225 protein-coding genes, 9 pseudogenes, 7 riboswitches and 1 other annotated feature (2 of these 242 cut by a window edge) are annotated in these 230,686 nt (G+C 36.6%); of the genes and pseudogenes, 99 read left to right on the forward strand and 135 right to left on the reverse strand.

The window, feature by feature from the left end:
• From MHB39_RS11670 to MHB39_RS11685, 4 genes are all read left to right on the forward strand, one after another.
• Positions 1-140, forward strand: the final stretch of a protein-coding gene (locus MHB39_RS11670; RefSeq protein ID WP_342546855.1) for an ATP-binding protein. It extends 2,908 nt beyond the left edge of the window; only the last 140 of its 3,048 coding nucleotides appear in the window; the start codon falls outside the window, past its left edge; it ends in the stop codon at positions 138-140.
• Positions 137-1,243 carry a response regulator gene (locus MHB39_RS11675; protein ID WP_342546856.1) on the forward strand — a complete coding sequence of 369 codons (1,107 nt, stop codon included), beginning with the start codon at positions 137-139 and terminating at the stop codon, positions 1,241-1,243. The genes MHB39_RS11670 and MHB39_RS11675 overlap by 4 nt, the downstream gene beginning before the upstream one ends.
• 71 nt (positions 1,244-1,314) lie before the next feature.
• The gene (locus MHB39_RS11680) at positions 1,315-1,818 is read left to right on the forward strand and encodes a GNAT family N-acetyltransferase (protein ID WP_342546858.1); all 504 of its coding nucleotides are present in this window, start codon (positions 1,315-1,317) and stop codon (positions 1,816-1,818) included.
• Positions 1,819-1,866: 48 nt separating this feature from the next.
• Positions 1,867-2,334: a DinB family protein gene (locus MHB39_RS11685; RefSeq protein WP_342546860.1), complete on the forward strand. Its 468-nt coding sequence runs from the start codon at positions 1,867-1,869 to the stop codon at positions 2,332-2,334.
• 28 nt (positions 2,335-2,362) lie between these two features.
• On the opposite strand, the gene MHB39_RS11690 is transcribed toward MHB39_RS11685, so the two are convergent.
• Positions 2,363-3,103, reverse strand: coding sequence for a DUF3888 domain-containing protein (locus MHB39_RS11690; RefSeq protein ID WP_342546862.1), 741 nt, complete (start codon positions 3,101-3,103; stop codon positions 2,363-2,365).
• A gap of 90 nt (positions 3,104-3,193) precedes the next feature.
• Here MHB39_RS11690 and MHB39_RS11695 point away from each other — a divergent pair, with 90 nt between their 5' ends.
• Positions 3,194-3,613, forward strand: a complete 420-nt coding sequence (locus tag MHB39_RS11695) for a hypothetical protein (protein WP_339280971.1) — start codon at positions 3,194-3,196, stop codon at positions 3,611-3,613.
• Positions 3,614-3,645: 32 nt separating this feature from the next.
• Here MHB39_RS11695 and MHB39_RS11700 read toward each other — a convergent pair.
• A pseudogene (locus MHB39_RS11700) lies at positions 3,646-5,127 on the reverse strand (Lsa family ABC-F type ribosomal protection protein).
• Positions 5,128-5,690: 563 nt separating this feature from the next.
• Positions 5,691-5,871, forward strand: a riboswitch (cobalamin riboswitch).
• A 173-nt stretch (positions 5,872-6,044) separates the two neighbouring features.
• Here MHB39_RS11700 and metE point away from each other — a divergent pair.
• From metE to MHB39_RS11745, 9 genes are all read left to right on the forward strand, one after another.
• A complete protein-coding gene (gene metE, locus MHB39_RS11705) occupies positions 6,045-8,342 on the forward strand; it encodes a 5-methyltetrahydropteroyltriglutamate--homocysteine S-methyltransferase (protein ID WP_339280973.1) in 2,298 nt (765 codons plus the stop codon).
• A gap of 138 nt (positions 8,343-8,480) precedes the next feature.
• Positions 8,481-8,674, forward strand: a riboswitch (cobalamin riboswitch).
• A gap of 148 nt (positions 8,675-8,822) precedes the next feature.
• Positions 8,823-10,439, forward strand: coding sequence for a nickel ABC transporter substrate-binding protein (gene nikA, locus MHB39_RS11710; protein WP_342546863.1), 1,617 nt, complete (start codon positions 8,823-8,825; stop codon positions 10,437-10,439).
• A gap of 71 nt (positions 10,440-10,510) precedes the next feature.
• Entirely contained in the window at positions 10,511-11,464 is a 954-nt protein-coding gene (nikB, locus tag MHB39_RS11715) for a nickel ABC transporter permease (RefSeq protein ID WP_342546864.1), read from the forward strand.
• Between the two features lie 2 nt (positions 11,465-11,466).
• On the forward strand, positions 11,467-12,276 hold the full coding sequence (locus MHB39_RS11720) for an ABC transporter permease subunit (protein WP_342546865.1): 810 nt from the start codon (positions 11,467-11,469) through the stop codon (positions 12,274-12,276).
• Positions 12,277-12,289: 13 nt separating this feature from the next.
• Positions 12,290-13,063, forward strand: a complete 774-nt coding sequence (locus MHB39_RS11725) for an ABC transporter ATP-binding protein (RefSeq protein ID WP_342546867.1) — start codon at positions 12,290-12,292, stop codon at positions 13,061-13,063.
• Positions 13,064-13,073: 10 nt separating this feature from the next.
• Positions 13,074-13,880, forward strand: coding sequence for an ATP-binding cassette domain-containing protein (locus MHB39_RS11730; RefSeq protein ID WP_342546868.1), 807 nt, complete (start codon positions 13,074-13,076; stop codon positions 13,878-13,880).
• A gap of 190 nt (positions 13,881-14,070) precedes the next feature.
• A complete protein-coding gene (locus tag MHB39_RS11735) occupies positions 14,071-14,436 on the forward strand; it encodes a DUF2089 domain-containing protein (RefSeq protein ID WP_342546869.1) in 366 nt (121 codons plus the stop codon).
• 13 nt (positions 14,437-14,449) lie between these two features.
• Positions 14,450-14,836: a hypothetical protein gene (locus tag MHB39_RS11740; protein ID WP_205443560.1), complete on the forward strand. Its 387-nt coding sequence runs from the start codon at positions 14,450-14,452 to the stop codon at positions 14,834-14,836.
• 9 nt (positions 14,837-14,845) lie between these two features.
• On the forward strand, positions 14,846-15,127 hold the full coding sequence (locus tag MHB39_RS11745) for a hypothetical protein (RefSeq protein WP_342546871.1): 282 nt from the start codon (positions 14,846-14,848) through the stop codon (positions 15,125-15,127).
• A 55-nt stretch (positions 15,128-15,182) separates the two neighbouring features.
• Here the strand turns inward: MHB39_RS11745 and MHB39_RS11750 are convergent, their stop codons facing one another.
• Complete coding sequence (locus tag MHB39_RS11750) at positions 15,183-15,668, reverse strand: NUDIX hydrolase (protein ID WP_342546873.1); 486 nt, start codon at positions 15,666-15,668, stop codon at positions 15,183-15,185.
• Between the two features lie 247 nt (positions 15,669-15,915).
• A riboswitch (cobalamin riboswitch) is annotated at positions 15,916-16,112 on the forward strand.
• A 191-nt stretch (positions 16,113-16,303) separates the two neighbouring features.
• On the opposite strand from MHB39_RS11750, the gene mmgD reads away from it, so the two are divergent.
• The 14 genes from mmgD to MHB39_RS11820 all read left to right on the forward strand — a co-directional run bounded on the left by mmgD (position 16,304) and on the right by MHB39_RS11820 (position 30,560).
• Entirely contained in the window at positions 16,304-17,425 is a 1,122-nt protein-coding gene (gene mmgD, locus MHB39_RS11755) for a citrate synthase (protein ID WP_342543805.1), read from the forward strand.
• Positions 17,426-17,523: 98 nt separating this feature from the next.
• Positions 17,524-18,957: a 2-methylcitrate dehydratase gene (gene prpD, locus MHB39_RS11760; protein WP_342543806.1), complete on the forward strand. Its 1,434-nt coding sequence runs from the start codon at positions 17,524-17,526 to the stop codon at positions 18,955-18,957.
• 64 nt (positions 18,958-19,021) lie between these two features.
• Positions 19,022-19,936 carry a methylisocitrate lyase gene (gene prpB, locus MHB39_RS11765; protein ID WP_342543807.1) on the forward strand — a complete coding sequence of 305 codons (915 nt, stop codon included), beginning with the start codon at positions 19,022-19,024 and terminating at the stop codon, positions 19,934-19,936.
• Positions 19,937-19,978: 42 nt separating this feature from the next.
• Positions 19,979-21,637: an acyl-CoA dehydrogenase family protein gene (locus tag MHB39_RS11770; RefSeq protein ID WP_342543808.1), complete on the forward strand. Its 1,659-nt coding sequence runs from the start codon at positions 19,979-19,981 to the stop codon at positions 21,635-21,637.
• Between the two features lie 27 nt (positions 21,638-21,664).
• Positions 21,665-22,450: an enoyl-CoA hydratase-related protein gene (locus MHB39_RS11775; protein WP_342543809.1), complete on the forward strand. Its 786-nt coding sequence runs from the start codon at positions 21,665-21,667 to the stop codon at positions 22,448-22,450.
• 14 nt (positions 22,451-22,464) lie between these two features.
• Positions 22,465-23,529, forward strand: a complete 1,065-nt coding sequence (locus MHB39_RS11780; protein ID WP_342543810.1) for an enoyl-CoA hydratase/isomerase family protein — start codon at positions 22,465-22,467, stop codon at positions 23,527-23,529.
• Positions 23,530-23,653: 124 nt separating this feature from the next.
• Positions 23,654-23,843, forward strand: a riboswitch (cobalamin riboswitch).
• Positions 23,844-24,044: 201 nt separating this feature from the next.
• Positions 24,045-24,239 (forward strand): hypothetical protein, encoded by a 195-nt coding sequence (locus MHB39_RS11785; RefSeq protein WP_205443570.1) that lies wholly within the window; start codon positions 24,045-24,047, stop codon positions 24,237-24,239.
• Positions 24,233-24,892, forward strand: a complete 660-nt coding sequence (locus MHB39_RS11790) for a hypothetical protein (RefSeq protein WP_342543811.1) — start codon at positions 24,233-24,235, stop codon at positions 24,890-24,892. Before MHB39_RS11785 ends, MHB39_RS11790 begins: the two co-directional genes overlap by 7 nt.
• Before the next feature lie 300 nt (positions 24,893-25,192).
• A riboswitch (cobalamin riboswitch) is annotated at positions 25,193-25,371 on the forward strand.
• Positions 25,372-25,488: 117 nt separating this feature from the next.
• Positions 25,489-25,713 carry a glutaredoxin gene (locus tag MHB39_RS11795; RefSeq protein ID WP_016991734.1) on the forward strand — a complete coding sequence of 75 codons (225 nt, stop codon included), beginning with the start codon at positions 25,489-25,491 and terminating at the stop codon, positions 25,711-25,713.
• Positions 25,710-26,069, forward strand: a complete 360-nt coding sequence (gene nrdI, locus MHB39_RS11800) for a class Ib ribonucleoside-diphosphate reductase assembly flavoprotein NrdI (protein WP_342543812.1) — start codon at positions 25,710-25,712, stop codon at positions 26,067-26,069. Before MHB39_RS11795 ends, nrdI begins: the two co-directional genes overlap by 4 nt.
• Positions 26,066-28,159: a class 1b ribonucleoside-diphosphate reductase subunit alpha gene (nrdE, locus tag MHB39_RS11805; RefSeq protein ID WP_333004029.1), complete on the forward strand. Its 2,094-nt coding sequence runs from the start codon at positions 26,066-26,068 to the stop codon at positions 28,157-28,159. Before nrdI ends, nrdE begins: the two co-directional genes overlap by 4 nt.
• The gene (gene nrdF / locus MHB39_RS11810; RefSeq protein WP_004229921.1) at positions 28,147-29,115 is read left to right on the forward strand and encodes a class 1b ribonucleoside-diphosphate reductase subunit beta; all 969 of its coding nucleotides are present in this window, start codon (positions 28,147-28,149) and stop codon (positions 29,113-29,115) included. Before nrdE ends, nrdF begins: the two co-directional genes overlap by 13 nt.
• A gap of 12 nt (positions 29,116-29,127) precedes the next feature.
• Positions 29,128-29,565, forward strand: coding sequence for a dUTP diphosphatase (dut, locus tag MHB39_RS11815; RefSeq protein WP_339280989.1), 438 nt, complete (start codon positions 29,128-29,130; stop codon positions 29,563-29,565).
• Positions 29,566-29,711: 146 nt separating this feature from the next.
• Entirely contained in the window at positions 29,712-30,560 is an 849-nt protein-coding gene (locus tag MHB39_RS11820; protein ID WP_342543813.1) for a stalk domain-containing protein, read from the forward strand.
• A 70-nt stretch (positions 30,561-30,630) separates the two neighbouring features.
• Here the strand turns inward: MHB39_RS11820 and MHB39_RS11825 are convergent, their stop codons facing one another.
• Positions 30,631-31,122: a PaaI family thioesterase gene (locus MHB39_RS11825; RefSeq protein WP_342543814.1), complete on the reverse strand. Its 492-nt coding sequence runs from the start codon at positions 31,120-31,122 to the stop codon at positions 30,631-30,633.
• A gap of 391 nt (positions 31,123-31,513) precedes the next feature.
• Here MHB39_RS11825 and MHB39_RS11830 point away from each other — a divergent pair, with 391 nt between their 5' ends.
• Positions 31,514-32,026, forward strand: coding sequence for a hypothetical protein (locus tag MHB39_RS11830; protein ID WP_342543815.1), 513 nt, complete (start codon positions 31,514-31,516; stop codon positions 32,024-32,026).
• 111 nt (positions 32,027-32,137) lie between these two features.
• Here the strand turns inward: MHB39_RS11830 and MHB39_RS11835 are convergent, their stop codons facing one another.
• Positions 32,138-32,524: a hypothetical protein gene (locus tag MHB39_RS11835; RefSeq protein WP_342543816.1), complete on the reverse strand. Its 387-nt coding sequence runs from the start codon at positions 32,522-32,524 to the stop codon at positions 32,138-32,140.
• 192 nt (positions 32,525-32,716) lie between these two features.
• Between MHB39_RS11835 and MHB39_RS11840 the strand changes: the two genes are divergently transcribed.
• From MHB39_RS11840 to MHB39_RS11865, 6 genes are all read left to right on the forward strand, one after another.
• Positions 32,717-33,211 (forward strand): DinB family protein, encoded by a 495-nt coding sequence (locus tag MHB39_RS11840; protein ID WP_048392745.1) that lies wholly within the window; start codon positions 32,717-32,719, stop codon positions 33,209-33,211.
• Between the two features lie 47 nt (positions 33,212-33,258).
• Positions 33,259-33,813, forward strand: a complete 555-nt coding sequence (locus MHB39_RS11845) for a GNAT family protein (protein WP_342543817.1) — start codon at positions 33,259-33,261, stop codon at positions 33,811-33,813.
• 14 nt (positions 33,814-33,827) lie between these two features.
• The gene (locus MHB39_RS11850; protein ID WP_269898453.1) at positions 33,828-34,589 is read left to right on the forward strand and encodes a glycosyltransferase; all 762 of its coding nucleotides are present in this window, start codon (positions 33,828-33,830) and stop codon (positions 34,587-34,589) included.
• A gap of 193 nt (positions 34,590-34,782) precedes the next feature.
• Positions 34,783-35,727 (forward strand): serine hydrolase, encoded by a 945-nt coding sequence (locus tag MHB39_RS11855; protein ID WP_342543818.1) that lies wholly within the window; start codon positions 34,783-34,785, stop codon positions 35,725-35,727.
• A 300-nt stretch (positions 35,728-36,027) separates the two neighbouring features.
• Positions 36,028-36,594 carry a TetR/AcrR family transcriptional regulator gene (locus MHB39_RS11860; protein WP_312752924.1) on the forward strand — a complete coding sequence of 189 codons (567 nt, stop codon included), beginning with the start codon at positions 36,028-36,030 and terminating at the stop codon, positions 36,592-36,594.
• A gap of 58 nt (positions 36,595-36,652) precedes the next feature.
• Complete coding sequence (locus MHB39_RS11865) at positions 36,653-38,509, forward strand: alpha/beta fold hydrolase (RefSeq protein WP_342543819.1); 1,857 nt, start codon at positions 36,653-36,655, stop codon at positions 38,507-38,509.
• Between the two features lie 605 nt (positions 38,510-39,114).
• Here MHB39_RS11865 and MHB39_RS11870 read toward each other — a convergent pair.
• Positions 39,115-40,002 (reverse strand): LysR family transcriptional regulator, encoded by an 888-nt coding sequence (locus MHB39_RS11870; RefSeq protein ID WP_342543820.1) that lies wholly within the window; start codon positions 40,000-40,002, stop codon positions 39,115-39,117.
• A gap of 117 nt (positions 40,003-40,119) precedes the next feature.
• Here MHB39_RS11870 and MHB39_RS11875 point away from each other — a divergent pair, with 117 nt between their 5' ends.
• On the forward strand, positions 40,120-41,517 hold the full coding sequence (locus MHB39_RS11875; protein WP_342543821.1) for an MFS transporter: 1,398 nt from the start codon (positions 40,120-40,122) through the stop codon (positions 41,515-41,517).
• A 643-nt stretch (positions 41,518-42,160) separates the two neighbouring features.
• Here MHB39_RS11875 and MHB39_RS11880 read toward each other — a convergent pair.
• The gene (locus MHB39_RS11880; RefSeq protein WP_342543822.1) at positions 42,161-43,045 is read right to left on the reverse strand and encodes a hypothetical protein; all 885 of its coding nucleotides are present in this window, start codon (positions 43,043-43,045) and stop codon (positions 42,161-42,163) included.
• Positions 43,046-43,556: 511 nt separating this feature from the next.
• Positions 43,557-44,051 (reverse strand): hypothetical protein, encoded by a 495-nt coding sequence (locus MHB39_RS11885; protein WP_342543823.1) that lies wholly within the window; start codon positions 44,049-44,051, stop codon positions 43,557-43,559.
• Between the two features lie 342 nt (positions 44,052-44,393).
• Between MHB39_RS11885 and MHB39_RS11890 the strand changes: the two genes are divergently transcribed.
• The 4 genes from MHB39_RS11890 (at position 44,394) to MHB39_RS11905 (ending at position 47,425) form a co-directional block, all read left to right on the forward strand.
• Positions 44,394-44,903 carry a DinB family protein gene (locus MHB39_RS11890; protein WP_333004016.1) on the forward strand — a complete coding sequence of 170 codons (510 nt, stop codon included), beginning with the start codon at positions 44,394-44,396 and terminating at the stop codon, positions 44,901-44,903.
• Positions 44,904-45,623: 720 nt separating this feature from the next.
• Positions 45,624-46,688: a VanZ family protein gene (locus MHB39_RS11895; protein WP_342543824.1), complete on the forward strand. Its 1,065-nt coding sequence runs from the start codon at positions 45,624-45,626 to the stop codon at positions 46,686-46,688.
• Positions 46,610-47,032 (forward strand): hypothetical protein, encoded by a 423-nt coding sequence (locus tag MHB39_RS11900; RefSeq protein ID WP_342543825.1) that lies wholly within the window; start codon positions 46,610-46,612, stop codon positions 47,030-47,032. The genes MHB39_RS11895 and MHB39_RS11900 overlap by 79 nt, the downstream gene beginning before the upstream one ends.
• A 195-nt stretch (positions 47,033-47,227) precedes the next feature.
• A complete protein-coding gene (locus MHB39_RS11905) occupies positions 47,228-47,425 on the forward strand; it encodes a hypothetical protein (protein WP_333004014.1) in 198 nt (65 codons plus the stop codon).
• 107 nt (positions 47,426-47,532) lie between these two features.
• Here the strand turns inward: MHB39_RS11905 and MHB39_RS11910 are convergent, their stop codons facing one another.
• Positions 47,533-48,291 carry a hypothetical protein gene (locus tag MHB39_RS11910; RefSeq protein WP_342543826.1) on the reverse strand — a complete coding sequence of 253 codons (759 nt, stop codon included), beginning with the start codon at positions 48,289-48,291 and terminating at the stop codon, positions 47,533-47,535.
• Positions 48,292-48,683: 392 nt separating this feature from the next.
• Between MHB39_RS11910 and MHB39_RS11915 the strand changes: the two genes are divergently transcribed.
• Positions 48,684-49,004, forward strand: a complete 321-nt coding sequence (locus MHB39_RS11915; protein ID WP_333004012.1) for a general stress protein — start codon at positions 48,684-48,686, stop codon at positions 49,002-49,004.
• A 423-nt stretch (positions 49,005-49,427) separates the two neighbouring features.
• On the opposite strand, the pseudogene MHB39_RS11920 reads toward MHB39_RS11915, so the two are convergent.
• The 6 genes and pseudogenes from MHB39_RS11920 to MHB39_RS11945 form a co-directional block, all read right to left on the reverse strand.
• Positions 49,428-49,692, reverse strand: a pseudogene (locus tag MHB39_RS11920) (nonribosomal peptide synthetase MxaA); the annotation flags it as partial.
• A 627-nt stretch (positions 49,693-50,319) separates the two neighbouring features.
• Positions 50,320-51,675, reverse strand: coding sequence for an NAD(P)-binding domain-containing protein (locus tag MHB39_RS11925; RefSeq protein WP_342543827.1), 1,356 nt, complete (start codon positions 51,673-51,675; stop codon positions 50,320-50,322).
• Between the two features lie 104 nt (positions 51,676-51,779).
• Entirely contained in the window at positions 51,780-52,004 is a 225-nt protein-coding gene (locus MHB39_RS11930) for a hypothetical protein (RefSeq protein WP_342543828.1), read from the reverse strand.
• 46 nt (positions 52,005-52,050) lie between these two features.
• Positions 52,051-52,467, reverse strand: coding sequence for an arsenate reductase (thioredoxin) (arsC, locus tag MHB39_RS11935; RefSeq protein WP_342543829.1), 417 nt, complete (start codon positions 52,465-52,467; stop codon positions 52,051-52,053).
• A gap of 12 nt (positions 52,468-52,479) precedes the next feature.
• Positions 52,480-53,538: an ACR3 family arsenite efflux transporter gene (gene arsB / locus MHB39_RS11940; protein WP_342543830.1), complete on the reverse strand. Its 1,059-nt coding sequence runs from the start codon at positions 53,536-53,538 to the stop codon at positions 52,480-52,482.
• On the reverse strand, positions 53,531-53,857 hold the full coding sequence (locus MHB39_RS11945; protein ID WP_342543831.1) for a metalloregulator ArsR/SmtB family transcription factor: 327 nt from the start codon (positions 53,855-53,857) through the stop codon (positions 53,531-53,533). The genes arsB and MHB39_RS11945 overlap by 8 nt, the downstream gene beginning before the upstream one ends.
• Positions 53,858-54,430: 573 nt before the next feature.
• Between MHB39_RS11945 and MHB39_RS11950 the strand changes: the two genes are divergently transcribed.
• The 4 genes from MHB39_RS11950 (at position 54,431) to MHB39_RS11965 (ending at position 57,236) form a co-directional block, all read left to right on the forward strand.
• Positions 54,431-55,417 carry a copper amine oxidase N-terminal domain-containing protein gene (locus tag MHB39_RS11950; RefSeq protein ID WP_342543832.1) on the forward strand — a complete coding sequence of 329 codons (987 nt, stop codon included), beginning with the start codon at positions 54,431-54,433 and terminating at the stop codon, positions 55,415-55,417.
• 345 nt (positions 55,418-55,762) lie between these two features.
• Positions 55,763-55,942: a hypothetical protein gene (locus tag MHB39_RS11955; RefSeq protein ID WP_312752980.1), complete on the forward strand. Its 180-nt coding sequence runs from the start codon at positions 55,763-55,765 to the stop codon at positions 55,940-55,942.
• Positions 55,943-56,245: 303 nt separating this feature from the next.
• Positions 56,246-56,860 (forward strand): DUF4879 domain-containing protein, encoded by a 615-nt coding sequence (locus tag MHB39_RS11960; protein WP_312752978.1) that lies wholly within the window; start codon positions 56,246-56,248, stop codon positions 56,858-56,860.
• Between the two features lie 34 nt (positions 56,861-56,894).
• Positions 56,895-57,236 carry a hypothetical protein gene (locus MHB39_RS11965; protein WP_342543833.1) on the forward strand — a complete coding sequence of 114 codons (342 nt, stop codon included), beginning with the start codon at positions 56,895-56,897 and terminating at the stop codon, positions 57,234-57,236.
• A gap of 476 nt (positions 57,237-57,712) precedes the next feature.
• On the opposite strand, the pseudogene MHB39_RS11970 reads toward MHB39_RS11965, so the two are convergent.
• From MHB39_RS11970 to MHB39_RS11995, 6 genes and pseudogenes are all read right to left on the reverse strand, one after another.
• Positions 57,713-58,557, reverse strand: a pseudogene (locus tag MHB39_RS11970) (DUF2785 domain-containing protein).
• Positions 58,554-59,011 (reverse strand): annotated as a pseudogene (locus MHB39_RS11975) (alpha/beta hydrolase); the annotation flags it as partial. The pseudogenes MHB39_RS11975 and MHB39_RS11970, both read right to left, overlap by 4 nt.
• A 28-nt stretch (positions 59,012-59,039) precedes the next feature.
• Positions 59,040-59,513, reverse strand: a complete 474-nt coding sequence (locus tag MHB39_RS11980) for an EVE domain-containing protein (protein ID WP_048395849.1) — start codon at positions 59,511-59,513, stop codon at positions 59,040-59,042.
• Positions 59,514-59,524: 11 nt separating this feature from the next.
• A complete protein-coding gene (locus tag MHB39_RS11985; protein WP_342543834.1) occupies positions 59,525-60,061 on the reverse strand; it encodes a DinB family protein in 537 nt (178 codons plus the stop codon).
• 67 nt (positions 60,062-60,128) lie between these two features.
• Entirely contained in the window at positions 60,129-61,076 is a 948-nt protein-coding gene (locus MHB39_RS11990) for a YafY family protein (protein WP_333004383.1), read from the reverse strand.
• Between the two features lie 230 nt (positions 61,077-61,306).
• Positions 61,307-61,633 (reverse strand): annotated as a pseudogene (locus tag MHB39_RS11995) (hypothetical protein); the annotation flags it as partial.
• 609 nt (positions 61,634-62,242) lie between these two features.
• On the opposite strand from MHB39_RS11995, the gene MHB39_RS12000 reads away from it, so the two are divergent.
• Positions 62,243-62,389 carry a YrzI family small protein gene (locus MHB39_RS12000; protein ID WP_081011020.1) on the forward strand — a complete coding sequence of 49 codons (147 nt, stop codon included), beginning with the start codon at positions 62,243-62,245 and terminating at the stop codon, positions 62,387-62,389.
• An 855-nt stretch (positions 62,390-63,244) separates the two neighbouring features.
• On the opposite strand, the gene MHB39_RS12005 is transcribed toward MHB39_RS12000, so the two are convergent.
• From MHB39_RS12005 to MHB39_RS12020, 4 genes are all read right to left on the reverse strand, one after another.
• Positions 63,245-64,600: an FAD-binding protein gene (locus tag MHB39_RS12005; RefSeq protein WP_342543835.1), complete on the reverse strand. Its 1,356-nt coding sequence runs from the start codon at positions 64,598-64,600 to the stop codon at positions 63,245-63,247.
• 371 nt (positions 64,601-64,971) lie between these two features.
• Complete coding sequence (locus tag MHB39_RS12010; RefSeq protein WP_274773391.1) at positions 64,972-65,409, reverse strand: hypothetical protein; 438 nt, start codon at positions 65,407-65,409, stop codon at positions 64,972-64,974.
• A 10-nt stretch (positions 65,410-65,419) separates the two neighbouring features.
• Positions 65,420-65,959: a LytTR family DNA-binding domain-containing protein gene (locus MHB39_RS12015; RefSeq protein ID WP_342543836.1), complete on the reverse strand. Its 540-nt coding sequence runs from the start codon at positions 65,957-65,959 to the stop codon at positions 65,420-65,422.
• Positions 65,960-65,991: 32 nt separating this feature from the next.
• Positions 65,992-67,179, reverse strand: a complete 1,188-nt coding sequence (locus MHB39_RS12020; protein WP_342543837.1) for a serine hydrolase domain-containing protein — start codon at positions 67,177-67,179, stop codon at positions 65,992-65,994.
• A 474-nt stretch (positions 67,180-67,653) separates the two neighbouring features.
• On the opposite strand from MHB39_RS12020, the gene MHB39_RS12025 reads away from it, so the two are divergent.
• Complete coding sequence (locus MHB39_RS12025) at positions 67,654-69,012, forward strand: PepSY domain-containing protein (RefSeq protein ID WP_342543838.1); 1,359 nt, start codon at positions 67,654-67,656, stop codon at positions 69,010-69,012.
• Positions 69,013-69,072: 60 nt separating this feature from the next.
• Here the strand turns inward: MHB39_RS12025 and MHB39_RS12030 are convergent, their stop codons facing one another.
• The 7 genes from MHB39_RS12030 to MHB39_RS12060 all read right to left on the reverse strand — a co-directional run bounded on the left by MHB39_RS12030 (position 69,073) and on the right by MHB39_RS12060 (position 74,210).
• The gene (locus tag MHB39_RS12030; protein ID WP_009371659.1) at positions 69,073-69,618 is read right to left on the reverse strand and encodes a TlpA disulfide reductase family protein; all 546 of its coding nucleotides are present in this window, start codon (positions 69,616-69,618) and stop codon (positions 69,073-69,075) included.
• Positions 69,615-70,301 (reverse strand): ABC transporter ATP-binding protein, encoded by a 687-nt coding sequence (locus MHB39_RS12035; RefSeq protein WP_342543839.1) that lies wholly within the window; start codon positions 70,299-70,301, stop codon positions 69,615-69,617. Before MHB39_RS12035 ends, MHB39_RS12030 begins: the two co-directional genes overlap by 4 nt.
• Entirely contained in the window at positions 70,298-71,047 is a 750-nt protein-coding gene (locus MHB39_RS12040; protein WP_312129292.1) for an ABC transporter permease subunit, read from the reverse strand. The genes MHB39_RS12035 and MHB39_RS12040 overlap by 4 nt, the downstream gene beginning before the upstream one ends.
• Positions 71,048-71,091: 44 nt before the next feature.
• Entirely contained in the window at positions 71,092-71,544 is a 453-nt protein-coding gene (locus tag MHB39_RS12045; RefSeq protein WP_004230382.1) for a nitrous oxide reductase accessory protein NosL, read from the reverse strand.
• Positions 71,541-72,806 carry a right-handed parallel beta-helix repeat-containing protein gene (locus tag MHB39_RS12050; protein WP_342543840.1) on the reverse strand — a complete coding sequence of 422 codons (1,266 nt, stop codon included), beginning with the start codon at positions 72,804-72,806 and terminating at the stop codon, positions 71,541-71,543. Before MHB39_RS12050 ends, MHB39_RS12045 begins: the two co-directional genes overlap by 4 nt.
• On the reverse strand, positions 72,778-73,419 hold the full coding sequence (locus MHB39_RS12055) for a nitrous oxide reductase accessory protein NosL (RefSeq protein ID WP_221683303.1): 642 nt from the start codon (positions 73,417-73,419) through the stop codon (positions 72,778-72,780). Before MHB39_RS12055 ends, MHB39_RS12050 begins: the two co-directional genes overlap by 29 nt.
• 197 nt (positions 73,420-73,616) lie before the next feature.
• Positions 73,617-74,210: a class I SAM-dependent methyltransferase gene (locus MHB39_RS12060; protein ID WP_274768988.1), complete on the reverse strand. Its 594-nt coding sequence runs from the start codon at positions 74,208-74,210 to the stop codon at positions 73,617-73,619.
• Positions 74,211-74,531: 321 nt separating this feature from the next.
• Here MHB39_RS12060 and MHB39_RS12065 point away from each other — a divergent pair, with 321 nt between their 5' ends.
• The 3 genes from MHB39_RS12065 (at position 74,532) to MHB39_RS12075 (ending at position 77,940) form a co-directional block, all read left to right on the forward strand.
• Entirely contained in the window at positions 74,532-75,860 is a 1,329-nt protein-coding gene (locus MHB39_RS12065) for a c-type cytochrome (protein WP_312129289.1), read from the forward strand.
• Positions 75,857-76,897 carry a cytochrome ubiquinol oxidase subunit I gene (locus MHB39_RS12070; RefSeq protein WP_342543841.1) on the forward strand — a complete coding sequence of 347 codons (1,041 nt, stop codon included), beginning with the start codon at positions 75,857-75,859 and terminating at the stop codon, positions 76,895-76,897. The genes MHB39_RS12065 and MHB39_RS12070 overlap by 4 nt, the downstream gene beginning before the upstream one ends.
• A gap of 614 nt (positions 76,898-77,511) precedes the next feature.
• Entirely contained in the window at positions 77,512-77,940 is a 429-nt protein-coding gene (locus tag MHB39_RS12075; RefSeq protein WP_342543842.1) for a HEAT repeat domain-containing protein, read from the forward strand.
• A 410-nt stretch (positions 77,941-78,350) separates the two neighbouring features.
• Here MHB39_RS12075 and MHB39_RS12080 read toward each other — a convergent pair whose 3' ends face one another.
• From MHB39_RS12080 to MHB39_RS12095, 4 genes are all read right to left on the reverse strand, one after another.
• Entirely contained in the window at positions 78,351-79,517 is a 1,167-nt protein-coding gene (locus tag MHB39_RS12080) for a zf-HC2 domain-containing protein (protein WP_342543843.1), read from the reverse strand.
• A complete protein-coding gene (locus MHB39_RS12085) occupies positions 79,507-80,049 on the reverse strand; it encodes a sigma-70 family RNA polymerase sigma factor (RefSeq protein WP_342543844.1) in 543 nt (180 codons plus the stop codon). The genes MHB39_RS12080 and MHB39_RS12085 overlap by 11 nt, the downstream gene beginning before the upstream one ends.
• Before the next feature lie 346 nt (positions 80,050-80,395).
• Positions 80,396-81,412, reverse strand: coding sequence for an LCP family protein (locus MHB39_RS12090; RefSeq protein WP_342543845.1), 1,017 nt, complete (start codon positions 81,410-81,412; stop codon positions 80,396-80,398).
• A complete protein-coding gene (locus MHB39_RS12095) occupies positions 81,405-81,929 on the reverse strand; it encodes a sigma-70 family RNA polymerase sigma factor (protein ID WP_342543846.1) in 525 nt (174 codons plus the stop codon). Before MHB39_RS12095 ends, MHB39_RS12090 begins: the two co-directional genes overlap by 8 nt.
• Before the next feature lie 288 nt (positions 81,930-82,217).
• Here MHB39_RS12095 and MHB39_RS12100 point away from each other — a divergent pair.
• Both MHB39_RS12100 and MHB39_RS12105 read left to right on the forward strand, forming a co-directional pair.
• Positions 82,218-82,730, forward strand: a pseudogene (locus tag MHB39_RS12100) (LysE family translocator); the annotation flags it as partial.
• Positions 82,731-83,293: 563 nt separating this feature from the next.
• A complete protein-coding gene (locus MHB39_RS12105) occupies positions 83,294-83,569 on the forward strand; it encodes a YqhV family protein (protein WP_009371666.1) in 276 nt (91 codons plus the stop codon).
• Between the two features lie 546 nt (positions 83,570-84,115).
• On the opposite strand, the gene MHB39_RS12110 is transcribed toward MHB39_RS12105, so the two are convergent.
• A complete protein-coding gene (locus MHB39_RS12110) occupies positions 84,116-84,436 on the reverse strand; it encodes a metalloregulator ArsR/SmtB family transcription factor (protein WP_004230401.1) in 321 nt (106 codons plus the stop codon).
• A gap of 429 nt (positions 84,437-84,865) precedes the next feature.
• On the opposite strand from MHB39_RS12110, the gene MHB39_RS12115 reads away from it, so the two are divergent.
• Positions 84,866-85,486 carry a class I SAM-dependent methyltransferase gene (locus MHB39_RS12115; RefSeq protein WP_342543848.1) on the forward strand — a complete coding sequence of 207 codons (621 nt, stop codon included), beginning with the start codon at positions 84,866-84,868 and terminating at the stop codon, positions 85,484-85,486.
• 162 nt (positions 85,487-85,648) lie between these two features.
• Here the strand turns inward: MHB39_RS12115 and MHB39_RS12120 are convergent, their stop codons facing one another.
• Positions 85,649-86,542 carry a DMT family transporter gene (locus tag MHB39_RS12120; RefSeq protein ID WP_004230404.1) on the reverse strand — a complete coding sequence of 298 codons (894 nt, stop codon included), beginning with the start codon at positions 86,540-86,542 and terminating at the stop codon, positions 85,649-85,651.
• Between the two features lie 183 nt (positions 86,543-86,725).
• Between MHB39_RS12120 and MHB39_RS12125 the strand changes: the two genes are divergently transcribed.
• A complete protein-coding gene (locus tag MHB39_RS12125; protein ID WP_342543850.1) occupies positions 86,726-87,595 on the forward strand; it encodes a LysR family transcriptional regulator in 870 nt (289 codons plus the stop codon).
• 64 nt (positions 87,596-87,659) lie between these two features.
• Here MHB39_RS12125 and MHB39_RS12130 read toward each other — a convergent pair whose 3' ends face one another.
• Both MHB39_RS12130 and MHB39_RS12135 read right to left on the reverse strand, forming a co-directional pair.
• A complete protein-coding gene (locus tag MHB39_RS12130; RefSeq protein ID WP_342543851.1) occupies positions 87,660-89,816 on the reverse strand; it encodes an ATP-dependent helicase in 2,157 nt (718 codons plus the stop codon).
• Positions 89,817-90,039: 223 nt separating this feature from the next.
• Positions 90,040-90,489 carry a GNAT family N-acetyltransferase gene (locus MHB39_RS12135; protein WP_342543852.1) on the reverse strand — a complete coding sequence of 150 codons (450 nt, stop codon included), beginning with the start codon at positions 90,487-90,489 and terminating at the stop codon, positions 90,040-90,042.
• A gap of 265 nt (positions 90,490-90,754) precedes the next feature.
• Between MHB39_RS12135 and MHB39_RS12140 the strand changes: the two genes are divergently transcribed.
• Positions 90,755-90,904, forward strand: a complete 150-nt coding sequence (locus MHB39_RS12140) for a hypothetical protein (RefSeq protein WP_016992948.1) — start codon at positions 90,755-90,757, stop codon at positions 90,902-90,904.
• Between the two features lie 87 nt (positions 90,905-90,991).
• Here MHB39_RS12140 and MHB39_RS12145 read toward each other — a convergent pair whose 3' ends face one another.
• From MHB39_RS12145 to MHB39_RS12160, 4 genes are all read right to left on the reverse strand, one after another.
• Positions 90,992-91,810, reverse strand: coding sequence for a radical SAM protein (locus MHB39_RS12145; protein ID WP_342543854.1), 819 nt, complete (start codon positions 91,808-91,810; stop codon positions 90,992-90,994).
• Between the two features lie 30 nt (positions 91,811-91,840).
• On the reverse strand, positions 91,841-92,374 hold the full coding sequence (locus tag MHB39_RS12150) for a methylated-DNA--[protein]-cysteine S-methyltransferase (protein WP_342546903.1): 534 nt from the start codon (positions 92,372-92,374) through the stop codon (positions 91,841-91,843).
• Positions 92,358-92,978, reverse strand: a complete 621-nt coding sequence (locus MHB39_RS12155) for a bifunctional transcriptional activator/DNA repair enzyme AdaA (protein WP_339279869.1) — start codon at positions 92,976-92,978, stop codon at positions 92,358-92,360. Before MHB39_RS12155 ends, MHB39_RS12150 begins: the two co-directional genes overlap by 17 nt.
• 85 nt (positions 92,979-93,063) lie before the next feature.
• Positions 93,064-93,777, reverse strand: a complete 714-nt coding sequence (locus tag MHB39_RS12160; RefSeq protein ID WP_342543856.1) for a 2OG-Fe(II) oxygenase — start codon at positions 93,775-93,777, stop codon at positions 93,064-93,066.
• 162 nt (positions 93,778-93,939) lie between these two features.
• Here MHB39_RS12160 and MHB39_RS12165 point away from each other — a divergent pair, with 162 nt between their 5' ends.
• Positions 93,940-94,851, forward strand: a complete 912-nt coding sequence (locus MHB39_RS12165; RefSeq protein WP_342543858.1) for a DNA-3-methyladenine glycosylase — start codon at positions 93,940-93,942, stop codon at positions 94,849-94,851.
• A gap of 93 nt (positions 94,852-94,944) precedes the next feature.
• On the opposite strand, the gene MHB39_RS12170 is transcribed toward MHB39_RS12165, so the two are convergent.
• Positions 94,945-95,826: a LysR family transcriptional regulator gene (locus MHB39_RS12170; protein WP_342543860.1), complete on the reverse strand. Its 882-nt coding sequence runs from the start codon at positions 95,824-95,826 to the stop codon at positions 94,945-94,947.
• Between the two features lie 124 nt (positions 95,827-95,950).
• On the opposite strand from MHB39_RS12170, the gene MHB39_RS12175 reads away from it, so the two are divergent.
• Complete coding sequence (locus tag MHB39_RS12175; RefSeq protein WP_342543861.1) at positions 95,951-96,850, forward strand: PhzF family phenazine biosynthesis protein; 900 nt, start codon at positions 95,951-95,953, stop codon at positions 96,848-96,850.
• Between the two features lie 103 nt (positions 96,851-96,953).
• Here MHB39_RS12175 and MHB39_RS12180 read toward each other — a convergent pair whose 3' ends face one another.
• Positions 96,954-97,838 carry a LysR family transcriptional regulator gene (locus MHB39_RS12180; protein WP_342543862.1) on the reverse strand — a complete coding sequence of 295 codons (885 nt, stop codon included), beginning with the start codon at positions 97,836-97,838 and terminating at the stop codon, positions 96,954-96,956.
• Positions 97,839-97,942: 104 nt separating this feature from the next.
• Between MHB39_RS12180 and MHB39_RS12185 the strand changes: the two genes are divergently transcribed.
• The gene (locus MHB39_RS12185) at positions 97,943-98,710 is read left to right on the forward strand and encodes a sulfite exporter TauE/SafE family protein (protein WP_342543864.1); all 768 of its coding nucleotides are present in this window, start codon (positions 97,943-97,945) and stop codon (positions 98,708-98,710) included.
• 126 nt (positions 98,711-98,836) lie between these two features.
• Here the strand turns inward: MHB39_RS12185 and MHB39_RS12190 are convergent, their stop codons facing one another.
• The 10 genes from MHB39_RS12190 to MHB39_RS12235 all read right to left on the reverse strand — a co-directional run bounded on the left by MHB39_RS12190 (position 98,837) and on the right by MHB39_RS12235 (position 109,078).
• Positions 98,837-99,589, reverse strand: a complete 753-nt coding sequence (locus MHB39_RS12190; RefSeq protein WP_342543865.1) for a glucose 1-dehydrogenase — start codon at positions 99,587-99,589, stop codon at positions 98,837-98,839.
• A 71-nt stretch (positions 99,590-99,660) separates the two neighbouring features.
• Positions 99,661-99,957, reverse strand: a complete 297-nt coding sequence (locus tag MHB39_RS12195; protein WP_048393027.1) for a hypothetical protein — start codon at positions 99,955-99,957, stop codon at positions 99,661-99,663.
• Between the two features lie 58 nt (positions 99,958-100,015).
• Positions 100,016-100,531, reverse strand: coding sequence for a hypothetical protein (locus tag MHB39_RS12200; protein ID WP_103118189.1), 516 nt, complete (start codon positions 100,529-100,531; stop codon positions 100,016-100,018).
• Positions 100,532-100,798: 267 nt separating this feature from the next.
• Positions 100,799-102,055 carry a DUF4179 domain-containing protein gene (locus MHB39_RS12205; protein WP_342543867.1) on the reverse strand — a complete coding sequence of 419 codons (1,257 nt, stop codon included), beginning with the start codon at positions 102,053-102,055 and terminating at the stop codon, positions 100,799-100,801.
• On the reverse strand, positions 102,052-102,552 hold the full coding sequence (locus MHB39_RS12210; protein ID WP_115673645.1) for a sigma-70 family RNA polymerase sigma factor: 501 nt from the start codon (positions 102,550-102,552) through the stop codon (positions 102,052-102,054). Before MHB39_RS12210 ends, MHB39_RS12205 begins: the two co-directional genes overlap by 4 nt.
• 163 nt (positions 102,553-102,715) lie before the next feature.
• A complete protein-coding gene (locus tag MHB39_RS12215; protein ID WP_036079224.1) occupies positions 102,716-103,078 on the reverse strand; it encodes a hypothetical protein in 363 nt (120 codons plus the stop codon).
• A gap of 40 nt (positions 103,079-103,118) precedes the next feature.
• On the reverse strand, positions 103,119-104,558 hold the full coding sequence (locus tag MHB39_RS12220; protein WP_342543870.1) for a PLP-dependent aminotransferase family protein: 1,440 nt from the start codon (positions 104,556-104,558) through the stop codon (positions 103,119-103,121).
• Positions 104,559-104,691: 133 nt separating this feature from the next.
• Positions 104,692-105,984 (reverse strand): glutamate-1-semialdehyde 2,1-aminomutase, encoded by a 1,293-nt coding sequence (hemL, locus tag MHB39_RS12225; protein ID WP_342546904.1) that lies wholly within the window; start codon positions 105,982-105,984, stop codon positions 104,692-104,694.
• 26 nt (positions 105,985-106,010) lie between these two features.
• Positions 106,011-107,237, reverse strand: coding sequence for a benzoate/H(+) symporter BenE family transporter (locus MHB39_RS12230; protein WP_342543872.1), 1,227 nt, complete (start codon positions 107,235-107,237; stop codon positions 106,011-106,013).
• Between the two features lie 602 nt (positions 107,238-107,839).
• Complete coding sequence (locus tag MHB39_RS12235) at positions 107,840-109,078, reverse strand: IS110 family transposase (protein ID WP_342543874.1); 1,239 nt, start codon at positions 109,076-109,078, stop codon at positions 107,840-107,842.
• 444 nt (positions 109,079-109,522) lie between these two features.
• On the opposite strand from MHB39_RS12235, the gene MHB39_RS12240 reads away from it, so the two are divergent.
• Both MHB39_RS12240 and MHB39_RS12245 read left to right on the forward strand, forming a co-directional pair.
• Complete coding sequence (locus MHB39_RS12240; RefSeq protein ID WP_036079237.1) at positions 109,523-109,750, forward strand: hypothetical protein; 228 nt, start codon at positions 109,523-109,525, stop codon at positions 109,748-109,750.
• 306 nt (positions 109,751-110,056) lie between these two features.
• Positions 110,057-111,016 carry a DUF2268 domain-containing putative Zn-dependent protease gene (locus MHB39_RS12245; protein ID WP_342543876.1) on the forward strand — a complete coding sequence of 320 codons (960 nt, stop codon included), beginning with the start codon at positions 110,057-110,059 and terminating at the stop codon, positions 111,014-111,016.
• 1,165 nt (positions 111,017-112,181) lie between these two features.
• On the opposite strand, the gene MHB39_RS12250 is transcribed toward MHB39_RS12245, so the two are convergent.
• Together MHB39_RS12250 and MHB39_RS12255 are read right to left on the reverse strand one after the other, a co-directional pair.
• On the reverse strand, positions 112,182-113,783 hold the full coding sequence (locus tag MHB39_RS12250) for a DUF4179 domain-containing protein (RefSeq protein ID WP_342546906.1): 1,602 nt from the start codon (positions 113,781-113,783) through the stop codon (positions 112,182-112,184).
• 1 nt (position 113,784) lies between these two features.
• A complete protein-coding gene (locus MHB39_RS12255; RefSeq protein ID WP_036079243.1) occupies positions 113,785-114,321 on the reverse strand; it encodes an RNA polymerase sigma factor in 537 nt (178 codons plus the stop codon).
• A 395-nt stretch (positions 114,322-114,716) separates the two neighbouring features.
• Here MHB39_RS12255 and MHB39_RS12260 point away from each other — a divergent pair, with 395 nt between their 5' ends.
• Positions 114,717-115,184 carry a GNAT family N-acetyltransferase gene (locus MHB39_RS12260; protein ID WP_016995423.1) on the forward strand — a complete coding sequence of 156 codons (468 nt, stop codon included), beginning with the start codon at positions 114,717-114,719 and terminating at the stop codon, positions 115,182-115,184.
• 292 nt (positions 115,185-115,476) lie between these two features.
• Here MHB39_RS12260 and catA read toward each other — a convergent pair.
• The 6 genes and pseudogenes from catA to MHB39_RS12290 all read right to left on the reverse strand — a co-directional run bounded on the left by catA (position 115,477) and on the right by MHB39_RS12290 (position 119,626).
• Positions 115,477-116,127 (reverse strand): annotated as a pseudogene (gene catA, locus MHB39_RS12265) (type A chloramphenicol O-acetyltransferase).
• A 449-nt stretch (positions 116,128-116,576) separates the two neighbouring features.
• Entirely contained in the window at positions 116,577-117,119 is a 543-nt protein-coding gene (locus MHB39_RS12270) for a pyridoxamine 5'-phosphate oxidase family protein (RefSeq protein ID WP_342543877.1), read from the reverse strand.
• A gap of 354 nt (positions 117,120-117,473) precedes the next feature.
• On the reverse strand, positions 117,474-118,472 hold the full coding sequence (locus MHB39_RS12275) for an NADP-dependent oxidoreductase (protein WP_342543879.1): 999 nt from the start codon (positions 118,470-118,472) through the stop codon (positions 117,474-117,476).
• A gap of 31 nt (positions 118,473-118,503) precedes the next feature.
• On the reverse strand, positions 118,504-118,707 hold the full coding sequence (locus MHB39_RS12280; RefSeq protein ID WP_342543881.1) for a metalloregulator ArsR/SmtB family transcription factor: 204 nt from the start codon (positions 118,705-118,707) through the stop codon (positions 118,504-118,506).
• Positions 118,643-118,840, reverse strand: a complete 198-nt coding sequence (locus MHB39_RS12285; protein WP_342543882.1) for a hypothetical protein — start codon at positions 118,838-118,840, stop codon at positions 118,643-118,645. Before MHB39_RS12285 ends, MHB39_RS12280 begins: the two co-directional genes overlap by 65 nt.
• A 189-nt stretch (positions 118,841-119,029) precedes the next feature.
• The gene (locus MHB39_RS12290; protein ID WP_004227948.1) at positions 119,030-119,626 is read right to left on the reverse strand and encodes an SCO family protein; all 597 of its coding nucleotides are present in this window, start codon (positions 119,624-119,626) and stop codon (positions 119,030-119,032) included.
• Between the two features lie 584 nt (positions 119,627-120,210).
• On the opposite strand from MHB39_RS12290, the gene MHB39_RS12295 reads away from it, so the two are divergent.
• From MHB39_RS12295 to MHB39_RS12315, 5 genes are all read left to right on the forward strand, one after another.
• A complete protein-coding gene (locus MHB39_RS12295; RefSeq protein ID WP_004227946.1) occupies positions 120,211-120,546 on the forward strand; it encodes a DUF485 domain-containing protein in 336 nt (111 codons plus the stop codon).
• Positions 120,547-122,100, forward strand: a complete 1,554-nt coding sequence (locus MHB39_RS12300) for a cation acetate symporter (RefSeq protein ID WP_257960894.1) — start codon at positions 120,547-120,549, stop codon at positions 122,098-122,100. It begins immediately after the preceding gene.
• Positions 122,101-122,581: 481 nt separating this feature from the next.
• The gene (locus MHB39_RS12305) at positions 122,582-122,920 is read left to right on the forward strand and encodes a DUF485 domain-containing protein (RefSeq protein ID WP_048393058.1); all 339 of its coding nucleotides are present in this window, start codon (positions 122,582-122,584) and stop codon (positions 122,918-122,920) included.
• A gap of 8 nt (positions 122,921-122,928) precedes the next feature.
• Positions 122,929-124,473, forward strand: coding sequence for a sodium/solute symporter (locus tag MHB39_RS12310; RefSeq protein ID WP_342546907.1), 1,545 nt, complete (start codon positions 122,929-122,931; stop codon positions 124,471-124,473).
• Between the two features lie 97 nt (positions 124,474-124,570).
• Positions 124,571-124,747: a hypothetical protein gene (locus tag MHB39_RS12315; protein ID WP_004227938.1), complete on the forward strand. Its 177-nt coding sequence runs from the start codon at positions 124,571-124,573 to the stop codon at positions 124,745-124,747.
• A 26-nt stretch (positions 124,748-124,773) separates the two neighbouring features.
• Here the strand turns inward: MHB39_RS12315 and MHB39_RS12320 are convergent, their stop codons facing one another.
• The 7 genes from MHB39_RS12320 to parE form a co-directional block, all read right to left on the reverse strand.
• The gene (locus tag MHB39_RS12320) at positions 124,774-125,523 is read right to left on the reverse strand and encodes a TatD family hydrolase (RefSeq protein WP_048393060.1); all 750 of its coding nucleotides are present in this window, start codon (positions 125,521-125,523) and stop codon (positions 124,774-124,776) included.
• Positions 125,513-126,262 (reverse strand): ABC transporter ATP-binding protein, encoded by a 750-nt coding sequence (locus MHB39_RS12325; protein WP_342543887.1) that lies wholly within the window; start codon positions 126,260-126,262, stop codon positions 125,513-125,515. The genes MHB39_RS12320 and MHB39_RS12325 overlap by 11 nt, the downstream gene beginning before the upstream one ends.
• The gene (locus MHB39_RS12330; RefSeq protein WP_048393064.1) at positions 126,237-127,010 is read right to left on the reverse strand and encodes an ABC transporter permease; all 774 of its coding nucleotides are present in this window, start codon (positions 127,008-127,010) and stop codon (positions 126,237-126,239) included. The genes MHB39_RS12325 and MHB39_RS12330 overlap by 26 nt, the downstream gene beginning before the upstream one ends.
• Complete coding sequence (locus MHB39_RS12335; RefSeq protein ID WP_342543889.1) at positions 127,010-127,300, reverse strand: thiamine-binding protein; 291 nt, start codon at positions 127,298-127,300, stop codon at positions 127,010-127,012. Before MHB39_RS12335 ends, MHB39_RS12330 begins: the two co-directional genes overlap by 1 nt.
• A gap of 1 nt (position 127,301) precedes the next feature.
• A complete protein-coding gene (locus MHB39_RS12340; RefSeq protein WP_342543890.1) occupies positions 127,302-128,297 on the reverse strand; it encodes an ABC transporter substrate-binding protein in 996 nt (331 codons plus the stop codon).
• Positions 128,298-128,451: 154 nt separating this feature from the next.
• Positions 128,452-128,562, reverse strand: a riboswitch (TPP riboswitch).
• Positions 128,563-128,669: 107 nt separating this feature from the next.
• Positions 128,670-131,108, reverse strand: coding sequence for a DNA topoisomerase IV subunit A (parC, locus tag MHB39_RS12345; protein WP_342543891.1), 2,439 nt, complete (start codon positions 131,106-131,108; stop codon positions 128,670-128,672).
• The gene (parE, locus tag MHB39_RS12350; protein ID WP_016993902.1) at positions 131,105-133,081 is read right to left on the reverse strand and encodes a DNA topoisomerase IV subunit B; all 1,977 of its coding nucleotides are present in this window, start codon (positions 133,079-133,081) and stop codon (positions 131,105-131,107) included. Before parE ends, parC begins: the two co-directional genes overlap by 4 nt.
• A 564-nt stretch (positions 133,082-133,645) precedes the next feature.
• Between parE and plsY the strand changes: the two genes are divergently transcribed.
• From plsY to MHB39_RS12380, 6 genes are all read left to right on the forward strand, one after another.
• Positions 133,646-134,248 carry a glycerol-3-phosphate 1-O-acyltransferase PlsY gene (gene plsY / locus MHB39_RS12355; protein ID WP_016993903.1) on the forward strand — a complete coding sequence of 201 codons (603 nt, stop codon included), beginning with the start codon at positions 133,646-133,648 and terminating at the stop codon, positions 134,246-134,248.
• 19 nt (positions 134,249-134,267) lie between these two features.
• Positions 134,268-134,558: a HesB/YadR/YfhF family protein gene (locus MHB39_RS12360; protein ID WP_016993904.1), complete on the forward strand. Its 291-nt coding sequence runs from the start codon at positions 134,268-134,270 to the stop codon at positions 134,556-134,558.
• 174 nt (positions 134,559-134,732) lie between these two features.
• Positions 134,733-136,271, forward strand: coding sequence for a spore germination protein (locus MHB39_RS12365; protein ID WP_342543894.1), 1,539 nt, complete (start codon positions 134,733-134,735; stop codon positions 136,269-136,271).
• Between the two features lie 25 nt (positions 136,272-136,296).
• Complete coding sequence (locus MHB39_RS12370; protein WP_342543895.1) at positions 136,297-137,496, forward strand: Ger(x)C family spore germination protein; 1,200 nt, start codon at positions 136,297-136,299, stop codon at positions 137,494-137,496.
• Between the two features lie 5 nt (positions 137,497-137,501).
• Positions 137,502-137,735: a hypothetical protein gene (locus tag MHB39_RS12375; RefSeq protein ID WP_342543897.1), complete on the forward strand. Its 234-nt coding sequence runs from the start codon at positions 137,502-137,504 to the stop codon at positions 137,733-137,735.
• Between the two features lie 31 nt (positions 137,736-137,766).
• Positions 137,767-138,915 (forward strand): endospore germination permease, encoded by a 1,149-nt coding sequence (locus MHB39_RS12380; protein WP_342543898.1) that lies wholly within the window; start codon positions 137,767-137,769, stop codon positions 138,913-138,915.
• Positions 138,916-138,954: 39 nt separating this feature from the next.
• On the opposite strand, the gene metA is transcribed toward MHB39_RS12380, so the two are convergent.
• Entirely contained in the window at positions 138,955-139,890 is a 936-nt protein-coding gene (metA, locus tag MHB39_RS12385) for a homoserine O-succinyltransferase (protein ID WP_004227915.1), read from the reverse strand.
• Positions 139,891-140,013: 123 nt separating this feature from the next.
• Positions 140,014-140,125, reverse strand: a riboswitch (SAM riboswitch).
• Between the two features lie 203 nt (positions 140,126-140,328).
• On the opposite strand from metA, the gene MHB39_RS12390 reads away from it, so the two are divergent.
• A complete protein-coding gene (locus MHB39_RS12390) occupies positions 140,329-140,700 on the forward strand; it encodes a nucleotide excision repair endonuclease (RefSeq protein ID WP_004227912.1) in 372 nt (123 codons plus the stop codon).
• A gap of 50 nt (positions 140,701-140,750) precedes the next feature.
• Here the strand turns inward: MHB39_RS12390 and MHB39_RS12395 are convergent, their stop codons facing one another.
• Positions 140,751-141,137 carry a hypothetical protein gene (locus tag MHB39_RS12395; RefSeq protein ID WP_342543900.1) on the reverse strand — a complete coding sequence of 129 codons (387 nt, stop codon included), beginning with the start codon at positions 141,135-141,137 and terminating at the stop codon, positions 140,751-140,753.
• Between the two features lie 23 nt (positions 141,138-141,160).
• On the reverse strand, positions 141,161-141,943 hold the full coding sequence (locus MHB39_RS12400) for a TrmB family transcriptional regulator (RefSeq protein ID WP_054550238.1): 783 nt from the start codon (positions 141,941-141,943) through the stop codon (positions 141,161-141,163).
• Between the two features lie 125 nt (positions 141,944-142,068).
• On the opposite strand from MHB39_RS12400, the gene MHB39_RS12405 reads away from it, so the two are divergent.
• Entirely contained in the window at positions 142,069-142,839 is a 771-nt protein-coding gene (locus MHB39_RS12405; protein WP_048393079.1) for a TSUP family transporter, read from the forward strand.
• Between the two features lie 40 nt (positions 142,840-142,879).
• On the opposite strand, the gene panF is transcribed toward MHB39_RS12405, so the two are convergent.
• The 15 genes from panF to MHB39_RS12480 form a co-directional block, all read right to left on the reverse strand.
• On the reverse strand, positions 142,880-144,325 hold the full coding sequence (gene panF, locus MHB39_RS12410; RefSeq protein ID WP_048393080.1) for a sodium/pantothenate symporter: 1,446 nt from the start codon (positions 144,323-144,325) through the stop codon (positions 142,880-142,882).
• Positions 144,325-144,588: a YhdT family protein gene (locus tag MHB39_RS12415; RefSeq protein WP_004227902.1), complete on the reverse strand. Its 264-nt coding sequence runs from the start codon at positions 144,586-144,588 to the stop codon at positions 144,325-144,327. Before MHB39_RS12415 ends, panF begins: the two co-directional genes overlap by 1 nt.
• Before the next feature lie 254 nt (positions 144,589-144,842).
• The gene (locus tag MHB39_RS12420; protein WP_054550239.1) at positions 144,843-145,397 is read right to left on the reverse strand and encodes a short-chain dehydrogenase; all 555 of its coding nucleotides are present in this window, start codon (positions 145,395-145,397) and stop codon (positions 144,843-144,845) included.
• A gap of 61 nt (positions 145,398-145,458) precedes the next feature.
• Positions 145,459-146,934, reverse strand: coding sequence for an AMP-binding protein (locus MHB39_RS12425; protein ID WP_342543906.1), 1,476 nt, complete (start codon positions 146,932-146,934; stop codon positions 145,459-145,461).
• A gap of 15 nt (positions 146,935-146,949) precedes the next feature.
• The gene (fabG, locus tag MHB39_RS12430) at positions 146,950-147,681 is read right to left on the reverse strand and encodes a 3-oxoacyl-ACP reductase FabG (RefSeq protein ID WP_342543908.1); all 732 of its coding nucleotides are present in this window, start codon (positions 147,679-147,681) and stop codon (positions 146,950-146,952) included.
• Positions 147,665-148,576 carry an alpha/beta hydrolase gene (locus MHB39_RS12435; RefSeq protein ID WP_036079304.1) on the reverse strand — a complete coding sequence of 304 codons (912 nt, stop codon included), beginning with the start codon at positions 148,574-148,576 and terminating at the stop codon, positions 147,665-147,667. The genes fabG and MHB39_RS12435 overlap by 17 nt, the downstream gene beginning before the upstream one ends.
• A 12-nt stretch (positions 148,577-148,588) precedes the next feature.
• On the reverse strand, positions 148,589-149,593 hold the full coding sequence (locus MHB39_RS12440) for a 3-oxoacyl-ACP synthase (protein ID WP_342543910.1): 1,005 nt from the start codon (positions 149,591-149,593) through the stop codon (positions 148,589-148,591).
• Positions 149,590-150,606: a branched-chain amino acid ABC transporter permease gene (locus MHB39_RS12445; protein WP_004227890.1), complete on the reverse strand. Its 1,017-nt coding sequence runs from the start codon at positions 150,604-150,606 to the stop codon at positions 149,590-149,592. The genes MHB39_RS12440 and MHB39_RS12445 overlap by 4 nt, the downstream gene beginning before the upstream one ends.
• A complete protein-coding gene (locus tag MHB39_RS12450; RefSeq protein ID WP_004227888.1) occupies positions 150,603-151,475 on the reverse strand; it encodes a branched-chain amino acid ABC transporter permease in 873 nt (290 codons plus the stop codon). The genes MHB39_RS12445 and MHB39_RS12450 overlap by 4 nt, the downstream gene beginning before the upstream one ends.
• Positions 151,476-151,491: 16 nt before the next feature.
• Positions 151,492-152,199: an ABC transporter ATP-binding protein gene (locus MHB39_RS12455; protein ID WP_054550244.1), complete on the reverse strand. Its 708-nt coding sequence runs from the start codon at positions 152,197-152,199 to the stop codon at positions 151,492-151,494.
• Positions 152,174-152,950 (reverse strand): ABC transporter ATP-binding protein, encoded by a 777-nt coding sequence (locus MHB39_RS12460; protein ID WP_054550245.1) that lies wholly within the window; start codon positions 152,948-152,950, stop codon positions 152,174-152,176. The genes MHB39_RS12455 and MHB39_RS12460 overlap by 26 nt, the downstream gene beginning before the upstream one ends.
• Before the next feature lie 60 nt (positions 152,951-153,010).
• Positions 153,011-154,246, reverse strand: a complete 1,236-nt coding sequence (locus MHB39_RS12465) for a substrate-binding domain-containing protein (protein ID WP_054550246.1) — start codon at positions 154,244-154,246, stop codon at positions 153,011-153,013.
• 356 nt (positions 154,247-154,602) lie between these two features.
• Positions 154,603-155,136: a GNAT family N-acetyltransferase gene (locus tag MHB39_RS12470; RefSeq protein ID WP_342543916.1), complete on the reverse strand. Its 534-nt coding sequence runs from the start codon at positions 155,134-155,136 to the stop codon at positions 154,603-154,605.
• Position 155,137: 1 nt separating this feature from the next.
• A complete protein-coding gene (locus MHB39_RS12475; protein WP_342543918.1) occupies positions 155,138-155,956 on the reverse strand; it encodes an alpha/beta hydrolase in 819 nt (272 codons plus the stop codon).
• A gap of 286 nt (positions 155,957-156,242) precedes the next feature.
• Positions 156,243-159,431 carry a BTAD domain-containing putative transcriptional regulator gene (locus MHB39_RS12480; protein ID WP_342543920.1) on the reverse strand — a complete coding sequence of 1,063 codons (3,189 nt, stop codon included), beginning with the start codon at positions 159,429-159,431 and terminating at the stop codon, positions 156,243-156,245.
• Positions 159,432-159,646: 215 nt separating this feature from the next.
• Here MHB39_RS12480 and MHB39_RS12485 point away from each other — a divergent pair, with 215 nt between their 5' ends.
• Positions 159,647-160,276: a hypothetical protein gene (locus tag MHB39_RS12485; protein ID WP_342543922.1), complete on the forward strand. Its 630-nt coding sequence runs from the start codon at positions 159,647-159,649 to the stop codon at positions 160,274-160,276.
• A gap of 2 nt (positions 160,277-160,278) precedes the next feature.
• On the opposite strand, the gene MHB39_RS12490 is transcribed toward MHB39_RS12485, so the two are convergent.
• Positions 160,279-161,259 (reverse strand): diaminopimelate dehydrogenase, encoded by a 981-nt coding sequence (locus MHB39_RS12490; protein ID WP_342543923.1) that lies wholly within the window; start codon positions 161,257-161,259, stop codon positions 160,279-160,281.
• Between the two features lie 284 nt (positions 161,260-161,543).
• Between MHB39_RS12490 and MHB39_RS12495 the strand changes: the two genes are divergently transcribed.
• The gene (locus MHB39_RS12495; protein ID WP_036079321.1) at positions 161,544-161,855 is read left to right on the forward strand and encodes a hypothetical protein; all 312 of its coding nucleotides are present in this window, start codon (positions 161,544-161,546) and stop codon (positions 161,853-161,855) included.
• Positions 161,856-161,973: 118 nt separating this feature from the next.
• Here MHB39_RS12495 and yeiL read toward each other — a convergent pair whose 3' ends face one another.
• Positions 161,974-162,636, reverse strand: a complete 663-nt coding sequence (yeiL, locus tag MHB39_RS12500; RefSeq protein WP_016993644.1) for a transcriptional regulator YeiL — start codon at positions 162,634-162,636, stop codon at positions 161,974-161,976.
• A gap of 101 nt (positions 162,637-162,737) precedes the next feature.
• On the opposite strand from yeiL, the gene MHB39_RS12505 reads away from it, so the two are divergent.
• Positions 162,738-163,889, forward strand: coding sequence for an MFS transporter (locus MHB39_RS12505; RefSeq protein ID WP_258859632.1), 1,152 nt, complete (start codon positions 162,738-162,740; stop codon positions 163,887-163,889).
• A 36-nt stretch (positions 163,890-163,925) separates the two neighbouring features.
• Here MHB39_RS12505 and MHB39_RS12510 read toward each other — a convergent pair whose 3' ends face one another.
• Together MHB39_RS12510 and MHB39_RS12515 are read right to left on the reverse strand one after the other, a co-directional pair.
• Complete coding sequence (locus MHB39_RS12510) at positions 163,926-165,110, reverse strand: oxalate decarboxylase family bicupin (protein WP_342543930.1); 1,185 nt, start codon at positions 165,108-165,110, stop codon at positions 163,926-163,928.
• 553 nt (positions 165,111-165,663) lie between these two features.
• On the reverse strand, positions 165,664-167,106 hold the full coding sequence (locus MHB39_RS12515) for a PLP-dependent aminotransferase family protein (protein ID WP_342543932.1): 1,443 nt from the start codon (positions 167,104-167,106) through the stop codon (positions 165,664-165,666).
• Between the two features lie 110 nt (positions 167,107-167,216).
• On the opposite strand from MHB39_RS12515, the gene MHB39_RS12520 reads away from it, so the two are divergent.
• Positions 167,217-167,819, forward strand: a complete 603-nt coding sequence (locus tag MHB39_RS12520; RefSeq protein ID WP_342543933.1) for a LysE/ArgO family amino acid transporter — start codon at positions 167,217-167,219, stop codon at positions 167,817-167,819.
• Between the two features lie 42 nt (positions 167,820-167,861).
• Here the strand turns inward: MHB39_RS12520 and ileS are convergent, their stop codons facing one another.
• The 4 genes from ileS to MHB39_RS12540 form a co-directional block, all read right to left on the reverse strand.
• Complete coding sequence (gene ileS / locus MHB39_RS12525) at positions 167,862-170,954, reverse strand: isoleucine--tRNA ligase (RefSeq protein WP_342543934.1); 3,093 nt, start codon at positions 170,952-170,954, stop codon at positions 167,862-167,864.
• 61 nt (positions 170,955-171,015) lie between these two features.
• Positions 171,016-171,254, reverse strand: a binding site (T-box leader).
• 192 nt (positions 171,255-171,446) lie between these two features.
• Positions 171,447-172,415 carry a DUF3221 domain-containing protein gene (locus MHB39_RS12530; RefSeq protein ID WP_342543935.1) on the reverse strand — a complete coding sequence of 323 codons (969 nt, stop codon included), beginning with the start codon at positions 172,413-172,415 and terminating at the stop codon, positions 171,447-171,449.
• Entirely contained in the window at positions 172,408-172,923 is a 516-nt protein-coding gene (locus MHB39_RS12535) for a sigma-70 family RNA polymerase sigma factor (RefSeq protein ID WP_081011042.1), read from the reverse strand. The genes MHB39_RS12530 and MHB39_RS12535 overlap by 8 nt, the downstream gene beginning before the upstream one ends.
• A gap of 64 nt (positions 172,924-172,987) precedes the next feature.
• Positions 172,988-173,431: an Lrp/AsnC family transcriptional regulator gene (locus MHB39_RS12540; protein WP_048393120.1), complete on the reverse strand. Its 444-nt coding sequence runs from the start codon at positions 173,429-173,431 to the stop codon at positions 172,988-172,990.
• Between the two features lie 141 nt (positions 173,432-173,572).
• On the opposite strand from MHB39_RS12540, the gene MHB39_RS12545 reads away from it, so the two are divergent.
• Positions 173,573-174,157, forward strand: a complete 585-nt coding sequence (locus MHB39_RS12545) for a DJ-1/PfpI family protein (protein ID WP_054550256.1) — start codon at positions 173,573-173,575, stop codon at positions 174,155-174,157.
• A 55-nt stretch (positions 174,158-174,212) separates the two neighbouring features.
• Here MHB39_RS12545 and MHB39_RS12550 read toward each other — a convergent pair whose 3' ends face one another.
• The 3 genes from MHB39_RS12550 to MHB39_RS12560 form a co-directional block, all read right to left on the reverse strand.
• The gene (locus tag MHB39_RS12550) at positions 174,213-175,703 is read right to left on the reverse strand and encodes an S-layer homology domain-containing protein (protein ID WP_115673673.1); all 1,491 of its coding nucleotides are present in this window, start codon (positions 175,701-175,703) and stop codon (positions 174,213-174,215) included.
• Positions 175,704-175,917: 214 nt separating this feature from the next.
• The gene (gene acnA / locus MHB39_RS12555) at positions 175,918-178,623 is read right to left on the reverse strand and encodes an aconitate hydratase AcnA (RefSeq protein ID WP_048393126.1); all 2,706 of its coding nucleotides are present in this window, start codon (positions 178,621-178,623) and stop codon (positions 175,918-175,920) included.
• A gap of 871 nt (positions 178,624-179,494) precedes the next feature.
• Positions 179,495-179,824, reverse strand: coding sequence for a hypothetical protein (locus MHB39_RS12560; RefSeq protein ID WP_312126332.1), 330 nt, complete (start codon positions 179,822-179,824; stop codon positions 179,495-179,497).
• Between the two features lie 639 nt (positions 179,825-180,463).
• Here MHB39_RS12560 and MHB39_RS12565 point away from each other — a divergent pair.
• Positions 180,464-181,084, forward strand: a complete 621-nt coding sequence (locus tag MHB39_RS12565) for an SLATT domain-containing protein (protein ID WP_312126334.1) — start codon at positions 180,464-180,466, stop codon at positions 181,082-181,084.
• Positions 181,081-182,460: a reverse transcriptase domain-containing protein gene (locus MHB39_RS12570; RefSeq protein ID WP_312126336.1), complete on the forward strand. Its 1,380-nt coding sequence runs from the start codon at positions 181,081-181,083 to the stop codon at positions 182,458-182,460. The genes MHB39_RS12565 and MHB39_RS12570 overlap by 4 nt, the downstream gene beginning before the upstream one ends.
• A gap of 98 nt (positions 182,461-182,558) precedes the next feature.
• Here the strand turns inward: MHB39_RS12570 and MHB39_RS12575 are convergent, their stop codons facing one another.
• The gene (locus MHB39_RS12575; protein WP_312126338.1) at positions 182,559-183,452 is read right to left on the reverse strand and encodes an excalibur calcium-binding domain-containing protein; all 894 of its coding nucleotides are present in this window, start codon (positions 183,450-183,452) and stop codon (positions 182,559-182,561) included.
• Positions 183,449-184,003, reverse strand: a complete 555-nt coding sequence (locus tag MHB39_RS12580) for an MBL fold metallo-hydrolase (protein ID WP_312126340.1) — start codon at positions 184,001-184,003, stop codon at positions 183,449-183,451. Before MHB39_RS12580 ends, MHB39_RS12575 begins: the two co-directional genes overlap by 4 nt.
• A gap of 113 nt (positions 184,004-184,116) precedes the next feature.
• Between MHB39_RS12580 and MHB39_RS12585 the strand changes: the two genes are divergently transcribed.
• Positions 184,117-184,308 carry a hypothetical protein gene (locus MHB39_RS12585; protein ID WP_312126342.1) on the forward strand — a complete coding sequence of 64 codons (192 nt, stop codon included), beginning with the start codon at positions 184,117-184,119 and terminating at the stop codon, positions 184,306-184,308.
• A gap of 6 nt (positions 184,309-184,314) precedes the next feature.
• The gene (locus MHB39_RS12590) at positions 184,315-184,386 is read left to right on the forward strand and encodes an excalibur calcium-binding domain-containing protein (protein ID WP_312126376.1); all 72 of its coding nucleotides are present in this window, start codon (positions 184,315-184,317) and stop codon (positions 184,384-184,386) included.
• A gap of 57 nt (positions 184,387-184,443) precedes the next feature.
• On the opposite strand, the gene MHB39_RS12595 is transcribed toward MHB39_RS12590, so the two are convergent.
• Positions 184,444-185,361 carry a hypothetical protein gene (locus MHB39_RS12595; protein ID WP_312126345.1) on the reverse strand — a complete coding sequence of 306 codons (918 nt, stop codon included), beginning with the start codon at positions 185,359-185,361 and terminating at the stop codon, positions 184,444-184,446.
• Between the two features lie 21 nt (positions 185,362-185,382).
• On the reverse strand, positions 185,383-185,949 hold the full coding sequence (locus MHB39_RS12600) for a hypothetical protein (protein WP_312126348.1): 567 nt from the start codon (positions 185,947-185,949) through the stop codon (positions 185,383-185,385).
• 476 nt (positions 185,950-186,425) lie between these two features.
• Here MHB39_RS12600 and MHB39_RS12605 point away from each other — a divergent pair, with 476 nt between their 5' ends.
• Both MHB39_RS12605 and MHB39_RS12610 read left to right on the forward strand, forming a co-directional pair.
• On the forward strand, positions 186,426-186,746 hold the full coding sequence (locus MHB39_RS12605; RefSeq protein WP_016995084.1) for a helix-turn-helix domain-containing protein: 321 nt from the start codon (positions 186,426-186,428) through the stop codon (positions 186,744-186,746).
• Positions 186,747-186,754: 8 nt separating this feature from the next.
• Complete coding sequence (locus MHB39_RS12610) at positions 186,755-187,618, forward strand: IS3 family transposase (protein WP_342543945.1); 864 nt, start codon at positions 186,755-186,757, stop codon at positions 187,616-187,618.
• Between the two features lie 56 nt (positions 187,619-187,674).
• Here MHB39_RS12610 and MHB39_RS12615 read toward each other — a convergent pair.
• The 10 genes and pseudogenes from MHB39_RS12615 to MHB39_RS12660 all read right to left on the reverse strand — a co-directional run.
• Positions 187,675-188,120: pseudogene (locus MHB39_RS12615) on the reverse strand (XlyB); the annotation flags it as partial.
• A 237-nt stretch (positions 188,121-188,357) separates the two neighbouring features.
• Entirely contained in the window at positions 188,358-188,711 is a 354-nt protein-coding gene (locus MHB39_RS12620) for a hypothetical protein (RefSeq protein WP_312126350.1), read from the reverse strand.
• Positions 188,708-189,070 (reverse strand): phage tail protein, encoded by a 363-nt coding sequence (locus MHB39_RS12625; RefSeq protein WP_312126352.1) that lies wholly within the window; start codon positions 189,068-189,070, stop codon positions 188,708-188,710. The genes MHB39_RS12620 and MHB39_RS12625 overlap by 4 nt, the downstream gene beginning before the upstream one ends.
• Complete coding sequence (locus MHB39_RS12630; protein ID WP_342543946.1) at positions 189,067-189,732, reverse strand: prophage endopeptidase tail family protein; 666 nt, start codon at positions 189,730-189,732, stop codon at positions 189,067-189,069. The genes MHB39_RS12625 and MHB39_RS12630 overlap by 4 nt, the downstream gene beginning before the upstream one ends.
• A 58-nt stretch (positions 189,733-189,790) precedes the next feature.
• On the reverse strand, positions 189,791-190,396 hold the full coding sequence (locus tag MHB39_RS12635) for a hypothetical protein (protein ID WP_312126356.1): 606 nt from the start codon (positions 190,394-190,396) through the stop codon (positions 189,791-189,793).
• 787 nt (positions 190,397-191,183) lie between these two features.
• Positions 191,184-191,480, reverse strand: coding sequence for a hypothetical protein (locus tag MHB39_RS12640; protein ID WP_036075073.1), 297 nt, complete (start codon positions 191,478-191,480; stop codon positions 191,184-191,186).
• A 367-nt stretch (positions 191,481-191,847) separates the two neighbouring features.
• Positions 191,848-192,153, reverse strand: coding sequence for a hypothetical protein (locus tag MHB39_RS12645; RefSeq protein WP_333004181.1), 306 nt, complete (start codon positions 192,151-192,153; stop codon positions 191,848-191,850).
• A 214-nt stretch (positions 192,154-192,367) separates the two neighbouring features.
• On the reverse strand, positions 192,368-192,529 hold the full coding sequence (locus MHB39_RS12650) for a hypothetical protein (RefSeq protein ID WP_016993149.1): 162 nt from the start codon (positions 192,527-192,529) through the stop codon (positions 192,368-192,370).
• 461 nt (positions 192,530-192,990) lie between these two features.
• Positions 192,991-193,332: a hypothetical protein gene (locus MHB39_RS12655; RefSeq protein ID WP_312126360.1), complete on the reverse strand. Its 342-nt coding sequence runs from the start codon at positions 193,330-193,332 to the stop codon at positions 192,991-192,993.
• Between the two features lie 50 nt (positions 193,333-193,382).
• Positions 193,383-193,994 (reverse strand): hypothetical protein, encoded by a 612-nt coding sequence (locus tag MHB39_RS12660; RefSeq protein ID WP_081977433.1) that lies wholly within the window; start codon positions 193,992-193,994, stop codon positions 193,383-193,385.
• Positions 193,995-194,452: 458 nt separating this feature from the next.
• Here MHB39_RS12660 and MHB39_RS12665 point away from each other — a divergent pair.
• Positions 194,453-195,807, forward strand: a protein-coding gene (locus MHB39_RS12665; RefSeq protein WP_342543949.1) for an IS3 family transposase whose coding sequence is annotated in 2 segments (ribosomal slippage) — positions 194,453-194,906 and positions 194,906-195,807 — 1,356 coding nt in all. Because the reading frame shifts where the segments join, the coding sequence is not laid out codon by codon here.
• Positions 195,808-195,981: 174 nt separating this feature from the next.
• Here MHB39_RS12665 and MHB39_RS12670 read toward each other — a convergent pair.
• Entirely contained in the window at positions 195,982-196,107 is a 126-nt protein-coding gene (locus MHB39_RS12670) for a hypothetical protein (protein ID WP_342543950.1), read from the reverse strand.
• 398 nt (positions 196,108-196,505) lie between these two features.
• Here MHB39_RS12670 and MHB39_RS12675 point away from each other — a divergent pair, with 398 nt between their 5' ends.
• A complete protein-coding gene (locus tag MHB39_RS12675) occupies positions 196,506-196,649 on the forward strand; it encodes a hypothetical protein (protein ID WP_342543952.1) in 144 nt (47 codons plus the stop codon).
• A 257-nt stretch (positions 196,650-196,906) separates the two neighbouring features.
• Here the strand turns inward: MHB39_RS12675 and MHB39_RS12680 are convergent, their stop codons facing one another.
• A complete protein-coding gene (locus MHB39_RS12680) occupies positions 196,907-197,227 on the reverse strand; it encodes a DUF1827 family protein (protein WP_016993748.1) in 321 nt (106 codons plus the stop codon).
• A gap of 963 nt (positions 197,228-198,190) precedes the next feature.
• Between MHB39_RS12680 and MHB39_RS12685 the strand changes: the two genes are divergently transcribed.
• Positions 198,191-199,408 carry a type I restriction endonuclease gene (locus MHB39_RS12685; RefSeq protein WP_312754632.1) on the forward strand — a complete coding sequence of 406 codons (1,218 nt, stop codon included), beginning with the start codon at positions 198,191-198,193 and terminating at the stop codon, positions 199,406-199,408.
• Positions 199,409-200,138: 730 nt separating this feature from the next.
• Here the strand turns inward: MHB39_RS12685 and MHB39_RS12690 are convergent.
• The 3 genes from MHB39_RS12690 to MHB39_RS12700 form a co-directional block, all read right to left on the reverse strand.
• Positions 200,139-200,528, reverse strand: a complete 390-nt coding sequence (locus MHB39_RS12690) for a VOC family protein (RefSeq protein WP_342543954.1) — start codon at positions 200,526-200,528, stop codon at positions 200,139-200,141.
• Positions 200,529-200,907: 379 nt separating this feature from the next.
• A complete protein-coding gene (locus MHB39_RS12695; protein WP_342543955.1) occupies positions 200,908-202,185 on the reverse strand; it encodes an IS110 family transposase in 1,278 nt (425 codons plus the stop codon).
• A gap of 515 nt (positions 202,186-202,700) precedes the next feature.
• Positions 202,701-203,099: a MerR family transcriptional regulator gene (locus MHB39_RS12700; RefSeq protein ID WP_342543956.1), complete on the reverse strand. Its 399-nt coding sequence runs from the start codon at positions 203,097-203,099 to the stop codon at positions 202,701-202,703.
• 584 nt (positions 203,100-203,683) lie between these two features.
• Here MHB39_RS12700 and MHB39_RS12705 point away from each other — a divergent pair.
• Both MHB39_RS12705 and MHB39_RS12710 read left to right on the forward strand, forming a co-directional pair.
• Complete coding sequence (locus tag MHB39_RS12705; protein ID WP_036076380.1) at positions 203,684-204,313, forward strand: TetR/AcrR family transcriptional regulator; 630 nt, start codon at positions 203,684-203,686, stop codon at positions 204,311-204,313.
• 25 nt (positions 204,314-204,338) lie between these two features.
• A complete protein-coding gene (locus MHB39_RS12710) occupies positions 204,339-204,503 on the forward strand; it encodes a hypothetical protein (RefSeq protein WP_016993754.1) in 165 nt (54 codons plus the stop codon).
• A 282-nt stretch (positions 204,504-204,785) separates the two neighbouring features.
• Here the strand turns inward: MHB39_RS12710 and MHB39_RS12715 are convergent, their stop codons facing one another.
• Positions 204,786-205,346, reverse strand: a complete 561-nt coding sequence (locus tag MHB39_RS12715) for a hypothetical protein (protein WP_342543958.1) — start codon at positions 205,344-205,346, stop codon at positions 204,786-204,788.
• Positions 205,347-205,594: 248 nt separating this feature from the next.
• On the opposite strand from MHB39_RS12715, the gene MHB39_RS12720 reads away from it, so the two are divergent.
• Positions 205,595-206,536 (forward strand): DMT family transporter, encoded by a 942-nt coding sequence (locus MHB39_RS12720; protein ID WP_342543959.1) that lies wholly within the window; start codon positions 205,595-205,597, stop codon positions 206,534-206,536.
• A 130-nt stretch (positions 206,537-206,666) separates the two neighbouring features.
• On the opposite strand, the gene MHB39_RS12725 is transcribed toward MHB39_RS12720, so the two are convergent.
• The gene (locus MHB39_RS12725; RefSeq protein ID WP_016993759.1) at positions 206,667-207,146 is read right to left on the reverse strand and encodes a GNAT family N-acetyltransferase; all 480 of its coding nucleotides are present in this window, start codon (positions 207,144-207,146) and stop codon (positions 206,667-206,669) included.
• Positions 207,147-207,393: 247 nt separating this feature from the next.
• The gene (locus MHB39_RS12730) at positions 207,394-208,245 is read right to left on the reverse strand and encodes a hypothetical protein (RefSeq protein ID WP_339279960.1); all 852 of its coding nucleotides are present in this window, start codon (positions 208,243-208,245) and stop codon (positions 207,394-207,396) included.
• 995 nt (positions 208,246-209,240) lie between these two features.
• On the opposite strand from MHB39_RS12730, the gene MHB39_RS12735 reads away from it, so the two are divergent.
• A complete protein-coding gene (locus tag MHB39_RS12735; protein ID WP_342543961.1) occupies positions 209,241-209,603 on the forward strand; it encodes a hypothetical protein in 363 nt (120 codons plus the stop codon).
• A gap of 293 nt (positions 209,604-209,896) precedes the next feature.
• Here the strand turns inward: MHB39_RS12735 and MHB39_RS12740 are convergent, their stop codons facing one another.
• The 6 genes from MHB39_RS12740 to MHB39_RS12765 form a co-directional block, all read right to left on the reverse strand.
• On the reverse strand, positions 209,897-210,097 hold the full coding sequence (locus MHB39_RS12740) for a cold-shock protein (RefSeq protein WP_004225195.1): 201 nt from the start codon (positions 210,095-210,097) through the stop codon (positions 209,897-209,899).
• 475 nt (positions 210,098-210,572) lie between these two features.
• Complete coding sequence (locus MHB39_RS12745; protein ID WP_342543963.1) at positions 210,573-211,448, reverse strand: cation diffusion facilitator family transporter; 876 nt, start codon at positions 211,446-211,448, stop codon at positions 210,573-210,575.
• Between the two features lie 335 nt (positions 211,449-211,783).
• Positions 211,784-212,539, reverse strand: a complete 756-nt coding sequence (locus tag MHB39_RS12750) for an SDR family oxidoreductase (protein ID WP_312125889.1) — start codon at positions 212,537-212,539, stop codon at positions 211,784-211,786.
• A 161-nt stretch (positions 212,540-212,700) separates the two neighbouring features.
• Positions 212,701-213,357: a hypothetical protein gene (locus MHB39_RS12755; protein WP_342543965.1), complete on the reverse strand. Its 657-nt coding sequence runs from the start codon at positions 213,355-213,357 to the stop codon at positions 212,701-212,703.
• Positions 213,358-213,403: 46 nt separating this feature from the next.
• A complete protein-coding gene (locus MHB39_RS12760) occupies positions 213,404-213,877 on the reverse strand; it encodes a GNAT family N-acetyltransferase (protein ID WP_036076394.1) in 474 nt (157 codons plus the stop codon).
• 161 nt (positions 213,878-214,038) lie between these two features.
• Positions 214,039-215,514, reverse strand: a complete 1,476-nt coding sequence (locus tag MHB39_RS12765) for a methyl-accepting chemotaxis protein (RefSeq protein WP_036076395.1) — start codon at positions 215,512-215,514, stop codon at positions 214,039-214,041.
• Positions 215,515-215,653: 139 nt separating this feature from the next.
• Between MHB39_RS12765 and MHB39_RS12770 the strand changes: the two genes are divergently transcribed.
• Positions 215,654-216,619, forward strand: a complete 966-nt coding sequence (locus MHB39_RS12770; RefSeq protein ID WP_342543967.1) for an MBL fold metallo-hydrolase — start codon at positions 215,654-215,656, stop codon at positions 216,617-216,619.
• A gap of 127 nt (positions 216,620-216,746) precedes the next feature.
• Here the strand turns inward: MHB39_RS12770 and MHB39_RS12775 are convergent, their stop codons facing one another.
• Entirely contained in the window at positions 216,747-218,564 is a 1,818-nt protein-coding gene (locus MHB39_RS12775; protein ID WP_342543969.1) for a DNA ligase D, read from the reverse strand.
• Positions 218,565-218,670: 106 nt separating this feature from the next.
• On the opposite strand from MHB39_RS12775, the gene MHB39_RS12780 reads away from it, so the two are divergent.
• Positions 218,671-219,492, forward strand: a complete 822-nt coding sequence (locus tag MHB39_RS12780; RefSeq protein WP_312125877.1) for a Ku protein — start codon at positions 218,671-218,673, stop codon at positions 219,490-219,492.
• 30 nt (positions 219,493-219,522) lie between these two features.
• Here the strand turns inward: MHB39_RS12780 and MHB39_RS12785 are convergent, their stop codons facing one another.
• Positions 219,523-220,044, reverse strand: a complete 522-nt coding sequence (locus tag MHB39_RS12785; RefSeq protein WP_342543971.1) for an AAA family ATPase — start codon at positions 220,042-220,044, stop codon at positions 219,523-219,525.
• Positions 220,045-220,164: 120 nt separating this feature from the next.
• Here MHB39_RS12785 and MHB39_RS12790 point away from each other — a divergent pair, with 120 nt between their 5' ends.
• The gene (locus tag MHB39_RS12790) at positions 220,165-221,172 is read left to right on the forward strand and encodes a serine hydrolase domain-containing protein (RefSeq protein ID WP_342543973.1); all 1,008 of its coding nucleotides are present in this window, start codon (positions 220,165-220,167) and stop codon (positions 221,170-221,172) included.
• A gap of 14 nt (positions 221,173-221,186) precedes the next feature.
• Here MHB39_RS12790 and MHB39_RS12795 read toward each other — a convergent pair whose 3' ends face one another.
• Positions 221,187-221,717 carry a dihydrofolate reductase family protein gene (locus MHB39_RS12795; protein ID WP_312125870.1) on the reverse strand — a complete coding sequence of 177 codons (531 nt, stop codon included), beginning with the start codon at positions 221,715-221,717 and terminating at the stop codon, positions 221,187-221,189.
• Between the two features lie 100 nt (positions 221,718-221,817).
• Here MHB39_RS12795 and MHB39_RS12800 point away from each other — a divergent pair, with 100 nt between their 5' ends.
• Entirely contained in the window at positions 221,818-222,771 is a 954-nt protein-coding gene (locus MHB39_RS12800; RefSeq protein ID WP_016992192.1) for a YafY family protein, read from the forward strand.
• Between the two features lie 89 nt (positions 222,772-222,860).
• Entirely contained in the window at positions 222,861-223,907 is a 1,047-nt protein-coding gene (locus MHB39_RS12805; protein ID WP_342543978.1) for a DUF418 domain-containing protein, read from the forward strand.
• A 291-nt stretch (positions 223,908-224,198) separates the two neighbouring features.
• On the opposite strand, the gene MHB39_RS12810 is transcribed toward MHB39_RS12805, so the two are convergent.
• Positions 224,199-225,548: an IS1182 family transposase gene (locus tag MHB39_RS12810; RefSeq protein ID WP_339280244.1), complete on the reverse strand. Its 1,350-nt coding sequence runs from the start codon at positions 225,546-225,548 to the stop codon at positions 224,199-224,201.
• A gap of 479 nt (positions 225,549-226,027) precedes the next feature.
• Entirely contained in the window at positions 226,028-226,882 is an 855-nt protein-coding gene (locus MHB39_RS12815; RefSeq protein WP_342543981.1) for a malate synthase, read from the reverse strand.
• Positions 226,883-227,350: 468 nt separating this feature from the next.
• On the opposite strand from MHB39_RS12815, the gene MHB39_RS12820 reads away from it, so the two are divergent.
• Positions 227,351-227,596 carry a hypothetical protein gene (locus tag MHB39_RS12820; protein WP_258859175.1) on the forward strand — a complete coding sequence of 82 codons (246 nt, stop codon included), beginning with the start codon at positions 227,351-227,353 and terminating at the stop codon, positions 227,594-227,596.
• Positions 227,597-227,650: 54 nt separating this feature from the next.
• On the opposite strand, the gene MHB39_RS12825 is transcribed toward MHB39_RS12820, so the two are convergent.
• A complete protein-coding gene (locus tag MHB39_RS12825) occupies positions 227,651-228,043 on the reverse strand; it encodes a RidA family protein (protein ID WP_342543983.1) in 393 nt (130 codons plus the stop codon).
• 920 nt (positions 228,044-228,963) lie between these two features.
• Between MHB39_RS12825 and MHB39_RS12830 the strand changes: the two genes are divergently transcribed.
• Positions 228,964-230,187 carry an IS110 family transposase gene (locus MHB39_RS12830; RefSeq protein ID WP_258860335.1) on the forward strand — a complete coding sequence of 408 codons (1,224 nt, stop codon included), beginning with the start codon at positions 228,964-228,966 and terminating at the stop codon, positions 230,185-230,187.
• A 155-nt stretch (positions 230,188-230,342) separates the two neighbouring features.
• Here MHB39_RS12830 and MHB39_RS12835 read toward each other — a convergent pair.
• A pseudogene (locus MHB39_RS12835) lies at positions 230,343-230,686 on the reverse strand (IS1182 family transposase); it runs 1,338 nt beyond the window's last position.

Raw genomic sequence — 230,686 nt, forward strand, 5'->3', positions numbered from 1 at the left:
ATGAAGAAAGTACAAGAATTGGCTTTATGAATCCATTAAAGAAATTTAAATTAATAAAAAATGCTAGTTTACGAATTTACAGCGAAGAAGGAAAGGGAACAACAATTGTCATTTTATTACCAGAGGGTGGTGTCACATGAATATAATGATCGTTGATGATGAAAAATTGGCCATTGATGTTTTATCTATTATGGTTAAACAACTTGCCCAATTTCAGATTAACATTAAGGGAACATTTACAAATTCAACTGAGGCCCTCCAGTTTCTTGAAAAAGAAATAATTGATGTAGTGTTTTTAGATATTGAAATGATTGACACACACGGTATGCAACTTGCAAAGCAGCTCCTACACAAGCAACCATCCTTACAAATCATTTTTGTTACAGCTCATACACAATTTGCCGTGGAGGCTTTTGAAGTTGAGGCAACAGATTATTTATTAAAGCCAGTACAGGAAAAACGACTGATTAATGCGTTAACAAAAGCACAGAAAAAAATGGTCGTGACGGTGGCGCCGAGGGATGAGAAGAAAAACTCATTATATGCGCATACATTAGGCAGCTTTTATCTACTGGATGTTCAACATAATGTGATTAAGTGGCGAACAAGAAAAGTACGTGAACTATTTTTATATTTACTATTTCACCAAAAACGGCCTATGTTAAATGCAGTTCTTTTAGAGGAATTGTGGCCAGATTTGAACTTTGAAAAGGCAGCTAGTAATTTACATACAACTATTTATCATTTAAGAAAGATATTAAAGGACAATGGTATTCAAGATCCCATACTCTTGGTCAATAATCACTATAAATTAAATGCGGAAATTCAAACTGATTATGATGAGCTGAATCAACTATTGGAGCAGGATCAACATGATGAGAAATCCATTCAGCAGTTATTGAATTGCTATGAGGGTGATTTTTTAATAGATGAGGAGTATTTATGGGTTAATCAAATCAGGCTCCGCTTAAAGCAATCTGTATTACATGTGCTTGAACAGTATATTGCACGTACAGACGCTGCCCACACTTTATTAAAGTATAATTGCCTACAAAAGCTTTTAGAGCTAGACGAATACAATGAACAGTATATGTTTCAATTGTTAGAATTCTTAATTCAACAAAATAGGAAACAAGAATGTATAAAATTCTTTGAATCTATAGAGGCAAAATTAGCTGAAATTGATCTCGCTGTGCCAGAAAAATTTTATAGAAAATACAACGAGTTCTTACTCAACGTTTAGAAACGATTTCGGAAAAGTAATTTCTGTTTTAATAGTAGGGAATAATTTTATAAAAAGGAGATGCTTTCGGCATGCAAAAGATTGAAATAATTGAGCTTCACCATATTGAGCAAGATTTGGAGAGGCTTACTGAATTATTGATTATGGTCGTAGATGAAGGAGCATCCGTAGGTTTTTTACCTCCACTCACACAAGAACAAGCGATAAAATATTGGCAATCTGTCTTAGCGTCAGATGTCTTACTGTTCATTGCGAAAATAAATCATGAAATTGCAGGTAGTATTCAATTGCATTTAACTAGCAAACCAAATGGCATTCATCGTGCTGAAATTTGCAAGTTAATGACACATCCCAACTTTAGACGCAACGGTATTGGACGAGCGCTGATGCAACAAGCAGAGGAACGAGCAAAACAAGAAAACCGCTCCTTGCTAGTTTTAGATACGAGAGAAGGGGATCCTTCCAATAAATTATATAAATCATTAGACTATCAAGAAGTAGGGAAAATTCCGCAATATACTATTTCACCAGATAGAGAATTAGAAGCAACCGTAATTTACTATAAATTAATTTAATCCATGGTATTGAATATAACTTAAAACGTGTAGAAAGGGAGCTAGTATATGAACGAAGAACAATTATTTAAGCAAATGAAAATGTGGCGTAATTGGACTGTTGAATTTCTACGTACAATCCCTGAGAATATTGTTGATCAGATACCCATTGGACATAAAAACACTATTCGTTGGAATGCTGGTCATCTATTAGTTGGTTGGGATCATACCGTTTTTCCAGCTGTTTCACAAGAAAGGCATTTGCCCCTATCCTATCATGTCATGTTTCCTAGTGGCAGTAATCCGGATAACTGGACTGAGCAACCGCCACCAATGGATCAAATCATTAAGCTCCTAGAGGAACAACCTATACTTATTGAACAAGCTTGTGCGGGACATTTACATGAACCGCTAAAAGAGCCTTTTTTAGGTATGAAAACATTGGGGGATATGGTTGTCTTTCATATGAACCATGAAAGTCTACACATGGGCATTATAAAAAGTATGATGCAAATACTCTTAAAGAATGAAGCCTAACTGATGGAATCAGTTGGCTTCATTTTTTCTATATATACCAAGGCAACAGATCCTCCATTTTCCTACCTGGTTTACTTGCTTTATCTGTTACGATCCATGTGCCGTCTTTCTTTTGCAGTTGATAGCTTACATTTGTACCATCCGCCCTTTTAAAGAGCATATAGCCTGTATCACCCTTGATGTAGGTGACAGGGTCTATGACATTTTTGTATGGTATCTTTCGCTCAGGAAATAAAATGGTGGTCACTATTTCCTCTGCAATCGTAGCAAGGGGTTTCATATCATGATTTATTTCAGCTTGATATTGCAATTGATCGTATCGGTAGGAAGTATACGATGATAAGTCCAGCTTAAAACTCTGCTGTATATCTAACAGTGTTGCCCTATAAAATGCGTCTATTGCTTTTTCTACATCATCCGCCTCATGTATATAGCGAATTGTGCTGACCCCACTTGGACTGATTTCAAATGTAATGATTTCCTTACTATAAGGCGGGGAATGTGCATGCTCAAAGGTGGTAACTTCCACGCTAACTTTAAAGCTAAACTGACTTTCTTTGACAATCTTTAAAATTTTCACATCATACAAGCCATACTGCTTAGGATAGCCGTAGTAATGATCAATTTCCTTTTCGATAAATGGATTAAGGATTGTAATGAATGTGTCCCTGATTAGTTGATCATCAGTTTGTTCACTTTGCGCATAGATCTTACATGGCAGAATGAACATAGTGAAGATAGCCATTAAAACATAAGCAAATTTTTTCATGGAATAGTGACCTTTCTGCAGGATGATACTTTATAGAGTGCACCAATCACAGTAAATTATCGAGCATTTTTAAAGAAAGGGAGTTGAACAATGGAAAAAATAATAATGCCCTTTTTATGTATGCTTTTGTTATTTCCAACAGCTACTTCGGGATCAGAACCTGAAGGCTTCATATGTCCAAATCCAGATGTATTGATGAAAACAACGGAGAAAGACAAAGACGAGCTTAGTCAAGCATTAGCTGACATCATTCCAAAAGTATATGGCTCAAGCCCTAATTATCAGGAGTGGCAAATTGAGGTGATAAAGCCCATGCCAATATTAACTGGCATGGAGAAGAATTACTATAAAATGGCGGTGAACTTCTGTGGAGAAAATGTGGCTAATCACTCCTGGTTTGTTCGATTAAGGTTTCCAAGATTACTGCCAGCGCAAAGTGCATCACTAGGTGAGCTATATATCGTGAAAGAGACAACTACTAAATGGGTTCATTGGTTTCAATATCATTAAAAAGGAAGAATCCATAAAATGGATTCTTCTCTTTACGACATCGCTATCGTTTTCGTTGCTACAGTTTGTTGAAATGCCTGATCATGCTCAACAATCACCATTGTGAGATGAGAGCTTTTTATGAGCTCTTCAATCTGCATGCGTGAATAGATATCAATAAAATTGAGTGGTTCATCTCAAATATATAAATGAGCCTTCTCACACAAGCTTTTAGCAATTAGCAGCTTTTTCTTTTGCCCACCGGAATAATGAGAGATATCCTTCTCAAATTGAATACGCTCAAAATCCATCTTGCGCAGGATTGATTTAAATAACGTCTCATCAATACCATGCTCTTCAATAAATTCCGAAAGCAATCCCTTTAAATGGGATGTATCCTGCTGAACATAGGAAATGACTAGACCTGAAGCTAACTTGATGGAGCCTGTATGTTGGATGGGCTTACCTAGAATAAGTTTTAACATACTACTTTTTCCGCTTCCATTTTTGCCATCTAAAACAACTCGATCCCCTTGTGCCACTTTGAAGCTAATAGGCTTATTCACGATATGGTCATCGTACCGAATCGATACATCCGTGACAACAACCATTTCTTTTGATGGATATGCCAATGGCTCTACTTTCAATGACTCGGTTTTTTCAACATTTTTTAGCAGTTTTGATTTTTCCTCAATAGCTCTTTGTTGTCTGGATTCCAGGTTCTTCGCTCGTTTCATCATTTTGGCTGCTTTATGTCCAACAAAGCCTTTGTCCAGTTTGGAACCTGAATTGGTTGTGCCGTTTTTGGAGGCTTCCACTTGATTAGACCAACCTGACGAACGCTTTGAGGATTGTTTTAATCGGTCGATATCTTTTTGCAGTCGTTGATTGGTTACTTCTTCGTGTTCCTGCTGACGATCAAAATTTAACTTCCAAGAAGAATAATTTCCACTTTGAACGTCAATATTGGCTCTATTGATCGATAGGATATGGTCAACACAGCCATCTAAAAAGCTTCTGTCATGTGAAATTAAAATAAATCCTTTTTTCCTGCGAAGATAATCTGAAACCGTCTTTCGTGCATCCGTGTCTAGATGATTGGTTGGCTCATCAATTAATAAAAATTGACCCTCTGTCAAAAACAACGCAGCAAGCAGCACCTTTGTTTGCTCGCCATTGGATAATGTTTTAAAAGGTCGATACATGACCTCTGCATCTACATGTAGGTAAGCTATTTCACGTAGACATTCCCAATCCTCTGCCTGAGGGCAAATTTCTTCAAAAATTTCGTGTGTATATTTATTTGGATCCGAAACGGGATAGGGGAAATAAGTAAAGTCTACGGAAGAGATGATTTTTCCGCTATACTCATAATTGCCTAATAGCAACTGAAAGAATGTTGTTTTACCTCGTCCGTTTCTCCCGATAAATCCAAGTTTCCAATCCGTGTCGATTTGGAAGTTTACCCCTTCAAAAATATTGTCAAAGCTACTTGGATAAGAAAAAGTTAGGTTTTGTACTTGTATCATGGACATAATAATTCCTCCTTTGTATTGCAATAGTTTTCCTTTTCATACAAAGTCGGTCTATCCATCTATGCTTCATTGCTCCGTATAAGTAGATGGATATTAACGACTTATACGGAGTATTACATGCGTCACAATAGTATCTGAATCGCTCATATTATCTCTCTCCTTTACGAGTAGATGAAAGGTACAGATTCAACGATGAGAGCAAGAAAAAAATCCCTCCAATCGTGCATTGGAAGGATTAGTCTTTCACTGAATAAAGTCGATTTGCCACTCGTATCATGACAAATAAAATGCCAACTGATTGTTAAAAATGGATAGACTAACCCTATATTTTGGTTTGAAATCATTCAATTCAAATAAAAATATAGTTTAGTTCAACATTGTCCATTCATCAGTCCTCTCATAATTGTCTATTTATAGTAACAAATTTTTTAACGGAATACAATGTAGCCTTATCTTAGCCAAGATATTTAATAATTCCTAGAATATTTATAGAAATAATTTATATAATTGTTTAAAAATAATTTCTACTATTCTGAAATGTATGCTATAGTAGGAGCATAATTGAATAATGTGTAAGACTTGGTGCCAAATGAAATTTTGGCTTAAAAGGGAAGTCGGTGAAAATCCGACGCTGTCCCGCAACTGTAATTCGGAGCAAATCACAAATGCCACTGGAGAAACTGGGAAGGCTGTGAGGCGTGTTGATGGAAAGCCAGGAGACCTGCCAATTTCTAGTACACACCAAATACCTACGTGGAAATAGGTGGTGAAAAGTGACCAAATAGGCACTGTGCGATAACGTTTATGCGAAAGTAGATACTTTTTCGTATTGTTTTAGCATTATTAATTTTAACATGCAGCCATTTTCCTAATAGGAGAATGGCTTTTTATTTTTTCTAAAAAAGGAGCTTAAAAACATGAACTATACAAGTACATTGATCGGTTATCCCTATATAGGGGAGGAACGCGAATGGAAAAAAGCACTAGAAGCATTTTGGCGCAATGAACTTTCTGAGGAGGACTTTGAGGAAAAATTAAAGAAAATCCGTTTATCAAGAATAAACAAGCAGCTGCAACTTGGAATCGATATGGTGACAGTTGGCGACTTTACGTTTTACGATAGAATGTTAGATACAGCTTTGATGTTTGGTTTAGTTCCAAAGCGCTTTAACTGGCAAGGTGGTAAAGTCGATTTTCATACCTACTTCAGTGTAGCAAGAGGAGACAAAACAGCCGTAGCTAGTGAAATGACAAAATGGTTTAATACAAATTATCATTACATTGTTCCAGAGTATGAGGGACAAGCCTTACAACTAACAGAAAATAAAGTGTTAGCCGACTTTTTAGAGGCGAAGGAAACTTTCGGTATCATTGCGAAGCCGACACTAATTGGTCCCTATACATTTTATAAGTTAACGAAAGGCTACAACAAATTAACACAGGTTGAGTACTTATTAGCTTTATTACCACTCTATACGCAGGTATTAAAAGAATTAGTGGATGCAGGTGCCACTTGGATTCAGCTAGAAGAGCCATCCCTCGTCTTAACACTTGATCCAGCAGAGATAAAGCTGGTGAAAGAAATGTATGACCAGTTAGCCACTGCCGTTCCTGAGGCTAAAATAATGCTACAGACTTATTTCGAAGCTTTAAGTGCCTATGAAGCATTAAGTACATTGCCTGTTCAAGGATTCGGTTTGGACTTTGTTCATGGCTATAAAGGAAATATGGCGTCACTTCGTCAATTTGGTTTCCCGCAGGATAAAGTATTAGGAATAGGGGTAGTGAATGGCCGTGATATTTGGCGTTCAAACCTGGCGGAGGTCAATGCGACAATTCAAGCCATTGAACAGCTAAGTCATGCTGCTGAACTATGGATTCAACCATCAAGTAACCTACAGCACGTTCCAATCACAACCTCTCTTGAAAATGATCTTGACCCTGTTTTAAAGCAGTCTCTGGCCTTCGCAGATGAGAAAATCGTAGAAATCACGGGGCTGACTAAATTCAGACGAGATAAAGATGGTTCCTTACAACATAATTTTTCAGAAAGTATGAAGGCGATTGAGGCTCTAAAAAATCATCCAATCCGCCAAAATAAGTTAATTCATCAAGCCGTTCAAACTGTGACAAAGCAAGATTTTGAACGACACAGTAATTTTACGAAGCGACAAACGATCCAACAACAAGCCTTAGGATTACCGCTGTTTCCAACAACTACAATCGGTAGCTTCCCGCAATCAGATGAAGTGAAAAGAAATCGTAATGCGTGGCGAAAGAAACAATTATCGAATGAAGCCTATGAAACATTTTTAGAAGACGAAACAAAGCGCTGGATCACTATACAAGAGGAATTAGATATCGATGTACTTGTTCATGGTGAATTTGAGCGTACAGACATGGTAGAATATTTTGGTGAAAAATTGACTGGCTTTGCCTTTACAGAAAAAGCATGGGTCGTTTCATACGGGTCACGCTGTGTGAAGCCTCCGATCATTTATGGAGATGTTGCGTGGGCCTCACCAATTACCGTAAAAGAATCAGCCTATGCTCAAAGCCTAACAAAGCGATTTGTAAAGGGCATGCTGACAGGGCCAGTAACGATATTAAATTGGTCCTTTGTGCGCGATGATCTTTCCCGTCAAGATGTCGCTTATCAAATTGCATTAGCACTTCGCAAAGAGGTGGAAGCACTAGAAAACGCAGGAATTTCGATTATTCAAGTGGACGAGCCAGCGTTAAGAGAAGGTTTACCGCTTAGAAAGGAAGAATGGGGGGCTTACTTAGATTGGGCTGTCAATTCCTTCAAGCTTGCTACATCTAGTGTCAAAGATGAAACACAAATCCATACACATATGTGTTACTGCGAATTTAATGATTTCATCGAACCGATTAGCGCACTAGATGCAGATGTGATTTCCATTGAAACATCGCGAAGCCATGGGGAACTTATTTCTTCACTACAAGTGCAACCCTATAATAAAGGAATTGGCTTAGGCGTCTATGATATTCATAGCCCTCGTGTACCAAGCGAGGAAGAAATGCTCACTATTATGAAAGATAGTCTACAGGTGCTGGACCGTCATCAATTCTGGGTGAATCCAGATTGTGGCTTAAAAACGAGAAAAGAAGAAGAAACCGTTGCAGCTTTAGCCAATATGGTTGCTGCTACTAAAACGTTGCGTCAAGCTGTACAGCAATCTACATTAAGATAACGAAATGATTTTTTAATCTACTACATCTACTCTCCAATTACGAAGACTAGGGTGAATCCCTAGTCTTTTTATGTTATTTATTATATTCAGAAAATAAAATTGACGTGACCATGCGAGCATGTTATGTTTATTACTAATTTCATAGCAATCATTACAAGTTTGAGTGAAATCGTCTTTCATTCAATTAAAAGGAAAATGGGTGAAATCCCCATGCTGTCCCGCAGCTGTAAATGAGTAGTTTTGTTTCAAATACCACTGAGTGAGTACTTGGGAAGGTGAAGCAAAATGATGATTCATGAGCCAGAATGCCTGCTTGTAAGAAGATTCATTGATGATCTACGAAAGATAGGGAGATGGATGGAGACTTGTTCATCGTGGGTTTTTCTGTCCTTATTCTTTTTTAGAATAAGGTTTTTTTATGCCTTCTCTTCTTCAACAAGTAGATTTATTTGTACTACGAATAGAGATAGGAGACAGAAAATGAGATTGACAAAGTATTTACTTCCTTTCCTGCTTGTCCTGACGTTCAGTTTACTTGCTGGCTGTACAGGCATGGATGAAGAAAAGGAAAAGACCTCAGCAAACCAAACAGATGAAAAAATGATAACGATTGGCTGGCCATTAGATGTAGGTCCATTGAATCCTCATACATATTTACCGAATCAAATGACTGCCCAAGCAATGGTTTATGAATCCTTGGTGGAATACAACGATGATGGTACTGTTACGCCTAAGCTCGCCGAAAGCTGGGACATCTCAGAGGATAAAACTTCGTATACTTTCCATCTAAGAAAAGATGTGAAATATTCAGACGGCACCACATTTAATGCAGATAATGTCATTCGTAACTTTGACGCCGTATTAGCGAATCGAGATATGCATTCTTGGATGGGGATGGTTAACCACATGAAAGAGGTTGTAAAAGTGGATGATTTTACAATTCGTCTGCAATTGGATGAGCCATATTATCCTGTCTTAAACGAACTTGCCTTTGTCAGACCTTTCCGTTTTTTAGGGGATAACGGATTCCCAGATGGTGATATGACGCAAGATTCTATCAAAGCACCGATTGGAACAGGCCCTTGGGTATTAACTGAATACAAAAAGGATGAATATGCATTATTTAGTCGCAATGAAAACTATTGGGGAGAACAACCATTAGTAGAACAAATAAAAGTAAAAATTATCCCAGACTCAGAATCTATTTCATTAGCATTTGAAAACGAAGAATTAGATTTAATTTATGGCCGTGGCATTATTAGTTTAGATAACTATACGTATTTAAAAGACAGTGGCAAATACAAAACTGCTACCTCTGAGCCTTTATCTACGAAAGCACTGCTATTCAATACACAATCTGGTCCATTATCTGAGTTAAAGGTACGTCAAGCCATTCAGTATGCTATTAATAAGGAACAAATGGTCGACAGTATTACACATGGTACGGAAAAAGTAGCGAACACATTGTTCTGGGATGCAATTCCTTATGCCAATATAGATTTAGCACCTATTGTATACAATCCAGAAAAAGCCCAACAATTGCTAGATGAGGCAGGGTGGACATTACCGAAGGGTGAAAAAATTCGTTCAAAAAACGGACAGCCGTTGACTTTAGATTTGATTTACATTGCATCCGATGCGATTCAAAAACCAATGGCAGAATTAATGCAAGGTGAACTCGCAAAAATTGGCGTTCAGTTGAATTTAGAAGGGGCAGATGTAATGGTCGGTCTTCAAAAATTGATGGATGACCAGGTAGATATTAATTTCTGGCGGACCAATGGACCACCTACAGATCCACATAGCTTTGCAAATGAATCAGCTACACCAAATGCTAGTGGTGTGTATGAGGCGAAATTAGGCTTAGCAAACGCCAAAGAAATCGATACGAAAATTCACCAATTATTAGTAGGGACAGATGAAGAGGAACGCGTGCAGCTTTACACAAATATTTTAACGATGTTTCATGACCAGGCACTCTTTTACCCTATTTCTTACGAAACAAATAATGTGATTTATCAACCATCTCTAAAGGATTTTGCCCCACGTGCATCTGAATATGATATACCTTATGCACAAATGGCTAAAGAAAAATAAAAGTGGAGGAGAGAGTGTGTCTAGCAGAGACAGCTCTCTCTTTATCATAGGATTGAGTAGGAAGTGACAGCATGTACGAATCGACATGGATGTTTTGTTTAAAAAGAATTTTAACATTGCCCTTTGTCTTATTAGGCGTTTCCATCCTAACCTTTGTATTTATTCGTTTTGTTCCAGTAGAGCCTGCTGAAGTCATACTACGTTTGGCAAGGGTTGCGCCAACAGAGGAAGCCATTCAGGCATTGCGTGAGGAACTAGGGACAGACAAGTCGTTTCTTCTTCAATATTTGCTATGGGGAAAGGGCGTATTACAGCTAGATTTTGGAACATCTTTTGTTAGTAAATTACCCGTGGCACATGAGCTATTCACGAAATTACCCGCAACCATTGAATTAGCTATTGCTGCGTTTATCCTCATTTTAGGGCTAAGTATTCCATTCGGGGTAATAAGCGCATTGTATAAGCACACCATCATCGATAAAATCATACAATTCTTTTCCATCTTGAGTGTGTCGATTCCAACCTTTTGGTTAGGTTTCCTATTACTCTATTTATTTAGCTTAAAATTAGGACTCTTTCCGACAAACGGGAAGGGCACACCTGCTCATTTAGTTTTACCCGCCTTCGCACTGGCGTTACCAACAATTGGATTATTCGTTCAGTTTATCCGTTCAACCATCCTAGAAGAATTACAACAGCAATATGTTCAATATGCACGGCTAAGAGGATTAAAAAGCTCTGTGATTCTTATCCGTCATGTTTTGCGAAATGCTGCTATTCCCTTGACTTCCTTGCTAGGCATGACCCTTGGCAATCTTTTAGGTGGAGCCGTGATTGTGGAGCAGGTTTTTAGCTGGCCCGGACTCGGCAGGTACTTAATAGAATCCATTATGAACAGGGATTATCCAGTTGTACAATGCTATGTGTTAATTATTGCGGTTATCTATGTGCTTGCCAATTTATGTACAGATATATTGCATCGTTTATTGGACCCTCATCTAATGATGAAGGGTAGGAGAGATTAAAAATGAAATTTGTACGAACAAAAAGTGGCAACTTAACAGGATTAATCAGTCTATTCCTCCTTGTCATTACTGGCTTATTAGGACTGTTGGCGCCAATTTTAATGCCACATGACCCTTTTGCTGTCGATATTGCTAAGAAATTTTCAGTCCCGTCTTGGGACTATCCATTAGGTACAGATCATTTAGGAAGGTGTATCTTGTCACGCCTTCTTTTAGGTATTCGTTATTCTTTAGGTTCAGCGCTCATCATTCAGCTAGTCGCTATTGTTTTAGCTATCCTACTGGGTGCTTTTGTAGCGTTGAAAAGAGGATTAATTGATTTTCTTTTTATTCGATTATGTGATATTTTATTAGCCTTTCCGACACTCGTACTTGCATTTGGGCTATTAGGTATATTAGGCCCTAGCTTAAAAAATGTTATAATAGCACTCATTTTTACACAGCTTATTTATTATGCAAGAATGGTCCGAAGTTTGTGTATCGGTATGAATGAGAAAGACTTTGTTCAAGCTGCAAGGATTTCAGGCACTACAGGTATCCAATTAATTAGACGCCATTATATACCCAATATATTGCCATCTATTGTCACGATTGTTGCATTAGATATCGGGAAGGTGATTTTAGAAATTGCGGGCTTTTCCTTTATCGGACTGGGCGTGCAGGCACCGATTCCAGAATGGGGCATGATGATCAACGAAGGAAAGCAATACATGAGACAGCATCCTGAATTAATGCTTTATCCTGGACTTGCCATCATCCTTGTTGTGTTATTGTTTAATCAGTTAGCAAATCGTTTAAAAAGGCTTGACTAGGAAAGGGGAAGTTATGGAGAAAGTTTTAGAAGTGATAGACCTCACAGTCAAAATAGGGGAGAAAAATATATTAACCTCTATCAACCTGACAGCTTATAAAGGGCGAGTCCTAGGAATTATCGGGGAAAGTGGCAGTGGCAAGTCCATGCTTTGCCATGCCATCATGCAAACATTACCGTCCTTTGCCCATGTCAGCCAAGGGGAAGTACTCTATCTACAAGAAAATTTATTAAACGTTTCAGCTGCTAAATGGAGAGCTTATCGTGGCAGACATCTTTCGATGATTTTGCAAAACCCATCCGCTGCATTTGATCATATTCAAACGATTGAAAGTCATTTTCGAGAAACATTAAAAGCACACTTTAAGCTTACAAAAAAAGAAATGAGACAGATCGCCCTTGATGCTTTGAAAAAAGTTCATTTACCTCAGCCAGAGCAGCTCTTGTCCTACTATCCTTTCCAGTTAAGTGGAGGCATGCTACAGCGAGTGATGATTGCTCTGTCAATGGCGATACAGGCCTCCCTCTACATCGCAGACGAGCCTACGACTGCTCTGGATACCATCAATCAGAAACAAGTATTAACACTATTTAATCAAATTCGCTCAGAAACAGATGCTACCATACTCCTTGTCACGCATGATTTAGGTGTCATTGCTGAGCTTGCGGACGATGTGGCTGTGATGTATCAAGGAGAAATCGTTGAGCAAACGAATGTTTTTGATTTTTTTGATGCGCCTCAGCATCCCTATACAAAGAAGCTTTTACAAGCAAGAATGCTATTTTAGAGGTGAAAAAATGACGTTGCTAGACGTGAAAAATATAGACATGCATTATGCTCAAAGACCAGCCCTATTTCAACGAGGACAAAAAATTCCTGTATTACAAAAGATGTCATTTTCACTTCAGGAGGGAGAATGTCTAGGAATCGTCGGTCAAAGTGGTTCAGGAAAAAGCACATTAGGACGCATTATTTTAGGGATTGAACGACCAACAAACGGAGAGCTGCTCTTTCAAGGTATCAATTTATACGAAGCACCCAGCAAAGAGAAAAAAATGATACGAAGAAATTTACAGGCTGTTTTTCAAAATAGCTATCATTCATTTAATCCAAAACAGACGATTTTCGAAATACTCGAAGAACCGTTTTTGAATTTCGAGCATTTTAGCAAAGCAGAGCGACAACAGAAGGTAAGGGAATTACTAGACTGTGTAGAGTTAGAGTGGGCAATGGCTCAAAACTATCCCTCACAGCTAAGTGGGGGACAGCAGCAACGAGTCAACATCGCTAGAGCTCTTGCATTAAAGCCGAAACTGATTGTTTTAGATGAGGCCATTAGTAGTCTTGATATGATTTTGCAAAAGACGATTATAGAACTATTACAATCACTGCAAAAAGAGCTACAGCTTGCTTATATATTCATTTCACATGATTTACAAGCCACACGTTTTATGTCAGATCGCATCCTAGTGATGCAGCATGGTCAGCTCGTGGAGGAGATTGGGAAGGATGGAGCCTATCAGCATCCCGCTTCACAAGAATTATACAATGCTATTTTGCCATCACACCCGCGAGAAAGAAAAAATAAGGATAGACCAAATTAAACAGAAACTCCATTTTGAATTTTTCAAAATGGGGTTTTCTTAATTATTAAAGCATTTTAGAAATAAAATTAATAATATCAATCATAAAATTAACTTTATTTATATTTTGATTCAAATAATTAATTTTTATTATTTACTTCTTTAAATTCTTTGTTATATAATCAACTTAACTTAAAGGAAGGAGTTCACTATGGCTTATCAAGTAATCACAAATTGCCCTGTCTGCAGTAAAACTTTGAAAATTACCAAGTTACAGTGTTCTCATTGTCACACGACGATTGAAAATGAATTTGAATTATCTAAGCTCGCATCTTTATCAAAGGATCAGCTTCATTTTGTGGAAGTATTTTTAACTTGTCGAGGAAACATTAAAGAGGTTGAAAAGGAACTGGGGGTTTCGTATCCAACAGTTCGTGGCAAGCTAAACGACATTATTTCATCCCTTGGCTATGCTCAAAAGAAGAAAAATGAAGTAGACGAGAAAAAAATTGTAAGCATGTTGGAAAATGGCGAAATCACAACGGATGAAGCCATAAAGCTCTTAAAAGACGAATAGGGAGGAATGGACCATGAAAGAGGAAATTACGAAAGTGTTAACCATGATTCAAGAGGGGAAAATTGATGCGGATAAAGGTTCAGAGCTGATTCAAGTGTTACAACAGAAAGAAGAATCAGGAAACAAATTTGTGGAAAAAACAAAGTATTTAGATAAAACATTAAAGGTCCGTGTTGTATCCACCGAAAATGATAATGTCACGGTGAATTTGCCGATTAAACTTGTCAAAGCCGTACTCATGGCTGGACACAGCATCGCAGCGAGTATTCCACAATCGGAAAAATACGTGAAAGATATCGACATCAATCTTCTTCTTGAAGCGATCGAAAATGAACTAGATGGACAAATTGTAGATATAAAATCGGCAAACGGAGATACCGTTGCAGTCTTCATTGAATAGAGGCGACGAATGATGCATGTAAAAGTGAAAGCAAAAGACGTTCGCTTTACTGTCCCTGTTCCCTATGCTGTGCTAACCATTGTCCTCTCCATTTTAACTTCCAAATGGATTCAGCAACAAGTCAATAAGTGGACAAAGGCATACTTCAATCGAAAGAAAATAGACTTTACCTTTCCGCTCATCGACAAAGAAATGCTCAAGCCGATTATCAAGGAACTACAAAATTATAAAGGGCTCGTGCTAGTCGATGTCAAAGCTCAAGACGGTACTGAGGTTAAGGTTAGACTATAATACCCAAGAAAGAATGATTAGAGCATGTTTGAATAAAAAGCATGCTCTTTGTTATTTAAAGAATATCCTTTGCAAAAGAACTACCGAAATCCCACAATGTATCTTCCAGATTGTTTAATAGCAGTTTCGTTCTTTTCTCAAGTTGATCTGGTAGCTCATTTTTACTGAAATAGGTAAGTTTCAAGCTCTCATCATCCTTTATCTCCAATATACCCCTTACATTTTTCGCAATATAAAGATGAATAACTGTATAGACCTCATCCCCATTTGGATATCGGAAATAATAATCTGGCCCTGAAAAAACACCCACCAAGTCAAATTCATTCGCTACAAGTCCTGTTTCTTCATGAAGCTCACGAGCAGCAGCTTCCTCTAACGTTTCGTTTAGTTCCAATGCACCGCCAGGTAATCCCCAATCCAACGTATCTGATCGATGTTGAAAGAGAATTTGCTTGTCATCGTTAACCACAAGAATGGTCGCCCCAATACTGATAATTGGTCTACTACCAATGTATTTCCTTAACTCTGTAATATATCCCATATTGGTCCCTCCTATAGATCATAAATAACGATTCGCCTTTCTTCCTTTAAAAACCTCTATTTCCCTTGTAATGCTTAAAATTGGATGTATTGGGATAGATGCACAATCTTTTTTTGTACAAAATATTGCTAAAAAACGCAGAATAGTTCATCAAAGATGAAAAATAGCTTTTTATAATCAGTCTTTTCTGAATTTTACCTATATTGATTGTTTTGAAAACTCTATGTTAAGGTAAAAAGACAAATTGAATATGCTAAATTTTGGTGGTTCAAATGGGAGTTGATTCTATTTGATTAAAAGGGAAGTTGGTGAGAGTCCAACACTGTCCCGCAACTGTATTTAGTAGCTCGAAAACAAAGCCACTGTTTTGTTTGTCAAAATGGGAAGGTGTTATGAGAGCGTTGATCATAAGTCAGGAGACCTGCCACGAAAAAAAGCATCAATTGACCTACGAGGATAGGGAGGTGTTAGCTACTGCATGATTGTGAATTCATGTAAATTCACTGTTTTTTTGGTCTGTCATGCTTTTGTAGATTAACAACTTCTAGAAAGGGATAGGAGTTGTTTTTTTGTTGTTCTGTCGTGTTTGAATGGTAACGCTTACAAGAATAATTAAACAAAGGGGCTGTCATTAAATGGAGTTAAATTATTCACCAGGTCTTGATGGAATCATTGCCGCTGAAACAAAGCTATCTTTTTTAGACACTGTAGGAAGTCAAATAGTTATTCGTGGCTATGACTTGATTGAATTATCTCAGCGATATTCGTATTTAGATATTGTTTACTTATTGCTGCATGGAGAAATACCAACTACCGAGCAACAGGCTGATCTACAGGACAAATTGAAAGCTCATTATCAGGTTCCACAAGAGCTATTTCAAATTTTTAAGCTATTGCCCAATGAAACACATGCGATGGATGGGCTTAGAACAGGAATTTCCGTTTTAGCAGGCTTTGATCAGCACATCAATGATCGTTCGACTGAAATGAATTTATCGCGAGCATATAGACTTTTAGGTGGTATGCCCAACATCGTAGCAAATAGCTATCGTGTATTAAATGGACAAGAAGCTGTCGAGCCGGATAGTCAACTTTCCTATAGTGCCAATTTTTATTACATGATTACGGGCAGAAAGCCAACTGCGCTAGAAGAAGAAATTTTTGATCAGTCACTCGTTTTATATAGTGAGCATGAGATGCCAAATTCAACATTTGCGGCTCGTGTCATTGCTTCTACACAATCTGATTTGTATGGCGCTTTAACGGGAGCTGTCGCATCGTTGAAAGGGAATTTACATGGAGGGGCTAACGAGGCAGTCATGTACATGCTTCTTGAAGCCAAAACAGTAGAAGGCTTTGAAGCATTATTGAAAAACAAGCTACAAAATAAAGAAAAGATTATGGGCTTTGGGCACCGTGTCTATATGAAAAAGATGGACCCAAGAGCGCAAATTATGAAAGAAGCCTTGCATAAATTATGTTTAGAGCAAGGGGATGATCGCTTATATCACATGTGTGAAGCTGGTGAAAAAGTGATGGTACAGGAGAAAGGGTTGTATCCAAATTTAGATTATTATGCAGCACCCGTGTACTACATGCTTGGTTTGCCGATTGAAATCTATACGCCAATCTTCTTTGGCTCACGAACAATTGGCTTATGTGCCCATGTGATTGAGCAGCATGACAATAATCGATTATTTAGACCTCGTGTCAATTATATTGGCGAGCGTCATAACCTTGAAGAATTGTCGGTATAATCAAGTTTTAACAACTCGCCATAAAGCTAATGGGCATTCTGACCAATGCCCATCAGCATACTAGTATATCAAACTTAAGCCTTGAAAGGAAGATATAGATGATTAAAACAAATGACATAACGAAGACAGATCAATTACTTACAGATATTGCGGATTATGTACTAAATACAAAGATTACAAGTGAAGAGGCGTACGAAACGGCACGCTATGTTCTATTGGATACTTTAGGCTGTGGCATTTTGGCCTTACAATATCCTGAATGCACGAAGCTTCTTGGTCCAGTAGTACCAGGCACAGTCGTTCCTAATGGTACACGTGTTCCTGGAACTTCCTATGTTCTTGATCCAGTAAAAGGCGCTTTTAATATCGGGTGTATGATTCGTTGGTTAGATTACAACGATACTTGGCTTGCGGCTGAATGGGGGCATCCATCTGATAATTTAGGTGGCATATTAGCTGTGGCAGATTATTTAAGTCGCGTGCGTGTGGCAGAGGGTAAGGCGCCTCTTAAAGTGAAAGATGTTTTAGAAATGATGATTCAAGCACATGAAATACAAGGGATTTTAGCACTAGAAAATAGCTTAAATCGTGTTGGGCTAGATCATGTTCTGTTTGTCAAAATTGCAACAACAGCTGTTGTGACAAAGGCATTAGGAGGCACGCATCAGGAAATTGTCAATGCATTGTCCAATGCCTGGATTGATAATTCAAGCCTACGAACATATCGCCATGCACCGAATACAGGTTCTAGAAAATCATGGGCTGCTGGTGATGCAACAAGTAGAGCAGTGCAATTAGCGATGATGGCTGTGAAAGGCGAAATGGGCTACGCAACGGCCTTATCTGCACCAGGATGGGGATTCCAAGACGTTCTCTTTAATAAACAAGAATTAAAGCTTGCTAGACCACTGACATCTTATGTGATGGAAAATGTACTATTCAAGGTTTCTTATCCAGCTGAATTCCATGCACAAACAGCTGCTGAATGTGCCGTTCATTTACACCATGAAGTGAAAAATCGTTTACAGGACATTGAACGCATTCAAATTACGACACATGAATCAGCAATACGAATTATTGATAAAGAAGGGCCTCTTCTGAATCCAGCTGATCGCGATCACTGTCTTCAATATATTACAGCTATTGGTCTTATCTTTGGTGATATTATTGCAGATCACTATGAAGATGATGTGGCAGCAGATCCTCGTATCGATGATTTAAGAAATAAAATGGTGGTTGTGGAAAACGCTCAATATACAATCGATTACCTAGATCCTGAAAAACGTTCGATTGCCAATGCTGTTCAAGTTTATTACAACGACGGCACATCATCTGAGCTTATTGAGTGTGAATATCCTTTAGGACACCGTTTCCGTCGTGAGGAAGCATTCCCTCAAATCATTGATAAATTCCAGCAAAACATCAGTACCCATTATTCACAAAAACAATTACGTAAAATTAATGAGGTTTGTGCTGATCAAGAGCTTCTTGAAAATAGTGCCGTCCATGAATTTGTTAATTTATTTGTTTAACTTTCTAGGCGATTCTGGACGTACTTATGGCGAGGCATCATTGATTATTAGGGGGTTTTTATAGATGGCGTGGATTGTAAATGAAGCGATAACACAAAAACAACTGGCTGAGCAATTTCAAGCGCTCATTAATCGTTCAACGATTTTGCAAATACCAGGCGCTCATGATGCAATGGCAGGTTTAATGGCTAAAAAAGTTGGCTTTGAGGCATTGTATCTTTCTGGAGCTGCCTACACGGCCAGTAGAGGCTTACCTGATTTAGGAATGATTTATTCCAGTGAGGTGGCGCAGCGAGCGAACGATATTATTCGTGCTACGAATTTACCAATGCTCGTGGATATCGATACTGGCTTCGGTGGTGTACTAAACGTTGCCCGTACAGCGCGTGAAATGATAGAGGCAGGGGTTGCTGCTGTACAGCTAGAAGATCAAAATCTTCCAAAAAAATGTGGTCACTTGAATGGAAAAACGCTTGTTTCCCAAGAGGAAATGATACAAAAAATAAAGATGATTAAGCAAATAGCTCCTACTTTAGTGATTGTTGCCCGTACAGATGCGAGGTCTGTAGAAGGCTTAGAACAGGCTATCTTAAGAGCTAAAGCCTATGTAGCAGCTGGGGCAGATGCTATTTTCCCAGAGGCGTTACAAACAGAAAAAGAGTTTAAACAATTTGCCCGTGAGCTGGATGCTCCCTTATTAGCTAATATGACTGAATTTGGACAAACGCCTTATTATACCGCTAAGGAGTTTGAAAAAATGGGCTATTCGATGGTGATTTATCCCGTTACATCCATGAGAGTTGCAGCCAAAGCCTATGAGCAAGTGTTTACCTTAATAAAAAACACAGGAACTCAGAAAGATGCTATTGAGGATATGCAAACGAGAAGTGAATTATATGAAACCATTTCCTATTACAAATTTGAAGATTTAGATAGTGAGTTGGCGAAAACCATCTTACCGAAAGAGGAAATAAAGTAGGAGAAAAGTTGTTTTTCTCCTTTTCTTTCAAGGAGGGCTAGTATGGATAAACTAGAGGACAAAATGACCATCTTTACACCAGAGGACTTTCAAGATGAGGAAGAGCTTATCGCAAAAACGGCAGAGCTCTTCATTAAACAGGATGTCTCACCTAATATTACAGCTATTGAAAAGCATCAATATGAAGTTACTCGTCAGTTATTTCAAAAAGCAGGTGACCTTGGTTTACTAGCCATTGAGATACCCGAAGACTATGGGGGGCTGGCACTCAATAAAAAAATTTCAGGGCTCGTTGCAGAAAAAATGGGCTATGGTGGCTCATTTAGTGTCTCTTACAATATTCATGCAGGAGTCGGCACATTGCCCTATGTCTATTTTGGAGATGCGTCACAAAAGCACAGATACTTACCAAAGTTGGCCTCAGGTGAATGGATTGGAGCCTACGCACTGACTGAGCCAGACGCAGGTTCAGATGCATTACATCCCAAAACAAATGCGATTTTAAATGGAGATGGCTCTGCATGGATCTTAAACGGTGAAAAGCAATGGATTACCAATGCGCAGCTAGCAGATATCTTTGTTGTTTTTGCCAAAACAAGTGAAGGCATGACTGCTTTCATTGTAGAGCGTACCTTTACAGGGGTATCTGTGGGACAGGAAGAAGAGAAGATGGGCATTAAGGGATCTTCGACGGCTACCCTTATATTAGAGGATGTTAGCGTACCGAGGGAGAATGTACTTGGCGAGGTTGGAAAAGGCCATAAAGTGGCGATGAATATATTGAATATGGCACGTCTAAAGCTAGCTTTCTCCAACATTGGCACTGCCAAACAGGCTCTACAATTAGCTGTGAATTACGGGAAGGAACGGAAGCAATTTCACAAGCCAATTGTTGATTTTACTATGATACAGGAAAAGCTAGCGGACATGGCCATTTCGATATATGGGGCTGAAAGTGCTGCCTATCGGACAGCTGGAGAAATGGATGATGCGATTGAGTTAGCTAGTAAAGAGTCGATGGTTTATAAAATAGCCGATTTCGCTTTGGAATGTGCCCTTAATAAAGTCAATTGCTCAGAAGCCCTTGGCAAAATTGTAGATGAAGCTGTACAAATACATGGTGGCTATGGCTATATGCAAGATTATGAGGTAGAACGACTGTATCGTGATGCGAGGATTAGCCGTATTTTTGAAGGGACAAACGAAATCAATCGTTTAACCATTGCGAAAATGTTATATAAAAAATATACACTCGCACCTTCTACGTATAATGCGCCTGAAGCCTATAAGCCAGCTGAAATAAATCAGCAATACATCCAGCTTTCCAACTATTTAAGGCAAATAGCTCTTACTGTCATTACAGACGCACAGATCCATTTAGAACAAGAGCAGGAATACATGCGTCTGTTGGCTGATATAGCAAAGGATCTTTATGTTATGGAAGCCTCTTTACTGAGAACTGAAAAAAACGCAAATGAAAAAACGAAGCGCTTGATGACTGATATCATCTGTCAGGAGGGCTACCGTAAAATAGAAAAAAGTACTATTGATATTATTTGTGCTGCTGAAACAAATGAACAAAAGCGAAAAATATGGCTAGATGCTATTCAACAACTAAACATCCCGCTTCATCAAAATCTCTTTATGAAAAAGCGAGAGATTGCTAGAAGTATTATTAACAATCCAAAATCGATAAGTTAATTGTTATTAAATAGGAGGGAAACGATAATGGTCGATACTTTTGCCAATGTAAGCAAGGAAGGTGCCATCACGATCATTCATTTAGATCATCCACCAGCAAATACTTTATCATCCGCATCGATTGAAAATCTTCGACTCATTCTCAAAGAGTTAGCTGTGGACGAACAAACGAATGCTATCATTATAACAGGCTCTGGACGATTTTTTGCCGCTGGTGCAGATATTAAGGAATTTGTTTCTGCCTTTGGGCAACAGGAAAAAGCATTGCAGATGGCTGAGATAGGTCAAGCACTATGTGATGAAATTGAAGCCATGAAAAAGCCTGTTATTGCTGCTATTAATGGTCCAGCTCTTGGAGGAGGATTAGAGTTAGCGTTAGGCTGTCATTTCAGAATTGCATCAAATTCTGCCATTGTTGGTTTACCAGAATTAAAGCTTGGCTTATTGCCGACATTCGGGGGGACTCAACGATTGAGCAGAATCACGGGGCAAGCAAAGGCATTACAATTGATTTTAACAAGTAAACAACTAAGTGCCGACGAAGCACTACAATTAGGCATTATTCAACTGGTGACGGAATCAGAGGAGCTTCTGTCAACTGCAAAAGCGATTGCGCAGTCCTTTGTTGAGGGTAAAAGTATGACAAGTGTGTCCCGTACAATTGAATGTGTCATACAGGGCGGCAAAGATCATCTCCAAAATGGGCTAGAACTTGAACGAACACGTTTTGCAGAGTTGTTTTTAACAGAGGATGCTAAAGAAGGCGTTCAGGCATTTATTGAAAAAAGACAGCCAGACTTTAAACATTCTTAAAGGAGGGAATCGATATGACGAACGAAGTACTATTTTCTGTCAGTGACGGCGGCGCAGCAACCATTACACTGAATCGTCCTAAAGCCTTAAATTCACTTTCTACTGAAATGCTAAAGCCCATCGGAGAGAAACTGAAGGAATGGCAAGCAAATGACCAAATTCAGCTAATCATCCTAAAAGGAGCTGGTGAGAAGGGATTTTGCGCAGGTGGTGACATTAAAACACTTTATAAAGCTCGCTCCAGTCAGGAAGCTTTCAAAAATGCTGAAATCTTTTTTGAAGAAGAATATCAAGTAGATATGGCGATCTACCACTACCCTAAACCCATTATTGCCTGCCTTGATGGCATTGTCATGGGAGGTGGGGTCGGGTTAACCTATGGGGCAAGCCACCGAATCGTTACTGAACGAACGAAATGGGCTATGCCAGAAATGAATATTGGCTTCTTTCCGGATGTTGGAGCTGGTTATTTCTTAAATCAAGCACCAGGCTATGTAGGATACTACTTAGCCTTAACCGCATCGGTCATCCAAGCTGCGGATGTTCTCTTTACCAATGGCGCAGATTGCTACATGACAAGCGATCAGTTAGACACTTTCCTAGCGCGCATTGAACAATTAGACTGGCATACATTGGAGACCAGCACAGCTCTAGGCCAATTAATGGAGGACTATTCAAGTACACCTTTAACAAACAGTGACCTTGCCAACCTCCAACATAAGATCGATCAGCATTTCTCAAAAAATACCGTGGAAGAGATAGTTGAATCCTTAGACAATGACGCAAGTAAATTTGCGCAAGAAACAAAGCAGTTCCTTCTATCTAAATCTCCATCATCGTTAAAGATTACGTTAAAGCAACTGATAGATGCTCGAGATAAGACATTAGAGGAATGCTTTGCGACAGATTTAATCTTGGCTAAAAACTTTTTAAGACATGAGGATTTCTTTGAAGGTGTACGCTCTGTCGTCATTGATAAGGACCGAAATCCACAGTATACCTATCAAACATTCAATGAATTTACAGATAAAGATCTAGAAAATTTCTTTCAAGATCGTAATGCGACAGTAAAAAAGTAAAAACAAGTGGATTTTCTATTGATAAACGTTGAAACCATCTACTATTTAAAAGGTAGATGGTTTCTTGTTTGTAGTGATATGCGAAGTAAGTTAGCAAAGAGATTGATATGTTATACTATAAAAAACGGAATAACAGGATAAAGGTACAAATTCATAATGAGTTTGTTTAAAAGGGAAGTTCGGTGAAAATCCGGCGCTGTCCCGCAACTGTAATTAGGAGTACATTTTCAAAGCCACTGTTCTGTCATGTAATGGGAAGGGAAAATGTGTGATGATCATAAGCCAGGAGACCTGCCTTTGTCTAGTACAGCCAAAAAACCTACGAGGATAGGGGGTGTTGAGTGTGACGAATTACCTTCATCATACTCATAGTGCGACAACCAAGAAAAGGGTCTCTATTCAGTATAGACGACTTATTTTATATTGGTTGAAGAACTATGTAGTATTTAAGTCATAGCTAGCATCTTACCTAAGGGGAAAGATGTTTTTTTTATGAACGAATAGGAGTGAACAAGATGACATCTCATTCAATTTTATTTTATGAAAATCAGTTAAAGCAGCAAATAATGAACAACCTTTCTAGTGAGCACATGATTTCCCTACAAGTTTATATCAAAATATTAATACAAGAAAATCCTGATGATTACAAAAATATTAATTATGCCTATTTAAATATAAAACGTGAGTTAGTCGGGGCAATAGAATGCTGATAGATGAAAAAATTTTAGAGGATAGCATTGATATTGATCAAGATACTCTATTTAGCAATTTGGATCATTTTGAGATCCAGAGATGCTTTGTATTAGAATATTTAGAGATGCTGTTAAAGTGGAATAAACAAACACACGCTATTTCTGAAGAGAAACTTCAAAAGCTTTGGATGAAACTGATAAGAAAATATAAATTTTCTCTTGATGAATGGGAAAGAAATGCTGGAAATACGAATATTCACTCGTATCTTGTGAAAGAACAAGGGCATGGTCTACAAAAATTAATTCGTTTTTACAGGGACCGTCATGGAGTGAAATGGTTAGAAAATGCCTTTGATTATGGCATGACATTGCTAATGAAAGGTGGAGAAATGCCAGCATTAGAAATGTTTTTCCTCACAAATTTAATATGTTACAATTGGCAACTAGACTACTTAGAGGATAAAGAAGTGCAATATTACTTTTCACATTCAGTAAATGGGAAAGTGAAAGAGGTCTATGATCGTTTTAGGGCTTACGATAGAGAACAGAATCTATTAACTGCAACTAAATTATATAAGCTTTTATCCAAATATAATCCTCAATTTCATACAAATTCTGCTGCAACGCCGGAATTTTATAAGGAATTGGCCCTGTTTATTGAAAAGCACTAATAGATGTTCCTAGTGTCAAACAGTCTATTTTTCTTCAGAATATAGACTGTTTCCATAGCTATTCAAGATTATTTTAGGCATTCTATAAATGAATAGATTTACTGTAGATAGATTTTAATAGAAAATCTCGTACATCGTTTAAAATATATATTTTGTTTAGGTATAAGTAATTAGTGATAATCTATTTCGAACTACATAATAAAAAATACTGAATAATCCAAAAATAAAGAAGTTTAGAATCTAGATTTACTTTTCATTTGAAGGATGGTAAACTTAAAACTATTGAACAACAACTATATATTGTGTTCGTTTTACAAAGGTACTACTACATGTAGTTTAAAAGGGAAGTTCGGTACAATTCCGACGCTGTCCCCGCAACTGTGAAGCTGACGATGATTGCAACCACTGTGCATTCGCATGGGAAGGGAATCAGAGAATGAAGCAAAGCCAGGAGACCTGCCTTTCTAAAACAAATTAATCATTTCTTCGGGGATTAAGAGATGGGAACGTCAGTATTTTTGGTATGTTAACGTTTCCATTTAGCCTATCTCTCTAGAGGAGATAGGCTTTTTTATTTTATGAAAAGAGGGATTTCTATGAAACTTTATACGAAAACAATTTGTCCAAAATGCCTATGGGTAAAATCTGAACTACAACGTGCAGGACTTGAAGCTGAAATTGTTAACATTGATCACGATGAACAAGCAAAGCAAACGATTATTAATGCAGGGTTTTTAAGTGTGCCTGTTTTAGAGATGAATGGAACTTTTATAGGAGATGTTCAGGAAATTGTTTCTCAAATTGAGTTGATTGCCCTATGATCGTATTCGCTAGTCGTACTGGCAATGTGCGCAATGTTGTATCCAAATTAAAGGCAGAATGTATCGAGCTCTCCGAGGAATTGCGATTGAACAAGCCCTATCTTTTAATTACCTACACAGATGGTTTAGGTGACATTCCAGCAAAGGTACAACGTTTTTTAGAAAAAAACAGGGATTTTTGTAAAGGAGTAGTTGCCAGTGGTAATAGTAACTTCGGTCATCATGTATTTGGCGCTGCTGGTGAGAAAATCGCTGCTACGTATCATGTACCCCTAGTAAGGAAATTAGATTTACAAGGTAATCAAACAGATTACGAAGCAATACAAACGTTTTATGAAACGAGGGTAATGGGATGAAAACCTATTTAAAGCTTAATAACGACGTACTGAATCGTTATAGTACAACTGGATTACTTGAGTTAGAAAAGGACCGCGAAGCTACGCGCCGCTACTTTTTAGAGTATGTTAACGTACGTTTGCGTTATTTTATAGATATTGAGGAAAAAATCCGCTATTTAGTTGATGAGGGCTACTATGAGAAAGCATTTATCGACATGTACGAGATGGAATTTATTAAGAAGTTGTACAAAAAAGCCTATGATTATAATTTCCGCTTTCCATCCTTTATGAGCGCAAGTAAATTTTATGATAGCTATGCTATGAAAAGTCGTGATGGGGAAGAGATCTTAGAAAAGTATGAGGATCGTATAGTCATTATCGCTTTGTATTTGGCTCAAGGAAACACAGCTCTAGCAGAACGCTCTGTCGAAGCGATGATGGAAGCTTATCAGCCTGCAACACCAACTGCTTTAAATAGTGGCAAGAAAGCACGTGGTGAATTAGTTAGCTGCTTTAAATTATCAATGGATGACTCCATGAATAGTATTGCCGAAAATATTGGCTATTGTTTAGAGCTATCACGTCTTGGTGGTGGGGTTGGGGTCAACTTAACAGATTTACGCCCTTTAGGTGATCCAATTAAAGAGATATTAAATCGTGCAAGTGGTGTCATCCCAGTAGCAAAACTGTTAGAAAATTCTTTCAGTTATTCGAATCAGCTAGGGCAACGAAATGGCTCTGGTGTTGTCTATCTAAATATTTTCCATGCAGACATAGAAAATTTCATTTCATCAAAAAAACCAAATGCTGATGATAAAATTCGTCTTGCTACACTTTCAACAGGAATTATTATACCTAGTATTTTCTTCGAACTGATGAAACGTGATAAGGATATTGTTTTGTTTAGCCCATACGATATTTTTAAAGAATATGGCAAACGTATGTCTGAGATTTCCATTTCAGACATGTACTACGAGCTACTTGATAACCCTAAAATTCGTAAAATTAAACGTTTAAATGCACGTAAGCTTTACACAGAGGTGAAAAAAGCACAATTTGAATCAGGCTATCCGTTTGAAATCTTTGATGATAATGTCAATAAGGTACATCCTTTAAAAAATATTGGACGTGTCAAAATGTCCAATTTATGTACAGAAATCTTGCAGGTGCAAGAGACAAGTATCATTACGGACCAGGATCAACCAAACGACTATGGATTAGATGTATCGTGTAACTTAGGTTCCATCGATATCCATGCAGCAAGTAAAGTGAAGGATTTCGGCGCATTAGTCGATACAGCGATGCACCTATTAACAAATGTATCGCAAATGACACATATTAAAAATGTACCGTCTGTTGCAAAAGCCAACCAATTAATGCATTCTGTAGGGCTTGGCTGTATGAACCTCCATGGGCATCTCGTGACGGAGGGCATCCTGTACGGCTCAAAAGATTCGATTGATTTCATGGATCACTTTATGGAAGCGATGAACTATTATTCTTTGAAATCTTCGATGGAAATGGCGAAAGAAAAAGCTGCAACCTTCTACCGATTTGAGGACAGTGATTATGCATCAGGTAGCTATTTTGACCAATATATCAATAAAATTGACGAAGAACTATCACCTGTTGTATTGAAGGCGCTTGGCAATATACCAATCATTACGAACAAGATGTGGGAAACGTTAAAGCAGGATGTAATGCAATACGGTCTATTCCATTCCTATCGTTTGGCTATTGCCCCAACTGGTAGTATTTCATATATTCGTAGCTGTACGGCTTCAATCGCACCATGTACAGAGCGCGTAGAGGTTCGTGATTACGCCGATAGTAGAACCATTTATCCAATGCCTCATTTAACAAATGACAATAGTCATTTATATGTGGAGGCGTATGATGTGAATCCTTATGATTTAATTGATTTATATGCAGCTTCTCAAAAGCACGTTGACCAAGGTATTTCCATGACGCTTTATGTAACGGACAATTGGACAACCGAACAATTGGCTAAAGTATACATTTATGCGTGGATCAAGGGCATTAAGTCTGTTTACTATGTTCGTCAACGATTACAAAGCTTAGAGGAGTGTGTAGCATGTCAAATATAATTTATGAGGCAGTCAATTGGAATAAGGCAACAAGTGAGCTTGCCCAAATATTTTGGGACCAGCAATGGAAGCAAATTTGGTTTCCAGAAGAAATTGCGGTCAGTAAAGATATTAAACAATGGAAAAGCTTTGAGCATCAGGACACATATAAAAAAGTATTTGCAGGATTAACCTTACTGGATACTGTACAAACAAATATCGGAATGAATCGTGTTGCCGCTTATACAGACGATTTACAGGAAAAGGCTGTCCTAACCGTTTTTGATGCATTCGAGGCGATACATGCCAAGTCCTATTCTTATATTTTCACAACGCTTTGTACAAACGAAGAAATCGACGAGCTATTTGAGTGGGTCAAGAAAAATGAATTTCTACAGTATAAGGCCAATAAAATAGCAGACATTTATAATAGTATTGAAGAAGGCAATCCAGAGAGCTTATGGAAAGCGATGTTCTCATCCGTTATGCTTGAATCTTTCCTGTTTTATTCTGGCTTTTTCTATCCACTCTACTTAGGAGGACAAGGCTTCCTACGAAATAGTGCAGAAATTATTTCACTCATCTTGCGCGATGAATCTATCCATGGGGTAGCAGTTGGATTTTTTGCTCAAAATCTATTCAAGCAATTTTCAAAGGAAAAGCAAGAAGAGCTACATTTATGGGGCTATGAGCTATTATTAGATTTATATCAAAATGAAATGAAGTATACAGATGATATTTATGCGGAAACAGGATTATCACCTGAAGTGCGCGCATATGTACGTTATAATGCAAATAAAGCTTTAATGAATGTCGGCTTTGAAGCCATGTTCCCAGAAGAGGAAGTCAATCCAATTGTGATGAATGGGATTCGTAATGAAGGCTCCACATATGATTTCTTTTCACAAAAGGGTGCTACCTATGCCAAGGCAAAAGTTGCGCCGATCACAGATGACACATTCAATTTTAATCGTTAAGGATGAAGAACAATGAATCTAGAAGTAAAAATTAAAAAAGTTCACGCTGAAGCCATGCTACCGATACAAGCCAACCCTGGTGATGCAGGCATGGATCTCTATTCCATAGAAGCAGTAGAAATCCCAGCAGGCGTAGCCAAACTCATTAAGACAGGTATACAGATTGAATTACCTAAGGGAACGGAAGCCCAAATTCGACCAAGAAGTGGATTAGCATTAAAGCATAGTGTAACTGTACTGAATAGCCCAGGCACTATAGATGAAGGCTATAGAGGAGAAATCGGTGTTATTTTAATCAACCATGGTCAAGAACCATTTATTGTAGAAAAATCAATGCGCATTGCTCAAATGGTTATTCAATTTGTTCCTTCTATTCAATTAGTGGAAGTAGATGAATTATCTCAAACGGTCCGTGGAGAATCTGGATTTGGTGCAAGTGGTACGAAATAGCGTACCTATATATAAACCTCATAAAGTTTACTTAAAAATCCTGCTTAAAATGCAGGATTTTTTTGTTACCGTTGCTAATAGCAGAAGGAAATAATAGGGTTCATATGGAATGAAGTAATGATAGCGAAGTAAAGGAGCTAATAATCATGAAAAAAATATGTTCAGGTATTTTCCTTATGTTGATTGTCATTCTTACATCGATCACAACTGCTGCAGCAGCTAGTAGTCAACTAAAAGTGGACGGTATGACAGTACAAACGGATGTGAAGCCCGAAATAAAAAACAATCGAACAATGGTACCTTTACGCGTGATTAGTGAAAATTTAGGGGCTAAGGTGCATTGGTCGGATGGGCAAGTGATACTGACCCAAAGTGAGATGAAAGTCAGTTTAAAGTTAAACAGTAGTAAAGCCACAGTAAATGGAAAAACGGTATTATTGGATGCAAAGCCATACTTAAAGAATGGACGCACCATTGTACCATTACGTTTTCTAGCAGAAATCTTTGGCTGTAAAGTTCATTACGATCATTTAACGATCTCAATCGATACAGAGCCATTGATGATTAAGGGTGTGGAAGTGAAAGCATTACTTCATGAATACCACATGACAATGGGGGGAGTAGTCGAGCAAATCAATGGCAATGCCTATATGGAAGAAATGCACCGTATATTTACTAAAAATATGGGCAAGAAGATAAAACAGCCTAACGACTACACATGGTCTGTGCATAGCACCGTAATTGGGGGCTATTATAAAATGGGCCAATATGATTTCTTGAACAAGGAAGGTAGTAGCATAGCACGTTATGATCTCTATTCGTTGGTGCAATCTTCAGATAAACCTTTGACTGGACAGCCAGACGTGTTGATTTATGACGCCACTGTTGACCAATGGTATGAGTTTAACAAAACTGCCAGTGACTCTATTTATTCGTTAATGGAAACTGCCACGAGAAATGGCTTTGTGACAGTTATTAGTAATACAGTTCCTTGATTATGAATCCATTAAAAACGCAATAGAAGAGCACATCTATGAATAAGATGTGCTCTTCTTATTAAAAATGCTAATCATTTTTATTTAGAAAAGTACTAGGCATGACTACAAGGACTACTGTTCCACGAGCACAAAGCGTATCCTGCGCGTAAACTTCAGTTTCTACTTTCCATTTCTTCGGATGAATTTCTTCAACAGTGCCAATTGCCTTTAAGGGAACATCTTGGGGTGTTGGCTTGAGGAAATCTACATTAAGGTTAGCCGTTACAAATCGAGGTGGCTCCACTCCATCACCAATTTCATGTCCATTTTTACGATGCAAGGCAAGCGCTGCCGACCCTGTTCCATGGCAATCAATTAATGAAGCAATTAAACCACCATAGATAAATCCTGGAATACCCATATATTTTGATTCAGGTGTATAGATTGTGATCGTCTTTTCACCATGCCACCCCGTGCGAAGATGATGACCATCATCATTCAAACGGCCACACCCATAACACCAAGCGTTATCATCTGGATAAATATCTTGAATTGCTTTTTCTACTTTTAATTCTTCCATTCTTCTCTCCCCAATACTCTAGTATTATTTGTTTCTAATCGAACGTTAATCATTTAAGTATAATTAATCATTTCCATTCCATCAATAAAAATCTAAATATTCCATCTATTTAAACTATGTAAAAAAGCACGACCATAAAGTTGGACAAGTTTTATTAATGACAGATGGGGAGGGCTGGTATCAGGAAGAAGGAAAAGCTGCATAGCTTGTAAAACGCTGGCATGGTGCAACAAAGGAAAGATGGTATACTAAGGTCGTTACGTTTTTCTTTTACCGTGCTGAAGAAGGAATAAAGGAGTCAAAAGGTATATCATTAGAAAATATAATCGATTGTATTTGCAAGGAAGCAACTAATAAAGACAGTAAAAAATTAGAAGAATTACTAGAGCAATTGTATGATTATGAAAGTGCTAAAATACTCGATATTTACCCTTATCAGATAAAAAGTAATAAAAAATATAGTCAAGTAGAAGTATTCTTCGATAAATTGGAGATGGTCGATTTCCAAGAAAAAACGCAGGATTATCATTCTTATCAGAAAAGCCTAGAAAAATTCGAGAGATTTTTTGAATTGATGTGGTTAAAATCATCTGAATTTTATGCATTTTATTACATACCAGATCCTTTATATAAGGATCAATTGTATTATAAAGTCTACGAGAATGAGTGGAATAAAATTATCCCTAAAGATCTTACAGAAGGCATTTTATTAAACATTGATGAGTACACAATATTAATTTCACTAATAAAATTAGCTGTTTCGGACCATCTCCATCTACATATCATTTTACCTGAGGAGAATATGGTATTTAGTGGGAATGGATTAGCCTTTTTAATCTATAGCCAGCGTAATCTTGAGCTATTTGAAAAGATAGCTAATACGGAGGGGCTCTATATCCGTTGAAAAAGTGATAGAACATTTCCAGCAACATGGAGCCAGATAAATATGAAACATACCCTAAAAAATAGCAACAATCTATGTTGCGTACAGATCGTTGCTACTATTATTTAAAAATCATTTATTTTGCTCTCGATAATTAATGGCCTCTTTAAATTCATCGGTAGCTAGGATGTTGTAAAACATATTTCTACTGTTTACGTTTGCTATTGTCCCAGTGTTTGTATTATCAATCCATAGATAGTATTCATCATCGTTTAGTTTGATCTTATACTGCGGAGCAATTTCGTTATCAACCTCACCGAATTCTCTAGCTTTTTTAAATGTTTTTTCTATAATTTTAACATCTTCCGTATTAGAGATTTGTTGTAAAGTATCGGGTTGTACTTCATCGAAATTAATTAATTCTTGAATTTCTATCACCTTTGATGCTTTTTTCTGATCGTTACAAGCAACTAGCGCTAAAGAACAAATCATTAACAACAAAATTGTTTTTATTTTCACCTTGATCTTCACCCCTCTTTATTCATTCTAGTATATTCCCTTATGAACACATCTTCAAACCGCAAACCCTCAAAATATTTACATATTCTAACAGTCTAAAAAAGGTTTAACCATAGAATAAAAACTTATTTGAGAGCTTTCCCCTTGAATGGAATTTATAGTATGCTGATTAAAAGGGAGGAGAGGGATTTTATGGTTAAACAATTGATTGTTGGGGATACAACACAGGAATTGGCTTCTACTCGTCGCATGCTGGAACGCTTGCCCGACGAGCATATGACATGGAGGCCACATGAGAAATCAATGACACTAGGAGGTCTGGCCACGCACCTAATCAATCTGCTAAACTGGCAAATGGCTATTTTACAGTACTTAGACTTTGATCTTTCCACCGTTCCGTTACGACGAGAGGCATTAGAAAAGCGAGCTGACATTCTGGATGAGTTCGATACAAACGTAAGAAAACTGGAAATGATGCTTACTGAATGTGATGAGAAAACGCTTGGAGAGGAATGGACACTACGTCATGGTGACCATATTATTCGCCAAGAGCCTCGAGCAATTGCGTTCCGCACCTTCGGATTAAGCCACATGGTCCATCATCGGGCGCAACTTGGGGTATACTTGCGACTTCTCGATATTCCAGTACCAGGCATCTACGGCCCCTCTGCAGACGAAGAAGCCTAGTAAACTACTTCCATGAATCGCTATTTAGAAAGGTATGAGGTGTTCGATTGACTAAGATAATGACGAAAACAGAACGATTAATTATTCGATTAATGGAAGAGGGAGATTACTCTTCTTGGCTTACGCAATATGAAAATCGTTTACCTTCCCAGCATAAATACGATGAAGGTAAATTAGATATGAGCATCTGTACGAAAGAATGGTTTATTGATTTAGTTACTAAGCATCATCAGATGGCTCAGGATGATAAGGTGTATGTATTTGGAGTATTTAGAAAAACAGATAATACGCATATTGGGTTTGTAGACTTTTCCACAATTATGAGGGAAGAATTTCAATGGGCTAGGTTCGGGTATACCATTCATAACCATTTTTGGAGAAAAGGTTATGGTAAAGAGGCTGTAAAGGCAGCGATTGATCTAGCATTTGAAAAATTAAATTATCATCGAATAGAAGCTCATATAAACCTCGACAATACAGCATCTATAAAATTAGCAGAAAATGTTGGGATGCTTTATGAATGCACGAGGAAAGGATTCATATACGAGGACAACAAGTGGACTGATCAGCTGGTTTATTTTATAAATGCAGAAGACATTTAAAAGGGAGGAGCTGTATGTACGACATGGAGAACTCTTTAGAAGTGCAAAAGAAAGAGGATATAAAAATTTCAATAGTCATACCAGCCCATAATGAAGAAAAATACATTGGAAAGTGCTTAGAATCTATTTTAAAGGCTTCCAAATCCTTTGAAAATCAAGTAGAGATTATTGTTGTTTTAAATCGCTGTACAGATAGAACAGAGGAAATTGCAAAATCGTATAATTGTATCCTACTAAAAAATAGCGATAAGAACCTTTCGAAGATTAGGAACGCTGGCGTTGATATGGCAAGAGGTGAAATCATCGTCACAATTGATGCCGATACACAGATGAACGAACATGTGTTATCGAAGGCAGTGGAGAACTTAAGCACAGGTAAGTACATTGGCGGGGGCGTTACAGGAAAGTTTGAAAGAATGTCCTTAGGAATTTTTGTTTCAGCTTTGTTATTAATCGGACCACTATTTTTAAAATATGGTGCAATTTCTGTAGGCATCTTTTGGTGCTACAAAAAAGATTTTCAAGCAATTAATGGATTTAATGAAAATATGCTCATGGCAGAAGATGCCGATTTTGCTAAACGATTAAAAGATTGGGGAAAAAAGAACGGAAAAAAATACGGAACAATTCAAAATGGAATGATCACTTCAAGCAGAAAATTTGATAAGCATGGAGACTGGGTTTTACTTAAACGTCCTAAAATGATCCTAGCATACCTTAAAGGTACAGATCAGAAACATGCGAATGAAGCATATTATGAAAATGAAGATAGATAAAAAGAAACCGTAACGTTAATCGAACAAGGATTAACGTTTTTTTGTTATCACACTATCTGGAAAAAAGAAAAGAATTGAATAATTTTTTATAATAAATTATTCTTTATTACATCAATATTGATGATTCATTTTAGCGAAAGGATGGGGATTGATATAGCTGACGTCAATGTGTCAAACCCTAACAATCAGAATGATGAATAACTTTGAAGATTTAATAGAAAAAGAGTATTCCAATATAGCAGGCATCGCTATTAGAAAAGATAATCATTTAATTTACGAAAAATATTTTGATGGGTACACCCCAGATGATGCTTTGCATATAGCATCTGTCACTAAAAGTATCATCTCCATTCTTATTGGAATGGCAATTGATAAAGGATATATGAAAAATATAGAACAGCATGTGTTAGATTTTTTTCCAAATTATACAGTGAAACGTGGCGAAAAAACCATTCAAAACATCACCATAGCAAATTTGTTGTCAATGACTGCACCCTATAAATACAAGTCGGAGCCTTATACAAAAGTATATTCAAGTGATGACTGGGTAAAAGCTGCATTGGATTTGCTAGGGGGCAAAGGTAGTATTGGGGTGTTTAACTATTCTACCGTTGGCACACATATTTTATCAGATGTTCTTACAACTGCCACTGGTCAATCTGTTCTTGATTTCGCTACAGAAAACTTGTTTAAACCTCTTGCAATCAAAGCTCCCACAAATACAACTATACAAAATAAAGAAGACTATTTCGCTTTTCTGAAGGATAAATATGTCACTGGCTGGATCATAGACCCTAAAGGAGTAAACACAGCTGGCTGGGGACTTACTTTAACGCCACGGGATATGGCGAAAATAGGGCAATTATATTTAAATGGAGGTGTATGGAACGGACAGCACATCATTTCTTCCAAATGGATAGAGGATAGCACAAAAGAGAAAAGTCGATGGGGAGAGTTAGCCTATGGTTACTTGTGGTGGATCGTTGATGATTGCTATGCAGCTTTGGGGGATGGTGGAAATGTAATCTTCATAAATCCTCAAAAGAAAATGGTCATTTCGATTACTTCGCGCTTTATGCCACGTGCCAAGGATCGTGTTGAATTAATTAGAAAGCATCTAATGCCATTGTTTGAATAACAGCTAGTGACTATAAAAAGTTACGGTAAATACACTCCATTTTGATCATTATCAATCAAAATGGAGTTTTTATATTTAATATAAGGGTATTAATGAATCAATCTTCCAACAAACATATTTATTGAACCCAGCGTTCAAACACAAGTGAAAAATTGCAAACCCTGTTCACTTTAGTTCAAAATGAGGTTAATTTTAACAGTAAAATCAATTATACTTTTTGATCAATTTCTTTATTCAACAGTATACTTGCAATACCCATTGTAGTACTATATAGTACTAATTATGACAAAGGTAAAATTAATGAATCAAAAACGTGTAATTGAAGTAGCTGCAACATTATTTTTAGAAAAAGGGTTTGCTTATACAAGCATGGATGAATTAGTTCGTGTAAGCAAAGTTTCAAAGTCTAATGTGTATTATCACTTCTCTAATAAGGAAGAATTGTTGGAAGGGGTCGTTGATTATTGGATTGAAATGTATCAATCTGCAATGGATGACTTACTGTCTCAAAACCAATTATTAGTTGAAGATCGTATCCAACTGTTTTTAAAACAAATAACACAAGGGGTTCAGACGAGAGAATATAAGGGGAGCTGTCCATTTATTACGCTTTATATTCAAAGTCCTACAAATGCCACAAAAGTAAAAGAAAAAATAGGTCTTTTTTTTAAAGGCTTACAAACAAAAGTTTCTCTATTGCTTAAACAAGGGGTAGAGAAGGGTGAATTTAGAAAGACAATAAATATTGACGAGGTTGCATCTCTTTTTATTACAAATCTTGAAGGAGCGCTATTTATTTCAGAAACACTGGAGGATGCAACTGTAATCATGAAAACAGCAGATCATTTGTTTAACTTGCTTCGGTAAAAGAAGCATTTTTTTTTACATCGAATTAGTACTGAATAGTACTACAAGGAGGCTTTTTATGAGAACAGTATTTTTAACAGGTGGAACAGGTTTTATCGGAAAGCAATTAGTGAAGGAATTAGCCAAAGAGCATGTTACAATTCTTCTATTAGTAAGATCGAAAAGTAAAGCAACACGCATTTATCAAGAAAGAGGCATCTTAAAAGAGGAAAATATGCACTTTATTGAAGGTGATTTAACGAAAATAGACTTAGGTTTAAGTGCTGAAGATAAGGAGTTGGTATTGAAAACGGATGTGATTATTCACGCAGGAGGCTCCATGGATATTCAAGCGACAAACAAGGAGGCAACTTCTGTATTTTTGAATGGTGCCAAACATATTAGTGAATTCGCTAAAAGTATTCATCAATTGAAGGGCTTGCAGCAATTTATTCATGTAGTAGGCTATATGAGTCCCTTTGATGATAAAAATAGCAAGATTGCGATAGATGTGTTTAAAGAAGGAAACAATTTTTTGAAAATAAAAAACCCATATGAGAGAACAAAGTTTTTAGCAGATCTTTATATCCGTCAGCAGGCATCAGCAGTAGGTTATCCGCTGTCTGTCATTAATCCGCCAACTGTGGTTGGTAGTAGTAAAACAGGGAGTACAGAGCAGATAGCTGGATTAGGTTTGCTTGTGACAAGTATGCGAAGAGGGCTCATGCCAGTGATTCCAGGAGGTAAGGGATATAGGTTGCCATTGATTTCAAACGATGAGTTTGCGAAGTTTATTGTGCAGGTTTTCAAATTGGAGCAGCCGGCTATTCAAACATATACACTTGTTGATGACAAAGAGAACGATCCGAACATTGCTGAATTATTAAGTGTTATGTCGGAAAGTATGAATATGAGGGCACCAAAAATCTCTGTTCCAATGCCGCTTATGAAAACAATAATGAAAAGTGGAGTAAGTAAAATAACAAACATTCCTTCTGATGGACTGAATTTTATCACAAAAAGAACATTTTCCAATGGTTCGGTGAAAACCATGAGGGGGGGAGATTGGTTTAAGAAGATGAGTGTCATGAACTTTTTCCCTGCCGTAGTAGCTGATCTGGATTATCGATTGATGTATCAAAATGCTGAGCATCATCATTTATTTGAGCGAACATTATGCGATAACAATACCCTTTACCAATTACAAGGAGAGGGAAAACCGTTTATTTTATTACATGGTTTATTGAGTGATGGAGAGGATTTATTTCCTTTAGCGCAAGAGCTTCATGAAAAAACGGGTCAACCTGTATGGATCTTGGATCTTCCAGGTTTGGGACGTTCGCCTTTTAAACGAGAGAAAAATCTTTTAAATATCTATTTGAATGTAGTGAAAAAGTTATTGGAGAAAGCTACTAACGGTGCCCATCTAATTGGCCATTCATTTGGTGCATATATTCTTTTGGAAGCATTAGTACAAAAGTACATAGATAAGAAGCATACAATTACTTTATTTCAGCCACCTATTGCTAAAAAAAATGCTAAATCCATAAATGTTCCTCAATTTATGAACAAATGGACATTGAAATTGGCAACGACTAATTTGATAGAGCGATATCTTTTAAGTAATGGTTTATTTGAAAGTATAGAGAGCATCCCTGAACATTATATTGAAAAATTAAGTAAAAGTTTTACTTCTCCTAGAATTTTAAATACTACGGTTCAGCTTAACAGTTTACTATCGAAAAACGTTCAAGGTGATTTCAATGAAGTAGCAAAGTTTAATCTTCACATTATTTGGGGGGATTCTGACAGAGGCTATTCTGCTCCTACGCATCTGGGGAAGGTTGACTTTGTTCCATATGGTCATCATTTTCCTCTTAACCATCCGAGTGAAACGGCTAATTTGGTAATAACAAATAGTAGTACTAACAGATGAGCGTGTGGGATAAATAAAAAGCATGTAAATGAATTTGCAAAAAAAGATGAGATCTTGCTTCGGTAAAACGAATCCTTTGATATTGCATTCGAAAAGTATACACCTAACCAGTTGTCGAAATTTATGTGACGACTGGTTATTTAGTATTATTCTTCAGAATTGAGGAATCAAGAAGAACAAATTTAATAAAAGGAAACTAAGATATAACGATGCAGTATATTGTTTTAAAAAATTATTTGAAGATAATTCAAGATCTAATTGCATTTTTATAAAACGAATTAATAGATATCGAGGTGATTGAGGATTAATATCTTTTTCAATGAGCATTCGTAAATAAAAGCTTATGTTGGATATTGCAGCTGAAAACAACTTTTTTAATTGAGAAAAATAATTAATACTTTATATGTTTATTAACAATAAGGTTTTTTAACATATATTAAATTTTTTCATTAAACAATTGGGCCAATTGTGGAGTAACGTCAGGACATAAAAAACTTCTAACGAATAAACATACTTTGCACGTTATTCGTTAGAAGTTATCATACTCCATTTAATAGTAGGCTGTTCCATAACCTCATCGAATCGGTACGAGTCATGCCATAAGATTAATTGGACTGGTTCGATATTGCCTCAAAATAGTCTAAAACTACCTCGCGGAATTCCAATGAAGCTTGCGTCATGTATCGACTTTTATGCCATAATAAAGCGATATCACGTACAAGTTCATGATTCTCAACTTGCAAATATTTAATCTTTTCCCATGATATTTTTGCGGTGCTTGGTATGAAGGCAAGACCAATTTCAGCTTCTACAAGAGTGATTAAACGTGTAGGTTCATCGCCCTCATACACATATTGAAGGTCAATTCCAGCCGATTTGCATACAGCGTCTACTAAATCACGAGTGCCGTATCCTCTTTTCACACCGACAAAGCATTCATCCTTAAGTTCTGTTAAACATACGCTACCTCGGTCTGCCAGCCGATGCCCATTAGGAACTGCAACAAGAATGGGATCAACATAGACAACTTGACATTCGATGTCTTCTCCTTGAAAAGGGGAGGACGACAAGCAAAAATCGACTTCGCCTCGATGCAAAAGCGTGACCATTTCCAGTGTGGTCAGCATTTGCACATGAAATTGGATATTAGGACGTTTTTTACGAAACTCTCGCATAATCTGGGGCAAAGTGCTTGCAGTGGTTACCGCAAGCTTGAGTGTGCCAGATTCCGCTCTGGACAAATCGCTAATCTCCTGCTTTCCCTGTTCCAACTCGAACAAAGCCCTTTCCGCGCGACGGATGAATTTGTTGCCAAATTCATTTAATCGCAGTTTCCTGCCTGTGCGATCAAATAAAGGTACCCCTAAATCTTCTTCCAGACGCTGAATCGTTTTACTTAGCGACGATTGCGTTACGTGGAGACTTCGTGCAGCTTCGGTTACATGCTCTAATCGAGCTACCTCTAGAAAATATTGTAGTTGAAGAAGTTCCATTTCTTTTTCTCTCCAATCATTCCTTTTGGTCAATGATATCATAACTTTAAATGCGTTAGAATGAATGTAAAATTTCAAGTAAGATATCAATGGAACAAATATAAAGGGGGGCAAAAAATGAATTCTCGTAGCAGGTGGTTAATGATATCCGTTGGACTAGGAATATTATTAAACCCTTTAAATTCATCCATGATTTCTGTTGCTATTGCTAGGTTGCAACATGTGTATAGCATTGATTTTACTGCTGTTTCTTGGATTGTGTTTTCATTTTATATCGCTAGTGCTATCGCCCAACCTGTAATGGGGAAGGCTAGTGATGTATTCGGTCGGAGGAAGATATTTCTTGCTGGTCTTGTTGTATCTTTAGTTTCTTCTATTCTGGCTCCATTTTCTCCAAACTTCGGATGGCTTATAGTGTCCAGAATCGTACAATCAATCGGAACTAGTATGCTGATTGCAGTTGGAACAGCTATAGTACGCATTCATATTACAGAAAAGCAAGCAGATGCTTTAGCAGGTTTATCGATTTTCCTATCCGGTGCGGCAGCTATAGGACCTTTTGCCGGAGGAGTACTTATTCAATGGTGGGATTGGCCAGCGATCTTCCTCGTCAATATCCCGTTTGTAGTGGCGAGCTTTATATTAGCTTGGAAAATAATTCCTAATGATGGATCAGCAGCAACGGTTTCACGTGACATGTCGTTTCGAAAATTACTGGGTGTGATTGATGTGCCAGGAATTCTGCTCTTTGCGGTGGGGCTGATTGCCTTTCTAGTTGGCTTGCTGTCAGCGAAATCATCTGGGCATTTCTCTATGTGGAATATCATTGTTGTGCTAACCGGGCTCGTTGCGTTGGGAATATTCGTACGACATGAGCTAAAAACAGTGTCGCCATTTATTCCTTTACGCACCTTCGCCAAATATCCAGGGATGACATGGGCCAATATACAATACTTGCTAGTTAACTTACTTTATTATTCACTCTTTTTTGGGATTCCATCATACCTGCAAATGGTGCGGCATGTCAGTGAATTCCAGACAGGGATTCTTATGTTAACCTTGGGCTTGAGCTCGATTGTCGCTTCACCAATAGCAGGGAAATGGGTCGGTAAATCGGGACCCAGACCTGCATTGATTGTATCCTCATTACTGATGGTGGTAGGGGCAGTGTGGATCGTGACATGGACGCAAAGTTCACCAGTCATCAGTGTGTGCCTGGCGTTAGCCGCATTCGGTTTTAGCAACGGGCTAAACGCTGTTAGTATGCAGGCAGCTCTGTTTAAAAGCTCTCCAAAAGAAATTGCTGGTGTAGCATCTGGCCTATTTAATACATCGAGATACTTGGGAACAATTTTATCTTCACTGTTGACAGGTATCATTATGGGAGGTGCGTTCAACTTTACAGGATTCCGATTGCTGGGAGTTTTCCTAACGGTCATTGCATTGGTCTTAGTATTTATAAGTCTGCGACTCAGATATTCTGAGCAATTGGATGAACCGAGTACAAGCAATTAAAACAAAAAATAAAAATAGGAGTTTTTAATTTATGACAACTGTTAAAATCAAGGAATGGTCCTAATGGGATCAAGCTTGGCAGGAAATGCAAAAGGATAAACAACCCCAAGGTGAAAAAGTCAACCAGAAGTGGAATTCAAGAGCGCAAACTTTCGCCGCGAATACCCTTGGAATTGCAGGTCAAAAACGGACGTAGCAAGTTATTTAATGGCTTAAACAGATCAGTGTCCGTTTAGGGAGCGAAGGTTCTAGACAGGTGTCGGCAGTTGAACCGTCTTCGTCTATGAACGTACTGCTAAGGGAACATGCGCTCAGCAATGTATGTGAGCATAGTATGTGATCGAGGCATTATGGGAAGACATGGATGTTGATCAAAAAGGTTGAAACAAGGAATAAGTACGTTGCAGTGTGCTTTTACATTTTACATCCATTCCGTCTCACTATTATTAGTATACTTTTTAACGAAACATAACTTCCTATAATTTATATTATGTAAACTAAAATTATTTGGCGAGGAGGAGGGCTTGGATACGTCAACACCCTATAATACAATCGTTGCTTTTATCTAGAGGCTGGAATTTTTTTGTCCCAGCCTCTATTAATTGCTTCATTACTATGAGTCACTTCATCAAGTTTAACTTTATTATCTAAAATAGCCATACAATTTCCATATATAATCGGAAATTACATTTGAATTATATTCAGCCAAACTATACGCATAATCAAAACCATTATTTAGTATATCGTGTAACTGAACGATCGGATTATAGAAAAAATAAATTTCATCCGAGTTCTTACTATCCTGTAATATTTTATAACTCATTTCTTTCTCTTCTTTACCAAGATGATAAAGATACATTACAATTATTTTTAAACTTTCTCTTTCGGATTTTTTCCTATTTGCAAAACGGAAATCTTCTAATGACTCTATTCGTTCTAGAAGGCTACAGAATATATGTTGATTCATACCATACTTTAAATATAAAGCATATAAAAGATATACAGACTCCAAATAATCTATTATTATCAAATCATTGGGTGATCTCATAACCACAACTTCATGGTCTTTTTCGGGTGATGCAACTTTTTTTAAACCTTTTTGTGTTCTATCCTTTAAATATTCGTTCAAAATTTTATTGTCAGAGATATCAAGCACAAAATTGTCAATCCTTATTTTTTTATCTTCGTTAAATGTATTTTTTTCTTTTAAATCAAAGATTATACACTTTTTCTCTTTGGTTTTGACTATTTTATACTTAACTGCATTTAAGATATAAGGGTTTTTTAATATTTTAATATGTAGTTCATTGTCCGTATATTTGTTATATTTAAGTAGACAAACACCTAATGATTTTGAATAACTCAATAAACGTCTATCATTACAATTGTTAACCTCTTTTCGAATTTCTGTTGCAATATAATCATCAAGCTGACTTAATCTAATTACAGGCCGTTCTTTTTTAGGAATTTGGTATCTTCTATGATTACCATCAATATTTTCACTATCTTCTATTCTAAATAACAGCATATATCCTCCTTTATTCAATTTTACATAAATTTTCCGGTGTTTCGTGACCGAGTTTTCGACACATGGATTTAAAAATCTATTTTGCCACTCTATAACTTTTTGACATAAGTCATTTCAACTTTCTCAGTAATTAAATCTGTTGTTAATATAAAAATGCTCTTTCGCCTTAAATCTAGTTCTCTAAAAGGTAAACAATATGTTCCAAACTAAATTGTTTTACTGTTGATCTTTGCGCTACTAATTTCAATTTATATCTCAGTGGCTACTGAAGATAGCTCTTACTTTATGATATTGTAGGTTGTTATTCCTTTTTTCCTTTTGAGTAATTCGATAGAGCCACTTAAATATTCTTGAACCACCATCAATTTAAATTCTTCACTATATTTAGTCATATAAATCACCCCAAAAGTTAGTTTTTTACTCTAACTTTTGGGGTGCAGGACCGAATTGCACCAGATTGTTGAAGACCGTTATTGAACTAAAGTCCCCGTTACTTTAATAAGGATGTGCTTTAAAAGTAATCGGGGATATGTAGTGATATAGAGTCAATCTCATTTTCTTTTGAGTAATACATACAAACACTGTCTTTATATTTTTGACAATCATTAGGTAGTTCAATAAAGCCTAATCCTTTATAAAATTCTATCCCAATATCACTATAAAGGAAAAAGTTGTTACAGTTTTCTTCCAGTTCTAGTTTATTTATCGTTTCTTTGACCAAGAAAGAAGCGTATCCTTTTTTTCTTAATAATAAGGGAGTAGCGATTGAACCAAGCCCTTTTACAATTTGGTCTTCAGAAAGATTTAGTTCATATACGATGAGGGAGCTTAATAGTTGCTTTGTATCTGTTGCTTCAAGAACGTACCACTTTCCCTTTTTATACTTATTGGAAGCCTGGCACAAAGTTATATATTCTTCATATGGCATATTATCTCCCCAAACATCATAGCCCATCTTGTAAATTTCTATCATATCCTCTTTTGTTGCTTCCCTAATTTTTTTCAAAGAACCTCTCCTTTTGTTTTAAGCGATTATACATTCTTTTCGACATTAAGTTTATCAAAACCTCTATTCTTCTAAAGCTAAACTGCTCCATTATCTTAAGTACATTTTTTTAAAAAACTCCACATAGAAATTAACACAAAACACCATTTAAAATTTAGAAGTGTAATTTAATTAAATGGCCCTTTAATGAAACCAAGCGCCGATTTTTATTACAGAATCGCGCCCGATTGTTGAATATGTTTTCGAAATAGTGAAAATAAATATTAAATAAAGGAAATATCCTCTTGAAAGTAGAATATTACCCTACAACCATAATTAACTATTCCGATGAGGAGGATTTTTGTGCGTCCACGACCATTATTTATTGAAAATCCAGAGCATGATAGGTATGTTAGTCTTGTGCCAGATGGAGATATTGAAGAAATACTGAGTAAGCAACGAACTAATACCCTTACCCTCTTAGGCAGCGTATCAGAGGAGTTAGCAAGGAAGACGTACGCACCAGGGAAATGGACTTTAAAAGAAGTGATTGGGCATATGACCGACTCGGAACGTGTGATGTCGTATCGAATGCTTGCCATTGCACGAAATGAAAGTGCACCACTCCCAGCACTGGATCAGGATCAATACGTTTCTGCGGCAAACTTCAACAAATTATCTTGGGAACAATTACTAGCTGGTTTAGATACGGTACGCTCCAACACGTTAAGCCTGATTTCAACTATTGATGAAGCTGCGTGGGTTCGTAATGGAACTGTAATGAACAGCCCCGTTTCGGTAGGTACCATTGCATATGGCATTGCCGGGCACGAGTTACACCATATGAAAGTGATTAGTGATAAATACTTATAAGTCTCTTTCTATTAATGAAAAAACTTAATTTCTCATTTAATACTGAGAAATTAGGTTTTTTAATAGTGGAACTTCCTTAGCGTTATAAATCCGCATTTTCCTGACGTTATCTCTATTTATAAGTTTCCTATTTTATTTAATTTCTTATTCAATTATATGGCCCTATAACAAAAAAAACCCATTTCTACATGAGTGTCTTAATTGAATGAAAGTTTGATTAATAACGGTGCGCCAATTGATGTCATTCAAAGTTTACTAGGTCATATAGATTGTATTGAAAACAATATGTTTTTAATGTAAGCGATGAATATCCCTCGATTTTTTTATCCTGTTGTTACCTTTTCCATGCTTCGGATAATAACCTGTGTCTTTCACTCTCCCATCTATAAATCTATTAATTCTAAATTTTATTATGTTCAATGAAAGATTTTTTCATACAAGGATATTCAACAACCTAAAAAATAGTGATAGTTTTGAACTCTAATTAATCTAAAAGGCACTTTCCATATTTCCAGGAAAGCGCCCGATTGTTGAGTACCTTATTGAAGATAAGCACCCGTTAGCCGAATAACAACCTTCTTATTGAAAACAGTCATTATTAAATACTTAATAACTAAACATACTTACATACTTCATAAAATCTTAAGTTTTATACTTAAAGAACCTTAAGATTTTCTTGCTACAATGAACAAGGCAAATTATTAAGGAGGTTACGTTACAATGGATTTGATTAGTATAGTATCGGGTCTTTTACCGTATGTAAAATATTCTATTTTTATCATCACAATCTTGATAATTGGATACTTTATATATAGAAAATTTTATCAGGGGAAATATCCAATACGTCTTTCTAAATTTGTTCTCATCACTTTACTTATTTGTTGGTTCATTGTAGTATTTGGAATCACTACTCTCAGTAGAGGGGCAAATTATACAGATCAGATTAATTTCAGTCTATTCACTAGTTATGTAAATGCATGGAACAAGTGGTCACTGACTGAATATCAATTAATCATCTTTAATATGTTAATGTTTGTACCGTTAGGCGTACTATTACCGTTGATTCATCATAAAAACAAATCATTTTGGCGTGTACTCATCATATCAATTGCTTTCACGTCTTGTATTGAAATTTCCCAATTGATTACAGGTAAAGGGATTTTTGAATTAGACGACCTTTTGCATAATACCATTGGGAGTTTAGCAGGGTACTTTATCGTGATGGTATTCATTTTATGGACCGAACAACGAAAATTAACATTTATACCGATTGTGAAAGCTATTTCTATTCCAGTAGTTTTTATTACGTTATTTGGCGTAGCAAATGTGGTATATAACGCTCAAGAATTTGGGAATCTGCCATTCATACCTGCACAAAAACAAAATATGGAACACATACAGATGCAACTGGAAACTGAACTTTCCAATAAATCACCTAACGCATGTGTTTATTACAATAAAGATGTGAATGATATAAAAAAAGGAAAATTAATTGCCCAATCCATTGCTAAACAATTTAATTTGAAACAACAAGGTGGCATACGGATTGAAGTGGATAATCGTATATTTACATTTCAAGACGATGAAGGCAGTAACTATAATTTAACTTATTTCATGTCAAATGGTTCTTGGTCCTTATCATTCGATAATATAAATGATGACCCCTTAAAAGTTGATATTAAACAGAAAAAGCAACTTTTAGAAAATTGGTTAAAAGTGAAGGATTATTACCTAATAACGCTATCTATCAGCAGCAAGATGAACGTACAATTCGTTGGGATTTAGCTGAACCAGAGAATTTACAATCCACATGTGAAGATTTCTCTAAAGGTCTGGTTATGATTAGTCTTTTTAATCAGCAAGTACCCGACATATTATTTGACATCAGTGACAATGAAATGGTTGCGAAAAAGCAATTAATTTCACAACAGCAAGCATATAATGTAATGGTAAACGGAGAGTTTAGCACATACAATCCTTTACAAAAAGGTGATACATTAACGATAACGAATGTTCGTCTAACATATACTTATGATACAAAAGGTTATTATCAGCCCGTATATGTATTTACATGCAATGTAAATGATTCAGACTACATAATTGAAGTTTTAATCTCAGCTATTCAGTAAATAAAAAACTGAACTTGCCCAAATGGTGAACACTAAAAAAGTGTAGCTATTCGGGTTTTTTGTTCAACATCCCTTATTCAATTAAACTGGCCCTATTCTTGAAGGAGAAGCGCAATCTCTACTCTAGAATTGCGCCCGATTGTTGAAGAATAATCTCGAAGCTTACATCATTCCTTCGATTTTAGCTCTACACCAGTGAAAGGTCCTTCTTCTAAGCAAGAAAGACCACAAGAAGAAGCAAAGGCTGAGCTAGTTGATACGGTAGCACAATCAAGTAACAATACCAATACTCCCCCTATTTCTCCTATAGAGAAAGTAAAAAAGGAACAAGAAAAAGTCATTATTTCAGCTGAACAAGAGGCATTAGCAATGTTATTTTCCACACAAAAATAAATACCTTAATGAAGTAAGCATATGCTTACTTCTTTTTTTATCCCCTTTTATCCGTAGTAAAGACCACAAAAAAACAAGGATAGTATAAGCTAACCTTGCCCAGAAACTTAGGATTTTCTTTCATATTTTGCATTATAGGCTTGTATTGCTACTGTCGCGCCTAATACAAATAACACACAAAATAAAGCATATATTGTTAAACCAAATTTAGGTGGGTTGTTTAAAACACCCAAAATTGAAGATGCCATAACTGGAATGCTTGTCTTTATAAGGACTTTCATTGGTGTGTATTTTTCAGATTTATTATAGTGTTCTTTTGCAAAAAGAAAATAAATGGCTTGTAAGAACAGATACAAGATCGTCGTGAAGTTATTTACATACACTAAACTATTGAATAGTTCTGTTTTCCCATATTCTGAGTATCTAAAACCTATTAATACTACGGTGTATAAGAACAGAACCCACATGAAAACTACTAAGGTTAACGGTGGTTTAGCGGGTTCATGCAATTCTAATTGGCCATCTACTACGGAATAATAATCTCCCCAACCTGATATTTTTACATCAGTGCTGCGCTTATCATAGAAGCGGTACGCAAGTTGCCTACCCACTAACTCTTTGTTTGTTTTGCCATTCGCTTTCTTTTCCTTGTACCAGTTAAGGTGAATAAGAGGTAACGGAGCTTTTTCATCCCTACCTGTTAATACACCACTTAATGATACTCTTTCTACCGCTAATGACTGGTTGTAACTCAACTCACCTTTTGTATCTTTAAGTGATTCACTCCACACATAAGATAAGTCCATTGAGGTATCAGATGCATTAGTGTCATTATTTGCTACTTCTATTGCAAGGATCAGTTTCATATCTTTGCACCCCCTCTCTAATATCTAGCATACAACTAGTTAAATACTAAAATCTACTAATATGTTGCTAAGATTTTCCTTACCGTTTCACACTACTTTAATTCAAGTTATCCCTTCTAAACTAAAAAAACTAGTTTATGCTAGTTTACTTTTATCTAAAAATAAACTAGAAAAGATATAGTGGTTCCTTATTAAAGGAAAGCGCCCTATTCTTGAATAAGGTACAATCCCTAAATAGAATAGCGCCCAATTATAGTATAACAACATACAATGTTTTCGAGTTGTTCATTAGTTGTTAATGCCACTCTAACCTACATAAAAACTAAAAAGATGTTTTATTCATTCAATTTAGTGGAATACATTGAATGTGAACATATTAGGAGGGATAAATAATGACAGTCAAATTGACAGTAGAAAACGTTGTACAGGCAAAACAAGAAGTGGAGAAATTAGAAGCCCAAGGATATCTTCGAGATAACATTTACATCTTTGCGCACTATGAAGAACGTGAAGAGGATATTAACGAAGCACTCGGGACAGAAGAAGTTGGTATTGGCGAGCAAGGGTTCCTGACTTCTATGAAGAATCTGGTGAATTCCCGTGGAGATGAACTCCGCAATGAGTTAGCTTCTGTTGGATTAAGTGAATCGGAAGCTGCACAATTCGAAAAGGAACTGGATACAGGTAAATTGGTCATAGTTGCCAAAAAGTAAAAACAAACCCGGGAACCCAATCCCGGGTTTGTTTTTCATTTAACAAGTTCTTCTCGTATTCCGTGGACTCTGTATTTCGATAGCTTTTCAACCAATTCAGTATAAAAAAACATCTTTTTTTATTGTCAATGATCTGTTCGAGGAAATTTAGAGTCTTCTTAACAATAAGGCCCTATAAAAGGAAAAAACGCTTCCTAAATAAACGCGCCCTATTGTGGAAGATAATAAGCACATCTCTTCTTTAACTAACTTATCATTAGTAGAAGATTCTATCTCCTAAAACCCAATAGTTTTTCGGGGAAAATAATTATTCAATCCATATAATTAAATGTATGATTGGACTTTGTAATATTCAATATCATGCGCTGTTCCTGTCTAGAGCTTTTCTCGATATAAGTAAATATGATGAAATATTCCACACGCTCATCTGCTAGTACTACTATTTTATTACCAAATTAGCCGTTTCACTAGGATGGTTAAGAGGAAAATGATGACCATATGGAACAAAATCAACCTTACCCAGATGTGAAGGAGCAGAATAGCCTCTGTCAGAATCCCCCCAAATAATGTGAAGATTAAACTTTGCTACTTCATTGAAATCACCTTGAACGTTTTTCGATAGTAAACTGTTAAGCTGAACCGTAGTATTTATAATTCTAGGAGAAGTAAAACTTTTACTTAGTTTTTCAAATTAATAAAAAAATTGATCAAAAAAGCTAAACTTTAATGGACTTTACTGCTAAAATTTAATCTGATTTTGAACAAAGTTGAACTGAACCACAAAACTGTTTGGGATGGCTTGCAATTCTTCACTTGTGTTATAACGCTAGGTTCATATATTTTTGAAATCTAACTACAGCATTATTCTCTAGTGGTCTTTATTTTCAGCATAACGAAATAATGAGAAAAAATGTTAAGTTCCGAAGAGATATTGCTCTTGACGTTATGAAACGTATCGAGATTCAGTAACACGTACCTTTACCCGTCTCGATCGCTCTCACAGCACAAAATATTTTACATAATACAGAATGAATACCTCATTGATTTTCTACAACTATAGACTTCAGCTTTTTCTTATTCCTACAATATTTGTATGTATTAAATAACTCATAATACTATCCGTATTTGACTAAACCATCTACAAAATCAATTCATGATAATAAAAAGTTGATAAGGTGAAACACACCATATCAATTTTTTATCCTTTGTAAACTACCCATGAGTTGTTGTTCTATATGGACAAGAACTTTGCGTCCATCCCATTTCTCTTCTTAGTTTTTAAAAGGACTGCTAGCTTTCGCTAACAGTCGAATTTTTAACAACATGTATTTGATTGATTAACAAGATTAATACTACATACCCCTGTTTCTGGTAATTCCAATTCCACACGTTTCGACGCTTCTTCATCTCCTGATAAATAAGCTGTTATGGAACGAACCTGTTCATAGCCTGTTGCCATTAAAAATGTGGGTGCACGTCCATAACTTTTAGCTCCGACAATATAGAAGTCCATTTCAGGTTGACGTAGTATTTCTTCACCATGCTCCCTTACTGTGCCACAACTATGCTCATTAGGATCAATTAGTGGCGCTAATGCTTGCACACTTTCTGTTGCTGAGTCAATCGAAAGGCGTAATTCGCTGTTAATCGATAGGTCTGGTCTATTTCCCGCATTGACAACAAGCTCTTCAAATCCTGATAATACTTTTTGTTCTCCGTTTATAGTACCAACAATATGGATGTTCTCTTCTTTCTTCACCTGGGAGATATAAAAAGGTGTTATTACTTCAACCTTACCTGTGTCTACTAATTCGTGAATGCGAACACCGAGTGCGCCACGTGCTGCCAATGCATCCTTTTCTTCACCACCATAGGCTTCTTCTACAGTTCCTTTACGCATAATCCATACTAGCTTTGTTGAAGGGTTTTCACTCTGTAATTCAGCCAAAGCTAATAAGGTATTGATCGCTGAATGACCACCACCAATGACAGCAACCTTCTTATTTACATATCTCTTAGGGTTCGTATTTATATCTGGAATACCATACTCAATGCGTTCTGCTAATGCTTTTTCATTTTTCAGCCAAACACCTGTAGAATTTGCTGGGTTTGGATTTCCCCATGTTCCTGTTGCATCAATAACTGCTTTCGCCTCAATCACACGAATGTCATTCTCTTGTTCTATATAAATAATAAAGGACTGATCTGCTCGATTTTTTGTCTTCATCTTATCATTCAATTGTCGTGAAATCCCGACTACTTTTGCGTTCAATTGAATGTTAGGCTTTATTTGTACTAGCTCAGACAAAGGTTTTAAATATAGATCTATTAATTCATGCCCTGTCGGTAACGTATCTAAATTAGGTTCTACCCAACCAGAAATATCTAATAAAGCTTTAGCAGCCTTATTAATGTTATATCGCCATGGTGAAAATAATGTAACATGCCCCCATGTACGAATATTGTGTGCTATTTCATGCCCAGCCTCAAGTAAAATAAATGCTTGCTTTTGCTCCACTAAATGAGCAGCTGCAGCTAATCCAATGGGGCCTGCACCAATTATGACAATCGGTAAATTCTTATTTGGGATATTAACACTCTCCTGTACTTCAATATCCTTAGTTGTAATACAACAAGATTGATTTTGGTTGATTACTTTTAGTGTTTTCATATAAATTTCTCCTCTTTTCTCTATATAAGCATTTTCTTATATAAAATATATTTTTTTACGTCTAGCAGTTAGCTAGACGTAATTTATTTAAGCTTTTGTAATAGTTATGAACACACTTCAATTTCACATATGATTTTATCAATTTCTTTTATAGCTTTTTCAAATTGCAAACATGTCGAAGTGCCGTAACGATCCATATCTCCTTTAAAGAAGAAATCAAAAGCAAATTCTTTAGCCTGTATCAATGTGTATTCTCTACTATTCATAATTAACTTTAAATAAGCGATAAAATAATCTTTAGTTAATACGCTAGCATGGTTAACTGTCATTATCGTATCCTCCATTCAACAGATTGAATAATTGCTAACAGAAGTATTACAGCTGCTCAGCTATAAATTGTTCAATCCGTTTTCCAATTGCATCACGTACAGTTTGGAATACAATCCATTTTTCTTCATCTGTACCTGTCGCTTTCGCAGGATCTTCAAATCCCCAATGCTCACGACGAACGTGAGGAGGTGTCATCGGGCATTTATCTGCTGCATCCCCACATAACGTGACAACTAACGTTGCACTGTTTAATGTCTCAGTATCAATTACATCTGATGTATGATTCGAAATATCGATGCCTACCTCGGCCATCGCTTTTATAGCATTCGGGTTTACACCATGTGCTTCAATACCCGCACTTTTAACTGTCCAATTGGTAGGTAGTAATTTCTTTACCCATCCTTCAGCCATCTGACTACGGCATGAGTTCCCTGTACATAGGAAATAAAGTGTATTTGTCATAGTAATTGCTCCTTATAATTTAATGGTTTTAAAGTATTTTTTCTGCCAACGTAGGGCAACCCATACAAGTCCTATGAGAACAGGTACTTCTACAAGTGGACCAATAACAGCAGCAAATGCCACGCCACTATGCAGGCCAAACACACCCACTGCAACCGCAATCACTAGCTCAAAATTGTTACTTGCAGCTGTAAAAGAAAGAGCTGCTGTGACAGGATAAGATGCCCCAACTTTATGGGAAGAGAAGAATGACACAGCAAACATAATCACAAAGTAAATAAATAATGGAATAGCAATTCGCACTACATCAAGTGGCAGTTCTACTAATTGCTCACCCTTTAAAGCAAACATCATCACAATCGTGAACAACAGTGCAATTAGAGTCAGTGGTGAAATCTTCGGTAAGAACTTTTCCTCATACCAATGTTTCCCTTTTGTTTTAATCCCTATCCAACGTGTGAGGAACCCTGCAGCAAACGGGATACCTAAGTATATAAGTACGCTCTTAGTAATCTCCCACATAGAAATGGATACATGGAAATTCTCTAAACCAAACCAACCAGGTAATACATTTAAGAAAAAGTAAGCAAAAATTGAATAAGTCACGATTTGAAAGATGGAGTTAAACGCAACTAAACCAGCTACATATTCACGGTCTCCACGTGCTAAATCGTTCCATACAATGACCATTGCAATACAACGAGCTAAACCAATCATAATCAGTCCAGCCATATACTCTGGATAATCGTGCAGGAAGATAATGGCTAAAAAGAACATTAAGAACGGTCCGAGTAACCAGTTTTGAAAAAGAGAAAGTAAAAGCACTTTCCAATCCTTAAACACACGCCACATTTCTTCATACTTTACTTTCGCTAATGGTGGGTACATCATGACAATTAACCCGATAGCAATCGGTATGGATGTTGTGCCAATAGACATGGCCTCTAATGCTTCTCCAATATTAGGCATTGTCAAACTTAATAAAACACCTATTCCCATAGCAACAAATATCCATAAGGTAAGGTAACGATCTAGAAAAGATAGCTGCTTGGTTAAAGAATCATTACTCATTTATATTTCCCCCTACATGACAACAATCTGTGCCACAGTTGCAACACTTTAAAGGCTGAATTTGTTCTAAAATGCCCTTCATCAATGGAGTTTGATCCTCTACTAAACGGTAATGTTTCCAAGTCCCTACTTTTCGTTCCGTAATAATGCCTGCCTCCTTTAATTTTCGTAAATGTTGACTAACAGCTGGTTGCGATATTCCGAGAACATCTACAAAATCACATACACATACCTCCCCATTCTTCATGCATGCAAGTAATTTAATGCGGTTTAAATCTGCAGCTGCTTTTAGTTGTTTTTCAATTAGTGTATTTTCCATTTATCTGCACTCCTTATATAATTATTTGCTTATATATTATTTTAAATAAAATCACCTCGTTAAAGAAAGGTGAATTAATCCATATATAACTATATTCTTATATTATGATTTGATGTTTTAAATTGCAACAGATTTTTACCCAATTTGAGCTAAGTGCTGCTCTTAACGGGAGTTTCCATTAATAATTGGAGAGTCCCTTTTTTAATTCGCTAAAGAGAGAAATAATAGAAATTCATATAGATTAGAACATATGTTAAGCGTAAGCCATACGTATCTTTTAAATCAGCATCAGTTGCCATGATAATTTGTTTCATTGAATTTGAGATCTCCAGAATCGATACGCCAGGTTGAACAATTGAAATTCCAAATTAAGTTTAAAACCAATATTATTAAGTTATGATAATTCGCTTATTTTCCAACTGCATTTAGAATAATTGCTGCATCTTTTTAATTATGAAAATTAAAAAGTAAACATTAAAAGTTAAGACAAACATAAAATTTTCAAAAATAATTTAAAAATGGTAAATCTCCATTAATATCCCTTATAATCATATTTAAAGGGGAAAATTCTAAATGAAAAAAATAGTTTCATATATTTTATTTGCACTCATTTTAATTTCTACAAATACGGTTAGTGCACAAAGTGTCGTTACTATCACTGGTGGGAAAATGATTGACAATCGTACGTTAGTCCCATTACGTTCAATCTTTGAAGAATTAGGAGCAACTGTAATATGGAATCAAAATACAAAAACCATTTCTGCAACTAAAGATACAACTAACATTTCATTAAAACTAGGAACGAAAACAGCTGTAATAAACGGACAAGCAGTTTCTATCGACGTTCCTGCTCAAATTAGAAATGGTACAACTTTACTACCTTTAAGATTTATTAGTGAAGCTCTAGGTGCTAACGTTAAATGGGATAATAAAACTTTAACCGCTACAATCGAGCAAAATGATAAGACTATCTCAGTAAAGGTAGAAATTCTCAAACCAGAGGGAAATAGGAATTTTTTGAACATTACGGACGCAGAGATTAAAGAAGCAATTCAAGAAAGGAATAAAGGTGTATATCACCTCCACGATATAAGAAAAAAATATATAGTTCCTGTAGCATCAGATGCATTTGGACTAAAGTATTATCAACCTATTGTTAATATTAATACTCCATATTTAACTGTTCTATCTGTAGCTGCATTAAAAACTAATAAAAATGAAACTTTGTCTTTTTCAGAAGCTAAAAAATGGGTTGATATATATAAGCAATCAAAAAGTATTGATTTTACAATTGAGACATATGGTAATTCAATTGATGTAATATTTAACCCAATAAATATTGTTTTAAAACAAGGAGATAACTATATTTATCCATCAAGCACTACATCTTTGGGTGTTCAAAGAACAACAAGTTGGCCAAATGATCCATCATATAATGAGAATCATACCTCCTTTTTTCCAACTAATAAAATAGATACTAATCAAAATGCAACCTTTATCTTAAAAATGCCAGATAATAAATTAATAACGTATAATGTTGTTTTTTCAAATTATAAATAGCATTAAAATTTTTGCAACAAAGGAAGGTTTAGCTCCTAAGGCTACATCTTTTTTATTGAATTAGTTTGGATAATATGACCATATTTTAGATATTATATTTCCGTATTTTATACGAAGTATCATTTCTTTGAATCTCTCTTATTCACAAAAAATCCGCCTATTGTAAGCTTCTCTACTAGTATCCATCCTGTATTAAATACCTTTTTTTGAAAACTACTCTATGAGAAAATTTGAGACATATCATTATTCACTAAATAATATTTCAATTCGTATCAGAACACCAGAGTGTTAATTTTTTGTAATTAACTTTGAAAGTTTTGAGCATCTTATCACAGGAATACATATGTGTTCTTAAGGTATATTAAAAACTATTCACATTTGAACGGTGCCGATATTTATAAAATTATGAAATCACTTGGACATGAGAAGATTGAAACTACCATTATTTATATGGAAAAGGTTCTGGAGATGGATCAAAATGCTATTCATGAGTGGGATACTGAAAGTTTCGGCGGTTACATCTAATATAAAAGATATTGTTAAGTAATGTAGCAACTACAACTACTCCCCTATCACATTGTTATAGACACATGCTGGCAATCAGTATTTCAGAAGCTACAGTGTAACGTTTAGAATCGAAAGTTTTGGTAGAGTTTGATGATTCATTACATGGGTACTACTTGGTTTTTAAATAAAGGTGCAGTTTTATCATTTTCTGAAGTGATATTTAATAAACAATTATCTTTTTTTGGAAAATAGTGTTAAACATTCAATTTATTATCCGATAATTATAATGTGTTACAAATAATGTAAAAGGAGAAGTTGTATATGAAGAAATATTTACTAACTGTAGGAATTTTAGCAAGCGGTTTGCTGGGGCTAAATACAGCTGAGGCTTCAGAGATAGAAAAAGATCAGATTGCTGTAGATCCATTAATTGAAGATTTAAAAACAAAACATCCTGATTGGACTGTTACATTAGTTACTTCAGATGAGGCTGCTAAAATTAAAGAGGAATTAAAAAACAGTCAAAATAGTCCAGTTCTAAGAGGTCCAGCGCCACCATTAACAGCTCTTTATATTGACAAAGTAGCATCTCAAGTTGGAACAATCAATGAAAAAATTGAGGATATTGGCTTACAGCAAACTTCTCACGCAGTTTCAGGCAAAGTTGCTGTAGCAGTTATGGAAGTTGGCTATGGAAGTGAAAATCAATGGTTAGATGATGAGCGTATTACATATCAAAATCGTGATTATAAACTTAATGAAGCTGCTATAGATTTTAATAATGACAAAATTATAGATGCGTTTTATCATACAGTAACTTTTAATTCAGACTTAAAAATTTCAAGTGGGGCTTCTGCTTTATATAAGTTTAGATCAACTTCACAAAATTCCCCTTGGAATACCATTGAAAGAACGATAAATATTCCACATTTATAATGTAGGAATACTATGAAGAGAGGTGTATTTAAAAATGGTTTCTATGGAAGATATGAGTATAAGGTTAATTATCCTTCAAGGAGCTTACGGATATAAAGGTTTTACTGAACAAATTGGCGAGAATATGTATAAAAATGATGTGAAAGCTTTTCAAGAAACAATAGAAAATGCCAAAGAACCCATTGATACTAGTAAAGTTTCAACGTTATCATCTGATCAAATTAAAATGTTACAAGGTACACCAAGTGGTAGTTGGTTGATTCCTTTACTGAATAGAATGGGACAATTAGGGATGATGGATTTGCGTGATGGACTAGCTAACCCTAAATTATTCCAATATACCTCGACAATGAGTGCTTATAAAAGATCCATTTAAGCTAATTAATATAAAAGGCATTAACGAAAAGGATTTTTCCCTTTCTTGTTAATGCCTTTTAGGCAAAGACACTATTTTACTTTTCCGAGAAAACGCTCGATTTTTGATAATCATTATTCGATTAGAAACCCTACACTTATTTTTATTAGGCTTCAGACTTCAATATTTACGTCGGTAAGAGCAGTTTTTGATATTACTGGAATAAACATTGCGACATATTGTGGTATAGAAAGTTTAAGTGGTCAAGAATATTTAGCTATTATTTCCCATTCATAAGAAAATACAACCGTTCTTTTAGTTGGAGAAGATAATGGAGATGTCTGTGAAAATAAACAAGAAATGAAAAAGCATGTTTTAATAAATGATTAGTCAAAACATGCTCAATATATATTTTAGGGAATCAAAGCGTTTAATGGCGGAATAAACCAGGAAATCTCTCAGCCAATTCCTATGGATGGGGACAACCCCTTAATTCTTTAACTGATAGAAAACCTGTTTAATTTTGCCTCAGTGCCAAGTATAGCAGTATTAAGCTCATTCCCTAAGCTATCTTGTCCCCTTCTGAAATAGAGACTGCGTAAAAAATTCTTGCTGTTCACACGAGCAATCACCTGATTGCGACTTCTCGGCAAATCGCAGCATTGCGCTAAGCAGCTAATCCAATTAGCAATTTCTTGAAGTGGAAGTAATTCTTTGTGAATCATCGTATCCACGATATTAACTAATCGCTCATCATCCTCATCACTAAAAATATGTATTCCATTATGTAGCTTGCCAGAAATAGCGACTAGAACCTCACGCAGCATTGCAACGCTGCTCTCCTCGCACTGCACCAACCCAACAAAAACATCTGCACCGTGAGACGCGCTATGAGCCCAGCCTCCTACTGAAAGGTAACCCCGCAGATCTTTCTCTTCTTTGTAATAACGTAACATTACTTGCATTAATTGCTCAATTTCTTCTTGATTTAGAAATGGATTCTTTCTGTGGTGTTGTATAATCAAAGCGATAGGCAGGGCAGAAAACGTCCTTGTAAAAACTGATTGATCATCCTCGCTGCCAATATTATAGAACAAGTGGTTCTCATCAGTCAGAACAGTTAAGAGACTACGCAACTCCTCTTCACTGAACCTATTCTCTTCCTTAATCCACATATAAAACATCGGATAAATCAAATTATCCCGCAATTCTGGATGAGGATCGCCAATATATTGAGTAACAAAGGTAAGAAATCTTGATGCTGCTCACCTTCGCCTAACTGATACTCATTCTCCTCAATTCTTTGTAAATCTTCCATAAGTTTTAACCTTATATCGCTCACTTTCCCATCCCCTTTAACATGAATAAAATCTCTTCTATTACAATATCAGGCTCATCATGATGTATATAATGTCCACTACGACTAGCAATCCGGAACTTACTTGACGTTGACAGCCGTTGGAATTCTGCTTGTAGACTTTGTTCAATTTTTAATATATCTTGAGAGGGCCATCCATCTTCATTATTATCGGGTAAACCTCTTGTAATAATTGAGAGAGGGATATCACTTTCTTTTGAATAATCAGCAATTTGCTTATAACTCTGTATTTTATCAATTTTCTCACTATTCAACATAGGATTCTCGAAATATTCCCTATTTCCTGCAAGTAGATTTTCTGGTAGAACCTTTTCATAGGCAAGTTCTTTATATTCCGGTGCAGCGTCAACCAAAGCCATTCAACCAAAGCCATACCACAGATGTCCTGCGGATAAAGACTGGTATACAATCTGGCGAGTTTAAGCGAAACTGTTCACAACTTGTAATCAGTGTTTTAGGAACTCGGATAACGCCTGTTCCTCACCATCTAACATCGAAGTAACGATTGTCATAAAATCTTCAGCTCCAATTTCAAAATGACCTCGACGGAATGGTAACCCCCAATTGCGATTTCCACGCGTAAAAGTGAGCTGGTTTAACAACAATGCAATCTTAACTTCTCGACAAGGAATATAACGCATATCTCTGCGAAATGGCACAAACGACTCCGACACTTGATGTTTGTAAGCACCGTTATCCGTAACCTGACCAATAGCAGTAAATGCTTGAACTGGCTTCCCTTTGGACATGTCTGTGCGAGGGGAATAGTATATCAGCCAATCACCTGGAGACATTTTACGCAAAGGTGCTGCCTTACCGTGACATAACTGTGCAAAACCACCTTCTATGGCTAAATTCACATGAGAAGCGGATACAACGCCAATCCAATATCTGCTTTTCTGACTTGTTATATTCGACATGATGCATCCCCCTACTCTTCAAATGCTAAACTTTTCAACCGATACAGTTGTAAAAAATGATGTCTGTAATGCATTTCAATCAACATAAACCATTCCTTCGCGTTTAAAGCACCGAACGCCGGATGAAGTATCTTGTTACTTACAGGCACTTGAAGTAGAACTGATTCCGTATTCCTCATCCGTTCCACTACACTGTGAAGTCCTTCTACCAAATGCTCCATGCTCTCTGGTGGTTGCGGAGTATAGTTTGGCGAAGCAGGGACATTAATACGAACAGCAGGAAATTGTTCTAGTTTAAAAACAAACTTGCCCTGCTCAGTTTTTTCCTTCTCTGGGTTCAATGTCGATTCGCTACCACCTAAACATTGCTCGACATTATGTAGATGCATGAAAGCTGATTGAATTAAATGTACATACATCTGTCCAATGGACCAATCTTCTTCGCTTTGCTTTCTATGTAATTTATCCATATTGAGTTTTGTCAGTTCTGCCAAATATCTTTCTACTGTAAGTTCAAATGACGTCAATACTTCCTTTGTACTTTTCATCCTTCAAGCAGCTCCTCTTCTTCTTGGTATAGTCACAGTATAAAAAAACACTACTGACAGGTGTATGTCAGTAGTGTTTTAAAATTTTTTTCGCTACTTCCCGAATCTTGAAGCGTAAAGACTTCGGCTCAATCACCTCAATATCTCCGCCCCAGCCAAGTAAATGATGTAATAGTTCCTCTGGATATCGAACACGAAATTGAAAGATTAGATCCTCCTTCCGCTCCTCAATGGATTCAATATAAAAATTAACTGCCTCAATGATTTTGTCGGCAATTTCGGGGTTTGCCCTCATTATTATTCTTTCATCTCGATTGTCAGGTGGCCGATAGCTACTTAGGTCAAAATCATTTGGTAGAAGAAATTGATCTTCCAACACAGAAAGGTCGGACATCCGGGACAAACGGAAATGTCGCATTTCTTGCCTCATATCACAGTATGCTAGTAAAACCCAATTTTCATGGACAAGTGTTAATCCATATGGAGAGACCACACGTTTATTTTTCCGATTTCCATCTGTTCCTGGCATTTTTTTAATATACATAAAACTGATTTTGCACTGTTTCAAAATTGCATCGCGAACTTGATTAAGATACGTTTTTACCCGCTCTTCAGTTGACTGCTCACCTATATGAAGCAGTCGCATTGTTTCCCGAACAAGCCTTGACTCATTACGAACTGACTCCGACAAAGTAGCCTCGATTTTGCGTTTAGCGGATCTTGCATTAATACCATAATCTGTATCCAACCTTTGCTCGATAAAATCAGCTCCCATGAGCAGGGAGACGGCCTCTTCTGCTGTGAACCTAACCGGGGGTAGAAAATATCCTTCCATTAAGGAATAACCCTGACCAGGGGCGCCTAAAATGGGAACCCCAGCCTCACTTAGTGCTTGAATATCCCTATATATCGTACGTACACTTGTCTCAAATTGAGAAGCTAAATCTTCTGCTCTCAATGTTTTGCTTCGCTGTAATTCAAGCGTGATCGCAAGCTGCCTCTCCGTTTTATTCATTTTTTTCCTCCTCAATTTCAGAATTCTATTACAGTACTTGCCCAATAATTGAATAACAGCAAGCAATATTGAAGCTGTATCCCTAAAAATGAGCTGCCTATGCAACTCCGTGTTCTTCAAGCAAAGCACCCGCTTTAGCTTAAATATTTTCTTTCATATGTTTGGGGTTAATCAGATTTAATAACCTCCCATAACGCCGTTTTATTGCTATCCCATTTTAAAAGGTGTTACTGCCTCTTCAAAACATGCTCTTTGGATAATGATATATCTTTTGTAGGAACTTTAACACCAAATGAAAATTCTTTTAATACATAAACGTCTTGTCCCCAAAGGAAATTCCCAACTCCACCTACTACTGCTAGTGAAGAAATAGAATCTAATGCAATATATGGATAATCTCTTGTAAAGCCAGCCTCTTCAAATGCTTCTCGTTTAGTAGGAGTCTCACCCTCTTCTCCAGCACCAGCTAATCCCTGCCAATATCCATAATCACTTCTCTTAAAAATTGCATATTCAACCCGTGAAAGTAAACACCGAGTGCGCCATGTGCTGGCCAAAGCATCTTTTTCTTCGACACCATAGGCTACTTCTATAGATTGTTTACGCATAATTCACACCAGCTTTGTTGCAGAATTCTCTACTTGTAATTCCGCAAGTGCTAGCAATAACCGAATGGCCACCACCCAAAACTGTAATTCTCTTTCGTATTCGTATTTATAGTTGGGATACCAAACTCAATATGATCTGCTAATGCTTATTCATTTTGAAGCCATCCCCTGTAGAAATTACTGGATTTGGATTCACCCCATGTCTCGTAGCATCCATAACAGCTCACACTTCAATAATTAGGAAAGCTTTGTAAAAGATGTTTACAAACAACTTAAAGTTAGATATACTTACAAAGTAAACAAAAAATTCTTAAGGAGGTCGAATAAAATGATCGTTATCGTTAAATTGATGTCATTGGTAGCTACAACTTCATTAAAAATGAAAATCACACATTCGACCGCATCGGAATGGATCGCTTAAGGTTTTTTTTGTAAATAAGCATACCCATACCGCAGGGAGAAGTGTGCCCCTGCGGTATTTTTGTGCCTTTTTTCACCGTAGAGGAGTCTCTCTGCGGTTTTTTTATTTTTCATGGCACTTTAAGGAGGTGATAATAAATGATATTAAACTTTTTTGCGCTCACGATAACTATTACAAAACGTAAGGTCTCTCTTGAGAAAGCACTTCATGATGAATACGTGAAAAAAATCTTTGAAGAGAACCGAAAAAAAATTGACGATTATATTCGTATTCGTCAATATTAATCTTGTTAATTAAAAAACATGAAAGGTGGGAATTGAATGTTTTATATGATCAAAAGACGTTATGCAGTTTTATGGCTGGAGAAAGACACAACCACCAGATGAAGTAATATAAAGTGATAATATAGCTAATTTTATAATCTCAGATGAGCTAACCCGTTCTAATCTAGGACGGGTTGCTTCAGGAGGTATTTTGCACTTTTTTAAGTGATATGTGACACAAACAACTTGATGTAGTTTAAGAAAATGCGGAATTACAATGTTAAAAAAAAATAATTCTAATGCTAAAAATCGTAATTCCTCAATACTAAAATTGAATTTGGCAATTTTTATTTTAATTCCATTGTTCCGCCTAGTTAGCTATCCATGTAGGGCAAAAACAGTACCCGAATATTGAAGATCGTTATTCATTTAAAACAAACTAAAAAGTCACTTTCCTTACAGAGAGGAAAGTAACTTTTAGTCTTTTTCAATGGCCTGATTGTGGGACTACTCTATTATTACTCAATAATTATCAATTAGATATGTATATGGGACATATCTAGATTAAATACTATTATTTATACGAATAACCTTTTGAGCGATCAATTATGAGCAGCATCCGATAACCAGTAAGTTGTGACCAATTTACTTATATTATGTAAACTAAAAATTATTTGGCGAGGAGTCGGGCTTGATTGCGTCTACTACCCATGCCATTGCAATAAACCCGCCTTCTTTGCATGAGGATTTTAAAGCTTCATCATATTTTAGACAAGTACTTTTATTTAATTAATTTGAAACGAAGATTTACAGAACTTTTATAGTATAGCCGTAAATTATCTCTTATATAGTATCATTTCCTATTTCAATTTAATTTCATTTTAATCCCTGTGGAAACCTAAATACATTAAACGGATCATACTTTTGGTTAACTCGTTCCAACCTCTGTGCATGGCCTCCAAAGTATTCCTTATCATAATTTTTAAGCTCACTTATAGGAAAATTCACATAAGAACCTTTTGTCATATTTTTAATCATTTCAAAACGCTCACGAACCCACTCCTGATTATCTCTTGCATACTTATTCTCTATCCATACAGACTGGACACCCATTATATATTTAGCATCTCTATAGTAAAAAGCCGTTTCTTCTTTATCAATGTGTTTGATTTCTCCTCCTAATGCATAAAAAGAAATAGCAGCATATACAGAACCATCCGGAGGACTTTGGACACTAGTTCCAATATTTTTAAGCTCTTCTACTGTATAGTTTCTTTGTACAAACCTACCAGTGGATTTAAATTTTTCGAAAGGTGGATAGGTTGCCTCTACCTTTTTCACTGCTTCTAGAAAGGAAGATTCTTCTAAGTTCAATCGAAACCCTTTAATTTCTGCAAAAGGTTGTAAAATCTTTTTTGCTAATTTGGCTGGACCGTAAAAGAAACCAGCTCCGAAAATTCCTAACCCTTCATTTTCAGCGTTATAAAAGCTTGTTACTAAAGTCATTCGTTTATCCAATTTAGGCAACCAATTTTGCCAAATATTCATGACATCTATTTGCTTAGCCATTGTTGTATTTACATAATAGAATCTAATGAATGTGACAGAACGTTGTGTTGGTTTTGGTAACTGAAAAGTCATGCTAATAACCACTCCAAAGTTACCTCCACCTGCACCTCGACAAGCCCAGAAAAGATCAGCGTTACAATTTTTATTTGCCTTAATAATCCTTCCCTCGTAATCTACTAATTCTAGTTCTAGTAAACTATCACACCCCAACCCATAAAGTCGACTGGAGAATCCCCATCCTCCCCCGAGTGTAAAGCCAGATACTCCGACAGTGGGGCAAGTTCCACCAGGAAAAACATATCCATTGGAGCCAACAAAATCATACACTTCCGTGTTTTTTGCTCCAGCTTCCATCTCTAATATGTGTGTTTTCTTATCTAGTTTCAGCGTATTCAATCTACTAATATCAATTACAAGCACGAAATCACCATTAGAATAGCCTTCATAATGATGTCCTCCAGACCTAATGCGGATATCCACACAATGTTTACGTGCCCAATGTATGGCATTCACAACATCTTGTCTTCTTTCACAATAGACAATGATCAATGGAAACTTTTGATTGGCACGATTCCATTCTTGTCTTGCTTCATTGTAGTTAGGATCTTTTACGGTTACTACTTCACCAGTTAGCCCTTTTAAGAACAATGAATCTTGCTCCATTTCAGTCACCTCTATCAACACAATAATAATTTTTCTTCTAGTTTATTCTTTTGGTTGAAAGTGGTTTAGGTTTTAGGCTGATATAATTGACTACTGTAGCTAAATATAATGAGTTAGTTTAGAGTTAAAGCATGCAAATACATCGGAAGTTTATTGAAAAAGCACGCTAAGCTAAATACCTGAATGATTGTCAAACAATTAATCCTAACTCTTAAGTGATTTATACAAAATTAAAGAGCATCATTTTTATTTGTAAATGAGGCTCCTCTAAAAAACGTTCCTACTTATCTTGTAGTTAAACGGCGAAAATATCTGTTACAGCAAAAAACATTTCGGTTACCAGCTCGCACCATCCATCACTATTTTTGGAGCTAATACTTAGTATCTTTAATCATTGCTTTGAATTTTCTCAATTTTTTTTGGGCACGCCGATACATCATATAATCACTTAGGTTTGCTAAACATATAATGCCAAGCACAATCAATAAGACCGAGATGAATTCTCCCTTTTTCACCATTTCGCTATTTGTGATAATAATTAAAGACATCATAATCACTGTAGTCACAATTAATGCAATCAAATTGTTTATTAAGAAGTAGGTTCGGGCATTTGCCATGCTAATTGGTAATATTGCTGTTAGCCATTCTGTAACTAAGCCAATAAAGAACCCTACACATCCGCTGGCTAATATCGCTAAAACTCTATACGAAAATTTTATGTTTGTATTATCAGAAAACTGTAGTATAACCCCGATGAAGAGACCAAGAATAATTGACTTTATGATATTTTCTAAATGAATTTTCTCCATAATTGATCTCCTATATTTTTAGCGTACTTCTAAGCTTTTTTGAGAACATTTTCGATACTTCCAGTTCAGTGTTATTTTCCATTCTCAATACATATCTGGAGTTAAACCAGGGGATAATTTCTTTCACATGCAGCAAATTAACGAGTTGTGATTTATTAATTCTTATAAATCCTTTTATACCCCACACGTTTTCATAATATTGTAAGGTTTCTTTTATACTGTACCGATTAAACTCAGTAAATGCCGTAATACCATTGGGACCTGCTTCTAGATAAAAAACATCTATAGGTTCTATTACTTCAAATTTATTATCTCTAAAACCTACAATAGTATTTATAAAATGCAGGTCTTCTCGAATGCCCGTAATCAATAGTTTTATCACATTCATATAATCAATGCCATCAAATACGACACTCAACTTTCCGTCTGGTATGTTATATCCGTTTTCTACGAGTACTAAACTACTATCTGGCTTGATTTCAATTTGGTACTTGGATAGTTCTTTTTTTAATTTTTCATAAACTATATTTGAACACAATAATTGAACCATCGTATGTCTCCTAATAACAACTTAAGACGTATTTAATCTATATTCATTCTATCGTAAATCATTCTTATTTTAACTAATTCTTCTAAGCCTTTTTCTCCATAATCAAGTGATCCAAAATTAGCTATAAAATAAGTATCCTTTTCTTTATCATATAACATATAAGTTCCTGTAGCTCCTACACCGCCATAAACATCTGTCATTGAGCTTAATTTTAACAGTAAAGATAACTCGCTAAAATCAAAATACATCATACCCATTCCATAATAAATACCCTTTGTATAGATGTTTGAAAAGTCAGTCATTTGACTATAAACATCATCAGAAAGAATGGTTCCATTTTCTAATGCCATCATGAATGTTAAGAGGTCATTCATAGTGGTAACAACACCGCCTCCTGCCCAGTCTATGGATAAAGCGTTTTTGTTGCTAAAGTCAATTTCATTCATATAAATTCCAATGATATCAGTAGGCTTATCATTATAGAACATGAAGTAACTCTCAGTCATGCCCAATGGCTGAAATATCCTATCTTCTAAGATTGCTGAGTAAGGTTTTTCCTCGATAGCTTCTAGAATAAATCCAAGTAAGATATATCCTGTATCTGAATAATAAAATTGTTGTCCTGGCTTCCCCACTGGAATCTGGTTTTCTCTAGTAAATGCAATCAATTCTTCTGGTGTAAATAAAAGATCTGGATTGGATGAAATGATTTCCAGCATAGGCTTCCCGCTTTTTACTGGACCTTCAAAATAATCGCCAATTCCTGATGTATGACTAAGTAAATGTTTCAATGTTACCTGATCACTATAATCCGTGCCATCTACGATAAATAATCCCTTAAGAATATCATCATCTAGCCAAGAACTGATTTTATCGTTTAAGTTGATTTTACCCTCGTCAGATAATATGCCAAACACTGTAGCACACATGGTTTTTCCAATACTGGCTGAATGATAACGACTATCGATTTGAACAGGTAGTTCCGAATATTGATTTTTAGTTCCTACTGCAAACTGTTCGAAATAACCTGTCTTGTTGGAGTAAATTGTTAATAATGCACTAGACAATGTTTCATCTTTTTCAACTATTTTTGTTAAACGTGTTTTAATTTCTTCAGAAACTGCCGCTTTTGATATTGGCCTATTTATGATGACAAATACGCAAAATACAATTCCGACAACAATGATTATGCCAAACAATGATCTATTTACATTTATCATATTGCCCATCCCTCGCTTCATTTACTTTTCATACTTTCAATTTAATCGATGGTTTATGATTTAGAAATGTATTTAGTCTAAGTTGGCAAAATTAAAGGGTAAGAAGGTTTTTTTCGTCTATCAATGTGTAGAAAACTCCGCTTATAACCTTTACAAAAGCATCTATCCTCTCTTAAAACAAAATTACCAAATTTAGTTAGAACACGCCTATTTACTTTAGATGAAACGTTTTTTTCAATTTATGTCTATTTTTACTGGTCTACAATATTCAGGACAATCTCACTTTTACAAAATCTAAAAAGGAATTAGCGACTATATAATATTAATATTTAGTTTATCTAAAAGAACTTTTTCCCTCGAAATAATATATTTCTTTTATTTAAACATAAATTCTCCTCAAAAATATCATCTACATTTCACATTTCAAATGTATAGTATTCATGTAAGTGAAATTATCTATTTTTAGGAGGCTTTATGAAGAACTTATACAATCGATTTTGGCGATGGCATTTTTTTGCTGGATTATTTATTACTCCCCTCTTGCTTACTTTAACAATCAGTGGAATAGGCTACTTATTCTACACAGATGTAGAGAACAAGCTCTATTCTGATGTTTTCTTTGGTGATAGTAAAGAAACAACAAATATTACAATTGATGAAGGAATTGAACAGGCAAAAGCAAAATTTAGTGACTATAAAGTTAGTAAAGTAATTGTTTTAGACGAACCTTATAATACCCGCTTAACATTGACCAACAGTGAAGGCGAACAAAAGTATGTCTTTTTAGATGATAATTATCAGGTAGTCGATAGTCAGGATGCAAATTACACATTTTCAAATATTATGCGAAATCTCCATAGCTCTCTATTTATAGGTGGGACATTCGTAAACTACTTAGTGGAGCTAGCTGCATGCTGGGCTATCTTCTTATTACTCTCAGGTTTATACATGACCTTTAGAAAGAAAGTATGGAAGAAAGCGCAAACAGAAACATCTCGTATTCGATCACGTAGATGGCACAGTATCCTCGGTGTGATTATTACCATACCTATGATTGCAATTATTTTCACAGGTTTGCCATGGTCAGCATTTATGGGGAATTTTATTTATACAGCAGCACAACAAAATCCGTCCATTGGGATTCCAGAATTGCAACAAAATCCACCAACATCTGATATTAATGAAATTCCATGGGCTACTCGCAAAAATGAAACGCCAACTTCTACTACCCAAGACCATTCAGGTCATGCAGGTCATGGAGGAGCTCATGGTGTTGTTGATTATTCAAATGAATATGCGATGTCAGTCGGCGATTTGATGAAGCATGTGGACAGTGAAAATATTTCTAAACCATACTCTATTATTTTACCTAGTTCGGAAGAAGGCGTTTTTACTGTTGCTAAGGGGTCAAACACAGGTATAACAGGACTGGATGTAAATCCAAATGAAGAAATAACTAATTATTTTGACCAATACACTGGCTCACTTATCTCATCAGTCGGATACGATGAATATGGTATTTTAGGAAAATGGTTTACATGGGGTATCCCACTTCATGAAGGGCATCTATTTGGTTGGCCAAATAAAATAATCAATCTATTGATTTGTCTTGCGTTTTTATATTTAATTTATCTTGGCTTTAAAACATGGTTATTACGTAGACAAAAAGGGATGATTTCTGCACCACCTATGCCAAAAGAAATATCTATTCCATTTTGTATTTTCATGATTTTGCTAGGCATTATTATGCCACTCTTCGGTATTTCTCTTATTTTAGTTGTTATAATTGAACTGTTTATTTTGATTACAAAAAAGAAAAAAACAGCTATTTGAAGAAGTAATTACTATTAAGAAACAGGTGCTAAAACACAATTAGCACCTGTTTTTATCGTATTATAGTTCACTAATAATATTGTCTATATATTGCTCATCAATAGGTCCATAAACTTCATGAACAATCTCTCCATTGGCGCTTAGAAATATTGTAGTTGGTATTGTAAAACCACCGAATCGCTTTCGGATATCCCCAGTTTCATCCAATAAAATAGGTAAATCCCATCCCTTTTTAGTAGCATATTTAGTTACCGTTTCTATACTTGCTTCAGTATCAGTTGCATTGACTGTGACAATCTGTACATCTTTTTTTGTGTCATAATAATTTTGCAAGCGTGGCATTTCCTCATTACAAGGTCCACACCAGGTTGCCCAAAATACAAGGACAACTGGTTTGCCTAGATAATTGTATAATGTTTTTGGTTCGCCTCTGAGATTTGGCAATTCAAAATTTCGCACTGCTCTATCTGAAAGTTTTATATCTGCTGTGTTAACTGTACTACCAATTATTTCTTTAGAAGTTTCTGTTTTATCTGAATCTAAATAGCTAATAAAGACAATACCAATTAAAATTAAAACAACACTTGCTGAAAGCCAATTTTTCAAGACCTCTCCTCCCCTAAATACAATTTCAACCATAGGGATTCTAAAGTTTCTTCCGAATATTGTCTTTTCAGGCTCGAAATATTACCAGACGCAAGAATTTTACCTTTATGAATGAAAATTACTTCATCTGCAATTTCCTCTACTGTTGATAGTAAGTGAGTAGAGTACAAGATCAATTGACCTTTATCTCTTTCCTCCTTTAAAATTGATTTCACTCTGTTGATCCAATATGGATCTAGACCATTGGTAGGTTCATCTAAAATATACACATCACATTCGCCTAACAGGCTTTGGGCAAAGTTTAAACGTTGTCTCATTCCTTTTGAAAGCTCACTAACAAAACTATTTTTATGCTCGAATAGATCAACTAACTGTAAAATATCATCTTGACTCCTACTAGTAATACCCTTTAACTTACCTAAAAGCTCAATAATTTCTTTCACTTTTAATGTAGTTGGAAAGTTTAGATCATCAGGCATATATCGAACTCGGCCTTGAGGAATGCCTGTTATAGTCCCTTTATCTAATGGTAATTGTCCCATAATCAGTTTCATTAGCGTACTTTTTCCAGCACCGTTCTCTCCCACTAATGCTACAATTTTCCCACTTGTAAGTTGATAGGTAACTGGACCAATTTGTTGTCCTTTACGATATGTAATCACAACCTCTTGTAGCTCTATCATCTATAGCTCTCCTTACGTTTCAACTTTAAAAAAGCAAGACAAAGTGGAATAAACCACCATACTATTGTGATACCTATTATCAAACCAATTCCTAGACTAGTTTCATAAAACTGTGTTAAATAATAAAACGACTTCCCTAAGATGCCTGTTTGTTCTATTTGAATTAAATAGACATATCGGAGCCACTCAATAATATTAATATGAACATGTGTATAAATTATTTTTTCATAGACATGTTTTGGAATAATGGTTCCAATTGCCATTACTACATAATTACTCAATAATGTAAAAACTGCCCATAGCCCTAGACTAAAACCTAATGCCTGTAATCGATGTATGGAAAAAGCGCCAATCATTACACTTATAGCACTAAAAACAACGATAATAACTGTTGTTAATACAATAAACTGACTATCTATATGAACGCCACCAAAGAAAGCTCCTACAATTAAAATAACTGCTTCTGTAGTTGCTAAAGCGAATAAAAAAATGGATACTAATGCGACATATTTTGCCCCTAAATAATGTGCGATACTAACGGGATATGATCGAATTAATTGATACCATCCTGATTCTATATCAGCAGCTATACTCATTGCCCCTATTGTCAAAATAAATAAAGGAAACAAAAAAAGTAATAAATTTAAGAGAGAGGCTTGAAAGCGATCGAAGCCACCTGCATCCGTGTTTAATTGTTGCAACATCAAAATAGCAACAAATAATACAATAAAAATACCAAGCAACATGTAAATCCACTTACTCCGGAAAAGCTGCTTTATTTCCGATTTAATCAATGTTCATGCACACCCCAATTAAATGACGTTACTAATTCTTCGTATCCAAGTGGCTTACCAGCACCATTTTCTTGCTCATAAATTGCTGCGTCCCCAATTGACGCAAAGGCAAGTACACCATAATTCATGGGTGTCCAATAATCCTCGTTATATAAATAAGCAGCCGTCTTCACATCTATCCATTCTTGCTTATCATTTGATTTGATATAAGCTGCGGCTACTTCTTGCTCTGGACTTTTTAAATATTCAATTAAACAACCTAAATCATCAAATACTAGATAATCATTATTTTTGAAAATTACTTGCCCTGCATAATCAGGATGCGTAATACCCATGTTACACACAATACAAATATCCGTCTCAGGATCAATATCCCGAGGTTCTATTGTCTTCTCCGAACAACCCATCAAAAAAAGTCCTATTACTACTAATAAAATGATCTTTTTCATTTCAATTTCCTCCAACTAAAAACTAGTACAATCAGTAAAGCAACGCCAATGCTAAGATGTTTCCCTGAAAAGGATAATTGCCAAGGCTGACCCTCACGAACAATGGGTTGCGCATCCATTAGAGCATTTGGTTCTGATATTTTGTTATCCATCTTTTCTAATAATCCTGTGGCTGTACTCCCAATAAAATATTGATAATATTCGTTTTTTAATACCCATTTGCCGAAAGTAGACGTTGCAATGTAAACACTATCGCCATAGCCATCCTCATCGAAGTCTTCCCCTTCGTAATCATCATAAACATTCGCTCTAAGTGTTATGCCTTGGGAACCACTTGAAGCAACGAGCACATTTCCATAAAGTTGATTGTTTGTAACAAGGACATCTTTTGGCTGAATATTTTTAAATACTAATAAATTACTAGCAAATATATTACTAGACATATCTACCGTATCTGCCTGCTGTAATTGAACTGCTATAGAATTTTCACGAATGATATTATGGACCACATTTACTTTTGAAGTTTGATAAAGTGTAATGCCAGAACTATTTAAAGCATTTTGATGTTTAATTGTGTTCTCTTCTATATCTACATTATTTGCCATCATGGACATTACCCCTGTTATATGATCGGAGTAGTTATTATGAAGCAATTTCATATCGCTACCATACATGATATGAGTCCCGTAACGTCCATACGTAATCGTGTTTTTTTCGATTGTAACTTGTCTGCTATTCTCTAAGTAAATCCCATCTTGTGTTTGTGTAATAGTACTATTTTTAATATGAATACCTTTAGAGTTATAAAGAGAAATACCATGGCTTTTTTCTGAATAATGACCAGATTTACCAATAACGTCTACTTCAGCAATTTCACTATTTTCTACACCATCGAAGTAAATAGGAAACCTTTTTGTTTGAAAAGAATTTTGGGTGATTTTTATGTTTTTAACTTTTTTTGCAACAATGCCTTGCTCTCCAAGAAATTGAATGCCACTAATCTCTACATCATCAGCTTTAATTTCTATTTTCCCAGTGAATTTAACACCTTTGTTTCCGTTTATTTTAATAGGTTCTTTTATTAATAAATTTTCTGAATATAGTCCTGGTTCTAGCTCTAAAATCTCACCCGATGAGAGACTATCAATCTGCTGTTGTACGCTCTGAGCATATGCAGGTGTTGAAAATCCAACTATGCAGAAAAAAAGGGCAAGTAAACTGCCCTTTTTCATATTAGTGACTATGTGTTTCTTCAGTTCCATGCTGGTCCTCACTATGTTGTTCATGGTCCCCTTTTTCTTGCATCATTTTTTCACGACGTTCTTTTGCTGCTTGTTTAATTACGTCTAATTCTTCAACTTTTGCGGTTGGATTTTCTGAAATATAAGCTTTTGCATCTTCTTCAAAGGCAAAGAATATATACCCCCAGTTCATAGGGGATTTCATATCCGTTTTAACAGCTGTAGCTTCCTCAACATCTATCCAATTTAATGTTATATAATCTCTCACAAATTTTTCATTCGTTTGATTTTGAACCAACTCCGCATTTAATAAACAGCCAATGTCGTCATAAAATGCAATCGATCCATCAGGTTTAACAGATTGCGCAGAAAAAACGCCTAGGTCATGGTCCTTTGTATATACTTTCATATTACACATTTCACAAACAGTATCCTCTGCTGGCTCTTGTAGACGATCATCTATTTCCCACTCAGCAGTGGATGCTAAATATGTAACTTCATTCTTCGGTTGCTCTGAAACAACCTCTTCATGTTTGGGCTCCTGTTTAGCGTCTTTGTTCGTTTCTGTTGTACTATCCTCATTACATGCATAAAGAGCTAGCATAAATGGAACAACTAGAAAAATTTTCTTCATACCTTTACCTCCAAAGTAATTATTTTACTAGACATATACACTTTACTAAAAAGTTGTGAAAAAAATTAGAAATTAAAGTGACAATTATATTCTTTTTGAATAGTTAAAATGGATTACGTGAAGATTCGCTCCTACCACCACCTTATTATTTCTTTGAGATCTTAAAAAAATGTATTTTGAATTGTAAAATAAATGTCTTATTTTTCTACAATAACTTGTATGACACGGCGAGTATTTGTTTGGAAAGAAACTTCATATTGTTCTACTTCCCCTGTGAAGTAATGTTTTAGCTTATAACGCCTAGCCCACCTTAATATATCTTCAGCATTATATAAATAAGCCATTTCGTTTGGTCCTCCTGTATTGTATAAAAGCTGCGCATATTCATAGACCTCAAACATAAAAACACCATTTAATTTAATAGAGTTCATTATTTTTTCCAATATCACTAATTGGAATTTGTGCTGAAAATGACCAAATACCATAATTGCGCCATCATAAGTTTCTTGAGGTAGCTCATACTCTATTAAATCTGCTCTTATTGTAATGATTGATACACCATTCATTCTTGCTAATAACTGCACCTTTGCTAGACCAGATGAAGTTGAATCATAAACTGTTATCTGGTGTCCAAGCTTCGCTAAAAAAACCGCGTTCGCTCCCTCTTTCTCTTCATAGGCAGCAATTTTGGCTTGTTTAGGAAAATATTGAACTGCTGAGGTAATAAATCGATTAGCCTCAGTTCCATATATATATAATGGTGGACTAGCTTGCTTACTCCATATACTCATATCCTTCCTCCTATTTGTAAAAAAGCTTCATTTTTTAACTATATTGTTCCTATTAACATGACCATTATAAAAAACAATTGAGAAATTCAAATGAACTTTAAGCAACAAAAAATAGAATTTCATTAGTATAACCTATGGGACTGCTATAAAAAAAGGGCTAATAAAGAGAACCCAGTATAAAGAAATTCTTGTTACTTAAACTATTTTGACAAAACAATGAAATATAGTTCCTTTCAATTTCACATATTACTCATTCGATTTTCAAAACTATTTTGTATGATTGCATTGCATTTGATTAAAAAATGAAAGGAAGAGGGTAATATGAATTTTCCATCCGTGGATTATACATGGTTTGGTAATGGCACTGTGATTGCTCTTATTGCAATTATTCATGTGATAATTAGCCATGGCGTCGCGATAGGTACTTCTGTTTTAGTTGTATCGACTGAATATCGAGCGATGAAAAAGAAGAATGAGAAATTAGATCAAGTAGCAAAAACAATGTTGAAGTGGGTTTTAATCATTACTACAACTATAGGAGCGATGACTGGAGTAGGCATTTGGTTTTCAACCACAGTTATACAACCAGATTCAATTTCTTCTCTATTACGTATTTTTTTCTGGGCATGGGTGGTTGAATGGGGAGCGTTTATCTCAGAAGTAATTATACTTATTATTTACTATTATACTTGGGATAAATGGAAAGAAGGCGAACGTAAACGTAAACATATCATGCTGGGCGTAGCACTAAGTGTTGCTTCATGGGTAACAATGGTGATCATTACGGGTGTCTTAGCTGCAAAATTAACACCAGGGCGTTGGATTGAAACTTTTTCATTTTGGAATGCATTTCTCAATCCAACCTACTTCCCTTCACTTGGATTCCGCATGTTTTTAGCAATCATGTTGGCAATATCTTTAGTATCATTTTTTATCCGTTGGCGTATTAAAGATAAGGCTTTACGTACAGAAGTTTTTCGTGTATTTGCATTCTGGGGTGCTATCTCTTTACCTATGACTTTTATCACAGGGTTATGGTATTTATGGGCCATTCCAACTGAAGCTTATAATATGATTGTCTGGTCTACAGGGATGTCCGAGGTCATCTTCAAAAGTTTAAATATCTTAGGATTTAGTATACTTATTATTTTCTTAGTATGGCTTGTAAAAAGTCCAAAAACAGTCCCGTGGATTCTATCAATAGCAGTGATGTTCTCATCCATCGGTTTTATTGGGGAATTTGAAGTAGTAAGGGAAACTGTAAGAAAACCCTATATTATCTATAACTATATGTATGCGAATGGGATGTTAGCAAAAAATGAAGAAAAACTAAAAAAAGAAGGTTTTCTGGCTAATGCTACATGGGCAAAAGAAAAAGAAGTAAATGACAACAATATGGTGGAAGCGGGTAGAGATGTATTCGTTGGTCAATGTATTACCTGTCATACAATAGATGGATGGAGAGATACAAGAGCCTTGTCTAGTAGAATGGAAGGTTGGGATAAGGAAGCCATTATGTCCTTTGTTCCGAATATGCATTATGCACAAGTAGCAATGCCTCCATTTATGGGAACTGAAAAAGAAATAGAAGCTTTAGCTACTTATATTTTAACAGTACTTGAAGAGGAAAAAGAGGTGTCTACAAAATGAAGTATTTAAGTTTTGCTTTAATTTCTTCAGATAACCCTTTACCAATACCTGCACCTATTGGGTTACTAGAAATTCTTATCGTTGCGACATTTATTTTTCATATCATTTTCGTGAATTTTACAATCTCATTGACTGCAGGAGCAGTTGGATTAGAAATTACGAGTATGATCAAAAAAAATAGTTTATTTGATAAAATGGCGCAAATTTGTTCATTTCATGCTTCAATACATAAGAGTATTGCAGTCGTTCTAGGAGTTGGCCCATTACTAATTGTGAGTGTCTTGTATACACAATATTTTTATTCTTCAACTATTTTAATAGGAAAGGCTTGGATGAGTTTATTAATCCTATTGATTACTGCATTTCTTCTGTTATACATTTACAAGTTCACTTGGGATAAATATCAAACCAAAAAATTACTTCATATTAGTATTGGTTTATTGGCAATGTTGATTTTATTCTTTGTACCCCTTATTTTTATTGTCAATGTAACTTCTATGTTATATCCTGATCGTTGGGGAGAAGCAAATGGTTTTTTTGAAAGCTTATTTTATTATCCTCAAATTTGGCAACGTTACCTTCATTTCATGCTAGCAAGTTTAGCAACAGGTGGATTTTATATGTTTGTCTATTTTACTTATCAGAAGCGAAAGCAGAAGAGATTAGAGGAACATGAGCAATCATTAAAACTTCTTGGTGCAAAGATAGGCTTTTGGATTACAATTGTACAGTTGGTAGCTGGTTTCTTATTATTATTTTCATTTGATACGGATATTCGTATGCTTTATTTAGGCGAGGATTTATTGTTAACTTCTTTACTCATCCTTTCTATTGTATTGACTGTTATTCTTTGTATGCTACTATATGCAGCAGGCTATAAAGATTCTACTAGTTCTTTTCTAGCCTCTATAATTGTGTTCATTTGTGTAATAGGTATAATGGGATGGATGCGACATGAATTAAGAGAAGCTTATTTATCTCCATATCTTGACGAACATCCACGAACAGAAGAAGGAATTGAATCTACCTCTGAATAAAATTAATTGTATTAATCATGTTTCTATATAACGTAATCCTCAATCCCGTTTTTCTATTGGATAAACGGGATTGCTTTGTTATTAAAACAATATATCACTTCATTTAATTGAAATTATTTAGCTTAAACTATGAGATAAAACTTCTGCTCATAGATAAAATAAAATGTACATTGTAATGCACTCTAAGTAGATTCACTATATAAATCACTCTGATCAAATTGTCTTTTCATCATATTTTTCCCCTATTATAGGTATTACTTTAATTGTTGCTCTACTGTTTTATTAAAAACTAAACAGCCACACCTGTTTAGATGTGACTAGTCATACCATACTCAAGTATGAAGGTTACTTACGTACTTAAACTTCACTTTTATTTTACAATTTCTAATTGCTTCGCATTATAAGTTAAAATATCCTGAACTGAATTTAAAGTTCCGTCTGGACAACTTCTTCATTCAACCAGTTTTGCTTTATCTAAGAAACGAATGGCAACAGCAATATAGAAGTTATATCCTTCCCTTGGATTCTTCGCTATTTTCACCAAAACAACGTATAATAAGAGAAACAGAAGAAGAATTCATTTTTCCTCTAGTTAAAAAAAGAGGTGCAATTACTTGAAACAATTTGAAACAGCATTACCAGAGCAGTATGAAACATTAAAAAAACAGGCCAATTATACGTCTAGCTGGCGAGAGCGTTTAGACGCAGTCGAAAAGTTATCAGCTTATCAACATGACAAAATCATAGATTTATTAAAAAATCGTATGCAGCATGATACTGTCAACAAGGTGCAATTAGCAGCCTATGAAGCACTTGTGGCGTTTGGCGAGGACGTAGAGAAGCCATCACCTGCCCGTTTTGATATTATTAAAGGAACAGAAAAAATTTTCCTGCGTGTTAAAAAGAGCTTGCCGAAGGACCATACAGTGGCAGACTTTGCGGATAAACTAAAACGTATGCGTTTAGATGTCTTTGACGCGTATGAAGGCGACAAAGGTGAACAATTTATGAACTGGTTAGAGGAACGTTGGACAAAACTATAATCAGCAGTTTTGCGATTTATGAAGGAAAGTCATTCTCTCCGCTTATGGAGGGAATGACTTTTTCATATCTTACGCTGCGGTTCATCGAAACCAATATTAAATTGTCTTACTTCTTTTCTTTGATGATCTATCTTTATTGTTTAATGATAAAACAAGCACCTAATAAAACTAACCTGCTCCTTTAGTTTAAGTGGAAATTTTCACAATTTCTTTGTTCCATAACAATTTTGATTAAATATGTTACTCAAGTAAATGGCTCTATAATGAGATCGAGCGCTAATCCTTATTACAAAATCGCGCCCGATTGCTGAAGTTTGTTTTTTTAACTTACAATTAAAAAAGTCTTATATCATATTTTATACAGATTTTTTCTTCACATTAAAAGGCTCTCACTGTAAAGTTTTTTACCACTAATTTAATTTCAACCGTATCGGATCAATCTCTTCTGTTATTTTTACAGTAGAAGGCACTATTTTGAAAGTGTTCGGTATATTTTGTAAATCGTTAAATTGTGCTCTATAAATGGTACGATTATTAGTACGTTTTTCATCAAATTTACTAGAATTTCTATCAGCAACAACTAAGCGATTATCGATTACAATATTCCATCCCATCGGCCTTATCTTTGGTTCACCTTCCGTAGAAATTTGAATGTGCAATGAATTATTTTCAATTACTATTGAATCTACTGTATATTCTGCGTTTTCAAATTGAAATGGTTGCGGCTGTTGCGAATTTACTTGCGTCTCATTTAAATTGTGCACAATTTTTTCCATAGCAAACACTTCTAATACAGTGGACTTAGTATAGCTTGGGACAGAAACCGAATAAATCATTTCACCTAATACATTAGTTCCCCTCCCACTAGAAGAACTATTGATTAACGGTTTTTCTTTTAATCTATGCCCTGCAATCAATTCACCCGCATCATTTTTAAGGGCAAAATGGACATTTGTCCGAACTTCACCGAAAAAGAAATCTTCCATTTTATCAATTGGTGGATTTAGAAATTCATCATATTCATAACGAGTTAGCATTTGACTGTATAAATTTTCATAATAACGCTGATTTTCATCATTGAATTTTACACGAAATTCAATATCCATGTTTTCTCCATCATTAACCACTTGCTCGATTGAAACATCCAAAAACGGTGCATCTAAGCTAGGGTTTTGTTCACTTGTTTTAAGTACCTCCTGGTCACCACTGTTAGGTTCGATTAATTCCGCTGGTTCATCAATTGGCTGTGCAACTTCACTGGGCATTCGATTCCAATAATAAAGTCCGAAACTTAAGACCAGAACTACAGCACTAATTACACTAATTTTCAAACTATGCCACACTTTCTTACGCTTAGTATTTGTTTGAATAAGCTGCATAATTAGATCCGCTTGACTACTATGTTTAATAATTGGAGTATTAAGCTGTGCAATTAAAGTTTGCTGCTCATTTCTTAATTGCTGGTATTCATTTTGACAACTTTTACAGGTTTGCAAATGGGCTTCAAGTTTCTCCAACTCATTAGCTTCTAAAAAGCCTTCCACATAATCTTCTATCAGTAACGAATCACATTTCATAAAAATAACCTCCCTTTGTAGTTCCGATTGATCTTAATTTTCTTTTACTACGGTGCTGTTTGTTACGTACTTCGTTCATAGAAATTTGAAGCACTTCACTAATTTCATCGTAGCGAAGCCCGTTCACAAATTTTAGCAACAACACGAAATACTCGGTTTCATCTAGCTGCTGTAGGAGTTGTTCTAATTGCTCATTTTTCTCACGTAATAATAGAATTTTTTCTGGATAACGACCGTCTGCTATATCCATATCTATTGATCTTGCTTGCTGCTTATATTTTCTTAAATAATCAAAACACTTATTGACAACAATCCGATAGAGCCATGCATTAAACGACCCTTTTTTTTCATACTTATGTAGGTTATAGTACACCTTAATAAAAATATCCTGAATGATATCTTCTGCAACTGTACGATTACGAACAATTCGTATAACAGTGGTAAATACTTTCTGTTCATAATGTTTGATAATATATGCAAAGCAATGGTCTTCTCCGTTCTTTACTCGTGCAATCACTTCATCTATCTCCATCTGATTCACCTCCTTACTACTATAACGATCAATTCTTTATTTCCTCTCAGAATATTTAATTTTTTCTATTGACGGAGTGCTGCAAGGGAAATGCGGATTGACAACACTAAGAAATATACATCGAACGGCAAGTCATAAACGTCTAAATATTAGTGTATCTAGTGTTTTCGCTTCTTGCATAATAAGCTGTATAAATAAAATTTATAGAAAAAGCCACGAAAATGAACTGCACCCCCATTATTAAATTGTGTCTAACAATGGGAGTGCAGTTCACGCTCATGGCTTTTTCAAGTGTTTCCAAACTTTGATTTGGGAACGTTATTTTGTATGTGTTTGTATATTATACTTAGTTAAAGGTCGTTAAATTATCTGATATAGTATTTAAAAAATCTTTTTCAAATTTATAATAAAATTTACCCTCAGTCTCACTTAGTGTTATTGAATCCGTTTGCATTCCGTTGCTTAAAGAAACCAATTTTATTGACTGAATTTCTAGCTGATTTTCTAACAATGAATCAAGTGATGTATTCGTTTCCATTTGAGTAAACATTTTTTTTAATTGTACTGGTGACATTTCAACTTCCATTTTATTAATTATAGCTTGCAATAGATTTACGAGATTTTCTTCATTTAGATTTACACCTTCTGTGGCTGCCATTAACAATGCGATAACTTCTTCACCACTAAAACGCTGTAATCCTTTTTCAAATTCAAATGCTACTTGTGTGATTGCTCTCACTCGAATATCTTCTGACAAATCGTATTCTAATCCATTTACAGAATCAATGAGCGTTGAAATAGTTTCCACATCAATTACTGAATAATAATCAATTGGTAAAGCTACTAATTTTGAAACAGTCGTTTTTACATTATCAGCGCCCCCAAATTTATATGCAAACAATAATTTATCGTACAAAGGTGTCCCATCATTATTAGTCGATACTGGTGCATATGTCTCAGCAGGGAATGATACAACTTTCATCATCTTTTTATCTTTATTATAAGTAAGTAATAGATTTAGATAAATTCTATTATCCATCTCTTTTGATTTCACCGTAATTAATGTAGTTGAAACCTTCTCTTCTTCAACCACTTGGTTACTTGTAGTACGTATATTAGATTCTTTAGTCAGATTTCCAGGGAGTAATGATGGCAAAAATAAAAATAAACATAGACCTATTATTAATATAGAAACTGTTACTGGTGCAAATTTTTGTAGGAAAATAGGTGACTTTTTTTGCATATGAGAATCCCTGTCTATTTTCTTGATTTGTTCAAATACTTTTTGACGATCTTCTTTCGTAAATTGTAGTTCTTGATTTAACTTATTAGAAAAATTAGTTTTTGAACGTTTCTCATTCATTAACTTCTGCCTCCTTTATCATCGACTCTAATCGTTGTTTTGCTCTTCTTAATCGAGTTTTCACTGTATTTACCGAAACGTCTAAAACATTGGCAATTTCATCAGTCGTCAATGATTCGTAGTAGTATAGATAAACCACTTCCCGATATACTTTTGGTAGAGAAAAAATCGTATCTTTAATTTCTTCATTATTGTATTTATCAAGTACTGTTTTTTCTGTTGAAGGTAATATTGACTTCGCCGTTTCATTAATAAAACTTTTTACGTGTACCATTTTGTAATTCCAACTTTTCAAATAGTCCTTACATTCGTTAATGGTAATACGATAAAGCCATGTTTTAATTTGTGCGTCAAAGCGAAATGAATCAAGGTTTTTGTAACATTTGATAAACGTATTTTGAACCATGTCCTTCGCAATCTCTGCATCTTTCACATATGAAAACGCTAATCGTACCAACTCATTACCATAATCAATCATCAATTTTTCTAGTATGAAATCATTTTCTTCTCTACCCAATCTACTTCCCTCCTTCTCAACCTGCTCCCAAATTCTTCTATTAGACGATTATCAATTCAAGAAAGGTTCAATTTTTAAAAATAACTCCAAAATATCCGTTACCGACTTGTAACAATTGCGATTTGTTAATCATGTTGGATTAAATTAATGATACCAACCTTGATATGAGAGCAAATCTAAAGAGCATGTTTTGAAAAGATTGTTCAAAACATGCTCTTATTTATTGTGGCAGATTAAATTCTCTTTCAATTACTTTAATATGATAAGGGCACCCCAAAAACAGATGGAGGTGCTGATACCATGTATATTGTTGATAGAAGTATTTCACAAGGTAAAAGAGCTGGTGTTTATTCTGTATTCGGTATTATTACTGGCTCCTTGGTTCATACGTTATTTGTTTCTTATGGCTTAAGATTATTGATGTAATTTATCTCGTTTATCTAGGAATTAAAATGGTATTTGATAAATCCAACATAGGTTTTGAAACAATTAAACTTAAGAAAAATTTATATACAAGGTCTTTTAACCAGTTTTAACGAATCCAAAAGTCTCGTTATTTATTATTGCTTTTCTTCCGCAGTTTATAGATGTAAAAGCAACAGATCCTGCTCCTTGTTAATATTAGGGCTTACATTTACAGCAACTGAACTCCTATGATGTTTATTTGTTGCTTATTTCTCCTCGTACGTTACTAAAAAACTAAGAGGAAACCAAAAATTAGGTATGCTTCTGAATAAAATAACGGGAATGATATTTTTTTGTATGGGGTTAAAGCTACTTCAAACAAAAGCTCCACATTAAACTTGTAAAATAAAACAATGCCCCCTACCTAAGAGTTCCTTTCAAATTTGAAGGGACTGTTTCTTAATTAATATCCGTTCGTTTACTGCAGACTTTATTTCTGACATTCTTTCAATATAGTGATGATAAGTTTCCTTCCACTCCTTATTGAAGTAAAGCTCCTTTAGTTGAAGAAGGGATATCTTTTTTCACCTAGGGCTACTGGGAATCCTCAACTTACTAATAGTTTTTTGAGTGCTTGTTTTGCTCCATATTTTAATCTAGCTCCAAGGCTACTAGCAAATCCCCTCAATTAATTAAGATATTTGAAAACCTGCATCTTTTTTAAGTACCATTGAAAGAACTATTTTGCCCATACTATTTCCTATTAAAAACAGAAATTGGATTTATAAAACTGATTCTAATTCTTTGAACTTTTAACTAGAAAATCACTTCATATAAAGCATTATCTAATAAGAATATTAGATACGAATCAGACATATATTGATTTTAGTATTTCATTAAAACAAAAATCTATTATTCTATTCATGTTGGAATTATATTAAATTTTCTATAAAGATAGGATGATGACAATTATTGAAAAGTCGGTTCTTGCGATGGTTATTTTACGTGTATTGTCTGGGAGTATTGAAGTAAGTGCTGGGTTGTTGATGCTAAAGTTAAATAATTTAGAAAAAGCATTTTATATTAATACAATGCTTGCTTTGGTTGGGCCAACCGTTTTAATCGTAACGACAGCAATTGCCTTATTTGGACTAGCAGATAAAATACCTGTGACGAGAATCATTTGCTTATTTACAGGTATAACACTTATTATTATTAGCTCACATATTAAGTAAACATAAAATATTACTAAAATAATAATTATAAAGTATGAAAATGCCAGAATATGAAATTAGTAAGTAGATTGATATCTTCCCATCCACCATTTTGGACATAAGTCTTCTTCTGTCTCGAACATTTATTTTATAGCCTGATTCCATTCATAATCTTTGTTAAACTCTTTATGAATCACATAACATGTTTATCCGTCCATTTGAAAATTTTTTTATAATTCTTCCTAATCATGTTCATTAAATCACTGTAGCGTGTGACGACGCTGCTTTTTTATGTATAATTAGCCTTTGCTTGCACAAATTAGTATTGAGTGTATCGCACGCACTTATACGGTGGTGGCGTTGGTTGACCGTCACGACCTCCCTCAAAAAGGGTTACATTACCTCTGTAACCCTTTTTTATTTCTATTCAAATTAACATTACACTACATCAGGTAGTTTTCTACTTTGGATTAACCTTGATCAAACCTTTACGACCACTAACCCGATTAGTTAGTGTACTTCCCATCTTACTCAGTACTACAAACCTTGCCTATATTTAACTTCCCTTTAATCTACATGGTTTACACAGCACGCGACATCAGCATGAACATCTACTAAAACCGTATCAAACATTTCAAGAAGTTCACGAATACGCTCATTTCTCAAACTATAGTAGCAATATTTTCCTTCATTACGACCAACAATAATGCCACAACCTTTTAAACAGGCTAAGTGTTGAGAGATATTAGACTGATTCCCCTTTAATTCCTCGACGATTTGAGATACTGTCTTCTCTTTCTCTTTGATACACTCTAAAATTTGAAGTCTTACCTTATTTGAAAATCCATGAATTAGTTTGATTTTTAAATCAATATTTTTTTCTGTCACAAAATCTCCTCCAATTCATATTAGACTTAGCTAATATGTTTTGATATGATCATATTCGATATCACTAATATGTGTGTCAAACATACTAGCACTACCTAATATGTCTGTCAAAAATTTTAAAAAATATTGGTCTCTCTTTGGCTAATAAGCGTAGGCATCCACAAGTTAGGCTTATTATACATACTTATTTATGTACTTGGCTTTTGACTTCCCTTTCTTAAGCTGTCCCTGTCACTATTTATTGGCAAATTACATTTCTTTCAATAAAGAAGCCATCGATTTATGATGATTGGCAGATGAATTATGATTTTCATGGGGATTTTATGATATTTTGACATAATGACAAAGATGATTGTGTAGGCTCCTATTTTCGGAGAGGTCACAGGATTTTAGAAACTCTTACGCACTGTAGAAAGGTTGGATGTAGCATTGAATAATACGTGGAACAAAATTATCTATCATATTGGCTCTTCCTTTTACGATAAACTTTTTAACACAGGTGCGTTTTTAAAGACTAGAAAGAGGATTTTTCAAGAAGTACCTTTTCAGCGTAAGCAAAAAATCCTCTATGTAGGTATTGGTACTGGGGCTGATTTAGAATTAATCAACTATGTTGATTATGATATAACAGCTATTGATTATTCTCCTGATATGCTAGCGAAAGCTCAACATAAATTCGAGCACTCTTCTATCAATTTTTTAGAAATGGATGCTCAAAAAATGTCTTTTGCAGATGAATCATTTGACTATATTGTAGCTAGTTTAATTCTTTCTGTGGTTCCTAATGAAAATAAATGCTTTGAAGAGATGATACGAGTTTTAAAGAAGGATGGTAGAATTCTTATCTTTGATAAATTTGCTCCTAAAAATCAAAAACTAACGCTAACAAAAAAATTGGTAAGGCCATTTATAAGTATGTTAGGAACAGATATTGGACGAAGTTTTGAGGAGTTGTTTAACCAAAATGATCATAGGCTCAAAATTATAAGAGATGAATCTGTTATGTTAAAGGGTATGTATCGATATATTGAAGTTATTAAACGCTCTTAGCTAAATCGTATAATCGCAATGAATGTTTCGGAGAAAACTCATCAAGGAGCTCAAGCATCTTATCAGAGCTTAAAAAACAACAATCAGTCCAAATAAAATTGGCTGATTGTTGTCTTAGTAATGGAATAACCTTATAAATGGTAAATACCATGTAAGAATTTGTTACTCTATTTGTTTTTTCATGAGTTGTTTTGAAAAGTTAAAGGATGGAATTTCGCTAACAAATGTAGAACCTAATAAGAATACCCCGCCGATAATTTGAACTAGGGTCATTTGCTCTTGCAATATCATTGCAGAAATCAAAATAGCTACAAAAGGATCGACATAACTGAGCATCGCAATACTCTGCCCTTTCAATTTCTCCATTCCCGAGAAAAACAACCAAAATCCAATCCCTGTATTAACGATACCTAAAATTAAAATAAAAGGAATAGATGCGCTTGATAATCCAAAAATCCCAAAGCCCTCTGTCAAAAAAACATACGGCAGCAGTAATAATGCGGTCGTTCCAAGTTGAATAATGGTCAGCTCTAGCTTGTCCATCTCTTTAATAAATTTGTTTAAAAGTAACAAAGCAGCATAAAAAGCAGCTGCCATCAATCCAAAGATAAGTCCAAGGAAATCATCTGATTCCGTTGCACTCACCCCTTCTCCTACAATCATTATCATACCGATCATTGCAATGACAATGCATATTATTTTTTTAATGGATAATGGTTCCTTAAGTACAACAGGTGAAAGTATCATTACAAATACTGGTGCAAAGTAATATCCTAGTGTGGCATTGGCAAGTGATGTGTGGTCGTAGGATTGATAGAGAAAAATCCAGTTTCCTCCCAATGCAACGCCTGAGAGAATCAAAAATAAAGCATTCGTTTTTACTAAATTCCAGGATATTTTTTTCTTCATTATGGAGAAGATGAGCAGTAAAAATAAGCATCCTAGGAAACTACTTAGTAAAGCCCTTTCACTCGCCGCTAAATTAATGTTACGAACAACTAAACCAATTGTGCCAAAAATAATCATTGATACGATAAATTGAAATTTAGATTTCATGGTCGCCCCCCCTAACCTACGCATTTTAATAGATACTATTAGATACTTTTTTCCTTCCTTTTCTTCCACTCCCTTTCAACTTGCTTTTGTAATGGGAATAGCATAGCATACACATAAGTATTACAAAATTGAATGTTTGTCATGTTATCTATAACAAAATAGCATGCAAGGGAGGATAGCGTTTTGAATATCCAAAAATATATGGCCTTTGTCAAAGCGGTAGAATATGGGAGCTTTACAAGAGCTGCCGATGCATTAAACTATACACAGTCCGGCATCAGCCGTATGATCAACGATTTAGAATCAGAATGGGGAATATCCCTTTTTGAAAGAAGTCGTGCCGGAATCAGCTTAACATCTGATGGCTTAAAGTTACTGCCCCAATTACAACGTATATGCAATGAGCATGAAATGTTAATGATGCAGATCGATGACTTACATGATATCCAATCAGGAATCATTCGAATTGGTACATTTTCTAGTGTAGCAACCCATTGGCTACCTTATATGATCAAATTCTTTAAGCAGGATTATCCAGGGATTGATTTCGAGTTACTATTAGGAGATTACACCGAAATCGAAAGCTGGATTATCGAAGGTAGGGTCGACTTTGGATTTTTACGACTGCCAACAAAAGCTGAAATGGAAACAATCTTTGTAGAGCAAGACCGTTTGTTGGTCGTCATTCATCAGGATCATCCTCTTGCTGATTGCGATAAATTTCCTATAAGTGAACTATTGACCAGTCCATTCATGCTTTTAGAAAAAGGCGCAAAAGCTGAAATCTCCGAAATTTTCGAGAAGCACAATATCTCGCCGCACATTTCTTTTACAACATGGGACGACTATGCCATTATGTCAATGGTGGAAAATGGATTAGGAATCAGTATATTACCTGAACTGATTTTAGAACGCATTCCTTACCAAATTATCGCGAAAGAGCTAGAAGTTCCTGCTTTTCGCACTATTGGAATTGCGATGAGAGAGCAAAAATCGCTGTCACTTGCAGCAAAGAGATTTATAGAATATTTATCCTATCGAAAGAGAAAATAAGAAGTTTAGCTATTATTTTGCACAACGAAAAAAGCGTATTCGAAAAAATCTCGAATACGCTGCATTAATCCTCCACCGCTTCTAAATAGCCTTGCTGTAAACATGTATCCGTCATAAACTGCTTTATCCCTGCATCAAATGACAATTTGATCGTGCTACTTGTGATGGCCAAAATTTCGCCTTCTCCAAACATCACATGCTTTACCTTGGAGCCGACGATTAGTGCTGACTCCTTTGTGATTGTCCGATCATTACGGTATTGCTTCGGTGCTTTCCTTGGATTTTTCGACGCTTTCTTTGGCAACTCCTGAGGTGAGACGATTTGTTTTAACGCGTTCATAAACATCGATGGCACCACACTTGCTTTAAAGCGCTTGTTGTACGAAATTAATTCCAAATGGCGAATTGCACGTGTGATACCGACATAAAAGAGCCTTGTTTCTTCCTCTATCGCTTCTTCCGTCTCACTAGGTAAAATTCCATCAATTAAGTCAATCAAATACACACGGTCAAATTCCAAGCCCTTTGAACTGTGTAAGGTTGTTAATGTAATGGCATTCTTTTCATTTTTCAGATGAGATGTACGTGCTAAATTTTCAAGGTACTTCAAACGGCCCGCAAATTCGGTCATCGTCGATGTATGGCGAGCAATTAGCCCAAGTACATCCACAATATCTAGTAAATTTTCATAATTAAAACCGAGGTCCTCGCTCATTTTCTTTAAGGCACGCTCATAACCAAAGTCATAACGGATATGCTCTAGCATGGCTGTTGGTGTTGTTTGATCAAATTGAATGCTATCATACGTTTTGCGAATTCGCTTAATATATTCTGGCTGATATTCCTTTAATTCCACATGCTCTAACAATCGTGTGAATACACAGCCATCCTCCTGTACTTTCTGCAGTGCCTTTAATTGCGTTGGTGTAAGATAAGCATTCATTTTTCTGTAAACTTTTTCAAATATCGAGATATTTTTTGTATTGTACGCTAGACGCATGAAGTTCATAATATCCTCCACAACCCAATGCGTAGAAAAGCGAATGGTGGAATCTTTCATATAGAAAGGCAAGCCCGCTCTGTCTAACGCGTCCATAAGTGGAATGGCTGACGTATTATTTCGATATAAAACAGCCGTTGAGCCAGGCTTAGACAAATTTTTTAACTGATTCACTACATATTTCGCCTGTAAGCTATAATTCTCTAGGATTTTAAATGAGATTGGCTCTGCTGCAGGATTTTGCGTAAACATTTGTTTGTTATATCGTTTTTTATTACGCTGAATGAATAGATTGGCTGGCTCTACAATCGAGGCAGATGAACGATAGTTTTGTGTCATTAGTAAGACATGTGCCTCTGGATAAATCTTTTGGAAATTCAACAAATAATCTGGCTCTGCACCACGCCAGCTATAAATAGCCTGATCCTCATCGGCAACAACGCATAAATTTTGATGGACTGCGACGAGCTTCTCGATGATCGCGTGTTGAACTGGCGATGTATCCTGACTTTCATCCGTTAAATAAAAATCGTATCGACGTTGATATTGCGCCAATACCTCTCGATTTTTCGTAAAAATATCATTCGCCATTAACAGCATATCATCAAAATCAATGAGCAATCGGTCACTAGCTGTGCGCTTATATTCCTCATATCGGTGTAAAATCTCGACTTTTTTTGGCACCTTTACTTCTGCAATTGCCCATTCCTGTTCTGGCAGCATTTTATTTTTGATGAACGTTATGTACGTCAGTAGCTCGTCTAACTGATCTTCCGTAATTTTCGAGCCATTTAATTGTTCAAAAATCTCACGAAGCACTCGTCTTTTTGACATAACACCAGGCTGATCCGCTTCTTCCATAATCCCATACGAAATGCCCTGACGTTCAAGTGTCTCCCGCACAACTTGAAATGCTAAACTATGAATCGTCGAAAAATCAACTGGTGGCAAATGCGGAAAAAACTTTGCAAAACGTGCCTTCATATCATTTGCTGATGCCTTACTAAATGTGACAGCCTTGATGCGAGCAGGTTTGACACCAAGCGCCTCGATCATATAGCCAATACGCATAATAATCGTCGTTGTTTTTCCTGAACCAGGAGATGCCAATAGTAGCAGCGGTCCATTCGTCTGCAACACCGCCTGCTTCTGCACATCATTTAGATTAACGCCAAGTGACCGCTCCTTTTCCTCAAAAAATGCTTTTTGCGCTGCATTCATATCAATTACTCCGTTCTAAAAAAATCTATTTTCTATTATACCAGATGATACTGATTAACTTCTTAAGAGCATTAAAGCAACTAAGCTCGACTACTACTCATTCGAGTGATCTTAGCTGTTAAGGAAATTGTTTGCCTCTTCATCATTTTTAGATCTTATCAAAAACAAAAAAGCGTATATACAAAATGTACAACGCTTTTTAGTAGCTCGTTAGTAAAATTTTTTATTTGGCTATCCATTCATATTGAATATCAGCTAAATTCTCTTCATTTTCATGTCCTCTCCCTATGATTTTAAATCCATGTTTTTCATAAAATCGTTGGGCATTTTCATTAACCTCAAATGTGTATAAAGTTAATCGCCCATTTGATTGTGCTTTTACTTTATCTAGTAATGTATGACCTATGCTCATCCCTTGATAGTCAATATGAATATATAGTTGGCTTATTTCTTCTTCGTTATAGGCAATCATGCCAACTACTTTTTCATCCATTAACGCTAAATCGATGTGAAACTGCTCAGCTAATAGATGATTTAAGAAATATACATGACTTTCAAAGGTGTGAATTTCTTTCTGACCAATCGCCTGTTCCTTACTATCTCGCCACATAGCAACTGTTTGTTCAGCGTATTGGGGGGTATATTGCGTAATAATTATTTTGTGTTGGTTCACTACGATGCCTCCTTAAGTGCTATCTGTTGTTGGTGCATTACCATTCTTCACAATTACTTCGGATACCGTTTGTTTGGTTATTAAAACATATGGCCTGTTTACTTTCATCATATATTATTTTGATGGTCTAAGAAATAAATTAGGTAAATTTTCAGTCATACTGTACTCCTTAATAAAGTAAAGCACATTACTTGAAGAATTAAATGTAAGTTCTACGGATAAAAAAACATCTTACACTCACACTAATGGTGGAGGTGAGATGAAAATGGGAAATAATAAACATAAAAATAATAAAACGCAAGACAACAAAAAACAGCAGAATCAAAATCAAAATGCTAACAATGAACGTAAAAACAGAGAAGAGTTTGCTGAAGAAGTAGATTTCAGTCAAATTCAAAATGAAAACAAACGTTAATCATACTATCATGTGAAGAAACCCTAATACTCACTTCAGTAAAGATGGGTATTGGGGCTATTTTTATAATCCATCTATTACAGCATTTTACGGCTCAAACCCAGCCTGACTTATATAAACATGATTTTCTGGAAAGATTTCAATAAATCGGTTGTATACTTTTTTTATTACATCTGGTCCATACCATTCTTCTAAACCAAGTTGGTCATATTTTTTCTCAATCTCAAGTTTTCTTGTGCGTTTTCCACCACTGCCATCTCCCATGAAGTAGTCATCTATACATATCCGATCGACGAGTTGCTTCAATTTCAAAGGAAAATATTCTCCACTTGGTAAAATGGGAGCGATAGCAACTTGGGTCGGAATGTCCGCAGCTGCTAATTTTTCCAATGTCTTAAAACGCGCTTGGATTGGAGGTGCCATTGGCGTAAAATGTTTACGTATCGTTTCCGAATCTGTCTCAATTGTCATACTTACTCGTACTTTATCTTTAAATTGTCGCAGCAAATCAATATCTCGACTGACAAGTGGACTTCTCGTTTGTACAAATAAGAAGTCAGGGGGATCCTCTAGCATCACTTCGAGTAAAGATCGCGTCACTTTTTCCTTATGCTCTATTGGCTGATACGGGTCTGTACTTGAGGACATAAAAATGGTTACAGGCCCTTTGGCTTTGGCACGATGAAGCTCCTTTTTTAATACATGCGCCGCACCGTTTTTAACATCGACCCAACTACCCCATTCCCCTTCTCGAAAAAGAGATACAGGCATTTGACGTACATAGCAATAGGAACATCCAAAGGAACAGCCTGTATAAGGATTGAGTGAATGCGTATAGCCAGAAAGAAAGCCGGTCCCTTTATTCAAAATGGTTTTTGGATGCTTATAGAATAATTCGCTTTTCATACGGACCCTCCATTCCATGTGTAGCAAGTATTATGCATTGCTAGACGAACCTCGCTCTTCAAGGGCCAAGAGCAATTTCTTCATTTCTAATCCGCCCCGATAGCCAGTTAAAGAGCCATTCTTTCCTGTTACACGATGGCACGGTACAGTAAGCAACACTGGATTAGCACCAATAGCCGCTCCAACAGCACGAACCGCTGCTGGTTTATTGATAGCATGGGCAATGTCTGAATAGGATTTGGTCTGCCCATAAGGAATTTCACAAAGTGCTTGCCAGACTGCTAGCTGAAATGGCGTACCTTCGTACTCAAATGGGATAGAAAAGGTTTGCCTCTTTCCTGCTAGATACTGAATGATTTCATTGACATAGGGTGCAAGGTTTTCCTCATCTTCAATAAGAGGACTTCCTGGAAAGCGTTTCTTCGCCCATTCAAACATTTCCTCGAATGGTTTGTTCTGTGAACCTACAAACACAAGGCCCTTGGAGGTAGCAGCAATATAAAAATGCCAATCCTCAAACTTGAGTAAAGACCAATAAAGGGTTGGTTTATTTTTTATTTCCATCATTTATTTCCTCCATTTTTCTCATTTGACGAAATTGCGCTGGGGTCTGACCGGTTTTCTTTTTAAATAAAGTAATAAAATAGGGCGCATTCGCCATACCCACACATATGGCAATATCGCCTATTGCTTTATTCGTCTGAATTAAATACTTTTTAGCCGCGTGTACGCGAACTTGTTGTATATACTCAACGGGCGTCATGCCTTTAATCTTTTTAAATGTTCGATGCATATGATAGGGACTCCCATGACAAATCATTGCTAAAGATTCTAGCGTTAATTTTTCAGCGAAATTTTGATCAATGTATGCTGTGATAATATCAACCCACTCGCTATCAGGCAAATTTTCATTAGTTGGCTTGCAACGTTTACAAGGGCGAAAATTTGCGCGGAGTGCTTGTTCTGCAGTTGCAAAAATACATACATTCTCTTTTTTCGGAACGCGAGACTTGCAGGATGGTTTACAAAATATCCCTGTTGACTTGACAGCATAGAAAAATTGATTGTTGTACGCTGTATCATTCGTGATAATGGCTTGCCACTTTTCATCTGTCATCATTTCTACATTATTCAAAGTTTTATTTTCATCATTCATAGGATCCAGCATTTATCTCACCTCTCCTTACAATATACTCCCTAAAAATTCACAATGTACAATTCTGGATATGGAATAGCAAGATATTGAAGTTTTTTTATTTAGAATCGTGAAAAATGATGCCAAGACCGTATCGATCTCCAGCAGTAATCGTACTTACTCCATGACGAACCGTATGTTTATAATATCCCCTTTTACCTAGAACAGGTCTATGGTTCGTAGGAAAGATGAGTGCACTGCCCTGATCTAACGTAATAACATGTCCCCTACTCTGAGCACGTGGAATTTGTTCCACTAGGAGTGATTCTCCACCAGAAAAGTCTTGTTCGCGTTGATTTAATACAAATACTACTTGAAACGGGAAGAACACATCACCATATAAATCTTGATGCAAACAATTAAAGCCACCTGTTTCATACTTTAAGAGTAACGGTGTCGGTCTAGTTTGTTCAAATTCTTCACAAGTGTTCAAAAAATCTTGAAGCTGAGCAGGAAACTGTGCTGTTTTCTTTAAATAACCTAACCATCGATTAGCTGTTTTGGCCAATTCTTGATAAAAGGACTCTCTTAAACTTTGGATAATTTCAGGCAATGGATAGGAAAAATATTTGTATTCCCCCTCCCCAAAGCGATACCTCGTCATATTAATGGCCGTTCTATATGGCTCTTCTGTACTATACAACCCTATTAAGAATTCACATTTCTCTTTTGTTAAGATTGCTGGAAGCTTTGCAAATCCTTGCTTATCTAGTTCATGTTGAATGGCATCCCACTCTAAGCTGCCAACACGTGTTTGAATATCTTGGACCATTTTTATTCCCTCCTTAGCCTTCTTAATAACTAACACTATAACCTCATCAATAGAAAAAAATAAGGCGTTTAGAATGGAATAGCAAGATAACAAAATGAGTAAAGCTACTTTTATGATAAAGTAAACTAACAAACTGTGTATGTTGAAAAGGGGAATGAAAAAGTGATATGGCATGACGTTGACGATGTGATGATCATTACCTTACCAGCAAATTTTGATATGAATGCAAATCTAGGCTATTTAACAAGAGAAAAAAATGAATGCCTGTATGCAATAGAGAACAATATCATCACAAAAGTGATAGCCATTGGAGAAATGCAGTCTTTAGTAAAGATAAGCGTAATCGATAATCAACAAATGATTATTCAATTCCTAAATGATTCTAGACCTATTGAAAAGTGGGAGCGGGAAAAAATTGTCACCTATATTCATGAATGGTTTGATCTTGATAACGATTTAACACCATTTTATGAAATGGCAAATTCAGATCCATTACTTCAAATACCTGCCCAAAAATTCTATGGATTACGAGTTATCGGCATCCCCGATTTATTTGAAGCGTTATGCTGGGGCGTTTTAGGACAACAAATTAACCTCGCATTTGCCTACACCTTAAAGAGACAATTTGTAGAAAGCTTTGGCGATTCTATCGAATGGAAGGGTAAAAAGTATTGGGTATTCCCTCCGTACGAACGAATTGCACAGTTAGAACCTACTGACCTAGCAGCTATTAAAATGACAGTTAAAAAAAGTGAATATATTATTGGCATTGCAAGATTAATGGCAAGCGGAGAATTATCGAAGGACCAATTAATGAACATGAATTTTAAAGAGGCAGAAAGAAGCTTAATCAAAATACGAGGAATCGGACCTTGGACAGCCAATTACGTGCTAATGCGTTGCCTGAGGTTTCAGACAGCTTTTCCAATCGATGATGTGGGTCTGATTAATTCAATAAAAACATTACGGAATATGAACCGAAAGCCTACGAAAGAGGAAATCTTAGCGCTCTCGATACCATGGAAAAACTGGGAATCCTACGCTACCTTCTATTTATGGCGTGTTCTTTACTAAATATCATCACCTTGATTTGAGCATGTCTTGAAAAAATGAATCAAAACATGCTCTTATGTAGCTACGTTTTATTCAATGGATACAGAATGCTTATTAGAGCTGTAATTCTTTGATACAATCAATGGTTGTTTTTATAAACTCTTTGACAGCGGGAAGGGATTGCTTCTTTGAGCGAGTAATCATGCTTATTTCTCGGAAAGGTTCGGGTAAGAGAGGTTTTACAATGGTCCCTTCTAAATTATAGGGTAAAGCTAGTTCTGGTATGATTGTAATGCCTAATCCTTCACGCACCATTGCAATGATTGTTTGATTTTCTTCCACATTAAACTCTATGTTTGGGGATACCTCTTGTTCCTGTAAAAACTTCTTAACACTCACTTCACATCCTAGCTGAGGCATAATAAAAACCTCCCCTTGAAGTTCTCCCGCTTTTACTTGTTCATTTATGGCAAGATGATGATGAATCGGTACGATTGCTACTAATCTATCTCTTACTATGGTAGTAGCCTCAAAATGATCCATAGGGTTACTTAAAGATGTAAAACCTATATCCACTTTCCCCTCTTCTACCCAACGTGTAATTTGGTCATAGCTCCCCTCATAAAAATCGATTTCAATTCCCTTAAACTCTCCTTTAAACCGTGATATGATCGTTGGCAACACTTTTGAAGCGAAACTTGAAAAGCTGCCAATATTTATTTTTCCGTTTTGTATTCCTAAAATAGAAGCCGCTTCTTGTTTAATGCTTTCTGCTTCGGATAAGATATTTCTCATATTGTTGATAATACGTTCACCACTATCTGTTAATGAGATGCCATTTCTTCCTCTATTCAAAAGTTTAATACCGAGTTCTGACTCTAATGAAGCGATATTATGGCTTATGCCCGATTGTGTCATCGCCAATATTTCTCCTGCTTTTGTGAAATTACCAATATCCACTACTTTGACGAATATTTCTATTTGCAAAAGGTTCACAAGATAACCTCCGTATAAGATTTAACTTTCCATTCGACTTCCTCATGTTTAAGATTAAAAACATGAATTTTACTTATCAATTCTATCATACTACAATAATCTTAGAATGAAGGAGGAGATAGCAATGAAAAAAGTGGTAGAGTTTTTTTATGTTGATGCATTCACCACAGAAACGTTTGGAGGAAATCCAGCTGGCGTCATACCTCATGCAGAAAATTTAACAGATGAGGAAATGCTAAACATAGCCAATGAATTAAACCTTTCGGAAACGGCCTTTCTTTTACCATCAACAAATGACAATGCAGATTATCAAATAAAATATTTTACTCCTACAAAAGAAGTTGACTTTTGCGGTCACGCTACGTTAGGTACAGCATGGTTAATGGCTAATAAGTACAATTGGATTGATAAGGACGAGAAAATAATCTTTGAATCAAACATTGGACTAATTCCTGTAAAATGGATTACGGAAAACAATCACTTAAAGAGCGTGTCCATGACTCAAGTACGTCCCCATGTAAAAAGTATAGACATTAGCCCTGAAGTCGTTGCGGACCTTGTCGGTTTAGAGGAAACGGACATTGATGATCAATACCCGATAAAAATAGCGAACACAGGGGTCCCACATCTTATGGTTCCCGTTAAAACACGTCAAGCAATTGATCAAGCAGAACCTAAATTAAATGAGCTTAAAAAGATGAACAATCATTTTAACATATCAACCACTCACCTCTTTACCTTTGACACAAATGGGGAATTTGATATTTATACAAGAGATTTTTGCCCAAATATAGGGATCGATGAAGATCCAGTTACAGGGGCAGCAAACGGTGCATTAGGTGGTTATTTATATCTAGAAAATATACTAGCTCCACAAGAAAAACATCAATTAGTAATTGGGCAAGGCCATACGATTAATAGACCTGGAACTCTTTATGTCACGATTACACCTGATGGGGAGAACGCTGTTATTGAAGTAGCGGGAGCAGCAGTTGTTTCAATAGAGGGAAAAATACTTTTATAATACTATTTTTCTGAATTTTCTGTGTTAATTATCATCATAAAATAAACTTCTCTAAATTCTTCACTTAAATTTAGAGAAGTCTTATTTATGCCAAATAAAGTGGTTAGTTTAATGCATTTAAATGCGTTTTTAAGTATTGCAAAAATGGTTGCTCCATGAGATCGGTTTTTCGAGAGCAAATAAATAAACTTTGCTGAATAGCTGCCTGCTCAACATACACTTGAGCAAGTTTCCCGTTTGCTATACTTTCATCTACACTATAGGACGGAGCTAAAGTCATGCCGTACCCCGCTTCCACTACTTTTATGGATTCGTGTAAGCCCTGCATTTGAAGCCCTAATTTAGGTAATGGCGCATTAAATGTGTAAAAAATGGACTCCAATAAATCGAGTGTCGAGCTACCACGTTCCCGATAAATAAAGTCCTCGTTCGATAATTCATAGATGGAGACCGTTTGATTTGCTAGAGGATGTGAAGGATGGACTATAAACCAAAACGGGATATTCAATACCTTTTCAAATTGTAAATCTTCATGACCAATTTTACTTTGAACGACAAAGCCAAAATCTACTTCATAATTCAGAACTTGCTCCTCCACAGATCGAACATTGCCTAACGATACAAAAAATTCAATTTGAGGATGCGCAAGCTTGTATTTAGCTATGATAGGCGGAAGTATATAATTAATAGGGATGTAAGAGGACGCTATATGTATTTTGTCTTCCTTTGCTAAAAACTTCCCAAGCTTCTCATCGATTTGTGCTTCTAAGTAAAATAAACGCATGCCTTGCTCGTATAAAAACTTCCCCTCTGACGTTAATTGAATTCCACGCCCTTTACCTTCAATCAATTTTGCCCCTATTTCATTCTCTAATTTTCGAATTTGTATGGTAACAGCAGGTTGACTTAGTAGCATACTATTCGCCGCTGCAGTAATTCCCCCAAGCTTGGCTACATTCGTAAAGATCCTCAATGCATGTAAATTCATTCCATTCCAACCTTTCTATCCATAAATAATATTTATGAATAAGCAATAATTATATATTTGTTTTATGTATAGTTTACCAGTAATTTAAGTATTGAGGTGATTGAATGGAAATTTTACTACATGAATGGTTAACAGTAAAAGGAGTTATTTTATTTACAATTGGTTTACTCGCAGCCATAATAGGCGTTCTTTTTGGTGCAGCAGGCTTTATTTTGATGCCTTCATTGTTGCTCGTCGGCATTCCAATTCATACAACCGTTGCTGTTAATAAATTTGCGACAGGCTTATCAGCCCTATCAAATGTTGTTTCATTTGTCATAAAAGGACATTTATCTGTAAAAAAGTATTTTTCTTTCATGTTTGTTGCTAGTATAGGTGGAGTATTTGGGGCATTATTCGCAATCCTCTTATCGGAACAAATCATGAATGTCGTCGCTTGTATAAGCTTAATTTTTGCATTTCTGATTGTCCTTTGCAGTAATAAATGGATTGTCAAAGATGTAAAAGAAACAGAGGAACAACCCTTGAACAAGCTTATTCCATTTGCAATTTCCATATATGACGGTGGTTTTGGACCAGGCTCAGCTCTAATGAATATAACCTATTTCTTGAAAAAACAATACCATTATTTAAAAGCAGTCGAGTTAACAAGAATGCTCTCGTTATCAAGCTGTACAGGTGCTTTTCTCTTTTATTACTTTACTGGCATTTTTAATTGGGGAATTGCTATCCCTGTTTCACTTGGCTCTATTGCTGGCTCTTTCTTTGGTTTAAAGATCGTTCCGTATATCCAAACAAAATGGATTCAAATTATTTTACCAATCATTTTTTTGTTCTTAATTGTTCAAGTAGTGTCGGATTTAATAAAATAAACGAAACAAGTCCTACCTTTTTTGCCCCCAAATTTAAGGACATCTAAGGTGGAGCTTGTTTAGAATCCGAAATTTACGACTGTTAGTATAATAGAGGAACACAATAATAATTTGCCTATTTTTTATTTATCTACCGCCACTCACATGTATAATTTCTCCAAGGATGTAATTTGAGGCATCAGAAGAAAGGAAGGCAATTACTTCTGCTATCTCTTTAGGCGCTGCAGCTCGTTTAATTGGTACAGCGGAAGCCATCCGTTCTAGCCGATTGTCGCCAGGAGCAAATTTATCGTGAAAGGGTGTCTCTACCATTCCAGGCGCTACCCCGTTCACGATAATTCCATATTCAATTAATTCTCTGGACATACCAATCGTCATTGTATTGATAGCTCCCTTAGCAGATGCATAATGAATACTTTCCCCTGCCCCACCAATACGTGCAGCTGCAGAAGAGACATTAATAATTTTTCCGCATTTCTTCGGAATCATATGTATTAATACAGCTTGAGAGCATAAGAGCACACTATTGACATTTAGCTTGAATGTTTCTTCCCATAGCTCTTCACTCATCTCCATAAAAGTACTTTGACGGATGCCGCCTCCAGCGTTATTCACTAAAACATCAATCGTGCCGAATGTAGAAATAGCCTGCTCAATCATTGCGTTCACTTCTTCTTTATTCACAATATTAGCTTGAATAGCAATGGCGTCTCCTCCTTGTTCTTGAATTCGTTGCAGAGCTTCGTTGGCACCTTCCACATTTGTATGATAATTGATAATTACTTTAGCCCCGTATTTTGCCACTAGCTCAGCCGTGGCAAATCCAATCCCAGAGCTTGCACCTGTGATAAGAATAACCTTTCCTGACAAGTTATGCATAGCGTCCCCCCTAACGTTTTTAATAGTAATTCGTTCATAAACAACTAATGCTCACGCACCACGATAGTTAATTATATGGTTCTACTACTAGTATATTTTTTAATGATCGTAACTAAAATCGCCAGAATAAATACAATCAAACTATTAATGAGTAAATAATAGGCAATGTTCAATCCATAGAATAATGCAAAGGGATCACGAATAATAATTAGTGCTAATACACTTCCTAGTCCACCAAATACACCTGCCAGTAGTAAAATGATAAAAGCAGCATTATATAGATTTTTCTTTTTTTTGTAGAATACAAACCCAATCACATTTGCAACAACAATTAAAAAGCCTATCAGTATGAAGAAAAAACCTTCCATTCAACTCCCTCTTTTCAAAACGATTTTGTCATGGGATAACTATTTCTTCCCCCTTGAATTAAAGTGGTCCACCCTCAAAACCAATAGGCCAACCATTTTCTTTAAATTTCACTTTATACTGAAACTCAAAGTGACCCTCATAAATAAAATCTAAACTAAAGCCTGAAAAGATATAACTATCAAAGTTAGCCATATTTCCAAAGCTTATTGTGGATAAATAATAACTGTTTATTTCTTGATTAGGAAAAAACTTATGTAAATACGCCAATGCGCGGCTTATATGTAAATGGAGTTCATCGAAAATTCTTTCTGCTAGTTCGATTATTCTCACCTCAGGATTTTCATTATTTCCTTGGATAATAATCTCTACATCCTCCCATTCCCCAATATTCATGCTGTATAACCACTGTTCCTGAATAAGATACTTTTCTTTATTGTATACAGGGGGATTGACTAGGTTTAATTCTTTGATGTCATCTTTAGTCAACGGTTTTGCAAGAATAAGCTTATTATGCAAAATGTCTTTGATATTAGAGACCATATATTTTGATTTGTTTAATTCTAAAGAGTCCATTTTCCACCTCCGTTTAAAGTAATTATACCATCATCGCTCTACAACCATTGTAAGTTCAAAAAGAAAAAAGAGCTAGCTATGTAACTAATTCTAGAAAAGATAACCGCTTCGAATCTAAACATATCGTTACCCCTGTTATGACTAAATCAAGTGCCTCTTTAATCTATCATCTATCAAGTTGTTCAAAAAAGAAACCCCCAACCCTTGCAGTCAAAATAGCAAAACAGCTATTCAAAAAGGTTCGTCTTTTTGAACAGCTGCTGCATTTTATTGCAATGGAATGTTTACTTCAATATTTTCACCAATCGGATTAGGGTAATAGTTTAAATATAGCTTAGCTTTTCCATTATATTCTTCAAATTGTGATGTCTCCACTACATACTGCTCGTCTCGAGAAATAGTCAAACTTTTGAATTCTAATGGCGTGCCATCTTCTTTTATGGCGTCAGAGAGCATTAATAATTTGCCTTCATTATTTTTTTTCATCTTAACTGCTACACTTTGCTGCACTATTGAAATGTCCCCCTTAAAATAAGTAGGCTTCGTGATTATCTCTTTTGTGCCAAAATCAACTTCGATAAAATCCTCACCCTTTGGCACAGCTTGAACGGCGCCAATCATAACCGTCAATGACGCTGGATCATCGAAATAATTACTTTGCAAATAGAGCGTAAATTTGCCATCGCGAATATTCCCGTCTGTTGAAATGTCATTTCTAATACTTTCTCTACGTTCACCGCTTTCTGTCATGATGGCAACATCATCTAGCGCTAATAGTTGCATTGTATTATCTTTGGCTACCTCAATATCGAGTGCCACTTTTAATGGCGAACGGCGAATTTGTGTAATCGTAAATTTCTGCCCATTGACATCGATCGTACGATTTGCAGTAAAAATTTTCTCCTTTGCGATCTCGTTTTTCAGTGAAAACGGTAAAGATATTACAATGTTACCTTTCTCTTCATCCTGAAAGTGAAAAACTGCTTTAAAATCCTTGGAAGTATAGGCGATAGGCTTTAAAAAACTATATTTCACAGATGAAGAGATGTATGTTTGATTGCTTGCATTCATGGTAAACGTACAGCCGCATTCAATCTCCTCAGCTCCTTGAAACAATTGAACTTTCTCTAAGTTTAATTTTGAAATATCAAATGAGGCATCAGCGTCATAGAACAGGACAAATCCTAAATTGTCGGCAATCACGCCCTGCAATGTAAGTGCTAGACCTTTTCTAGATTGCGTCACATTGATTTCTTCATAGTATTCATGGTCTACAATATCTTTTATTCCTTTATCTATTGCAATCGCTGTTACAATTGCTTGAAAGCCGGGTATTTTGGCAACTTGGCTAGCAATCGTTGGCGAGACGCGAATTGAAAAGAGAAGGCTTAGGCAAAGCATGGAGATGCATGCAACCGAAACAATGCGCTTCTTTCTTCTTTTTTCTTGTTGAACCTTTCGAAACATGTTCATGCGAACTTGTTGCAGTTTCTCCTTTGGAACGTCAATTAATGGTTTACTCATAGCCAGTCCTCCTTTTCTCTAGCAAAGCTTCTAAGCTTCTTTAAAATGTGATGAAGCTTCGATTTCACAGTACCCTCAGGAATTTGATTGAGCTCAGCAATTTCTTTATTTTTCAGTTGCTGGAAATACTTCATATAGACGAGTTGCTGCTCTGACAAAGATAAATGTTCCAATAATCTCTCCATATCTGAGTAGATGACCCATTCAGATAAGTGGTGTTCCTCAATCTGAACAGTCGGCGGACGTTTTCGTAAATGGTCTTTACAGCAATTGATTAAGACGCGCACAAGCCATGTTCTGGCATATTCGTGCTGTTGAACGGTATGCATTTTTTTGAGTGCCTTGTAAACAAGCTCCTGCATCACGTCCATAGCATCTTGCTCATTTTTCATATATGTAAAGGCCATGCGATATAAAATATCCTCATCCATTTCAATCAGTGAAAGTATCGCTTCTTGATCTCCACGTATAGCACGCTGCTCTAATTCAAATTTCATCCTTTTTCGCCTCCTTCTCTCATTAGACTCAACATTGTTGCATTTCGTTCAAAATTTTTGAAACTTTTCAGGGAACTGTCATTCATCTCCCCATTAATAATAAGAAGCGATTGCTCTAATTGAACAATCGCCTCTTCCCCTTACCTGTATGTATTGGTAAAAATTAAACACCATAATGAATCATCCATTTATCTTGTTTTATTGCTTCAGCTATTTTTTTGATTAATTCTTCAAGTTCTGCAGATTGGTATTCGACATTGGCTTCACTCACCATATTTAAAAATTGTTTATGAGAGCTCGGTGGTATCAAGGTTATCCCCCAATAGGCGAGACTTTTAAATGGCCTATTTGTGTTGTGTGCAAAAGTTTCGAGGTGATGTATTTTTTTGCCAAAATCCTTGGAAAGCAGTTCATCAAAGAGGTCACCATCTACACCGATGCAATTGTATTTTTCAGGTTCATAAGCAGCATATTCCTTGTCTTTTTCTATACAAGCAATGATTCCAAACTCATGAATGTATGGCATAGTATCGCAACCTCCAATTCCCTTTATGCCCGGCTAATGATTACGTTTCTTGCAAGAGAATCTTTGCAAGACGAAAAATGCCTTCCTCAATGGCTTGCTCGTCTATTTTAGCAAAGCCTAGTACCCATCCTTTTCGAGTATTTTCTAAGCAATACTTGCTTAGTGGATAAACACGTATCCCATTTTCGAGTGCGAGGTTCGTCATTGCTTCTTCATCAAACGATTCTTCCGCCTCAAGAAGCATATGCAAACCTGTTTCAATGCCACTTAGCTTGAAACGTTCGGCTAGTCCTGTCGCCATGATTGCCTTTGTCATCGCTTCATGTCTACGTCGATAGACATTTCTGGCTCTCCTCATATGACGCATAAAATGACCGTGCTCAATAAAATGAGCAAGCGTTAATTGCTCCATAATGGGAAGATGTCGATAGGTTAATTGTTGTACTTGCGCAAGCTGGCGGATGGCATCTTTTGGGCCGACCACAGCCGATATTCGTATGCCAGGAGCAACCATTTTAGAAAAACTCATCATATATAATGTGTTGTGAGGTTGTTGGCTAAACAAGGTAGGCAGCGGGCCACCTCGATACCTAAACTCACCATCATAATCATCTTCTACAATCCAAAATTGATTTTTCGCAGATTTTTGCAGCAATTGTTGTCTGCGTGGCTCAGACATTATGACACCAACCGCACATTGGTGAGAAGGTGTAACAAAAATAAGCTTTGTTTGTGGATCAATATGCTCTACTTGTACGCCATACTCATCCACAGGCACAGCAACAACATTCATACGCCGATATTTCATGGTCATCCAGGCTGCAGGAAAGCCTGGATCTTCAACCGAAACCATTTCTCCTTCCTTAAGAAGGGCTTGAGCAATCAGATCGATGCTATGCTGTGCGCCAGAGGTTAAGATGATTTGGTCAATCTCTACATGTACACCTCTTTCAAATGTCAGGTAACGTTGAATCTGTTCACGCAGCGGTGTAAAACCGTAGGCATCGCCATAGCCCCAATTGGTCAGATCAGTTTCTGCTGAGGCCTGTAAAAACGATTGTCGCCAAGTTTTTCGGAAATGCTCGTCCAAATACGGCTCATGGGGACAAAAATCGATTGCGACGTTTCCATTTTCTTTGCCTCTAAACCAACTGTTTAATTCATCAACTGCCACGTTTAATAAAGGTAATGCTGGCGTTGATGGTCCTTGAGGAATCACCTCTTCTTGCAAGTTAGTTTTATATCCCCATTCACTCACCCTTGTTCCACCACGCCAATTTGTCACGGTATATCCTCGACTAAATAATTCCTCATATACAATTTGTATAGTTGAGCGTGAAACACCTACTAATAAGGCGAGTTCTCGGGATGGAGGGAGTAACTCCCCTGGTGGCCATTTTCCAGTTGTAATATGATGAATAGCTTGGTCAAGCAACTGCTGCCATATAGGATTTTTATCGTCTCGGTTAACTTGTAACATTCAATTCACTTCCAGTTAGAATAGAGATTGTTAAAATATGAGAAAATTTATAGTTTTGTACAGTCGATAATTATTATACTATCAAATCGATCATTTTATAGATATAGGATGTTTGTAGTACACTTTGCATCATCTAAATACATGATAACATCCTTTTAAAGGCTACATCTGCAGCATGAATCGTTCTATCAATATCCTGTATGGAATGTGCAGTTGAGATAAATATACTTTCATATTGAGAAGGAGGTAGAAGTATACCCTGTTTAAGCATTTCTTTATAAAAACGGCGAAACATCTCAGCATCTATTTTTCGAGCATCATCAAAATTTTGTAATGGATGATCGATGAATGCGTAGCCAATCATTGTCCCAGCTTTCGTTGTTTTAAGTGGAATATGATTGGTATGAGCTGCTTTTGATAACCCTTGAATAAGCCGATCTGCTAACGCTTCGATATACGTATAACTGTTATGATTTAATTTATTGATTGTGGTATACCCCGCTACCATAGCGATTGGATTACCCGATAAGGTTCCAGCCTGATAAATATTACCTTCAGGTGCAATGTGATCCATGATTTCTTTTCTTCCACCATATGCTCCAACAGGCATCCCTCCACCAATGATCTTGCCTAAACATGTTAAGTCTGGTTTTATGTTATAAAGCCCTTGAGCAGAGTGATAATCTATACGAAAACCAGTCATGACCTCATCAAGTATAAATAGTCCACCAAATTTTGTAGTGAAAGAACGTATTGCTTGAAGAAATTCAGGGTTAGCTGGTATTCCCGCCATATTGCCTGCAAACGGTTCTACGATGACTGCTGCAATTTGTGGGCCATATTTATCAAAGATCTTTTTCAGGACTTCAATATTATTATAAGGAATGGAGATTGTATGCTTAGTGATCTCTACAGGTACACCCAGACTATCAGGAAGGCTGAAGGTAGCAATTCCTGAGCCTGCCTTTACTAATAGATGATCACTGTGTCCATGATAGTTTCCATCAAATTTCACAATCATGTCTTTGCCAGTAAAGCCTCTAGCTAGTCTAATGGCACTCATTGTCGCTTCTGTACCAGAATTCACCATTCGAATCTTCTCTATGGAAGGAATGCGAGTCGATATTAATGTGGCTAGCTTATTTTCTTGTAAAGTTGGCAAGCCAAAACTTGTCCCCCTGTAAATGGCTTCAAGAAGTGCATCTGAAACTTCCGTATCTGCATGTCCATGAATTAATGGTCCCCAAGATAGAACATAATCTATATAGCGATTGCCATCAATATCATATATGTTCGAGCCTTTCCCATGACTTATAAAAATTGGTTCCATCCCAACTGATTGAAATGCTCTCACTGGGCTATTTACCCCACCAGGCATAAGTTTTTTTGCTATTTCAAAGGCTTCTATTGATTTCGTACTATCGATGTTAAAAACCACCTTTCGTAGTGATATTATCTTTGTCTAATTTGTTGTCCCTCATTTATGCTTTGCTGTTTTCTGAGCAATGGAACATTCATTAATAAATGTGCGCCCAAACCTGCTACAAGCCCCCAAAATGCCCCGCCAACTCCAAGTAAAGTAACATTTGCGGCTGTTGCCAAAAAAGTAATGAGTGCTGTTTCGCGTCCAACAGGATTTGTTAATGCATTGGCAAGACTACTACCAATTGTACCTAACAACGCTAATCCCGCTAATGTTGCAATGAACGTAGCTGGGAGAATTAAAAACAATGCAGCCAATGTTACCCCAAAAATACCGACAATTATATAAAAAATGCCACAGACAATACCTGCAATATAACGTTTTCTTGAATCCTCATGAGCGTCCTTCCCCGTACAGATGGCTGCTGTAATTGCTGCTACGTTAAAAGCATGTGATCCAAAGGGGGCTGTCAGGAGTGATCCCAATCCTGTTACAATCAAAATCGGATTGGCACTCGTTTTAAATCCATCATTTCGCAACACTAGCATGCCTGGCATGTACTGTCCTGTTAAGGTAATAATAAAAAGCGGCAAAGCCACACCCAATAATGCATGCAGAGAAAACGTTGGCACAACAAATACAGGAGAGGCGAAGGCCAACTCGATATGGCTGAAATCTACCTGCCCCATACTTATTAAATAAATCAAGCCAATGACTAGAATACCGACAATCGAATAGCGCGATGTAAACCTTCTTAATACGATATACGTAGTAAACAGGACGATAACAAGTAAAGGTTCCACTTTCGCACCACCAAAGGCTGAAATACCAAATTGTAATAAAATACCTGCCAATAAACCTGAAGCAATGCCTGGCGGAATGAGTTGGACAAAACGTTCGAACATGCCTGATAAACCTAACAAAACAAATGCTATTGCAGAAATAATATAAGCACCAATGGCTTCAGCATACGGGGTAACCGCTAAAGCCGAAACAAGAAACGCTACACCTGGTGTTGACCAAGCTGTAATAATGGGTTCACGGTATCGGTAACTTAGCCAGATACCCGTTACCCCCACACCAATGGAAATCGACCATATCCATGATGCAGTCATTTCTGGACTTAGACCAGCAACCTTGGCAGCCTGAAATACCAGGATAAAAGTGCCCCCATAGTTAACTAAGACAGATATAAAAGCAGCGATAGTGGGCGACAGGAAATCACGCACATTCAGTGAAACGGATGTTGAGTTCATACACTTTCCTACCTTTCTACAAATTATTTTAATCCCTTCTTCATACTAGGAATTCATCACGTATTCTCGTCCTTTAAGGACTGTTTCCTTCCTTTGTGGAATGTCGTTTTCCTATTGTCATTAGCCCTCTTTATGTAATGTGTCATTCCATAAAATTTCAATTTGCTTGATTCCAAGTAACGCTTTACTTGCCGCTATCTAATAAAATGTCAATCTACCTGAACTAAACAGAAGTAGCACTCTCCCTCCTTGCTAATAAATGAACGGTCTTAGCATAACGTAATACGGATTGATAAAAAACATCCAAAACTGCGAATTTGAGCAGTCCATAAAATTAGGTATAATAAAATAACCACTATCCCTATAGTGTAGTTTTATAAAAATGACTAATCGTTAAAAACAAACATTGATCATTCATATTAAGTTTGATAAAAATCCTGTGTTGAAATGCAGGATTTTTTTGTCAACAAAACCAGCTAATAGTTGTCAAGATTTTTCAATAAAAATATTAAAAACTACATGCTATACTAAAAAAGGGTACACCAAATAAGCCTTCCTCTTTAGAATTGGAAGGTTTTGTTTAATGTGTTTAGATATACTTTTTAATCCCCATTTTGGAAGGCTACTTTCCTTTTTAGTAGAGCATAAATCCAATGTAAAAGCTTATTAGCACAAGCAATTATTGCTACTCTAAAAGGTTTTCCTTCTTCGCGTTTTTTATCGTAGAACTCTCTTAATTTCTTATTTCTAGGGAGTATTTCATCACTTGTTTTTTGCTTACGTGCATCTCTTATACCGCATTGTACAGCCATAAACAATGCTTGCCTTAACCTGCTAGAACCTCTTTTGGTTATGCGATTTATGGAAGCAGTAAACCTACCAGAAGAGTAAACGCTAGGATCTATCCCGGCGAATGCCACTAGCTTTTTAGGATGGTTAAACCGCTCTATCTCTCCAATTTCAGAGATGATTGTTGCTGCAATCTTCTCTCCAATACCATGGATAGACTGGATAATATCATATTCTTCAATTTCTTTAGCGAGGGCATCTATTTCTGCCGCTAACTTTGATAGATGCTCTTGATATTGAAGTACAATATTGATAAACATTTTTAGGTTAAAGATATGGCTCTGGTACAAGTTGTTTTGAAACGGATTACGTAATGCAGCTTCTCTCAATTTCTGAGCTTTTTCTTTTGCCCATTTTTCTGAACGAGTTGTACATAATTCTGCGATTTTATCAGTAAGATCACATTTACTGACATTTAGAACCTCTTCTGAAGTTGGAAAGAGTGATAGAATCTGTAACGAGATTTTTGAATAGAGATTCCCAAAGACACCTCTATATTCAGGAAATACCTGATCTAAAATCGATTGTAGCTGTAATTTCGTTTGTGCAGCTGTGCTTGATATCGTTTCTTGTTGTCTCGTGAGATTACGAAGATTTAAGAGTTGAATTCCTCTTTTTTTGTATGGTTCTAATTCTTCCTTATAATACAACTCACATAGATGATAGGCATCGATGGCATCTGTCTTTACCTTTCGTAAATTTGTACTTCTAGCTCGATGAGAGACAAGTGGGTTAACAATAATATAGACATACTGTTGTTCCTCCAAAAATTGAATGACAGGGATATGATACTGGCCTGTAGATTCTAAAATAACCGAAGGTTGCTTTCCATCAGCCAGTCTCTCAACCTCTTTTAGAAATTCTAATAAACCTCCTAAACCATCTAGAGTATGTTTAACACTAAAGCTCTTACGGTAGGGCTGACTTTTATCCAAAAAAGCTTGAACCTGACTTTCTCCTTTAGAAACATCCAGACCAACGACTGGATTCATATCGAAATCTCCTCCTCTAAGAAAATACTAAATTAGTCGGTAACCCCTAAAGCTGCTTGTAATATCATAGGTTCGCTTGTTAAACGGGATCCTTGTCCCAACCAGCTCGAAACATGTTTATACAAGTAGGGGGTGAACAGTTTTGCGGACGGGATCAAGTCCCACGGGCCAGACGTTCTACCCCGACTACCGTAATAATAAGACCTATAAGAAAATGGTCAACCAGAAAAATCTGGCTAACCTTATATTACGAACGGGCCATTTAATAGAATAAAATACAATAATTATTGGACGCGAAGATTGTGAAGATTACTTAAACTAATGGTGCAGGTTAGTTGAAGTACCATCTCCTTTTTATATTGGAACTTTCATCTAAATACAAACGTTAAACTTATAAATTCTCTACTGTTATTAATAGTTTTGTGAAATAGAAAGGGGACTTTTATGAAATCCAATCTTTTGGTGTGGGTATTTTTTCTTCCTTTATTCTTATTTTTCAGTTTAATGCTATATATTGAAGTTTCAATTTATTCAGCTTTGCCTCCAGAACTAGGTGGAAGGGGTTTTTGGATAGAATTTAAAAATGCTTGGTATCGTTCAATTTGGTTTTATGCAATAGTATTGTTATTTTCCTTCTTGCTTTATTTGAAGTTTTTACATAAAGGAAAATAAAGAATTAATAAACTTTTGCTGTTGAACTAACGGGATGCTTTAGTTTAGCAAGAATTATGCTTATAATCTTCCACAATCGGGCGCGATTCTGGAACAAGAATCAGCGCTTTTTTTAATTAAAGGGCCAGATTATTGATAAACCTTTTCAATAAAATTGGACATTATTGTTGAATTATTGAGTAAAAGATTTTGAAGCTTTTCACTTAAACTAACGGGGCAGTTTAGTTCAAGAATTGATAGACGAAAAGGGACTAAAATATGGTAATATTATTTACAAATAGTCTTTTTTACATAAAGGGGATTTTTTTGAAAAAATATCTAAAAATTGTTGTTGTTTTTATTCTAATAATTTCATGTCTAACCCTTACTTCTTGTACAAAAACAGAAAAAGAGCAAAAAATACTTGACAAAGAAATGGTGTTCTCATTTGAGCACCCTCAAACCAAACAAAAATACAAAATCATTTATGCCAATCAACTGTTTTATCCGTATATTGAAAAGGTCAAAGAGAATCCGAATCTTTCAACCTCGGAAACCTTAGAACTGTATAATAATGAGATTATTCAACCCATATATCAAGATTGTTTTGAAAATGGAGAATACCTTCATATGGCAGAAAACCTTCTTAATACGATTCCTAATGGGTTAACAGAAATAGAAGTGGTAAGTGAAAAAATGGAGACTCGTAAAGCAGAAATCAATCAACTTATACAAGAATCCCTTTTGAAATCAGCTGACCTCCTACCCTCTCAAAGTGATGTAGCAGTTTGTGTATTCCCTTCCTCTACCAATAATAGGGGGGCATTCGCAGTAGGGGCGGGCAAAATTATTATCCCACTTAATCTAAATGGTTTGGGGGATGCTTTAAAGTCAATCGTTGCCCACGAATACCATCACAGTGTTTGGGCGGAAAAGCATGCCAATGGGGACAGGTTTTCTGTTTTGGATAATATGGTTTTTGAAGGAAAAGCGGTCATGTTTGAAAAATCTGTATATCCTGTCTACGACTATACTCCGATTTACTTGACTTACAACAAGGTTTTGTGGTCTAAAGTTAAACCTGATTTAAAAAATTATGACAGTAATCGTAGTTTAGAAATTTTAAATGGCGGAAAAGGGTTGCCGATATCTTACGGCTATAGTGAAGGCTACAAGATGGTTAAATCCTATCTTGACTTAAATCCTGATAAAACTCCAGAGGAATGGACTGCCTTAAGTGCAAAAGAAATTTTTGAAAAAGGAAACTATCTTGAAAACTATAAATAACAAATCTATGAATGAATTGACATATATTATAGGGGTAAATATATATTAAGAATTAGTTAAAAATAATTGAGTTGCGTATGCAGCTCTTTTTTTCTTATTGAACTAACCAGGTGCTTTAGTTCAAAAACGATCTTCAACAATCGGGCACTTTTCTGAAATTAGGAAAGCGTCTTTCTTCATGAAAAGGGCCAGATTGTTGAATAACAATTAGGTCACCAAAGGACGCTTTGGGAGCTTTTTTGTTAATGGTATAATATATTTAAAATTCCTTTATTAGGGTTGTTTGTGCGAGAACTATACTGTCAATAGATTGTCTTGGAGGAGAAGTGATTTTAAATGAATAGACGAAAATTGTATTGGGTATTACTTGTTCCTAGTGTTCTTATATATATTGTAACTTTAATTTTATTGCCTGAAAGTAAAAAGAATTATTCTGTATTTATAATTCTCTTATTTTGGATTGTTTATTATGGTGTTATTAAAATAAATGATTTGAAAAACAAACGAAGAAAATTATAGGGCATTTAATTGAAAAACCGATCTTCAACAATCGGGCGCAATTCTTTAATTAAGAATGCGTCTTTTTTCATGAAAGGGCCATATAGTTTGTAACATACTTTTGTCCCTATAGATACATCCTCATTGATTATTCAATACCTTTTTATAACGAAAGGTGTTTTTATTTATCTCGTTTTTAGTTAATCCTAGCTGAATATTGATTACAACAAATGCACCTATTCTGATGGTTTGTTGAACAGTCAAATTAAAGAGGAAATTCCTCAATTAGATGTAGATGTATTGTATTTAGCGGTCGTGGAAAGCTTTTTGAGGCAAAGCTTACGATACATAAACACAAGCAGAGCAAACAAAAATCGTTCGTTTAGATGCGTTAAGCGTTGAAAAGCAATTATCTTTTCGAAAACAACAACCAAAGAAATAGTAAAGCGTATTTTGAATTAATCAAAACACGCTTTTTTTATACTCAAATGAATTATTCTTTTATTATCATGTGCCTTCAAGTAGCGTTACCTTTAGATGACTTACAGTTAAAACACCAAGAAGTTGTGTACTGTCGCTACGAAAAGACTTACATAAAACATTTGTCACTGCCGTTTCACTTACGTTACATAAAACATTTGCTGAAAGAAGTTATACTGCAAACGATTTACTGTAAAACAATAGTTTTCGCTCGATCCTCATTGACAGTATAAAGGAAGAAGTTTAATGTAATATCTTTTTCTTTTATATTTTTAAATGTTTCTACTTGTTTGTGTGTTCTTAACACTCCGTCATTAGAACGAGTTTCAGCAAAGATTCTTTTGCCATTCTCATAAATAACATTTTGTGTAATACCTCCAAATTGCTCGTTCTTACTTTCTGATTCAACAATTAAATCATTACCTTTCGTATAGTAGGTAATATCAATTGGATACCCGTTTAATTCTGCATTTAGAGTCTTTGGAACTTCAGAAATATTTCTTAGCTCTACTTTGTCTTGCTTTCCAGCTTCATAAGAAATCTTCGCATCATTTAAAGTAAGAGAAATTTCTTTATTCGTAATATCCTTTATCAGCCCCATTGTTTCAAAAGAAATATAATCTTTAAAATTATTTCCCGATAATTCCTGCTCACCAATTCGTAATTTAAACTGACGATAGTTGAAATGAGCTATATTAGAATTAGAATCTATATATTTTTCATCAAAATAAAGCTTTACCTCACTCGGTGTAATAACAAGCTCGTTAAATTGAAGTTGCTGAGAGCCTATCTCAATTGTTTCGTCTATATCCATAACAAATGTAGATTTTTTAGCAAGATCCTGATTGTATTGGAAATCCAGGCTCCACGTATCTGGTTTATAACTTACTGTATCAGTATAACTTAAAAATACCCCTAATTTTTCTACCACTTCTTTTTGAATTTCTAGTGAATCACTACTTTTAATGACATTTGGTTTTGGACGTTTATGAGTAACGCCAAAACTCGCAATGTTTTCACCTTGAATTTTATAAGATAAATATGCGTTTTCTATGTTATTGGACTCCTCCAGATCGATAAGATAATCCAATGTATATTGCCCGTTTTGATATCCATTTGAAGTGAATTCTATATGTGATATTCCATCTTGATTTATAGTAATCTTTTCAGGGAACGCGTTCGATTGAACCACATCTTTTAACTCTACACTTTTCAACTGTGTCTCCTTTACACCTCCAAGTTGAAGTGTAACATTGCTGTTGTGCGGGATTCCCTCATCTGTATGTAGAGTCCCTACTAATTGATCCGTTTCCTGATTATATACTGCGTTAGCCTCCAACTTTATTTCTTTTTCGTCATTTATTTTGAGTGATGCTTGTTCGAAATCTGCTGCATCGATTGGATAATCATGATCAATATCTAAGCTAAAGTTAATAGTAGTACCATTTTGATCTGAAATTACATTATGGATATTTAATACACCAGCTTCGTTTTCTACAGTTTTATTGACTTCCTGTCCAAAGCCATTTTCTAAAGAAGTAATAATGCCTGTTCTATTCATATTTCGCATCCAGTCCAAGATTTCTGTTGTATATTTAGCAAATACAGGTGTGGCTGATAAAACAATTGTGAACATAATGGCGGTTAATATAACTTGTGGTTTATAGCTATGTTTTTTAGTTTTATAATTTTGATTTTGTTGTTTACGGATGATTTTACTCCACATTTCATTCTCATTAGGATAATCTACTTGATCGTACTTCACTTTTTCTTTTATTAAATCGTCCATATTATTCACGATGATCCCTCCATTCAAATAACAAATTTTCATCTATTTGGATAAACTCTTTCGTTAATTTTTTACCTTTAAAAAGCCTCGATTTAACCGTTCCCTCAGGGATTTTTAGAATTTCAGCGATTTCTCTATCTTTACAGTCATGCACATATTTCAATATCATTACCTTTCGTATACGAATAGGCAATTTGTTCATTAAGTCGACTAACTCACTTTTATTTTCATTGAGCTGTATTGTACGCTCAATATTTTGGGATTTGTCAACTCGCATCAATGATAGGAATTCAAAATTTTCTTTTAATAGCAGTCTTTTCATTTTCTTTAAGTAATTTCGAGACATATTCATAGAAATACTAAGTAACCAAGATTTTTGATTTTGTATAGATTGGAAATCTTCACTCAAAGCTTTTGCAAATACATCCTGACAAAGGTCCTCTGCATCGTATTTATTTTGAAGCATGTAATAGCAAGCTCTGAAGACGTCCTTATAATATGTTTGAAACAAGACCCTTTCATCGCTAATTTGTTCCATATTCCCACCTCCTTTTCCGTTTTCTACACAAGTAACAATTTAGCATTATAAATAGTTCATTTTTTCAAATGGATCATCTGCCTTCGAATTTGATGGAGAAAGCACCTTATCTATTCAAAAACACTTATTTTAATTATAAATCTTCTTTAACTAACGGCGTGCTTACTTTAACAAGCAAAAGACAAATCACCGACTTGATATTCAGCAATCGGGCGCGATTCTGTAATAAGAATCAGTGCTCGTTATCATTAAAGGGCCAGATTGTGGAGTAATACTACACAAATAAATTAGTATGAATGTTAAAATATAGATATATTTGTAGAAAGTTCACATAAATTTACTGAACAGTTCAGTGTATCAATTTTTTTACAAGTCATTCAAAATAGGAGATTAAAATGGATATTGTCTTAAAGAAAATGTCAGAAAAAGAATTTACAATTTATTTAGAAGATAAGGTAGAGAGATATAGCAAAGTTCAATCAGAATATGTCCATGAGGTAAGTAGCGAAGATCCGCTTTCAAAAGCACGTAAACAGTTATATAATCTACTTCCTCAAGGAATAGAAACCTCTAATCATCATTTATATAATATATATGAAGATGATTCGTTAATTGGATTTGTTTGGTTAAAGGTTGAAAAGGAAAAGAAAAGTGCATTTCTTTATGAGATTTTTATTTTTGAAGAATACAGAGGTAAAGGTTTCGGGACTAGAGTGATGAAAAATGTTGAGGAGTGGTTAGAACGGGAAGAAATTTATTACTTCAAACTTCATGTTTTTGGAAGTAATGAAGGGGCTAGGAAACTATATGAGGAACTCGGATTTGAAATAGCGGGAATAAATATGCTCAAAACTATCAACTGACATTTAGTAATTTGTTATATTGAAGTAACGAGGGCTTTAGTTGAATCACAACCTTCTACAATCGGGCGCAATTCTTATAAAAGGATTTGTGTCTTTTTAGTTAACATCTTTAAAAGCGGTTTTGCATACTTGAAAGAAATTGTTCAGTAACTTGAGTGGACATAGGAGGAAAGCATATAGACAATAATCTGATACAAGGAATACAAAATAAGGCACATATACTACCTTGTTTTAGGTGCAGGATAGTAAAAAACACCAACTAAAAGAAATTAGTCAGTGTTTCGTGTTTAATTTATACAAGAAACTCTAGTTTATTTTCTACAAGAGTCTGAAATCTATCCATAAATAGTGCTGCATGGTAACCATCGCAGACAGAATGATGAACGTGCAAGGATAAAGGTAAATAAATATTATTAGTTTTATTGATAAACCTACCTGCAGTGATTATCGGCAAACAATAATTTGGGCTATTATTCACGTTTAAGTTAAAACCAGTAAAAGAAGTCCATGGAATCATAGAAATATTGACGACATTTTCAGGGATCGGTGTTTTAGGAAAAAGCTTTCCTTTACCATTGAACTTCTCAGTATCGGAAATATAGTTCTCATAAAACTTTTTAAAACCTTCATCTGTATTTGTATAAATGGCTGAAAATAACTCTGATTGCTTATCAAAGATAGTATACATTGGGACTACCTTATCCCAGTATCCAAACTATCCAGCAGAATTAAAGTTCATTCTAAAATGTTTATGTGAATTTGCTACATGAGTGATTAAAAAGATGAGTACAGGATAGAATTTATATCCCTTATCTTTTGTAATTTTATAAAGTTCGGTAATATCAATAGTTCTGGTGATGCTAAAGCTCGTTTGTTGATTTAAAAAATGATTGAAAATTTCTTTTCGTTCCCAATTATTAATATCAATTTTATTGAATCTCATCTTATAAAGCCTCCTAAAATTTAAAATCTAGATAATTTTAGGAAGCTAATTTGACTGCTTTTTTCATAAGATCATTCCTTTTATTTTATATAAGTCAATCTTAACATATAATTACGGTTTCGATTAATTTAGATTTGCATAGCGAGCTTACTGCTAATCCAAAAACTACTGAACAATATGAGGACATCATGCAATAGCTTATTCTTCAATAATAGGGCGCAATTGTGGAACAACATAGCTGAAAAATGATCAAACTTTTTTATAAAAATCTCATGCTTATCTAAAGAGAGTAACTCCATTTTGATCAATTTTTCAAAATGGAGTTTTTGATGTTGCTATTAAATAAGATTAGAGCTATTTGTTAATCCATCTTTATTCCAAAGCTACATATCTGACTAGAGTTAGCGGTGCTTGCAGTGATTTGATGTACTAATTTCTGAAAACCAATACTATGTATGTGGGATTTTCTCAATATTGAACATCTCCCCTAAGGCAATTGGATTTTCTTTCGCGGTAATATGTTGAGGATCAATACGGTAAACTTGAACAGGCCCTCCGAAAACGGCTGATCGATATTTGTCCACGTGTTGCTGGGATAAGGGGCGATTATAGTAACCAGGTACATATTTATTTATCATTTCTTGCAACATATGTGTCGCTTCATTCAAATCGAAAATAGGCTGAGCCTTGCCAAAAAGCATGACACTCATATAAGCCGTGTCCGTCTTTGCAGGTACTGGATTTGTAATGGTTCCATATTCATCACAAACCGTAAAGCAAACCTCTGGATTCTCTTCCATCACTTGATTTCGTCTCCCGCCAGTGGCTCCATGGAAATAAAGCACTCCATTTGTCCACACAAAATTAAGGGGGACAACATACGGCAAATGACCATCAACCATACCCAAATGCCCAATGCGAGCTTGCTGCAAAAATGCATCAATTTTGTTCTTGTCCAACACTTCTCTTACTTTATAACGTACCTTATCCATTGTTATCACTCCTACTTGTAGTATGATGTGATTTTATCAACCTTTGGATTGAATAAAAACGTCCATAACAACAGCAATTAAGCAATCCATTTTCCACTTAAAACAAAGACAAAACCACCGTTCGAACAAATAATGCTCAAACGATGGTGCTATTTTTTAGGAGATAGGTAATTATAAGCTTATTGGCTGACTAACTTTGCTATATTTGCCTTCAAAGAACGCAAGTGGTGAACCATCGCTCATTTCAATATTGGACTACATCTATCCTACAAAAGCAGAAGCCTCTTATTTTATTTGAGGTTTGTGGTTATTACGTACTTTTCACTTAAACTTTGCTAAAATACAACATAAAGGCTATTTCATTTTTACGATGATCTTCCCCTTTGCTCTACCTGACTCCGCATATTCCATCGCCTTTTGAGCATCTTCAAATGAAAAAGTTCTTTCAATGACTGGTTTGATTTTACCAGCTTCAATTAAATCGGCGATTATGCGTAATTGCTCGCCACTTGGTTTCATAAATAAGAAGGAATATTGGGCATGATATTTCTTTTCAAGTGAGGTCAGTTTATGACTGGCTGCTGAAAATAACAATGTTTTGTAAAATCCTGAACCATATTCTTTGGCGAAACGAGCATTTGGCCTGCCTGATACGGATACAATTTTTCCACCATTCTTGATAATCTCGAAAGATTTTTCTAAGGTCTTTCCTCCAAGCGTATCAAAGACGGCATCATAATTTTTCAGTATAGCTTCAAAGCTTTCTTTCTTATAATTAATCACTTTATCTGCACCCAACGATGTAACTAAGTCTGCACCAGCTTCGCTAGCGGTTGTTGCCACTGTGGCGCCCATTACCTTTGCTAGTTGAATAGCAAAGGTACCTACACCACCAGAACCAGCATGAATTAAAATCTTTTGACCTTTTTGTAATTGCATGATGTCATGTAAAGCTTGGTATGACGTTAAGCCAACCAGTGAGATTGATGCGGCTTCCTCAAAGCTCAAATTTTTAGGTTTTAGGGCTATGTCATCTTCATGAATCGAGATATATTCCGCAAAAGTACCAATTTTACTTTTCCTTGGACGTGCATAAATTTCATCTCCTACTTTAAATCGCGTCACTTTTTCACCAACCTTTACGACGACCCCTGAAAAATCATTTCCAAGGATCAGTGGCATTTTATATTGGATTAACAGCTTCACTTTCCCATCACGGATTTTAAAATCAATTGGATTAATACTTGCTGCATGGATTTCAGCAAGCACCTCATATTCATTTATTTCAGGTGTAGGCACTTCTGCCAAGCGCATTGGGGCTTTGCCATATTGATCGATCACCATTGCTCTCATTGTTTTTTCCTCCAGATAATCTATTATATTGTCAATAAAATTCCGTTAACAACGTCTCAATATCCCAAACAAGATTTTTTAACGAACCTAGTTTTGTCCGTATATCGATATAGTAAAAGTTTTTTGTACCTTCTTTGCGCATTAAAATAACACCAGCATCTCGCAAAATTTTAAGATGATGTGACACAGCTGGTCGAGAAAGATGTGTTTGTTCCGTGATTTCTCCTACTCGCAATCCCTTTTTGACAATCTGTGCCCATTAAAACCATTAAAATGGCTTGTCTGGTTTCATCACCAATTGCTAATAGTACCTTTTGAGAATTTATAAAGTCGTCCTTAATCAAGTTAAGCTGGTCCTGTTTATTCATTTAAATCCCTCCTCTTACTAATCAGTTGAATAGTTTAAGTTAATGAACCATTGATGCATATAACGATATAATATTGCTGTATTTGCTGCAATATTGGGAAAGTAAATCGAGACGAATAATTTTTAAAGGCGTACACCTTACTTTCCCCTCTTTCCATAAAAAAACACAGAAGTCACATGGACTTCTGTGTTATTTGCTCTCCTTAATAAGAGCCTTCATATCTCCAACGATTGTTTCAACTGGTACGTTTGTCGCGCCATCATAGTCTTTTACAACTGTGCCGTCTGCGTTTACTAAATAATAGCTCGACATATGTATGACTTGGTCTGAGTTAGGATCGTTTTTAACTAATGAATTAAATGATTTACGTGCAAATTGTTCAATGAATTTTTGTTGATAGCCAGTTAGTAGCTGCCATTTGCTTTCATCTACAACATTATACGTATTTAAGTAATTTGTTAAAACATCAGGCTTATCCACTTCTGGATCGACGCTAAATGCCACAATTTGATAATCTTCAAGGCCTTCATCCTGTAGTGCTTGTTGAACTTCTGTCATATTAAATGTCATGGGTGGACAGATTGTCGTACAGTTTGTAAAAATAAACATGGCTAGCCAAGGCTTACCTTTAAGATCATCTAGGGTCACTTGTTCATTTTTTTGATTTGTTACTGTGAAATCTTGAACCTCGAGATTTAATGTTGGTTCAAACTTGTAACTACCGCAAGCAGCTAGAATGCTACTAAATGCTAGAACTAAAACTAGCAATATACTTTTCTTTGTCATTAGTGGTGCCCACTTCCCTTCATTTCATCACCTTATTTTATTCATTATAGAAGCTAAACACAAGATAATGGACTTACACCCAGATGGCTATTTGTATAACATGTGAACATTAACTGATTCTGGAATTCCTCCTCACTAATTCTTCCAAATGACACATCCTTTTTAAAAATTTTTTCATAGCTTTTTTTTATCATTTTCGTTATTTCCCAAAACCTCAGATAATTGTTATATAACAATTTTTTTTACTTAACAAGCTCCCATGGAATTTAATAGCAGAATAATAAAATACAGAAAATTCTCTTTTATGTTTGTATTTTCTCCTACATTCATTTTTATCAACAACAAACTATTTTAACAATATTATTTCATCAGAAAACTGTACGCTCTTTTAAACAGAATTTTTCTAATAAATCCTTATTATTTCTATGTTATTTCCACAAAACAGAAGTGACTAAAAATTATAAAAACTCAAAATTTAGTATTGCATTATAGGATTCTCCCCCATAAAATAAGTGAATATAACGACGAACGAAAAAGAAATATGTCGTTTAAAACAGAAATATATAACTTTAGGGGGAATAATAATGGCGAATGTTTCAAGCAAAAAACAGGCCCAATCAATTGATTATCATGCAATTGAAGCAATGGAATCGTTTAATAGCTTTGTAAAAAAGAAAAATACCTTTCTTTTCTCGATTACAGCAGTGTTTTTAATTCTTTATATCCTGCTTCCGATTCTTGCTTTCCAGCCTGTACTACAACAAAAATTCTTCGGAAATATTACGGGTGTATGGGTTTATTCTGCAGGATTATTTATCATGACCATTGTGCTTTGTACAGTATATGTAAAAAAAGCTGCTTCATTCGATAAAGCTGCAGCCGCTGTTCTTGCAGAGTATCAGGCGAAAGGTGGAAAATAAATGAACATCGTATCCATAGGTTTCTTTTTAGCTATTGTTGGCTTAACACTTGTTGTTACCTATATTGCAGCAAAGCGTACATCTTCTGCGGCTGATTTTTACACTGCTGGTGGTGGTTTAAAGGGGTGGCAAAACGGCTTTGCGATTGCTGGTGACTATTTATCTGCGGCAGCCTTTCTTGGGGTGTCTGGTGCAATTGCCTTAACTGGCTTTGATGGTTTCTTCTTCTCTGTAGGCTATGTAGTAGCGAATTTAGTGCTGCTTTATGTCATTGCTGAGCCAATGCGAAACTTAGGCCGCTACACGTTAGCAGATATGTTAACGGCTCGTTTTAATGAAAAGCGAATTCGTGGTGTGGCAGCGTCTGGTACCATTATTATCGTAATTCTTTATATGATTGCACAGCTAGTTGGTGCTGGTGCATTGATTAAGCTATTATTCGGTATTGAGTATTGGATTGCCGTTTTAATTGTCGGTGTTATGATGACAACTTATGTATTGTTTGGTGGTATGACAGCGACTTCTTGGGTGCAAATCATTAAAGCAAGTCTATTATTATTCGGGACAGGTTTATTAGCGGTTTTAGTGTTAATGAAATTTGACTTCTCTCTTATGAAGATGTTCGACACAATTGCAGTAGATCATGGCGAAAAGTTCCTTGTACCTGGAATTAAGTATACAAGCACAATCGACTCCGTTTCGATGATGATGGCTTTAGTTTTAGGAACATCTGGTTTACCACATATTTTAATGCGTTTCTTTACTGTAAAGGATGCAAAAACAGCACGTTCCTCTATTTCTTGGACAACTTGGATTACAGCTATTTTCTTTTCATTAACAATTTTCTTAGGGTTCGGTGCATTAAACTTTGTAGGTTTAGATCAAATTCTTGCTGAAAGTAAGGCTGGTAATACAGCTGCTCCGCTTCTTGCGCATTACTTAGGTGGAGATGTATTGATGGCATTTATCGGCGCAGTGGCATTTGCGACTATTTTAGCCGTTGTTTCTGGTTTAGTACTAACAGGAGCTTCTGCCATTTCTCATGATATTTATGGAGAAATCATTAAGGGTGGTAAATTAACAGAGAAGCAACAGGTAGTAGCAGCTCGTACAGGCTCTATCTCGATTGCGATCGTGTCTATAATTCTCGCTCTGTTTGCACAAAGCTTAAACGTTTCATTCCTAGTATCATTCGCCTTTTGTATCGGTGCGTCTGCAAACCTACCTGTAATCCTTTATACAATCTATTGGAAGAAATTTAATTCTACAGGTGCTGTAACTGCGATGGTAACGGGACTAGTATCATGTTTAATTTTAGGAGCAATGGGACCAAATGTGTGGAGCCCTGTTGAAGGTGCGGCTATCTTTGTTGGACAACCCCTTGTGCCACTTGCTGTTCCAGCGATTATTACAATTCCATTAGGCTTTATTGCTGGATACTTAGGTACTGTTCTTTCTTCTAACAAAGTGCCACAGGAAGAAGCAGAACGTATTTATAAAGAAATTCGTGTAAAAGCAAATACAGGCGTGTCTGTCTCTGATATTTCACATTAATATTTATACACCTCCTGCATAATGAATCTCAATTCAAAAAATGCAAAAAAATAGGCAAAAAATTCGATTTTTGGTCGAGTTTTTCGCCTTTTTTGTTATTCAATATCTACCAATTTATTTATCGAACAATATTATTTCACTTCCAAAAAACAGAAAAAATCCATTTTTCACTAGGTAAATAGTGTTTATTTTTAATTGAAAAAACAAGATTTTTTTGTAAATTTACCCTTCATTTTTTGTTAAGAATCTAGATTTCTCTTCACTTCATTTATTTATCTGAATTTTCTAAAACCCTTTATATTCTTGGCTTTGCGCCATTTTTTCTCTCTTAGGAGTATTTTCTGAAAAATTTTTTTTACATAATTTTTCTGAAATGTATTGCAATTTTGTGAACTGTTACATAAAATGAAAATGTGAATTCACTAAACTAGCAAAATCAAGTCTTGAGGTAGAAAAAATATACACAAAATGGGGAATGTTAATGGCGAACAATCAAGCAAAAAAAGGTATCGTGATTGACTATGATTCAATTGCAAATCAAGAATCATTTAAGTCTCTTGTACGAAGAAAGAACTCTTTTCTTTGGTCAATGACTGCCATATTTTTATCGGCATACATGTTGTTACCAATTCTGACATCGTACACGACAATTCTACACCAAAAGGCATTTGGGGAAATTACTTGGGTGTGGATCTATGCAGCAGGTCTTTTCATCATGACATGGGGGTTATGTCATTTATATGTAGCAAAGGCAAACAGCTTCGATAGAGAAGCAAAAGCGATTATCGCTGAATACGAGAACGGAGGTGGCCGCCGATGAGTAACGGAATGAGTCTTACAGCCATATTCTTCTTCGTAGCCATTGTTGGTTTAACATTAGTTATTACATGGTGGGCATCTAAACGTACATCTTCAGCAAGTGATTTCTATACTGCTGGTGGTGGCTTAACAGGCTGGCAAAATGGACTAGCTATCGCTGGTGACTACTTATCAGCAGCATCCTTCTTGGGTATCGCTGGTGCTGTAGCATTATTTGGATTTGATGGATTCTTCTTCTCTATTGGTTATTTAGTAGCTTACTTAGTGGTATTATATATCGTTGCTGAGCCATTACGTAACCTTGGGAAATTTACATTAGCTGACATGATTACAGCGCGTTTTGATAACGCCAAAGTCCGTGGAACAGCTGCTTTAAGCACTATTACAATTGTTTTATTCTACATGATTGCACAACTAGTTGGTGCAGGAGCACTTATTCAATTACTTTTAGGAATCGACTATTGGATCGCCGTATTAATCGTAGGATTCATGATGACAACTTACGTACTATTCGGTGGTATGACAGCAACATCTTGGGTACAAATTATTAAAGCTTCTCTTTTAATGTTGGGTACAGTTATTATTTCGTTCTTAGTATTAAAAGAGTTCGGCTTCAGTATCTCTACAATGTTTAAAGAAATGACAACGGTTACTGACAGTGGAGCTGCTTATTTAAACCCAGGTCTTAAATATACAAATGGACTTGATACAATCTCTATGTTAATTGCGTTAGTATTAGGTACTGCGGGTCTTCCACATATCTTAATGCGTTTCTTCACAGTAAAAGACGCGAAAACAGCTCGTTCATCTGTTATTTGGGCTACTTGGATCGTAGGTATCTTCTACGTTCTAACAATTTTCTTAGGCTTCGGTGCAGCAGCATTCGTTGGGAAAGAAGATATTATCGCAGCAAACGCTGCTGGTAACATGGCTGCCCCACTTCTTGCAGAAGCACTTGGTGGCGACATTCTATTCTCATTCGTTTGTGCAGTAGCATTCGCAACAATTTTAGCGGTAGTAGCAGGTCTTGTACTTTCTGGTGCATCTGCCCTATCTCATGATATTTATGGACAAATTATCAAAAAGGGTAAAATTACAGAAAAAGAGCAAGTTCTTGCAGCTCGTATCGGTTCGATTACAATCGCTGTTATTTCTATCCTATTAGCACTTGGTGCACAAACATTAAACGTTGCATTCTTAGTATCTTTAGCATTCTGTATCGCAGGATCTGCTAACCTTCCAGTTATCATCTACACAATTTATTGGAAACGCTTTAATACAGCGGGTGCTGTTACTGCGATGTTAACAGGTTTAATCTCTGCGTTAGTATTAGTTGCTATGTCTCCAAACGTTTGGAATCCAGTTGAAGGTAAGGCAATTTTCGTTGGTGATCCTTTAATTATGTTAACGAACCCAGCCTTAATCTCTGTACCACTTGGTTTCCTTGGTGGTTTCATCGGCACATTACTTTCTAAAGAAACAGATGATGCGAAGTATCGTGAAGTTGACGTTAAAGCAAACACAGGTATTTCTGTACAGGACGTATCTCACTAATACACTCGACAGCCTCGTAAGTATCTTGCTTACGAGGTTTTACTTTTTCTTCCCTATTCGCTACTATAGAATTAAAAATGAATTGGAGGCGATGCTCATGTCACAATCTAAAGCTAAAAAGAAGCGGATGCACATTAAACGCACAGTAGGTAAAGATGTTGAAAAAAATCGACAATCTATCTCTTTTAGTACACATGAACGTCTAACGAAAACAAAAAACGAAAAATTAGAGCATGATTATACGAAATATAAAAAGCAGTATAAGGACGAATAACTCGTACCCTATACTGCTTTTTCTTATTAAAGCCGATAAAATGTTTTCGTGTTTTGCGTAATAATTTTGGCCACTTCCTGTGTTGATAGCCCTTTGATGGAGGCAATTACCTCAATCGTTGAGTGCATCATCCAGGGAGATGTACGCTTCTTCGTAAACGGTCCCTCAAACGGCCAAGGTCCATCCGTTTCTACCATCATTAGTTCAATGGGATAAGCATGAATTAGCTGTTGAATTTCCTCTTCGTACAAGCAATCTGGCGTAATAGAAATAAAATAACCTCGCTCTATCATGCGCTTCACAATAGCTTCATCCCCTTTAAACCAATGAAAATGGGCTTCGTGAAGCTGATGCTTTTCCAGCAAATCACACACAATATGGGCGTCCTCATATACTGCGTGTAACACAATTGGCTTGTCCAGTTCCTTCGCCAATACAACAAAACGCTCTAATAGAGCCACATAGGGACGTTCATCAATCGCTTGCTCTTGTTTTAAATAATAAGGTAGACCCACCTCACCAATAGCAACCATATCATCCTGATGCGAATGAATCCAATCAAATAAAGCTGTCTCATCATTTGGACTTAGTAAAGGCTGTTCAGGATGAAAGCCAAAAGCAGCCTTTACTTGCTGATAGCTATTCGATAAACGCAACGTTCTTTCACAAGAGGAAAGTTGCATACTAACCGCGATTACAGCTTTCACTTCTTCTAATAAGGAAGGAATTTCCTCATCGGTGTACTGATCCAAATGAATATGCGCATCAATCAACATACATATCACCCTTTTCCTCCTGTAAATACATAAATAATTGTTGCTTTAATGCTGTGAATGCTGCAGAATGTCGAATTTCCTCTTTCCGAGGTCTCTCAAACGGCACGATGATTTCCTTTTTAACGGTAGCTGGACGTTTGGTTAAAACAAGTATGCGATCTGCTAAAAAGAGAGCTTCTTCAATACTATGTGTAACAAATAGAATGGATTTGCGGTACTCCTCCCAGATAGATAAAAGCCATGCTTGCATTTCCAGTCGAGTAAATTCATCCAACGCAGAGAATGGTTCGTCTAAGCATAAAATCGGCTTATCACTGACCATTGCTCGAATAAAGGACACACGCTGCTGCATGCCTCCAGACAGTTCGTTCGGGTAGGCATGGATAAAAGAGGCAAGACCAACCTTTTCTAACCATTCCTTGGCACGTTCAACATTTGGTTTAAGTTGTAATTCCTCTACAAGCGTGACATTTTCTACTATTGTACGCCAGGGTAATAGACATGGCTGCTGTGGCATATAGCCAATCGTTCCTTTTTTTTGTTGGATATCCTCTCCATTTAATAAAATGGCTCCTTGATCAATTGGCGAAACACCACCAATTAATTGAAAAAGTGTACTTTTACCACTGCCTGAAGGACCAACGATGGCCACAAACTCTCCATCCTTGACGTCAAAAGAAAGTTGATCAAGGACTTTGAGCGCATCGAAGGATTTAGCGATGTTTTGAATGCTGAGCATGATAGCCTCTTCCCTTCACCATGAATTTTTCAATTAAACGAATACCACTAAACAATAGTAAGCTCAAGAGAACAATCGCAAAAATTGCCACAAATACGCGATCCGTACGGAAGGAGGACTGGGCTAGGGTCATGTAAACACCAATACCCTTTTTTGCACCAAGCCATTCCGCAATCACAGCCCCCATCACACTATATGTAGCCGCAATTTTAATGCCTGAAAAAATAGCAGGATAGGCATAAGGCCATTCCAGCTTCCAAAAGGTTTGTGCCCTTGTAGCACCAACCATGGCAAAATAATGCTTTAATTCTGGAGCTGTTTGTCTAAATCCATCCATCGCTGCAATGACAATCGGGAAAAAGCACACAAGACAGATAATGATAAGCTTCGGTAATAAGCCAAAGCCAAACCAAATAATAAGGAGCGGTGCCAAGACTAGAATAGGAACATTCTGCGACATAATAAGAATTGGATAAAACAGTTCTCGAATAAATGTAAATCGATGCAACACTATTGCCACCGTTAGCCCACAAGCGATGCCAATGGCTAATCCTAGTAGAGCTAATTGTACTGTAGCGAATGCATGTGGTAGAAAGGTTTGATACGACTGGATGGCTTCTGACAAAATACTACTTGGTGTGGGTACTAACCAATGAGGAACTTCAGCAAACCGCACGATTAGTTCCCATATGAACAAGAGGAAGGCGATAAAAATTATCGTCCTTCCCTTCTGTAATGCACGTTTCATTACTGATATTTCTCCGTTAATGTATCCATCGTAATACCCGTTGGCTGATATAAAATTTTCACTTGTGTAATGACATTAATGGCACCAAGTTCAATCATTTTCTCATTCATTTTTTCAATGATTTGGAGCAATGTTGAAAGCTCACCCTCCATCGTTGTTTCCAATGGATGTACCTGATATTTCACCCCAGAAGCATCGATCACCGCAATTGCTGCATCGACATATGGTATAACATCTTCATATTTCTCTGTCTTCGGAATGATTTGTACACTGATTAATGAATTTGCCATCTTATTTGGCCTCCTTTTTAGGTAAGAAATCATTAGTAAAGGCTTTTTTCGCATCAAATTCGCCCTCTAATACTTGATTGCTAGACATCCATTTCGCGTAATTTTCCCACACAGAAAGCTTTTGCTCTCCCCATTGCTTGGCATCATCCTGATATTTATCAGCCAGCCATTCCTGACTTTTATGCACTAACGCTTTATCTAAATCAGGGGCCGCTTCGATTAAAATATCAGCCGCTTCACTTGGGTTTTCAATTGCGTATTCATAGCCCTTCGATGCAGCTGCCACAAAGGCTTTGACTACATCCGGGTTGTCCTGTATCATTTTTTCATTTGTAGCTAAAACTGGCGTATAATAATCCAATTGATCACTATAATCTGTAAGATATAGCATATTAATCTTTTCCCCACGCAGCTCAGCCTCAATCCCAGTCCATGCATAATAAATCCAAGCAAAATCTATATCTTTTTCCATCATTGTGAAGAAATCTAAATCCCCTGCATTGACGATATCTAGCTTATTAATATCTGCCTTTTCTTTTTGCATGAGTGATTGTAAAACGGCTTGCTCTAATGGCGCGCCCCAACCACCATAGGTTTTACCTTCAAAATCCTTTGGCGATGTAATGCTCTTTGAAGCAATAGAAGCAAAGCCAGATGTATTATGCTGTATAATTGCAGCGATGGAGACCAGCGGCACATCCTGTACTCGTGCCTGTGTTATGCCTTCCTGATAGCTCACGCCAAAATCCGCCTTTCCAGAAGCAACAAGCTGATCTGCGCCCGCCTCACCAGGCATAATAATATCAACATCTAAACCCTGTACCTCAAAATAACCGAGTTTTTTGGCAACATATAGTCCTGTATGATTTGTATTCGGCGTCCAATCCAGTACCACAGACACCTTTTTCAGCTTGTCTGCAGCCTGCTTGTCATCCTTGTCACTACAGCCTACTAATGTCAATAGTGCTGCCAATAAAATAAAAAACCATTTTTTCATGCGAAAGCCTCCCAGTTTGTAATATGAAAGTGTTCATGAATGAATGTTGTCACCAGAAGAAAGCGTATACAATGTTGGCAAGCTGTTGCTTGAAAACATAAAAAAACGCCTAGGATTCCTCCCAGACGTATTGCAATCAATCTTCAAAACTTTGCTTTTTTGAATAGATGTTCCCTACGCTGGTACGAGCCAAATCAGGTTCAAAGGGTCAGCGTCTATCGGACACAATCTCAGCTAGCAATTACTAGCCCCCCTACATTCTTTCGCTATGAACTTTTCGATGATTATTATACCCATAGTTTCACTTAAATGACAAGGTGCTATTTTGAATAGAGCTTAAAGCCCAGCGCTCCTAAGAGGCTGGGCATGCTTTTAGCTTGGTTTCTGTTCTTTTTTGGCTGTTACAACATGAGAAATTGCTCCATCTGTTGCAATATCCACTTTAAATGAACCATTGGAATGGCGATCCGCACGAGACAATGCTTGTACGTCAATCATCTCTTGAACACCTTTTTCAGTTTCAATCACAACCTGCTCCTCGTCTGTTGCTTGAACAACTGCCACAATTCGGTGAGGGTTTGCTTTTAACTCTGTTAATACTTTTAGTCCACGTTTTGCACGACTCGCTACTTCAACTTCAGCGACATTCATTTTCTTTACGGCCCCACGCTGTGTCACAATTACTACATAGTGGGTAACATCAGGCTGTAACACATTGACTCCAACTAAGGCTTCTCCATCTTTTAGTGTGATCCCTTTCACACCGCCTGTTTTGACACCTGTAACTGGTAACTCCTCCATAGGGAAACGAATCGCATAGGCTGTATCCGTTGTGAGCATCAGCTCCACATCATCTGTTACAAATGATGCATAGATCATCGCATCACCAGCCTTGACATTCATCGTTTTAATTGGCTTTGAATAACGCGTTACCGCATAGTCTGCGAGTGGTGAGCGCTTAATTTGGCCATCTTTTGTGGCTGTGAAGACATACGTATTTGGCTGGTCAAAGGTTTCGAAGCCATAAACCGCAATAATGGATTCATCTTCCCCTGTTGGCACAATACTTGAAATATGCTGGCCGAGATCCTTCCAGCGTATATCAGGCAGCTCATGAACAGGCTGATAAATATAATTGCCTCGATTTGTGAACAGCAATAGATGGTGCTGTGTATTTAAGTTTGCTTCATACAATAAATAATCTGAATCCTTCATGGCAAAATCTTGCCCATTTGAAGCGGCATGAGAACGTGTGGATGTACGTTTAATATAACCATCCTTCGTTACTGTTACGACAACCTCTTCACTTGGCACAAGGACATCCAATGTAATTTTAATTTCTTCAATTTCTTGCTCAATCTTCGAGCGGCGAGGTTCTGTAAAGCGTTTCTTAATATCTAGCAACTCTTGTTTAATAACACGCACAAGCTTAGCCTCACTTTGCAGAATCCCCTCTAGCTTCGCAATTAACTTATTTAACTCGTCCTGTTCCTGACGTAGCTCTGTAATATCCGTATTCGTTAAACGGTATAATTGCAGGCTTACAATGGCCTCTGCCTGTACCTCTGTAAAATCAAACTTCGCTTGTAAATTAAGCTTCGCATCCTTCTTATCATTAGAAGAACGGATCGTCGCAATAACTTCATCTAAAATGGAAAGAGCTTTAATTAATCCATCTACAATATGAGAACGATCCTTTGCCTTTTGTAAATCATAAATGGAACGGTTTGTTACCACTTCTTTTTGATGGGCGATATACGCATCTAGCAATAATGGCAATGTCATCATTGTTGGACGACGATTATGGATAGCAATCATATTAAAATTATAAGCTACCTGTAAATCCGTTGTTTTAAACAAGTACTGTAAAATTCCTTGCCCAGGTACATCTTTTTTCAGCTCAATCACGACACGCAAGCCTGTACGGTCTGATTCATCTCGAATTTCCGCAATGCCTTCTAGTCTTTTATCTACACGTTGCTCATCAATTTTTTTCACAAGATTCGCTTTATTTACATCATATGGTAACTCAGTGATAACAATTTGCTCTTTACCACCCTTAATTGGTTCGACAACTGCTTGTGCACGAACAATAATTTTACCTCGACCTGTTTCATACGCCTTTTTGATACCATCTACACCTTGAATGATTCCACCAGTTGGGAAATCTGGCCCTTTAATCACCGTCATCAATTCATCTACAGTAGCATTAGGCTTTTCTAAGCGCATTAACACGGCATCCAGTACTTCATCCAAGGCATGTGGTGGAATATCTGTCGCATACCCAGCGGAAATCCCTGTAGAGCCATTGACTAAAAGGTTTGGAAAACGTGCTGGTAAAACGGTTGGTTCCATATCCTGGTCATCAAAGTTTGGCACAAACTCGACCGTTTTCTTGCCAATATCTCGTAGCATTTCAGCAGCTATAGCAGATAGTCTCGCCTCTGTATAACGCATCGCCGCTGGAGGATCGCCATCGACCGAGCCATTGTTCCCGTGCATCTCAATGAGCATATGACGTGCCTTCCAGTCCTGACTCATCCGTACCATCGCTTCATACACAGAGCTATCACCGTGCGGATGATAGTTACCAATTACGTTACCCACTGTTTTTGCGGATTTACGGAACGGCTTATCATGTGTGTTGCCTTCCGTATACATCGCATATAAAATACGGCGCTGTACTGGTTTAAGACCGTCACGTGCATCAGGCAACGCGCGGTCTTGAATAATATATTTACTATAGCGACCAAAACGGTCACCCATCACTTCTTCTAACGGTAAATCTTGAAACTTTTCTGTACTACTCATGCTTGGCCCTCCTCTTGTTGGATGAATTCATTCTCTAAAATGTTAGAATCATCCTCCATACCGAAGTCCACATTGGCTTCGATCCATTTACGACGTGGTTCTACCTTATCACCCATTAACGTCGTGACACGTCTCTCCGCACGTGCACCATCCTCAATTGTGACACGAATCAATGTCCGTGTTTCAGGGTTCATCGTTGTGTCCCATAGTTGGTCTGCATTCATCTCACCAAGACCTTTATAGCGCTGTAATATGTAACCCTTTCCAACCTTTTTGATGGCCTTTTGTAAATCGCTTTCTGTCCAAGCATATTCAATGACTTCTTTTTTCCCTGTACCTCTTGAGACTTTATAAAGCGGCGGTAGTGCGATATAGACTTTCCCAGACTCAATGAGCGGACGCATATAACGATAGAAGAATGTTAATAGCAAGACCTGAATATGTGCCCCATCTGTATCCGCATCGGTCATGATGACTACTTTATTGTAGGCAGAATCCTCCACCGCAAAATCCGTGCCAACACCAGCACCAATCGCATGGATAATCGTTGATATTTCTTCGTTTTTCATAATGTCCTGTAGCTTGGCCTTTTCTGTGTTGATTACTTTCCCGCGCAATGGCAGAATCGCTTGGAATGTACGGTCACGACCTTGTTTAGCAGAGCCACCAGCAGAATCACCCTCGACTAAATACAGCTCATTTTTTGCCGCATTACGTGACTGAGCTGGCGTTAATTTTCCAGATAGAATCGTACTACCCTTTTTGTTTTTCTTGCCATTTCGTGCATCCTCACGTGCTTTACGAGCTGCTTCACGTACTTGCTGCGCTCGAATCGCTTTACGAACAAGAGAAGCTGATAATTCTGCATTTTCCTCTAGCACATACAAAATTTGCTCAGACACTACACTATCTACTGCAGAACGAGCCTCACTTGTCCCAAGCTTGCCCTTTGTTTGTCCTTCAAATTGTAGTAAGTGCTCTGGAATACGAACAGATACAATGGCCGCTAAGCCTTCACGAATATCTGTCCCCTCAAGGTTTTTATCCTTGTCCTTTAACAAGCCAATTTTTCTTGCATATTCATTAAAGACACGCGTCAATGCTGCCTTTGCACCCGTTTCATGTGTACCACCATCTCGTGTACGAACATTATTAACAAATGATAAAATCGTTTCCGAATAACCATCGTTATACTGGAAAGCAAACTCTACTTCGATGTCATCCTGTACGCCTTCTACATATTTTACTGGATGAAGGACATCTTTTTCCTCATTCAAATACGCAACGAAAGCCTCAATGCCATTCTCATAAAAGAACACATCGCTCTTGCCTTCCTCGCGCTCATCAATTAATTCAATTTTTAAGCCCTTTAATAAAAAGGCTGATTCACGTAATCGTTCCGCTAACGTATCATAATTGAATTTTGTGACAGAGAAGATCGTTTCATCTGGTAGAAAATGAACAAGCGTTCCTGTCTGCTTGGTCTGCCCAATATTTTCAAGTGTTGTGACAGGATGTCCACCATGCTCAAAGCGTTGTCGATACTTTTTGCCATCACGATGGATTGTCACCTCTAAAAATGTTGAGAGCGCATTCACAACGGAAGAACCAACACCATGTAAACCACCACTTGTTTTATAGCCACCTTGACCAAATTTACCGCCAGCGTGTAGCACAGTAAAAATAATTTCTGGTGTCGGTTTACCCATTTTATGCATACCGGTTGGCATCCCACGGCCAAAGTCGCGTACACTCATACTTTGATCTTTATGAATTGTGACAATAATATGAGATCCAAAGCCAGCCAGTGCTTCATCCACCGCATTATCTACGATTTCATACACAAGGTGATGAAGTCCACGGCCATCCGTCGAACCGATATACATGCCAGGTCGTTTGCGTACCGCTTCTAATCCTTCTAATACTTGTATAGCGTCATCATTATAGACGCTAGGTGACTGTTTATTCGTCAAAAAAATTCCCCTCCAAAAAACAAACACATGTTCTATTTATGTTCTCATCCTAATAATAATAGCATTTCCTGTCAATAGTTAGCGACAGGTCCAATAAAATTTTAAAATTTGCTCACAGTTTTGATCATATTTATTAATAGTAAACATCTTCAACAGTTGCTTAAAATTGGTATTTAAGCAAGGCAGACTGCTTCTAGCTTCCAACATCATTTGACGCCTTGAAGCCTACATAGTTGCAAAATAAATTTGTGTTGCTTGCAAATAGTAGCACACACTACCTCGTGCCTTGCGATTAAACTGGTTAAAGTTAGACTTCTATTCTACCAAAGGAATGAGCGATTGACAAAATTGCCATTTTGCCTATATTTTTAAAAAGGTTTTATCGCTTCCTACAAATTTATGTCTAAAAGCCTAGTCCTCGCTAATAGATTCTCTTTTGTATTGAATTCAAGACTTCGAATGAAATCTCCTTCATAACATTGTAGATTAGCAAGAAAAAGTGTAAAATACTTGATACAAACTATTAGTACCAAGTGATGGACTATGAATGAAAGGAGTCCAGCTATGATCAATGGACTTATTATTTTATGTGCTTATCTAATCGGCTCTATACCTTCTGGATTATGGATAGGCAAAATTTTTTATAACACCGATATTCGTGAACACGGAAGCGGTAATCTTGGTGCGACCAATACTTTTCGAACGTTAGGGAAAAAGGCAGGTATTGTTGTTACGGTGATGGATGTCTTAAAAGGGACTGCCGCTGTCTTACTCGTGACACTTCCCGTTTTCTCTGATACTACACTCCATTCTTTATTACTGGGGCTTGTCGCCGTAATCGGTCATATGTTCCCGATCTTCGCCAACTTCCGTGGTGGGAAAGCTGTGGCAACATCAGCGGGTGTATTATTAGGCTATTCTTGGCCACTCTTTGTCCTACTATTTATTACCTTTATTGTGACATTAAAAATCACAAAAATCGTCAGCTTAACATCGATGATAGCCGCTTTAGTAGCGCTTATCTATGCAATCGTTTATTATTTTATTACAGGTGACTTTGCATTAGGCATCTTGGTAGCCTTTTTATTTACCTTTATTATTTATCGTCACCGTGCCAATATTGCACGTATTAAAAACGGCACCGAACCAAAGGTAAAATGGCTGTAGGAAGAGAGGAGCATTTGAAATGAATATTGCATTGACAGATGAAGCCCTACAATGGTTCAAACAGGAAATGGAAGTTGAACCGGGTGATACAATTCGTTTTTATGCACGTTATGGTGGCTCTAGTCCGTTTCATGAAGGCTTTTCGCTGGGAATGACACGTGAGGAACCCATTGCCATAGGTGTGCAGACAGAAATTGATGGTGTCATCTATTACATTGATGAGAAAGATCTTTGGTTCTTTAACGATCACAATTTACATGTTGATGTTGATACAAGTAAAGATGAATTACAATACGACTATCGTACATAAAGCAGTCTGTCCTTTCAAGTATTGAAAGGACAGACTGTTTTTTTATTTATTCCAAAACAAAAAGGATGTAATTTTGCCACAAATAGCTAGATTTTTCATGCCCTTTTCGTTTATCTCTCCAATAAATTGTCCACTCTATAGGTAATGAACGACCATTTGAGGAGGAAAACACACATGTCCATGTATAACAATGCCGAGACCTCCCCATCCCAGAACGATTTATTGTATACTTCCCTATCTAAAAATATCAAAATCATTCAACAGTCACTAGGGCATAGTAATGATATTATTATACGTGAAATTAGGATTGGAGAAGCTGAACCACATAGCCTTGCCATTATTTCCATTGATGGCTTATCGGATAAAACGACTATTTCTGATTCTGTTATCGATAAACTGATGGCAAATATTGAAGAAGAACAAGATATTGAAATAACGACAATTAACCAATATGTTCGGAATTCCTATTTAACGGTAGGCGATGTGACGAATATTGAGCATTTCACAACACTCTACAATGCCATTCTCAATGGTGAAACGGTTATTTTATTGGATGGCTTCGCTGAGGGGATTGTGACAAGTACAAGAAGTGCCAAGGATCGAGCTGTCACAGAGCCATCGACTGAATCCGTTATTCGCGGACCGAGGGAATCCTTTACCGAAACAATAAGGACCAATACTGCGCTTATCCGTCGCAAAATAAAAAGTCCGAATCTCTGGATAAAGTCACGTGTTATCGGAGATGTGACACAAACAGATGTAGCAGTGATGTATATAAATGGCATCGCCAGTGACAAAATTGTCGCAGAGGTATTGGCTCGATTAGATCGTATTAATATTGATGGCATTCTGGAAAGTGGCTATATTGAGGATTTTATTCAAGACTCAAAAAACTCTATGTTTCCAACCGTCTACAACTCTGAACGTCCTGATGTCATCGCAGGTGAATTATTAGATGGCAAAGTGGCGATTCTCGTTGACGGCACACCTTTTGTCTTAGTCGTACCAGCGCTATTTACATCCTTTTTACAATCAGCAGAAGATTATTATCAGCATTGGATGATTAGCTCGCTTATACGTATCCTGCGTTTCTTTGGTATCAGTCTAGCGTTAGTAGCACCATCCTTGTATGTGGCGATTACTACCTTTCACCAAGAAATGCTACCGACACCCATGTTAATTAGCATTGCTTCACAAAGGGAAGGCGTACCCTTTCCTGCAGTAGTAGAAGCGCTTATTATGGAGGTTGCCTTTGAGGTCTTAAGGGAAGCTGGACTTCGTATGCCTCGGACAATCGGTCCTGCGGTATCCATTGTAGGTACTTTAGTTATTGGACAGGCAGCAGTTGATGCAGGCGTCGTATCCGCTGTAATGGTAATTATTGTAGCCTTAACAGCGATTTGTAGCTTTCTATTCCCTGCCTATGGCTTATCGAATACGATTCGTGTACTACGTTTCCCATTAATGATTTTAGCTGCTATGTTTGGTTTATTCGGTGTAATGTTTGGCATTATGCTAATTACTCTTCATCTATGTAGCATTCGTTCATTTGGTGTACCTTATTTAAGCCCATTCGCACCGTTGGTATTACAGGATCAGAAGGATGCATTTGTGCTGTTCCCGCGTAGAAAATTACTTACACGACCTCGTTTAGTCAATCAAAAAAATATTGTTAGAGGACATAACTATATCAATGTAAAAAACAGAAAATAACAACTGGATAAATGAGGAATAGAATATGGCAAAATTAAACTGGATTTGCTTACTATGTATCCTCACTTTACTGTTAAGTGGTTGCTGGAGTAAGCGAGAATTAAATGAATTAGCCATTGTGGTAGCACTAGGCATTGACAAAATAGATGAGGAATATGAAATTACAGTTCAAATTGTCGATCCTAGTGAAGTCTCAGTGCGACAAGCTTCCACTCAACGCTCACCTGTCGTTAGCTATCATTCGAGAGGCGAAACCATCTTTGAGGCCATTCGCAAAATGACGACTATTGCAGCACGAAAACCTTATTTTGCCCACCTTCAAGTGGTTGTATTAGGGGAAGATCTCGCGAAAGAAGGCATTAGTGATGCACTTGATTTAATTGTAAGGGACCATGAATTTCGTAAGGATTTCGACGTCATTATGTCTCACGATGCAACAGCAAAGGATGTATTAAATGTACTAACACCCATTGAAAAAGTTCCTGCTAATAAAATGTTAAATTCCCTTGATGTCTCTGAGAAGGCTTGGGGCTCCACGATAGCTGTTAATATTGATGAATTAGTCAATACATTAAGCAATAAGCATAAAGGGGCGTTAATTTCTGCTATTGAAGTTCATGGCGATAAGAAATTAGGGGTAGATCAAACAAATGTGCAACGTGTTAAAACACCTGTGCTATTACGTTATACAGGTTTAGCAGTCTTTAAAGGCGATAAATATATAGGGCTACTGACTGAGAGCGAAAGCAAAAGTATTAGTTTTCTTAATGACAAAATTCAAAGTACGATAGAAATCATCGCCTGTCCTAATAAAGGGACCTTGTCTACTGAAATCACACAATCCACTACAAAGGTGAAAGGGTCATTTAAAAACGGGAAACCGAAAATCAATGTTCATATTTATGTTGAGCAGAATGTTGGAGAGGTCGAATGTGATATCGATCTTACCAAAAATAAATCGATTGATTATGTTAATAAAAAAACAGCTGAGGGTATCGAAGAACGCCTTGAAAAAACATTAGAGGTAATACAACAGCAATATGAAGTCGATGTTTTTGGATTTGGGGATGCCCTACATCGGGCAGATCCAAAGCAGTGGAAAAAAATCAAGGATGACTGGACTTCCATTTTTCCAGATTTAGCAGTGACTGTTCATGTAAAGGTAACAACCCAAGGTTCAGGTACGATGCAAAATTCATTATTAAACAAGCCAAAGGAGGAGTAAATGCAATGGTGCTAGCTATAGCTATCTTGATCATCGCGATAATCATTGCGCTTATTTTTATTCCAAAGCTAAAAAAGCAACAGGATAGAAAAGCCATTATTGTATTCTCCTTTTTGCTACTTATTGGAACGGCTTTAAATATGGGGATTGCCCTGAAAATCCATATTCCTAGCCCATTAGATTTGATTACCTTTATCTTCACACCAATTAGGGATTACATTGTGTCATTCACAAAATAGAAAGATGGACTGAGAAACGGAGGGTAGCTTAATGGAAAAAGAGATAATTAGTTCAAGACAGTTTACAATCGTTACCTTCCTCTATTCTATCGGTACAGCGATTTTAATTATTCCCGCTAGTATTACGAGTGCCGCTAAGCAAGATGCGTGGATTGCAGCCAGCATTGGAATCATCCTCAGTTTACTGGTCTTAAAATTATTTTTAACACTTGCCAATCAAACACCATCACTCAATTTTATAGAGGCAAACGAAAAAATTCTTGGACGCTTTTTTGGAAAAATCACAGCCATTTGTTTCCTCATACTTACCTTTTTATCCGCAGGAGAATTACTCTATTTTATCGGTATTTTCATGAAAACAGAAGTCATGCCAGAGACACCGACAATGGCCATTGCCTTGCTATTTAGTATTATTATTATGTATGCTGCCTATTTAGGCATTGAGACTTTTGCGCGGTCTGCTGAAATCCTCTTCCCGTTATTTGTCTTTATTTTTATTTTTTTTGTTGTTTGTATTACACCTCAGATTACGTTTGAAAATATTCAACCAGTACTCGAGGCAACAAAATCATCGATGTTTTATAGTATTATTCGTTTTATGAGTATCTTTTCCTTTCCATTAATTGTGTTATTAATGCTCTATCCTGCTGGGGTTAATGTACAGCAATCCGCGCAGAAAGGCTTTTATATTGGAACCATCATGGGAGGATTTGTCTTAGTTACATTAATTGTACTATCGATTCTTGTACTGGGCCCTGAAAATACGGCTTCTAGAACCTTTCCAAGCTATGCCTTAGCACAAAGAATATCTATAGGAGATTTTTTACAGCGCATCGAAATCATCATGGCCTTTATGTGGATCTCGTCCATTTATATTCGTACTTTTATGTATTTCTATACGACGGTTGTCGGTCTTGCCCAGATTTTAAAAATCAAGGATCATCGGCCTCTCATCTTACCTATGGGTCTAATTGTCATGGGACTCTCCCAAATTGTTCATCCAAACATTGTCCATTCAAACAATTATAATAATGAAATTTGGCCAATCTTTTCCTTTATTTTCACCATTTTATTACCCATACTTTTGCTGATTGTAGCAGTCATTCGAAACCGCAAGTCCAAGGCTCAAAATAACGAAACACCTCAGCAGGAAACAAAAAATGACAATCAAAAAGTCTAATTTCTTCTACGTTAGAAAAGAAATTAGACTTTTTATTAATTAAATATGATATTCGATTTCATCTACAAAATCCCATTCATATGGTGTTTCTTGGTAAACATAGTAGTTCAACCAGTTAGAGAATAATAAATGGGTATGGGCACGCCATGTATTCATCGGCACTTGTGTTGGATCGTCATTCGGGAAGTAGTTTACAGGAACGGCGATATCTATGCCCTTCGCCACATCGCGACTGTATTCATCGGCTAATGTTGTCGCATCATACTCTAGATGCCCCGTAATCATAATATTTTTATTATCTTTTGATTGTACAATAAATACCCCTGCATCCTCTGAGTAAGATAATAGTCGTAGATCGGGATGATTGCGAACCTCGTCAATCGAAACAGATGTATAGCGAGAGTGCGGCGCAGTAAATAAATCACTAAAGCCTCGTACCAAATCCACTGTTAAATCTGTAATCACATGGGAATAGACGCCTGAGCATTTAGCAGAAAGCTCGACCTTCCCAATGCCATAATGGTGATACAATGCAGCCTGTGCCCCCCAACATATATGTAGCACGGATGTCACATTCTTTTTAGACCAATCCATAATTTCTGAAATTTCCTGCCAATAGTTAACCTCTTCAAAAGCCATTTTCTCTACTGGCGCACCAGTAATTATCATACCATCATAGCGTCGATGACGAATCTGGTTAAACGTTGTGTAAAATAGCTGCAAATGGGATTTACTCACATTTTTCGACTCATGTGTGGCCGTATTTAAAAAGGTAATATTCACCTGTAATGGTGTATTTCCTAATAAACGTAGTAATTGGAGCTCTGTTTTTTCTTTTTCAGGCATTAAATTTAAAATTAATATATTTAATGGACGGATTTGCTGTGTTTTCGCACGATCTTCTTCCATGACGAAGATTTTTTCCTCACGTAAATGTTCTCCAGCTGGTAAATTTTTCGGAATATTAATTGGCATCTTGCTTTCCCCTCTCTATAATCACTCTCTTTTAGCAAATCTTGCTTGCGTAGAATGCAATGAAATTAAAAAATCCTCCTCATTCCATACGAGATAGAATGAGAAGGATTTTTTTCACGTCCACTCTTATCTCTCAAAGGAAAAAATCCTTTGCTGGAATTAGCACCTTTCTAACGATTGTTAGAGGTTGCTGAAGCGTCATCGGGCCAAATCCCTCAGCTTCTCTTGATAAGATTATTTAATTATCTTGAATTGTAACACGAACTAGTTAGAATATCAATAATTCATAGAATATTTTGTGATTCACGCGCATGTTTCTTGGTCATTTGATGTACACTAAGCTTGCTATCTGTGGGGTTTCTACATTTAAAATTTATGGTAAACATGCCGTAATTATGTTACCATATACTTTTAGTAAGAGAGAGGAACGTGAATAGTTTGATTAAAATTGAATTTCCAAAACCAGATCTAGTAATCCGTCAACGTGAACAAGATTTAAAACCAGGTGATGTGCCAATCACACCTTACTTCGGTTTTATTGACTTCCATAAAATCACACGTGATAAAGGCGGCATTTTCTTATTCTATAATGATAAGAATGAGCTATTGTTTGTTGGGAAAGCACGTAAAATTCGTCAACGTATTAAAAAACATTTCGAGGATAATGTTTCTCCGATGAAAAACCATCGTGATGAAGTGTTCAAAATTGAAGTCTATGAAGTAGAAGATCCAATGGAACGTGAAATTTACGAAACATACGCGATTAATACTTTCCGCTCTAAATATAACGTAGACAAAGTCTTTTATTAGACATCTCATAAAGAAACCGAAATCTCATCTAAAGATTTCGGTTTCTTTTATCACATAATGGTCATACGATCAATGGGCGTACTCTGACCGTTTATTCGCAAATCAATGGTATCAAGCTCAGGATTCTTGACGGTGATTTGAAAAACATAGGGCTGAGCCTCTTTCCTTTGCTCGCTGCCTTCTTCTAACTGGATGATAAGCCTATTTCCCTCAGCTGTAATACTTACCAATACATTCCCTTTTGAATAATAAACAAGGTAATATGGAGCATCATTTTCATGTAATAGTTGTATTCTGTCATTAGAAACAATATTTTTTTGGACATTATCTGGGACAACCGTTAGCTCATGAATCGTTGGTGGATTGGTTGGTGGTGTAGCATTACAGGCTCCTAGCATTAGTAAGCTCATTAAACCTAGCAACACGAATTTTTTCAAGTTACTCCCCTTCCCTTATACGACTATTCTAAGAAAAAAGCTTTACGCTCCTTAGCAATCCAGTCTTCTAACTCCTGATCATCACGTTTTACTAATCGATTGATGAGCACATCATGCCATATATAATCCTCTAACAAATAAATATGAACGGGATCATTGGTGATAAAGGCCGTCTCTTGCGTAGATGGAGAATGACCATAAATCATTTCCTGACCATCTATCGATAAGATAAACCAATGCGGTGTAGATGCTTTTTTTGTATAATGTGTGGCTCTATGCTGGTCAATTGAGGCGAGATGCTCTCCTACATACAACGTAATGCCATGAACAGGAACATGCAGCGCCACCTCTTGCAAATCTTCACGTAAGGCATCATACATATCTTCCCACATCGACAGCATCACTTTTTTCTTCGCCTTCTTTAGAAGTGACTGACAATAGTTGATAATGGATTCCTTGCCCTTCAGCATGACCACTTTAGGCTCAGCTTCCTGTACTTTTTCCTCTAATTTCTCTAATTTCCCGCTTATAGACGTAAAATTCGACTCCCAGCGCTGTTGCATTTGCTGTAAGAACACAGACACAGGCATTGCCGAATAGGTCGTTTGTTCTGCGGTCTCTTCTTTTAACACGATGCCCTTTTCTACAAGGATATTTAAAATATCATACACTCTTGCACGTGGTATGCCAGAATTTTTACTTACCTGATAGGCACTGACATGACTTTGCTGAACAAGTGCCGTATAGGCCTTCGCTTCATATTCTGTAAAACCCATTTCTTTCAGCTGGGTGATTAATTCCTCCATGTAATCCCTCCATTATCTTTATTATAGGCTACCAATGTGAAGATTTGCCAATGAAAAAATGGGGTTTACAGCGCAAATAAAATTAGTTACTATTTCAGTAGTAACTAATTATAAAGAGGTGTCATATGTTGTTTGAAATCGATGTACATATTCTCATACTATTAATTTCTTTTGGATTTCTGGCGGCTTTTGTTGACTCAGTAGTGGGAGGGGGCGGTTTAATTTCACTACCAGCCTTACTATTTGTTGGGCTCAATCCAGCTGCTGCGGTTGCCACGAACAAACTAGCAGGAGCTATGGGCTCGCTCACTTCCTCTATTTCTTTCTATCGTTCTGGCCAGCTGGACATTCGCTCTGTCCTCAAATATTTTCCACTAGCATTTATCGGATCATTATGTGGTGCTTGGACTGTGCATCTGATTAATCCAGCATTACTAAAGCCATTAATGCTTGTTATGCTGGCGGCTGTTGGGGTATATACGATCTTTAAAAAGGATTGGGGTGCCGTCTCTACCGTAAAAAATCTATCTAAAAAACATTTGTTTTTATTTATGCTGCTATTATTTGCTATTGGTTTTTATGATGGATTTCTTGGTCCTGGGACAGGGTCGTTTTTAATCTTTAGCTTCTTATTGGTAGGCTTCGATTTTTTAAAGGCGGCTGGTAATGCGAAGTTTTTAAATTTGGCGAGTAATGTGGCTGGTGTTTGTATGTTTGCTTACTTAGGTCAAATTCATTATGTTTATGGTCTAGTCATGGGCATTGCGCAAATTGGTGGGGCTATGCTTGGCTCACGGATGGCAATCAAGAAAGGAAGTGGCTTTGTCCGCACGCTATTTATTGTCGTTACAATGACATTACTTGCGAAAAATGCCTATGATTTTATGATGCATTAAAATAAACGCCACAGAATTTGAAATCTGTGGCGTTTTGGCGTTAAATCATAAGCTTTTCGTTTTTAAATTTATGACTAGTGGACAAACTGACAATCACAAAAATAAAGAAGGATGCGACAATTGGTATCGTGACTGTATGCATACCAAAGACAGAAGGATAAAACCGATCAATCATAATATACAACAACATGCCTGAAATCATTGACGCAATCGCTCCGTATTTATTCGCTTTTTTCCAATACAATCCTAAAACGACTGTCCAAATAAAGACAGCCTCTAGTCCACCGAAGGCAAATAAGTTCAACCACACTAATAAATCAGGTGGATTGAGTGCAAAGATGACAACGGCTAGGCCAATGACTGTTGTTACAATAAAGCTTGCACGCTTTATCTCTGCATCACTAGCTTTCGGCTTCATATAATTTAAATAGATGTCTTTGACAACTGTAGAGCTGACAAGCATTAGTAAAGCATTAACCGTAGACATTGTCGCAGCCATTGGTGCAGCTAAAACGATTCCTGCTAAAAATGGCGGTAATACCTTCAATGTCAGGAGCGGCATGACTTTATCACCAATCTCAATGCCCGGTAAGACAGGTCGGGCTAACACCCCAATTAAATGCATGCCAAACATGATTGTCCCTATGGCAATCGTGCCAATAAGAATCGCTTGATGCATACTTTTGGAATCCTTATAGCTCATCGCACGAACCGCAATTTGCGGAAGTCCTACAACCCCTACACCAATGAGAATCCAAAATGTTGAGACATACAGAGGCGTTAAATCTCCTTGTGCGCCAAATGGTGACACAAAGTCAGGATTTTCAGCGACCAGTGAGGCCATTATATTGTCGATGCCTCCACCTGCCACAATGGTGCCGATTAATAAAATAATTGTACCAATCACCATAATTGAACCTTGGACCGTATCTGTAAGTGCAACCGCACGGAAGCCTCCGATAATCACATATACTAACACGGAAATCGCAAAAATAAACAGTGCTGCTGTGTAGCTTAAGCCAGTTAATGACTCAATTAAGCGTGCACCCCCAACCCATTGAGCCATCATAGCCGAAAATAAGAAAACAATGATGCTAATGGCTGATAAAATAACAATGACATGGCTTTTGTAGCGTTCACGTAAAAAGTCGATTAACGTAATGGCCTGGTAACGACGAGCAATAATGGCGAATTTTTTCCCTAAAATCATGAGTACAAAATAACCTGCTGGTAGCTGAGCCATTGCCAGTAATACCCACCCAAGTCCTTTTGTATAGGCTACACCCGGTCCTCCGATAAAACTACTCGCACTGCCATATGTAGCAATCATCGTCATTGCAAGGATAAAACCACCCATTTCACGACCACCTAGGAAATACTCCTGCAGGAATGAATTAGAGGAGCGGACATGCTTATTGGCCCAAATACCGATTCCAAAAATAATAATTAAAAATAATAGCAATGGAAATACAACTTGCCAATGCATTAGCGATCCACCTCCTCATCATCGAATGGTACCTCTTTGAAAAAGAGTTTCATCACAATCCAGATAAGAAGGATCATAAAGCCTGTCCCAGCGATACAGCTATAGAAAAACCAGGCAGGAAAACCAAATACATACGTATAATTTCTTGGATCTCCTGAACCTAATCCATAGGCAAAGCCAAACCAAATCGCAAAGTTGACAAGGACGAGTCCAATTCCGATAAGCGCCTCTCGATGCGCTATTTTAAAGCGTTGATCTTTCACATGTAATCCCCCTAACCTACTCTATTTTACTGATATGTCGCTCTGATGGGAAGAGATGTGAGTAAATAAGGATAAGTTATATGGAAATGATTTTGTTATACTAAGTAAAAAGGTAAGGAGAAGAAAGTTGCTTGATCCTGACGTTTTTCACACAAACCTAACTATCCCTCACAATTATGTAGACATCTACAACAAACTGATAATGGAGATAAGTAAAAACCTTCGTCCATCTAGTTAGACGAAGGTTAGTTAGTTTATAATGGTCGCTTTTCCCAAGGCTGCAGCGTCCCGACGATATGGATAGGTTGATCCTGTTGAATAGCAGCAACGACACCTTGCGATATTTCCTCATGCGTAAGCCATCTCGCATGACCTTCTTCCATCATAAAACCTAGCTGGATTTGCCTGTATTGCGAACGAGCAGGGAGCTTCAATTTCTCTTGGACTTCACTTAAATTCGCCTTACTCCCCAACACATGAAACAGTTTCCATTCCCCATTATTCTCTATTGAAATTACATTGGAGATGTTCTCTAATGTAGTGTCCGCATAGGAATGAATCCAAGCAACGACCAATTCAATGGGCCCGTTATGCTCGAGCGTTTCTTCTAGCTTCTCTTTTAATAAGGCTATATTACAATAATCAACTAAAATCGGCGTTAGAAGGGCAGGTTTGGTTGTTCTATTTCGCAAATCTTCCATTCGATGGGCACTACGTCCAATTACTGAGACATGGTAGCCATCATTCACTAACCAAAGGGATGTGTCAGCCAACATCCCTGTTCCACCAATAACTAATGCGTGGGCCATTTATGTGTCCCTCTCTTATTTCGGATTTAGAAAGACGTGCGTTTCTTCCTTCTCATCATACTTAACAGATAGATGAGTCAACAAGCCTATACAATGCCTTTTTATCGATTTTACCAACGCTTGTTTTCGGTAGTTCGTCTAAGAAAATCATTTGTTTTGGAATCTTATAACGTCCTAATTGTTGATGACATAGCTCATTAAGATCATCTAATAGAGAGGCTACTTGGTGGGGACAAACAATAAAAGCTGTCACGATCTCACCCCAATAGTCATCACCTACACCAATCACGGCCACCTCCCGCACATCTGGATGCCGTAGTAGACATTGTTCTACTTCCTGAGGATAGATATTTTCACCACCTGAAATTATCATTTCTTTTCTACGCCCAACAATATAAAAATCGCCTTCCGCATCCATCATCGCTAAATCCCCTGTTTTCAACCAGCCATCTTGCAGGATATTGGCAGTTTCTTGCTTCTTATTCCAGTAAAAGCGAAACATATGCTTCCCTCTTACCAATAGCTCTCCTACTTCTCCAGGTGCACAACTTTTTCCTGTATGACTGATGATTTTAGCTTCATTGAATTGCATGCTTTTCCCGACAGCCCCCTTTTTTGCATAGGCACGCTCTCGGTCAATATAAAAATTATTGGGTCCTGCTTCTGTTAAACCATATCCCTCTTTAAAAAATAATCCCTTATTATAAAAAGCATCGTAAATAGGATGAGGGCACGGGGCACCTCCAGATAAAAATACCTTCATGGAAGGAAATTGATTTTCCTGAAAATACTTCGTAGCAATCATTGCTTGATACATTGTTGGCACAAAAAGAGAAATTGTCGTTTGATATTGGTTCGTTGCTTGTAGTGCCTCTTCTGCATCAAATTTATCGCCAATAATGACGGTTCCTCCCGCCATCAGTAAGGGAATGCATAAAGCATTTAAGCCACCAGTATGAAACATCGGCATATAATTTAATGTCCGATCTTGAGCATGTAAACCCCAGCTAATAATAGTATTCATGGCATTCCAATTGACCGACTGAAAGGATAACACTACTCCCTTTGGCTGACCCGTCGTGCCTCCTGTATAAATCATTAACCATGGATCATCCACATCCACGTCTTGCCTACTTGGTTGTATCTCCTTCTCATGCTGGCTAACATGAAGTGAAAACATTTTTTCTAAAACTAAGGGACAATGACTATCCTCTTCGTATAATAGGATAGCAGGAGTCGCATCCTCCAAAATTTGTGTTAGCTCCTCCTTGCTTAAGCGCCAATTTAAAGGTACATAAATGAGCCCACGTAGCCCACAGGCAAATAAAACAGCAAACAATTGGATATGATTTCTCGCAAAAACAGCGACTCTACTTCCCTTTTGTAGCTGCTGCCGTTCGAAAAATTGACTCCATTTGCCGATTTCCTCAGATAATTGCTGGTAGGTCCATTGTTCCTTTGATGTTAAATTAATTAAGGCGATGTGGTGAGGTGTTAAAGCTGCACGTTTTAAAATCCATTCTTGCTCAACAAACATCTTGACTACCCCCTATCACATCATAATTGCGCCATCCACATGCAGAGTATGCCCATGAACATAGGAGGCCTCATCAGATGCTAAAAATAAATAGGCATTGGCAATATCACGTGGTGTCCCTAGGCGTTGTAGGGGGACGATTGATCGCATTTGAGCCAAAATATTTTCAGGCATTTTTTTGACCATATCTGTTTCTGTAAAGCCAGGTGCCACTGCATTAACATTAATCCCCTTACGCCCTAATTCCTTCGCCCATGTTTTTGTCATACCTACAATCGCTGCTTTTGTCGCTGCATAATTGGTTTGACCAACATTGCCATATACTCCACTAACTGAGGATGTATTTATAATTTTGCCTCCACCTGCTGCCACCATATAGGGAATGACCTCCTGTGTACAATGAAAGACTCCTGTCAAATTGACATCTAGCACCTGCTGAAATTGATCCTCCGTCATTTTTGTCAGCATGGCGTCTCGTGTAATCCCCGCATTATTCACTAAAATATCAATGCGTCCTGCCTGTTCGATCACTGCCTTCACCAGCTGTTTAACGCTCTCTCTACTTGCAACATCTACTTGTATAAATACAGCATTTTCACCTAGTTGTTGTGCTGCAAGATTGCCTGCTTTGTCATCAAAATCGGCGATAAACACCGATGCCCCCTCCTCGATAAAACGCTCAGCAGCCGCATAGCCAATACCATTTGCAGCGCCTGTAATGATAGCCACTTTATTGTTCAAACGCATACTGTCTTCCTCCAATTTCTAAAAAGGCTTCAATTTCAGCTGTTAATTGTGCTAAATCATCGATCAACGGTGAATGCCCACAATCTTTTAGGCTTACAAACTGTGCTGTTTTGCCTAAATCATGTAATAACTCTGCATTCATTTCCTCTGTAATCACCAAATCACGATCCCCTCGTAGCACTAAAATTGGGATATGAAGCAACATGGCCTCCCGAGAGCCTTTTACCACATCATTGTCAACAGCACTTATATTAAATGTATTGAGCGCATGATATACTTCTGCTAAATTGCGCTGTGTAAGCATATCCTCTACATATTCTTGATATTTTCCCTCGTTTGGTCGATGGTGCGTATAAATTAATGCATTCCATATAGACTGTAAGCCTTCCGCATTTTTTGCATCGTAGAAGCCTTGAATAAGCTTTGTTTTGGATGTATCCACCAATACCTCCTCATAATGATAGGCTCGCTTAAAGGAGGCTGGATTGCCTGTTCCTAAATCCGTGTAAAATGGATAGCCACGTGTAGAAGCAGACGCAAGTAAAATCAGTCGTTGACAGTGTCCTGGATAATTTGCTGCAAACTGCATACAGACAGCTCCACCTGTTGACCAGCCAATCATATCAAAGCTTTGCAGTTGCAGTGCATCCACAAATAGCTTGACATCATCACTAAAATCTTTAATCGCAGTGATTGGCTTAAGATAGGATGATTCACCAAAACCACGTAAATCTAGCGCGTAAATGGTATATTTCTCGTCTAAAGCATCCATCAGAATATCCCAATGCTTAGAAGATGTCATATTGCCATGTACCAACACTAAAGGATGACCTCCACCTGATCGCTTGCGATAGGCCATTGTTTCTCCATTTGCTAGTTGAATCGTTTTTACCATGCCATTTCCCCCTTATCCCCAACGTATTGTGATAGCTCCCCATACATAGCCAATGCCAGCACTAACAAGTGTCACAATATCGCCTGCTTGAATTTGGTTTTGCTCCTGTGCTAGCTGTAGGGACAATATTTGATCGATCTGACCAATATGTCCATAGTCTTGCAAATAAATAGACTGCTCCTGCTGTAAGCCAAGCTCCGTTAAAATATAATCATGTGCAGATCTTTTCATATGCAGCATCGCTAAATAATCTAGCTGATCGTCACTGTATCCACTTTTCGCTAAAGAACTGCGAATGACCTTCAAAAAATTGCTTAAAGATTTTTGTTCTAGCCGCTCCTTCATCCCAATGGGGTCCAAAACGTCAAGCTTATATAAATTTTCGGTTAAATGGGTTGGGGTTAATGGATTTTTCGTTCCCCCGACTGGCACGACTACATCCTCTGAGAAAGAACCATCCGTTATAATATCTGCCTCTAGTAGCAAATTTTTTTCATAGTTTTTTTGTAATAACATGGCCCCTCCACCAGCCGCTAAATTGTACATAAAGCGCGATCGTGGATTGCTGTAATCGATAAAATCAACATTGCGATAACCACCTGCTAACAGAATGGTTCGTATCGTGTCATCTGAGGCCATTAGGCTTTTCGCCACTTTCAGCGCCATGATTGTAGTGCCGCAGCGTAATTGCACATCAAATGCCCATGCATTCACAGCACCAAGCTCCTCTTGCATTTTAATGGAGGCTGTCCAAAGTGGATATTCCTTATGCTCCTCCCCCATATAGATGACAACATCAATATCCTTAGGGTCTATATTTGCTTTTTGAATCGCCTCCTGTGCTGCCCAGATACCCATTTGCACGGTATGATCAGACTTATCAGGAATTGGCTTTTCATGAATGCCCATTTTTTGACGGATAATGGCCTCAGGAATATTGGAAAGAGCCGCAATTTCCTGCGATGTCATCTTCTGTTGAGGTAGATAAATACCTGTACTAACAATACCAACTGTCATTCAAATCGCTCCTTTTCCTGAGGCAAGGGACCTGTCGTTTTTCGTTGCTTTAGCCTTCCTCGCCACTTCCAAAAGAGCAATCTTAATGAGCCAATAATACCTTTTGGGAAGAAGATAACGGCTAAAATATAGAGAATCCCGAAGAAGATAATCCAACGTTCAAAAATAGGATAATCTCGTGCAAGCCCTGACAGTGCATGCTGCGCATATTCAATGACCGCCGAGCCTAATAACGGCCCCACTAAAGTACCAACCCCACCGATAATCGTCATTAACAATGCATCCAGCGTAATATCCATGGCCATCACACTCGTGTTAACGAAGCGCAATGACACTGCATATAAGGAGCCAGCAAAACTTGCTACAATGCCTGCCACAACTGAGGCAATGACTTTATAGTGCAACGTATTAAAGCCTAATGATTTCGTCCGCTGTTCATTTTCACGAACGGCAATTAAAATACGACCTGTTGGTGAATTAACAAAGCGGTAGAGCGCCAAAAAGATGACAACCAAGCTTGCTAGCACAAAGAAATAGAAGGTCATTCGATCTCTAAATAGATCAGGTGCTCTGAATGTAAAGCCATCATTGCCATACGTAACAGAGCGCCACTTTTCAGCTAAGACTAAAAATAACCCCGAAAAGGCTAGCGTCAGCATCGCAAAAAAATGACTTTTTAAGCGTAAGGTTAATAAACCTACTAAAAAGCTAATGAAGCCTGCTAGTACCATACCAATCACGATGGACAGTACAAAGATCAAGAGTGTGTGATCCATCTGCTTAAGCATGACTGCTGTTGTGTAGGCACCAATGCCGAAGAACATGGCGTGCCCAAAGGAGACGATGCCTGTATAGCCTAGTAAAATATCATAACTCATTGCCAATATCCCAAAAATAAAGATTTGTGTGAGTAAAATAAGTAGTGTCCTTGAATCATTGACAAAAGGAAGGATAATAAAAATGACAAGTAACAGGAAAAAAGCGAAAGTACGTAAAGATATTTTGTTGTTCATGATGTCCGCTCCTTTCGCATCGCAAACAGCCCCTGAGGACGGAAAATTAAAACGATGGCCATTAAAATCATATTGACCGCTAGTGACAGCACAGGGACATAATAAGCCATAAAGCTACCTGCTAGCCCCACTAAAATCGCTGCAAGCAAGGAGCCGGAAAAACTACCCATACCGCCAATTACCACAACAATAAAGCCTAAAATGGCATACTCCATGCCCATTTCCGCATAAATCACACCTGAATAGGGAGCCATCAACATCCCACTAAGTGCCGCCAGAGCAGCGCCCACCATAAAGACGTATAAAAATACACGCTTAATATGAATACCGAGAGCCTGCGCCATTTCCTTATCCTGCACCCCAGCCCGAACGATCAAGCCAATCTTCGTACGCTTCAGCATGTATTGGAAAATACCAAAAATCACAAACCCTATGACAATAATAAATAAACGATATTTAATGATGATCACATCACCAATTTCCCAGCTACCTGCTAAATAACTTGGTGTTTTTACTGCCACCCCATTTGGTCCAAAGACCACCTTAATAAGCTCCTGCAAAACGAGCATCAGCCCTAAGGTAATTAAAATTTGCTGAATATGATTGCCGTAAACAGGCGTAATAATGAATTTCTCTGTCAGCAGTCCAAGCAACGCTCCGGTCACAATCGCGCCTATAATCCCAACGATAAAACTTTCTGTCAACATATAGGTAAAGATGCCTGCATAGGCCCCCCAAACAAATAGCCCACCATGCGCAAAATTCAATACATCCATTAAACCGAAAATTAATGTCAAACCAGCTGCTAGCAGAAAAATTAACATCCCAGTGGCCAAGCCATTAATGATTAAATTGACCAATAGCTCCAATGATAGTCAACCCCCTCTATCCAATGCCAAGATACTTGCGTTTTAGCTCTTCATCATCAATCAAATCCTGCATATTGCCCGAATTTACTGTTCTACCATCATCGATTAATGTATAGGTATCACCAATTCGACTAGCCATTATAAAGTTTTGCTCCACTAGAACAATGGACGTTTTCTTTTTCATTTCCACAATCGCTTCCATCACTTTTTCCACAACTATCGGAGCAAGTCCCTTGGAAGGCTCATCTATCAATATTAATTGGCTATCATTAATAAAGGCTCTTGCCATGGACAGCATTTGCTTTTGACCACCCGATAAATGCCCACCAGCCTTTTTCCAAAACTTCTTTAAGTCAGGAAACAGCTCTAGCACATATTGCTGTCGCTCTAATGTGGCTGTATCCTCCTTGCGCATCGCTACCTTCATGTTTTCCTCTACCGTTAAATCTGCAAAAATCCCTTGATTTTCAGGTACATAGCCGATTCCTAATTTCGCCACCTTATAGGTAGGACTTTTTTTAATCGATTGGGAGCGAAAGGCAATGTCACCCTTTGTTGCAGGCGTTAAACCCATTATTGTTTTCAGGGTGGTCGTTTTCCCTGCGCCATTGCGTCCGAGCAGTACCGTAACCTGCCCCTCCTTCGCTTCAAAATTAACGCCCTGCAAAATATGATATTGACCAATATGCGTGTGTACCTCATTTAATGTCAGTAAGGTGGTCATCGTACAGCCCTCCTAAATATGCATGTTGCACAGTATCATTATTCATAATTTCTTCTGGTGAGCCATCTGCTAATAGCTGACCATTGAACAACACCATAATAGAATCCGATAAATCCAAAATCATATCCATTTTGTGTTCAATGAGCAAAATGGTTTTATCCCCCTGCTGTTTTATGCTTCGAATAATTTCTAAAATCGTAGGTACTTCCTCTAATGACATCCCTGCAGTTGGTTCATCGAGCAGTAGAATTTCTGTATCTAACGCGAGTAGCATGGCAATCTCAAGCTTTCTTTTCTCTCCATGGGATAGCATTGTTGTCAGGGCATCTCGTTTATTGTCGAGTAACACAAGTGCCAATAACTCCTCCGCTTTGTCCGTAATCGCCTGATAGCTTTTGTAATGGCGGAATAGCTGATAACGAATTCTCTCCTTGGATTGAACGGCTAAACGAACATTTTCGAGAACCGTTAAGTTTGGAAAAACATTGGTAATCTGAAAAGATCGTCCCAAACCCATTCGAGTTCTTTCAATGGCCGACTTTTGTGCAAGTGATTGCCCTTTAAAATAAACATCACCCGCAGTTGGCATTAGCTCACCACTAATCAAATTAAAGAAGGTTGTTTTCCCAGCACCATTCGGCCCAATAATGGACTTTAAATGCTTCTCAGGCATTTGAAAATTAACGCCATCTACAGCCGTATGTCCCCCAAAACGAATTGTTAAATTATCTGTATATAATATAGGCTCCATTCTCTACTCCCTTCCTTCTCACATTTATGTAGAGAGACAGCTATGCTGCCTCTCAATTCTTTAATTCATAACGGGCGGTGCTGTCTCTTCAGGACTAAGCTCCCGAATAAGTACTGGTACTGGATAATCCACACCATCTTGTTGCTCTAAGCGAATCGAATACATGGATTGTAGAGCCTGGTGATCCTCTTCACGGAATGTCATTGTCCCTTTTGGTGTTTCAAAGGACATACCTTCCATAACATCGATTAACTTGTTGGCGTCTGCATCCCCATCCGATTGTTTCAATGCCTCCACAATAGCAATCGCCGCAGACATGCCGCCAGGAGTAAATAAGTCGGGCACTTCATTGAAACGTTTTTGATGTTCATCTACTAACCATTCATTGACATCATTTTGAGGAAGTGTATGATAATACACCGAGAAGCCTTCCATCCCAACCAATGGGTTCATAAATTGAAGCGCAATAATATCCGGCGCACCCGTCGAAATTTTAATGCCCTTTTCTTGAATTTTAAGATCTGCAATTTGATTCCATGGTGAATTTGCCCCCGCCCAAACCACAAACAAATAGTCTGGCTTCGCATCAATCACTTTTTGCAAATTGGAAGTAAAATCTGTTGCAGCAGGATCTGCATACTCCTCTAGTACAATTTCAGCCCCTAATTTCTCCGCTGCCGTTTTAAAGGCATTCACACCATCCCAGCCAAACGAATAATCTGGCGCAAATGTAGCAATCTTCACACCTTTGCCTGCAATAGCCGCTGCTGCCGCATAGGCATCCTGGGATGAATTACGACCTGTTCGGAAAATATACTCATTGAACTCTGAACCTGTAATACTGTCAGCCACTGCAGGCTCTACCACCATAATTTTTTCATACTCCTCGGCAAGTGGTAGAACAGCGAGCGTATCACCCGAGCTTGAAGAGCCGACTAAAAAATCAACCTGATCATCTTCTAAAAGCTTTGTCGCTTTTTGTACAGCCACCTCTGGCTTTGTTTCGGTATCCTCATATACAATTTCTATTTTCTTACCATTGGCCTCCATCGTGCCCCCTGTTGCATACTCAATTCCTAAATCAAATCCTCGCTGCGTCTGCTTCCCATATGACTCAAGCGCCCCAGTTAACGATGCAAGCACACCAATCTTAATTGTGCCGCCTTCCGCAGTAACCGCCTTCGTCTCCCCATCAGAAGAATCCGCTTCCGTTGCGCCGTCTTTCGTATCCCCATTACAAGCCACCAACACCACAGCCAACATCACTAAAAGAAACCAATACCACTGCTTCCTCATCCCATATCCCCCTTCAAAATAAGCTCCCTAGAAAGCGCTTTCTTGCTATGACAACACTATATAAAAGTCCAGTTACAAATTAGTTACAAGCTAGATGGCTCAAATATGAGCCACCTAGCTCTGTCCCGAAAATGGAGCGAAGCAGAATGGCAACTAAACAACATTTCTTAAAACAAAAAGCAAGAATGCTTAGAAATCAACATTCTTGCTTTTTAGAGTCCACATCTGTTTTTCTTATAATATTTTTTTCTCATTCCCTACTGCATTTAATTGCAGTGATACATCGGATTCTTATTGCTCTTTTCCTTCTGCATAGCTTTATACCCCTAAATAAAGATGACTTTTAATCGTACGCTTCATGATAACCATTCCTGTTTCAACATACTATACAATAATGAATCTCGCCAAACGCCATCTTTCATTAGCATGTTTTCACGTAATATTCCTTCCTTTGACATTCCTATTTTCTCTAATACTTTGGATGATCCAATATTTCGAGGGTCGCATGTTGCATAAATACGATGGAGCTTTAATGTTTCAAAGCCGAAAGTCATCATCAATTTAGCACTCTGCGTTGCTATTCCCTTACCCCAATAATCAGGGTTCACGATATAGCCAATTTCCCCGACTTCATTTACAAAATCCCTAATCATGATTTCTACCGCACCTATTAATGTTTCTTGATGAATAATAGCAAAAACATATCGTTCCCTTGGTGTTTGTGTTGCTTCTTCGAGAGCATCCTGAATGAATTCTTTTGTATCCTCTTCTGAATTCGGTCCCCATGTTTGATACCTACAAACAACCTCCTGAGAGGCATATTTATGCACATCAACCCAGTCTTGCTGTCTGAATTCTCTTAAAAATAATTTATCATTTGCAAGTATCACTTTAATCCATCGCTCCCTCTACACGATTCAACCATTCACTCATCAGCTCGGTAAACAATTCAGGTTGCTCGATCTGCAAATTGTGGCCTGCTCTATCTAAAATGGCAAAGCTTGCTCTGGGAAACTTCTCTAGAAGTGATAACGCGTCCTTATAGCCAACCACAGAATCTTGTTTACCCAGCAAAAAGAGACTTGGCTTATCAAAGGACTTTTCGTCAACGGCAAAGGAAAATCCGTAGCTTTGCTGAATTTTTTCTAAAAATGCCTGATCTGCTAGATTACACCCTGCCAACACCTCTGTTGAATAACGCTCCCAATTATAGGCATCTAAGACAACTTGATTAGCCATAAAATCATCTTGCTCCTGCTGACTTAATGTTGATAAAAAAGCCGTATCTGCTTGTACAATACAATGCGGTGGCACCGTACGTTGTTCTTTTTCAGGAATGATGAGAGGGCAAATAAAGGCAGTACCTAAAAGTTGATCCACTGATTTCCTCATAATACCGCGCGCTAAATAGCCACCATAAGATTCACTAACCAACAAGTACGATTCTTGTGGAATGATTGTGTGTATCAATTCGAAAATCGCTTCTAGCATTTCATCCGAGTTTTGAATTGATGAATAGTCTGTTGTTTTTCCCATTCCCGGAAGATCCAGATAAATACGTTTCCACCCTTCACGTTTTTTAAAAACAGGCTCCATACAGCCCTTCATCAAACGATGGTCAGGAGAAAAACCATGTAGCATGATGATAGGTATCCCTGTTCCAATTATTTCGTAGTAAATTTTCGCTTTATTTGTCTGACAAAATGGCATTGTTGTTCCTCCATATAGGTTACATTTTTATAGTATTGTCTACCCCACTGTTGGAGCGGATTGACATAGTTTATGAGTGAGTTCCTCATAGAATGAGCGCTTTGACTAGGAGGGGGCACCGACTCTGTTGGAGTGTTTTCACATTACTTAGGAGCGGCTCTACTCTCTGTTGGAGCGGGTTTCCACATATGAATGAGCATTCCCATAATCAATGGAGCACTTCCCCACACTTGAGCAAGCCCATCCAATACAAAATCACTTCACCTAGCCTTAATAACAACACCAATTACCCCATTATCAAATCATAGACCGTCATGGTGGATTCCATCGGGGTTGTGTTTAGCTCCTGTTGTAATTGCTGGACACATTTTTCATACCATTTTAAGGCAAGAGAACGATTATGGAGCTGGTAGTGGCTGTACATGAGCAGGCGATACGCTTCTTCCCAGAGTGCATCCTCGCGTAGCATCTTTTCTGCGAAAAAAATGGCTTTTTTATATTGCTGTTGCCTTGTTGCATTTTGTGCTAGTCGTTCCAAGACTTCGATATATAAAAATTGTAGCTTTTCACGGTCCTGCGTTAGCCAGTCGATTTGCTTTTTTTCCGCATAGAGCGCATCCGTATAGCTCGCTTCCGCTAATAAGAGCCACTCATTGGACAGCTGTGGATCAAATTCGTCGATTCCTAAGCTGTAATAATAGTGAAAACGTTCAACATCAATTTGGAGAAAAGCAATATTTTGTAACTGATACATATTATTTTTCCGCTGAATGAAAAAGCTCTCTTGTCTTGCATGTCGTTGCGGCTCCAACACTTTAAGTAACGTATTTAACACCACCTTAAAATCACGATCCAAGGACTCGACACTACGATCTGGCCATAATGCCTGTGCTATTTCTTCCTTTGGTGTAAAGCGATGGCGATGGCAATAGAGATATACGAATAATTCCTTTGATTTATCACGTTGCCATTCTTTGTCTTCTAGCTTTCGTTGTGAACGAATTAAATTTAAACTCCCGAAAAGATTCATCTGTATTTCATCATGCGGATAACTAATACTATCCTCGACCTGAAAATAATTTTGCAATGCTAATATAGCTGGATGCTTCATCTGGCATTTTTGACTAAATTGCAATAGCTCGTAAAAAACCATTCGATTGCTCGGACCAAGTATCGTTGGCCTTTGTAAGAAGTATTCATAGCCATTTGAGACACATAGTTGTGCAAACTGTTGAAAATACTGTTGAAACGGCTTCTTATTACACTCTTTCAGGGCAATCATTGATTGATAAAATAAGACATGCATCAAGCCATTGCGATCACCGCACTCCTGAAATAGTTGCTGTGTCTTCTTTAATAATTGCTTCGCTCTCTCTATTTCTTGCTCAGAAAGTATTATTTTTACTTCTGCTAAAAGAATAAGCGCTGTCATCCAAGCATCTTGAACTTGCTCCGTTTCTTGTAAGCCCAATGCTAAGTATTTTTTAGCCGCTACCATATCTCCTAACAAATGTTTGACAATGGCTAACCCCATATATGGCTCCGCCTTCACACGAGAAATATTAATGGCATTCATGAGGGTCAACGCTTTTTCATAGGCTTGACATGCCCCATAATGATCTGGGAAATCCATTAACAGCAGGGCATGAGCCTTTCTGATATAGCCAACCGCCTCTATGAAAATAGACTTTTCTTTTATTCCTCTTCGAATGCCATGCTGGGCAGCATACCAGGCTTCTTTGCCTTGACCTAACAGTGCATAAACGAAAGCTGCTAGCAGTTCACTTTCTCGATGGGTTGCAACAAGCTGAGGCGGTAATTCAAGTCGCTGCGCTAATAACTCCTTGGCCTCCCGTAGTTGTCCTGTTCGTAGTAAAACACGTACATCAACATTTGCTCGCTGTATGACATCCTCTGGCAATGCGACGTCCTCCATAAAGAGCTGTGCACCCTTGGCCTTCCCTAGATTCACTAAATTTTCAGCGTATTGCCGTTGAAGTTCTAGTAATTCCTCTTTGCGCAATGGTGTATGTTTCGCTAGCTCTAATGCTTTCTCGAGATATGGCTCTGCTAAAGCAGGTTGAATGGTGTCTAAGTAAATATGGGCTATCCCAGCTTGTGACTTTGTCATAAATAGGTGGTCCCGCTGCTTCTGTGCGAGGATTGCACATTTTTCATAGGATTGTTTCGCTTTTTCATAATAAGCTCGGTAGCGATGACATTCACCCTCAAAATAATTTAATTTATAAAATTTATCTTTTTCCGGTACAGTGAATCGATTGATTTTATCTAGCAACCATTCAAATTGACCAGCCCGTACGATTGATTCTGCATGAAGCTGTAGGAGCTCTCCGCAGAAATGATGATCATTCGTTTTAAAGGCATGATACAGGACAGCTTGAATATTTTGATGTTCTACATAATACAATGCAGCTTGTTTATGAAGGTCCGCATGTTGTGTTGGATACTGTCGCCATTTCATTTCTAAAAATCGACTAAACAATGCATGAAAACGATAGAAGCCATCTGTTGTCACAGGTTGGATAAATAAATGACGCTGAGTTAATGCATTCAGCATTTGCGCAATCTCAGCGCCATAAAATGCTTTCAATAGCTCCGCAGAAAAGGTAGGAAAAATCGCTAATTTTAAGATCGTCTCCTGCTCAGTAGCAGTCATCCTACTATAAACTTCCTCTGATAAATATGTGAATAGCTCATTTGTGGGAATCGTCAGCCAATGATCTAGCGAAGCATGATGCCATTGCTCTGCCAATAAGGAAATACTAATGGCCCACCCTTCAGTGATCTCTAATACTTTTTTCATTTCAGCCTCGGATAAATGTACATCTACATATTCTTCAAAAAACACTGCAATCTCCTCAGTTGAAAATGCCAGTTCATCCTCTTTTATAACGAGCCATCTTTTTTGTAGCTTTAATTTCCTCATAATATCCCAATTGGGTAGTGTTCTGGAAGCCAAAATAAAATGAATGCTGGGTGGAGCAAATTCAATGATTTTTTCCATGAAATAATTAATAGGAAAAACATGATCTACTAGGTGAAAGTCGTCAATCACGATGAGAAGAGGCTCGTCTATATCGCAGAGGCAATTGACAAAAAGCTTATACCATCGATTGAGCTCATCCATTTTTGGAAAGCGCGATAATTGATTCCACCCATCAAATGTATGACCAAAATTCGGTACGACGCGCTGTATACTAAAAAAGAGGTGCCTCAAAAAGGGTAATAAATTATCATCTTCATCAGAAATACTATACCAAGAAAACCTACTTGATTCGGTTGCAAGAAATTGAGTTAGAATGGTTGTTTTACCGTACCCTGCACCACTATGCAAGAAAGTACAAGTATGATGATGGCTTTTCTTTAACGTTCGCATTAGTGTTGCTCTACTAATACAATGCGTGGATGGATTTGGGGCCATACATTTTGATTGAATAATAATATCTGCTGTCATATAAACATAACCTCCATATTTTGTAAGGTTACAAAGATTTCTACAAAAATTCAGATTATTAAATTATTGACAGTTTACCATATTTTTTATGTATTTTTATAGGTTTAATCCCCCACTATTTTTTGTTATGGGAATAGAAGTAGAAATTAGTTTGCTTTTTCTTCCTAATTTTAGTATTCTATTATATTACTAAAATTTAGGAGGAAAGTGGATAAATGAACAGTCTTGATAGAGCCATGCAAAGAAAACAACAAGCAGAAAGAGTTTTAACTGACTTACAACTGATTCAGAAATGGCGTACTGTAGGCGATTGCTTTGTAGTAGGGGCAGCTGCTTATAATTTGATGGTTGCCCCCGATATTGACATTGAAACATTTTGTGATGAACCTAATCCTCACATCATCATGATCGAATTAGCCATGCTTACACTGAACAAGAACGTCATTGAACTTAAATATAGAGATTATACGAGTTCCGATTTTAATGGACATTATTTTAAACTGCTTTACCGAGCGGAGGAAGTTGAGTGGATTATAGATATGTGGTTATTTTCAAATAGCCAAAAAGGGGCCATTTCTAAAGACTTAGTACCCTTTATGAAAAACCACTTAACAGAGGAAACTAGAAAAGCTATTCTCAATATAAAGGAAGCAATGCTACATCTTCCTATACCATACGCCTCCATTTTTATTTATCAAGCTGTCTTAGAATTGGGTATTCGACATGTAGATGAATTTTTACAATGGACAAAACATCATTACACAACTGTACCGTTTCATTGGCAAACACTTAGGCTTAAAAAATTCCCGATTATCAACTCTATGATAATCGGGATCATTCGTTAAGATTATAATAATTCTTTACGTAATTCAGCAGCTGATTTTGGCGAAAGTAGGCTGAATGGGATATCAAATACTGTTTTCGCCCCTTTATCACCCGCTTGACTTAAACGGTGTGCTGCACGTGCATAAGCCACTAATACGCTAGATGTAAAGTTTGGATTACTTTCCAGTCTTAATGAGAATTCGAGAATTTGTTTATCGTTTGCACCACTGTCACCACTGCGAATGACAAAACCACCATGTGGCATACCCGTATGATTTGCTTTAAATTCATCTTCAGAAATAAAGTTCACTGTTGTGTTATATTCATCGAAATAGTTAGGCATTGTGACAATTTCTTGTTCAACCTTTGTTGCATCTGCACCTTCTTCTAGCACAACCCAACATTCACGTGCATGTTTTTCACGTGTTGTTAATTCAGGGTTTTCACCGTTACGAACTCGCTCTACCGCTTCTTTAATCGGTAATGTGTATTGAACAGCATTTTTAACACCTTCGATACGACGGACAGCATCTGAGTGTCCTTGACTTAAGCCATCGCCCCAGAATGTATATGTTGTACCAACTGGTAATACTGATTCTCCTAATAGACGATTTAAAGAGAATAGACCTGGATCCCAACCAACTGAGATAACAGATACTTTACCAGATTTTTGTGCCGCTGCATCTACAGCATCGAAAAATTCAGGAATTTTCGCATGTGTATCGAAGCTATCAATTGTATTAAACCATTGTGCAAAATGTGGACCTTGCTCTGGTAAATCTGTTGCAGAACCACCACATAAAATCATAACATCAATGTCGTTTTGGAATTTTTCAGCGTCATCTACTAAATATACGCTCGCATTGCTTGCTACGTTTACTGTCGAAGGATCACGTCGTGTGAACACCGCTACTAATTCCATATCTGGATTTTGTGAAATGGCATACTCCACACCACGTCCTAAATTTCCATATCCTACAATACCTACTCGAATTGCACTCATTAAAAATTCCTCCTAACGATTTCGCGACTTTGTGAAAACTTTCACGTTAAATCTAATTACAATAATACTTCGTGTTAGAAAAATTCACAATAGTTTGTGTATGAGTTTTTTTAAAAGAATATATATCAGTTTTCTATGGTTTTTATTCCATAATGGTATGAATACGGTTACAAATTACTAAATCTTCCATGAACCTTAAAGTTATTGTAAAAGCCTTGTAAATAACGACTATTTTTCCATCTAGTCTTGTACAATAAATGTAACGACAAAAGGGGGCATGTTGAATGAAAGGTACTGGTTACTCATCAAGCACTGCATTGGCACAAGGAGAACTACTTGCATTCCATATGACACAAAACTCAATGAACAAGCATAGTGAAGCGATACAAAGTGGCAATAAGCCGCAAGGAGATTTTCCATCAAATAATCATTTATGTATCGGTGTTTTACCTTTTGACGTTTTAGAAAACATCCCTGACCTCTCTATCCGAAAAAACAAGGTAAATGAAGTGGACTTTTACCATAGCGGCAAGGATATCGCTCGCTGGCTAATTAAAAAAAGTGAATACAACAAAAATGGATTTGACTTCATCTAAAGAAGTCAAATCCATTTTCCTTATAAAACTGTAGCGATGTGTTTCTTAGCTGTCATAACTAAAAATAGGAAACACCGTGAAAAAATTAAAATAGGAAACCTTTATGGAATGGTTATTTTCATAGTATTTCCTGTGCAAGCTGGGCTAGACGGGTTTTATCAATAATTTGATAGCCCGTCTTACGCTTTTCCAAAATCCTCTCTTCACAAAACTGTGCCAAGACATATAACAAATGGCGATAGGAGACCCCTAAATACTCACAGATTTCCGTATGCTTTTCCTTGTAGACACCTTGGTCGGCAGATAATTGGATAAAGGCTGCTAAGCGATTTTCCAACGGATAGGCCTGATTTTGTGTATATTTAGATGTCATTTTTGTCGCTTTTTCCCCTAAAAATACACAAAGTCTACGTAAAAACAAGGCATCCGCAAGTAACTTATCCTTACATGACTGTGTAATTGAATAGCAAATTGTTTTGGTGACGGTTTGTATCCCCTTTGTATACCTAGCCTCATTTAATAATTCAATTTCCCCCATAAAAAGAGGAGCTTCTAGGTATTCAATAAGCGAAACCTTGCCATTTTTATGTGTCATATAGAGCTTCGCCTTTCCTTCTATCATGTAATACACTGTGTCTGGAAAGGAGCCTTCCTGGAAGATCCACTCACCCTTGTCAAACTGACGGACTTCTAAATAGGGATTGATATCAAATGAGAAAAAATCATCGATCGGATATTTTTCAAGATAATGGGTACGGGCTTCAGCTGTTAAAATATGCATTTTTTTCTCTCTCTCTCCTATAAAAAATATGAGATATCTCACATTATTGTAGCGATGAACATGCTATTATTCAACATAGTTAATGGAGGTACGAAAATTATATGAACAATCAACGATGGCTTTCTCAGAATTTCTTTACATTTTTTATCACGTGGGGCATTTTCTTACCCTACTGGACAGGTTGGCTGGTGGATGCGAAACATCTAACCGTCTCGCAGGCAAGTGTAGTGATGGGCTGTGGGCTCCTAGCTCGTGCCACATCCAATCTCTTCTTCTTCCCAACACTTGCAAAATACGTACACAATAAACGACTCATTACAATTTTAGCAATAGGCTCGTTGCTAACTGCCTTGCTCTATATTCCAAGCACAGGCTTTACAGCATTATTAATCGTGACCATTTTATTTAGTGTTTTTTACCCAGCTCTATTACCTGCTGTGGAAAGCAGTGCCGCTACGCTTGTGCAGTATGGCAATATTCATTATGGTAAAAGCCGTTCCTATGGTTCATTTGGCTTTGTCATCGCTGTTTTAATTATTAGTATGCTGACAGGCGTTTTTGGAAAGAACATCATCTTTTGGAGCATGATTATAGGATTGATGGGCATGTTACTTATGCAGCAATTAGCAACACCAAAGGAATTACTCGTAGTACCAACAAAAGAACAGCGTGCAAAATCATTGTCGATGAAAACACTATGGACGATCAAAGGCTTCCCGATTGTTTTATTCATCGTGATCTTGCTCCAGGGTGCACATGCCTCCTATTATAGCTACGGTTATATTTATTTAGAAGATTTACAGGTTGATCCATTCTATATGGGTATGATTATTAATATCGCTGTTATTTGCGAAATTCTTTACTTTATGAAGGCTGATACGTTATTGACAAAATGGCGCTCATCGTCCCTATTACTCTTAGCAGCGAGCGGGTCTTCCCTACGTTGGTTACTTATCTTTATGTTCCCAAATGTCTGGGTATTTATCGCTTCCCAAACCTTGCATGCATTATCCTTTGCTTTAGCGCATTTTGCCTTTATTCGCTACTTAACAAAAGCGCTACCAAAGGAACAAATCCCCAATGCACAGGGGTTATACTCTGCATTAGCAATGGGCTTAAGTACCGCCATCCTGACGTTTTTAGGTGGCTATTTATACGAAATATCGCCAGGACTGTCCTTCGCAGCCATGCTCATTTGTACAATACCAGCCATCGCTATTTTGCTCCTGACACGCAAAAAATATCAATATTAAACTAAAAGCAGGCGAGAACATCCTCACCTGCTTTGATTATTTCGGATAATAGGAAAAACCAGGATATTTCACTACTGGCCATTTTTCTTTTCTGAGAGCCTCAAGCAGCTCAGGACCGACCTGCAAATTACTTTGCACCAATTCTGTCGGAGTTAAGGCCATCCATTGATTTAAGGACACATCTTGGAATCGATCACTTTTAAACATTTCTAAAAACCATAATGGCTCTGTTCCAGTATTTTCAATATAATGCCCCGTGGCAAATGGTACATAGCCAACATCTCCCGCCCGATAATCAAATGTTCGAGCCGTTCCATTTCCTGTGAAAACTGTCATACGTCCTTTTCCTTGCAGATAATATTGCCATTCATCGTTGTTCGGATGCCAATGCAACTCCCGCATCGCCCCTGGCTCAATTTCCACCAGTGCAGCCGCGATATTTTTAGAGATTGGGAAATTAGTCGAATCGACAATGCGCACACTTCCTCCAGGTGTTTTCAATGGTGGCTGTGCCAAGAGACGATGTTTAAAGGTTTGCGGAACCTCCCCATAAGGAGATTGCACTTTCTGTGATTCGATAGGACCTGGCACTCGATCCTGATAAATATACACTTGTTCACCCGGAATGTGATCGAAAGCATGAATAGGAACCCCAAAATTCGCTGATAACACTTCTTTTGGCGTATGAGTAAACCAATCCGAGATAGACAGTGTATTCAGATCAGAGAAATGCCCATCATCAAATACTAATAAAAATTCGCAGCCGTCCTCAAGCCCTTGAATGGAATGGGGTATGCCAGGTGGAAAATACCATAAATCGCCTGGCCCCACATCCGCTATAAAGTTACAACCATTCTGATCGACAGCCGTAATACGAGCATGACCAAGCAGCATATACGACCACTCCGCCTGCTGATGCCAGTGTAGCTCACGTACGCCCCCTGGTTTCAAACTCATATTCACACCCGCCAAAGTCGTAGCAATCGGCAATTCACGAACCGTAATTTCCCGAGACCATCCACCTTGATTTAAGGTCATATGCGTGTCGGAAAACGAGAAACGCAAATTTGGAATCAAACCCGCATCGGTCGTTGGTGGCACCAGCATATCAGGATTTTCTAAATCCCTCATAACATCCCGTGGCCCCTTATCCACCCCTCCAGCCCCATCACCTCGAATAGGCTGAGGCACCTGAAAATAACCCGGCGGCAAATTCTCCAATCGTTCACCTCTTTATGTTCGTAATCAAACTAAAATACTTCTATTCTTCTAAAATGTATGGATACAATGCTCGGATTATTCACTTTCTTTTCTGCTGTTGAGATGAGTGACTGAGCGTGGATACTTGATTAAGAGAGGGCTTGCTATGTTGATCACTTCTCACTGAATTTGGAGCGGGGGGCCTCACTTTTTTGATCACTTTTCAATTACTTTGGAGCGGATTCCTCTCTTTTGGATCACCTCTTACTCACTTTGGAGCGGGTTTCTTACTTTTTTGATCACTTCTCAACCACTTTGGAGCGAGGGCCTCACTTTTTTGATCACTTCTCACTTTCTTTGGAGCGGGGACCTTACTTTTTTGATCACCTCTCAACCACTTTGGAGCGGGGTCTTCATCTTTATGATCACTTCTCAATCACTTTGGAGCGGATTCCTCTCTTTTTAGATCACTTCTCACCCACTTGGGAGCGGATTCTTGAATTCCATGATCACTTCTCACCTTATTTAGAGCGACCTCCTCACTTTCACGTTTCCCTAACCTCAGAAAAAGTCCTTACTTACTCTTTCGTACCATAGCCGCAACCACACATTCATGCAGGATTCGTAAGCCTTCTTGTAATTCTTCAAAGGTTGCATAGGCATAGGATAGCCGAATATGGTGATGATCGTGTGGATCGTAGATATAGCCTGGATTGATTAATATTTGTTGCTGCAATAGCTTCATAAAAAAGTCTTTATCTACAAGTGGCTCATGAAACTTGAGCCAAATATAAAAACCTCCCTTTGGTTTGCTCCAATTCGCCACCTCTGTAAATTTCTCCGTTAACAGCTGTTCCGTAAAATCGGCTCGCTCCTTTAATTGTTGACGTAATCCAGCAAGATGCTTTTCATATTTTCCTGATTGAAGCCAATGAAGGACAATTTCTTGTGAAATGGCACTTGAGCCATAGTCTGTTTGCATTTTTATATCGGCTAATCGCTCAATGACAGTGGTTGGACCAATGAGCCAGCCAATGCGTAGCCCAGGGCTTAAGGTTTTCGAGACGCTGCCAATATAAAGAACTTGTCCACTATTATCCATGGCCTTAATCGGCGGTGACGTCTCTTCAAAAAGCAATTCATGGTAGACATCATCCTCTATAATCGGAATGCGTGATGCCTGACATGCTTCATATAGCTGTTCTTTTTCCCGTCCTGTCCACACATGACTTGTAGGATTATGTAAAGTAGGAATGGCATAAAACACGGCTTGTTTCTTTCGTTTCCTTTGCGCTAATGTTTGAGCAAGCTGTACATCGCGTTCAATGCTAATCATTTGCATGCCAACTGACTGAAAAGGGTGAACAGAATTTAAGTAGGAGGTTGGCTCCTGAAACACAATAGACCCTTGCTCTAATAAGCCAACAGCAATCAATTGTAGTGCCTGAAGTGCACCTGAAACAATACAGACGTTTTGAGGTTCAGCAGGAATGCCTCTTTTTTGAACATATTTACAAATAGCTTTACGAAGCTGATCATTACCTTGTGGCGAAGAGTAGCCTAATGCTTTGGGTTGAAAGGATAGTTCTCGCAGTGAAGCTTCTATTTCCTTGGTGGGCAACAAGCAAGGTGCCAGCTCTCCTGTTCCTAAACGAATTACATCATCACGCTGTTCGTATTCATTAATTAATTGGATGGTGTGGTAGTTTGGCTTGTGGATGCTTGTTTCGATATAAGTTTGCCAATTCGGCTGTGTTTGTTGGATTAATGCATGCCAGGAATTGTGCGTAACATAAACACCAGAGCCTACCTTTGCTTCAAGAATGCCCATTGCTTTTAATTCCTCCAAAGCCTGCTGAACTGTGCTTCGATTCACATCGAACTGCATGGCCAGCTGTCTTTGGGTAGGTAGTTTTGTCCCTGCTGCCCAGTCTCCTCGCTCCACATTGGCTGTTATCCACTGTACAATCTGCTGCTGTAATGTATTATCACTTCGTCTATTCGGCTGCCAGCTCATGTTCCTTCTCCTTCCATGCAATGAAATTGGGTGGATAAAAAACCATCCAATTGGTCGTTTTCTTTTAGTTATACCATATCTAAAATAAGTAAAGAAAGGAGGAATGGTCATTGGAAGCTTTTCTTCATGGGATCATTTTAGCATTTGGACTCATTTTGCCATTAGGTGTACAAAATGTTTTTGTTTTTTCACAAGGTGCTACACAACCAAGTTTATTACGCTCTTTGCCAGCAGCTGTGACAGCTGCGATCTGTGATACACTGCTTATTCTACTTGCGGTATTCGGTCTGTCATTAATAGTTCTACAATTTGAGTGGTTGCGTATCACTTTAATGACTATTGGTATCATTTTTTTACTTTACATGGGCTATAGCATTTGGCGTTCAAATCCAGCAAACACTGAAAATAGCGAAGCATTGCCTATAAAAAAACAAATTCTCTTCGCACTCTCTGTATCACTTCTAAATCCACATGCTATTTTAGATACAATCGGTGTTATTGGTACAAGCGCATTAAAATATAGTGGAACCGAGCAAATAATGTTCACTGTTGCTTGTGTGTTCATTTCCTGGCTATGGTTTTTCGGTCTCACATTGACTGGCGCCTCGTTGAAAAAACTAGACGGCTCTGGAAAATTGATGCGACTATTTAATAAATGCTCCGCCGTCTTTATTTGGGCAACAGCATGTTATCTCGCAAGTGGCTTATTTTAACGTACATAGAAAAAGCTCAGGAGGTAACCCTGAGCTTTTCTTTTATAGAGAAACAAATAAAGTGAGCTTTTCATTAAACAATGCCGTCTCAATGGAATTTTCATGAGGCCATACCTCACCATAATGAATAGCTTTGACTAATACATTGGCTTGTAATAAAGCTTCGTGCTGCTGAATGATGGAAAGTACCTCTGGACTACCATTAAAGGCAATCGATACATATTGCGTCACTGGTAGCTGCCATTTTTTTCGTGCATCTTGTATTGTACGAATCAATTCTCGCATTTGCCCTTCTTGTAGTAGGCTCTCCGTTAGTTGTACATTCATCAAGACACGGCAGGTGCTATCCTCCGCTAAAATATAATGGTCCTTGACGATTGATTCAGCTATTACATGTTCCCTTAATAATGTTAGCTGTTGACCATCCATCACGAGATCCACAGTTTCATGATGTTGTAGCTTTTGTTTCTCTTCCTCTGTTAATGTCACCACATATTCTTTTACTTGATTAACCTTTGGACCAAATGCCGCTCCCGCTGTTTTAAAGTTCAATTTATAATGCACGCGTTCATAGGCTGAAAAATCATGTGTCCATCTACAGGCTTTGATGTTTAACTCATCCTGAATGAGCTCGCTATAGGCTTGGTAATCCGACAGTTCACCTTTTAAGGCAACAATGAGTTCACTTAAAGGCTGCTTGACCTTTATTCCCTGACTATTGCGAATGCTACGTCCAAGTTCCACAACTGTTAAGACTGTTGCCATTCCTTGTTCAAGCTTCACATCTACTAGTTGATCGTCGAATAATGGGTATTTCTCAAGATGAACACTTTTCCCACATAATTGACGGTAAATATCCTCTGCTATAAACGGCGTAAACGGAGCTACTAATTGACAAATGGATGTCAGTACCTCGTAAAGTGTGCTAAATGCACCTCGTTTATCTGCTGTCATTCCATTTGCCCAAAATCTAGCACGTGAACGACGTATATACCAATTGCTTAACTCTTCCACCAATTGACCAATTTCCCTTGTAGCCTGTGTAAATTGATAATCATCCATAGAGGTTGTGACAAGCTGGATAGTGTGATGTAAGCGGGACAATATCCAATGATCTAGCTGTGAACGTGTACCTGTATTTGTAGCATCATACGTAAAGTTATCGATTTGGGCATACATGTCATAAAATTTAAACGTATTGTCGAGTGTATCTACCAGCTTAGATTTCGCATCTAAGACAATTTTCTTCGAAAAACGCTTTGGATTCCAGGGTGAGCTATCAACTAAAAATGCCCAACGTAGAGAATCTGCTCCATACTCCTGGATTAACTCAACAGGCTCTAATGCATTGCCTTTACTTTTGGACATCTTCTGTCCATGCTCATCGAGAACATGCCCTAACGATAGCACATTTTTATAAGGTGGTTTTCCTGTAAACAAGGTCGATACTGCTAATAAGCTATAGAAAAATCCTCGCGTTTGATCGATGCCCTCAATGACCACATCTGCTGGAAACTGATGATGAAAGTTCGCTACGTCTTCAAAAGGATAATGCTGTTGGGCAAATGGCATCGAGCCACTGTCAAACCAAACATCGATAACTTCAGGCGTACGTTGCATGTCGCCCTGGCAGACAGGACAGGTACAGACTATGGCATCTATAAATGGCTTATGGAGCTCTAATTGTTCTTTGACAGCTCCTTTGGCTAATTGTTGTAGCGCTGCAACACTGTTAGGTGCCTCCTCATGATTGCAATCCTGACAAATCCACACATTGAGTGGTGTCCCCCAATAACGATTACGACTAATATTCCAATCCACTAAGTTTTCTAGGAAGTTGCCAAATCGTCCATCCTTAATATGGCTAGGGTACCATGTCACCTGCTGATTATTTTGTAAAAGCTGCTCTTTTAATGCCGACATTTTGATAAACCAGCTATCTGTTGCATAGTACAATAATGGTGAATCACAGCGCCAGCAATGCGGATAGCTATGCTCATATTTTTCTTTAGCAAATAAAAGCTCTTTTGCTGCAAGCAGTTTAATGATATCGACATCACAGTCCTTCACAAATCGTCCAACAAGCTCAGGTACCGCTTCTGTATAACAGCCTTTAAGATCAACTATATTGACAAAGGACAAGCCATGTTGCTGCACCGTTTTATAATCGTCCTCTCCATAAGCAGGTGCTATGTGTACAATTCCTGTTCCACTATGCTCTGTCACATAATCTGCCATGACAATGATATGCCCTTTATCGACGGTTACATAGGAAAATGGCGATAGATAGGAAACACCTGCAAACTCCTGTCCGTCATGCTCACTTAATAGTTCAACAGGCTCTGAAAAAACCTTTGATACCAACGATTTGGCTAGTATATAGATGCTGTTTGCATGCCTTACACGGACATATTGAAGAGCAGGATTCATAGCCAAGGCTACATTGGCTGGTAATGTCCAAGGCGTCGTTGTCCAGCCTAAGATATATTCGTCTCGATCCTCTAGCTTAAACATTGCAGTAACGGATAAATCCTTAACATCCTTATAGCCCTGTGCCACCTCATGAGAGCTTAAGGAAGTTTGACAGCTAGGGCAATAAGGTGAAACGCGATGTCCTTTGTATAACAGTTTTTCCTTGTGAACATGGCTTAAAATATGCCACACAGATTCAATATAGTCATTACTTAATGTTAGGTAAGGATCATCCATGTCAAGCCAGTAGCCAAGCTGCTCTGTAAAAGTACGCCATTTTTGCTCATAGGTAAAAACGCTCTTCTTACATGCTTGAATAAATTGCTCCACCCCATAGTTCTCAATCTCCTGCTTTCCTGAGATTCCTAATGCCTTTTCTACCCCTAATTCCACAGGCAACCCATGTGTATCCCAACCTGCTTTGCGTTCAACTAAATAGCCTTGCATTGTTTTATAACGTGCCACCACATCTTTTATGGTTCTACCAAATGCATGGCCGACATGTGGTAAACCATTCGCTGTTGGGGGTCCCTCATAAAATACAAAGGGCTGCTGTTCAGCACGATTACTTACGGATTTTGCAAAGGTCCCTTCTTGCGCCCATAATGTACGAATCCTTGTTTCTCGTTCAACCGTTGTTTCTTTCTTTTGTTCTTTCTGCATATTAGTTCCTCCTATACAAGCAAATTTGTATAAAAGGCATACAAAAAACCCCGTCCCAAGGAAAAGGGACGGGGTTAACCGCGAATACCACCCTAATTCTATTGACACGATGGCCAATAGCACTCAGCAACGTACAATCATACGTGTTCTTTTTAACGGTAGACACCCGGATTAGCTTACTCCATTCAGCTAATCTTCTCAGAGAGGATTTTCATGTAACACCTGCACACCGACTTCCACCAAATGTCGGCTCTCTGTAGAACAAAGTGAAACACTACTCTTTCTCATCAACGAATTTGTATGCTTTTATTGTCCTTCATCTTAGCAAATTACCAATTGTCTGTCAACGGAGGACAATCTTAAAAAATTTCGTTGAGACAAGTGGCAATACTTTGATGGAGATCATCATATTGTGGCTGTTGAATGGTTTGAATCAAAAAGCTCTTCAGCAATGTTTTACTATTGAATAGCACGAGAATGTCTAGCTTCTTGTTAGTGAGATTCCTTTACTATTTTCATTTCTACGATATCCTTATAATCAATGAATGGCTGAGCGTCATCGTTCCCAATCGACTGTCTATATTGAACTTCTACTCGATCTCCAACTGATAGTGTTTGCGGGACATCCACTAGAGGGAACCATGTACCATTACTATGTTTTTGCACTAATTCATCTACAGATTTTTGCCCAACCTCGCTAGCCAAGACGCCTGAGACAACTAAAAATTCATGTTCCTTGATCGCTAAGACCGTTCCACTTCTGATGAGCTTCATTTGGCTGTCCTTTTCAGGGATTTTATATTTTTCTCGTAAGGAAGCAATGTCTTTATGATAATGTTGTTCTAAATAATTCATGGCTTCTTGCTCGACAAGCCATGTACGAATGGGATTACTTACATCCTTATAATCGGCTTGGCTTGCCTCCCATAATAAGTCAAATGTAGCCATTTTATAGGCAATTGGCTTGCCATAGTTCTCTATAAACCCTTCGTTTGTGACTTGCAACATTTGCAGAAGCTTATCATAAGTTGGCCGAGTATCATCCTCATAGCTCCACTCTTCCATGAACTGTTCGAGTGCCTTATCTACTTGCTCTTGTGTAGGTACTAGTTTTTTCGATTGCGCATAAGCAAAGGTCGATTCAAAATATAAAAAATTATCAAAGCTTGCCTTATATAAACGATTCTTTCCGTTCATAAAAGAATCAAGTTGTAAATATAGCTCTAAAATCCGCTCATCTAATACGGGTGGAATAGTAGAAGCTTGCTGTTGTTGTTCATTATATTGCTGATATATAAACAGCCCTATGCAGACACTTAAAATCATAGCCAAAACACCATATGGCCAGCGTTTTGCAGATTTTTTTTCTTGGCGTTGCTGTAAATGCTGAACCACATTTGTCATCACACGCTTTTTACTTTCTGATAAATCCCTTACTACGCGTGCATCCATTTTACTCATGCAGGAGCACCTCCCATTCAACATGCTGTAATTGTAGCTTCAATAACTCTCGCCCACGACGTAGCCTTGTTTTGACGGTGCTTTCAGGAATCGTTAACAGCTCTGCAATGTCTACCACAGGCATTTCTTCAAAATAAAAATGTATAATGACCTCTCGCTGTTTGAAAGGGAGAGCTAGAATCGCATTTTCAATCAAAGTACGTTCATCTTGCTGTACAAGCATATCTCTTCTCATAACGGTTTGCTGCGGAAAAATCTTCTGTTGCACTTGAATTTTCCGATAGGTCCAGCTACGTAAATAATCTTTACTTCGATTACTAACTAATTTCGATAAATACGCCTTTAGCTCCCCACGTTCCTCATAGTTTTGCTGATTATCATAGAACTTAATAAAGACATCCTGTACGATATCTTCAGCACTTTGTAAATCTCTAACATAGTAAAAGGCAAGACGAATAAGCCTCTCTGTATGCTGTTCCATTATTCTTTCCAGTTCATGAATTAGCAACATTCTTCCTCCTCTCTACCCTATAAACGGTGCTCACGGCTTCGAGGTTTGTTTTTTTTGTCATTTACTCCAAATCATTGTCAGCAAATGGTGTAATCACTTGTTTTTCCGTTGAAGATAACACGATATTAGTAGAAGGTGTGCCATAGGGCATAGCCGCATCAATAAATTGTTCTAATGTTTCTACTGAATAGGTCGCTAATTTAACAATATAGCTAATTTCCCCAGCCACTCGATAACATGCCAAAACATCAGGATGAGCATTACAAAATGAAGAAAGACTTTTACAATCAATGGACTTAAATAAAATAATGGCTTCAATCGTACGCTCCATCTTTTTCAGATTTACCTTTGCATGATAGCCCTCAATCACACCCTGCTCCTCTAGCTTTCTGATTCTTTCAATAACGGCAGGAGAGGATAAATGAACGGTAGTGGCTAATTCCTTCATAGAGATTTTGGCATTTTGCTGTAACTGCTGTAATATTTGTGTATCAATATGATCCATGGTCCTTCACCTTTCTAAATAAATTATTTATGACATAATACCTTTTCAAATAAAGTTTTTTACCTAAAATCCATTATACAACGTATGTAATCTTTTCTCCCTTTTGTTTACAATAATATCAATAAAGGAGGCAAATCAAACATGAAAAAAATATTGTTACTATTAGCAAATGGCTTTGAAGCGGTAGAGGCAAGCGTCTTTACTGATGTGCTCGGCTGGAATAAGTGGGAAGGTGATGGTACAACAGATGTGGTTACGGTCGGCCTGCATGAACAGCTGCAATGCACCTGGAATTTTAAAGTCACTCCTGAAAAATTGCTTCATGAAATTGTATTAGAGGATTTTGATGCATTAGCGATTCCTGGAGGCTTTGAGGAAGCCGGTTTTTATGAGGATGCGTTTAGCGAGGAATTTCAGGCAGTCGTTCGTCACTTTGATGAACACAAAAAACCGATTGCAACAATCTGTGTAGCTTCTCTTATTTTAGGCCACAGTGGAATTCTTCAGCATCGTCAAGCAACAACCTATAATCATCCAACAAGTAAACGTTTAGCACAGCTAAAGGGCTATGGTGCAGCAATTGTCAACGAGCGCATTGTGCAAACTGATCATATCATCACCTCCTCCAATCCAGGAACAGCCTTTGATGTTGCCTTTCGCTTACTAGAAACTCTAACATCTGCTCCAAACACAGCGAAAGTAAAAGAATTAATGGGCTTCCACTAAAGCATAAAAAAAGTAGGCTTACACCAATATACTTGGCATAAACCTACTTTTTGTATTATTTACTTACTGGTGCTGTTTCTGATGCACTCAAATCCATTTCCTTTGCATTGTCTAGCACATCTTTTGGAATCGTAATTGTCGTTACCGCATTGAAATCATGATATTTGATCGTTGTTTGCTGTCTTGTTTTGATCGAATTGCCTTCTACTTGCATCTTTAATGTCATGTCCATAGCAATTTCTTCTACATCGAATGTTTCTTTATTAATCAATAATTTATATGTGAGACCATCAAAGGAAATATTGCCTAATTGTGCCTCTAGATCCGCTTCCATTCCTAAATCCATTGCGCCAAGCTGCTGCTTCACTAGCTCTGTGAATTTATCGCCAGAGCCTTTTAATGTTAATTCATAACGGTTTGCTGATTCTACTAATGTAAAATCTTCGGCAAATGCTTGTAGCATCTCCAATTGTTCAGTTGCATCTGGCTGCATCCCTGTTTGGCTCAGTACATCTTCAAATAATTGTTTCGGGAACTTTACCCAGGCCTTTTGTTCTGCCTCATACATATACATACCATCTTTAGCCGTCATATACATTTTAATCGGCAAATTAATCGCTTCACCACTTGTTGGATCTGTTAAAGCCATTGAACCATCAGCAAAGAATTGCATTGGCTCTGTAACAATTTCCATCTTCATGTTGCCTTTAGAATCCATTTTCATGGTTTCCTTACCATCGTTTGCCTCTACTGTCTGAGAAATCGTCATGGTAGCCTTCATGCTTTTTAGCTCTTTTTGCTTGGCTAATGTTTTCGTAAATACTTCCTCTAACAAAGCACTATCCTTTGTTGTAGTAGGTTGTTCTTCTGTTACTTGCTCCTCTTTAGGCTCTTCCTCTTTTACTTCTGTTGTAGGCTGTGTATCCTCAGCTAAGCCTAATGCGTTCACAATAAATGTTGCTAACTGACCACGAGTAACATTTTTATCTACACCAAATTCTGTGGCAGTAACACCCTTCGCAATGCCGGCCTCATACAGAGCTGTTACTGCATCTGCAAATGGACTATCTTGTTGTACATCTGTGAATGGACTTTTACCTTCTGCTGTTAAACCTGCAGCCTCTGCTACCATTACTGCCATTTGACCACGAGTAATTGTGTCATCTGGACGGAATGTATCATCCTCATAGCCTTGTACAACGCCAAGATTAACTAATGTAACAATCGCTTTATAGTATGGGCTAGATGAGTCGACATCCTTGAAATTCGGATTCTCGACAGCCGTATCCGTTGTAGTTAGATGAAAAGCACTTGCTATCATCTTTGCTGCCTGTCCACGTGTCACATCCTTTGAAGGCTTAAATGTACCATCTGGAAAACCATTAATGATGTCTGCTGCATGCAATGTAGAAATACTATTATAATGCGCATAATCCTCACTCACATCTGAAAATGGACTAGCCGCCGATACAGGTACTACCGCAACAGCAGTAACCGCCATTGCCGCTGTTGCCGCTGTATAAAACTTATGTTTTTTCTTTGTCATAATCAATCGTCCCCCGTTTATGTAAATTTAATGCTTACCTATTAATTTTAGCGAAAGAATTGGAAAAATGCTAGGTTCATTGGAAATTAAATTATAATTATCCATTAAATCCGTCATTTGGTGCTATTTATACATATTTTGGTCACTTCTATCCAACACTCTCTTAATAAATAAAAAAACCGACCTCCTAAGAGATCGGTTTTTATGGTGATGATTACTCAGCAGCTTTTGCGCGTAGAACCATTTGTAGGATACCACCATGGCGGTAGTAGTCTACCTCTACTTCTGAGTCGAAACGAGCTAAAGCTTGGAAAGTTTTAACTGTGCCGTCTTCAGATTTAGCAGTTACTGTTAAGATTTCACGTGGTTTTACGTTGTCAGTAATGTTAACAGAGATTTCTTCTTTACCAGTTAAGCCTAATGTATCAGCAGATTCACCTGGCATAAATTGAAGTGGAAGAACACCCATCATTACTAGGTTAGAACGGTGGATACGCTCGTAAGATTGTGCGATAACAGTTTTCACGCCAAGTAGGAATGTACCTTTCGCAGCCCAGTCACGAGAAGAACCCATACCGTAGTCGTTACCAGCAAGTACGACTAAGCCAGTACCTTGCTCTTGGTATTTCATACATGCGTCATAGATGTACTCTACTTCGCCTGTTGGCCAGTAAGTAGTGAATCCACCCTCTGTACCAGGAGCAACTTGGTTACGGATACGGATGTTTGCAAATGTACCACGCATCATTACTTCGTGGTTACCACGACGAGAACCGTAAGAGTTGAAGTCACGGATTGCAACACCGTTTTCAATTAAATATTTACCTGCAGGTGTATCTTTACCGATTGCACCAGCTGGAGAAATATGGTCAGTTGTGATTGAGTCACCGAACTTCGCCATAATGCGTAAGCCGTCTAAGCCTTTAATAGCTTCTGGCTCTTTTGCAAGACCTTGGAAGAATGGTGGGTTTTGGATGTAAGTTGATTTGTCATCAAATGTGTATAGAGACTCAGTTGATGTTTCAATTGCATTCCATTTTTCGTTCGCTGTGAATACAGTTTCGTATTCTTTTTGGAATAACTCACGGTTAACAACAGTACCTAATACTGCATTAACTTCTTCTGTTGATGGCCAGATATCAGCGAAGAATACTTCGTTACCATCTTTGTCTTTACCGAATGAATCTTTTTGTAGATCGATATCCACTGTACCAGCAAGTGCATAAGCAACAACAAGTGGTGGTGAAGCTAAGTAGTTAGCTTTTACAAGTGGGTGTACACGACCTTCAAAGTTACGGTTACCAGAAAGAACTGAAGTTACGAATAAGTCATTTGCTTTAATTGCTTCTTCGATTTCAGGTAATAATGGACCTGAGTTACCGATACATGTTGTACAACCGTAACCTACAGTGTTGAAACCGATTTGGTCAAGGTATGTTTGTAAACCTGAATCTTCAAGGTAACCAGTTACAACTTTAGAACCTGGTGCTAAAGAAGTTTTTACCCATTTCGGCACTGTCAGACCTTTTTCTACAGCTTTTTTCGCCACTAAGCCCGCAGCAATTAATACGTATGGGTTAGAAGTATTTGTACAAGAAGTGATCGCAGCAATCGCAACAGCACCTGTTGGAATTTCTACATCGCCTTCAGCGAATTTCGCTACAGAAGTTTTTTCGAATTCATCTTCTGTTAAACCGAAACCTTGTGTACCTTGTGGTGCCACTACTGCTTCTTTGTAACGAGAACGCATTTGAGATAGTGGAATTAAGTCTTGTGGACGTTTAGGACCAGAAAGGTTTGGTTCGATTTCAGCTAAGTTTACTTCTAAAACGTCTGTGTAAACTGGCTCTAATGTTGGATCGAAGAACATGTGGTTCGCTTTTAAGTAAGCTTCTACAACCGCAATGTGCTCTTCGTCACGACCAGTTAAACGCATGTAGTTTAATGATTCTTCGTCGATTGCGAAGTAACCACATGTAGCACCATATTCAGGAGCCATGTTAGAGATTGTCGCACGGTCAGCTAGTGGTAATTTAGATACGCCAGGTCCGAAGAACTCAACGAATTTACCAACTACGCCACGTTGACGTAATACTTGTGTTACTTTTAATGCTAAGTCAGTAGCAGTTGTTCCGTTTGGAAGATCGCCAACTAATTTAACACCGATAACTTCTGGAATTGGGAAGTATGAAGGCTGACCAAGCATACCTGCTTCAGCTTCGATACCACCTACGCCCCATCCAAGAACGCCGATACCGTTGATCATTGTTGTATGAGAGTCAGTACCTACTACTGAATCTGGGAATGTTTCGAATGTGCCGTCAGCATTTTCGTTTACGTGTACAACTGGAGCTAAGTACTCTAAGTTTACTTGGTGAACGATACCTGTTGCTGGTGGTACAGCACGGAAGTTATTGTAAGCAGTTTGAGCCCATTTTAAGAAGTTATAACGCTCAGCGTTACGTTCAAATTCTAGGTCCATGTTTGCTTGTAATGCAGATGCATTACCATATTTGTCAACTTGTACTGAGTGGTCAATTACAAGGTCAACTGGAATAGCAGGGTTGATTTTGCTTGGGTCGCCGCCCATTTCTTTCATTGCAGAACGAAGAGATGCAAGGTCAACAACTACTGGTACACCAGTAAAGTCTTGTAATACAACACGAGAAGGTTTGAATGGTACTTCTGCCTCTGGGTCAGCACCGTTACCCCATTTTGCTAATTCGTTTACGTGTTCTTCTTTAATTACATACGCATCATATTGACGTAAAACAGATTCTAATAATACTTTAATTGAGTAAGGAAGGTTTGAAACTTTTGCAACGCCAGCTTTTTCAATCGCAGCTAAGTCATAGTAATTGTAAGTTTTACCATTCACTTCGAATGATGCACGGCTGTTGTGTAAATTACCTTGTGCCATTTGCGGATCCCCCTAATATATCTTTTTGAAAAGGCTTTAAAAATGTGTAGCATCTTTTCTCCAATACCCATGATAGCGCATTTATATTCATAAGTAAATTACATTAATATTATCTTTTTTGATAAGCATAACTTATGACCTTGGTTTCTATCCTGATATTTTTAATTTTTTGATGTGCATAATATCAAGGTTTTGTATTAATGAAGGTTTCTATACCTGTCTAACGAAGTGTATCTAAGCGTATTTAACTGGGGTATGATGTGGGGTACAAATTGGGGTACGCGCACTTTTTTGTAAAAAGTGTACCCCAATTTGTAAAATGTAAATCATGAATGTTTTGACAGGTACTATTTATAAGAAAAGATCGATATAAAATCTTTCTTTGAAATTATTGCTTATAATATTCCATCCCTTTGGACCATTCTGATTACGTTATAACCCTGTGCCCTCTAAAGATTTAAAGCAACATCGTCTGTTAGTGCTGCGTGTTCTTCATGTGTTAAATGTAAGCTTGATAAACCTATAATGGGTACATTATCTGGCTTACGTTTAAAAAATTTTTACTGGCACTATTACTTCATAGCTCATAATCTTCATCCGTTTTTACATATTTTTGAATATCGATAAATAAATGTCCTAATTGTTTAGCCAATAATTCTTTTACGAAAGTACATAAAGATGGATCTTTTATTGAGATATGTGAATATAGAGATTATATAGATTTTTCTTAAATCGTTTCAAAAAATGTTTAGTAAAAACAAACCTAAAACACAAATAAGGCCATCTCATAAGCGATAGTGGTCCTATTTGTTTTCATATTGTATTTAATCCGCACCATGACCCCCATTTTGTGGTTCATAGTCATGTTAGATTATAAAACTATTTTTTGTAATGCAAAATGAGGCTTAAATAGTAATTCGATTATTTTTTCATTATTACGACTTAGTATCTTTAGTTTTTCATCTTCACCAATTATGGTACCAACATCTTTTAATTCAAGATCAAAAATTGAAGAACCCATATTTTTATAATTTAAGCTTATTCCACACTGCATCTCATAAATAGAAAGAGTCAATACTAACTTAAATCCTTGGTCATCCTTTTTGCTATAAATAAACATACCGGCTGCTTCATCACCAATAACTATAGGCTCTTTTTCAAACAGCTCTAGTAACTCAAACTCATCAAATTTAATAAACATATATAGTCTCCTATCTAGGTATAACCGTAAAAACATCACCGTTATTATTTATGATTACTGTCACCTTTTCGTTTTGGTGCATAAAAGTTCCCTCATACTTCCCAGGTTGAACAGGTGTATTTTTTATTACATCTTCTACTACTGATGGAGTAATTCCTCGTGGATCAACATATTTTCTAACAAACTCATAAAACTCTTCTGTTCCTGACTCTAAACCTTTTTCTGTAGCTTTTTCATGTGCTCTTGTTCAGCTCTTACCGCAGGTTTTAATATTTATTAATAAAAAAATCGTGATAAAGTATATATATTTATATATATTTAATTTAAACTATCTATGCTAAAAGTAATTAACAGAGAGTAATTCCCTTACAAAACATAGTAATACTTTTGGAAAATTCGTTATTTCAAAAGACTTTAGTTGGAAATTTTTATTGAAATTATGGAAAATAAATGAGATATTTTTATTAGGGAGTATCTAAAGGTGTTTTCATCTAATCTCATTTTTAACGAGGTGACCTATTTAACGGTACAAAATAATGTACCTTTATAAGCTATATGCTTATAAGATTCTTTATTACATATAAAGAATATATCATCCTAATTTAGATACTCCCTAAATACATATAAAGGACAATATGAATGTACAATATTGAAAATATACATAAAAAAATCGAGAATTTTCGCGATAACAGAGTTTGGGTAACAAAAAAAATTCGGATGGATTCTGAAGCCAGAATGAATCATAATAATATAATTTCAATTTTCATTGTTAATTATTATACATTTATGATTTTAGCCCTTTCAGTCATAAGTTTAATACTAGATGATAAATATTCTTCGAGTTTAACTATTTTAACTACTATAGTTTCTATAGCACTTTTCGGGATATCGCTTTTTATTAGTCTCTATGGTTTTAAAGAAAAAGCCCTTTACTATAAACAAAGTCATATCGATTTAGCTGAAATAGAATTTGAGTTAGATCATTTATTAATGAGAACAGATATTGGTGAAAAAATTTTATTAGAAAAATTCCATGATCTAAAGCTTAAATATAATCATATAATGGAAAAAACCGATAATCATTCTACATACGATAGACTAAATTTTTTGAAACAAAGTGACAAGTTAAATAGAGATTCATTATGGTTTGCATATTATTTTAAATATAAAACGCCAACTTTTTTATTTAAAACGTCTATAATTATCCTTCCTATATTAATAGGAATTGTTTGGTGGTATGTTAAAGGAAGTGAATTATGAAAAGTATAATACCTAGTGCTTTTTTCAAACAAATATTTACATTAAAGAATCTAACGAATATCTATGAAAAAAATATTAGTTTCAATACTGCAACTGGAATAGATAAGATGACCAAAAAAGTTTTTGATAACAATAAAGGTGAACATTTAAACTTTATTAAAAATAGGGTTTTATCTAACAAATATAAATTTACATATTATAATGAAAAGTTGTTTATTAAGAATCGTGACTCATTACCAAGATTAATTTCTATACCTACCATTAGAGATAAAATAGTTTTAAAAGGAATGCATGAATTATTAAAAACTATCTTTGATGTTAATCAACCTTTAGTTCAAATTGTGGTCAATGATATGAAGGATAGCTTAAACAATTATGATTTCTTTATAAAAATTGATTTACAGAATTTCTATGGTACCATCGATCATAATATTCTTATTCAGAAATTAAAGAAAAAGATTAAATCAGAAAAAATTAGAGATTTATTAGTGAAAGCAATTAAAAATCCAACTGTTTCAAATAGATATTCAAAAAGTAATAAACCTAAAGAGAATGAAAAAGGTGTCCCACAAGGTCTATCAATATCCAATACTCTAGCAGAAATTTTCCTAAAAGAATTTGACACAAAAATGACAAACTCTAGTTATGATTACAAATTCTTTAGATATGTAGATGATATTTTAATACTTTGTAATAAAAAAGATTTTGAGTTTATTAAAGCAGATGCATACAAAATTCTTACTGACCACAATTTAGAAATTAACATTAAAAAAAGTAAAGAAGCAGCAATTAGTGAAGGTATCGATTTCTTAGGTTACCAAACATATATAGAAAATAATACTGGGCTTGTTAAATTAACTGTGAAAGAAAGCTCCAAATTAAAATTTGAACATTCACTAGTAGCTGAATTTGCAAAATTTAAGCATAATAAACTCTCACAAAAGGAATTTTTGTTCTATTTAAATAATAAAATTACAGGAGTTATTAGCTCTAAAGTAGACGGAGAGAACCATACAGAGAAAAAATATGGATGGTTATTCTTTTATTCACAAATAGACGATGTAACTTTATTGTATAAGCTAGATGCATTAATAGATAAAATGCTTAAACAAAATAGAATGCAACGAAAAATGGGCTTGTTTGAAGTTAAAAAATTTACTAAGGCTTATTATGAAATAAAACAGAATCGAAGTAATACAAAATATATTTTTAAACCTGATATATTAAGCAATGATGAAAAAAGAGAATTATTAATTAATGTATTTAACATCTCTCCCAAATCAATTATTGATGACGAAATAATGTTAAATATATTCAATAAAAAAGTATATAAGCCTGTAAAAGAATTAGAAAAAGATGTTCAAGATTTCTCATAAACTACTTTGAGACACACTTTATTGTCTCAAAGTAGTTTATGAGATTTTTTGCTATTCATTTAAACAATCCAAAAATATTTAGGATTACGGATTTACATCTATTTCTCACAAGCCAAACTATCTCCATCTCGATCATGTTTCTTATCGTATGCTGGATGCGATGAATTAACTCCGTCAGGATACACTTTCCTTAGTTCTGTACAATTTTTAAAACTCTCTCTTGAAGATTCACTTGGTGTTGTTATAGGAGTTGTAGTTGGTTTTTCTGTGTAGCTATCCTCCACTGGTTCACATGCCCATCCATCATTATCTGCATCATGTTGTGATTCATAAGCTGGGTGACCACTCATTACGCCTCCCGGATAAACAGCTCGCAATTCTGAACAGTTTTTAAAGGATTCTTTGACTGGTTCTGTAGGTTCTGTTTCAGGCTTCTGCTGAAAAGATTTTGACTCTGGTACGTTGAACTCCTTAGCAGCAACATTATAAGTCTTACCATTAGTTGTAATTACGATTGTACCGTCTTGAGCTGTTGAATACACTTTACTTCCCGCGCTCTTTAGATTAGTTAAAACCTCATTATGTGGATGATCATAGCTATTATCCTTACCATAGCTTAATATTGTTACTTCAGGTTTAACTGCTTTTAAAAATTTTGATGATGTACTTGTATTAGAACCGTGGTGCCCTGCTTTCAAAATCTGTACATTTAAAGAACCAAAAGAATTGGTAAGTAATTCTTCCAAGTCTTTACTTGCATCTGCCATTAGCAAAAATTCAACGTTTTTATATCCTGTTTTTAATACAATTGAAGCATCATTTGTATCTACTGCTTTGGCATCTGAGTATAACGATTGTAAATAAAAATCAGAAGTCCAATCACCTATTAAAATTTCACCTATTTTAGGTTCTATATACTTAATATTTTTTTGTTCTACAAGTTTTAAAAGTTGAGTGTATGTTTCTGTAGTATGAGATTTACCACTATTCACAAACTTCCAACAGAAATTGAGTTTAATACTGCAATTAGTCCCCCAACATGATCAGCATCAGAGTTGGATGCTACTACATAGTCTAGCTTTTTAACACCATTTGATTTTAGGTAATTGACAACAGTCTTTCCTGCTGATTTTGGTCCTCCATCTACTAAAATATTCTTTCCATCGTGAGATTGAATAAGTATAGAATCGCCCTGACCTACATCAATAAAATGAACCTTCATTTCACCTTTTTTAGTTGGTGCTGCTGGAGATGTTTTATTAGCATTTTTCCCTGACACTACAGCATCGATTGAATCAGCGTACTTTTTAAAGTCAGCATCGCTCATAATACCGTTCATTTGTAATAAAATTAAGCCATTTTGATGTGTATGTGAGTAGAATAAAGGTCCCATACTACTTAATCCGTCATAATAACCTTTAGCTTGAGCTAAGCTTTTAGCATCATTAAAAATAAACAACTTTCCACCAGCATCTTCACCTAATGAAGGAATTAAAATTTGCTTTCCTTCCTTACGCCCATTCCCAAATTCTTTATTAGGCAAATCTGAAACAGCACCTTAAACTGATTAAATTAGAAAATGATTTAAAAGTAAGAGAAAAGGATATTGATCAGAAAATTAAAGATTACGAGCAAAAAATTGAAGAACAATAGAAGTTGGAAGAACAAAGAAAATTAGAAGAACAAGAAAATGAACGTAAAAAACAAGAAGAGATAAAGCAACAAGAAGAGCAAAAAAAGCTTGAAGAAGCACAAAAACAAGAAGCTGCTCAACAAACTACTACAACAGCCACACCTCAACAAAATTTAAACTTCAGAAATTGCAAAGAAGCTAAAGCAGCAGGTTAATCAAACATTAGAAGAGGTGAACCTGGTTATTCATCAAGACTCGATAGAGATGGTGATGGATTAGCTTGTGATAAATAATTTCAAATAAAATAACCAGGTACTCATTCGAGCGCCTGGTCTTTTTTTGAGAAATCTCTAGTCGGAAAAATCCTTCTTTTCATTCTTATTCATTAAATATATTCCTGTGTCTGTTTGAATAACATATTGATTTTTATATTTTAAAAACTCAAATGGTTTAGAATTCAGAGCGATATATTGTTCAATTTTTCCACCGTTTGGATTAAACGTTACAATTCGTTTATTTTCCATATCACAAATGTATAATTTCTCATCGATATAAGAAATATATTCTGGGTAATTTAAACCTGTTAGCTCATTTTCACAATAAATTACATTGATTTCATTACTTATACCTTCCGACTTTCGTGGGAGTTCTTCATCAGGCATATAACGATAGATTTTTTCTATTTCAAAACTTGGAAATTTATATTTTACAACAGAATTCAAAGTGGGAGATACGCCCCAGACTGCTTGTCCATCTGAACAAATTTTATACAATGTATCATAATAGTCAGAGGTTTCCAACAAAATATATTGAACAAGCTTATTATCCTCATTGAAGTGCAGGATGATATTATGAGGCCACAGAAGGCAAATCGTTTCATTTCTTATAGAACATGTCATAAAATTAGTAACATCAGAAAAAATATTGTGAGGTATGATATTAATACCATATTCATCCTCCCAATTTTCGCCAAATGTATTAATATAGTATTCACTAAGACTAATTAATTTTCTTCTTCCTTCTTCATTTATCCAACATTTCGCTATACTTTCGATGTATGAATAATTTGACTCCTCTAATTGACTAGATATATCATCCCATTTATCACCAAATTTACTTTCCACATACGTTTTTTTTGATATTTCCTTTAGATTTTCACCATTATATTGATAATAGTATGTTTTATCCTCTTCTTCAGAAAAACTTACGAAAGATAGTGTATTTTCATTTTGTATAAGTGAATGTCCGTTCGAATGTAATTTTTTCATGAAATTTTTCATCCTCGCCTCTTAATCAATAATCAAATTAGCACCTGGTTTAGGCGTACTTACCGCACGAAAGAAAATATCAAAACTTTCTATTTGACCATCCTTACTCACAAAGCATCTTACCTCAGCTGGCTGGTTATTGATATTTGTCCAAATTTGATTATGCCCTTGTTTCAACTTTCCGTTATCGTCATTTTTTGATATTATATCAATCCCTCTGTCTACAATTTGCTGTCTATCTTTTCCTAATCTCAGTATACCTCCATCAAGATGCTTTTTTGAAAAAATATGAGCTTCTGTAGCTACAACATTTCTAGCAGTTTTTATTACCTTACCTGTTCTATTCATTGTTGAAATATATTTTCCAGCTTGTAAAACCACTCTGAATATAGGACCTACCCAAAATTGTTGTACTACTTCCTCACCATCACCAATGTTATCAATAGGAAGGGTATTATCTAATCCTCCTGGATATTCATAATTTTCATTGCCAGATCCTTCATTTGTTTCTTGTGCAAAAGATATGCTTGGTAAAATCGTTGCGCATAATAAAAATGTAGATATTAGACTAATAATAAACTTTTTCAATATATTTACCCTCCATGAATTAATCGAATTTAATATTCTGTTAATAAGCTGATTACTATAGTAAGCACACCCTCGAGTTATTAACATCCTATCATTGGAAACTTTCCCACTTCAATTGTTGAAACACGCCAATTTTTGGCGTGAAATTTACATTAAATTTACAAAAACCGCCACATTGCGCCCTCAATCACGCCAAATTCCAGCGGCATCTATGTAATAAAGTAATTCTAATGTAACGTTTTTTAAAATTTCCACTAATTTCGTTTGACATTCTTATCAATTAGTGAATTTCATTACTTTTACAAATTCTTAACAATAATTACTATTAATTTCATTGTAAATAATTTGATTCTATGTTTGTAGAAATAAAAAAACCATTACCAATTAAAGTATGATATTATCCCCTTTAAGTAGACAATGTTAAAAAACCTACAGTACGCTGTAGATAAACATTTTACTTAAAGGGGATTTTCTCTATGTCGCGAAAAAATAATACGTATTCAAATGAATTGAAGTTAGAAATTGTACAAGCCTATTTAACGAGCAATGAAAGTATGCAAAAGATTGCGGATCGATATGAAATTCGCAATGTTTCACAAGTGAAGGCCTGGGTGAAAAAATTTAAAGAAGTTGGATCAATTGAAGCCTTTAATCGCCTTCCATCTACGGGTTCTGGAGCGAAAGGTGTGAAGAATCCGTTAAAAGGAAAACGTACCCACTTTAAAACTGTAGAAGAAGAACGTGATTACTATAAGGCACAGGTAGAATACTTAAAAAAGCAGTATCCAAATCTGTAAATGGAGGAATGCCCACTTATCCAGACCGTTATCATATTATCGAAGAAATGAAAGATCGGTATCCGATTACATGGCTCACTGAAATGGCGAAAGTTGAACGTTCAGGTTATTATAGATGGCTTAAAAATGGCAAGGTATCGTTACGTAAACGTGATGATATCCTTTTAAAGGAGCATATTTTAGCGATTCATCAAACGCATAAAATGTATGGTTATCCTCGTATGAAAATCGCTTTACGAGACAAAGGATTTCATGTGAATCATAAGAAGGTCTATCGATTAATGAGTGAGTTGGGTATTCAATCGATTATCCGTAAAAAGCATCGTATATGGGGAAATCGACTATCACGTGTATTTGATAATGTGCTGGCGCGTAATTTTAAGGAGCGTGTAGAAAATGAGGTGCTCGTGACAGATATTACATATTTACCGACGAATAATGGTTTTCTCTACCTATCAGCTGTACAAGATTTATATAACAACGAAATTGTCGCCTGGAAAATTAGTGAGCGTAACGATTTAGAATTAGTCATGGACACACTACAGGAATTGACGGCAAAAAGAAAGGTGTACCGAAGCATCATCCATTCGGATCAGGGCTTCCAATACACATCGATTAAGTATCATCAGACCGTAAGTCAACTTGGCATGATTGGCAGTCATTCTCGCAAAGGAAACTGCCATGATAACGCTTGTATCGAGTCGTTCTTCTCGCACTTTAAAAGCGAGTGTTTGTATCTTTTACACGATAATACGGAAGAAGCAGTGAGGCAAGCCGTTGAGCAATACATCTACTTTTATAACTTCCAACGCTTCCAAAAACGACTCAACCACCTGGCACCGATAGAATATCGACACCAGATGGCTGCTTAGTCTTTTTTAAAGCTGTCTACTTGACAGGGGTAAGTCCAAGTAACAGGCCTTTGTTTTTAAGCACTACGTTGTGCAATGATAATCTTCAATCCTTCAAAATCACCACTTGTCATAGTACCATTATCGAATTTCTCCAACCAAGATTTATCGATCAACTTTTTATTAACTGTTTGTTGAATTTAATCACGTACTGCAGCTTTTGCGGTTGTGCTAGTGAATTTTTTCATCGTATCATCATCCCCTACAATTTGTTGTCCAGTTTCTTTTGGTTTCATAGCTTCCACTATGCGTTTCAAGAAGTATTCCAACGATCTTCTGCCAAAATACGGTGTGGGCAATATTTTCCTGACCAATCCTGGTGCTTTTTCACTCGCTCAATACCCCGACCATATTGTTTTAAAAGCTTTGCGATGTATTGAATAGCGTTTTCTTCTGCAAAGCCATAACGTACGCCACCACTTTTGCTATAGCAAATTTCAATACCGATAGAAAGGCGATTACCTGTAAATCGTATTCTCACCATTCATTTCATTGCTAGTACCATTTAGTCTAACGTTTGATGATGATAATTCAAGGTAACTACCTGTATACTGGATAACAGAACCTGAACCGAATACAACCGATATAGAACCACCACCATATTTTCCTAAATACAAATTGTTCCCTACTGTAGCATCAGTGCTAATATCAATTGTTGCACCTTCTATCCTTCCAGCATAAATCGTCCCTAAATTACCACTTATATCAGACAGAACCTGACTGCACCAACCAAATTAATTTTAGAAGCCTGAATAGTGACTGACGTTGATGTTTGGTTAATTAACGATGCTATTGTATTACCATTGTAATCCGTTTGAGAAACCTTACTGCTGATTTGACCAACTTGTTGGACAATACTACTCTCTGCTGTCCCTAACCTCGAATCGACATTCGACACTCTTGTTGATATTTGACCAACTTCAATTGATAAAGAAGATACTTGAGTTTGTGTACTATCAGCTTTCCTTTCAACCCTTGTGACCTCCGCTGTAATGCTATCGGCTCGGATATTCAGTTGGGCAACTTCGTTAGTAATACGGTTGTTCACACTCAAATTAATGTATCAGCTTTAATATCAATAGCAGCAATACTATGGTTAATACGCTCCACTTCTAATCGAATATTAGAATCCGTTTGGGTAAAGGATGACCGATATTCCTTAATGGACTCCTTTAAAATCTCCTGTGTTTCGGTTAATTCATCAGTCTCTTCATCAATAACTTGAGTGATCTCTAAAATACGAGTCTGCAATTCATAATCCCAAGGCTCATAGATTAGCCAGATACGCTCTCCGCGCTGTTTATCCAAAAGTTCAATGGAATTCAACTCAATCGATAATTCAGGTTGATCTTTTAACGACTTTCTAGCCTTATCCATCAAATTCTCTGAATCTGAAAACCGTTCATCGCTCATATCATCGCATCACGAATACCCCATTTTGCAGCCTGTGGTGACGTGTATCGGACAACAAGATTATCTTTACCCTTGGCACTAATACGCGTCCTTAGATTGTCTGTATTAACTGATTTAGATAGTTCAACGATATTGTCACCATATTGATAGATAAAATCGTTGTCTGGACCAAGCATCTTGCTGAAATGGATGTTGCTGTTTGATGTGATCTCATACTCGCATTCAAATGCTTCACATATTTGATTCACTAATTTAACGATATTGTCATTCCCGAAAGCTTCTATAAAGCCACCCTCATTAAAATCACTTGTGAAGGTCCAGGTTGTATTACGTAATGCAAAAGAAGCAAATTCATTTAAGGTTTTATGTCCTCCGTTGGTGCCCTCTTGCCTGCGCCAGATATTATCAAAGAAGATATGCTGTGCAAGGATTGACTTCACATTTCCTCGGGATTTTCGTTGTAGTTGCTTTATCCTGAATTGAAATCCTCCAGCATCGATAATACTTTCCTCTGTGATCAGTTGAAATGAATGAGGGTTATCACTTTCACTTGCATCTAAGGTCAGTTCAAATACACCATCGATGTTTTTTCGCACCACTGGCTTGCCTCTACAAACTAAAGCTTCTGTTAAGGTACCATCATAGTTAGTGATTGATAGCATCGCTTCACCTTCTTTCACAATAAAAATACGCTACTCGGTTTGAGTAGCGTTGGTTAATCTAAGGTATATACTTTCCTGTGGAAGCATCAAAGGGAGCTGATTTCATTTCTGTTTGATCTCTATTCCAACCTATTACTTGTAACAAGTTAATATTTCTCTCAGTGTCTTTTCTAAGAATAAAGTTATAACCTTTCGCCCACTCTTTACCAGGGTAGATGCCACCTATTTTTAATGCTCTTTTTAGCAACTCCGGTGAATCATATTTGACATCCTTCATTAGTACAAACTCCCTTTTAGGGAAGGGAGATGTACCTTCTCCTGTTAAATCATTGACCATATCAATTTTTCCATCGTGAATGGTAACTAAGAAATACTTATTCGTATCTGGTACTCCAAATGAAATATTCCAATGTTTTCTTTTACCATCACTTCCGATTGACTTCCCTGGTTTATCCAAATCTATATTTATTGCTTGTAATAATTGAGCATCTTTATTCCATTTCAATGCTGAGGGAAAGGCTAATTCAATTGCTTGTATTATCGATAATTCTTGGTGGTCATCAACTTTTAGTATATGAATTGATGGCGAAGAAAGAGCAGATACTTTTACAAAAGCACCTACTGTACATAATAAAAGTACGCCAATAAAAACAATTCGCTTCATTTCTCATCCTTTTTAGCAATATTGTTTCCGAACTAAATTTTATTATTCTACGGTTACCTTAAGTAAAATTTGTAATAAAAAACTACACCCAAAATAGTAGCGCTTACTGAACAATATGGAACCATTAAATCTTTATTTTTCTAAATTTCGATATCCATGTTAGTCCAAATATTTCAAAGATGCTTTAACTTAAGTCAGTTATTCTCATCATTTTATTTAATATTTCTTCTAGCTCTATGGAAAAATTCTTATTGAGCTTTAGTAAAATCATATGAAATTCAAAAATAGGAAAAGTCATATCAGCTAAATCATTGAAATGAGTAAAATGATTTCCTTCAATGTACGATAAATAATCTGAGCCAATAATATCCATTAATGATTGAATATCTTCAGGTTCTAAATATGAAAAAACTACTAATATATCATTTAGGTTTTTTTAATAAGAATAGCATTTGTGTTTAATACTTCATACCACTTTAAATCCTTAAACGATTTATCTAATCTTCCAGAAGTGAACTTTGGATGAATTTTCCTCAATGCCATTTCCAACTTTTCTTTATTACCACTTTCAAATAAATCATTAATAGATATATTTGCTGTTTTACTTATTGAATTTATAACACAGGCAACAAGTAGTGCAATGTATAGCCATACATCGATACAGCTTCGCTTGCATGTTCTTCAAATGTTTCAAGCGGGATCGATTTGCGCCCACCACTTTTAGCTGTATGCCAAGCTGCTTGAAGCGGTGGAAATGGTAAGCGATAGTATTTATCTAACTCGCTACCTAAAAGCCTTGGAAGCCTCTTACTTGTTGCCTTAAATCATCCATAAAAATAAGACAACCATTCCATGTGCGATTAGTTACCTCACATGACACAGTTGCCTTTGTTTCAATTCTTATCATCCTCATTGATGATCCAATAACTCCATTTTTTACGAAATACATTCTGTCACCAATGTTTAGTTTTTTAGGTTGCCTGGATAGTTGCCAGAATTGTTCGTATCCACCTTGTTCATAAACAAAAGTTTCTTTATCATCATTTACATATTCACTCTTAGGAATCGTTACTACGATGTCCAATGGCATCACCCCATTATGCTAATAGCTTGAAAAGGCCTGTACTTTTTAGGACAGACCCAAATATTATTCTTCTGATTCAGTTTCATACTCCTCTGGTCCTCAGAACAAGAAAAGCATTTGTTACCATTCATAGCAATTGATTATAAAATTCACCACATTCAACACAACGTACTTCTTCTAGAATAGACATACAATCACCTCCACCCCTATCTTAGTAGATGTGGTAAAGTTTTTGCTCTCAAAAGCAAGTACCGACGAATCAAAGGGGAGGAAACTGCTCGATACTCACTTTTCAAAGCAAAAGAAAAAGCCTTCCTTAGATGGCTTCATGAATTTTGATTCTTTTTTCTTTATCTATAAACACCGATCAACCAAAAGCAGTCCAAGCTATAAACAATCCAAATGTCACGCTAGTACTTACGATAATCGGTACAAAAAGAAGACCTACATATTTTAATCTCTTATCCCCTACATTCTTACGAAAACCTAATAAACCTAACATAAAGCTCATAATAAAACAAAGTATCCCCGTAGCAAAAAATACATAAAAAAGCGTTAACTGCATAACGGAATAGTCTTCCATTCCTCTTTGTATCGCGCTGAAACCTGAAGTGATAAAAGATAGTATACCGATAACTCCAAGAATTATTGAATACATAGAAAACTTATTCATAAGAACACTCCTTCAGTATTAGTAGTAAGAACGAAATTACAATTTCATAAACCCCTTACACACTATAATAATCAGGAAGAGAATAATTTGGAACCATATACTACAAATTCCACTCTCAAAAACCACACCAAACTCTGCCCTCTCAACTCATAGCGTTTTGGCTGTTTGATGCCGTTTTCAAAGCAAAATAAAAAACACCTCGATAAGAGATGCTTTAAGGGGGCAAGTCGTCAGTAGCTTCTTCAAATCTTAATACAACACCCTCATTTTTCACTTTTTCTAGTTCTTCAATATAGTCTTTTTTACGTTCATCGAGTCTGGAATCTAGGGAGTCTTGAAAGGCTGGAAATAGATTGTCATCTACTGGTTTACCCAAATAATCACCTCAAATTCTCAAATTTTTACTCATTATAGAATATATTAATATTTTCTGACAATTCATTTAGATACATTTGATTATTAGGGCTGACAAGACAAATAAACTTTTGTCTCACCAAAAATTACTAACTATGTTTTATTACCTATTTTTATAAAAAAACAGATAAAGAAAAAGCCTCTTCTCATGGATGAAGGCTTTAATATTGTGATAATCCTATTGTCGAGAGCTCACTTGCGACTCATGGCAGAGGGTACCACGTTATTTTGTAAGGAATTGTGTTCTAATTTTATAGTGCATTTCCGTGCCTTGTTAATGTAATACCAAGAGAGGAAAACCTTACCGCGCCGACCTACCTCCGAGTTTACATATATATTTTTTCTATCACAAAAACATGCTACATGTTTTACATTTGTTCCTTTTGTTACATCTGCTACATATCCTTTATATTAACGTATTTTTTACTTTATCTCATTAAGTATTCTGGCTATTTTATATTCCCCATTTATTTCTACAGCTATTACACTATCAATATTATTCGTAATTTCCTTATTTTTTATTTTGTATAGATTAGTTCCTTCACTAAGTCTGTATCCCTCTTGGTGTTTAGTGGGTAATTTTTTTGTTTGTAATACAATTTCCCCGATCTTTTCTTCCAATTCAATTTTATTTATGGGTTCATTAGTGACAAAATAATTATTTCCGTCCCAATTGAAAACTGGATTTGATAATTTTTCATTTTCATTACACCCACTTAATAATACAAGAGTAAAAAATAAAGAAAATACTATTATCTTTCTCATCAGCTATCCCCCACCTTGTAAAAAGAAGGAGGGCGCACCCTCCATCTCTTTTATTTGTATAGAATTTTCACATAAGTATCCTGTGCGCTTGGGAAGTTCTCGTAATAAGTTCTCAGATAAATCCCAGCAGGATTATATTCCTCTACTTTATACTTTGTTACATTATACTTTCCGTATACTGCTGGTCTACTCCATCTATTGTAATCGGCACTAACGTAATAGCCGTTACCCCCAGCAGAACTGATCGAAACTGAGACAAAACCGTAAGATACAGATACTCCAAATGATGTTGTAGACGTGCTAAACCAGTACCCGCTTGCGCGATTATAATCCTTGAAGCCTGGATGCCATCCAAAGTTATAATCTGATGATTCAGTCCATGAGCTTACCTTTGTATAGTATTTTTGATTACAAGTAGCACATAATGGAGAAATACCCTGTACATCAGTTTCTTGATTAACGTTTACAGTAAATTCATCCGGTAATTCTTCGTAAACTGTTACTACTGTCCCATCGATTTCTTTAGTTTCCAATACGGCAGGAGAAAGGCTGTCTAAATTCCTTTCACTATCCACTAGTGCACCCAAAGCAGCAGGTTGGTTTAAAAAAAACAGTGGCAATACTAAGATTGTAAACAAAACAGATAAATAAACTTTCTTCATTGCTCTTTACCCCTTTCGATTATATTATGCACCGGTACAATAATATGATTCTATTATTTTCCTGAAAAACCTCTTTTTTTACATATTATTTATAAAATGGTTAATAATTACTAATATTCATTAGATAATTTTATAATAAAGTTTTTTTATCATTTGGTCTATGATTCTTTGTTTAATTCTAAAAATCGTAGTACTAGATAATCGCATATGCATACCAATAGACCTCATGCTATCACCATTTAATAAACGGCGAAGAACCTCGATTTCTGGAAACTGTTTTTAAGGGCATCACTTATTTTTTTTAAGTTTCCGTATTCATCGCGTTCTCGAATTTCTATTAATCAATTACCCATTTGCACCTACTCGTATAAATATCTTTCTTTAAAATACCCCAACGGCATATTTGAACTGCTCCCCAATTGTTAGACACATCTAACAATTGGAGGAGCAGTTTTTATATGGCAAAATATACATCAGAAGAAAAATTACAAGCAGCCCTGCGTTACATAGAAGGTAAAGAAAGTTCACATGAAATTGCTAGATTAATTGGAACAGATCACAAAGCGATTCTTAATTGGGTGAAACAATATGAGTATAACGGCGTAGAAGCGTTTATAAAACGATATACAAATTATTCGGCACAGTTTAAACTAGACGTACTAAACTATATGATTGAAAACGGTACGTCCTTACTTGAAACGGCAGCTATCTTTAATATAGCTACTCCTTCTACACTTCGTTTTTGGAAAAAACAATTTGAAACAAAAGGATTCGATGCCCTTCAATCAAAGAAAAAGGGGCGTCCATCCATGAAAAAAGAAACAAATAAACAACCAAAACAAGCACCAGTAAAAGGCTCACCAGAAGCACTTCAAGCAGAAATCAATCGTCTACGTATGGAAAACGAGTATTTAAAAAAGTTGAACGCCTTAGTTCAAGCCAAGGAAAAATCACCAAAGAAGACAAAGTAAACGTTATCTATGAATTAAGGCATAAATACTTGGTGAAGGCGCTTGTAGCGTTCGCAGAGATTCCACGTAGCACGTACTATGATTTAGTAAAGAAGATGAATTGTCCCGATCCAGATGCCGAGTTAAAGGCCGAAATTCAAGAAATCTATAAGGAACATGAAGGCCGTTATGGCTATCGTCGCATTCGTGATGAGCTAGCGAATCGTGGGCAAAAAGTGAATCATAAGAAAGTGCAACGCCTGATGAAAGCGCTAGGTTTAAAGTGCATCGTTCGTATGAAAAAATATAAGTCATATAAAGGGATAGTTGGCAAAATTGCGCCTAACATTTTAGATCGCCATTTTACAGCAAAAGCACCTAATGAGAAATGGGTAACAGATATTACGGAGTTTAAGTTATTTGGTGAAAAGCTTTATTTATCGCCTGTTTTAGACTTATTTAATGGCGAAATTATTACGTATACAATTGGCTCTAGACCTACATATTCGTTAGTTTCAGAGATGGTAGAAAAGGCTTTAGAGCGGTTGCCAGAAGAACACCAGCTCCTCATGCATTCCGATCAAGGCTGGCATTATCAAATGAAACAATATCGCCACGCCCTTCAATCAAGAGGGATTGTGCAAAGTATGTCGCGTAAAGGCAACTGTTACGACAATTCTGTCATGGAGAATTTCTTTGGCATCATGAAGTCGGAACTTCTCTATTTAAAGGAATTTGAAAGTGTCGAGCATTTTAAAAAGGAACTTGAAAACTATATAAACTATTACAACACGAAACGGATGAAGGCAAAATTAAAAATGAGTCCGGTGCAGTACCGAACTCATTTTACCCAAGCTGCCTAAACGAAATAACCGTGTCTAACTTTTAGGGGTCACTTCATTAGTCGCAATGTGGTGTTTTTATCTAAATTTATACTAGATTATAAAATAAACCAGCATGAACTTTATTTCTACTAAAAATAGAGTTATGGGTATTAGAAGGTTAGTGAAAACCGATGGGATTATAATTATGCTTGGTTATTTGTTTATTAATTCAGGAATCTTATCAAAATCAAAACCTTTAAACGATACAATCCTTAAAGAACCTGATGCTGTTTTTTCTAAATACTGAACACTTTGCAATGTAGCCGTGGCTCTACCCATGTTACATCTTGCTCATTTTTGGTAATGATTTGTATAGCAATTTCTCTGAATGCTACTTTTGCATTCGCTATTTACGCTTTGATTAATATGATGAATTGGAAACAACCAGGTTTCTTCGATGTATCTATGATCGTCATTTACTCACTTTGTTTGATCTTAGTGATATTAAATGTCATAGTGTATTTCAAAAAAAAAGAAGGGTTAAAATGGAGAAAAAATCGCAGACTGAAGCTAATAAACCTGACAGCCCATACTGACTTTCACACATTTGTTCTTCCTCCATCAACTTCAAATTCCATATTGTGCAATAATCGAAAAACGAACCATATTTCCAAATATCCCCTAATCATATTATCATTTTGTAAGTTGCTAACCTAAATAACAGGAGTTGTTATGAAATGAAAACACATTTTAAAATTGGACATTTCCTATTTGTTTTAGGCATCTTATCGCTTTTAATCGGATCAGCAAGATTAAATGGTGCCCTAGAATACAATTCATTTATTTCAAATAAATTATTTCAATACTATTCATTGCTATAGGGATTTCTGTTATGTTCATTTCATTCTTTGTAAAACTTCTAGAAGATGAATAACTTTACTGAACAATATCTAATTCCAATTGACCTGTTATTTCTGTACATGATCATTCCAAGCAATTTGATAAATACTTACTATCAGAGTTAGCTGGAACAAATTTAAAAGTCTCTAACAGTCGAAGGGATCGTTGCAAATTACGTTTTAAAAAAGACTATTTACGATAAAACCTGTACTCTTATTATTTTATAAGTGACATGACTTTACTGAGAAAGTGAATTAATTTCTTTATTACGAATATGAACAACTCCAGTATTACTAACTTTTATATTCACTTCTGTTATGCCTCTTTTTAAAATATGTTCTATTGCATATCTAATTTCCCATTCTTTAACCTGACCAAGATCATTTGAAATACTAGCATGGCTAGACTTTTTATTTTCACTATGAATAATGACTGTCCCTTCACATTCGTATACCTTTACAACACCACCCATAAATCCGGAAGCAATAGTTACAACATCGACTCTTTCTTTTGTGATATCTCGAAATATTTTAGTTGGAAAATTATATATTTTCGCCATTTTGACCTCTCCTTCCCTAGAACGTTTGTTTGTATCTATAATAGAACAAGCGTTTGTGTTATGGCAAGGAGAAAATTATGAAAATAAAAAAACTTTGTTATTTGATAGTGATTAAAATCTTTCTTGTATTTACTATAAGAACTAAGATTTATTAATAAATCGTTAATTTTTTAATCATAAAATATTAAATACAAAAAAATCCAGGCTCATAATTTATTAAGTACCTGGGCTTTTTTGTCATCGGGTATTGCTTTTTTAGATTAAAACTTCAACCTGTACAACTTCTGATCAAAATATTATTTTGTTGTTATGCATTCATTGTTATAGACAACCTTCTAATAAATCTGCAATTTCACGGACTGATCTATATACCTTGAGTTGTTACAACTCCATTTACTAAGATGTCCTTAACAATAAATCTGTTAGCATCTGCATTATAAAAAGCAATTAGGTTATTTTTATTCTGTTTTAAACGTTTAGAGAATTTGTCCTCATAAAATGCTGAAGGAACGCGCCCTAAAAATCCGACTCATATTTCCAATTTCAACCAAAACAACTAATAATATCAGATACCACTGATTTTATTTACAATAAATTGTTGGATACTTATATACAAAATTTCTCAGAAAGAATAGGTACACAAAGAGTAAGAAACTTGAAAAACATAATTTTTCCAGATAAATTTATACATTTGATGGGCACTAAGTGTAAATTAAAGACATAACGTTAGCTCTATTGGAAATATTATTTATTTATGCTATATTTTTTATAATGAATATAGGTATATTTACGCAAGAATTATTAACTATTAATATAAAAATGGATTAAATACTTGTACTCAATTGAGAAATTTTTATTCAGGAAGCAAACTTAACTTGGATTAAGAAAGATAACTAATCTATTTGACTACAGTATACAAAATAGTTGCCATACATTAATTCAAAACAAAAGGAGAGGGTACAAATGAATCTAAAAGAAACTATAGAAGTATTAAACAACGTAATATCCGAGAATAGTGAACTGATCAAAAACGAAGAATCTACAAAACAATTTCTAGTTTTACCATTGCTTAAAGGGTTGGGTTACGATACCTATAGTCCCCAAGAAGTCACTCCAGAATTCACAGCTGATTTTCATAAAAAAAATGAAAAAGTAGATTATGCTATTTCTATCAATGGGCAACCTCGAATTTTTATTGAGGCAAAATCAATCAATACGAAAATCAATAAAAGTGCCCCACAATTAAGTAGGTATTTCAGTACATTTCCAAGTGTTAAATTAGGGATATTAACAAACGGAATTGAGTATCACTTTTTTACTGATTTAAATAACTCAAATATAATGGATTCTAAGCCCTTTTTTATCTTCAATATTATAAATCATAATGAAGAGGATTTTGAAAATCTCATTAAGTTTTCTAAAAATTTATATGATGAAGAAACAGTAAAAATCCTCGCTGAATCGTTAATATATTTCCAATCATTTAAATCTGTAATTAAAGAAATTTTTGAATCCCCAAATGATGATTTTATCAAATTTGTTATTAAAGAACGGTTTAAATTTAAGGTAACTCAGCAGTTTATAAACACCTCTCGCCCTTTAATAGTGAAGAGTATTCAAGAGGCAATATCTGAAGTAATTAGTGAAAAATTTAATATAGATACTTCACGATCTTCTCAAGAGATTGCTAGTACTAGTATAGAAGGTATTACAAAAGAAGAAAAAAAGGTTTACTACACTCAGGATGAAATTGATTCACTAGGGAAATTTGAAGAGTTTGAGGGAGTAACAATTGTATTACCCAATCCAGATTCTTACATAAAATTATTGAAGTTAACATCAGAAGAATACTCAGTTGAAAAAGGTAACCCATTAAGTGATTTCTTTATTTCTTCCGTTGTAACTCAAGGTTCTATGATTGTTGGGTATTTAGTTGGTCAGTATGTTAATCAAATGGAAGATATAAAACTATATACCGTTAAATCTAACGAAATAGCAAGGTTTTTGGATGAAAACCCTATTCTCAAAGAGACAGGTTTTATTAACGCCCGATTAGGTTCTCGATTAAATAAAAAGAATAATGAAACAACATACTTCTTAAAAAGTTGTCTAAATAACCTTTCGTTTAGAGATATACCTAACCTTATTTCTAGAATAGAAGACACAGAGAAGTTTTTTTAAAATAAATTCCAAAGTAGAACTCAACTACATCTAATTAATAATAAAGAAGTTGAATTCCAAGCATTTCCCAACCGCTCAACCCTCTAAAATTATCAAAGAGTTGGGGAAACGAAGAAAGAAGAATCGGAGAAGTATCCTAATAATGATTTTATTAATCAGAAGTTACTCTAAAAAATAGAATAAGTTATATAGATGATTGTTTAATAATAAAAAAGTAAAAAAACCATCTGTTTATAATTTAATATCCATAAATATAATAATAAAAGAACTTCAACGTTTCCACCTGGACAAATTTATCATGTTGAATGGGATGGAGATTTTAAATACGCAGGATACCTAACAAGATTTGATTATGCATACGATCCTGATGCAGGTATTTACTTTGCAACATATAAAGGAAATATTACAATTCAATAAAATCGAATAAACACCTAATCCCCTAGAGGTTTAATAAAGCATAAATAAGCATTCTGGTCACTTTTAATAGAAGTGACCTTTTTCTTTCTATTTATCCTCGGTGAACTTAATTAATTGTCTGCCTTTTCCTTGCTAATACGCTTTTGCTATGTTGGTGTCATGTAAAACTTGATTAATTTTTCATCAACCTTGAATTGATTATCTGTAGACAAACTCAATAAAGTTTGAGTTTGTCAGTCTGAAACCTTCTTCTCTGTTTTAATGAAGGTTTGATTTATTTAGTAAAGTCCCAAGGGCAATGTTCACATTTTTTTTAAGAAGCTTCTTTACAAATCATTAGTAAATTGCCATCAATATCTTTGAACACAAAATAAAAATTATCCTGAATCTCTGTAACAAGTTCAACATTATTTTCTTTCATAAATTGGTAAGAAGCTTCAATATCATCGGTCAAAAGCTGAATTGATGGAACTTGGTAAGTGGAAATATCACCATCTTCATTTCTCCACTTTGGCATGGAATCTAGAATTAATCCAGCCGTACCTTTCATGGGTACCACGAATAAATGTCCAAAGTATTCTTCTCCCCCTTCCAAACCTAGTATTTTTCTGTACCATTCTTTTGCTTTCTCTAGGTTACGAACTGGAATAAATACACCTCCGATTCTGTTTTTTATTGGTGATTTGTAGTCATGGCTAGTCATAAATACATCCTCCCTCTATAAATGTTGATATATCAACGGTCTGACCCGTTTTTAAAGTGATGAAAATATTTTTTCACCGCATAGTACATATAGTCTTTTCTAGTTCTTCAATTCATTGTCATTTGGTGAGTACGCTTCGCTAAAGTTAATTGAAAAAAATTAACTTTTAATTCCACTATATGATGCACTAATGGATCTCTGCGATGCTTATGACGACTCACCCTCCCATGTCTCTTGGCGTCTAGCGCATACATTCCTTCGTTCGGTCTATTCATAAGGCAGAGGCTGGCGATGCTCCTTAAGGGACTCGTAGTCTTATGGTGAAAATAATGCCGGCTTCTCCGTGTCATCCTTCTGTTAGAGGTCGAGTTCTGATTGCTTAGGCTGCCTCTCCGAGACAATAAAGGTCTTTCATCATTTGGCTCACATCAAAATGTACTTTCTTCTTGCACAAGGTGTGTAAAATCTTCAGTAACTTTCCACAGAGCACGACAATCGATTGTTTCTTTCGAAGTGGATTGATGGTGCGTGTAGTGTAATAATCATGTAATTGCTTAAAGGCCTCATTATGACGAATTAACGGTATCATGACACGGAATAAAAGAGCTCGAAGTTTTCTTCTACCACGCTTAGAAATCCGTTTTTGTCCTTTATGCTGTCCAGAAGAGTTTTCACGTAATGGGAGTCCCGCTAGTTTGATTAATTGGCGTGGATGCTCATATTGTGTAAGAGAACCAACTTCGGAAAGCAGCTCGACAATTGTTACGTCTCCGATTCCAGGTACTGATGCTAAATACGCATAATCCGTCATTTGTTTTGCCAGTTCTATAAGCTGGACTGTTAATTCATCAAGCTGAGCTTGCATCAATTGATACTGGGAAAGTAGTGTAGCGATTTCAATGCGTGCCATCACTAAGCCTTCTGTCAGTCCAATCGAGCTTTGTGCCACCTCGACTAATTGTTTTGCCTTTGGTAGCTGTGGACTTTTCATCCCATCTACTTGGCGGTATAAAAATAATAATTCTTCTGGCGTTTTCCCTTGAATGTCCATCGGCAGTGGTGTCTTTTCAAGCGCCGCATACGCCATTTTCCCGAAGTTTTTAAATACCTGTGTAAACTCAGGAAAAAAGCGATCTAACCAACGGATCATTCGATTTTGTAAGGCATTTACATCTTCTTGGATTTTGGCACGCAAGGTTGTACCATTACGCAATTCAGCTTCCACGCCTTCTAGAATACGTGGGTAACTAAATCGTCCATCTCGCATTAAACGTGCAATGACGAGCGCATCCTTTTGGTCATTCTTTGTTTGAAGATTGTCATCTAGCTCTTTGGAACGATTGACATGATGAGGATTCACCATGATAAATGGAATTCCATGTGCTTGAAGATAGGCAGCGAGATTCATCCAGTAGTGACCTGTGGGCTCGAAACCGACAAGAATTTCACTTTTTTCATGGGTAGCACGTAAAGCCAGTAATCTTTCATAAAAAGCATCGAAACCTTCTCTTGTTTGCGAGAAAGGGAACGATTTATGGAGCACGCGTCCTCTTTCATCAACCGCGCATGCATAATGTGTACGCTTGGCAATATCGATACCGATGACGAGTGTTTTTTCAGAGACTTGATTAATCTTTTGGTTCCTATTAGAATTCATAAAAGGAGTCCTCCTGTGTGATAGTGGGTCAATGGCTGTTGACACTCATGCATCATACAAGAGGGCTTTTCTGATTTCAAGCCCCTGAAAATCCTTCTAACAGGAATGCTCCTTAATAATTCATTTTTACTTGTGGAACTCTATATATTTTCTATTCAACATGATATTCTACTATTCCTTCTTGCCTAAACCCGTTAGGTTGAAGGAACAACACGTTTAGAATTAACTAAATAGAAGCAGCTTAAAAATATTGTTTCTCACCCCTACGATTACCAAGCTAAGCTATCCCATCATCCATAACACAAGATAGCTTTTATTGTATAAGAAGCCTTGATTGCTCACATTAATATGAGTGTTTCGCACGCACTTATTAGGTGGTGGCGTTAGTTGACCGTCACTACCGCTCTCATTTTAGGGTTACTTCCAGATCAGAGGCCCTTTTATAGTTTCCTAAAGTATACAACAACAGCTTTAAATTATTGAATATATTCTTTTCCTTTACTTTCTAAACACAACTAACAATTTTCTCCTTTATTTTTCTCTAAAAGTTGCTTTATTTTATTATCTATATTTAATAAAACTTGTTTAATTTGTTTAATCTGATGTTCTCTTTGTAACATCTGCTCATACTTTTCTTGGAATATAACTTTTATTTCAAGTAGATTTTGTGTTTCCTCTTTTGTCAGTTTTTTATTTTGATCAATATTTCCCGACCAATCAAAAAGCATTTTGATTTCTTGGAGAGAAAATCCCGTTTGTTTAAGTTTAAGGATTGCTTCCACTGTATCAATGTCTTCCTTTTTGTAATTGCGGTGCTTATGATTAATTTCAGGATGCAATAAATTCATTTTTTCATAATAACGAATAGTATCTTTACTAAGACCAGTACATATTGCAAATTCACCAATTTTCATTATGATCCCCTTCTATCATATAAATTTGTAAACCATTAGGGCAATTATACAATGGAAAATGAAACGAATGATATGATGGCTGAATGTAATTCGTCCATTTGATAACCTTCCTTCTGTAACTGCTAGTATATGTAACAAGATAAATGCAATTAACAGTAATATAAATAACCAATCTTTGTTTGGTATACATAATATTAAGAACATACTAATTGATACGATAACAAACATGAATGTTCGTACTTCAAATCCAACTTCTTGCCATTTTTTTATCCCTGCCACTCCTATTAAAACCGCGTATAACCCAATTAGTATATTAGTTATAATTACCATCTCCATCACTCCATTCTTTGATAACATTCATCTTAAAAGATGGAGCTGACTCCATGTCAACAGATAATAAACAACTTATTTTCACTTTCAAATAGGCTAAGAAATAATTCCATTAAGCTCAAGTATCATAACCTTCCTCACGAAACACCCTAGTCTAGCCCTTGAACGAGCTTTGGTTTAATTTCAAAGATTTAGGACCCTACCTAAATGTAATTTTAATCGATTTATTAGTACGACCGTGCTAAAATAAATACATGAGTAAAAAAAATAAAACAACTAACCAAAAAGAAATGTCGTTTATTGAAAAAGCCCGTAGAACTCAAATTGTGGAATGTGCTATTGAAACCATCGCAGAAGTAGGATACGCCCAAGCTTCTTTAGGTCAAATAGCAAAGCGTGCACAAATCAGTAAGGGGGTTATCTCCTATCACTTTGCAAACAAGGGGGAATTATTAGAGCAAGTTATTTACGATTACTACATGGCATGTCAAGCCTATACTGCACCTCTAATAGAAAATCAAAAATCTCCTATCGATATGCTTAGAGTGTATATAGAATCAAACCTTCGATTCATAGACGAAAATCGGCAACATGTTTTCGCTGTTATTGAAATTGTTTCTAATGAAAGAACTGCTGATGGCAAACTTCGATTTGCAGCGGATCATGATGATACTATTTTTCTTCCAATTGAAAACATTCTTACACTAGGAATGCATGAGGGTGTTTTCCGAGAATTCACCCAATTGTCTGCGAGAGTGATGGCGTTAGCGATAAGAAATTCCATTGACGGGTTCACCATTGAATTAATGAGAAATCCCCAGTTAAATGTTGAGGAATATACGAGAGAACTGATAACAATATTCGATAAATCAACTAAAAAGTAATAGGTAAGACTTGAGGAGGATAGCTATGCATTACTATGAGGTCATTTGTTCTAGTTGTAGAAAAAAATTCAGAGTATATGAGGGGTCACTGAGATTCAGACAGTTAAAGGAAAGAACCGAGAAGATTTTTCGCTGCGAAGAATGTTATAGTAAAATTCGAATGGATGCCATTAAAAATTTTTTTAGATAGCTCTTTAGGGCGGTCTATTAGAGGTTTGAGAATAAAAGGAATTACAAGTTGAATAAGCACAAAGCCTAGGCCCAAAATTAATGAGTATCTGGGCTTTGTGAAATTATTTAGGTCTATCTTTACTTTCAACTATGCTATCGTCAGTCGTTTCTTAAAACAAATTCTATCATTTTCCTATACCTATTCATGTGTGCTTTGCAAAAATAAAAAACATCAGGCATCAGGAACAACGACTATACTCAACACATTTAAAAAGAACACCCACGTTAGACGTTCTTACGATCAATTTTTCTTGTTTAAATCATCTGGATAAATTATTGTGTTAATTACATCTCCATTTGATTCATCTTTAAAAATTACTTTGACTTTATAATCCTTTTCATCCACACCATTAAATAATTGATAGTACATACCTGTTAAAGCTAGTCCGAATGAGGCCATTGTGTCAAGACTATTATCGAATTCTTCTTTGTTTACAGATAAAGTGAATTCTGAAAAAGACTTGTCATAGGTTACATCTTTAATAGATTTAAAATCTTCACTTGCTTTAAGCTCATCTACACTTGCTAGAATGCCTTCTTTTAAACCTTTCATCATTTCTTTATGTTCTTTTTCAGACATTTTATAAGTTAAAGAACCATTTTCATTCTTACTAACTTCCTTAATCCCACTGCTTTTTGCCTTTGAAATAACAGAATCAATGTCCTGACCCTCAAAAAATATAGCTGGAATCGTTACTTCTACATCTCCACCATCTTTGCTACCTTTTTCTTGGCCCTCACTACAACCAGATATCATAACACCTAGTAATAAAATTAATGGTAGTATCCATTTTCTTGCCATTCAATCTCCTCCTCATACACCAATATACAGAATTTGAAGAGATTACACTATACTTTATTGACATAAGGCTACTATTTATTAGCCGCTTCTACATTTTTTCATTGCATTCAGCCTTGTTCACTAATGGCTGCAATGGATAAGGGATTTTTACTAATCGTTCAATGCTTAGTAAATTTGACAAATATTTTGATATAATCAATCATGTCGTTGTTTTACATTTTCTTCAACAAAGGTTGTGATGAATTTTTATGTTTGCAGTACTTTTGGCTATAAGTATTGGAGCTATTCTTGCTGTGCAAACAGCCATTAATGCTCAATTAAGAAAGTTTGTGATTTCTCCTTTTTTAGCTTCAATGATTTCCTTCGCTGTTGGTGTCATCTTCTTAACTATTACATTAGTAAGTAGTGGTTCATCACTGGGGATTCCCTTAGATTTATTGTTGAACCAACCTATCTATATATGGTTGGGGGGAATTGGTGGCGCTATTGCGATAACTACTAACATTCTCTTGTTTCCTAAATTGGGAAGTGTGCAAACAACTATCCTACCGATCTTTGGAATGACGCTCATGAGTATGTTAATCGATCATAATGGCTGGTTTAATGCAACACAATATTCCTTTGGATGGAATCGAATCTTTGGCATATTACTAGTCTTACTAGGCGTCCTTTTAGCTACAGCTATACGAAGCAAGAAAAATGAACAGTATTTTCCCCAAACAAATAAGGAGAGTGTGCGGAATCTATGGATTTGGCGCATAGTAGGGATTCTAGCAGGAATGTTACTAGCTATCCAAATCGCTGTTAATGGGCAATTAGGAAAAGTTCTTCACTCTTCTTCTCATGCTGCCCTTGTTTCATTCTTTGTTGGTACTATTACCTTGAGTATAGTTGTTGGGTTAAAGGATCGATCTTACTCAAATATTAAAGAACCTTTTAAACAAGCTGCCCCTTGGTGGATCTGGATTGGCGGGATTCTAGGAGGATCTTATGTTCTCATCAATGTATTTCTTGTCAATCAAATTGGAAATGGCCAAACTGTAGTCCTTGCTTTATTCGGTCAAATCACTGGTAGCTTGCTTGTACAGCAATTCGGATTGTTTAACTCGCTAAAGAATCGAATTCAACCATTACAAATAATTGGTTTAATGGTGATGATAGCTGGTGTATTTTTAATCAGGATATTTTAAATAATTTTCTTTGCTAACCTTGATCGATGCAGCTCTTTTTCAAAAATGGATGCGACATTTCCCCAAAACATAAAACCAGAGTTCATCTACAAAATGTAGCATAAACTCTGGTGACGATGGTGGCCTAACTTTATTTTATGAATTGCCTCATGATTATTTCTTCGCCGATACGTCCTATTAGCCTCTCATTCGTATCTTCAAACCCTACTTTTACATATAGTTTCTGTGCTGGTATATTATCTTTGTCTACAACTAAAACAATTTCATCGCAATTAGGAAATTCTGCTTTAACAAACTCAACTAGTAATGTCATTCCTTGTTTTGCATAGCCCTTCCCTTGTTCTGTATGATTAATTGATAATGCAGATAATAGCATCGCATTTCTATTCGTAGAATATTTCTTAACTCGTTCATTTGCATTTAGGAGAAAGAAACCAACAGGTGTATTTTCACTTAGAATTACAATGCGATGCTGTCCTTCATTAATTTCCTCAAAATTGCTCGGCAGTGCAGAAAATTGTTTTTGCTCTTCAGTAAGTACAAAAGCGTTCAGTCCTTGCATATATTCACTTGAAAAATGTTTTAATTCAACCTCTTTCAATTTTTCCATTACATAATTCTCCATTCACTTTTTCTATACTTTACCATTTTAATAGGTTGTGGTCATTCATTTATTTGAAATTTCGAAAAACAATACGTTCGTTAGATAAATAAATCACGTAAAAAATGCCCAGGCTCACATTAATTTGAGTACCTAGGCTTTGGTGTTTCTTAGTATATTCATCCTAATAACGTTTTTGGATTTGCCGCTAACACTCTACAGGCTTCATGTTGTACTTTTGTTAGCAATGTAAACTTTACTTGATTTCGTTCACTAACACTGCCGTATTTGGAGCAACAATCGCTTCAATGCCCGAAGCTTTGTAGCTAACTCGGATTGACTCGTTGCTTTTATATAAATGGAAAGTATCCGAACTAAAAACAAATTCCCCGTTCTCATCTAAAAGCGGTGAATAGGTGATATCATAATGGAACTTTATGTCCTTTGCATCGGCTGGCATATCTCGTTCAGGTTGATAATCCTCAGGAACTTCCGTTGTAACGTATCTAAAAAATAGTTGTATGTCGTTTTCATCTATTTTTTTCCAAAGGTCATATGTATTTCCTTGCGCCTTCATACCATCAAAATAAGTTGTTTCCTTTTCTTTATCAGTAAGGGGCAGATAAGGAACGGCTGCTTTTGCTAATTCCGTTATTTTTATTCTTTTCGTTTCTTTCCCTGCGGCATTATAAACCAATAGTGTTTTGTCTATACTTCCAAACAAATCATCTCTTTTTCCAACTAGAAGATGGTTTTGAAAGGTTAAAAACACCTCATCATTTTGCAAATCTACATTATATTGATTTACAACTTTATTCATCTCTTTATTCATGAAATGTTCTTCAAGGATATATTTTAAATTTCCTAATCCCAATAAAGGAATTATTGCTGCGATGATGATGCTTAAAAACAACAAACCAAATTTTTTGGATAAACTAATCTTATTTTTAATAAAGATGATTGGAATACCCACCGCAAAAGTAAAACCTAATAAGCCAACATATGCAAAAAATTGCATCAACCCTAATTCATCTTTTTCGTACATATTAATATATACACACATACCAAGTAGAATGATAGCGATTAATCGTATCAATTGATTTTTCATAAAATACTTCCTTCCTTTTACAAACCTCTAAAAGCTATTATCAGCTCTGTTAAATAAACTGGAGGAATTATTTCCTTCCTGTATATTTGTTACGTATTAACTTCCGATAGCTATATTTGCTCCTAAGCTATGTACCATTTTTCTATCGTTTTATAGTGACTAATTAGCGTTCTATTCCAATTCCATAGAATACTTTACCTATCAAATCTTAACAATGTCTTGCCTTCTTTTATATATGTAATTTTTCCCTTTTTCCACTTCCCTTCTTCATAAATGGAAGGAGCATTACTTTTAGAAATGTACAACTAACTAATAGAAATATCGTTATTGTAAATATTGGAGGAGACTGGAATGGTGCATAAGAGATTTTTTCTTACTTTATCGTATATTGTTTATTTTGTAACCGTACTTTTCTTAACTTATAGTATCCAATGGTTGACTGTGCTTTTTATGTGAGGTATTCGATTTGCAGCTGCAGAAAGTTATCCAGGGGATTTGAGTAGTATTTCTTTAGTTTTATGGAGCTTCTTATTTTCTAGCATTCATTTTATAATTATAACAATGTATTTTTCCTTAAAATCATTTTTATAGTACATATCAGCAAGATAAACTGCTAAATCCTCGTTACTTATGGATAATACTACTCTTTAGGATCAATATCACAAGTGTGTCTCTACCATCTCTAAAAATATAAAAGACAGCAAGTATTAAAATCTCATTGGTTTACTTTCTCTTGGATATTGTTACAGGGATAGTGGCAACCATTAATATTAACCCTAGAGAGAGGATATTTTAAACATTCATTCGTTGAATACCCCAATAAATAAGGCATACCTATTAAAGCCATTACTACTCCAACTACAAACAAACCCATTTCAATTTTTCTAATTATATTTCCCTCCCATCTCTTACCACTTTTTATTCATTTTTCCCTACAACCAGAGAGGCTTTATCTAAGGAGCTTCTTTAATTTTATTACACTTGCACCAACAATTATGCAGGTGTTTAAAGCGGGAGATTCGAATCCGAACAAAGTAAAGCGTATTGTTTATGGACAAGCTACCTCTGACGCAAATGGAATAGCCACATTTTATTTTACAGACAATGCATTAGCTAATGGCAATCCTCTTTTATCCTCTATTGATTATGCAGTGGCAAGCGTATACTCGACAAATCCAACGATAAACTTAAGACCAAGCGTTCAAATGAGAGAGAAGAATATGAATGGGAAATATGTCTCTGCTAATATTACAAATATTAGTGGTGTGACAGTATTAGGAATTAGTGTGTTAGGTTCGGAAAATCCGGTAAGTGGCGTGATTGTAGATTTTATGGTTTTAGGTAGTTTTGATTTGTAAACATCATACTAAAAATACAAAATCTCACTCCCTCTTGAAAATTTTATGTACCTTCTTTTTAAATGTGGATGGGTCAATAATTAGTTTCAGTTTCCCGTGATTTTATGAGCACTTTTGAAATGCAGGTTGTTTACAGGAAATTTTCTTACTAAGGGGCTTTGGGAAGGGGCATTAATTTTAATAAACAATAAAATTTCGATATATAGTGAGGTAAAAAATATAGACAAAGTCGAATAAATCGACTTTGTCTACGGAAACCACTCTATTTAAGAATGTTTTTCTTCAATTAAAAATTAAAGTTTTACGATGTTAGCAGCTTGTGGTCCGCGTTGACCTTCTTCAACTGTGAATTCAACTTTTTGACCTTCTTCAAGTGATTTGAAACCTTCACCTTGGATAGCTGAGAAGTGAGCGAATACGTCTTGTCCGCCTTCTACTTCGATGAAACCGAAACCTTTTTCTGCGTTAAACCATTTTACTGTACCTTGTGTCATTTAAATGACCTCCAATAATGTTATTAAATAAAATCATACTACTTCCAAAGAAAAAAATTCACATATTACAAAAAGTAACTAACAAAACACGATTACTCTTTGTAATATGTGAATTTATTATTTCTTTTAAGAAAGATTCTATTACATACAGTATATGATAAAAAATCGTATTAGTCCAGTGTAAAGTGAATTTTTTTATCAATGAAAGCTAAAACCTACACGTACCACCTATTTACAAGGTTAAAATTAGTCATTTCACCACCATTAAGAAGCTATAGATTATTTATTGAGGAGTTGGAAACTACATTACCTTGGCCTTCATTATTGCTGCTCACAGCTAACATCGTGCCGTCAGCCTTTAGCCCAACAGTTTGACGATAACCCGTAGCTATAAGTAGCTAGAGGCAATTGTTAGCGATATTCCTTACCTCATATTTTTTTGAAGCTGAATATTACATTTTAGGACTCAATTGCCCTATGCTTCCTTAGGCTCCACATGGACATGCACTTCATAAACCCCTTGCTCTTCCACCATATTTTTTTCAACAACAGAAGCAACATCGTGAGCTTTCGTAATATCCAACTTGGCATCTACTAGTATAACCACATCAATAACCTCGTTATTACCATAATTTCTTCCTCTGATTTCCTTCAATCCCTTAACACCATCTATTTTTAAAATAATCTCTTTGTATGTTTGAAGAATTTTCTCATCAAATCCATCCGATAGTTCATGAGAAGCTTCCTTAAAAATCTCCCAAGCTGTTTTACAAATGATGAGACCTACGACAATCGCAGTTACTGTATCTAACCACGGCATATGCAGTTGTGACCCTAAAATTCCTCCAGCGGTTCCAATACTTACCCAAGCATCTGACAAATTATCTTTCGCTGCAGCCATAACGGCTTTACTATTGACTTTTTCAGCCAATTGTTTGTTGTAACGATAGACAAAATACATCACCAAAGCTGATCCTAACCCTACATAGGCTGCAATCATATCTGGCGATTCCTTTCCGCCTTGAAAAATGGAAGAAAAAGCACCCACTAATACTTGAATACCCACGGCCATCATAATAAATGAAGCGACCATTGAGGCAATGGTTTCACTTTTCCAATGACCATAGCGATGATCATGATCTGCTGGTTTTTGTGAAAGCTTTAGTCCAATAAGTACTGCAATAGAGGCAATAATATCTGTCGTATTATTCAATCCATCTGCCTTTAAAGCCTCTGAACCACTCATGTAACCAATGCCAACTTTTATGATGGATAAAATTATATAAGCAATAATACTGATGATGGCACCACGTTCACCTAATTTAAGATTATTATATCTTTCTGCTTCCAATTCACTTACCTCCCACTTACGTACATTACCATCATAACAACCTAATATCGAGTGGGTCTACAGCAACCTTTTTGCCTTACTATAGATAAGTAGGAGGAAGATAAAAGTGTTGATTAGGGGAAAAAATAAAGCCCTTAGGAAGAAACTCAGTCACTGGTTCAAAACCTAGAAATTATTATATTAACCGAATAAAATAGTAGTGTATCTGTTCTTTATGATTTTTTCCTCCAACGAACACACCTAACCAATCTTGGTCATTTCCAATCCGGAAGTGACCCTTTTTTTAAGCAAGTAAAAAAGCCTTGCCACAAATCATAGCAAGACTTTGATCTCAATTATCCTCGCAGAAATCCGCCCTCCGAGTGGATTATTTGTCCAGTGATCCAAGTAGCCTCCTCGCTAGCGAGAAAGCTAATCAATTTGGCCACATCCTCTGGTGTCCCAATCCGCCCCATTGGAAATTTAGGTAATAGATAACCTCTAATAGCATCGTTCATCCATGTAGAATCTGTTGGCCCTGGATTGACAGCATTTACGGTAATGCCCAATGGTGCTAGCTCCTGTGCTAATGATCTAGTAAAGGCTGAAATGGCCCCTTTCGTTGCTACATAAGCTAGTTCTCCCATCATAGGACCTAACTCTTGACCAGATGTCATATTAATGATTCTCCCTGAGATAAAATTAGCTTTTTCAAAAAGACGCGCAAATTCCACACAAAGGAGTAAGGTTGACCTCATATTCACCGCGTAATGATCGTCTAATGTTTGAGCATCTAACGCTAGATAACCATCTTGTGCTGAATGGGCAGCGTTATTTATTAAAATGGAAGGTACGCCTAGTTTTTCGCCAACCGTTTGGAGTATCGTTTTTGGGGATTGGGATTGCGATAAATCAATTGACATTTCTTCACAAGAAACACCCATGCTCAAAATCTCCTGTTTGAATTCTCCTATCCAATTAAGATCAGCATGCCAGTGTGTAAAAAAAATATTGATTCCATCCCCAGCTAATCTTCTACAAATAGCTGTTCCAATATCTTGTGGGTGGCTTGCACCTGTAATGATTGCTATTTTTTGTTGCGTTTTACTCATTGTTTTTACCCCCAGTATATTTGGGACGCTTTCGATGGATTATTAATAAAGGTCTGCTCCGTTTTTAGAAATCAAAACGCGAAGAATTTGCCACATGTAGAGTATGTATTCCCCTCTTCATCTAATCTGAATTCATACCAAACAAAATTCGTGATAATTTTCTAATCTAAAATTTTAATCTGATTTTGAACATCAATAGAAAAGGCTTCTACATCAAATTGATGCTGCTTTATCGTATCTTCCGCTAACTGTTGAGCCTTCTTTTTAGCCTTGTCATTTTTCTCATCTGTTAAATTAATCCTTACTTGAATCTCCTCAGATGTCATACTATGGTCAACGCTGAAGGCGCCAAAATTTTGTGCAAACATCGCCTCAAATAAATTGGCCATGACATCATTATAACTAAGCCGAGTTGAAATCGTTGCTGCTGGCTCATAGAGATTTTTTAACGTTATTTGAAAAGAGATGGGGTTTAATTCATTAGCTTTGATAACGTCCAATATGGTTTCTTCTATATGTTGCTTGGCCTTGCGATCGACCTTGTCGGGTAATGACACAAGAAGTTCTATTTTGCTATTGGGTAAAATTCCATAATCTAATTGAAAGCTATAAGCTTCTTTGCGCAATGCATGAGAAATCTCACTGATTAAAAATTGATATTGCTGAATATAACGCAATAATTCATCATTACTAGGTTGTGACATTGGAATATTTGTTTTTTCAGCATATTGAATAGGTGCATTTGCAAAAAAGAAAAATGCACCACAAACAATGATTAAAAGAAGAAACCATAACGTAAATAACTTTTTAATAAACATATATAGCCCCCTTATTCGGGACTATATGCCAAATAGCTAAAGTAAATTACGGTAGAATTTTATAAAACAACACGCGATCTTGATTTTCGCCACCATAATTACTATGAATGGATATATTTTCTATCACCTTGTCACCTTTTTCCATTCTAAAGCCCAGATTCGTGTGGAAAGCGATGGATACTTCATTAATAGGCGACGTGACACATTTCACAATATTTCGATGGTACTGCTTCACCACATGAAAGAATACATCATATAATCTTTTTGCAATATTCTGTTTTCTGTAATCAGGATGGACCCCAACAAAATGGATGAACGCTTCATTTGTCTTGGATTGCGATAAAAAGCCAATGAGGAAGCCGATGATTTCGCCATCCTTCTCCATAATAAGGCTCGTATTTGTAAAGTGATCAAAAAATAATTTAGGCAGCTTATCTGACATATTCCTACCGCCCCACCACTCATTAATTAATGGGGATAAAGTATAATAATCTGAACTCTGTACACTACGAATGTTCATGGAATCAATCCTCCTTTTCAAGTTTTACAACAGCAATACAGTAACCATAAACAGGTATGGATAAAACAATGCAGATGAATACCATCTCTATACCCTCTATCTAGGAGGGATAATCCTATTCTTATTTTAACCTACCATTTATTTCAATATCAATGGTTCGCTCATCCCTTTGCCATTACTAATGACTTTAATGTGTTGCTTAAAGCCTGAATGTGGTTCGTTGTATCTGTCATGCTTACTAGAAGCTGATTTTCGTCCTCCACTGAGTGTAGAATCTCACCAGTAGAAGCTGCATTTTGCTCCGTCATGTGATTCAGTTTTTCAATTTGCATTTGGATTACCTCGAATTGTGAGATGGCACTGCTTAATTCATGCATCCCTCTTGTTAAATCTGTATTCGTTTCCGTAAAAGAATCCTTTAAACTATTGAAGAAATGACTGACATCCTGTAAAAGCTGTTCTCCATATTGTAGCGCCTTTTCACCGTCATCAGAGCGTTGATGAGCCTCTGTTGATTTTTCAAACAAGGTTTTCGTCACATTGGTAATGCTGACAGTAATAGCAGCGCTTTCCTCTGCTAGCTTACGTACTTCATCTGCAACAATCGCAAATCCTTTACCATGCTCCCCCGCTCTAGCCGCTTCTATCGCAGCATTTAATGCCAATAAATTAGTCTGTTCTGCAATATGGGTAATCCCCTTTAAAAGACTATCCACTGTTTGTAGGCTATGTTGTAGCTCATTGACAGTTTCCGCGGTCGAGGCCATTGCATGACTCATAACGCTCATTTGAGTCATTGCATCCTGCATTTTATCCCATCCCGCTAATACTTCTTGTTGTAGCTCAGTAGATTTAGCGACCGTATCCTTTGAGATCGTCAAAGTTTTATTGACAAAATGAACCGAGTCGCCCATAGTGCCATGAATCATTTGTAAACTAGATACCTCCTGCTGAATACTTGCAGAAATATCCTCAGTCGCTACTAAAATTTGCTTACTAGAGCCAGAAATCCTCTGCATGGTTTGTTGGAATTGCGTGACATGCATGTCTAATGCCTGACTGCTCTTTTCAATTTCCTGAAAGGTATTTTGTAATTGATTGAAGGATGCTTGTACTTCATTTTGCTGCATTTCTGCATGTTGAATCAGTTCATTCCCCCATTTTGCCAGCAAATAAAAGGCAATGATAACCCCATTCATAATCGCCAAAAGTGTCACAAAGACAATGGTGTCATCAAATGGTCCTAACAATGATGACGAGTTGACCAGATATAAAATGAAAAAACTAAGATTTGTTAGAATTCCAAAGAAGACAATCAATTCTTTTTTAAAATACAGAGCAATGATGGCCACTGTGCACAGTAAAATATAATGTTTATTTAATGAAAAGCTATCAAGCAAAAATAAGGTAAACACAACACTTGATGGAATGAGGCCAAAAATAAAGCCTTTGACATACGTTTTAATAGGTAAAAAATAATTACATACTGCCAAGGCAATGACAGCTAGCCCAATAAATAAAAAATGCAAGCCCTTTGATAGAATCATTGGTCCACATATTAAAATGGCCAAAATTGAGATAATAGCCAAATTTACACGATGAACTTTTCGTGTATCATAACGAATTTTATGCTCCATTACTATCCCCCTAAAAAAAATGAATAGACATTCAGTTTAATTTTCTATTATTATATAGTATAACAACTACTTTTTGTAGCTAAATATTGCATTTATAAGCAGAATCAGCTTATTTTTGAAATAAAAGGGGGAAATTGAATTGACTAGCGTCCAACAAATCGCACCAAATTTCTACTGTATCGATACACATGATTTAGGTCGAGAGCAGCGAACAAGCTCCTATCTATTAATCGATGAAAAGATAGCTCTTATCGAAACTTCGGCCAGTCCATCCGTACCTTATATTATGGAAGGGTTACAAGAATTAAATATTGCAGTAGAGGATATAGACTATGTCATCGTGACACATATTCATTTAGATCATGCAGGGGGAGCAGGATTATTTTTGCAAAGCTGTCCCAATGCTAAATTAGTGGTTCATCCACGTGGCGCAGCCCACATGATTGATCCAAGTCGTCTTATCCGCAGTGCAAAAGGGGTTTATGGCGCTGAATTTGACCGTCTCTTTGATCCAATTGTGCCTATTGACGCTGCAAAAATTATTGAAGTTCATCACGAACAGCGTTTACAATTAGGTCAACATCATTTAACGTTTTATCATACTGAGGGGCATGCTAAGCATCATGTTTCAATGCTTTATTCCGCTACAAATGGCTTGTTTGTAGGAGATACGACGGGTGTTCGCTATCCAGAAATGGATGGGGAAGCAATTGATTTAATCATTCCGTCCACCTCTCCAAATCAATACGACCCTGAAACAATGGAACAATCCATAAAATTGTACGAAAAGCTACAAGCAAGTGAATTATACTTCGGCCACTACGGAGCTTATAAAAATCCAGCAGAAGCCTATCGCCAGGTGCGCTATTGGACACCGCTCTTTTTAGAAGAAGGCAGAAAAGCACAAGCAGCATCAAGCCAGTTCCAGGAACAAGTTCACTACTTAGATGCACGCTTAAAGGAGCTTTTATTCAACTATCTACAGGAAAACGGCATTCTTTCAGATCATCCTGTCTATCAAACCATCCCATTTGATACGATTGTGTCCGCAATGGGAATACTGGATTACCTAGAAAAAGTAAATGCACAGGTTCCACTCAAATAGGAAAAGAGGTGTCTCCAATGACTTTGGAACACCTCTTTTTTTAGTTTCGCTTTTAGTATTGGTCGAAGCGATCTTTTTTGGAAAATCCGCTCTCTTTTTTATCAAAATGCTCTAAAGTTTACTGTCTTTATACCTTTAAACGATCTAGAACTGCTCGAAAATCTTGTTGCTCCCCTACTTCACGAAATGATTGAAAGGGATTGCTCATTTTTTTCATGCGCTCCATGACAAAAGGAATCGTAAAAAGCTCTGGTGTAAGGTTTTCATTGACCTCCTCCCAGAGAAGCGGTGTTGCTACTAAACCCATTTCATTGCCTCGAGTGGAATACGGGGCAATGATGGTCTTGCCCTCTGCATGCTGGACATAATCTAAATATAATTTTTCATGACGATTCTTCTTTAAACGCTCAATTGTATATAAATTGGGCTTTTGCTCACATAAAAAGCGACAAACAAATTCTGTAAAAATACGTACCTCTTCATAAGTAAATGTATTTGCGGGTAAAGGAATATATAGCTGTAAACCTTTTCCACCTGATGTTTTGACAAAGGATTGTAGCTGAAAATAATCGATAATGTTCTTTAAATCAAGTGCTCCTGAAACGGCTAATGAAAAATCTTGTGCTGAGGGAGGATCTAAATCGAAAACAATTTCTGTCGGGTATGGAGAACGATGTGTTTGAAATGGAATGTGGAGCTCTAATGCCAGCTGATTTCCAAGCCACAATAAGGTTTCCAAGTTATTACACACGATATAATCGATGTCATCCATCACGGCTGTTGCCACAAAATCAGGCATTTTTTCAGGTCTACTTTTTTGATAAAAACTTTCACCTGGAACACCATGTGGATAGCGTATTAGCGTTAGAGGGCGGTCCTTTAGAAAAGGCAATAAATAGGACGATATATTTTGCAAATAGAACAAATATTGATCCTTTGTAATACCCATTTTTGGCCATACAGGCTTATCTGGATGTGTGATAGCAACGGAGTCAGGGATAGGATACAATTGGCGTTGCATGTGCTGCCAATGACACTCCTCAGGTAACAAATCTAATCGAAAGGCATGAAATCTAGGTTCCCGAAGCTTACTACCATCAAAATCAATACAGGCAATGTCAACACAAATAGAAGGCTCAAGTTGCCATCGCTCCTTTTTACGCAGTCCATTAGTCTGAAAGAATTTGACAAGTGTTTGATGCTCTTCCTCTGTCATACCATGCTTAAACGTAACAACTTCTCGTAATTGATTGTCCTCATAAATCGCACCATGGAAATAGCTATTGCTATGGTCATATTGGGTGACAATGACTGTGACATAACGCCAATTTTTTATCTTTAACCAATGTATTGATCGTATGTTTTCAAGCCATTTACTTGTTTTCTTCTTAGCAACAATGCCTTCTCCATTGTAAAGCTTTATGGACTGCCATAAGCTCTCATGCTCCTCACTACCATGTATGATTTGGATAGGCGTTGGATTCTCATAGTCCACGCTTGGCCATTTGAACTTCGTAGCAAGCTTGACCAATTGTTCTTTCCGCGTCTTTAAATAGCGGTTTTGGAAGGGTTCTCCTTTAAGGGTTAAAACATCAAATGCTAGATAGTGAAAAGGAAATGAATTAGCATGTTCCTGAATCACGTCTTGATTTTGCATTCTCCCCCTCTTTTGAACAACGGCAAAATCACTTTTATAATGATTGCGTAAATAAACTAACTCCCCATCCAAGGTAAGAGGTAAAAATGATTGAATCGATGCATGTATTTGCTGACAAAAAGCTAAAATTTCTGGAAACAGGTGATTTAAATTTCGACCATTTCTACTAATGAGCTGCGGCTCCTCATCCCAAATGAATAAGCAGCGAAAACCATCATATTTCGTTTCAAATAGCCATTCATCCCCATCAGGTATTTCGCTTGTTTCTGTTAAAAGCATTGGTCTCATTCCACAATACCTTCTTTGCTTTTTATCTTCAGTGTTTGAAGATTTCATTTTAAGATACATAAAAAACCTCAAAATACATCATAGTAAGAAAAACGAGGTGACAACAATGCATACAGTGTGGAAAGGCAGTATTTCCTTTGGACTGGTCAATATTCCTGTGAAACTACATGCTGCTACTGAAAATAAGGATGTCAAATTGCGCCAGCTTCACAAAGACTGCCATACGCCGATTAGCTATAAAAAGGTTTGTGAGGGCTGTAACCAAGAGGTAAAAGATGAAGATATCGTGAAGGCTTATGAATATGCCAAAAATAAATTTGTTGTGTTGGATCCAGAGGATTTAGAAAACTTGCGTAAGGAAAATGAAGATAAGGCTGTGGAAATTATTGATTTTGTGCAATTAACTGAAATCGATCCGATTTATTTTGAACGCACCTATTTTTTATCACCCGATTCGACGGGTGCCAAAGCCTATTCATTGTTACGAAAAACATTAGAACAATCAGGGAAAATTGGCATTGCTAAAATCATTATCCGTTCTAAAGAGCAGCTTGCCATCGTGCGTGTTTATCAAAATGCCCTCGTAATGGAAACAATTCACTATCCAGATGAGGTAAGGAGTATTGGCGATGTTCCAAACATTCCAAGTGAACAGGATGTAGTACAAAAGGAGCTTGATACAGCGCTTATGCTAGTGGAACAGCTAACAACTACATTTAACCCTGAAAAATATACAGACGATTACCGCAATGCTTTATTAGAACTAATTGAAGAAAAGAAAGCTACAAATACAATCGCTACAAGTGATAAACAACGTCCAATCCCTGAAAATGTCACGGATTTAATGACAGCACTACAGGCTTCATTAGAAAAAACGAAAAAGCCAGCTACAAGAAAACGGACAACACGGTCAAAGAAAAATGCCTAAGACAAGCGTATCCTGACATCGGGATACGCTTTAGAATTGTCGAAAATAGGAATCTAAATCCTTTTTGCGCTGAATCATTAAAAGTTTAGCCAATACAGCCTGTTGCTGTTGAAAGAATTTAGGTTTCCCTACCCGTTCAAAGCGTTTATTCCAACGAAACATTTTAAAGAAAATCGAAAAAGTTGGTTGATAATGAGCTTTTTCGATGCCCATTTTTTGTTTCATAAATCTTTTTATAATACGAAAGATCCGAATTTTATAAGGCGTATCGAGAAAGATAATGCAATCCGCTTGCTGGAAGCTATCAATAACCCACTCCTCTTGATGGATCCCCTCTATAATCCAACTGTTCGTTTGGAGAATGGTTTGTAAGTGCTCCTTTTTTTCTTCATCTGTTCTTGGAATATCCCCTGATTCCTTTCGAATCCATGCCACATTATCAAGCTCATAATAAGGAATTTGCAAGGTTTTAGATAATTTCCTCGCCAATGTCGTTTTTCCGCTGCCAACCGACCCAATAATATGTATTTTTTGTGGAAACGTTTTTGTCATTGAACCCCTCCTTTATATGTACCTTTATTATACAATAAATTTCATCTTACATAAGTTTTTCCGAGAACATAGGTTCCCAATTATGGTATGATGAAGGAAAAATAAGGAGACTCTTAATGCATGACAATACATGAGCAAATGTTGCTACAACAAATAGCTGGCCTCAGCATTGCCTATATAAAGGATGGTGAGCTTCAGAAGGCAGAGTGCTTTGGTCTATTAGAGGTCGGGAAAACTAACAGAATCAATACCGAAACCATCTTCAATGCCTGTTCAATTAGTAAACTACTTACAGGCATTTTAGTGATGAAGCTGGTCGAGCAAGGTATAGTGGATTTAGATGAGGATATTAATCAAAAGCTCACATCCTGGAAGATGCCAGATAATAGCTACACTCAGGCAAAAAAGGTTACATTACGACATTTGTTAAGTCATCAGGCCGGAATTATTGACCCTAAAGGCAGCTTCTCTCCCTTACATTCACTATGGCAGAGGCCTTCGATGGTTGACTTATTAAAAGGGACAACTCCTTATTGTCCCATACCAATCGATAGTAAATTTGAGGCTGAGCAAGAATTTCATTATTCCGATGCTGGCTTTTGCATTGTTCAATTGCTAATGGAGGATATAATAGGCTCAAATTTTTCAACACTCATGACAGACCTGATTTTTCAACCACTAGCCATGACAAATAGCTTTTTTTCTTCCGCAGTCCCAACTGCCAATACAGCAAGTGGTCATCAGAAAGATGGCACCCTAACAGCACAAAGATACCCTATTTACCCGTATGATGCAGCTTGTGGATTATGGACAACACCGTCAGATCTAGCAAAATTATTACAAGAGGTAATGCAGGCTTTAAAGGGAAAAGGTACACTTGGTTTAGCTTCAATCCATGAGCTAATTCGTCCTCAGGGCTGTAAGGAATGGATGGGCCTTGGTGTATTTCTTGATGGTGCTGGTGAGCAGCTTGAAATATCCTCGCTTGGCTGGGGTGTTGGCTATCAATGTATGCTAGTGGCCTATCCCCACCTAGACAAAGGCTTTGTTGCCATGACTAACACCGATACAGGCGTCCATCAAATGCAAGGTCTCTTAGGAGAAATCTATCGTTCCTTTATCCAATAAAGAAGAGGCTTGATTTAAGCCTCTTTCCTTACCTCATAATGCAGTTGTACCATTTGACCATATCGTTTTGTTTCCAATAGCCTTAAGTTTTCGAATGGACGTGGAGATGTAAACAACGGTATACCTGAGCCCAGTAAATGCGGTGTAAGCGTAATAATCCATTCGTCAATTAGCCGCTCCTGTAAAAAAGCATCTAGAATGGCCCCTCCCCCTACCATCCAAATCTTTGTGCCTTCTTGCTCTTTTAAACGTTGAGTAAATGTGATGACATCCTCTTGGACAAACGTCACATGCTCATTTTCCCCAGTTTGAGTTGTTGAGAAAACATAGCATTTTTTATCAGGATAAGGGAACGGATCAATGTGCTCTAGGATATAATCATATGTCCGTTTTCCCATAATGACGGTATCAATGGTTTGATACATATCAGCGTAGCCATTATCACCCTCTCCCTCGGTTTCCTCTAGCCACTGTAGATCATCATTTTCCTTGGCAATAAATCCATCTAAACTCCCTGCAATAAATACCAGTATTTCTCGTGACATTAGGTCAGCTCCTCTTCTTTTGAAAATCTCTTGTACAATCTCTATACTAACTATAAAACATGACAACTATTGGCATGATTAAATAAAAAGGTGAAAAAATATGACCAAAGCTAAACGATTAATTGATATTTTGTTATTTGTCAGTGCAAAAAAGAAATTTACAGCGCAGGAAATTGCCGACACCTTCCATATTTCCGTGCGAACGGTGCATCGTTACCTGTTGGATTTAAGTGATATGGGTCTACCCATTTACGCGGAACAGGGAAGATATGGGGGCTATACGGTGCTATCAAATGCCATTCTCCCCCCTATATTATTTACCGAGGAAGAAGCGGTCGCTATTTTCTTTGCATTCCAGTCTTTGCATTATTATCGTGATTTACCTTTTAATACTGAAATGCAGTCTGTCTCTCAAAAGCTGTATGAATCCTTACAGAAGGAAGCCAAGAAAAAGGTGGATACGCTGCAATCCTATATTGCCTTTTGGAACCCTAAAAGAGCCATTACAACACCACTCTTAACTGACGTTTTAGAGGCTATCATCAACCAATCACAATTGCATATCCACTATGAATCGAAGTCTGGTATGACCTCAAAGCATATCCAGCCTATTGGCGTGTACGCTCATGATGGCTTATGGTATATGCCTGCGCTACTGCTATCAAATGAAAGAATATTACTCTTCCGTGTAGATCGAATTAAAGGCATAAAAGTTGGTGAAGCAAACCATAAAACGACGATGAATTTGCAGCAATGGCTAGAAACTGACTATGAGCCTCAGCAGCCAATTCGCTTATATGTTGAATTATCAAGCGAGGGCGTTCGTCAATGTTTAAGTGAGCCCCATCTGGAAAAAGCGGTTGTTCGACATAGTGATGGAACAGGCTATATCGATACGATCATCGATCAACATGAGCTCCACTTTAATAGCTCCCTATTCTTTCGCCTTGGTCAACATGCGGTTGTCAAAGAACCGCAAGCATTAATTCAGCTTTTGCGTCAGCATGCACATGAGCTATTAGCGATTTACCCCGAGCCAAAAGAACCTCAATAAGATGACAATTTTGTCAGATTCACGTAACATTCATCGTTACTACTTTTGATAGAGCGTCCTTATAATTGGGTTTGAAGGAGGAGATTTACGTGCAACCGACCAACAGTAATAAACGAATTGATACATTAGATTATTTAAGAGGGTTCGCCTTACTAGGCATTATTCTAGTCAATATCCCCTCGTTAATGTGGATTGAACCACCTAAATTGGCAAACGATATTGCCTATAGCCGCTTTCTAACACTTTTTGTAGAGGGTAAATTTTTTATCATTTTTTCATTTTTATTTGGAATAGGATTTTATCTCTTTATTTCACGCGCTCGGGCGAGGGGTGAAAAAGCCTATGCCTTATTTAGCCGTAGACTTTTGATTTTACTGCTTATGGGGATTGTTCATTTTTATTTCCACCCAGGTGAAGCCTTAACAGTCTATGCTATCTTTGGCTTTATAGCCTTACCTTTTTATAAAATGCGCAAAGGCATCAATCTCATCCTTGGGTTCATCCTATTAGCCATCACTGCCTATTTTGGTCTAAAAATTTTAATGCCATTTCCACTAATTTTGCTTGGTCTAGCTGCAGGACAATATCATTTATTTGAAAATATCACATTACATCGATTTAAAATCAGGTTAGTGACGATTGTAATGGGCTTGATAAGCATGGTTAGCTGGTTTTATCAATGGCAGTATGTCCCTGAACCCCTTATCAACATCCAACATTTGCCCAAGGATCAGCTAGCAGCTCATATTACTAATATCGAGCAATTTTCATTAATTGGACTACAGTTTAGCCCATTCGCTTCTGCCTTTTACATGGGAACAATCATCCTATTATTACAAAGTACTTTGTTCCAGCGACTATTGGCACCATTAAAAGCATATGGGCGCATGGCCTTGACTAATTACTTGGGGCAAACCGTGCTCATTCTCTTAATTGGCCATGCTTTCGGTTTAATCGGACAACTTCGCTATCTTGAATCTTTGTGGATTTGTCTAGGCATTTATGTTTGCCAATTGCTCTTTAGTAAGCTATGGCTATACTTTTTCCGCTTTGGCCCAATGGAATGGCTATGGCGAATCGGGGCATATTGGACAATTCCTCCCCTACGACAAAGAAATAAAGATTATTTATTGTAAAGGATAAATACCTATCAGCTTGGTGGTAAACATCATATATTGGTAATGTACCCTACTCGCTTTCCATCTTTGCTCATATCTTCAGCAAGAAACACATCCCCATTTTATTTAGTCACCAACGTGACTAATTTAAAAACAGCGTTAATCATTGTTAACGCTGTTCAGACTGTAGACAAAAGCCATCGAGAGGTTCACTCTCGATGGGCTTTTGTCATTTTTCTTCCTATTTTATCTTTAACATTTGGTAATATACTACCAAATTCAACATACTCTTCGAGCATAGCTACCTTCTTAAGCTGCCTGCCACGTCCAAGTAGCCAGTTTCTTTAAATTCATGGCAGCAAAAGTAAGCATCGCCTGCATGGACAATTTTTTTAGACCTCGTAAGGTTGTCCATCGCATACCATGCTTTTCTTTTGCATCCGCAAATACACGCTCAATCGTTTCTTTGCGCTTTGCATAAATCTGTTTGATGTCATAGGAATGGCGTAAATGTTCAGCTTCTTCCACATACGACTCCCAAATATGGCGTTGAATGAGTTTTTGATGATGCTTACTTTCTGTACATTGGGAAAGGCTTGGACACTTCGCACAAATCAAAGGATTCGATTTATATTGACGATACCCTTCTTTAGTCGTTGTCGTATACTTCAATATCTGTCCTTGTGGACAAAGATAACAATTATAGTGCTCATCATATATATACTCATGCTTTCGGAAGAATCCATCTTTCGTTTTAGGACGTGTATAAGGAAGAACAGGCAACATTTGATTCTCTAATAAAAAATTCGTAATCGCTGGTGTTTTATAGGCTGCATCTGCCGCAACAGCTAATGGTTTTTGAACGTTTTCAATGACTTTTTCCACAAGTGGCTGTAATACATGACTATCGTGCACATTTCCCGGAGTTACAATGGCACCCAAGACAAAGCCCTTTTCATCTGTCGCTGCATGAAAAGAATACGCAAACTGTTTCGTACGTTCATCCTTCACGTAATAGCCACTTTCAGGATCTGTCGTGCTTTCCTTTATTTCTTTCCATTCTTCCTTTTCAAACTTCTCCGGGGGAAAGGGCTTTTTTCCGTGTTCCTCACGATCCATATTTAACTCTAATTGAAGTTTCTCTTCATAAGCCCGTGTTTCTTTTCGCACAACTTTTTTATCATACTTTCGTTTATTCGCACTCGCTTTCACATGCGTAGAATCGATAAATAAATGGTCTGCATGGAGGAGTCCTTGATGCATAATCTCTTTTAATATACGATAGAATATCTGCTCAAATATATCAGTGTCTTGAAAGCGACGGACATAATTTTTACCGAAGGTAGAGAAATGCGGGACTTCTGTATGGAAGCCAAATCCTAAAAACCAACGATACGCCATATTCGTTTCAATTTCTTTGATGGTTTGACGCATGGACCGTATACCAAAAACGTACTGAATAAACGTCATTTTAAAGAGAACAACAGGATCAATACTAGGGCGTCCTTTAGCAGAGTAGAGGTTTTCTACTAAAGGATAGATAAATGAAAAATCAATAGCCGCCTCTAGTTTTCGTACTAAATGATCTTGGGGAACTAATTGATCAATCGTTAGCATTTCTAATTGTTCACGTTCATTGATTTGATTTTTCGTCATCATGGTTGATCACCTCGAAAGTGTACTTTTTATCAATAATTCTTTATGTAGAAGTTGATTGGAACGAAGGGTGGCGACTCCTGCGGGAAAAGCGGGAAAGTCGAGATCCTGGACTGAGCGAAGCGAGGGAAGCAGCTCGACCCCGCCCGCGGAAAGCGTCCGCCCGTAGTGGAAATCAACGGCTTTACTTTATTTTATTGTAAAAGAAAAAAGACTGTAGGCAAACTCAAAATTCATTGAGTTTGTCTACAGTCTGAACAGCGTTAATCATTGTTAACGCTGTTTCTTTTAATTTATTAAGTCTAATAAGAAATAAACGTGAATCATGCGGGTACTTTGTGGGGAATAGATAATTGAATGCTAATTAGGAGATAAACATACAAGTCACTGGATTTTATAATCCAGTGACTTGTATTCATTGCAGTTATTTTTTTCACTTTCAAGCGGGTATGTCTCTTCATCTTGATAATTGGTTCACTGTACTAAATACGGGTTAAAGCGCCATCAGGTTTTGGAATTTCTTGAACTGTTATTTGATTCATTTTACAAAAATGTTTAAAGAATTGTTGTGCCAATTCTCGTTCTTTTGGGTCACTTTTCAGCGCAATGATATCAAGTAAAATTTGAGCCATCCATAAATTTTCGAAATAACGATATTTACCTGTCTTCCATGTCATCTTTTCGGGGAATTTTTCATTGATATAATATTGCCAGAAAAGCAGCTGATCCGATTCCTGTTCTGTCAGTTGAATTCTGTATTTTGAATGAGCAGGAATATGTCCATCTTCACACAGTTTACCAACAAAATTTTCATTCACCATATAGACACCTAAGATGCGTCTATCTTTTTCAAGCTGACTGGAATCTCTTGCTGTTAAAAGGACAGCGCTATTTTGATGCAAACGGCTCGGCTTGTTTGGGTTTCCTTTGTTATTACCACTCTTTAATATGCCTGAAAAAACTTTCCACTCTGAAAAAGAACTATTCTGTTCTTCTGTGTCACACCAAAAAACCATTTGTGATGCGGGATGAAGTTTATGGTTATTCATAAGTTTTTCGTGTTCCAAGCGAAGTACTAGTTCTTTCCGTTGTAGTTTTTTTTCCTCTTCCTTCTTCCATTCTTCTTCTTGTCGTTCAATTTCTTTTTTTTGTATAATTTCCTCAAGTAACTTAGCATCACTTTTATCATGTATTTTTAGGTGGTTTCCAAATACATCAGGGAAAACAAACCTTTTATTTTCCGTTGCAAAATGGATTTCAATACTCGAATCATTTTGATTAACTATACTACCTATGCCAAAACGCTTGTGTGTAACTTTCTTATTAATTAGATTCATTAATCTAGTCCTCCTTATGGAATAAAAACTAAGTTACTATTAGATAGTAAATTTTTTTCATTAACTTCCTTTAAAGCATACATAACGGTTTTGATTTTTTTCAGCTTATAAAAGGAAATTAAAAAAACGTATCCAAATTCTTTCTGCAAAATAGGACATCGGAATTCGAAATACATTTATAAAAAATTATCGTAAGACTATTATAACATTTTTTAATAAAATTACAAATTTATTATTGACAATGCATTTTACCATGAGTTAAAATAAAATATTTATTCTCTACCGGGTCTAAAAATAGCTGTAAAATAAAGTCCTTCAACTTCTGGAAAACGCCTCAAAAAATCCAACTTTCCGTTGTTGCAAACATAAGTGACCTTTTTTATACAAGGTATGCCAAAAAGAATCTTCACCTGCTACTTATCCTAAGCATAGAATGCAAATAATACCCTTTTTTATAGGGAGGATTATATGAAGCAAAATAAAGGTAATCGGAATAGTGAGGGATTGGAATCCGTGAGTCATGCAGCTAGGCTGGCTGTCATTGCGGGGGCGATTACAACACTCGGAGACGCTCTATCGACCATTGCGGCTGGTCTTGCCCTAGAGGATGAGTTGAAGGAAAATGAAAATAATAGCAATGAAATTGACAAACTACAAAAGCAAATTGACGAATTAAATTATGAAATGAAACAATTAAAAAGGATGTTACGTTAATACAGATCTGTACACAAAAACGACAATACCACATGGATATTGTCGTTTTTTAGGCTATTTAGCAGCCCAAAGTTCAATCTCTATTTTAATATCTGGTAGCCCTAATGCAGATATATAGGCAATTGTCATAGAAGGATAAGAATGACCAAACATCATTTCCCATTGCTGATCGAAATGATGCCAATCAATCTCCTCTGTCGCCCATATATTCACTTTTACCACATGAGAAGCATCCAATCCCTCAGTTGCTAAAAGCGCTTCAATATTTTTAAATGTATTGATCGTTTGTTCATTTAGTCCTACAGGCAGTTGATCATCTTGACCAACCCCTATTTGTCCAGAGAATGCATACATTGTTGCATCTTTCGGAATGATTGTGATGTGGCTATATTTACCAACAGGGCAAGGTACCTGCATTGGATTTTTACGTATTATGTTTGTTTTCATATTCTTTTCTCCTTTAGGATCGTATTTTTCTAAAAAAGGGCAAACTTATCCCTCGCTCATTGATTTTAGAAAAAAACAGCTGTGGAGAACCCTATACCCATGCTTAAAAAACGAATAGCTCTTTTTTTCATGTGAATTCTCCTCCTTGTTCCTAAAGTTATATTCACCTTACCATTTTTATCCTAGACGATCAATGAAATACCAAAACTATTTTTGCATGTCATCGATTATTTCTCAGGCAATTAACTATTCAACCATAGCCATCACAACATATATATAGTAGTGTAAAGCTATATTAGCCTTACACCTCCGAAATTGTTACTAGGGTCACTCCATCCCAAGTGTCCCTTTAATAGAACTAGGTACCCCTCATTGGCGTACCTAGTTTTTTGTTTATTTTGGGGTCGTGCCGTACTTATGTTGGCTAAGATTGCTTGCAGCTTTTATCTCTAATCAATCGTATTTTTTTAAGCTGAGGTGTAGAATTTTTCTGCTGAAAGATACCATAGCCAATATATGACCTATAAGAAGACCAAATGAGAAAATATTTAAATATAATTACACTCATCACACTTCCCTAAAGTAATCATTTTGCATTAAGCTCAAATATTAGAGATTCTTTGTCTAAGACATTGTTTATACAACAAATATAGAAATGAATGCTATATGCAACAAAAACATACTAACATTAGTAGTACAAACCAAGGCCATGGTTTGTGCTACTATTTTTTTATAGTAGAAGTGAAGAAAAGCCGACCAGCCTCTGGGACCATTTGTGAGTCCGTATATAAAACCGGCTACCTTCATGCCCTTATATGAATCAGCTTAGTATGTTGGGTCCTAAGAGATCGTGTATAAGAAAGTGGAATCGATAAGGTACTGTGAAGGCTTCTATGATTGGTCAAAAGGAGAAGAATGAGATGAAACATGTCATTGCGTTAGATGTCAGTAAAGGAAAAAGTACCGTTACGATTTATAATAGTCATCGCCAATGCGAGTTTGAAGGTGTGCTACATCATACACGGGATGATTTTGAGAGGTTACACGAACGAATGGAAGAGATGACAAAGCAAGATGGACAAGCGCCAGATATCGTATTTGAAGCAACAGGCATCTATTCAAAACCTGTCGAAGCTTTTTTCAAAGATTACGGCTATGCATACTGTCGCATGAATCCACTTGAAGCGAATTTACAGATGGCAACGATGCGTCGCAATAAAACCGATATCAGTGATGCCCATGAACTCGCAAGAACACATTTCAAAATGGAACGCGAAATAACGTACATACAAGACGATTATTATGAACAGATGCGTGCATTGACTCGTTATTACGATGAAATTGACGAAGAAATCATTTTACTCAAAAGTAGAATGCATGCCATTTTACAGCTGAGTTTTCCAGAATTAGAAAAGTTGATTACACCGAATTCAGCACTATTTTTAAATATTGTACAACTATATCCGCACCCCGCACTTTTACAGGCCCATTCAAAAACGATTATTAAAAATCGTTTAAAGGTCAATACGCGAAAAAACCTATCGCTAATGCGTGCGGAGGCTAAAGCTATTACATTATTAGAAGCAGCTGAAAATAGTTACCCAGCGATTAAATCCACAGATATTCGTTGTGATCAAGCACGAGATTACGCAGCTCGCATTGCGGATTTACTAGAGAAGAAAGCAACGCTTGTGAAACAGATGGTGGAATTGTCAGAAGGACGAAAAGAATATCTAGTATTGCGTTCGATTCCTGGGATTGGCGATTCAACGGCGTGCCGATTAATTGGAGAGATTGGTGACATCCGCCGCTTTCAAAACGCGAAACAACTGAACGCTTACGCAGGCATTGATATTATGCGGTACCAGTCTGGGAATACGCAATATCGAGACAGGATTAATAAACGAGGAAACAAACATTTACGGAAGATTTTATTTTTTATGGTATGCGCCATGCTTATGGCAAAAGGAAAACCAAATCATTTTGTGGACTATTACTATAAATTAAAAAAGCAACCTCAGAGGAAGCCTCATAAGGTTGCGATCATCGCCTGCATCAACAAGTTTCTGAAAGTGACATTTCAGTTACTGACGCGTGGCATTCTTTACGATTATGAGTCCGCACTACCAGCTCAGAAATCGTAATCACCTATATAGAACTATATCATAATGACCTTTCGAAAAAAATAAAAATCGTCAGGTCTTTTTGGCGTATCTAAAAAATGAGTGTGAAGTGGTGAGAGATATCCTTCACTACTTCACACTCATAAAAATAGAAATTATTCTCTAGATAAGGTTGACTAATCGTAAGAAAGAGGCTGGGACAGAACTAGCTTCGAATAAGGAGAAAGGAGAATTTGAGTTCGCTCAAATTCTCCTTTCTCCATTTTTTACTATTTAATTTTATATGTTCTTGTTTGTTGGCCGTGTATTTTCGTAAATTCACGGCCAGTAATGCGAGCCCCATTTCGTTTTCTACCTTCGATTTTCCTCGTACAGAAAATCGAGTGAAACGCAAATTAGCCTTCAAGAATCCAAAAACTGGCTCCACGTCAATTTTGCGTTGACGATAAATGGTACGCGTTTTTTCTTCTGAAAGCTTTGTTCTTATATATTCTTTTTGTTGTTCCCATTTTTCATTCAC

The sequence above is a fragment of the Lysinibacillus sp. FSL K6-4013 genome, from assembly GCF_038630435.1.
GTDB lineage: Bacteria > Bacillota > Bacilli > Bacillales_A > Planococcaceae > Lysinibacillus > Lysinibacillus boronitolerans.

Coding starts and splice junctions, on each gene's coding strand:
- MHB39_RS11675 (WP_342546856.1), top strand. CDS start 137: ATGAATATAATGATCGTTGATGATGAAAAATTGGCCATTGATGTTTTA.
- MHB39_RS11680 (WP_342546858.1), top strand. CDS start 1,315: ATGCAAAAGATTGAAATAATTGAGCTTCACCATATTGAGCAAGATTTG.
- MHB39_RS11685 (WP_342546860.1), top strand. CDS start 1,867: ATGAACGAAGAACAATTATTTAAGCAAATGAAAATGTGGCGTAATTGG.
- MHB39_RS11690 (WP_342546862.1), bottom strand. CDS start 3,103: ATGAAAAAATTTGCTTATGTTTTAATGGCTATCTTCACTATGTTCATT.
- MHB39_RS11695 (WP_339280971.1), top strand. CDS start 3,194: ATGGAAAAAATAATAATGCCCTTTTTATGTATGCTTTTGTTATTTCCA.
- metE (WP_339280973.1), top strand. CDS start 6,045: ATGAACTATACAAGTACATTGATCGGTTATCCCTATATAGGGGAGGAA.
- nikA (WP_342546863.1), top strand. CDS start 8,823: ATGAGATTGACAAAGTATTTACTTCCTTTCCTGCTTGTCCTGACGTTC.
- nikB (WP_342546864.1), top strand. CDS start 10,511: ATGTACGAATCGACATGGATGTTTTGTTTAAAAAGAATTTTAACATTG.
- MHB39_RS11720 (WP_342546865.1), top strand. CDS start 11,467: ATGAAATTTGTACGAACAAAAAGTGGCAACTTAACAGGATTAATCAGT.
- MHB39_RS11725 (WP_342546867.1), top strand. CDS start 12,290: ATGGAGAAAGTTTTAGAAGTGATAGACCTCACAGTCAAAATAGGGGAG.
- MHB39_RS11730 (WP_342546868.1), top strand. CDS start 13,074: ATGACGTTGCTAGACGTGAAAAATATAGACATGCATTATGCTCAAAGA.
- MHB39_RS11735 (WP_342546869.1), top strand. CDS start 14,071: ATGGCTTATCAAGTAATCACAAATTGCCCTGTCTGCAGTAAAACTTTG.
- MHB39_RS11740 (WP_205443560.1), top strand. CDS start 14,450: ATGAAAGAGGAAATTACGAAAGTGTTAACCATGATTCAAGAGGGGAAA.
- MHB39_RS11745 (WP_342546871.1), top strand. CDS start 14,846: ATGATGCATGTAAAAGTGAAAGCAAAAGACGTTCGCTTTACTGTCCCT.
- MHB39_RS11750 (WP_342546873.1), bottom strand. CDS start 15,668: ATGGGATATATTACAGAGTTAAGGAAATACATTGGTAGTAGACCAATT.
- mmgD (WP_342543805.1), top strand. CDS start 16,304: ATGGAGTTAAATTATTCACCAGGTCTTGATGGAATCATTGCCGCTGAA.
- prpD (WP_342543806.1), top strand. CDS start 17,524: ATGATTAAAACAAATGACATAACGAAGACAGATCAATTACTTACAGAT.
- prpB (WP_342543807.1), top strand. CDS start 19,022: ATGGCGTGGATTGTAAATGAAGCGATAACACAAAAACAACTGGCTGAG.
- MHB39_RS11770 (WP_342543808.1), top strand. CDS start 19,979: ATGGATAAACTAGAGGACAAAATGACCATCTTTACACCAGAGGACTTT.
- MHB39_RS11775 (WP_342543809.1), top strand. CDS start 21,665: ATGGTCGATACTTTTGCCAATGTAAGCAAGGAAGGTGCCATCACGATC.
- MHB39_RS11780 (WP_342543810.1), top strand. CDS start 22,465: ATGACGAACGAAGTACTATTTTCTGTCAGTGACGGCGGCGCAGCAACC.
- MHB39_RS11785 (WP_205443570.1), top strand. CDS start 24,045: ATGACATCTCATTCAATTTTATTTTATGAAAATCAGTTAAAGCAGCAA.
- MHB39_RS11790 (WP_342543811.1), top strand. CDS start 24,233: ATGCTGATAGATGAAAAAATTTTAGAGGATAGCATTGATATTGATCAA.
- MHB39_RS11795 (WP_016991734.1), top strand. CDS start 25,489: ATGAAACTTTATACGAAAACAATTTGTCCAAAATGCCTATGGGTAAAA.
- nrdI (WP_342543812.1), top strand. CDS start 25,710: ATGATCGTATTCGCTAGTCGTACTGGCAATGTGCGCAATGTTGTATCC.
- nrdE (WP_333004029.1), top strand. CDS start 26,066: ATGAAAACCTATTTAAAGCTTAATAACGACGTACTGAATCGTTATAGT.
- nrdF (WP_004229921.1), top strand. CDS start 28,147: ATGTCAAATATAATTTATGAGGCAGTCAATTGGAATAAGGCAACAAGT.
- dut (WP_339280989.1), top strand. CDS start 29,128: ATGAATCTAGAAGTAAAAATTAAAAAAGTTCACGCTGAAGCCATGCTA.
- MHB39_RS11820 (WP_342543813.1), top strand. CDS start 29,712: ATGAAAAAAATATGTTCAGGTATTTTCCTTATGTTGATTGTCATTCTT.
- MHB39_RS11825 (WP_342543814.1), bottom strand. CDS start 31,122: ATGGAAGAATTAAAAGTAGAAAAAGCAATTCAAGATATTTATCCAGAT.
- MHB39_RS11840 (WP_048392745.1), top strand. CDS start 32,717: ATGGTTAAACAATTGATTGTTGGGGATACAACACAGGAATTGGCTTCT.
- MHB39_RS11850 (WP_269898453.1), top strand. CDS start 33,828: ATGTACGACATGGAGAACTCTTTAGAAGTGCAAAAGAAAGAGGATATA.
- MHB39_RS11855 (WP_342543818.1), top strand. CDS start 34,783: ATGAATAACTTTGAAGATTTAATAGAAAAAGAGTATTCCAATATAGCA.
- MHB39_RS11860 (WP_312752924.1), top strand. CDS start 36,028: ATGAATCAAAAACGTGTAATTGAAGTAGCTGCAACATTATTTTTAGAA.
- MHB39_RS11865 (WP_342543819.1), top strand. CDS start 36,653: ATGAGAACAGTATTTTTAACAGGTGGAACAGGTTTTATCGGAAAGCAA.
- MHB39_RS11870 (WP_342543820.1), bottom strand. CDS start 40,002: ATGGAACTTCTTCAACTACAATATTTTCTAGAGGTAGCTCGATTAGAG.
- MHB39_RS11875 (WP_342543821.1), top strand. CDS start 40,120: ATGAATTCTCGTAGCAGGTGGTTAATGATATCCGTTGGACTAGGAATA.
- MHB39_RS11880 (WP_342543822.1), bottom strand. CDS start 43,045: ATGCTGTTATTTAGAATAGAAGATAGTGAAAATATTGATGGTAATCAT.
- MHB39_RS11895 (WP_342543824.1), top strand. CDS start 45,624: ATGGATTTGATTAGTATAGTATCGGGTCTTTTACCGTATGTAAAATAT.
- MHB39_RS11910 (WP_342543826.1), bottom strand. CDS start 48,291: ATGAAACTGATCCTTGCAATAGAAGTAGCAAATAATGACACTAATGCA.
- MHB39_RS11915 (WP_333004012.1), top strand. CDS start 48,684: ATGACAGTCAAATTGACAGTAGAAAACGTTGTACAGGCAAAACAAGAA.
- MHB39_RS11925 (WP_342543827.1), bottom strand. CDS start 51,675: ATGAAAACACTAAAAGTAATCAACCAAAATCAATCTTGTTGTATTACA.
- MHB39_RS11930 (WP_342543828.1), bottom strand. CDS start 52,004: ATGACAGTTAACCATGCTAGCGTATTAACTAAAGATTATTTTATCGCT.
- arsC (WP_342543829.1), bottom strand. CDS start 52,467: ATGACAAATACACTTTATTTCCTATGTACAGGGAACTCATGCCGTAGT.
- arsB (WP_342543830.1), bottom strand. CDS start 53,538: ATGAGTAATGATTCTTTAACCAAGCAGCTATCTTTTCTAGATCGTTAC.
- MHB39_RS11945 (WP_342543831.1), bottom strand. CDS start 53,857: ATGGAAAATACACTAATTGAAAAACAACTAAAAGCAGCTGCAGATTTA.
- MHB39_RS11950 (WP_342543832.1), top strand. CDS start 54,431: ATGAAAAAAATAGTTTCATATATTTTATTTGCACTCATTTTAATTTCT.
- MHB39_RS11960 (WP_312752978.1), top strand. CDS start 56,246: ATGAAGAAATATTTACTAACTGTAGGAATTTTAGCAAGCGGTTTGCTG.
- MHB39_RS11965 (WP_342543833.1), top strand. CDS start 56,895: ATGGTTTCTATGGAAGATATGAGTATAAGGTTAATTATCCTTCAAGGA.
- MHB39_RS11980 (WP_048395849.1), bottom strand. CDS start 59,513: ATGTCGAATATAACAAGTCAGAAAAGCAGATATTGGATTGGCGTTGTA.
- MHB39_RS11985 (WP_342543834.1), bottom strand. CDS start 60,061: ATGAAAAGTACAAAGGAAGTATTGACGTCATTTGAACTTACAGTAGAA.
- MHB39_RS11990 (WP_333004383.1), bottom strand. CDS start 61,076: ATGAATAAAACGGAGAGGCAGCTTGCGATCACGCTTGAATTACAGCGA.
- MHB39_RS12000 (WP_081011020.1), top strand. CDS start 62,243: ATGATATTAAACTTTTTTGCGCTCACGATAACTATTACAAAACGTAAG.
- MHB39_RS12005 (WP_342543835.1), bottom strand. CDS start 64,600: ATGGAGCAAGATTCATTGTTCTTAAAAGGGCTAACTGGTGAAGTAGTA.
- MHB39_RS12010 (WP_274773391.1), bottom strand. CDS start 65,409: ATGGAGAAAATTCATTTAGAAAATATCATAAAGTCAATTATTCTTGGT.
- MHB39_RS12015 (WP_342543836.1), bottom strand. CDS start 65,959: ATGGTTCAATTATTGTGTTCAAATATAGTTTATGAAAAATTAAAAAAA.
- MHB39_RS12020 (WP_342543837.1), bottom strand. CDS start 67,179: ATGATAAATGTAAATAGATCATTGTTTGGCATAATCATTGTTGTCGGA.
- MHB39_RS12025 (WP_342543838.1), top strand. CDS start 67,654: ATGAAGAACTTATACAATCGATTTTGGCGATGGCATTTTTTTGCTGGA.
- MHB39_RS12035 (WP_342543839.1), bottom strand. CDS start 70,301: ATGATAGAGCTACAAGAGGTTGTGATTACATATCGTAAAGGACAACAA.
- MHB39_RS12040 (WP_312129292.1), bottom strand. CDS start 71,047: ATGTTGCTTGGTATTTTTATTGTATTATTTGTTGCTATTTTGATGTTG.
- MHB39_RS12045 (WP_004230382.1), bottom strand. CDS start 71,544: ATGAAAAAGATCATTTTATTAGTAGTAATAGGACTTTTTTTGATGGGT.
- MHB39_RS12050 (WP_342543840.1), bottom strand. CDS start 72,806: ATGGAACTGAAGAAACACATAGTCACTAATATGAAAAAGGGCAGTTTA.
- MHB39_RS12055 (WP_221683303.1), bottom strand. CDS start 73,419: ATGAAGAAAATTTTTCTAGTTGTTCCATTTATGCTAGCTCTTTATGCA.
- MHB39_RS12060 (WP_274768988.1), bottom strand. CDS start 74,210: ATGAGTATATGGAGTAAGCAAGCTAGTCCACCATTATATATATATGGA.
- MHB39_RS12065 (WP_312129289.1), top strand. CDS start 74,532: ATGAATTTTCCATCCGTGGATTATACATGGTTTGGTAATGGCACTGTG.
- MHB39_RS12070 (WP_342543841.1), top strand. CDS start 75,857: ATGAAGTATTTAAGTTTTGCTTTAATTTCTTCAGATAACCCTTTACCA.
- MHB39_RS12080 (WP_342543843.1), bottom strand. CDS start 79,517: ATGAAATGTGATTCGTTACTGATAGAAGATTATGTGGAAGGCTTTTTA.
- MHB39_RS12085 (WP_342543844.1), bottom strand. CDS start 80,049: ATGGAGATAGATGAAGTGATTGCACGAGTAAAGAACGGAGAAGACCAT.
- MHB39_RS12090 (WP_342543845.1), bottom strand. CDS start 81,412: ATGAATGAGAAACGTTCAAAAACTAATTTTTCTAATAAGTTAAATCAA.
- MHB39_RS12105 (WP_009371666.1), top strand. CDS start 83,294: ATGATGACAATTATTGAAAAGTCGGTTCTTGCGATGGTTATTTTACGT.
- MHB39_RS12120 (WP_004230404.1), bottom strand. CDS start 86,542: ATGAAATCTAAATTTCAATTTATCGTATCAATGATTATTTTTGGCACA.
- MHB39_RS12130 (WP_342543851.1), bottom strand. CDS start 89,816: ATGAATGCAGCGCAAAAAGCATTTTTTGAGGAAAAGGAGCGGTCACTT.
- MHB39_RS12140 (WP_016992948.1), top strand. CDS start 90,755: ATGGGAAATAATAAACATAAAAATAATAAAACGCAAGACAACAAAAAA.
- MHB39_RS12145 (WP_342543854.1), bottom strand. CDS start 91,810: ATGAAAAGCGAATTATTCTATAAGCATCCAAAAACCATTTTGAATAAA.
- MHB39_RS12150 (WP_342546903.1), bottom strand. CDS start 92,374: ATGGAAATAAAAAATAAACCAACCCTTTATTGGTCTTTACTCAAGTTT.
- MHB39_RS12155 (WP_339279869.1), bottom strand. CDS start 92,978: ATGCTGGATCCTATGAATGATGAAAATAAAACTTTGAATAATGTAGAA.
- MHB39_RS12160 (WP_342543856.1), bottom strand. CDS start 93,777: ATGGTCCAAGATATTCAAACACGTGTTGGCAGCTTAGAGTGGGATGCC.
- MHB39_RS12175 (WP_342543861.1), top strand. CDS start 95,951: ATGAAAAAAGTGGTAGAGTTTTTTTATGTTGATGCATTCACCACAGAA.
- MHB39_RS12180 (WP_342543862.1), bottom strand. CDS start 97,838: ATGAATTTACATGCATTGAGGATCTTTACGAATGTAGCCAAGCTTGGG.
- MHB39_RS12185 (WP_342543864.1), top strand. CDS start 97,943: ATGGAAATTTTACTACATGAATGGTTAACAGTAAAAGGAGTTATTTTA.
- MHB39_RS12190 (WP_342543865.1), bottom strand. CDS start 99,589: ATGCATAACTTGTCAGGAAAGGTTATTCTTATCACAGGTGCAAGCTCT.
- MHB39_RS12195 (WP_048393027.1), bottom strand. CDS start 99,957: ATGGAAGGTTTTTTCTTCATACTGATAGGCTTTTTAATTGTTGTTGCA.
- MHB39_RS12200 (WP_103118189.1), bottom strand. CDS start 100,531: ATGGACTCTTTAGAATTAAACAAATCAAAATATATGGTCTCTAATATC.
- MHB39_RS12205 (WP_342543867.1), bottom strand. CDS start 102,055: ATGAGTAAACCATTAATTGACGTTCCAAAGGAGAAACTGCAACAAGTT.
- MHB39_RS12210 (WP_115673645.1), bottom strand. CDS start 102,552: ATGAAATTTGAATTAGAGCAGCGTGCTATACGTGGAGATCAAGAAGCG.
- MHB39_RS12215 (WP_036079224.1), bottom strand. CDS start 103,078: ATGCCATACATTCATGAGTTTGGAATCATTGCTTGTATAGAAAAAGAC.
- MHB39_RS12220 (WP_342543870.1), bottom strand. CDS start 104,558: ATGTTACAAGTTAACCGAGACGATAAAAATCCTATATGGCAGCAGTTG.
- MHB39_RS12230 (WP_342543872.1), bottom strand. CDS start 107,237: ATGAACTCAACATCCGTTTCACTGAATGTGCGTGATTTCCTGTCGCCC.
- MHB39_RS12235 (WP_342543874.1), bottom strand. CDS start 109,078: ATGAATCCAGTCGTTGGTCTGGATGTTTCTAAAGGAGAAAGTCAGGTT.
- MHB39_RS12240 (WP_036079237.1), top strand. CDS start 109,523: ATGAAATCCAATCTTTTGGTGTGGGTATTTTTTCTTCCTTTATTCTTA.
- MHB39_RS12250 (WP_342546906.1), bottom strand. CDS start 113,783: ATGGACGATTTAATAAAAGAAAAAGTGAAGTACGATCAAGTAGATTAT.
- MHB39_RS12255 (WP_036079243.1), bottom strand. CDS start 114,321: ATGGAACAAATTAGCGATGAAAGGGTCTTGTTTCAAACATATTATAAG.
- MHB39_RS12260 (WP_016995423.1), top strand. CDS start 114,717: ATGGATATTGTCTTAAAGAAAATGTCAGAAAAAGAATTTACAATTTAT.
- MHB39_RS12270 (WP_342543877.1), bottom strand. CDS start 117,119: ATGGATAAGGTACGTTATAAAGTAAGAGAAGTGTTGGACAAGAACAAA.
- MHB39_RS12275 (WP_342543879.1), bottom strand. CDS start 118,472: ATGAGAGCAATGGTGATCGATCAATATGGCAAAGCCCCAATGCGCTTG.
- MHB39_RS12285 (WP_342543882.1), bottom strand. CDS start 118,840: ATGAATAAACAGGACCAGCTTAACTTGATTAAGGACGACTTTATAAAT.
- MHB39_RS12290 (WP_004227948.1), bottom strand. CDS start 119,626: ATGACAAAGAAAAGTATATTGCTAGTTTTAGTTCTAGCATTTAGTAGC.
- MHB39_RS12295 (WP_004227946.1), top strand. CDS start 120,211: ATGGCGAATGTTTCAAGCAAAAAACAGGCCCAATCAATTGATTATCAT.
- MHB39_RS12300 (WP_257960894.1), top strand. CDS start 120,547: ATGAACATCGTATCCATAGGTTTCTTTTTAGCTATTGTTGGCTTAACA.
- MHB39_RS12305 (WP_048393058.1), top strand. CDS start 122,582: ATGGCGAACAATCAAGCAAAAAAAGGTATCGTGATTGACTATGATTCA.
- MHB39_RS12310 (WP_342546907.1), top strand. CDS start 122,929: ATGAGTCTTACAGCCATATTCTTCTTCGTAGCCATTGTTGGTTTAACA.
- MHB39_RS12315 (WP_004227938.1), top strand. CDS start 124,571: ATGTCACAATCTAAAGCTAAAAAGAAGCGGATGCACATTAAACGCACA.
- MHB39_RS12320 (WP_048393060.1), bottom strand. CDS start 125,523: ATGTTGATTGATGCGCATATTCATTTGGATCAGTACACCGATGAGGAA.
- MHB39_RS12325 (WP_342543887.1), bottom strand. CDS start 126,262: ATGCTCAGCATTCAAAACATCGCTAAATCCTTCGATGCGCTCAAAGTC.
- MHB39_RS12330 (WP_048393064.1), bottom strand. CDS start 127,010: ATGAAACGTGCATTACAGAAGGGAAGGACGATAATTTTTATCGCCTTC.
- MHB39_RS12335 (WP_342543889.1), bottom strand. CDS start 127,300: ATGGCAAATTCATTAATCAGTGTACAAATCATTCCGAAGACAGAGAAA.
- MHB39_RS12340 (WP_342543890.1), bottom strand. CDS start 128,297: ATGAAAAAATGGTTTTTTATTTTATTGGCAGCACTATTGACATTAGTA.
- parC (WP_342543891.1), bottom strand. CDS start 131,108: ATGAGTAGTACAGAAAAGTTTCAAGATTTACCGTTAGAAGAAGTGATG.
- plsY (WP_016993903.1), top strand. CDS start 133,646: ATGATCAATGGACTTATTATTTTATGTGCTTATCTAATCGGCTCTATA.
- MHB39_RS12360 (WP_016993904.1), top strand. CDS start 134,268: ATGAATATTGCATTGACAGATGAAGCCCTACAATGGTTCAAACAGGAA.
- MHB39_RS12365 (WP_342543894.1), top strand. CDS start 134,733: ATGTCCATGTATAACAATGCCGAGACCTCCCCATCCCAGAACGATTTA.
- MHB39_RS12370 (WP_342543895.1), top strand. CDS start 136,297: ATGGCAAAATTAAACTGGATTTGCTTACTATGTATCCTCACTTTACTG.
- MHB39_RS12375 (WP_342543897.1), top strand. CDS start 137,502: ATGGTGCTAGCTATAGCTATCTTGATCATCGCGATAATCATTGCGCTT.
- MHB39_RS12380 (WP_342543898.1), top strand. CDS start 137,767: ATGGAAAAAGAGATAATTAGTTCAAGACAGTTTACAATCGTTACCTTC.
- metA (WP_004227915.1), bottom strand. CDS start 139,890: ATGCCAATTAATATTCCGAAAAATTTACCAGCTGGAGAACATTTACGT.
- MHB39_RS12400 (WP_054550238.1), bottom strand. CDS start 141,943: ATGGAGGAATTAATCACCCAGCTGAAAGAAATGGGTTTTACAGAATAT.
- MHB39_RS12405 (WP_048393079.1), top strand. CDS start 142,069: ATGTTGTTTGAAATCGATGTACATATTCTCATACTATTAATTTCTTTT.
- panF (WP_048393080.1), bottom strand. CDS start 144,325: ATGCATTGGCAAGTTGTATTTCCATTGCTATTATTTTTAATTATTATT.
- MHB39_RS12420 (WP_054550239.1), bottom strand. CDS start 145,397: ATGGCCCACGCATTAGTTATTGGTGGAACAGGGATGTTGGCTGACACA.
- MHB39_RS12425 (WP_342543906.1), bottom strand. CDS start 146,934: ATGTTTGTTGAGCAAGAATGGATTTTAAAACGTGCAGCTTTAACACCT.
- fabG (WP_342543908.1), bottom strand. CDS start 147,681: ATGCGTTTGAACAATAAAGTGGCTATCATTACAGGCGCTGCAAATGGT.
- MHB39_RS12435 (WP_036079304.1), bottom strand. CDS start 148,576: ATGGTAAAAACGATTCAACTAGCAAATGGAGAAACAATGGCCTATCGC.
- MHB39_RS12440 (WP_342543910.1), bottom strand. CDS start 149,593: ATGACAGTTGGTATTGTTAGTACAGGTATTTATCTACCTCAACAGAAG.
- MHB39_RS12445 (WP_004227890.1), bottom strand. CDS start 150,606: ATGAACAACAAAATATCTTTACGTACTTTCGCTTTTTTCCTGTTACTT.
- MHB39_RS12455 (WP_054550244.1), bottom strand. CDS start 152,199: ATGACCACCTTACTGACATTAAATGAGGTACACACGCATATTGGTCAA.
- MHB39_RS12460 (WP_054550245.1), bottom strand. CDS start 152,950: ATGGAGCCTATATTATATACAGATAATTTAACAATTCGTTTTGGGGGA.
- MHB39_RS12465 (WP_054550246.1), bottom strand. CDS start 154,246: ATGAGGAAGCAGTGGTATTGGTTTCTTTTAGTGATGTTGGCTGTGGTG.
- MHB39_RS12475 (WP_342543918.1), bottom strand. CDS start 155,956: ATGCCATTTTGTCAGACAAATAAAGCGAAAATTTACTACGAAATAATT.
- MHB39_RS12480 (WP_342543920.1), bottom strand. CDS start 159,431: ATGACAGCAGATATTATTATTCAATCAAAATGTATGGCCCCAAATCCA.
- MHB39_RS12485 (WP_342543922.1), top strand. CDS start 159,647: ATGAACAGTCTTGATAGAGCCATGCAAAGAAAACAACAAGCAGAAAGA.
- MHB39_RS12490 (WP_342543923.1), bottom strand. CDS start 161,259: ATGAGTGCAATTCGAGTAGGTATTGTAGGATATGGAAATTTAGGACGT.
- MHB39_RS12495 (WP_036079321.1), top strand. CDS start 161,544: ATGAAAGGTACTGGTTACTCATCAAGCACTGCATTGGCACAAGGAGAA.
- yeiL (WP_016993644.1), bottom strand. CDS start 162,636: ATGCATATTTTAACAGCTGAAGCCCGTACCCATTATCTTGAAAAATAT.
- MHB39_RS12505 (WP_258859632.1), top strand. CDS start 162,738: ATGAACAATCAACGATGGCTTTCTCAGAATTTCTTTACATTTTTTATC.
- MHB39_RS12515 (WP_342543932.1), bottom strand. CDS start 167,106: ATGAGCTGGCAGCCGAATAGACGAAGTGATAATACATTACAGCAGCAG.
- ileS (WP_342543934.1), bottom strand. CDS start 170,954: ATGCAGAAAGAACAAAAGAAAGAAACAACGGTTGAACGAGAAACAAGG.
- MHB39_RS12530 (WP_342543935.1), bottom strand. CDS start 172,415: ATGAGTAAAATGGATGCACGCGTAGTAAGGGATTTATCAGAAAGTAAA.
- MHB39_RS12540 (WP_048393120.1), bottom strand. CDS start 173,431: ATGGATCATATTGATACACAAATATTACAGCAGTTACAGCAAAATGCC.
- MHB39_RS12545 (WP_054550256.1), top strand. CDS start 173,573: ATGAAAAAAATATTGTTACTATTAGCAAATGGCTTTGAAGCGGTAGAG.
- MHB39_RS12550 (WP_115673673.1), bottom strand. CDS start 175,703: ATGACAAAGAAAAAACATAAGTTTTATACAGCGGCAACAGCGGCAATG.
- acnA (WP_048393126.1), bottom strand. CDS start 178,623: ATGGCACAAGGTAATTTACACAACAGCCGTGCATCATTCGAAGTGAAT.
- MHB39_RS12560 (WP_312126332.1), bottom strand. CDS start 179,824: ATGTTTATTAAATTTGATGAGTTTGAGTTACTAGAGCTGTTTGAAAAA.
- MHB39_RS12565 (WP_312126334.1), top strand. CDS start 180,464: ATGTACAATATTGAAAATATACATAAAAAAATCGAGAATTTTCGCGAT.
- MHB39_RS12570 (WP_312126336.1), top strand. CDS start 181,081: ATGAAAAGTATAATACCTAGTGCTTTTTTCAAACAAATATTTACATTA.
- MHB39_RS12595 (WP_312126345.1), bottom strand. CDS start 185,361: ATGAAAAAATTACATTCGAACGGACATTCACTTATACAAAATGAAAAT.
- MHB39_RS12605 (WP_016995084.1), top strand. CDS start 186,426: ATGTCGCGAAAAAATAATACGTATTCAAATGAATTGAAGTTAGAAATT.
- MHB39_RS12610 (WP_342543945.1), top strand. CDS start 186,755: ATGCCCACTTATCCAGACCGTTATCATATTATCGAAGAAATGAAAGAT.
- MHB39_RS12625 (WP_312126352.1), bottom strand. CDS start 189,070: ATGAGCGATGAACGGTTTTCAGATTCAGAGAATTTGATGGATAAGGCT.
- MHB39_RS12630 (WP_342543946.1), bottom strand. CDS start 189,732: ATGCTATCAATCACTAACTATGATGGTACCTTAACAGAAGCTTTAGTT.
- MHB39_RS12635 (WP_312126356.1), bottom strand. CDS start 190,396: ATGAAGCGAATTGTTTTTATTGGCGTACTTTTATTATGTACAGTAGGT.
- MHB39_RS12645 (WP_333004181.1), bottom strand. CDS start 192,153: ATGAATAAGTTTTCTATGTATTCAATAATTCTTGGAGTTATCGGTATA.
- MHB39_RS12655 (WP_312126360.1), bottom strand. CDS start 193,332: ATGAGAAAGATAATAGTATTTTCTTTATTTTTTACTCTTGTATTATTA.
- MHB39_RS12660 (WP_081977433.1), bottom strand. CDS start 193,994: ATGAAGAAAGTTTATTTATCTGTTTTGTTTACAATCTTAGTATTGCCA.
- MHB39_RS12670 (WP_342543950.1), bottom strand. CDS start 196,107: ATGGGTAGAGCCACGGCTACATTGCAAAGTGTTCAGTATTTAGAAAAA.
- MHB39_RS12675 (WP_342543952.1), top strand. CDS start 196,506: ATGAAAACACATTTTAAAATTGGACATTTCCTATTTGTTTTAGGCATC.
- MHB39_RS12680 (WP_016993748.1), bottom strand. CDS start 197,227: ATGGCGAAAATATATAATTTTCCAACTAAAATATTTCGAGATATCACA.
- MHB39_RS12685 (WP_312754632.1), top strand. CDS start 198,191: ATGAATCTAAAAGAAACTATAGAAGTATTAAACAACGTAATATCCGAG.
- MHB39_RS12690 (WP_342543954.1), bottom strand. CDS start 200,528: ATGACTAGCCATGACTACAAATCACCAATAAAAAACAGAATCGGAGGT.
- MHB39_RS12695 (WP_342543955.1), bottom strand. CDS start 202,185: ATGAATTCTAATAGGAACCAAAAGATTAATCAAGTCTCTGAAAAAACA.
- MHB39_RS12700 (WP_342543956.1), bottom strand. CDS start 203,099: ATGAAAATTGGTGAATTTGCAATATGTACTGGTCTTAGTAAAGATACT.
- MHB39_RS12705 (WP_036076380.1), top strand. CDS start 203,684: ATGAGTAAAAAAAATAAAACAACTAACCAAAAAGAAATGTCGTTTATT.
- MHB39_RS12710 (WP_016993754.1), top strand. CDS start 204,339: ATGCATTACTATGAGGTCATTTGTTCTAGTTGTAGAAAAAAATTCAGA.
- MHB39_RS12715 (WP_342543958.1), bottom strand. CDS start 205,346: ATGGCAAGAAAATGGATACTACCATTAATTTTATTACTAGGTGTTATG.
- MHB39_RS12720 (WP_342543959.1), top strand. CDS start 205,595: ATGTTTGCAGTACTTTTGGCTATAAGTATTGGAGCTATTCTTGCTGTG.
- MHB39_RS12725 (WP_016993759.1), bottom strand. CDS start 207,146: ATGGAAAAATTGAAAGAGGTTGAATTAAAACATTTTTCAAGTGAATAT.
- MHB39_RS12730 (WP_339279960.1), bottom strand. CDS start 208,245: ATGAAAAATCAATTGATACGATTAATCGCTATCATTCTACTTGGTATG.
- MHB39_RS12735 (WP_342543961.1), top strand. CDS start 209,241: ATGCAGGTGTTTAAAGCGGGAGATTCGAATCCGAACAAAGTAAAGCGT.
- MHB39_RS12740 (WP_004225195.1), bottom strand. CDS start 210,097: ATGACACAAGGTACAGTAAAATGGTTTAACGCAGAAAAAGGTTTCGGT.
- MHB39_RS12750 (WP_312125889.1), bottom strand. CDS start 212,539: ATGAGTAAAACGCAACAAAAAATAGCAATCATTACAGGTGCAAGCCAC.
- MHB39_RS12755 (WP_342543965.1), bottom strand. CDS start 213,357: ATGTTTATTAAAAAGTTATTTACGTTATGGTTTCTTCTTTTAATCATT.
- MHB39_RS12760 (WP_036076394.1), bottom strand. CDS start 213,877: ATGAACATTCGTAGTGTACAGAGTTCAGATTATTATACTTTATCCCCA.
- MHB39_RS12765 (WP_036076395.1), bottom strand. CDS start 215,514: ATGGAGCATAAAATTCGTTATGATACACGAAAAGTTCATCGTGTAAAT.
- MHB39_RS12775 (WP_342543969.1), bottom strand. CDS start 218,564: ATGAGACCAATGCTTTTAACAGAAACAAGCGAAATACCTGATGGGGAT.
- MHB39_RS12780 (WP_312125877.1), top strand. CDS start 218,671: ATGCATACAGTGTGGAAAGGCAGTATTTCCTTTGGACTGGTCAATATT.
- MHB39_RS12785 (WP_342543971.1), bottom strand. CDS start 220,044: ATGACAAAAACGTTTCCACAAAAAATACATATTATTGGGTCGGTTGGC.
- MHB39_RS12790 (WP_342543973.1), top strand. CDS start 220,165: ATGACAATACATGAGCAAATGTTGCTACAACAAATAGCTGGCCTCAGC.
- MHB39_RS12795 (WP_312125870.1), bottom strand. CDS start 221,717: ATGTCACGAGAAATACTGGTATTTATTGCAGGGAGTTTAGATGGATTT.
- MHB39_RS12800 (WP_016992192.1), top strand. CDS start 221,818: ATGACCAAAGCTAAACGATTAATTGATATTTTGTTATTTGTCAGTGCA.
- MHB39_RS12810 (WP_339280244.1), bottom strand. CDS start 225,548: ATGATGACGAAAAATCAAATCAATGAACGTGAACAATTAGAAATGCTA.
- MHB39_RS12815 (WP_342543981.1), bottom strand. CDS start 226,882: ATGAATCTAATTAATAAGAAAGTTACACACAAGCGTTTTGGCATAGGT.
- MHB39_RS12820 (WP_258859175.1), top strand. CDS start 227,351: ATGAAGCAAAATAAAGGTAATCGGAATAGTGAGGGATTGGAATCCGTG.
- MHB39_RS12825 (WP_342543983.1), bottom strand. CDS start 228,043: ATGAAAACAAACATAATACGTAAAAATCCAATGCAGGTACCTTGCCCT.
- MHB39_RS12830 (WP_258860335.1), top strand. CDS start 228,964: ATGAAACATGTCATTGCGTTAGATGTCAGTAAAGGAAAAAGTACCGTT.